The following is a 206,385-nucleotide window of genomic DNA, read 5'->3' as shown; positions in this document are numbered from 1 at the left end:
CTCACATTTTCCGTGAGATAACGGTGTACAGCCAAGTGTTTTTCTTGGGAAGTAAGTTTGGGCATATGGTGGATCCCTCCTAGGTTTCGTGAGGTGTCCAACATTTGGGGGTCATTACATTAAGCCCGAGGAAGCTCAGCACATATAAGAAGTTCGACTAAGACCGCCACATCCTGTGGCAACGTCGAACGACCCTGCGTCGTGCAGGGCCGAAAAGCTAAATCGTCCCCCGCAGGACCAAATTTTCACAAAAATCTCGAAATCAAGTCTTCAAGTAACGGGAGCTTTAGTGTGAAACTAACAAGGTGTTTTGAGTGGATGAAAAGGAGGATTAACTAATGGTGGAAGTCATGATCATTCGTCCAGAGCAGGAAGTAGGAATGGGATGCTGCGGAGGGATTTGCAGTGACCGTGATGGATTAATTCATATGAAGGACGAATTCAAACATCATGAAGAGGACAGGGAAGCCTTAGGAAGACTATACCAGGAAACAGAACGTGAATATGGCGACCTTGTGCAGATTACATTTCTCGACCCTCGAAATATGCTGGCTATCTTCCTCTATTTTTTAAAACAAGTGAAGGAGAGGCACATCTCTCTTGTAAAAGCCGGAAAGTACATTCTGTTCCACTTGAAATATAATGCTATTTTTATAAATGGAAAACTCGTAGAAAATCATGAAGCCTACAAGCGCGAACTTCAAGCTGAAACCGGAGGGTAATGAATGGATAAAAAATTCTCATTAAAGAATCTTATTGAATGGTACGATGAAGTGCTTAGCCTTCCTCATAAGCAGGAAATTGCCAGAGAACTGAGAGATGAAGATGACTTATTTATGCTGCTCGTTTATTCAGACATGCTTGGGATCCCGAACCCAGCTTTTTATTATACGTTGGAACTATACCCTTACATTATCGACAAATTCCATGACTGGCATTTGCGGATGGGAATGGAGAAATCCCCGCTCGATGGAATCCGCTGCTGCTGAGAGAGAAAAGAAAGGGGAGATAATCTATGAATCACCTACAGGGGAATAAAATCGTATTTGTCGGTGGTAAAGGAGGCGTCGGTAAATCTACGTCCTCGGCTGCTATGGCAGCTGCATTTGCCAAAGAAGGGTATCAAACGCTAGTGGTTTCTACAGACCCTGCTCACAATCTCGGTGATATTTTCCACGAAAATCTGGAGCATGAGAAAACAAAACTTGCCGCTAATCTGTGGGGAATGGAAGTGGATGCGGAACAGGAATCAAAGCGCTATATTCAAGAGGTAAAAGAAAATCTGGAAGGGCTGGTCAAATCCAAAATGGTGGAGGAAGTGCATCGTCAGATCGACATGGCTAGTGCTTCGCCAGGAGCAGATGAAGCGGCCTTGTTCGACCGGTTGATTTCAATCATTCTAGATGAAGCACCGAACTTTGATAAAATCGTGTTTGATACGGCTCCTACTGGCCATACAGTCCGATTGCTTTCCCTGCCCGAGTTGATGTCTGTCTGGATCGACGGGATGCTCGAACGCCGGCGAAAAACAAATCAAAACTATACCGAACTGCTTAATGACGGCGAACCCGTAGAGGATCCGATTTTTACTATTTTACAAAAACGAAAAGAAAAATTTGCAGCGGTACGTGAAATCATTCTCGACGAGAAGCAGACGGGTTTCATTTTTGTGCTGATCCCAGAGCGACTGCCTATATTAGAAACAAAGCAGGCGATCAAACAGCTTGCCCAGTATGATCTTCCCATTCGGACACTAATTATAAATAAAGTACTTCCCTCACACGCTGATGGAACGTTCTTAGAACGGAGGAGACAACAGGAACAGACCTATTTGAAACAGATCACAGAAAGTTTCTCAGAGCAGGAATTAGTAGAAGTACCTTTATTCGAAGAAGATGTATCGGATATGGACAAGCTTATGGCGTTTGCCGATCATTTACGAAAAGCTGTCGTCGGAAGCTGAATCTATGTTTACTATAGAGCCCTGAAAAGTTTAACAAACTTTTCAGGGTTATTTTAATATAACAAAAACCACTATTTTCCCGTTTAATCCATAAAGTAGGGTGGGAATTGTCTAATAAGAAACAAATTCTACTAAGAGGTGAAAAACTATGTTTTTGAATGCTACTAGTTTAGAGAAACTGACACTCGTAGCGCAAGATGGAGAAATGGGAAAAATTAAAGATTTATATTTTGATGATGAGAATTATACAATCCGTTATTTGACCATTGCATCTGAAAAATGGTTTCCAGATCAAATCATCTACTTATCACCTTCAGCAATAAGCCGAATTGATTTCGATAAAAAAGTTATTGAAGTCAATCACACTCGCGAAGACTTGCGGGAAGGGGCTGGCTTACGCGATGAGAAAGAAATGGATCCAGAAAAAGAAGCTGAGTTTGCTGATCGTTTCAACTGGAGTCAGTACTGGGCAGGCGAAAGTGTCTGGGGTGAGCAGGATACACCGCTAGATTCTGATTCAGAAGCAGCGAGCCAGCAAACCGCGGTCAGTACTCCCGATCGCTCTGATCATTTAAGAAGTGTCAACCACATGAAAGGCGTCTTCAGTCACGCGGATGTATTCGCGGAAGAAGAACATGCCGGTTATATTACAGATGTTTTAATAGAAGAAGAAACGTGGATCATCCGTTATTTCGTAGTTAGTACAGGCAGTTGGTCTACCCATGCATTTACGCTAATTTCCCCGGATTGGATTGAGGAAGCAAAATGGAGCGAGGATCAAATCCGTATATCCTTAACTCTAGATGGCATTGAAAAAGGACCGCTTTACCAAAAAAATAAAGCGGTTACTCGGAGTTTTGAAGAAGATTTGTATCAGAGTTACGGGAAACCGGCCTATTGGAAATAAAAGAAAAGAGTGGAAATGGTTTGATCCTATGTGGAAGTGGGAACACCTGCTAGTACGCTTGATATATTGAAATAATAGTTAGATAGATTAGCCCGAAGAAGCGAAATTTGATTCGGCATTGTGGAGTTACCATAAAACAAGGTGGTAAAGATTGTGGTTGGAGCACGTTGATGCTCCAACCCATTAATCGTTATAATTTTCTTAACAGATGAAATTGTTTGAATTCCATCGAAAACAAACTCCACATAAGCAAGAAATAGAGGATTGAAGGAGTGTGGTGGTCTTGGAAGCCATAAGTAAGAATTTTTTCTTATACCTCTCAAACAACAAGGTATTAGACCGCTTAGCAAAACGATATGGATCAAGATTTGGGGCTGACAAGATTGTAGGCGGGGAGAAATTCTCGCAGGCAATTCCATTGATTGAGCAGCTTAACGAGGAAGGATTGGAAGTTACGGTGGACCACCTGGGTGAGTTCGTCAATTCCGAAGTGGAAGCTAAAGAGCGAAAGCAGGAATGTATCGAAACCATCCAGTCCATTGCTCATAATCAATTGAACTCTGAAGTTTCCTTGAAGTTAACCTCACTGGGAATGGATATCAGTGAAGAGCTTGTTAAGGAAAACATGGAGGATATTCTGGAAGTAGCCAAGAAAAACGGCGTAACGGTAACGATTGATATGGAAGACTCTTCAAGGTGCCAGGCCACCCTAGATATGTATAAAACCTTGAAGGCAAAATATGATAATCTCGGAACCGTGCTTCAATCGTATCTTTACTGTACAGAGGAAGATTTAAACGAACTTCAACCTTATGACCCTTACCTTCGTTTAGTGAAAGGTGCTTACAAGGAATCAGGAAAAGTAGCATTCACGGAGAAGGAATCAGTAGATGAAAACTTAAAAAAGTTGATTAAGACGAATCTCCTGAATGGTCACTACACAGCTGTCGGAAGTCATGATGATGCGATCATCGACTATACGAAGAAATTAGCTGAAGAACATGGTATTTCCAGAGATCAATTTGAGTTTCAAATGCTGTACGGCATGCGAAACCAGCTGCAAAAAGATTTGAAAGATGAAGGGTACACCGTTCGAGTCTATCTTCCTTATGGAGAAGACTGGTATGGATACTTTATGAGGCGCTTAGCAGAAAGGCCAGCCAACATAGCCTTTGCTATAAAAGGAATCTTTAGTAAATAATTTAATTTTTTGAAGGGAGTTTTTATCATGGTCACACCATACAAACACGAACCATTCACAGATTTTTCAAAAGAGGAAAACGTGAAAGCATTTGAAGAGGCATTAAAACAAGTAAAAGAAGAACTAGGTCAAAAACATGACTTATTAGTAGATGGGGAGCGCATTCGTACGGATGATCAAATTGAATCCACTAACCCAGCTAATACAAAGCAGCTTGTAGGATCTGTCTCTAAAGCAAACCAGGACATTGCTGAAAAAGCGGTACAGTCCGCATCTAAAGCTTTTGAAAGCTGGAGAAAATGGTCTGAGCGTGCTCGTGCTGAATTACTATTCCGTGCAGCGAGCATTATTCGCCGCCGTAAGCATGAATTCTCTGCATACTTAGTTTACGAAGTAGGTAAGCCTTGGAAAGAAGCCGATGCTGATACTGCTGAAGCGATTGATTTCCTTGAATACTACGGTCGTCAAATGATCGAATTGAAAGACGGTAAACCAGTAGAGAGCCGTCCAGGCGAGCAAAACCGTTACATTTATACTTCTACTGGTGTAGCTGTTGTAATTCCACCATGGAACCTTGCTTTTGCGATTATGGCAGGTACAACGGTAGCTCCACTTGTAACCGGAAGCACAGTAGTCATGAAACCGGCTAGTAACAGCCCGGTAATCGCTGCTAAATTCGTAGAAGTACTGGAAGAAGCAGGTCTTCCAAAAGGCGTATTAAACTATGTACCAGGAAGCGGTAAAGACGTTGGGGACTATCTTGTCGATCACCCGAAAACGGCATTAATTTCCTTCACTGGTTCCCGTGACGTAGGTACACGTATTATCAAGCGTGCAGCAGAGCTTCAAGCTGGTCAGAACCACTTGAAACAAGTTATCGCTGAGATGGGCGGTAAAGATACCGTAGTTGTCGATAACCAGGCGAACCTGGAAACGGCAGCAGATGCCATTATCACGTCAGCGTTCGGTTTCTCCGGACAGAAATGTTCATCTGGTTCTCGTGCTGTAGTCCATCAGGACGTGTACGATGAACTGCTGGATATGGTTGTTAAACGCACGAAAGAATTAACCGTAGGAAATGCTTCTGAAGGTAATGTATATATGGGACCTGTTGTGGATCAGGCTGCTTATGATAAGATCATGGGCTATATGGAAGTAGGTAAAGAAGAAGGTCGTTTAATGACCGGCGGTAAAGGTGATGATTCGAAAGGTTATTTCATCGATCCTACCGTATTCGCTGACCTTGCACCAAATTCCCGTATGCAGCAGGAAGAAATCTTCGGACCAGTGGTCTGCTTTACAAAAGCAGCAGACTTTGACGAAGCCATCGACATTGCTAACAACACGGAATATGGTCTGACAGGCGCGGTTATTTCTGACAATCGTCAGCACTTGGAAAAAGCGAAAGAAGATTTCCACGTAGGTAACTTGTACTTCAACCGTAACTGTACAGGTGCAATTGTCGGTTACCAGCCATTTGGCGGCTTCAAGATGTCTGGTACGGACTCTAAAGCCGGCGGCCCAGATTATCTAGCGCTTCATATGCTAGCGAAGACAATTTCAGAAAAATTTTAAATTAAATAATACACTAAAGCTCTCCCAATTTGGGAGAGCTTTTTTTCTTTTGCTTTAGCTTTCCTGTGGAAATCGCTATAATGGAGATTAAATAAGTGAAACCATTCTACTTGGAAAGGTAAGGATTCAGATGGAAATTAACGAGTTAATTCTTCAAGTAGAGGATATCCATAAAGCAACCGAGCTGATCAGTTCCAAGCTTCGCAAGCCTGTCATCATCGAAAATAAAAATTTCGAATTGATTTCTTACAGTTCTTCGATTGAGGAATTTGATCTTACTCAGCAAAAGACGATTCTCTCCAAAAAATGCCCCCTTTTCATAATTGATCGATTAAAAAAAGAGGGGATTGTACAAAGACTGGAGAAGCGGCAGGACCCAATCCGGATTCAGCCAATTGAGGAGCTGGGTTTTCACCAGCGTATTGTTATATCCGCCAAACATTTAGGATACACAATGGGATACATTTGGGTGCAGGAATCTGATGAACTGCTCACCACGGAAGAACTGACGTTTTTGGAAGAGGTGACGCCTCATCTTGGTAAATTAATCTATGATGTTTATGAGCGGATGAATGCGAAGGAAGGCAGGAGAGAGGATCTCCTATGGAAACTTCTCCACCATGAATACGACAGTGAAAGCCAGTTTCGTCATGATGCTACGCTTGCTAAGCTTACAATCCCGGACCGTTTTTCGGTGGTCGTTTTTTCAGTTACGGCTCCCCGGTATAAGTACATGCTGGACTATCTGCAGAAAGCTATTCAGGACTTCTCCTTAAGAAAAAGTGTTCATTTTCTAAAGACCGAATTCCAGATGATTCTTGTCGTTCACGGTGTTCAACAGGAGGAGTTTTCCTCACGTAACCTGGCCAGGTTCTTGATTGATGAGATCAAAGAGCATAGTGAGGAAGATGAATTCTACAACTTTCTTATTGGAGTGGGGAAAGAATATACCATCCTCGCCAATATGCGAAAGAGTTTTTTGGAGGCCCTGGAGGTCATCGAGATTGCGAACTTCATTACCCCTCGGCCAGAAACGATGCCCAGAGAATTTTCCAAGCTTGGAATCTACCGTTATTTAGCGGCCTTATATGAAAAAAACAGCTCTGAAGATTACTACAGCGATGATTTGTTGACGCTTATCCAGAATGATAAAGAGAAACAGACGGACCTTCTGCGTACACTTGAGGTCTATCTTGCGAACAATGGAAAAGGTAAGCAGACTGCTAACGAGTTGTTTATACATCCGAATACCCTTAATTACAGAATTAAACAAATTCAAGAGCTGACCAATATTGATTTTAACGATTTTAATGTAAAAACCTATTTATACACAGAGCTTTTACTGCTCAACAATGTGGAAGCTTATTACCAGAGGTACAAAGAAGCGCTATAAACGAAGACATTTCATACCATCATTGTGTAGAAGCAATGATGGTATTTTTATGTTGTGTAAGGTTTTGGTGAACGCAAAAAGTGCCGGGCTTACTTTTACGTAAACCCGACACTTTCAATGTTCCTTTATTTCTTATTAACAGAAGCGTCATGAATAGAATCTACAGCACTTTTCAGGGATGCATTAAATTCTTCTTCAGACTGATTAGCATTTAAATCAGCAATCAGCGCTCTGGAGAAACTTGCAATAAGGCCATGATTTTCTTTCAGTTTTTCATTCGCTTCATCGCGGGAATAACCGCCTGACAGAGCGACAACACGAAGTACGCGTGGATGGTCAATCAATTCTTTGTATGTGTTAGCTTTCGTTGGGATGGAAAGCTTCAGCATAACATTTTGATCTTCACGCAATTCATTCAACTGTTTAAGGATTTCATCCTTTAGGATTTCTTCGGATTTTTCTTTATCCTTACTGTGAATGTTAACTTCCGGTTCGATAATAGGGACTAAATCATAGTCCAGAATCTGTTTACCGATCTCAAATTGCTGCTCTACAACAGCCTTGATACCGATTGTATTCGGTTCGTGGATGACAGAACGCATTTTTGTACCGAAAATATTGCGTTCATTAGCACGGCTCAGCGTGTCATCTAAATCATGAATAGGCTTCATAAGCTGAACGCCAGTTTCCTGCTCGGCAAGTCCCTTATCTACTTTTAAGAAAGGTACAATACCTTTGTCGGACAGGTAATCCGCCGTGTACTTGCCTTCAATTTCGCGGTCCATCGTTTGTTCAAACAGGATGACACCTAGAATTTGATCGGCATTGAAGGATGGTGAAGTAATAAGTCGGGTACGCATCTGGTGAACCAGATCGAACATTTCGTCCTCATTTGAATAAGAATCTTCCGGTACACCGTAGTCTGCTAATGCCTTTGGCGTACTGCCTCCGCTCTGGTCAAGCGCAGCGATGAAACCTTCCCCGTTCTTAATCTTGTCAAAATGACTGTTGTTCATGTTATCCACTCCTTTTCTGATTCTTTCTCAAAATGACTTCCTTATACAGTCTTCCCATTATTCCAAGTAACCTAACACCAAATGTGGTTCAGGAAGAAGAAATGTCACTCTCTCCATTATGATGGATAATAAAACAAGCGTCCAGGCTGAGTTTCCTGAACGGTTGCTGAAGTTTTTGAATAGAAGCAGAAGCAGCTTGAATAGCGGTTTTATAAATATACTTAAGCTCCCTGGCAGTTTTTTTAATAGGTATTTACCGAATACTTGACTTCGCAGCTTAATCCGCTTTTTTAAGAGCTGGTATCTATTCAATTATTTTTCAATGATGACATAACCATAAGGAGCTACGACTACTCCATCATTTTGAGCGGTTGAATAATGGTCGCTTCCCATAATTTTTCTTGCAGAAACCTTAGCTGTTTTAGATTGCTCCGAAGGATTGATGAAGAATTGAAGTGTTTGTTCCTTAGAACGTTTTTCATAAGCAAGCAGTTCTTCACCGTAATCTACAAATTGGAAGCTTCCCCCGCTGCCAAACGCTGGTTCTGTTTTGCGCAATGAAATCATGTTCTGAAGAAAAGCGAACATCTCCAGATCTTGTTCATTTTCCTCCCATATCATACATTTCCGGCAGTCAGGATCCTCTCCACCGGTCATGCCCACCTCATCTCCATAGTAGATGCAAGGAGTTCCTTCGTAAGACATTTGGAACAAGTACATGAGTTTTGCGGTTGGTTTATGCTCTTCAGCATAGGTTAGAACCCGCGGTGTATCGTGACTGCCAAGAAGGTTGAAGGAGACCTCATTCACGGGAACTGGATACATATGCTGAACGTGAACAAGCTGATGCTTAAAGCGGGTAAGGCTTATGGTACGTTTAGCGAAGAAGTGAATGACGGCATTGGTAAAGGGATAATTCATCACAGCGTCAAATTGATCCCCCTGAAGCCAGGGCATGGAGTCATGCCAGATCTCACCCAGGATATAGGCATCAGGCTTAATTTCTTTGACGGTGCGGCGGAATTCCCTCCAGAAGGAATGATCTACTTCATTGGCTACATCCAGTCTCCAGCCATCAATATCAAATTCCTCAATCCAGTATCGGGCAACCTCCAGCAGATACTGCTTTACTTCAGGATTCTCAGTATTCAGCTTGGGCATATACGATTCAAAAGCAAAGGCATCGTAATTCGGTGCAGGGGAAGGGCTCACTTTGTCTTCCCACAGGTGGAACCACTCAGAATAGGGAGAGTTCTTTCCGCGCTTCAATACGTCTTGAAAAGGTGCAAAATAAAAGCCGCTATGATTAAAGACTGCATCAAGCATCACGCGGATGCCTCTTTCATGACAAGCCTTTACCAGCTTGCGGAAAGTCTCTTTATCTCCAAATTGTGGATCAATTTCCATATAGTCGGTTGTATCGTATTTATGATTGGAATGAGCTTTGAAAATCGGAGTAAAGTAGATCCCGGTTATTCCGAGTTGCGTAAGGTAATCCAGGTGATCGATTACACCCTGGAAGTCTCCGCCAAAAAAACTATCCTGTTCCGGTTTTTTACTTCCCCAGGGTAAGGTCCCTTCTGGATTGAGGGAAGGATCTCCATTCCCAAACCTTTCCGGAAAAATCTGATACCAGATCGTATCTTTCACCCAACTAGGAGCCTTGAACACATCAGCCGAATTTAAAAAAGGAAAGCAAAAGTGGTAATCGATTTCATCGAGAGGGACTTCACTAAAGAATCCTTTTTCCGTAAATACAGCTGTTTCTATTTCGTTTTCGAGCCTGAATGAGTAGCGTAGTCGTCGATATGGGGGTTGTAAGGAGGTGAACCAGTAATCAAATAAATCGTCACTCCCGGTTCTTTCCATTGGCTTTTCTTCTGTTTGCCATTCCCCTTTTTTCCATATGTATGGATCTCCATGAATGAGAGTTACCTTTCTCATATCCCCTTTTTTCGTCCGCAGTCGAATATGAATGGTTTCAGCGTCATATGCATAGGCAAAATTATGGCCTGGTCTGTGAAAGACGGCTTCTTTTATCAAAATCAACATCCTTTCTGAACAACCGATTGCATTAATTATTCTGGCTATTCTAATAATCTATAACAGAATACAACCATCCGTCAATTTTAAGAATAGGGTTAGGACATATTGTTTTGTTGGGGTTTTATTCTATTAATCTTTTAAATTTATCGAAATGAAACCGCTTGCATTATTTGTAAAAGCTTGTATAATGTGAACCAGGATGTGTGCAATCGGTTTCACTAAGTTGGTAGATCGCATACATAGAATAGTAAATTATTAGGGGGTCTATGTTAATGAAGAAATGGTTAAGTGCGTTGTTAATTGCTTTTCTGACTGTAGGAATACTGGCTGCTTGTGCACCTGAAAGAGAGCAGGAAGAGAGTTCGGACAGTGAAGAAAACAGCAGCTCTGCGGAAGGTGAAATGCCGGAGAAACCAGAGAAACTGGTGATCTGGGAGGATAAAGAGAAAGGCGTCGCTCTTGAGCCGGCAATTAAAAGTTTTGAAGAAGAGCATGGTATTAAAGTGGAGTTTAAAGAATTGGACATGTCCTCTAAGATGCGTGAACAACTGCGTTTAGATGGTCCGGCAGGTACAGGACCGGACGTATTGACGCTGCCTCATGATCAAATTGGTCAATTGGTCATTGAAGGTCTAATTTCTCCTCTCGAATATGAGCAATCCGTTACGGACAAGTACACAGAATCTTCTATTCAAGCTGAAACCTATGATGGAAAACTTTATGGTCTTCCAAAAGCAACAGAAACCCCAGTATTTATTTACAATAAGGAACATATGGACAAAGCACCTGAAACCTTTGAGGAAGTATTCGAATTCTCTAAAGACTTTACACAGGGTGAACAGTACGGATTCCTTGCTCTATGGGATAACTTCTACTTTGCCAACTCTGTTATGAGCGGTTATGGAGGCTATGTATTTGGCGAAGAAAACGGTTCTCCTAATCCCCAGGATCTTGGATTAAGCAATGAAGGAGCTATCGAAGGCGCCAGCTATATTCAAAAATGGTATGAAGAAATATTCCCGGCGGGGATCGTTGGGGAGAGCGGTGGATCTGCGAAAGACGGTCTTTTCCAGGATGGAAAAGTCGCATCGATGATGGATGGTCCATGGGCTTTTCAGGCGTTGAATGAAGCAGGTATCGACTATGGCGTAGCGCCACTTCCTAAATTACCTAATGGTGAGTATCCACAAACATTCGTAGGTGTGAAGGGATGGCACTTATCTTCAGCTTCTGAAAATAAAGAATGGGCTTCTGAATTGATCAAATGGATTGCGAACGAAGAAAATGCGAAGATCCGCTTTGAAGAAACGAATGAAATTCCGCCAATCAAATCATTAATTGAAGATCCAATTATTGCCGATGATGAGAGAGCGAATGCGGTAGCAGTTCAATCTGAACGTGCCATTCCTATGCCGAACATTCCGGAAATGAGTGAAGTGTGGGAACCAATGGCTCAAGCGCTTCAATTGATCGCCACCGGGAAGTCTTCACCAGAAGATGCGTTGAATGAAGCAACAGACACCATTAGTAAACAAATTGAACTGAATCACTCAGGGAACGAATAGGGCTGTGCAGTACCCCTTTATCCGGGTACTGCTTTCCTTTTTTACCCATACATACAGAAAGTGAAAGGAGACTGAACATGGGGGAGCAGGGAAATAAACCTTCAACAAATAAACGCAAAATTGCGCTCGCACTTTCGATCATTCCAGGCCTCGGTCAATTTTATAATAAACAGTGGCTGAAAGGATTGATCTTCCTCGTATTAACTGGTTCCTTCTTTGTGGCCTTTTCGGATTTACTGCAGTTTGGATTTTGGGGATTAGTTACCCTTGGAAGCGATCCCGCCTATGATCACTCTATTGTGCTGCTTGTAGAAGGTATCCTTACCGTTTTAATTACTATTCTTGGTCTCGGTATCTATGTACTGAATCTAAATGACGCTTTTAAAGTGGGCAAACAGAGAGACTTGAATGAACAACCTAATTCCGTACGGCAGCAATATCAGAACCTGGTAGGCGGAGGATTCCCCTATTTAATGATGACCCCTGGTTTTCTGCTGCTAATATTTGTCGTTATCTTTCCAATTCTTTTTGTCATCTTACTAGCTTTTACTAATTATGATTTATACCATTCTCCGCCTGCCAATTTAGTAGAGTGGGTCGGTTTCCAGAACTTTATTGAAATCTTTCAGATCCCGATCTGGCGGAACACGTTCTTTAGTGTACTTGCCTGGACCATTATTTGGACGTTTGGTGCCACTACGCTGCAAGTAGGTCTTGGAATTTTCCTGGCCGTCTTAATGAACCAGAAAGGAATCGTTCTGCAAAAAACAATTCGTACCATCTTCATTTTACCGTGGGCCGTCCCACCATTTGTGTCTATTCTTGTATTTGCAGGAATGTTTAATGAAACGTTTGGTACGATTAATGAAGATATCTTGGCTATTTTCGGTCTGGGGGATATCCCATGGCTCACTAATCCTACCTACACCAAAATTGCTTTAATCATGATTCAGACGTGGCTTGGTTTCCCGTTTATCTTCGCCATGGTTACAGGGGTTCTGCAATCGATTCCGAATGAATTATACGAAGCGGCAGAAGTCGATGGAGCAACGGTTATGCAGAAGTTCAAAGCCATTACACTTCCGCTTGTCCTTTACGCCACGGCTCCGATTATGATTACACAATATACGTTTAATTTTAATAACTTTAACGTTATTTTCCTTTTTAATGGAGGAGGTCCGGCCGTTCCTGATCAAAATGCAGGAGGAACCGATATTCTGATTTCGTGGATCTACTCCCTGACTATGACGTCGGCGCAATATGGAAAAGCAGCCGCCATTACCATGATCCTTTCCCTTATCGTTATAACTGTGGCCTTATGGCAATTCAGAAGGACGAAATCATTCCAAGAAGAGGATATGATGTAATATGAGATCAAATAAACAAAATATTGTACAGTTGACCTTATCCTATATAGTGATCATTGCGATGATTACCATTATCCTGTATCCGATCCTATGGATTATCGGTTCTTCTCTCAACCCTGGAAATAGTTTATCAGGCTCATCGATCATTCCATCTGATGCCACTTTTGAGCACTATCAAGAGTTATTTGATTTAGAGAAAAGTAATTATCTGCTCTGGTATTGGAACACGATAAAAATCTGCTTGTTGACGATGGCGATTTCTGTAGCGCTTGTTTGTATGACAGCCTACTCTTTCTCCAGATTTCGGTTCTATGGACGTAAGAACGGTTTGATGACGTTCTTAATCCTGCAAATGATTCCAAACTTCGCCGCTCTTATTGCGATCTATGCACTCGCGAACTTAACGAATCTATTGGATACGCATCTTGCGCTTATTCTTGTCTACACAGGTGGAGCCATACCGATGAATACGTACTTGATGAAGGGATATTTGGATACGATACCGAAAGAGCTGGATGAATCAGCTCGTATCGATGGCGCCGGGAATTTTCGTGTTTTCTGGCAAATCGTTCTTCCACTTGCAAAACCGATGATTGCAGTCGTTTCCCTATTCACCTTCATTACGCCTTTTACTGACTTTATACTAGCGAGAATTTTACTTAGGACAGAAGAAAAGTTTACGTTGGCTGTAGGATTATATGAATTGATTGCTGATCAATTTGGAAATGAATTCACGCTCTTTGCAGCCGGATCGGTCTTAATTGCCCTGCCGATTTCAATATTGTTCCTCTCCTTGCAGAAGTACTTTGTCTCAGGATTGACAGCCGGAGGGACGAAGGGATAGTCTAGTAAGAAGTTCAGCTTAAGTTATGGAGGATGCCTTTTGTACATACATCAGGCATCTTCTTTTTGTGAATGAAATCAGTGGTTTCTATAAGCCTGTCTGGATTTCTGTTATGATTAGAGATACCATTTTAAAAAAGACTGTTTAAAAATAGAAGGTGATCGTGTTGGGAGTAACCATTAAACAAGTAGCTAAAGCTGCAGGGGTCGCGCCGTCCACCGTTTCACGAGTCATTGCTGATCACCCGAGGATCAGCGAGGCAACGAAGAAACGTGTAAAAAAAGCCATGAAAGAAATGGGATATCATCCGAATGCCAATGCACGTAACTTGGCTAACCGGTCAACCCAGTCCATTGGAGTGGTTATGCCTACCAGTGCAGACAAGGCTCTTCAAAACCCATTTTTTCCAGAAGTATTAAGAGGCATTAGTGCGGTGGCTCATCACTTAGATTATTCTTTGCTTCTGAGCACAGGGGAAACGGATGAAGAAATGCAGGAAGGCGTCGAACGGATGGTCTACAGCAATCGTGTCGATGGCATTATCCTTTTATATTCTCAAATCGATGACCCGGTCGTGAATTTTCTGCTCGAGCAGGACTTTCCCTTTGTCGTAGTTGGGAAGCCATCAGAACGTGTGGATGAAATCACTCATGTGGATAATGATAATATAAGAGCCGGCAAAGACATTACGAACCATCTGATTAGCCTGGGCCATAAGAATATTGGTTTTATCGGCGGCTCTAAGGACAGAATTGTGACGGTAGATCGAATGCGCGGTTACGAACTGGCCTTGGAAGAAGCAGGTTTGCCTTTCTTAGAGGATTATAGAATTCATACCGAATTCTTAAAATCAGGAGGGCGGCAGGCAGTGCATGAGCTGTTCAGTCTTCCTGACCCTCCTACGGGTCTCGTAATTGCAGACGATTTAATGAGTATTGGTGTGGTGAATATGCTTGAGGAATTCGGTAAACGGGTGCCTCATGATGTTTCAATTGTCAGTTTCAACAACGTGTATTTGTCAGAGGTCACCCGACCACCGCTTACCACTGTAGATATTCATATATACCAGCTTGGCAGCCAGGCTGCTAAGTGTTTAATTGAAAAAGTGAAAGACCGGTCGGAGCCTGCGAAGCGTATCATTATTCCCTATGAGATTAAGCATCGTGCATCTGCCACTGAAAAGGAAGCATCCTCTAAAGTTTAGAGGTGCTTCTTTTTAATTTAAAGAACTACCAAAAACCCCCACCTCAGGTCATCCAGAATATGGATGACCTGAGGTGGGGGTTTTTGGTATGTGTACTTGATTAAAACTTTTAATTATAAAACTATAATTCTGAAATTGGAAGATATTTATCGGGAAATTTACATTATCTTTACAAAAATATAGATTTTATTTACATTTAATACTAAAATGAGAAGAATATAGAACTATTTCGGAATTAATAGAGAATTGGGAGGTACCTTGGATGGGAAAGAGTTTGATCCGTACATTTCCGTTATTTCTTTTCTTCACTGTAGCGTTAGGCTTATGCTACAGCATTCTTACGTATTCCATTGCTTCGGGATGGAAGACTGTAATAGACTGGGCTCAGATTCATACCGTCGGCCTCGGAACATCTATTCTAGTACTTTCGTTGGTTATGTGGGGGACAGCTACCTGGTGGCTGCATAATCGGAATAAGATAGACACTTTATATAAATCTCGTATATACAGAGTTGCAACAGCCTTGCTTGTTTCCGGAATGGTTGGCGCGGCTGCTTCCTATCTATTTATGGTTTTTCATCTGGATATTACGCTTGGAAGAGCCACGGAATGGGTTCAGGAATATCCTGAGCGTTATATGTTTACTGTTTTTTTGTTATCCCTTTTCACTTTGGCGCTGATTCTTATCATCGGAGAAACTTACATGGGCGGGGGCATCGCTCTACTCGTTTCCTTTATACTTGCACTGGTGAATCATTACAAACAGATCTATCGGAATGAACCATTATTTCCGAATGACTTTATTCAAATCGGCCAGCTTCAGGATGTCATTCCATTAATATCAGATTCCATTTCTATAACGGCTACTTTGCTAATCATAGGCCTTATTGTAGCAGGTGTGTATGTTTGGTATAAAATGCCGAAAATTAAAATAGGATGGATTACCCGCCTGGTTATACTTGTCCCGGTGGCTTATCTACTGTATTCCTTTATGCTTTATGATGATCGTTTTACAGAAAGCTACTATGAAGAATATACAAGCTTTATGCCCTGGAACCAGAAAAACAATTATTATTACAATGGCCCTGTTCTGGGAATGATCTCTAACATTAAGCTCGATGTAGTAGAAAAACCTGAGCCATATAATCAAACAGTAATGGAAGACTCTGTGGTACACGCGAAAGAAGTTTTCGCACGAGCAGACGACGAAAAAGAAAATCCGAAGCAGCCGAATATTATCTTTTTTATGAATGAGACCTTCTGGGATCCAACAAATCTGGGTGTTAATTTCTCAGAGGACCCAATGAAAAATACACGACGTCTAATGGAAGAGTACCCATCAGGACAGATTTTGAGCCCTTCTTTCGGGGGTGAGACGGCTAATGTAGAATTTGAGGCGCTGACCAGCTATTCGATGAGTTATATTAATCCAGGTGGAAATCCCTTCAATCATATTTTAGCGAATGACAGCTATCCATCGGTCGTATCATATTTAAATGATCGTGGATACTACAGTGAAGCTATTCATCCAAATGGAGGCAATTTGTACCGCAGACAGCGAGTATATCCGAATCTTGGATTTGATCAATCTACATTCCTTGATGATATGACGTATACTAAAAAGGACAATAAACAGTTCGTTTCAGACAGATCGGTAGTGAAAGAACTGCTCGATACGATAGAAGAGCAGGAACAACCTTCTTTCATCCACGCGGTCACCATTGCGAATCACCTTCCCTATAGTGAAGATAAGTATGAGGGAGGGAGCACGATTGATGTGAGCGGAGAAGGACTTTCTCCTGATACCGAGAGACAGATTGAAGTGTATTCGGAGGGGATCAAACGATCTGATGAAACACTTAAAAAACTGAACGAGAGTATTCAGGAAATGGACGAACCGACCATAGTAGTTTTCTTTGGGGATCATCTTCCTTCGATTGGAGCCAATTTAAAAGCTTATAAAGAGACAGGATTTGGGGATGAAGAGGACCAGAAACAGCAGGCGAAGTTCTATGAAACTCCATTATTATTTCTGTCTAATTTCGAAATGGATATGAAAAAGGAAATTGGAACAGTAAGTCCTGTTTACCTCGCTCCTATGGTAGCGGATGCTCTTCATTATAAGGCACCAAAATTTTATGACTTTCTAGAAGGAATGAAGCAGGAACTCCCAGCTTTTCGAGATATGATTTATATGACTGCAGAGGGAGAAACCGTTTCTTCACCTGATGAACTGCCATCCTCCACTCAAAAGATGTTAAGAGACTACCAGCACTTTCAATATGATGTGCTGACAGGAAAGCAGCATATTACCCAAGAATTGTACGATTTGGAATAGAGTTAATTTATGGGACCTCAGGTCATCCAGAATATGGATGACCTGAGGTCCCATTCGTATTCTAAGCTTTGTATGCATAGGGTAATAGGGAGTCTGAAGTAGGAGGGTGAGTGATGAAGGGCAAGATTGCGCTGATCATTGGGATACTGATTATCGCGGGCGGAATTACAGGGGTGGTGATGTATAAGACAAGTCCTGCTCAACAAGCAAAAGCAGTTGTTGAAAGCTTCTATTCGTTTGAACAAAGGGGTGAATACTCGGATTCCTGGCAGCTTTTTCATCCCCTTATGAAAGAAAAATTTGCGAAGGGCCCCTATATTCAGGACCGGGCTCATGTATTCATGAATCACTTTGGGGTTGAAACATTTACTTTTACCATAGAAGAAATGAAGAAGGTCAAAAATTGGCGTATGGAAAAGGGAGCTAAACCTTTCCCGACTGCATACAGCATGACGGTGGCTCAGACTTTTAGAGGAAAATATGGCTTGTTCACATTACATCAGAAGGTTGTGGTCACAAAAGTGAAAGAGGAGTGGGTAGTGACGTGGGACTATAAGAAATAACCATAGCGGGGCATATTTTAAAACGACATATTCGATGTCGTTTTTTTTAAGTTATAAATACTTATACCTATATGCAATGTGCTTAGTAGGTAAAATTATAGGTTCCAAAGGTATCATATATACATTATAATGAACAATTAATAAGGGGGTTATATAATTGGTAAGACGAAGTATTAGTATTGCATTCGTACTTTGGGTATTCAGTTTCCTCTTCTTGTACAATAGCTTAAATTCTGTTACTGATCCTGTGTGGATATTAATTTTTTTAGTTCCTCCTATTTTATTTTTAGTAATGAGTGAAAAAACAACTTTTCTTCTTTTTATCGCTTTTACGGTTATTTCTTCATTAATTATTTTAGGTATGGCTTTTGTATTAAAATGGAATTCTTATACTCAATTAGAGTGGGTAATGCTTCATGCGCTTGTTCTGGTTAATCTATGGTCCGTTTATGTGTTGGCAAAGTGGAGTTCTTCTTTATCCAGAGATAATAAACAATTACAGAACCGTGTAATTGAACTGGAAGAGTATATTGCAGATACCAAATTACTATCAAAACGTGAGTTTGAAAAACAAAAAGAAATCATCGTAACTTCCATGGATCGCAAAAAAGAAAAAGGATTCCTTCTATATATAGGAATTGAAAAGCTGCCCCGTCGGGTTAAGCAAACCAGTTTTGTAAAAGTTTCCAATGTAATATATGAATCGGTCAGAAAACATTTTGATATTGTGGGAAAATATGATGATCAAGTCATTGTATGTCTTTTACAAAACACAGATGAAGATGGTTTGGCGATTGTGAAAAATAGAATTATCTCTCGATTAAAAATCATTTATACTCCCGAAGCTTTTGATAAGTTGCAATGGAATACTGAAGGAATTGGGTACATAGATTTTCCAGCCTCCAAAGAAGGTCCGCAGATATGAGAAAAGTGTTAATTAGCATGGTGTTTGCTAGTATTGTGATATTTATTGCTGTTTTCTATGACTTAATAACTATGAAAAATTTATTGCTATTTACAACTGTTTTATTTTTAATTTTAATGTTGTACTACACTTTGCTAACGATCGCAGGCTTGTATTATCGTACAAAAGAACATAAGTCTATTTCTCTTGAGAAATATCCAAGTGTTGATATACTGATTCCTGCTCATAACGAAGGTGTTGTTCTTAAAGAAACGCTTGATGCCATGGTAAAGCTTCATTACCCTGGAGAACTTAATATATACGTACTTAATGATAATTCGAAAGATGATACCTCTGAAATTGCAGGAGAATACGATGAAATCTATCACCGCGTCCATCATATACTGGTCCCACCAGGTGAACCTAAAGGAAAATCCAGAGTACTGAACTATGGATTACAGATTTCTCACGGAGAATATTTCTGTGTCTACGATGCGGACAATCAACCTGAAGAAGAAGCGCTGGTGCAGTTAGTTGAAATGGCTCATAGTTATACAAATGCTGCCGGTGCGGTAGGATATGTTCGTACTTTAAATGAAAGGAAAAACTTTCTGACTCGAATGATATCTATCGAGTTTCAAGTTTTCCAATTACTCATGCAGGCTGGTAGATGGCATCTGTTTCGAACAGGCTCTCTAACAGGAACGAACATGCTAGTGAAAAGAAAAGTAATACAAGAACTAGGAGGATATGATCCCTACGCTATCGCAGAGGATGCTGAATTAACTTTGAGAATTACTCAACAGGGCTTCTTTCTTCCCATTGTGCCTCAGTCTGTAACCTGGGAACAGGAACCTGAAACGATACAAGTGTATATCAAGCAGAGGACAAGGTGGCTACAGGGAAACCTTTATATTGTTGAAAAAACACTTACTGTACCTGGTTATTTTAAAGGTAAAATGATGGTCCATTCTATTCATCAGCTGATGGTATATGTGGTGTTTTGGTTCTTTTTAGTGCTCTCGTATGTATGGTTTGTGCTAGGGGTGTTTGATTTACTCTACATAAGTTATACAATTCCGTTAATGTTTATATGGTATGTATCCTATATTATATATACAACTCAGTTAATGAGCGCTCAAGCTGCTGAGAACAGCTTCACCCCTAGGAATATTTTCACCAGCTTTATTATGTATTTTACATATGCTCAGTTGTTTTCTTATTTATTCGTAAGAAGTCTTGTATTTTACATAAAAGCAAAGAAGAAACAGCAGGTTATTGGCTGGGATAAGACTACTCGATTTAAATAAAAGAGACTGGGACAAAAAATTATCTAAACGAATTAAACGCTTGAATTCAGGTTTTTATAATCTGATTTCAAGCGTTTAATTATTTCGTGCTTTGATCATTGACAGTAATTAAATATTTATTTCTTAGCCTTTTATAATTACTTCATACCTAAATAATCTTCCAGCTTAGCGATCCGGGCTTCACGTGTTGGAACGGTTCTAAAAGGAACCTGCACACCACCTGGAACAATTTTATCCATCAGCTGATAACTTGGCAGATAGTCAGGGGAATTTATTCGTTTCATACGGAATAAACCGTTATTTAGATCAGATATTCCAGAACGAGTTGTGAGTGTTGCTTGATACCCCAATTCTTTCAAGACGCTTTCAGTAGTTTGGTTATAAACGCCATAAGGATAGGTGAACAACTCAGGTTCATACCCCAGGTTTTCTTCGATCAGCTGGTGGATTTTCAAAGTATCTTCTTTAAAGCGCTCCGCATGTTCCTCTGGCGTTTCTCCCTCACGCGGAAGTGTTCCTTTTGCATAGGTATCCGAAGTTCCAGGGTTATGAAGATTGAACGAATGACTCTGGATATCCACATGACCGCTGTCTACCATTTCTTTTGCCTCGGCCCATGTGAAATGAGGAGTGATCTCGAGCTCCTCTCCTAAATCAGTCGTACGCCCTACACTCCATCCAATAATAGAAATGACGGCTTGCATGTCGAGCTTCTCAAGCACTGGATAAGCATATTGATAGTTGTTGCGATAACCATCATCAAACGTAACCATCACAGGATTCTCAGGTAGTTCAGTTTTCCCGTTTTTGGCATCGATTAATTGTTGAGAACTAATTGTAGTCATACCCAATGCTTTTAGATATAACATTTCTTCATAAAACTTGTCTGGCGATATGGTAACCGAGCTCCAATCCGCAGGGTTCCTGGATAGACTGTGATACATGAGCACGGGAATTCTTTGTTCATTACTCTCACCATTGACTTTGAATCGGTCATCCAAAATTCGTGCTAAAAAGCTTGAAAATTCAGCCCTGGATACATCTCGGGAGGGGCGAAAGGTCCCGTCTTCATATCCGGTTGTAATATGATTGGCCAAGAGTGCACTTACGTGAGAAAAGGCCCAGTGATTATTAGATAAATCAGAGAACGTGGAAGAACTGCTTCCTTCCAGTTGATATGCCCGCGTAAGGATAACAGCCAGTTCGGATCTTCGGAGGGTGTGGTTAGGTTTGAATTCTCCATCCTCAAATCCGATAATAATATTACGTTCTGCAATCGCATTTATATACGATTCAGCCCAATGACCATCGGTATCTGGGAAAGCGGGTGATTTCGTTGGTTTCAAACCTAACTGGTCCGCAATGACCTTAGAAGCCTCTGCACGTGTGATAGATCGGCTGGGTTTGAATGTACCATCCGGATATCCATTTAATAGATCCTGCTCGGTTAGATAGTTAATTTCCTCGTAAGCCCAATGTTCTTCTATATCAGTAAAACTTGCTGAAGCTGTTACTGGGGAAGCGGAGATAAGCAGGTAGATGGTTAGAAGTACAAGGTGACTAATCAATAGATGTTTTTTCATAGTGGTCCTCCTGTATGTAAGGATAAACGTGGCAGGGAGCGGTTAGCGAAAGGTGACATACCCAATTGGGTACAAATGGTAATATAATATATTAGCGAAGGAAAAGCAATAGTTTAATAGATATGAAAAAGCCTGCCATATGCGGCAGGCTTTTTTTCCTACGAAGCTTTTCCGAGATTAGCTGATTCAGAATAAGGGACCACAGTTATTCGATATTGGTCTTGAGGATTAAAGATGAATATATAGTCTCCATCCGTTTCGGGAGTGAATGTTAGATTGTCTCCTTCTAGCCATTCTCCATCGCGTACATATTTAAATTCGATCGTTTCATCTGCCTTTAACTTGATGGGTTCACTTTTCCAGACATGTTCACTGTCATCATAGGATAACAAGTTGGCGTCTGATTCCCAGTCAAGCGGTTCAGATCCACGCAAAGCCACTTTTGAATACTTCTTGTACTCGTCAGGGGCATCCATGCGGAGCTTTCCTTGTACTTCATAGATGGAAACAGAGTGGGCATCACTCTTTAATTCAAGTGATCCCTTGTGACTTTTCAATTTCTTACCATCCATCAGCGAGGTCAACTTGACACGATTAGGTGTTTGCTGATTGTAGAGATCAATAAGATCCAGCTTGCGTTGACTTTCTCCTTTATTGATGACTACAACGACTTGATCTTGAGGAAGTTTTCTTTCGAATACGAGAACACTGTCATCGGAATAAACCATGCGAAGGTCCCCCGTTGTTAAAGATTCATGTTCCTGTCGAATATCAATAAGCTTTTTATAATGAGCTTTCACATCCTGCTCCTGCTCAGATGGTTTCCAAGGCATCATTTCACGATAATAGCGATCCTTCCATTCATCAACGGCATTATGATCGCCGCTCTGTGAAAGTCCTACTTCGTCACCGTAGTAAATGATCGGAGCCCCGGGCAGTGTGAACTGCAGAGAGGCAGCATTTTTCAGAGTCTGCGTGTTGCCATCTGCTTCATATAAGAAACGCGGTACATCATGACTGTCTAAGAAAGTAGCTGGTACAAATTCTTCACTATAGGCATCATGAATCGTTGTTAAGGAAGAAGCCAGCTGGTTCATGCTGCCATCATTGATAAAAGCATTCTGGATGGCGGACTGAGTTTCAAAATCGATAGCTCCGTCTAGTTTTCCTGTATAGGATGTAATCGTATCGAGGTTATCCCATACTTCGCCAAAAATGAAAGCATTCGAATTTAATTCCTTCACTTTATGACGAAAGTCCACCCAGAAGCTCTGACTTGGACCTTTCGCATAGTCCAGGCGGAAACCATCTACTCCAATTTCTTCCATCCAGAAAGGAACGACTTCATCTAGCATATATTCTCGGGTTTCGGGATTGTCATTGTTAAGTTCCGGCAATTCCTGGACATCATAAAATGTTTCATATTCATTTGGCCAGTTAGTAAATGAGTACCAATCATAGTAAGGGCTGTCTTCTCCTTTTTCTACTGCATCCTGGAAGAATGGATGCTGATTTGACGTATGATTTGGAACTAAATCATAAACAACTTTAATATCACGTTTATGTGCTTTTTCCACCAGTTCTTTCATGAGTTCGTTGCTGCCGAAGCGTGGGTCGATATTCATAAAATCTGCTGGATGATAACCATGCGAGTAAGGTCCTTCGTAAATAGGTGAAATCCAGATGGTATTCACACCCAGGCTGTCGATATAATCCAGTTTTTCTAATACTCCTTGAAGGTCGCCGCCCATCCATCCTTTTAGTTGTTCATCATAAGGAAGGGAAGGGTCCACGGAGGAATTGTTTTGTTCCGTTCCATCACGGAAGCGGTCTACAAAGACTTGATAGATGATCGCTTCTTTCGCCCAATCCGGCGATTGATAATCCTCTACGTAATAAGCAAATTCTGTGGCATTCTCTGACGTGAGTGCATTGTTATCGGCGAATTGTGAGCCTTTACTCGCAGAATTCCACACATCAATTTTATACTTAACCCGTGTTTCATTTTTTTGGTTAGGTATTGTCCCTGTAAGGATAGATGTTTTTAAACCGTTATCATTCGTTGTGGTTTCGGTAACTTGAAGGTCAGCTGTTTTTCCATTTTCAACTTCTCCTCTTTTCCCAACAGGGCTGGACCCGTCTGTAGTATAGTAGACAGCTCCTTGATCAATCGGTCCATAATGATCTACTGTGACTTCTACGGTAACATTATCTTTTTTGTCAGGTGTATAAGGTTCGTGGTTAAAATCGTGAGTAACGTCCTGAGCTACAGGTATCGTTTCCCATTCTGTAACGGAATCTTTTTGAACGTGATTATCTTCTGTAAATACAGCTGAACGGGGTTCTTCGCGCACTTCTTTATAAGGCTCGCCGCCTAAACTGTAGAAGTAGGATAGTCTTTCCCCGGATTCTCCATTCACTTGAATTTGGTAAGTTCGTTCGTCAACTTTACGGAGGGGGCTTACCTTATAATTGAAGTCATTCATATTAGAAGCAAGGGTCGGCACCACCCAATCTGGAGTCTCCTCAGGTACAGTTAACTCTAATGTTACACTTCCAGAAGCCGTGTTTGCTGAACGGACGTCTACTGTACGTTCATTTTCCGGATAAAAAACGAACGTATAATCACCATCTTGTGGCGGTGTATATGTTAAATTTGCTCCTGGCATCCAGCTGCCGTCATATACGTATTTAAATTCGACTTCATTTCCGCCTTCTAGTGCGACTGGATCACTTTTCCACACGCCTTCTTCTGAATCATAAGCGAGCGGGTGATCATTAGAACTCCAATCAAGTGAAGCAGCGCTTCCTCGGAGTACGACCGTATCATACACTTTCTCATCAGCAAAAGCGTTTAGTGCAAACGGTTGCGCAAATGACAATAAGAAAAAGACTATACCTATGAGCCAATAAAATTTCTTCAAATTATTTCCCCTCTTTCCTAATAATAGTGAAACCGTTTTCATAATATACTATATATTGTCAAGTGTCCATGGTACGAATAGACTACGGTATTTGAGTTATCATATTCCAATAAATGGATGACCTGAGGTGGATATAAAAGGAAAATAAAAATGAGGTACCTTCACTAATGCTGAATGACTTACCATGGTCTTCTTGACTGTTGGCAACACTTCAAAAATTGTAATAGATATTTCACAAAAACAATAGCGTTTGACTTGTATTTATTTGTCGAATAAAGTAACATATTCTGTAAAAGATTTTATTTGAATTGTTTGTCAATTTTATGTAAAATCAACTCAATAAAAAAAGATAGAGAAAGGGTAGAGATTATGATACAACCTGATGATAAAATCGCGACCCCCGGCCAAGTAGTCAGTTTTGAAAGAAACGATATTACTTTCACGGGAAAAGTGATTCCTAGTCAATGCCAGCGCTCTGTAATTGTGGATCTAACGATTATGGATAATTTAAATGAAATTGATTTTGAATATGATAGAACGGTTGTAGCTCATACCAACTATCGTATTATAGAAGAATAACAATATAATCAGCCCTCTTCTGCCTTGAAACGCAGGAGAGGGTTTTTCTGTGCTATAATCTTTAAGATAAAATAGAGTGGGGGAAATGGATTTAATATGAAAAAAATTCTTTTGCTTTTCATGGTCGTTATAATCACAATAGGCGGGTATTTTACATATGTGTTCTTCATTAAGTCTCATGATACAGCTGATGAGGAAGTGGATCAGTTAGCGGATGAAGCATACGAAGTTAACCTTCCGGATAATAGTACTGAAGGACAAATAAATCCTGCTGAACGAATGGCATTCTATGAAACATCATATGAACAGCTCATTAAAGAAGCTGAAAGAAGAATGGATGAAATCGTTACAGAAGCTCAAAAAGAGTATGTGACTAAAAAGCAGAATGGTGAAGATATATCTTTCAGTTATTTTTTCAGCAAATATAACTCAGCAGCCGATCGTCTGGAAACGAATACGGATAAGGGATTTCAAACCATTCATGAACATGTAAAAGAAAACATTGGGGAAGAAAAAGCGATCGACTTAAAAGAAGAATATATACAGACGAAAAAACAGTGGCGTGCGGACCTCTTAGCTGAAGTCCAGCAATCATTTTGAGAAAAAAATCGAAATTTGTAGTTCTCGTGTCTTATTTTACCTATAAAGACTTTTCAAATTATAGAAATTTTATTATATTATGGATACAGGGATAGGGTGATGTGCTAAACACTTCTTATAGAACACAGAGAGGGTGAAGTGGATTGGCACAATTATCAAAACTATATTTAGACAGAGAAGAATTACACATTTTAGGCCGTTATTGTGTACGGATTGATCGAACGATTGTGATCGAGCCTTCCCGTCAGTTAACGGAAGATACATTTCAACGCATTATGGTGTCGAAACCGACGATTAGTAAAATCAGCATTCAAAATGAGGATGTTGTGCCCCTGATCGAGTATGATGGTCCATACACCTTCGAAAGAGTTTATGGTGTGCTCGTTTTTAAGCCTACGGGCTCCTAGGACGTTTAAGTTTTAAGAAAAGGATCTCCAATGAGGAGATCCTTTTTTAATAGGAATAGAATAATAAAAACAGAAAGCCCCGTTCATCCATCGATACGGGGCATTGATTTCCGCAGTACACTCAGTCAGATGATGAATCCTCCGGAGATGCTGAACTTGAAGCACCAGGAAGATCAAGTTCCTGCTTCAATTTGATTTCTACATCCTGTAAACTTTCTTCATTTGGAACAAAATAGTAGAGCCCATTTTCAAGGCGTTTGTTTTCCCCTTCAATAGTAAATGATTTTACGTCCGAATTATCGGAAGAAAAAGCTTTCTGTAATGCATAAATCTCTCGGGGCGATAGATTCGTAGTAATGTTCTTCCCGATTACATCCGCAATTTCACCAGCTTTAAAAATGGTGCCCGCAGAGATCGCTTCGTCGATTGCAGCTTGGATAAACTGGCGCTGGCGTTCTTCTCTCGGGTAAGTAAGGGCTGCTTCTCTTTTCCTCATTCTAACAAATGCCAGAGCCTCTTCGCCGTTCATCGCTGTCGGTCCTTCTTCAAACTCAATCTTTTTATTGTAATTCTGACTGCTTCGTTCCCAAAAGCCCTCTTTCACATCTACAGTTACTCCGTTTAGTAAATTCACAACTTCCATGAATCCTTCAAAGTTAACGGTAGCAAATTTATCTATAGGAATGTCGAGATAGTTTTCCACAGTTTCTACAGCAAGTTTTTCAGATCCATAACCTGAAATTTCACCGATTGAATAGGTGGCATTTAATTTATGCTCTCCTGAATACTTCTCGCCAACTTTTTCTTCCGGAAGTGTAATTTCGGTATCTCTTGGAAGACTGGTCATGGTGATCTGGTTAGTCTTCGGATCCAGCGTCATCACAATTTGTGTGTCTGCCCGGCCTGCTGAACCGTCTGTTGAATAATCTTCTACCCCCATTAAAAGTATAGAAATGGGATCATCTCCAATGTTTACAGCTTCCTCTCGAAGATCTGATTTTTCTCCTCTATCTAAAGCCTGGAAAGATGCTGTATAGACCTGCGATACGTAATAAAACGTGCCCCCGGCAAGAACGGCCAGCATCAAAAGGAATACACTTATGCGTCTGATTTTCTTCTTTCTTTTTCTCTTTCGAATACGAACTTTTCTGGAATTCATCGAACACACCTCATTCTTCTAACCTCTCAAATTTATATTTTATCATATATGAAAACAACCCAAAGGCACACTTCTATCGTCCGACAATGTGTAAATTATTTGTCATAATTAGTTATTTTATCCTGATACATTGGAATTAATTATCTAATTTTACAAAATTACAACATATTTTGGAGGCTGGATATTTTATACTGGAAGAGCATGGGCCAACAAGGCATAAATTACCAGGGAGGCGTTATCAGTGAAAAAAGTAGTTGCTGGATGTTTAGTAACGGTACTGACGTTAAGTTCTACAGCGATTCCGATGTCTGATGTTAAGGCAGCGGAAGCACCTGCAGACTTGTTTATTTCTGAATATGTGGAAGGGTCAAGTTATAATAAAGCACTTGAACTTTATAATGGCACAGGGAGTGCTATTGATTTATCGGGTTATACGCTTGAACTTTATTCCAATGGAGCGGCTGAAGCTTCTCAGACTCAGGAACTTGAAGGCACATTAGCAAGCGGGGAAACGTTCGTCATTGCAGACAGCCAGGCCGCCCAGGATATTTTAGACAGGGCAGACTTAACGGATGGAATTGTGAGCTTTAACGGAAACGATCCACTCGTATTGAAAAAAGACGGAGAAATTATCGATTCATTTGGGCAAGTTGGTAATAATAGCGTTTTTGCTGAAGACGTCACTCTGGTTAGAAAAGCTTCTATAACTACTGGGGACACAGATCCAACGGACAGTTACGATGTCTCAGCCGAGTGGGACAGCTATGCCAAAGATACATTTGATTACTTGGGTTCTTACGAAGTTAATGATACTCCGGACACTCCAGTAGAGACTGTATCTATTTCTGAGGCTCGTCAAAGTGAAAAAGGTTCTACGGTAAGTGTACAGGGAATTGCTACGGCAGCCTTTGTATCTGGCGGACAAACGAACTTATACATACAAGACGAGTCAGCAGGCATCATTGTTCGAGCCCCGGGAATTACCGCACAGGTTGGTGATCAGGTTACAGCTTCAGGAGAACTAGGTGATTATTATGGCATGGAGCAAATTCAAACCTCTTCAGCATCTGTTGAAGTTACAGAAGAGGGGATAGGAGTTCCTGAACCTGAGAAAGTAACAGCACCTCAATTTTCTGATGATCAAGGAGAAGCTATTGAAGGCGAATTCGTAGAAGTAAATAATGTAGAAATCACCGACGTGAATGAATATGGAGATTTCACAGCGCAAGGTGCTGAAGGAACATTCTTAATCACCCCAGAGGATGAGAGTCTTCTTAAGGTTGGTGAGACCTATGAGCAGGTTAAAGGTGTCGTGAACTACAGCTACGATAATTACAAACTTGTTCCTCGTTCGAAATCTGATATCGTACAAGAAGCGTTCGCTGTTACAGCAAATAAAGAATCCGGTTCTGTCATTACAGGAACAGAAATTACTCTCAGCGCCGCTGAGCCAGGTGTGACGATTCATTATACCACGGATGGAAGTGAGCCTACAGCTGAAAGTAAAGAATACACAGAACCGATCACGATTACGGAGGATACTACGATAAAAGCTGCAGCTGTCCGTGAGAATGGAGAAGTTAGCGAGGTTTCTACCTTTACTTATACAGCACTAAAAGCGGCTGACTCCCTTGAAATCCACGATATACAGGGAGCTTCGCATACTTCTCCTTATGAAGGCGAAGTCGTAAAAAATGTCGAAGGTGTCGTAACGAAGCTTGATGGCAGCAAAGGATTTTACATGCAAAGCCTTAACCCAGATGATGACATCGCTACATCTGAAGGGATTTACGTTTACAAGCGCTCTTCTAATGTTGCGGTTGGTGATGTCGTAACGGCGACCGGAGAAGTTACGGAGTGGCGCGAAGATGGATATTCCGATGCAAACGATCTGCTGACTACTCAAATTAGTGCTTCCACTGTGAATGTGAAATCTTCCGGGGCAGATATTCCAGATCCTGTAGTGATTGGAGAAGATCGTGAACAGCCAACAGAAGTTATTGAAAACGATGGATTGGAAACCTTCGATCCGGCAGAAGACGGCATTGATTTCTATGAGAGTCTGGAAGGGATGTTAATTGAACTACCAGATGCAAAAGTATCCGGTCCAGTTAAATATGATGAGCTTCCAGTGTATGTAGAAACGAGTGAAGATCAGTTATTTACCCGTGCAGAGGGGTTGCTTATTTCTCCAGACGACTATAATCCGGAACGTGTGCTCATCGATGTGGACGGAATAGATATTAACGCGAAAACAGGTGATTATTTTGAGCAATCTATCACCGGAGTTGTTAATTACGACTATAGCAACTATAAGATCCGTCCCACTGGAGAATTCCCGGAAATTAAAGACGGTGGCACAGAGCGGGAATCTGCGGATTTGAAAGCTCTTAAGAAAAAAATGACTGTAGCGAGCTACAACGTCGAGAACTTCTCTGCAGATACTTCTCCTGAGAAAGTTGAAAAGATTGCGGAATCTATTATACAAAACCTAAATACACCGGATGTGGTAGGTTTAATTGAAGTTCAAGACAATAACGGCCCGACTGATGATGGCACAGTAGAAGCGAACGAAAGTTACCAAAAATTAATTGATGCTATCGCTGAAGCGGGTGGACCTGAGTATGAGTTCACTGATATTGCTCCCCTGGATAAAACGGACGGCGGGCAGCCGGGAGGAAACATACGCGTCGGATTTATTTACAACCCGGATCGAGTAACACTGACAGACAAGCCAGATGGAGATGCGGTAACCGGCGTAGATGTGAACGAAGATGGTCTCACCTTGAACCCAGGCCGAGTTGATCCCACAAATGATGCCTTTGACGATTCTCGAAAACCATTAGCAGCTGAATTCGAATTTAATGGGGAAAAAGTGGTCGTTGTGGCCAATCATTTTAATTCCAAAGGTGGAGATGATGGACTATTCGGTGCTGATCAGCCAGTCGAGCTGGGCAGCGAAGAACAGCGAATCCAGCAAGCAACTGTAATCAACAACTTTGTTCAGAAAGTTGAAGAGGAGATGGATGATTCTAATGTCGTTGTGCTTGGGGATTTAAATGACTTTCAGTTCTCTGCTCCGATTAATACGCTTGAAGGTGATATTTTAACCAACATGATCGAATCTCTTCCGACTGAAGAGCAGTACACCTATATTTATCAAGGAAATTCTCAAGTTCTCGACCACATTCTCGTGAGCAACAACCTTGCCAAGCAGACGAAAATTCAGACGGTAAATATTAACTCTGACTTCTCAGAAGCTGATGGACGTGCGAGTGACCATGATCCGGTACTAGCTCAAATCATGATTAAAAATAATGGCAATAAAGATAAAGGTCATGATCAAGGTAAAGGAAAGGAAGATAAAAAGGATAAGAAAGATAAGGACAAAGGCCGTGATAATGAAGATCGTAAAGACAAAGATCATGGTGGTAAGAAAGACGAAGACCATGAAAAAGAAGATAAGCACACATGGGTTAAAAGCTGGATCTATAGTATTTGGAACAAATACTTCAGCAGCTATTTTAACTAAATCATAAAAGAAATCCCCGGGTTCTCCCGGGGATTTCTTTTTATACTTCTTCTTTTTCGAGAATGAGATAATTCATTTCTTTTTCTTCAATGTTGTTGTAGCGTTTGTAGTTAAAGATATAGAAAACGATTCCGATTACGATCCAGATACAGAGGGCAATATAAGACTCTTTGCCAAGTGATGCTGGAGACCAAGGTAGAAGGAGTAACGCAAGGAATCCAATGGAGCTCAGCATTCCGATCAAGGAAAGGAACTTCCTGCCGGGAGACACTATATCCGTATTGCTTTTAGCAGGCTGGTTCGAGGACCAACGATAAAATTTATAAGCGGTTGCTGTACAGAAGAAGTAAGCAATGGCTACTCCTGTAGAAGACATATCCACTACCCATAATAAAGCCTGGCGTCCAAACCAAGGAGCAATCAGGCAAATGGCCATTGTGAATAAAATACCTACATAAGGCGTGTGATACTTGGAATGAAGTTTGCGGAACGCATTTGGTAATATGCGAGCACGGCCCATGGCGAAAGTGAGACGGCTTGATGAAATATAAAATCCGTTTAACCCTGTAAATATACCCATGGAAACAGCGATAGCGATAATCAATACTCCAGCACGTCCAAGATAACTTTCAATGGCGTCACCTGTACCCCATACCGATTGTTCTGCATTAATCTGAGCGAGTAGGTCCTGCCAGGGCATAGTACTTGCGGTGATCAGGATCATGGCACTGTAGGCAAGGCCGGCAGCAAGTAAAGACCAAATAATTAAACCAAATGCTTTTTTGGGTTTAAAATCAAATTCTTCGGCTGCCTGAGGGATATTATCGAAACCAACATAAGCAAATGGTGCAAGTGCTAAAATCGTTAGAATGGAAGCAATAGCTGTCTGGTCCGGCTTGAAGGCCGGAGTAATGTTATTGAGGGATGGCCCATCTGTAAATATAGCTCCAAGACCTAACAATGTAATTCCAAGAACTAAAATCATACTAAAAATAAATTGTGTTCTTCCGGAAAAACTGGCACCTCTGATATTTAAAATAGCGAATAAAATAAGGGCGATACTCGCAATCGCAATTTGAATGATCGACACTTCGTAACCAGCGACAACATACAGGTTCCCTGTTCGTACGAACTCTGGAAACAGAAATTTAGCAAGCAGAGCGAGCGCTGAAGCATTTAGAGCAACGATACATAAGTATCCAAGTGTTAAGAACCAGCCTGCTAAGAAGGCGAATGTTCTCCCAAATCCAATGTAAGCATAGGCAAACTCTCCGCCTGTCACTGGAAATTTTTCTATTAAGAAACCATAACTTACTCCGATAATCATCATAAGAACAGCGCCAAGCAGAATTCCGAGCACAACCCCTATAGGACCTGCCTGCCCGATCCAGTCTGTCGGCAGTACAAAAGCTCCCCATCCTATAGCGGAGCCAAATGCAATTGCCCAAACCCAATGAGGTTTTAAGGATCTTTCTAATTTTTTTCTTTCATGTGTGGCCATGTTGTAAGAAATCCTCCTAGTAAAATTGACATGCGTTACCTATTTTATGAATTCTTGAAGCATACTGCAAGGTAAAGCTGTACCTAACCATGTATTTACTTTTGAGGAGCGGCTTAAACCCTAATTTTTATAAAGAAATAGGAAAGATGAATTATTTTTGTATAAGACACCCAGTAGGATACATTTCTATTCGAAATCCTATTGGGTTCGTGGTTACGTATTTAAAAAGTAAGATTCACGAATATTTTACAAATAAATACACGATTGCATTTACTGTCCCAAAAGATATAAATACCGGCATGCGGGGAGTTTTTTAGATTAAATACTTTTGTCAGAAATAGCTTTTTCGTGTTTGAAAATGTTAGGAATAGGCTAACAAATATTTAAAGAAATATGTATATCTGAACGCCGGTTCTTATGCTATAATCATCTAGAATTATTATGAGATAACAGTCACTTATTTATTCTAAAAATATGGAAAAATTATTTCAGCTTATGTTGTTTGGGAGAGGACATACTAAACCTGAGGAGGGTCTTTATGGAGTATAAGGCCTTGTTGTTCTGTTTTATTGCTTCGTTACTAATCACGCCTGTTGTTAAAAAAATTGCTGTTGCTATTGGAGCGACTGATCAGCCGAACCATAGAAAAGTCCATAAAGTGGTTATGCCCAGACTGGGTGGACTGGCCATTTATTTAAGCTTTGCAGGAGGACTATTATTCTTTTTTCCTGAAAGTCGTTATACTTGGCCGGTTTTTATTGGGGCCAGTATCATCATTGCGACCGGGGTTCTGGATGATTTAAAGGAGCTTTCCGCCAAAGTTAAACTTGGGGGGCAAATTGTAGCTGCTATTGTGGTGGTTATGGGAGGTGTACAAGTCGAGTACATTAACCTCCCGTTCGGTGGTGAAATGGAATTTGGATATTTAAGCATACCCATCACCATATTATGGATTGTAGGAATAACCAATGCGATTAACTTAATCGACGGACTCGACGGTCTGGCTGCAGGGGTGTCAGCAATTGCTTTACTGACGATCTCAGGTATGGCAATAACCATGGGAAATGTATTTGTCGTATTTGCAGGATTTATGATGTTAGGAAGTACAATTGGTTTTCTTATCTACAATTTCTATCCAGCCAAAATTTTCATGGGGGACACTGGAGCGTTGTTCCTTGGCTTTATGATCAGCGTGCTTTCACTTCTGGGCTTTAAAAATGTAACTCTATTCTCTTTCATTATTCCAGTAATTATTCTCGGCGTACCCATTTCAGACACGCTGTTTGCCATTGTGCGGAGGGTGATTCAACGAAAGCCGTTGTCAGCCCCTGATAAATCACACCTCCACCACTGTTTGATTAATTTGGGGTACAGTCATCCAGAAACGGTTCTCATGATTTATGCTGTTAGTGCCCTGTTTAGTCTGGCAGCTGTTATCTTTTCACAGGCAACAATGTTTGGTGCTATGTTTGTAATGGCGGCTCTTATTCTGATGATTGAATTAATCGTCGAGATGACAGGTTTGATTGGGAAGGATTATAAACCAATCCTCAATATGATTCGCGATTACCGTACTCGTAGGTAGTTAGAAAACTCTGCGAAGAAGGCATTCCTTCTCCGTAGAGTTTTTTTATCGCTATTCTAAATTTTCGACAGTAACTGAATATTTCCCAGGAAATGTTCAGTCAAAATACAGCAAAAAACCTGCTTAATCGATCAAGCAGGTTTTTACATAGAATTGTCTTCATCCTCGTTTTCTTCAGCGAAGGTATTGGAGTTTTTATTATTTTGGGTCGGTAAATTCAAGTGAGCTTGAAGCTGATTTTTCGCATTGGCCAGGCTTTCTTCTTTTACCTGGTAGTACCAGACTCCATCCACTTTTCCTCCTTCACCATTCAACTGCATTTTATCAAAGGTCATCCCTTGTTTATCAAAGAAATAATCCTTAAATGAAATCATTTCTTCAAATGTTAAATTTGTTTTTAAATTGTCGTTAATGGAGTTGAGAATATCACCGAAGTTATTTAGTGAACTTGTTGTCATCGTTTGACGTGCAATTTCCTGAATTAATTCCATTTGTCGCTCGCCGCGTGCCAAATCGCTGTCATATTTTCTTGTCCTGGCGAGAGCCAGGGCTTCTTCACCATTTAACTTTTGATACCCTTCTTCCAATTCAATAGCTCCGTCTTTGTCGGCGCTATTTTGTTCAGTAATATCAAATGGTACATCATAAGTGATCCCGCCGATAGAGTTAACCACTTCAATAAATGAATTAAAATTAAGTCTCACGTAATAATCTACAGGAATATCAAACATTTTTTCCACAGTTTCTACCGTTGCATCGATCCCGCCAAAGGCATGAGCGTGAGTGATTTTATCTTTATAGCCTATTTCGGGAATATACGTGTAAGAGTCCCTCGGAATACTCACCATTTTTATCGATTTGTTGTTATCGTTAAAAGTTGCAAGGACGAGTGCATCGGATAAAGCATTCCGATTGCCGCCGGAAGATCTTTTTTCACTGTCATCAATTCCTACGAATAATACGGAAATATCATCATATTCAGGATTTACTTCACTTTCTCTTTTTTGGGATTTCTCACCACGATCGAGTTCCTGGTGGGACTCCGTTGCCGTCTCCTTGACTTTATCAGTTAAATAAATGGCATAGCCAGCAGCAGTACCAATGCTGATTAACAGAATAAAGCCCACTATGCTTAAGGCAATTTTTAGTTTTTTGCGTTTCATAAACGGGGTCAAGCTCCTTCGCTAGGTGTGACATCAAATTCTACATAAGATGAATCTCCCCGGGTTAGTTGAGCTTGATTACTGGTTAAATTAGTTATCCAGCTTTCAAAAGCTTCTTCCTGCCCGCTTTCTACATATATTATTAATTCCACATTTTCCATGTAATTAATCGTTTCAAGCGTATAGGAAGAGTTTCGTACTTCATTTTCTACTTTTCCAAGCAGGTGATAAGCTACGCTTACGTGCATAGATTTCATAAGCTGTCGCCTGACAATGCCTGTTTTTTCAATAGCTTGAGATACTGTGCCGGAATATGCGCGAATTAATCCGCCAGCCCCGAGTTTTGTACCTCCAAAGTAGCGCGTAACCACCACAGCCGTATCTTTTAATCCTTTTCGTTTTAATACTTCGAGCATAGGAACACCAGCGGTACCACTTGGTTCCCCGTCATCGTTTGCTTTTTGAATTAAATCATGTTCGCCAATCATATAAGCTGAGCAGTTGTGGTTCGCATCATTATGTTTCTTCTTAATCTCCTGAATAAACGATTGGGCTTCTTCTTCCGTTTCACAGCGTCGTACGTATCCAATGAACCGGGATTTTTGTATGATCACTTCTTCAGATCCATTCGGCTTTACGGTATAATAATTTTCTAACATAATGTGTTAAACCTCCTAAAGACTTAATTATATAGGCGGGGACATGATTCAGCAAATGGCATGTTGTTTTATCAAAAAAAGAAAAAGAAAAGTAACTTTATAATTAAACACCCCCATAAAACGGCTTAGGCCTAACGAATGAGTGTGTGTGAATATTGATGGAGGGACAATGATGAGCGAAAAGAAATTTGGGGATAAAGCACTTGACCATATCATTCATGAAATGGTGGATACTGTCACCAATAGTAAAGATGAAATTTTTCAGATTGGTGAAGAATCCCGAAATGAATATGAAAAACTGGATAAAGAGCTTAAGGAAACGAAACGAGAGGTTTGTTCTCTTATAGATGAGGGAGACAAACTGGAGCAGAAAGTACGTTTCTCCCGCATGCGCTTGTCAGAAGTAAGTAAACAATTCCAGAAATATTCAGAAGATGAAATTCGTAAAGTGTATGAGCAAACGCACGGGTTGCAAATGGATTTATCGATGAAGCGCGAGAAGGAAAAGCAGTTGCGCAATCGTCGTGATGACTTAGAAAGGCGCCTGAGAAACTTGGATGAAACGATTGGACGTGCCGAAGCGTTGGGTGGAAAAATTTCTGTCGTTCTAAACTATTTGACTGAAGATTTTAAACACGTGACCGATGCGCTGGAAGATGCAAAGGAAAAGCAGCAATTCGGTCTTCAGATTATTGAAGCTCAAGAAGAGGAACGGCGGCGGTTATCCAGAGAAATTCATGATGGGCCTGCCCAGATGCTTGCGAATGTGATGCTACGTTCAGACCTAGTGGACCGGATTTACCGGGAAAGAGGCGTAGAGGAAGCTATGAAAGAAATGAGAAGTGTTCGAACCATGGTTCGCTCCGCACTTTACGAAGTCCGTCGTATCATATATGATCTTCGCCCAATGGCTCTTGACGATTTAGGGATAATTCCTACGCTGAAAAAGTATTTAGCTACGGTAGAGGATTATAATGATCTGAAAATAACATTTACGTTATTCGGTGAAGAACGCCGCTTTGAATCTAAATTTGAAGTTGCGTTATTCCGGCTGATTCAGGAAGCGGTTCAGAATGCTGTCAAGCATGCGAGTGCTTCCTTAATCCAGGTAAAGACGGAACTACAAGCCGGTTCGGCCATGATCATCGTAAAAGATGATGGAAAAGGTTTTGATCCTAAATCTAAGAAAGATAATTCATTTGGCTTAGTAGGCATGCGTGAGCGTGTGGATATGCTGGATGGAGATCTAACCATTGATTCAAGCCCCGGAGAGGGGACCATTGTCACGATTCATATTCCAATAAATAGTTAATTACAGGAATAACTATGTAAAATGACGTGAATCGTTTATAATAGAAATTAGGATTAGGGTACAACGATATACAGGTAATTAGAGACAGAAAGAGACAAAAAGAGACAAAAAAAGATTACAAAGACCTATAGGATAGGGATGCTGAAAAAATCCAGTGAATGTAAAGGAAATAGGAGGAAAAGATCATGACGACACGAATAGTCCTGATTGATGACCATAAATTATTCCGTGAAGGTGTAAAGAGAATTTTAGACTTCGAAACAAGCTTTGAAGTTGTGGCAGAGGGTGACGATGGCAGTTCAGCTCTTCAGTTGATTGATGACTATATGCCGGATGTGGTCCTGATGGATATTAACATGCCAAGCATGAATGGTGTCGAAGCTACGGCGGAAATTACTAAGAAATATCCAGACTTAAAGGTCATTATTTTATCTATTCATGATGATGAAAACTACGTAACCCATGCACTTAAAACGGGTGCACAAGGATATTTGCTAAAAGAAATGGATTCAGATGCGCTTATTGAAGCAATTAAAGTAGTTGGGGAAGGCGGCTCTTATCTGCATCCAAAGGTGACTCACAATTTGGTCGCAGAATATCGTCGTCTGTCCGAAAATAAAGGCAGCAGTGCTTATCGTACGATTGAATACCGCAAGCCGCTCCATCTGCTTACCCGTCGTGAATGCGAAGTACTCCAGCTTCTGGCGGATGGAAACAGCAATCGCGGAGTTGCCGAATCCCTTTATATTAGTGAAAAAACCGTAAAAAACCATGTGAGCAATATATTGCAGAAGATGAACGTAAATGATCGTACTCAAGCGGTTGTAACAGCAATTAAGAATGGCTGGGTTGAGGTTATTTAATCGCATTGTCAATATTGAAGCTGCTGGCTCAGGCCGGCAGCTTTTTTCTAATAAGAAATGGTAATAAAAGGGGCCTCGGGTCATCCATATTCTGGGTGACCCGAGCCTTTTTTTACCAGGTTACCTATCAGCTTATTTCTACTTTATTGGTGCAATTAAGTGAGGGTTCATGTAAAATAATAGACAAATACTTTCCCATAGTAAGAGACATATAAAGTTAGAAAATATACAGTGGACAAGGAGTTGGATCACATGAAAACAGCGGTTCTTACAGATAGTACAGCTTATCTTAAGAGAGATACGCGCAGAGCCAACGACATACATATGATACCGTTGAACGTAATTTTTGGTCACGAATCCTATCAGGAAGAAATAGATATAAACGCAGAAGACTTCTACGATATGGTGAAAGAAGGTGGTGAACTGCCGAAAACTTCGCAGCCTTCCACCGGTTTAATGACTAAAAAACTGGAGGAGCTTGCCCGCGATTACGACGCCGTGTTAGCCATTCATCTTTCAAGCGGCATCAGCGGTACTTATCAAGGAATGATAGCAGCTGGTGATATGGTGGAAGGGATCGACGTTCATGTATTTGACTCCGAAATAAGTTGTCTTATGCAGGGTTTTTATGCTCTTGAAGCTGCCGAGCTTGCAAGTAATGGAGAGACCCCGGAGCAAATTCTTAACCGTCTTGAGGTTATGAAACAGTCCATGAAAGCGTACTTTATGGTGGATGATCTTACACATTTACACCGGGGAGGCCGTTTGAACGGAGCTCAGGCGTTTGTAGGCAGCCTTTTGCAAGTAAAACCTGTGCTCCATTTTATAGATACAAAAATTGTTCCTTTTGAAAAAATCCGGACCAGAAAAAAAGCTCTTAAGCGCATTTTAACCTTGTTTGAGGAGTCTATTGAAGAAGGTGGAATGTATAAAGCTTGTATTATTCATGCTAATAGGCTGGATGAAGCCAAACAGATTAGGCAGGAAATTGAACAGCAGTTTAATAATGTAGAGATCGAAGTCAGCTATTTTGGTCCAGTAATCGGCACGCATCTCGGTGAGGGCGCAATCGGTCTTGGCTGGTACCGTCAAGCCTGAAGTGGAGCCTGTTTGTGAGACTCAAGCAGGCTCCACTTTTATATTAGGATGGTGAATGCATGCTTCATACTCTGCGTACTTATTTTTCTTCTGATTTTGATTGGCTCCCCGGTCTAGACACGCCTCACTACTACCCTCAACTTGCCGGTAAACTTCTGCTGCATTGTGAAATCCCTCTTGATGAACCGCATCTCATGACTGCTTTATCACAAAACGTACTAATAAAGGTTCCTGGTCTGGATCACCATTTCTGGGGCTTTCGCTGCCGGAGGTGCGGGAATAAGGAACAGCACCTATTCGCTGAGATTCCTCATGCTATCTGCGGAAAAGACTGTGTTTACTGCCGCTCCTGTATTCAAATGGGACGAGTTATGGAATGTGAATCTTTATACTTCGGCAGTTCAAATGTGTCATGGCCCCGGTTAGAAAATCCATGCGCATGGAAAGGAAAATTAACCTTTTCTCAGCAAAAAGCTGCTGATGAAATAAGAAATGTGATTCAGCTAGGGAAAGGTGAAAAACTAATCTGGGCAGTTTGCGGTGCTGGAAAAACCGAAATGCTCTTCCCCGGACTTACTGAAGCTTTCACTTCTGGAAAGCGGGTGTGTCTTGCCACTCCTCGAACTGACGTCGTACGAGAATTGCTGCCACGTCTGAAATCTGCTTTTCCGAACGTTGAGATGGAAGCATTGTATGGAGATAGTCCGAATAAAAAAGGAGCTGCACAGTTTCTTATTGCAACCACCCATCAGCTTCTTCGTTTTGCCCATGCTTTTGATGTGATGATTATTGATGAAATTGACGCTTTTCCATTTCATCAGGATCCTGCGCTCCACTACGCTTCAAAGCGTGCTGCCAAAACAGAATCCTCTCTTATTTACCTTACCGCGACCCCTAGAAAAGCTCAGCATAAACGTATTCGGAACAAAACCCTTCCAGTGGTTTTCATCCCCACTCGTTTTCATGGTCATCCACTGCCTGTCCCCCAACTGAAATTGACCCCGAATCTATTTCACCATTTGAAACGCGGAAAGATTCCTCCAAGTTTACTTGAAAAAATTAAACAGCAACAACAATCCCATCGCCAGCTGCTTATTTTTATGCCATCAGTTAAACAGGCTGATCAGATAGCTGAATATCTAAGGAAGTGGAAGATGGTGGTCGAATCCGTACATGCGGAAGATCCAAAGCGGGCTGACAAAGTCATGGCTTTTCGAAAGAAGCACTATCCGATTCTGGTTACGACGACTATTTTAGAACGTGGGGTTACTTTTCCCTCAGTGGATGTATATGTTGTGGACGCGGGTCATTCAGTGTTTGATGAAGCTGCACTCGTTCAGATTGCAGGTCGGGCGGGGAGAAGTCCCGACGATCCTTATGGAGACGTTATCTTTTTTCATACGGGAAAAACAAATCCCCTGTTGGATGCTCGTGAATCCATTATGAAAATGAATCGATTGGGTGAGAAGTTGTGAGGTGTCTAATTTGTCACGAGGAGATCATCCCTAAAATAACGTGGGCCAATTTTTGGAATGTACCGGAAAAAGAAATACTTTGCATCGTCTGTGAGTCTCAGTTTCAACCTCTTAAACCAGGCTGCGTCCTCTGTTTTCGAGAAGGTGAGAATGGTGTATGTGAAGACTGTCAATGGTGGGAGAGGAATCATCCTGGCCTGCTAGCTAAAAATACCTCGGTTTTCCAATACAATGAATTTGCCAAAGATTTCGTAGCCCGCTGGAAGTATCGAGGCGATTATATTTTATTGGAAGCATTGCAATGGCATGTTGTGGAACATTTTAGTAGAATGAGGAATTCAGACTGCATTATTGCTCCCATTCCATTAAGTGAAGAACGTTTTTCAGAGCGTGGCTTTAACCAGTCTGAAGCCATCATTTGTTTACTTAATCGAAGGTCCCAATCTTTATTCGAAAGAAGAAATTCAGAAAAGCAGTCAAAAAAAGGAAGGTACGCGCGTATTACGTCTAATAATCCTTTTAAACTGACCCATCCTGTTCATCAGCCCGTTATACTTGTGGACGATATTTACACCACAGGAACCACCGTGAGGCATGCGGCATCACTCTTAAAACAAGCTGGATGTCCAGCCGTGACTTCGTTTACTATTTTTCGTTAATTATTTTGTTAAGAACCTTTGACTTCGAGATTCGAAGCCGATATAAGAAATAGATATCGAATAGGAGGCGGCGTAATGGGGAGTTTAGCTAATTGTCCGCGTTGTAGTGCCCTTTTTTTAGCAGGAACTGTCGCAATTTGTAATCAATGCAGAAATCAAGAAGAACAAAATTATCAAAAGGTTTATGCATTTATGCGCAAAAAGCAGAATCGGATGGCAGCAGTTAAAGAAATTGAAGTCGCTACGGGGGTTTCTGAAAAGCAGATCAGGGAATTCGTAAAACAAAAGCGATTACATCCAGCTCAGTTTCCGAATATTAGTTACCTATGTGAGAAGTGCGAAAGACCTATTCAGGACGGTCGTATTTGCGAAAGATGTAAGATGGAAATAACAAAGGCATTGAAGCGCCACGAAAGCAATAAGGAGCTTGAAAGCAAAAAAAGGGGAAAGAAAACAGGACTTATTACTCGGTGGAAAATAAATAATAAGATGGATTTAAATGCTGAATCATTCAGACGATATTATAAGAAACCGTCGTTACTATTTACGAAAAGAGGTGATCCGAATGAGAATTAATGGACCGAACCAATCAAATTTTAACCCTTATACAAAGCAGGTAAACAAATCGGCTGAAGTGAAAAATCACATCAAGCCCCAGGATAAAGTCGAAATTTCGAGTCAGGCGAAACAAATGCAAAGTGCGGAAAAAACAGATCCAGTCCGCCAAAAGATGATTGAAGAGCTTAAAATAAAAGTCGAGTCCGGAAATTATCAGGCCGATCCGAAAGAAACGGCGAAAAAAATGCTGAACTTCTGGTCTAACAAAAACTAAAGGAGAATGGCATTGACGTTAAAATCTGTCATCCAGTGCATGGATCAATTGAAGCAAGTGCATGAAAGCCTGCTTGTTTTATCTCGGAAAAAAACAGAAGCCCTGAAATCCAATGACACCAGTGGTTTACAGCAACTGCTTACTCAGGAGAGGAAACACGTGCAGGCCATAAATAAAGTGGAAAAGCAGCGTGTTGAAGCTGTTGTTTCCTGGTGTGAGGCTCAGGGCCTCTCTACATATGAACCAACCATTTCCCGCATAATTGCTAACTTAGAAGGAGACGCTCAGTCAAAGCTTGAGGCCATTTATGAAGAAATGTTACTTGTGCTTTCAAACCTTAAACAGCAGGAGCAGCTGAACGCTCAGCTGACGAAGCAGTCGCTGCAGTTTATTAACATGTCGCTTGATATGCTTCAGCCCTCACTTGAAAGTGTCAATTATGGAGGGAAATCAGCTTCTTCAAAAAACAATAAATCGAAGCGATCCACCTTTGATTCAAAAGCCTAACACAGAGGAGAATTATCATGGTATCTACTTTCCATGGACTTGAAGTAGCTAAACGAGGGCTATTCACTCAACAGTCCGCTCTTTATACCACTGGTCATAACATATCGAACGCGAATACAGAAGGTTATACGCGGCAGCGTGTTAATTTTGAACAAACCGGGCCCTATCCAACTGCGTCCAGAAATCGCTCAGAAATTCCTGGTCAGATGGGGACGGGAGTGCAGGCTCAAAGTATTGAACGTGTCCGCACTCAATTCTTAGATGATCAGTATCGTGGAGAAAGTAATCGTTCCGGCTACTATAGTGTAATGGCAAACTCCATGGAACGTATGGAAGAAGTAATGAATGAACCTTCTGATAATGGCTTAGCTAAAACTATGGATCGTTTCTGGCAGTCGCTGCAGGATCTGTCGGTTAATCCCGAAGACTCAGGAGCCCGTTCAGTAGTCAGACAGCGCGGGAAGGCTGTAGCGGAGACATTCAATTACTTATCCAATACGATCCATACGATGCAGCTTGATGTGAAAAATGAGGTAAGTGTCACTACGAAGGAGATCAATTCTCTGGCTTCTCAGATTAATAATGTAAATAAACAGATTGCTGAACTGGAGCCACATGGTTATGTAGCGAATGATCTATACGATGAACGCGACCGGCTCATCGACCAGCTTTCAGAACACGTTAATATAGAGGTGTCCTATGAAGAACCTCCTTCCTCTGCGAGTCCTTTAGCAATGGGGAAAGCATCAATTACCTTAATGAACGGAAGCGGGCAGCCAATTTCCCCGGCTTCGCAACTGCTCGATGGCGTGACAAACTCGATTAATCAATTGTCCGTTACTTACACGACTGACGATACAGACCTGGCTCAGTCTATTAAAGTAGGCTCGACGTCTTATGCCCCGGAGAAATTTGCTTCACCGGGCAAGCTTAAAGGTTTGATTGAAGCAGGAGGATATAAGGATGAGTCAGGAGACCAACGGGGCATCTATCAAGGAATGCTGGGAGATCTTGATCAGATGGCCACGGCTTTTGCAACTGAATTTAATGCCATTCAAACGAGTGGAGCCAGTCTAAATTCGATTAAGACGGGGAATACGCCCCCGGCGTTCTTTTCTTTAGGATCAACCGCGGTGAATGCACAAGGTATCCGTGAAGGATTAGCAGGGGCAATTGATTTGACGGACGAAATAAAAAAGGATAACGATCATATTGCAGCAGCCAGCAGTTCGGAACCGCTGGCCGGAAATGGAGATAATGCGCTCGCTCTTGGATACGTACAGGATAATAACCTTCAACTGCTAGGCGGTGATACGTCATTAAACAGTTTTTATGAATCCATGATTGGAGGCATGGCTGTAGAGACTCAGGAAATTCAACGGATGGCGGGAAATTCCGGTACGCTGAAGCAATCCGTTGAGGAACAGCGTCAGTCAGTCAGTTCAGTCTCTTTGGATGAGGAAATGACGAATATGGTAAAGTTTCAACATGCATATAACGCAGCAGCCCGGAATATTACCGTTGTAGATGAGATGATTGACCGTGTTATTAATCAAATGGGACGAGTAGGAAGGTAGGGATGAACGATGCGTGTGACGCAAAGTATGCTTTCAAATAATATGCTTCGTAATCTTAGTCAAAGTTACGGACAAATGGGTAAATACCAGGAGCAGCTTACCACAGGAAAAAAAATTACGAAGCCTTCCGACGACCCTGTGGTGTCCATGAAGGGCATTAATTACCGGTCTCAACTCACAGAAGTTCAACAGTACAAACGGAACATCGGCGAGGTTCATAACTGGATGGACAGCAGTGATTCTTCTCTCGATAAAGCGACGCAGGCGATGCAGCGGGTTCGAGAGTTAACTGTACAGGCAAGTAACGGCACATATGACACTGAACAGAAAGCAAATATAGCCAAAGAAATCCGCCAGTTAAAAGAGCATATGGCAGATATAGCGAACACTAAAGTGAACGATAAGTACATATTTAATGGAGCCAATACGACTGAAGAGCCCGTGGATACCAAGGTCTTTACGATAAACAGTAGTATGAGTAAAGTTGAGATTGGCGTAACTGAAGGCGTCCGGATTCAAGCGAATGTAAATCCCCAGCCCGTTTTCGACCAGGGGCTTTTCGATGATCTTGAAGCTTTTGCAGCTGATTTGGAAAATGGCTCAAATAAGCTGGATGGCTATATCGCTGTATTCGATAATAAAATCAATCAGATTGTGAATGAACGTGCTGACCTTGGGGCAAGAATGAACCGGGTTGATCTGATTGAAGACCGCCTGGAAAGCCAGGAAATTACGGCTAGTAAGATGATGTCTAATAACGAAGATGCGGATATTGAAAGGGTCATAACGAATTTAAAAACTCAGGAAAGCATTCACAGAGCGGCACTAGGTGTTGGATCCCGAATCATACAACCTACGCTGATGGACTTTCTAAGGTGAATTTGACCCCACTTTTGTGGGGTCGTTTAATGTCGTCCGCTCTATTTTTAAAAGGTGGAGGTGCTCCATGTCGATCCCTAAGCTGCAAATTCAAACAACTCAAGCCAGGCTGGGTATTATAAGCCGCCCAGCTGTACAAGATATCCGCCAGTACAGGGCAGAGCAGACGATTGAACAGCCAGAAGCGGATGTAAGGATTCAGCAGCGCTCTGGGAAGTTGACCATTGATCAGACGAAGGCGTGGAACAATATTGGATTAAAGAGTATTTTTACGCGGACAGAAGAAACGGCTGCTAAAGCTCAGCAAATTTGGATGGAGGGGATATCCAGAACTGCCCAGGAAGGCGATGAACTCATGCGAATTGAGAATAAAGGTAATCCAATTGCCGCTCATGCTGAACAGAATGCACAGTTTGATTTTTCCATGATTCCTGGGGGAAAGCCGGCATTTGACCTGGTGGATATTCAATATGAGCCTGCTCCTGCAGCCATTTCAATGGAAGCCAACCCTCCCAAAATTCAAACGGTTAAACGAGCCCCTGATTTAACCTATCAACCTGGGAAAGTAGAAGTGAATTTAGAACAGCATGCTAATATACACATTGATTGGCAAGTTTAGAATAAAGGATGGATAAGCATGAAGATCGCAACAAAACACTTTGGTCATGTAGAAGTTGATGAAGCCAAACTTTTGAAATTCCACAGTGGGCTGCCGGGTTTTGAAATGTATAAAACCTATGCATTAATCCCAGTGGACGATTCAGCTGTTTATTTTGCTTTGCAATCAGTTGAAGCAGCCGGGGTCGCCTTAATCGTCTCAAGTCCTTACATATTTTTTAAAGATTATGTTTTTAACGTAGATGAAGATTCGAAGCAAGAGCTTGGATTGACAAGTCCGGATGATGTACTTGTTTATAACGTTCTGACTTTACGTGAACCTTTCAAAGATTCGACGATGAACTTGCAGGCTCCTGTAATTATTAACGTGAAAAACAGGAAATCAAAGCAGTTGATTCTTAACGACCAGAGCTATCAAACCCGACATTTATTGCTGAACAGTCAAGAAGGCGGTGACAGCCGTGTTAATCCTTAATCGTAAAGCAGGAGAGTCGATTCGTATTGGGGATGATATAGAAATTAAAATTGTTTCTGTAGAAGGCGGTCAAGTTAAGGTGGGCATAGATGCTCCACGAAATGTGAGCATCCATCGACAGGAAATTTACGCGTCTATTCAAGAAGAAAATACCGAAGCGGCTACGTTAACAAAGAATCTCTTAGATATGCTTAAAGATGATTAAATAGGATAGTCATAACATTCTTTAAGCTTCGGACTTGGAAGACGAAGGTTTTAAATCTTACATGGGTATAGGGTGTCTAGAAGCCCCGTACTTCTTTTTTAATGTCAGAGCTACTTCTCTTCATAGCTGAAGATTGGTCAATTTAAATAGTAGAAAGCGAGAAAATCCCGTTTTACATGATGGGATTTTTTTGTTTTCACTTCATCTCTGTATAGGAATTACCGATATAGTAAGAAACCAACCCAGGAACTGGTGAAGGCGGTTATACGTGGTCACACGCCATACTCACATTTTTCAGAAGCTTTGCTTTCCAACTGGGTGATAGATTATCTCTCCTTTAATATGGCAGGGGCGATGACATAATCTCTTGAAATAGTAGTACATCACAAAATATAAGTAGGTGAACATATGAGTGATATGAGAATCGGCGGTCTGGCGTCTGGTATGGATACGGATAAAATTATTAACGATCTTATGCGAGCGGAGCGGCAGCCGTTAAATAAAATGGAACAAGATAAAAAGTGGATGACTTGGCAACGGGATGCCTATCGCGATGTTAATAAACAGTTGAATGAATTAGATACACTCGCTTTTGACATGAAGCTTGAGCGTACCTTTAATTCAAAAGATGTAACATCCTCTAATTCAGCTGTATCAGCTACCGCCAGCTCTTCAGCAGGCACAGGGGATTATACCATTAGTGTCGAAAAAACAGCCACTGCAGCTTATAACTATAGTGAAAGTGCGATTAGTAAAGCGGGTGCATCATTCGATCCAGATGCAAAGCTGAGTACAGAGCAAGGAAACTTGAAAAACAGTCTGACTCTGGGGCAGTCTTTTTCTGTAACCACTTATAATGAAGATGGCACTAAAAACGAAAAGACATTTGAAGTAACAGGAGATAAATCGCTTAATAATATCCTCTCAGAGATCAGCGATTCCAACTTAGGTGTGAGGGCTTTTTATGACAAAAGTGCGGATAAAGTCATGATGGAAAGAACAGAAACAGGTAACTTTAACCCAGAGGATAGCGGAGAGTTTCTTGGTGCAGAAATTGGTTTTAATGGTTCAGATGAGTTTCTGTCTACGACTCTTGGGATTAAAAATGGAGATAACTCTACCGGCACCTGGAAGAAAGCAGAAAGAGGCGGTACGGATGCTGAATTTACATATAATAATGGTCTGAAAATCACTTCACATTCCAATAATTACACTTTAAACGGTGTAAATTTTACATTTAATGATATAACTGATGGAAACATCAAAGTGAATGTGAATAATGACGTGAATCAAGCTGTTGATAAGATTGTTGAATTCGTCGATAAATACAACAAAATCATTGAAGAAATGATTGGTAAAACAGAAGAAAAGAAATATAGGGAATTTCCTCCCCTTACAGATAAGCAAAAAGAAGATATGGAAGAAAAAGAGATTGAGCTCTGGAACGAAAAAGCAAAAAGCGGATTACTAAGAAATGATTCTGTGTTAGAGAATGGTTTAAGCAGCATGCGCACGAATTGGTACACGCCTGTCGATAACAATGGAGATTTTCAAATGATGTCGCAAATTGGTATTACCACTTCTTCGAATTATCGAGACGGTGGAAAACTATCAATTAATGAAGATGATCTTCGCAAAGCTCTAAGTACTAATCCGGAATCTGTACATAAGCTTTTTGCCGGTACGGAGGAAAAACCAGGCGTTGCGCGCCGTATTGAAAACAGTATCGAAACGACAATATCTTCTATTGAAAGAAAGGCTGGAAAATCGACAGCCTTAGATAATAATTTTTTATTGGGGCGCCGTATTAAAGATATGGATGATCAAATGGAACGGTTCGAGGAACGATTGTCCCAAATTGAAGATCGTTACTGGGCACAATTCGGTGCGATGGAATCAGCAATTCAGAAGATGAATTCACAATCTGCCTATTTAATGCAGAACTTTGGTTGATTTTAAAAAGGAGTGATGGCTAAATGTCGATTCAGGCCTATCAGAATAATTCGGTAGAAACGGCTTCTCCCGGAGAGCTTACTCTGATGCTGTACAATGGATGTTTGAAATTTATTAAGACAGCAAAAAAAGCAATGGAGAATCATGATATAGAAAAGAAAAACACGAATATCCAAAAAGCGCAAAAAATCATTAGAGAGCTTATGGTGACCATGGATCAGGATTATGAGGTTGCAAATGATATCATGCCTCTCTACGATTATATGAACCGTCGCTTAATGGAGGCTAATATTACGAATGATTTGGGAATTCTTGAGGAAGTCCAAGAACTTACTGAGGAATTTCGGGATACGTGGAAAGAAGTAATCCTGCAGACGAGGCGTATGCAGCAGGGTGAGGGCGGCAGAGCGTAATGACCGTATGGGAACAGTTTTATGAACTCACCCAACAGTTAGAGGAAAAAGTTCACCAGACGGTCACAGAAAAAAATCGGGCTGAAATGGTTGCGTATGTTGAAGGGATTCTAGCGGAAAGATCTGCTCTTCTCCTAAAGCTGCCTCAGCCTGAAAGCGAAGCTGAACGGGAGATGATAGCTGAAGTGCTACACAAGGATGTTAAGATTAATCAGAAGCTTGAGTTTCTTTTTAATGGTCTAAAACGAGATATGCGTAATATGAAAAAGCAGAAGTCTTCCAAACAAAGATACGCAAATCCCTATCAAAATGTGTCGAATTATGATGGAATGTATTTAGACCATAAAAAGTAGCAGGTGATTTTTTTGTCAGAACTAACCGTCGAACAGCATCAATTATTATTTGAATATGATCAATTATTAAATACGATCAGCGAAGCATTGGAATACTTAGAAAAGAACATTAAAGAAGAAGCACCGGCAGAAGTGCAGCAAGTGTTTCAAGATGTGCTGCTCGCCCTGGATAAGGCAAGTACAAGTCACGAACAAATGGTTGCGCTTTTTAATGAAGATATTAATTTGATTACATTAATCGGAGATTTCCATGATGTCGTAAAGCATTTGCAGCAATGGTTTGAGCTTGAAACGAATGAGGACAAACGGCAGTTACTTGTAGAAAAGGTAGTACCGGCCTATGAGAGCTGGAGAAGCCAAATGCAATCCTATGTGAAACCATATATTGTGCATTAAGGACACCCCCTTTATGAGGATATGTTTGCTCTTGTGATTTATCAGCGCTAGGTGTCCTGGTGTCGGCAAGCCCGGCCAATCTTCGTCCTGAAACCCACATTTAGCCCGGTTTGTCAGCTTTTCCAACAATTACCGACACAAATTTGACAAAATTTTTAGATAGTTTATGCAGGAAAGGGTCAGGGTATGATAGAATATATATCACATAAGGATGAAAGGAGGACACTTCTTATGCTACAATATACCATTCGTGGTGAGAACCTAGAAGTGACAGATTCTATTAAGGATTATGTGGAGAAAAAGGTGGGCAAACTGGAGCGCTACTTTGATAATCCACCATCTTCTGAGGTTCACGTAAACTTAAGTGTCTATAATGATGAGCAGACAATCGAGGTCACAATCCCAATGAAGAACCTGCTTCTTCGTGCGGAGGAACACAATACAGATTTATATGCTGCCATCGACCTTGTGGTTGATAAATTGGAACGTCAAATTCGTAAGCATAAAACGAAGGTAAACCGTAAGTTCCGCCAGGAAGGTGCTCCTAAACATGTATTTGCCGAACTGGAACGGGAAGCTCAGCAAGAGCAACTGAAAGAAGAAGAAAGCAGCGATTTTGATATTCAAATTGTAAAAACAAAACGTTTTGACCTGAAACCAATGGACAGTGAAGAAGCTGCCTTGCAAATGGACATGCTGGGACATAATTTCTATGTTTTTACAAATGCGAATACAGATGAGACAAACATTGTATATAAACGCCGTGACGGACGTTATGGCCTTATCGAAACTTGAGATTAATTGACAAAGCTCCCCTGTCCAGCAGGGGGGCTTTTTAAATGAATGGTAAATATATCTTTAAGCAGAATTCGTGCCTATTTATACGTTTTTTTCTACATAAATCCCGATTTATCTTCTATAGACAGCTCTGAAATTTTAAATTTGAGCATTCGCTCTCTCTAACTCTTCATGATATAAAAGAACTATGAACTCAACCTTCAGGAGGAAAATGAATGAAAGCTACTGATTCATGTCATGATTGTGATTTTTTATATCAGCGTCTGAGGCAACAAGAAGAAACGATTGCTCAGCTAGTAGATATTATTGGTGCAACTAACCGGCGGGTTCATGAACTTTATCAGCGACAGCTTGGTGCCGAACATCAGATTATACGGGAACACCGGTCGCCCTTTACGGCTTCGTCCTAATAGTTTAAGCTGCTTCATCTTAAAGGCCCTCAAGCCCGTCACAAAACGTTCATCATGGGTATGTACTTTATTGTCAGTCAGCTTCTCTTAGTGTTATGATAATATATGGATTAAACTAACCAACCGAAGATTCGAAACCAATAGAGGAGCGGTTGCAATGCTAGGAACTTTAAAGAAAATATTTGGCGATGGTAACTCACGTCAATTGAAGCGTCTCGATAAAACCGCTGAGGATATCGACGCTTTAGAAAATGAATATGAAAAGCTTTCTGACGATGAATTGCGTCAGAAAACAGATGAATTTAAGGAAAGATATCAAAATGGTGAAAAACTAGATGATTTATTAGTAGAAGCCTTCGCCGTCGTTCGTGAAGGTTCCAAACGTGTGCTTGGCATGCGTCCATTTAAAGTACAACTCGACGGTGCGATCGCGCTGCATGAAGGTAATATAGCCGAAATGAAAACAGGTGAAGGTAAAACGCTTGCTTCTACCATGCCTGCTTATTTAAACGCTCTTACAGGAAAAGGCGTTCACATCATTACGGTCAACGATTACCTTGCGAGCCGTGATGCTAAAGAGATGGGAGAACTTTTCCATTTCTTAGGTTTGACCGTAGGATTGAATTTGAATGGGATGTCCAAAGATGAAAAGCGTGAAGCTTACCTCGCAGATATTACTTATGGGACGAACAATGAGTTCGGTTTTGATTATCTACGTGACAACATGGTGCTGTATAAAGAGCAGATGGTACAGCGTCCGCTTCATTTTGCCATTATTGATGAAGTAGACTCGATTCTTATTGATGAAGCACGTACTCCCTTGATTATTTCAGGAACGGCATCGAAGTCAGCGGATCTATACCAATCTGCCAACTCTTTTGTGCGTTTACTGGAGCAGGAAGAGGACTTCACCTATGATGAGAAAACCAAAAACGTACAGCTTACAGAAGAAGGAATCAACAAAGCCGAGCGCTTTTTCAAGATCGAAAATTTATTTGATCTTTCGAATGTCTCGCTGATTCATCATATTAACCAGGCTCTAAAAGCTCATACCTCTATGCACCGTGACACGGATTATGTAGTGGATGAGGGAGAAGTAGTTATTGTTGACCAATTCACTGGACGTCTTATGAAAGGACGCCGTTATAGTGACGGTCTGCATCAGGCGATTGAGGCTAAAGAGGGCCTTGAGATTCAAAATGAAAGCATGACACTTGCATCTATCACGTTCCAAAACTTATTCCGTATGTACGAGAAGCTTTCCGGAATGACAGGTACAGCAAAGACAGAAGAAGAAGAATTCCTGAATATTTACAATATGCGCGTAATTGTAATTCCGACAAACCGTGAAATCATCCGTGATGATAAAGCAGACCTGGTTTATAAAACTTCTGACGGGAAGTTTAAAGCGGTTGTTGAAGATATTAAAGAACGACATGAAAAAGGACAGCCGGTCCTGGTTGGTACGGTAGCCGTTGAGACCTCGGAAATCATTTCCCGGTATTTGAAAAAAGCTGGGGTTCCGCACAATGTCCTGAACGCCAAAAACCACTTTCGTGAAGCAGAAATTATCGAGAATGCTGGTCAAAGAGGTGCTGTAACGATCGCCACCAATATGGCTGGTCGTGGTACTGACATTAAACTTGGAGATGGAGTGGTCGAAGCAGGTGGGCTGGCCGTCATCGGTACGGAACGTCACGAATCCCGCCGAATCGACAATCAGCTGCGAGGTCGTTCCGGTCGTCAAGGAGATCCAGGGATGTCTCAGTTTTACCTTGCTACGGATGACGAATTGATGCGCAGGTTCGCCTCTGATAATATCCGCAGTATGATGGACCGTCTGGGTATGGATGATTCGCAGCCTATTGAAAGTAAAATGATTTCCCGCGCAGTAGAATCAGCGCAAAAGCGTGTTGAGGGTAACAACTTTGATGCTCGTAAAACAATCCTGTCCTATGACGATGTACTTCGCCAGCAGCGTGAAGTTATTTATAAGCAGCGTTATGATGTGCTTACCTCGGAAAATCTTCGTTCAATTATAGAACAAATGATTGAACGTACGGTGGAGCAGAATGTACAAGCTCATACCAGCGAGGAAGAAGATGAGAATTGGGAACTTGAATCAATTGTTGAATACATGCGTGCCAATCTTCTAGAAGAAGGCGACGTTACTGTGAAAGATTTGAAAGGCAAAGACCCTGAAGAAATGAAAGAACTGATACTTGAAAAAGTTAAAGTGCGTTACGATGAAAAGGAAGAAGAGTTGACTGAAGAGCAAATGCGTGAATTTGAAAAAGTTATTCTTCTACGCACTGTCGATCAGAAGTGGATGGATCACATTGATCAAATGGATCAGCTTCGCCAGGGGATTCACCTTCGCGCATATGGACAAAATGACCCCCTTCGTGAATATCAGTTTGAAGGTTTCGGCATGTTTGAAACAATGGTTGGAAAAATTGATGAAGAAGTTTCCCGTTACGTGATGAAAGCTCAGATCCGTAACAACCTGCAGCGTCAGGAAGTAGCAGAGGGAGCAAAAGCTGTTTCCAGCGATGGAGAAGAAAGCAAAGAGAGCAAAAAGCGCACGCCGTATGTGAAAGCAGACAATGTAGGTCGAAATGATCCATGTCCTTGCGGAAGCGGTAAAAAATATAAGAACTGCCACGGAAAATAAGGAGTAAGGCACTCTCATTAAGAGAGTGTCTTCCCTTGTCTAAGGACCAGGCAGAAGTAAACATGATCGTAAGCACGTAGATATTTATAGGAGTGATTATTATGGATATGGCAGACGTACGCCATGAGTTAAACAATACAGCTGAACGACTAGCTGACTTCAGGGGGTCTCTTTGACATTGATCAAAGAAAAACCCGCATTGCTGAATTAGAAGAAGAAATGACTGAGCCGGGTTTTTGGGATGATCAAAAAACGGCCCAGAAAGTTATTGATGAAGTAAATGGATTAAAAAATCTTGTTCATACCCTCGAAGAACACGAGGAAACTCATGAAAACCTTGAAGTGTCCTATGAACTTGTCAAAGAAGAAGATGATGACGACCTACGGGAAGATTTAGTTGAGCAGGTCCAGCAATTAAAAAGAGACCTTGATCAGTTTGAACTGAACATTCTTTTAAGCGAACCCTATGATAAAAATAATGCGATTCTTGAACTCCATCCAGGCGCAGGTGGAACGGAATCCCAGGATTGGGCGAGCATGCTGCTCCGTATGTACACTCGCTGGGCAGAGAGAAAAGGTTTCTCTGTACAGACTATGGATTACCTTCCGGGTGATGAAGCCGGAGTGAAAAGTGTAACCTTGCTGATCAAAGGTCACAATGCTTACGGTTATTTAAAAGCCGAAAAAGGGGTACACCGACTCGTGCGCATTTCCCCGTTTGACTCATCCGGACGCCGCCATACATCTTTTGCTTCCTGCGAAGTGATGCCGGAATTCAATGATGAAATTGATATTGACATTAATACAGAAGATTTGAAGATTGACACCTACCGTTCCAGTGGTGCAGGAGGCCAGCACGTAAATACAACGGACTCCGCTGTAAGAATTACGCACCAGCCGACAAATACGGTCGTTACTTGTCAGTCTGAACGTTCCCAGATTAAAAACCGTGAACAAGCTATGAAAATGCTGAAAGCCAAACTCTATCAGCTCGAAATCGAACGTCAACAGCAGGAACTGGATGAGATCCGTGGAGAACAGAAGGAAATCGGCTGGGGAAGCCAGATTCGTTCGTATGTTTTTCATCCTTATTCCATGGTCAAAGATCATAGAACAAATGTGGATGTTGGAAATACCCAGGGGGTCATGGACGGCGATCTTGATAAATTCATTAACTCGTTCTTACGATCCAAAATGGATGCGTCTTAAGAAAGGAGCCTATTTAAAAGGCTCTTTTTTTTCAGACAGAAGAGTAGCCGGGGCGAACTACCTTTTTATATGAATGTTTGCTATGATGAAGGTAGTGAACACAATTAATAAGGCGGTGACCAAACAGTGAAAGTGAAAAAAGCGATTATTCCTGCAGCGGGACTTGGAACAAGGTTCCTGCCCGCGACGAAAGCCATGCCTAAAGAAATGCTTCCTGTTGTAGATAAGCCGACAATTCAGTATATTGTGGAAGAAGCGATCGAGTCAGGTATTGAAGATATTATCATCGTTACAGGGAAAGGCAAACGAGCTATTGAGGACCACTTTGATCATGCATTTGAGCTTGAAGAAAACTTATATAAAAAAGGGAAGATTGACCTGCTTGAAAAGGTAAAACAGTCTGCACATGTGGATATTCATTATATTCGTCAAAAAGAACCTAAGGGACTCGGACATGCCATCTGGTGTGCGCGTAAGTTTATAGGTGATGACCCTTTTGCCGTTCTTCTTGGAGACGATATCGTCCGCTCGGATGAACCTTGCTTAAAACAATTGATGGATCAGTTTGAAGAAACCCATTCTTCTGTTATTGGCGTAAAAAAAGTACCGCACGATGAGACGAATCGATATGGAATCATTGCTCCCAAGAACCAGGAGGGCCGCCGCTACCAGGTGGAGCACTTTGTGGAGAAGCCTTCCATCGAAGAAGCCCCTTCTGATCTTGCTATTATCGGACGTTATGTATTTACTCCAGAGATTATGGACATGCTTGAGACACAGGATATAGGAGCAGGCGGGGAGATTCAACTGACCGATGCCATCGAACGTCTTAATATGGAACAGCCCGTGTATGGTTATGAATTTAAAGGCGATCGTTACGACGTTGGCGATCAGCTTGGGTTTATTAAAACGACTCTTGCTGTAGCAATGGAACGTGAAGACATGCGTGATGACGTTTACGAATTGGTCGAAAATATCGTTAAACAGCAGAAGTCCTTTCACGGATAATGAGACGCGCGGGAGCCGCCAGGCCCCGCGCTTTCTTTATGGGATCATCCTTTCTTCTTTACCGCATTAATACGTTATTTCAGTCTCATTTACAGTAAGTTAAGGCAGTGATATACTCCATAAGGTTTGCTATACATTAAGGGATTCAGGTGCTGCTTTTTAAATAAAAAAAATCAATAGAATTGAAACAGGTATTACGCAGGGGGAAAAGGATTATGATGATGATGGCGAAAAAGTATAGAAGAGAGCCGATGCCGCCGGTTTTACGGCATACGATGGAGTTTGCTTTTGTAATTATAGGTTCCTTTTTTGTGGCATTAGCTTTTAATGTATTTCTATTACCAAATAATATCGCATCTGGCGGTGTAGCAGGTATTAGTACAATTACTAAAGGTGTATTCGGATGGGAACCGGGAATTGTTCAATGGATACTTAATATTCCCTTGTTTATCATAGGAGTAGTTATTTTAGGTAAGAATTTCGGTATTAAATCTTTTGTAGGCACGATTACACTCCCATTATTTGTTTTAATCACAAGTAACTTAGAACCTGCTACCCCTGATCCGCTGCTCGGGGCAATTTTTGGCGGAATGGGAGTAGGACTAGGACTTGGAATTGTGTTCCGAGGCCGAGCTTCTACGGGTGGAATCGACCTTGCTGCACAAGTCCTGCATAAGTTTACTCATTTCCCATTGGGCATTAGTGTTGCATTACTGGACGGAATGATTGTGTTAACCTCAGCCATTGTGTTTTCCCTGGAGGAAGGGTTATACGCATTGATTGGTTTATTTGCGACCAGCCGGACGATTGATTTTGTGCAAGTGGGCTTAAACACCTCGAAGAATGTGATGATCATTACAGAACAAGTGGATGACGTCCGTCAGGCAATTTTTAAGGAAATAGATCGTGGTGTTACGGTTTTAAGTGGTGCAGGTGGTTACACGGATCAAGAACGTCGTGTCGTTATGTGTGTCGTCCAGCAGAATGAATTCACTAAATTGACACAAACGGTAAAAGTGGTGGATCCTGGGGCGTTCGTTGTAGCGATGAATGCCACCGAAGTACTTGGTGAGGGTTTCAAATCGGGATAGGAAGGTTATAATATTCCCATACTTAATTTTTCGAGGGGGAATCGAAATGAAAAAACTACTATTCTCATTATTCTTCGCTATGTTACTCGTTCTTGGTGCTTGCGGTGGCGGCGGAGACGAAGGTGCTTCTGAGGACAATACTTCTGAAGAACAGACTGATCAAAGCTCGCAGGACGAGTCCGGAGAATCTGCTGAGGACAGTGGGGGAGAAGGTGCAACTGACTCCGCAGGTGCAGAGGGAGTATATCAAAACAACTGCTCCAGCTGTCATGGTGGTGAATTAGGCGGCGGTTTTGGACCAGCTCTAACAGAAGTTGGATCTAAATACGATGCAGCTAAAATTGTAGATATTATCAAAAATGGTAAAGGCCAAATGCCAGCTCAAAGTCAGGTATCCGATGAGGATGCTCAAACGGTTGCAGATTGGCTTGCTACAATGGAATAGCATAATGATTATATTGTCCGGCTAAGCGCCGGGCTTTTTATTTTACGGCAATTGAATAAACTGAAAAGGAAATGTAATATTTTTATGTCTAAAATTATCGAGTTTCAATGTTATAATAAAGTTGTTTGTAAGAGACGACAGGAAGCACTAAAAAAAAAGACTAAGGTGATCGCCATATGATAGATATGACAGGTGTATATAAAACATTTCCAAATGGAGTTACGGCTCTGAATGGTCTGGATGTCCAAATTGAACAAGGTGAATTTGTTTATGTGGTCGGCTCAAGCGGTGCTGGTAAGTCCACGTTCACCAAATTGATTTACCGTGAAGAAAAGCCTTCCAGAGGAAGTGTTAATATTATTGATATGAATACTTCCACCATGAAAGAGCGGAAGGTTCCCATGCTGCGCCGTCAAATTGGTGTGGTGTACCAGGATTTCAGGCTTCTCCCGAATTTAACCGTTTATGAAAATGTGGCTTTTGCCCTGGAAGTGATTGAGGAATCCAAAAAGAACATCAAACAGAGAGTGATGGAAGTATTGGATCAGGTCCGCTTAAGAAACAAAGCTCGTTTTATACCTGATGAGCTGTCCGGAGGCGAACAACAGCGAGTTTCCATTGCGAGAGCAATTGTTAATCGTCCCAAGATTTTAATTGCAGATGAGCCCACAGGAAACCTGGACCCTGAAACCTCCTGGGAAATTATGCACATTTTAGATGAAATAAATGCTGGAGGAACCACCGTTTTGATGGCTACCCACAGCCGGGAAATCGTGAACACCATCCCTCGCCGTGTCATTGCAATTGAGGATGGTATGGTCGTAAGGGATGAAATGCGCGGCAATTACGGATATGATGAATAACCGTAATTTTATATTCAGCATAAAAAAGCACTCCTGAATCAGGAGCGCTTTTTTTTATGCTGAATAAAGTTATTAAACTATCTTTGCTTCAACTCGTAAAGTAAGTATTGGAGACTCGTGGAGTAAAAAATCACTGTACTTTATTCAGAGAAGCTCTGTTAATCTTCCGTGTTGATCTTAAGGTTAAGCTCCCAATACTTGAACACGAGATTGCGAGCCATTTGTTCAGCAAAAGGTCCTGCGGGGGAAGATTTCGCTTTCCGGTCCTGCGTCGTGCAGGAGCATAGGGAGCGAGTTATTTCCCCGGCAGCCCTTCCCCACATTTCGTAACGGACCCGGATCATCTCGAATTTGAGTCTATTGCGTAATAAGGCATTTATGGATTTTCCCAGTAATTGCTTTCTTGTACAGCAGTGAGAAGATGCCTTATATCTTCTGGAGTAACGTTTCCAATATTGCCGATCCGGAAAGTGTCGTAGTCCGTCACTTTTCCAGGGTAGATGACGAACCCTCTTTTCTTTAATTCTCTATAAAACGCTTCGAAAGAAAATCTCGGGTCATCAGGGTAATAAAAAGGAGTGATGATGGGGGATTGCTTTTCCTCCGATAAAAGAGGAATGAATCCGAGATCTCTCATCCCATTGACAAGGGTATGCTGATTGGCTATATAGCGTTCGTTTCTGGCCTCCACACCGCCTTCTTTACGTAATTCATCCAATGCCTGTTTAAAAGCCCGGACAGTGTGAGTCGGTGAAGTGAAGCGCCACTTACCTTCTTGCTCTTCCATGACGGCCCACTGGTGGTATAAATCCAGAGAATGAGACCTGGCCTGATGCTTGCAGGCTTTTAATTTCTCTCTTTTGGCTAATATAAACCCGAATCCAGGAACCCCCTGAATACATTTATTAGCGCTGCTGATCAAGTAATCAACATCCATCTCAGCTATGTTTATAGGCACCCCTCCAAAAGTGCTCATGGCATCTACAATCAAGGTCCGTCTGTACTGCTTTACAATGGAAGCTATTTGTTTAAGAGGGTTCATCATCCCTGTAGTTGTCTCACAATGGACAAGGGAGACATGTGTAATGGAAGGATCATCCTCAAGAATCCTGGTTAGCTGGGCAGGATCAGGATACTTCGTCTCGCTGCATTCAAAAGGGACGGTCTCGATCCCTAAACGCTCCGCGATAGTGACTATCCTTCTCCCATAGGCGCCGTTTACGATAACAAGCAGCTTTTCATTTGGGGAAATGACCGTTCCGATAACTGACTCCACGCAGAATGTTCCACTTCCTTGCATAAGAACAGAAGTGTAGACATCATCGGATGCACCGGCTATGTTCAGGAGGTCACGCCGTATGGATTGAACGAGCCGCTTGTAATCATTGTCCCATGTGCACCAATCGCTAAGCATGGCTTCTTTAACTGTGTTAGTGGTGCTCAGAGGACCTGGTGTTAATAATAGATAGTGATCTTCCATGCTTATTCTCCTTTCTCACTAATATTTGTTCGATTATGCATAGCTTACACTACAAGAATTTAAACGCTTATTAATCATTTCAACAATTTCAGGAAGCATGGTTATATCTTCTATCACATAGTCTGCACCGGCATTCTTTAAGTACTGTACGGATTGATTAATTTCCTGCTTCAACTGGATGGAATCCATTGTTTGTACTTCGTGCTCTGTCCGGCCAAGGATATTGCTTCCTTTTACAACACCCACGGTCCACATTCCTGCATTCACACCTTCTTGCATATCGCTTGTTGTATCTCCCACTTTAATCATATGGAGCATGGGATAGACATTGAGATTAATTGCATTTTGAAAGCACATCCATGGGTAAGGACGACCTGCGGGAACATCGGTAGAAGTAACGATCGAATCGGGTACATATCCTTTTTTTGCGGCTTCACGTGATACAATTTCGATCATATCACCCGTGTACCCAGTCGTGGATCCGATTCTTATGTTTTTCTCTCTTAGTTGATCCATAACATCGATCACGCCAGGGATTGGATCTGCGTATTGATCCAAAATACGGAACAGCATCGGTTCGAAATCGTCGTATAGAGCCCTTACATCCGTTTCATCCGGATTCTTCCCATGAGCCTCTCTCCAAGCAGTCTTAACCCGATCCATCTCACAAATTGCACGAATGTGATCGACTTTCAATAGCCCCATTGGGCCGCGGGCTTCCTCATAAGTAATGGAAACTCCTCGCTTGTAGAATACTTCCATAAACACTTGGACAGGGGCGAAACAGCCGTAATCAACGGTAGTGCCTGCCCAGTCAAAAATAACTCCTTCAATACGTGGGTTCATAAGTGTGTATCCTCCCTTAAACTTAGTGGCAGAAAGGGTTTATTCCGCTCTCTTATCTATTGCCGTAAATTTAATGTACCGTGATCGTGTAAAAAGCATGTTAGCGTTAAGTTAATAATTTGTATGGTTATGTTTTGTGATTGTATATTTTGTTTTTCGAATCTAGTAGAAAAAAGTATAAATATTTCCTATAATTAGATAGACATGCCTGTAAGATTTGTGGCATAACTTAAAGCAGGAAGGAAACTAAGTTTTACGGTGCACATATACGTTTGCTAGGATAGGTACATTAGGGAAATTCAAAGTAGAAGGGTGAATGCGATGAATATAAAACCGCGTTACGTAGCACTCCTCATGGTGCTTGCGGTCCTATTGGGAGCTGCAGGTTCTTACATAGGAATAGAATACTTCGCTGAAGGGACACAGGAGAGCTCCCAGACAGAATCATGGGCTAATGCGGATCAAAATGCTGACAATCCCGGCAATACATCGGGGGAGGAACAGAATAAAGCATCTGAAGATCAGTCGGAGAGTGCAGATTTAGCAAAAGTAGAACAGGCGTTCAGTACAATTAAAGAAAACTATGTAAGTGAAGTAGATAAAGATAAATTAATAGAAGGTGCTGTTCAGGGCATGCTGGACACTCTTGAAGATCCGTACAGCGTGTATATGGATCAGGAAACAATGAAGCAATTTAACCAATCTATTGAATCCTCTTTTCAAGGGATCGGTGCTGAAGTGAGCATGGTAAACGACAAGGTAACCATTGTAGCCCCAATTAAAGGCTCACCCGCTGAGGAAGCCGGATTAAAACCGAATGATCAAATATTGAAAGTAGATGGAGAAAGTGTAGAAGGTCTTGATTTATACGAGGCGGTCCTGAAAATCCGAGGTGAAAAAGGTACTGAGGTTACGCTGCAGGTAGATCGTCCAGGCGTGAGCGAGCCGGTAACCATCGATATTATTCGTGATGATATTCCGCTTGAAACAGTGTATTCCAATACAAAAGAGGTCGATGGAAAGAAAGTCGGTATCATAGAGATTACCTCTTTCTCTGAAAAAACGTCCGAGGAATTCCATGAAGCTCTAACGAAGCTGGAGAAAGACAACATGGAGGGACTGGTAATTGATGTCCGTGGCAATCCGGGTGGTCTATTTACAGATGTTCAGGAGATTTTAAAAGAATTTATTCCTGATGATAAGCCGATTGTTCAAGTAGAAGACCGTAATGGGGAGAAATCCCGTTACTTCTCAGATCTTAAAGAAAAGAAAGATTATCCGATTACAGTGTTGATGGATGAGGGAAGTGCATCTGCCTCAGAAATTCTTGCTGCAACGATGAATGAAGCCGGAGGGTATGATCTTGTAGGTACCAAGAGTTTCGGGAAAGGTACGGTTCAGCAGGCAATTCCAATGGGGGATGGAAGCACAATTAAACTCACCCTTTACAAATGGTTAACACCTAATGGAAACTGGATTCACGAAAAAGGAGTAGAGCCTACAATAGAAGTGAAGCAGCCCTCCTACTTCTATACGAATCCGGTCGAAATTGATAAAGAGCTGAAGTATAATGATAATAATGAAAAAGTGAAAAACATTCAAAAGATGCTTAAAGGTCTTGGATATGAGCCAGGACGGACGGATGGTTATTTCAGTCAGGGTACGAAATCTGCAGTAGAATCTTTTCAAGCTGAAAACGGACTAGAAGCTACAGGTGATGTAGATGAAAAGACGGGTGGTAAGCTGGAAGAAGCAATCGTAGAAGAAGTACGCAAGGAGGAAAATGACCGGCAGATGGATAAAGCTGTGGAGGCTCTCTTCGAGTAAGCAGGCCTTCCCCTTAGTTCGAGAAGTAAAGTCCGTAGTCTTTGACTGCGGACTTTTTTGTTAAGATTGGAAAGGAGAATGATTTTGGAAGTCTGGATTATGGAAATCGTCAAAGGAGCAGGCCGGGTGTTTACACAGCCATTCCTTTATATAGCTATTATTATGGGTTTTATATTAACGAGGCGTAGGATTAAAAGCGAGCGCAGGCAGTTTGGAACTCGTATATATGATGCCTTTTCAGAATGGGGCGGTACTTTAGGAACATCATTAGCTGCCGGACTCCTTATATCGGTGTTTGCGGTAGGGAGCGGACTTGTCCTTTCTCTCCCTTTATTATTGCTCGTTTCTGGAGTGCTATTGGTTCTCAGTATTCCTTTAAGATCGAACTGGTATTCAGCAGCCTATACACTTGGAGCCACTTACCTAGTTATATATTTCATTCCGTACTTTCCGGAAAGTGTAAGACAATTATCATGGGTATCTCCACTTACGGACACTCCGCTTACAGCGCTCCCATTTCTGATTAGTGCGTTCTTGTTAGTGGAAGGTATTCTTATGTTAAGAACCTCTTCGTTATCTACCTTTCCAGAGCGTGTGATGGGGAGAAGAGGAATGTGGATTGGTCAGCACCGCAGCAGAAAGCTTGCGCTCATACCGTTCTTTGCCCTTTTTCCTGCTGGATCCATAGAACCGTTTGCGCCGTGGTGGCCTGTTTTCGGTATCGGTGAGGAAAGCTTTGGTTTAATACTTGTTCCTTTTGTCACGGGATGGGAATGGATTGCACGTGGACAACTGCCTGTAAAGGCAGCCAAAATCGTGGGACGTCGAACATTTTTTCTTGCCCTATTCGTTCTTAGTTTTGCTGCTGGCAGCCTGTTCTTGCCGGTTTTATCAATAGTGGCTGTTGTGATAAGCCTTCTAGGGCGTACTTGGATTCGGCTTCAGCACTTGTCAGGTGAGAAGCGTCAGCCATTTTTCTCGGCGAACCAGGACGGTCTTCTCATTCTCGGGATCATTCCAAAAAGCCCTGCGGCACAAATGGGACTCTCACCAGGGGAACTGGTTGTAAGAGTTAATAACAGACAAGTACGTACGGAAAATGATTTTTATGAAGCCCTGCAGGAAAATGCAGCTTTTAATAAAATCGAAGTCCACGACGTACAGGGGGAAAATCGCTACGTTCAGCGCCCTCTATATGAAGGGGAGCATTATGAACTGGGACTGGTTTTCGTCGAACCACCACGGCGTGAGAAGTCAGTTAGTGTGTATTAAATGGTTTTTTACTCCATCTTCTTTGTAAGGCTGATTGAGAGGAACTGCTTTTCCATTGGGTATTAACGGAGCATAAGCTTAAGGAAATAAACTCTTTTGAAAAATTAGAATCCGTATTCGCAAGTTTTAAAAAGGTCAAAAGTCCTTCTCAGGGATTTTTGACCTTTTTTTGTCTGAATAGTTAATCAAATTCATACATATAACCATCAAACAAACTGAAAATGATTCTCAAATTCATTGACAGAGCTCTTGAATGCACATAAACTAGTAAATGAAAGAAAAATTAGACACGTATATAGTTAAGTTTTATAAAAATATAGATTACCAACAGACCGATAGAGATTTCGTAATGGGTAGAAAAAGGAGAGTTCGAGATTATGGACACACTGTTGGCTAACAACCTGACCTTGGGTTATGGGGATTCCGTCGTTATAGATTCTTTGAATATCAGCATTCCAAAAGGGAAGGTCACCGTACTCATTGGAGGCAATGGATGTGGTAAATCCACTTTATTGCGTTCAATGGCACGTTTGCTGAAACCGAAATCAGGAGAAGTTGTACTTGATAGTGAGGATATTTCAAAAATGCGGACTAAAGAAGTTGCAAAGAAAATGGCAATCCTTCCTCAAAGTCCAACAACTCCAGAAGGTCTAAGTGTTTATCAATTAGTTAAGCAAGGACGTTACCCTTATCAAGGTTTTGCTAAGCGCTGGTCTGAAGACGATGAGTACGCGGTTAACAAAGCACTGGAAGATACTAATCTAATGGAATTAAAAGAGCGTACGGTTGACTCTTTATCCGGTGGACAGCGCCAGCGGGCCTGGATTGCAATGACTCTTGCTCAGGATACCGATACCCTTTTACTCGACGAGCCAACCACTTATCTTGATATGACTCATCAGATTGAAATACTGGATTTGTTGTTTGACTTAAATCAGGACAATGGGCGAACGGTAGTAATGGTCCTTCACGATATCAACCTGGCCTGCCGCTATGCTGATCATATTATAGCTGTTAAAGATCAGACGGTATACGCTCAAGGGAAGCCGGAAGAAGTTATTACCTGTGATCTAATGCAGCACGTATTTGAAATGAATTGTGATGTCAGACAAGACCCTCTTTTTGGTACACCGATGTGTATCCCGCATGGAAAAGGACGCTGCTTAATTAAGCAAGCCCAGGCGGAAGCGCAAACGTCCCAGACATCAACTGGATAAACGAAGTGAATGAATGAGAGCAATGGAATATATTTTTCCATTGCTTTTTTTGTTTCACCTTTTTGTAGAATGGTGTAGAATTATTGTTGGAAAATGGTATGATATGTATGTTGATATTTAGAGGTATCGATTTTGCGTGAATGAGGCGATCATCGATGACGTAAATGTGTATATTCAATATTTACCTTGGGGCTGTTGTTCTAAATCTGTTAAACTATTTTAAGTGGATTAGATATTGGGATTGACATGAGATGGTAGAATTACTCGAGGGTCAAATTTTAATGGATTTATTAGATTTTACGACATGATAGACATGGTGAATTAATACTTTTACCAGATCGCTTGTTCCTATTGCGGTGTCTCGTTTAAATCAGTTATGGTGTGAGAAGGAGTTATCCCACTTTCTGGCCATTTCTGCTTAGAACGGTTAAGCTGGGCAGTATGAAGATCAAATAAGCTGCGCCTGCAATGTCCCAAGGGTTACGGAAGAAGATCGGAATTTTCTTCTTTTTGTATCCCAGTTTTTTTGTGCGTATTCATAAGGAGATGAAGCTTATAAACATCGTTATATCTTTGCTGAGCGTAGGGGTTAGATCCAAAGATCGAATAGCTCATTGCAACCTTCTCTTTTCGTGGAGATTATTGACTCTGTCGAATGACATAAAAAATGGGATGAGAGGGAACTACAGTTAATTTGATGTTAAAGCCTGCATATGGGATCTGGAATACGTATGTCTTATAAAACACATTCAATCTAAATAATCGTTAAACTTTTGAAAATTCCTTTTGAAAAATGTTTAATAGGGTATGGAATATTATCTATACTTTTAAAGGACGTAGAGAGAGAATATTAGCTTATTACATAAGGTGATAAAAAATCGTCTTACATTAAAGAAAGGAAATTTAAGGAGGAAAAGTAGTGGAGGAAATCGTTTATCTGGCTATTTTTGCAGTGATAGTCCTAGTCGTTGGTTTAAGAGAAAAGTCTTCTCATGACCGAAATTTGAAGCAGATCCCTACCCGAATTCTGGTTAATGGAATACGAGGTAAATCCACAGTTACCCGTCTAATTATGGGAATTCTAAAAGAAGATGGAAGAAGGGTAGCAGGTAAGACTACAGGAACGTCAGCTCGGATGTTCTATTGGGATCAGGAAGAAGAAGAGCCGATTGTCCGAAGTCTTCAAGGACCGAATATTAGTGAGCAGAAAACAATGGCCAAAAGAGTAGTGAAAAGAAAAGCAGATGCTTTTGTTAGTGAGTGCATGGCCGTAAATCCAGAATATCAAAGGATATTCCAGGAACGTCTAGTAAAAGCAAATATAACAGTGATTGCTAATGTGATTGAAGACCATATGGATGTTATGGGCCCGACTTTGGATGACATTGCGGAAGCCTTTAGTTCCACCATACCCCATAATGGCCATGTAGTAATCCCTGACACACCATATAAAGGATATTTTGAGAAAATAGCACGACGCCGTAATTCAAAAGTTGTAGTTGCGGATGAAAGTCTGTTTGAAGAAGAATATTTAAAGAAATTCCCGTTTATGATTTTCCCTCAGAACGCGGCGCTTTCACTTGCCGTTGCGGACATTCTGGAGATTGACCGGGAAGTTGCCCTCCGAGGTATGCTGACTGCACCTGTAGACCCGGGTGCTATGCGTGTGCACAGATTCGGGAAAAAGCGTGCTCCTAAGTACTTCTTTAATGGATTTGCAGCAAATGATATTACATCAACATTAAACATTTGGGAGCGAATTCAGGAGTTGGATTATCCTACAGACGAAAAAACCGTCATTATGAATTGTCGTAGTGACCGTGTCGAACGTACGATTGATTTTGCTGAAAGAGTACTTCCCCATATTGATATGGATAACCTGATTGTAATGGGAGAAACCGTTGATCCGGTTATAAATGCTTACAATGATGGCAGTATATCAGCTTCGAACATGATCAACTTGGAGAATAAGTCTGCTGAAGTTATAGTTGAACATTTGCAAGATCTGCCTGGAAATAGTGTCATTTATGGAATAGGAAATATTGTCGGTGGAGGAGAAGAATTGGCAGCTGCGATTCAGGACCTTGAAATTGTCCCTTCTCTATCAGACTATCAAACAAGCTGGGAAGAAGAAGAAAGCCATACCATCACAGAAGAAGCTTATGAAGAAAGAACTCTTCAAACAAATAAGTAAAGTGAAATACCGCTAAAGGAGTTGGAGTTGTCGTGTTCGGTACAGATTTATATATTGCAATAGTTGTAGGTGTGTTGTTGAGTTTATTATACTCTGAGAAAACAGGGGTGGTACCAGCTGGTTTGGTAGTTCCTGGGTATGTAGCTTTGATTTTTGATCAGGTTATGTATGTATTAGTAGTCGGATTAATTAGTTTATTAACGTATTTAATAGTTTCACAGGTGCTTTCTCGGTTTACTGTGCTTTATGGACGCCGTAAATTTGCGGCCATGCTTACAGTAGGGGTTTTGATGAAGATGTCAATGGATTATCTGTATCCGCTCACCCCATTCCCCACGATGGAGCTTCGGGGGATCGGGGTTATTGTACCGGGACTTATAGCGAATTCGATCCAAAAACAGGGAGTACTCCCGACCTTTAGTGCTACATTCGTCATTGCCTTCCTTACGTTCGTGGCCATTACAGTTTATAACTTGATTTAGAGGAGCATTTTTTATGAACGAGAATGATATAAAGTACAAAATGAAAGTATGGACTAAAAAGCACAAGAAAAAAGCTGCCCCCCACTCGCTCATTGTTGCGGCTCTACTAGCTATACCTTTTTTTGGTCATGAATGGATTGACCGTCCACCGATGCCCGGAGATACGAGGCCTGACGATGTGGAGTACAGAGTATCCATGGTGGGCGATATGATGCTTGGCCGTCACGTACGTGAAGCAGCTGAGAGAAGTGGAGAGCCAATTGGTCGTGTATTTGAATATGTAGAGCCTTTTATTGAAGAGTCAGATCATACAACAGGGAACTTTGAAAACCCGGTTATTGATGCGGATAATCCTGAAATAGAAAAGGATATGGAGGATTTTGAGCTCCGCAATAAAGCTATTCACCTATACTCGGATAAAGGAGCAGGGGAAGCCGTTGCAAAAGCCGGTTTCGACTCTGTAAACTTAGCGAACAACCATACGATGGACTATGGAAGTCTATCTCTTGAGGAAACCATCCAGAACATGGGGCCTCTGGATATAGACTTACTTGGGATAGGTAAAGCATTGGATCCTTCTGAAGATCTTTTTCCTGAGGATGAAGCCCAAACCGATGCTGGTAAAATTCATTATTATGAAGCAAATGGTCGAAAGATAGCCATGCTTGGTTTTACGGATGTTTATGTACAGGGATATAGTGCAAGCGAATATGTAGGTGGTGTACTTACCGGTTCCGGACTGGGAGTCCTCCAAAACCGTATTCGTGAGGCTAATGAAAATGCCGACGTGGTTATGGTTCACTCTCACTGGGGTGATGAGTATGCAGGAGGCACTAGTCAGGAACAGGAAACACTGTCGTATCTCATGGCAGATATGGGGGCTGATGTTATTATTGGGCACCATCCCCACGTGATTGAGCCTGTTACGCGCGTGCAAGTGGAAGGCGACCCAAATAATCCACAGGATAATGGAAATACAGCCATTGTTATGAACAGTCTAGGAAACTTCGTTTTTGACCAGGGTTGGACAAGAACGAGGGACTCGACTATGGCCCAAATGGATTTTCTGACTGATGGTGGAGCTGAACTATCCTTTGTACCCATGCAGATTTCGGATACTCGTCCCCGGGAAACGAATGGACTCTTGAAACCTTTGAGAGACTTTCGAATTTTCCGAACCCTTCGCAAGGAGTTAGACAATGAGTATTGGCGCATGGAAGACGACCGTTTAGTTATTGATTTGAAAAAAGCTGGAGTAATAGAAGGATAGGAGGGCTGGTGCCTTGAATTATTTGAAAATCACCTACACCATTGCCGCGATTGTCTTTATAGGACTGATAGGTTGGAACTTTTATTTCGAAGAAGAATTCGACCAGTTCCGTGAGCCTTATACGGTAGAAGATCGAGCAGAAACAGTGGAGGTAAGCAACGCAGATGGCGAAAATGCTTCTAAAGTGTACGGCGTAAGTGCTGTTCACCCACTAGCGGTTGAAGCCGGAATGAAAGTATTGGATGAAGGCGGTAATGCAGCAGAAGCAGCCATCGCTGTATCGTTTGTCTTGAACGTAGTTGAACCTTATGGATCAGGAATGGGCGGCGGCGGCCAGATGATTGTACACGAACCTGGCGAAGGAGCTAAAACCTATGACTATAGAGAAGCAGCTCCTCTAAGCGGTGCGAGACCCGAAAGAGATATAGCTGTGCCCGGATTTGTTAAAGGAATGGGCGCTATTTATGAGGATTATGGAAATAACATGGATTGGAGTACATTGTTGGATGATGCGGTGACTCATAGTCAAGATGGAGTAAAAGTCGGCCGGATCTTTCACGAACAACTTCAAAATTCCAGACGATTTATCCAAAGCGGAAACGAAGATCCCGCTATATCTAATAAGTTCTATCCAGAAGGTCGTGCGTTAGAAATTAACGATACGCTTGTACAGGATGAACTGGCTAACACCTTGAAAACTCTTCAGGAAAACGGACCTGAATCATTTTATGAAGGTGAAATAGCAGAGCAGATTAAACAGCAGGTAAATTTCGGACCGAATGACCTGGCATCTTATGAAGTTGGAGAGCGTGTAGCACCGTCTGGTAACTTTAATGGTCAGCAAGTCTTTGCTGGATCATCACCGACTTCCGGTATCATTGTTATTCAGGCTCTTCAAATGCTTGAGAAATTAGAAAAAAATCTGGATAAAGTCCTGAGAACAGAATTTGAAAATGAAAATGGTGAGCTTCCCGCATTTTTAGCTGGAAACATGCCGGAAAATATGCAGGAAGTCGTAAACCAGCCTCAATATAAAGATATTTATATTCATCTTGTAAATAAGATTGTGAACCGTGTCTATTCGGACCGTGTTCATACTCTTGGAGATCCTCAGTTTGTGGACGTAAACCAGGAGAAGCTAACATCTGAAAGTTATTCCAATCAGTTGTTTGAAGAAGAATTCGGTGTAGGAGGTCAGGAGCTTACCAGTTCAGCTGAAATCCTTACATCTCCTGGTGAAAAAGCAGATTCCAGAAACACTACTCATTTCGTCGTAGTGGATAAGAATGGCATGATGGTTTCTGCGACAAACTCACTCGGGAAATTCTTTGGATCTGGTCGCTATATTGAAGGGTTCTTTATGAACCATCAAATGAGTAACTTTGACACTGTAGATGGTGCTATGAACGACTATGAGCCTGGTAAGCGGCCTCGTTCTTTCGTATCTCCATTAGTCTTTGCTGAAGACGGTCGTGCAGTGCTGGGTATTGGTTCACCGGGTGGATCAAGAATTCCAGCTATGCTTCTGCAAGCTCTGATTCAATATGAATATGGAGTAACGGAGGAAGGCGAAAAGCTTACACTCCAGCAGGCAATCAGCCGTTCTCGATTCTATACGGCAGATAACGTGGTCCACTTGGAAAACATGGTGGATCAGGCAGCTGTAAACCGTTTGAGAAGTGAAATGGATTACTCTGTTATCACGCACGATTCTCCCGTATTCTATGGAGGCATACAAGGTCTAGGCATTCGTACGAATGGGGATGTGACCCAGATGTATGGAGGCGGAGATCCAAGACGTCTTGGAACATGGAAAATTGCCAATGATTCTGGTAATTAAGATAGAGAGTAACTGAGCCAATTAAGCCCACCTTTTTGATCCAAGGTGGGCTTTTTCTATGAGAGCCAACTACTCTTTTTTCCGGTCATCTTTGTTTTTCTTAGTCTCACTCAGACGAATACAAGTGTGCTGCAAGCTAATAGAGGGGAGACGATGAAATGAATACACTTCACCATGGGTACTGGACTTTTTTTGTGAGTCGAAAACAGAAACACACCCCCTGGTTTATATTCGGGAGCATTTTACCAGATATCGTATATTATGTGATGTTTCTATATTTATGTATTTCACGTAACGCTTTTCAGGTCGTAGATGATCCTGATCCATTAAAGTCACTGTTTAGTATTGTTCATGACTTATTTGAACATCCAGTAGTGAGTATTCTGCGGCAGGCTGGTCATTCTATATTTATATGGATGGTTATATTCGTGGTTGTACTCGTGTGGAAGGGCCGTAAGCTCACAAAATGGTCTGCCCTCATGTATGGCTGGCTTGGGCACGTTGTGGTTGACCTGCTTACTCACGTGGAGGATGCCGTTCCGTTATTTTATCCTGTCAGCTCCTATATTTTCAGAAGCAGGGTATCTTATTGGGATGAAGATCATTATGCAGGCATTTTCTCATTGATCAATATGGTTCTCATTGTTCTCTCCCTCGTTTATTTAATTGTGAAGAAAATCCGAAAAAAGCATTCGTTCACAAAAAGTTCATGAGCATGATGGGGTTTATCATTCTCTATTATTCGACTTTCATGATATGATTTTAAATGAATGATGCAATGTATTGACGATCGTCATTATATATAGAGAAAGGGTAAGACGATGAAGAAATTTTCAATTTTAACTACGTTTGTAACGTTCCTCGCTCTTATTCTTGGAAATCTTGTTGTGGCGACAAATTCCGGGGATGCGTGTGGAACCTCCTGGCCATTCTGTAATGGTTCAGTCATACCGGATTTCACTGATTATCACGTTCTTATAGAATATTCTCACCGGCTAATGGTTCCTTTACTCGCCATGCTTACGTTCATTAATGCGATCGGTGCATTATATGTACACCGTAAACGAAAGTCCGTGCTTATTCTGGCTATATCGAGTTTAGGGTTACTGGTATTTCAATCCTTAGTTGGAGGCTTTAATGTTCTTCTCGGTACGCCTCCAGGTTTTACCACGCTTGATGTAACATTCAGCCAAATCTTGTTAATTGTGCTTGTCCTTCTAAGCTACAGCCTTCACGAGAAAAAAATTGAGCTCGGGCGGACGAGCTGGTCTACCATATCGATGAGCTACAAGACGTTTTTAATAGGTTTCAGTATCTACGTTATGCAAGTCATTTTAGGGGCCTTCTTCAAACACAGCCGTGCGAGTAATGTTATGCTTGATATCCCGGCGGTTGAGTATCTGATTAAAAGTGAAGCGATTGCTAATATGGTATATTCTCTTCACTGGGTTGCAACCATTGTAATATTAGTAGCGGCCGTATGGTTTGTTATATACGCATCTAAATTCAAATACCATGTAACACTCTCCTGGCTCTATCTATTTTCACTGCTATTAAATGCAGTAGTAGGATTTGTGATTGTAGTAACCGGAAACGTTGTGGTAGCCTCATCTATTCACATGATTCTTTCTACGGTCACCATGGTTATTGGAGCAAGCATACTGGGCGGTTACTGGTTTAAACTGCAAAAGAAACCTATTTAATGATGAAAAAACCTCGCTGTGAACAGCGAGGTTTTTTTAATGGAGTTCCTCTGAATAAAAAATGAAAAAAGGCTTCTTTGGTTGTGGAATTGATTAGCTATTTTAGAGTCAGGGTTTTATTACTTAAATAGTTCTTGAATCTCCTCTTCACTTAATGAGGTGAGCATCGACTCTCCTGGCTGAATGATTTGGTCAACGAGATCTCGTTTCTTTTGCTGCAATTGGTAAATGCGTTCTTCAATGGTGCCTTCAGAAATCATACGGATTACTTGTACAACTCTTTCCTGCCCAATTCGATGAGCCCGGCCTGCAGCTTGTTCTTCAATCGCCGGGTTCCACCATAAATCATATAAAATTACAGTATCCGCACCAGTCAGGTTCAAGCCTGTTCCTCCGGCTTTCAAGGAGATAAAGAAGGCATCTTTTTCTCCCTGGTTGAACTGATCCACCATCTCCATTCGTTTGTCAGCTTTCGTACTTCCGTCTAAATAGAATCCGTCAATACCATCGTTAGAGAGTTCGTTATGCAATAACGTCAGCATACTGGAAAATTGGGAAAAAATGAGTAAGCGGTGTCCGCTTTCTTTCATTTCGTGAGCCAGCTCTTTCAGTTGGTCCAATTTACCGGACCCGCCTTCGTAATTCTCAAGGAAAAGAGAAGGGTGACAGCAAATTTGTCTCAAGCGTGTGAGACCGGCAAGGATTTCAATTTTTCCTCGCTGAATTCCTTTTGTAGCAATGGTTTCCTGAATATCGTTTTGAATACGTTCTAAATAGGCCAGATATACCTCTTTTTGTTCGCGGGTAAGTTCTGAATACTGTACCGTGTCAATTTTATCCGGAAGTTCATCCAGGACTTCGGTTTTCATGCGCCGGAGTATAAAGGGGCGGGTCATGCGGGCAATTTTCTCCGGCTTCATCTGCATGAATTTCTTCTTACTTGTGTAAAATCCAGGCATAATAGCTCTGAAAATCGACCAGAGCTCCTGAAGTGAATTTTCAATAGGTGTACCACTTAAAGCAAAACGATGCCTGGAGCGAATCGTTCGAACCGCTGAAGCAGTCTTGGTTGTATCATTTTTTATAGCTTGTGATTCGTCCAGAATCATAGCGTGAAATTGAGTCGATTCATAAAACTTCGTATCTTGACGAAGCAGAGGATAGGAGGTAATCCAAACGTCTGCTGATCCCTCTGTAATCAACTGCTGACGAGCGATTGGATCTCCCGATATGATCTGGACGGACAATTCTGGTGCAAACTTTTCGAGTTCCTTTTTCCAATTATAAACGAGTGAAGCTGGTGTAATAATTAAGACGGGTGCATTTAGTGCGCCCTCTTCTTTTTCATGAAGAAGAAAAGTAATAGCTTGAATGGTTTTACCTAGCCCCATATCATCTGCAAGAATCCCGCCTAATCCATAGGTAGCAAGGGTTTTCATCCAACGGAATCCAGTCATCTGATAAGGACGTAGATCTGCTTGTAAACCTGCTGGTTTATTTAAATTAAATGTTTCTGGAGACTGAAGACGCTCTACAAGTTTAGTAAATTTTTGATCTCTCTCTGATTCTTCCGGCTGCAATACATCATCAACTTGCAGTGAACGTGCCTGGGAAACATGCAGCTCACTGCTGTCAATATCCTTTGCTGAGATATCGAGTTCGTCCGCCAACCTCTGAAAACGCTCAAAGGATTCTGTGGTCAATGAAAGCAAACTTCCATCAGAGAGGCGATAATATTTTTTGCGCTCAATCGCTGCTTTCATTGCAGCGCTTACGTCCTCTGAACTTATTCCATCAATACCGAAACTGATGTCGAGCCAGCTTCCATCACTTTCCATTTGAACAGATGGTTTGAGCTCATGATCCTGTTCGGCAAGCAGGGAGCGGACAGAAGAAGATAGATAAACCTCAGCATACTCTTTCAATTTTTGTAAGTACTCGGAAAAGAAAGTGTCAAGGGCTTCTTCTTCTTCAATATAAACGATTTCTCCATCAAATTTAAATTCGGCAGATTCAATAATTTGTATGATGGACTGTTCTATTGTACTGTTACGCTGAACAATGGTCTGGTTGGGAGCAGCATTCTGTTTAAAAGGATCAATTATCAGGTCTCCATAGCGGAAACGGACATTAATCGTCAGTGTCCACTGGAAGAAATCCAAGTAAACTTCTGCATGCAGCGGATGCTGACTGATTTTTTTCTGTGCTGTTTGATCCAGCTGTACTTCGGCGATGGTCTCAAGCTCCGGAAGTACATAAGAAACAATGCCTTCCATATCAGAGTGACTCACGGTATGGTTTCCATTCGAATTATAAGGAAGAAGAGTGTATAGCGTTCCGAGCACTTCCTCTTTTTGTGGATCGAGCGCATAGAACGTACCTTCCTTGTAAAGAAGATGATATTCAGCTAAATAATCATAGTTCTTCAAATGGTTCATATGCATATGAAAATGACCGCGCTCTTCCGATATATAAAAAGAGAGCTCAGGGAATTCCGTTTTATAGCGCAGAGGACCAGTAAGCTCGCCTTTAACAGACACTTGTGCTTGCTGCTCCTCAAGCCTGGGCAGTAGGTTTTGAGCCAGCACCGGAGAGATACGCAGCGTTTTTTTATCATTTTGTGTCCATTGTTGCTCGTAAAAACGTTCTTGCTCATAGGCTTGCTGTAATAGAGACAGGATCTCCTTATCTTTTTCTTCGAAAACGTGCTCGGCTGGGTCGAATGTGAACTTTTTGGATATTTTGTAAGGCTGATCTTTCTGAATATGCTCAAGTAGCTCACGAATGTCTTTTATAACATATGGATAGCCTTCTCCAAACTTTAATTCAACACTTAAACTCTTTGTCCCTAGCATAGAATGTAGATGAAGGAAGTATTGAATTTGAATGGGCTTCTTCATACCATCTGCCTGTCGGTTTTCCTGGCGCTGTCGGAAAGTTTCAAATAAACGCATGGCAAACAGGCGATCATGGTTGGTTTCTTTCTTCGCCTGGCGACCCTTTACGGCCAGTTTGGGCCCTAGTTCTTCCAGGGCGCGTTCACGGATAGCTATTAAGACGGCAGCGATATGTTTACAGGTATAGTAATTATTATAAGCTTCACATTCGCAGGTGGCTTCGACATCATCCTCTTCAAAAAAGAAAACACGCACTTCGTAATCGTGCGTCCCTGCAACGACCGCTCTCCAGGAGCGAATAGCTCCATTATATGAAAGTCCATAGACTTTCTTTGATTCATAATATTGTTTACCACGTTTATAAAAAGTGTGGCCGGTTATTTTCTTGATATCACTTGGTTGTAATAAGTACGATTGCATAAATGGCATCCTTACTATCAGTATTTCCTCTATTATAACAGGTTTGACCAGATGATAATTGACTATATCTGTTACCTCGGGTCCCCCATAAATTCCCACCTCAGGTCTTCCAGGATATGGATGACCTGAGGTGGGAATTTATGCAAGCGAAAATAGGGGATCTCATTGATTCTTGATTGATTTTAATGCATGGTTGTGCTAACTTTCAAAGTATGAGTTTTATAAATTCGAGATTACTGCTCAATCGAGTGAGCGGTTTTTTTATGGAGTGAATCGGCCAATGTGATACGTATATCCTACCTTACGTAAGTCACCCGAATGAATAATAATATGGAGGATATGACGATGAATATTCAAGACGAAATGAAAAAACGCCGTACGTTTGCTATTATATCCCACCCTGACGCTGGGAAAACGACCATGACTGAGAAAATGCTGTTATTCGGTAATCTCATTCGTTCGGCTGGTACAGTGAAAGGTAAAAAGTCAGGAAAATTCGCTACCTCTGACTGGATGGAGATTGAGAAGCAGAGAGGAATTTCCGTTACTTCCAGTGTAATGAATTTTCCTTACAAAGGCTACCAGGTTAATATACTTGATACACCAGGGCACGAAGATTTCAGTGAAGATACGTATCGTACCCTGACTGCTGTTGACAGTGTAGTTATGGTAATCGATGGAACCAAAGGAATTGAAGCCCAAACACTAAAATTATTTAAAGTATGTAAAATGAGGGGCATTCCGATTTTCACGTTTATTAATAAAATGGACCGTGAGGGTCGTGAGCCTTTTGAGTTAATGGAGGAAATTGAAGAAACATTAAATATCGAGACTTATCCAATGACCTGGCCGGCGGGTATGGGTAAACGATTCCTTGGGGTATTCGACCGGAACAACGAACAATTTGTACATTATACCGGTAACGAAGAAGAATCCTATATTCCTTATGATCAACTGGATCAACATCCAGAGCTTTCTGAAAATGCTACCTTCCAAGAAGCGGAAGAAGAAATGCTGCTTGTTGATGAAGCAGGAGATGGCTTTGATATGGATAAAGTCATGAGAGGGGACCAGACCCCAGTGTTCTTCGGAAGCGCCCTCGCACCCTTCGGTGTGGAAACATTCTTTAATTCGTTCATTGAGATGGCTCCGGAACCTGCGCCAAGGAAGTCAACAGAAGGAATTGTCTCACCGGATCATGAAGAATTCTCTGGATTTATTTTCAAAATCCAGGCGAATATGAATCCACAGCACAGAGACCGGATAGCCTTTGTAAGAGTTTGCTCAGGTAAATTTGAACGAGGGATGAACGTAACCTTATCCCGTACAGGGAAGTCTTTTAAGCTGGCACAATCCCAGCAATTTGTGGCTTCTTCACGTGGAACAGTGGAAGAAGGCTATGCCGGCGATATTATCGGAATCTATGATCCCAATGTGTATCGTATTGGGGACACCATCGTTACAGGAAAATCGAATTTTGAATACGATGAATTACCTCAGTTTCCGCCTGAACTGTTCAAGAAAGTAACAGCTAAGAACGTAATGAAGTCCAAACAATTCAGAAAAGGATTGGAACAGCTTGTGCAAGAGGGAGCCATTCAGTTGTTCAAGCGGTATCGATTTGAAGACTATATCATTGGAGCTGTCGGCGAGCTTCAGTATGAAGTTTTCGAGTATCGTATGAAGAATGAGTACAACGTGGAAATAGAACTGACTTCGGTCGGTGAGCGCATTCCGCGCTGGCTGCGCGAAGACCAGGTTGATGAATCTTTATTTGATGAGCGGAATATGCTAGTCGAAGATCGGGAAGGCAATCCGTTAGTTCTATTTAAGAATGATTTCTCACTCCGCTGGTTTGAGGATAAACACCCTGATATAGAATTGACCGATCTTTTTGAAGTGAACCAGTATAATCAGACATTCGAATAGAAATAAGAAAACCACTACAGAACATTTGTAGTGGTTTTTTTACAGGAAATTATACCCATTGTTTTCAAAAATCTATTATAATGAACATTAGACCGATCGATAAAAAGCGATTGATTTTACTAGGAGTGGAAATGTGCAATCCTTTGAAAAATATCAGAAATTATTCTTAACAAACGTGTCTAAAAAAATTGAAAAATGGCAGGAACTTCCTTACGTGGAAGAAAAAGAGATCTACCAATTTCTTCACTCCGTAAAAGGGACAGCTGCTTCTATACAACTCCCGGAATTATCATCGGAAGCTGATAAAGTAATGGATCACGTCAACCCAGTATCTACAGCAAGCTGGCAGGAAGGTTCATGGTCGGAATTATTACAGCCGGTTTTTCTCCATGCTGCTTTGAATAAGGAATTAGAATTCCCCAGGAAGGAGCAGGAGCTGCCTGTCTTTCAGAGAGAGGAAAAACAGCCTACAATTTTAATTTTAGAAAATAATTTAGATTTCCTGCATCATTTTCGCAACAACTTGGAGAGTCATGGCTACAATATCCTGATCGCTGCCACAGAGGAAAGGGCACTGCATCTGTTTTATGATGAAACGCCGGATTTAGTCGTGATTGATTTTTACTTAGAGAACAAAAATGGCTTAGAAATATTGGAAGAAATTAGTACGCAGGCCACAAGTATTTTAACTCCTGTCATGATCATCAGCGAGGATGGTTCTCCCGAGTTAGCAAAAAAAGTGTATGAAACTTCAGCTCTCGATTTTATCCCAAAGCCTATTGATTTTGAAGTCTTTACTACTCTCATTCGAAACAGGCTTTTACATGTACGATCTTTAAAAAAACAAATAACGACCGATAAATTGACTAAAGCCTATAACAGAACTTATCTCCAGGATTTACTGGATAGGAAGAAGCGAAACTTCCAAAGAAATGAGGAAACATTTTGCCTCGCCATACTTGATTTAGATGATTTTAAAAATGTAAATGACAGCTATGGACACATGGTAGGGGATAAGGTATTAATCCAGCTGTCTGAAGTATTACATGCATCTACCCGCCCTGAAGACAGTGTGATTCGGTATGGAGGCGAAGAGTTTATTGTAGTCATGCCTCTCATAAGCAGAATACAGGCTAAAAGGCGACTCTCAAATATGTTAGAAGAATTTAAGTCGATTGTTCATACCTATAAGAACTATGAGTTCTCTTTAAGCTTTACAGCAGGATTAACAGAGATGAACAAATCTGGTTTAAAAATGGAAGATCTAATTGTGCAAGCTGACTTGGCTTTGTACAGGGGGAAGCGTTCTGGTAAGGGCACCGTCACTATATATGAGCCAACTCAGGATATCCCTAATTCGAACGCAGACAAACTAGTCCATATATCAGTTGTTGATGACGATTCTATCATTCGAGAGATACTGTCGGACCGGCTTCAAACGTTAAATTACTTTGATCATTCTGTGGAAGTTCAAGCATATAAGGACGGAGAAAGTTTTTTGAAAGATGATCATGAAGACAAATATAAACATGTTGTCCTTCTTGATGGGGTGCTTCCGGGGATGGATGGACTGGAGGTATTATCGCAGATAAGAGCTTATGATCAGGAAACTGTAGTTATTATGCTTACGGGAAGACAGAAAGGTAAGGATATTATACAGGCTTTAAATATTGGTGCGGATGATTATATGACAAAGCCTTTCAGCACAGATGAGTTAGTCGCACGTATCCGCAGGCTGATTCAACGCCATAAGGGAGGTAAAAGATGAACAAACGAATTTTAGTAGCTGATGATGAAGAGGTACTCAGAATGCTCATCTCAGATACACTAGAAGACGAAGGGTATATCATAAAAGAAGCTGAAAATGGGAAAGCGGCGTGGGAGATTCTGCAGCTCGAAACGCTGGACTTGGTTATTCTCGATTACATGATGCCAGGGTTGAACGGGATTGAAGTAGCCGAAAAGATAAATCAAGGTTGTAAAAATCGACCACCTATCATTATGTTAACCGCTAAAACTCAGGAGTCTGATGTGGAGATGTCCAAGAACGCAGGCATTCAGTATTTTATGGGGAAGCCTTTCAGTCCAATTGAATTAATTCAATTAGTAGAGGAAATCCTGACATGATGGATTATTTTCGAAGATCGATTCGAAGAAAATTCTTCATCGTTATGCTGGTGGTAGTGACTGCCACCTGTCTAGCTACATCTTTTCTTTTTTATTTACAATACTCCAACAAGAGAGAGCATGAGACGTTGACAGCTGAGCTAGTTGATAAGCGTAACGTATTACGCAATATTAAAGAAGAGTATCAGACCATGGTTTTTCGAACTCGTGGATACATAGCATTCAATAATAATAATGAATTGTTCCAGGCAAAACAGGCAAGGGAAAACCTTGATGGATATTTAGTGAAAGCTCAGGAAATGCAGTGGTCTAGTGGACGAATCGAACTTTTTTCTGATCTTAACCTGTTTTTGGAATACTACTGGGAAAGTCTAATCCCCAAAGTACAGATGGCTTTAGAAAATGGGGATATTGAAGAAATACGACAGCTCAGTCTCGCAAATACAACCGAGCAAATTAACGAAATTATCCAAACTCTTGAAGATATATCGAATGAAGCTCAACAATCATTAACCTCAGAAAATGATAACTTCCTTGAGCGGATGGACCTGATTTCTTACTTGCTTTTTGCCCTGATGATACTTGTCGTTTTCATCCTTTCACTTGCTTCAAGAACGTTGAGCCGGGGAATAGGACGCCCTCTTTCTGAACTTTCGATAGCATCGGAAGCATTAGCAGCAGGAAGTAATTATGATGAGTTCCCTTCGAGTAAGCGAAAAGACGAAATTGGTACATTAACGCGTTCCTTTCAATATATGGCCAAAGAAATTAGAGAAAGGGAAGACAACCTTTCTGCTCAAAATGAAGAACTATTGGCTCAACAGGAAATGCTTGAATCCTATGTAAATAATTTACGAAACAAGGACCTGGCTTTAAATGAGTCATCCATTGTCGCTATATTGGACGAAGATGGATGGATACAAACCTGTAACGGAAAATTAGCAGAAGCATCGGATTATACGGAAAGTGAGTTGGAAGGGCGTCATTTCTTAAGCCTAACAGAAGAGTCTTATAATCATACGGATGTAAAGAAGGCCTTCTCTGGAGTAGAACATGGAAAGGTATGGAAAGGAGAAGTTAGGTGTAATCGTAAAGGTGGAGGTTTTTTTTACACAAACACCACTGTAGTTCCTTACATAAATGAAGATGGCAGAGTCGAACAATTTATTGTCATTCAAAAAGATATTACAGATATTAAACAGGCCCAACAGCGGTTAAAAGATTCTTTAAGAGAGACAGAGAAAGCAAGAAGTACAGTGGAAAAATTAAATTCTATGAACCAGACGCTTTCAACCACCATGGATAAGCAGTCTTTGCTGGATCAGGTCATTTACCAGCTCTCTATTTTATATCCTTTCGACCATGGCCTCTTTATGCTGCTTAATTCTGGCGGGTACGCGAAAATCGGTCTAAGAGAGGAAGATTTGAAAGACGATATGATAACCTCTTTCGCTCATGTGGTAGAGCGGTTACGAACTCAACGCATTCCCTACATCAGGGATCGCAAAATGACGAGCTATGAAAAGGGTTATTTTAATGAATCTAGTAAAAGTTATGATCTTTATGTACCTGTATTTAATTCCAGAAATAAACTGGAGGCATTCTTTGTAGCTACAAGGATAGGAGCTTCTTATGAAAAGGAAGAGATTAATGGAATTAATGCCATTTTACAGCGGGTTTCATTATACATCGAAAGAATTGATTCTTATGAACAATCAGAAATTAACCGTCAATTGAATCAGGATATTATTGATAATATCAATGAAGGAATCCTGTTTGTAGATGAAGCTGGAAAGCTTGTGCAATACAATCAAAACTGGCTGGCGTTCCTTGGCCTTCCATACATGGACCAACAGACCTGGTTAAAGGTGGAGTTTGAAGATTGGATGCATCAAATAGCCTCGTACATTTCTGACGCGGATAGCTTTACAGCCTTTTGCAGAGCAATGGTATTCACTAACGAACATTCAAGGAGCAGTGTGAGAATAGAGGTAGGCGCTGAAGAGGAGTCTCGTATAATTGAGGTCTATGCGGAGCCAATTTATCACCAGCATGAAAAAGAAGGTACTTTGTTTGTATTCCGTGATATTACTTCGGAATTTGAAGTCAACCAGATGAAGACAAATCTGGTTAGTACAGTGAGTCATGAATTAAGAACTCCACTGGCGAGTGTACTTGGATATACGGAATTAATGATTCACCGTGATCTCCCGGAAAAACGTCGAAAAAAATATCTAAACACCATTCACGGGGAAGCAAAGCGGCTGACAAACCTTATCAATGATTTTCTGGATCTGCAGCGGATGGAGTCAGGAAAGTCTTCTTTCAATAAAGAAGTGGTAGAACTGGGAAGCCTGGTCGAAGAAGTGGTAGAGAACTTCCGTATCACTCATACAGACCACCGGATGGTGTTCACCGATCAGACATTAACTTCAAAGATCCACGCGGATCGTGAGAAGATTATACAGTTGATGAATAACATCATAGGGAATGCCATTAAGTTTTCTCCGGATGGAGGAGAAGTGGTAGTCGCTATAAATAACGATCAGTCTAACGTGTACGTGCATGTGGCGGATGAAGGTCTAGGCATTCCGGAACACGAAATTACGAAGCTGTTTACTAAGTTCCATAGAGTGGATAACTCAAGTCAGCGTAAAGTCGGCGGTACGGGGCTTGGCCTTGCTATCAGTAAGGAAATTGCAGAAATTCATAATGGGCGTATCTCTGTACTCTCAGAACAGGGAACAGGCAGCGTGTTTTCCATTACCTTTCCTTTACATGAACCGTTAAAAAATGAAGATGGTCCGGTTGAAAAAGTTCCGCATGTAATCCTTATCGAAGATGATATTAACTTATCTCAGCTTATAAAGGATGAATTAGGTGACGCAGGTATTAAAGTTTCTCATTTCAATGAAGGTCGATCAGCCCTTAATGAATTGGAAAAAATGAAGCCTGATGTGTTTATCGTTGATTTAACATTAGCTGATCAAGTCTCTGGGTGGGATATTATACGAGCTATTAAGAACTATGACCATCTGTCTGACATTCCTATATTTATCTCAAGTGCGCTCAGTCACTCGGGAGTCCCTAATATCGAAGTGGAAGAATATCTGGTCAAACCCTACCCATTAAGAAAACTTTCAACCATTATCATGAAGACCCTTCTACATGAAGGTAAGACTGGTCAGATTCTTGTTGCTAAAGAAGAATAACTATGAAAATCCTGGGGAATAAAGATTTCCCGGGGTTTTTTAATAACTGGAAAAGTACGGACCTGCTTAGTACCGAATGTTTGTTCGTTTAATGTTAGAATGATAAACTAATGTGGTAAACTAATGATGACTAGTTAAGAACGGAGGTTTTCGTCATGGAGAATAAATTCGAATTGGTTTCACAATATTCCCCGCAGGGAGATCAGCCGCGAGCCATTCAAGAGCTTGTTGATGGAATAAATCGTGGTGAAAGACATCAGACTCTTTTGGGGGCGACAGGGACAGGTAAAACGTTCACCATGTCCAACGTGATTCAGGAAGTTAATAAACCTACATTGATCATTGCCCACAATAAAACGCTGGCTGGCCAGCTGTACAGCGAGTTTAAAGAATTCTTTCCAAATAACGCTGTCGAATATTTCGTCAGCTACTATGACTATTATCAGCCGGAGGCTTATGTGCCTTCCTCTGACACATTTATAGAAAAAGACGCGAGTATAAACGATGAGATTGATAAGCTGAGACACTCGGCAACTTCAGCTTTGTTTGAACGAAACGACGTTATTATTGTGGCCAGTGTATCGTGTATTTACGGTTTAGGTTCTCCAGACGAATATCGCAGCCAGGTACTATCAATCCGTTCAGGAATGGAAAAGGACCGTGACGAATTATTACGTAATCTTGTAGACATTCAATATGCCCGCAACGATATTGATTTTCAGAGGGGGACGTTCCGTGTACGCGGGGATTCTGTTGAAATCATACCGGCTTCCCGTGAAGAACATGCTATACGAGTTGAGTTTTTTGGTGATGAAATCGATCGGATCCGCGAAATTGATGTCCTGACTGGAGAAGTTATGGGCGACCGTGAGCATGTAGCGATTTTCCCAGCTTCCCACTTCGTAACGCGAGAGTCCAAACTTAAAAAAGCAATTGTAAATATAGAGCAGGAAATGATTGAGCGCGTTAAAGAATTACGTGAACAAAATAAGCTGCTTGAAGCTCAGCGTTTAGAGCAGCGGACGAATTATGATTTGGAAATGATGAATGAAATGGGCTTTTGTTCAGGAATCGAAAACTATTCACGTCATCTAACGTTTCGTGAGCCGGGGGCAACTCCATACACACTGCTGGACTACTTCCCGGATGATTTTATGATTATGGCGGATGAGTCGCACGTTACACTACCTCAAGTACGGGGTATGTACAATGGGGACCAGGCGCGTAAACAAGTTTTAGTTGATCACGGCTTTCGCCTTCCTTCAGCACTTGACAACCGGCCGCTGAAGTTTCCTGAGTTTGAAAAACATATCAATCAAATTACGTATGTATCTGCTACTCCAGGACCCTATGAATTGGAACATACACCAAAAGTTATCGAACAGATTATCAGACCTACGGGACTGCTTGATCCTGAAATAGATGTGCGCCCGATTCATGGTCAAATCGATGACCTTGTAGGCGAAATTAATAAGCGCGCCGAAAGGAATGAACGTGTACTTGTAACCACTTTAACGAAGAAAATGTCTGAAGACCTTACGGATTACCTGAAAGAACTTGGTATTAAAGTAGCTTACTTGCACTCTGAAATAAAAACATTGGAAAGAATAGAAGTTATCCGCGATCTGCGAGTAGGAAAATACGATGTAATTATCGGTATTAACCTGCTGAGAGAAGGTCTTGACATCCCGGAGGTTTCTTTAGTTACTATTCTGGATGCCGATAAAGAAGGGTTCTTGAGGTCGGATCGTTCCCTGATTCAAACAATTGGAAGAGCGGCACGTAACGAAAACGGTCGCGTCATCATGTATGCGGATAAAATTACGAAGTCGATGCAGTTTGCAATTGATGAAACATACAGGCGTCGTGAAAAGCAAATTGCTTATAATGAAGAACACGGGGTTACCCCGAAAACAATACACAAAGAAGTGCGCGATGTTATTAAAGCAACAGCCGTTTCCGAAGAAGAAGGTTCTTACGACAGCGGTATGAAACGCCCTTCTGAAATGACGAAGAAAGAACGTCAGGAAACGATTGACAATATGGAAACAGAAATGAAGCAGGCGGCTCGAGATTTAGACTTCGAAAGAGCGGCTGAATTACGTGATATTTTATTGGAATTAAAAGCGGAGGGATGAGGAAGTATGGCTAGCAAGCATATTAGTGTTAAAGGAGCCCGGGCCCACAATCTGAAAGGGATCGATATTGATATTCCTAAGAATAAACTGGTCGTTATGACAGGGTTGTCCGGTTCCGGAAAGTCTTCTTTAGCGTTTGACACCATCTACGCGGAAGGGCAGCGACGTTATGTCGAGTCTCTAAGTGCCTATGCGCGGCAATTCTTAGGACAAATGGATAAACCGGATGTGGACTCCATAGAAGGTCTTTCTCCAGCCATTTCGATTGATCAGAAAACCACTAGTCGTAACCCCAGGTCAACAGTGGGGACGGTAACTGAAATTTATGACTATCTACGTCTGCTGTTCGCACGGGTAGGACGCCCTACTTGTCCAAAACATGGAATTGAAATTAATTCCCAGACCGTACAGCAGATGGTTGATCAAATTATGGAGTATCCAGAAAGAACAAAAATGCAAATTCTTTCCCCAGTGGTCTCAGGACGGAAAGGCGAGCACGCCAAAGTATTTGAACAATTGCAGAAAGAAGGGTACGTTCGTCTGCGAGTAGATGGAGAAATGCGTGAGATTTCCGAGGAAATAAATTTAAATAAAAATAAAAAGCACTCAATTGAAGTAGTTGTGGACCGGATTGTGGTTAAAGAAGGAGTCGAGGGCCGGCTATCCGATTCAATTGAAACGGCCTTAAAATTAGGCGGGGGACATACCCTTGTAGATGTTATAGGAGAGGAAGAATTGTCTTTCTCTGAACATCATGCCTGCCCAATCTGCGGATTTTCTGTAAGTGAACTGGAGCCGAGAATGTTCTCTTTCAACAGTCCATACGGTGCTTGTAACCGGTGTGATGGTCTCGGAACGCAGTTAGAAGTAGATATTGATCTGGTTATACCCGACTGGTCTCGTTCCTTGAAAGAGCATGCCATTGCTGCGTGGGAACCAACTAGTTCCCAGTATTATCCTCAACTTCTGAAAAGTGTTGCAGATCATTATGGAATAGATATGGATGTACCTATTCAGGATTTACCGAAGGAACATATGGAGCGAATCTTATATGGGAGCGGCGATGAAAAAGTATACTTCCGTTATGAAAATGATTTCGGAAAAGTGCGGGAAAATGAAATTTTCTTTGAAGGTGTTATTCCCAATATTTCTCGTCGATATCGTGAAACGAGTTCGGATTTTATCCGTGAGCAAATGGAAAAATATATGGCTCAAAAACCCTGTCCTAAGTGTAAAGGCAACCGCTTGAATGAAGAAGCCCTGGCTGTATTAATCAACGGAAAACATATTGGTCAAACCACTGATTATTCCGTAACCGAAGCAAAGGAATTCTTTGAAGGACTTGAATTGACTGAAAAAGAGGAAACAATTGCCCGTATGATCTTAAAAGAAATCTGTGAAAGATTAAGTTTCCTCGCGAACGTAGGGCTGGATTATCTAACCTTGTCCCGTTCTGCCGGGACTCTATCAGGAGGCGAAGCTCAGCGTATCAGACTGGCAACGCAGATTGGATCTGCTCTAACCGGTGTGCTTTACGTACTGGATGAGCCTTCTATTGGACTTCACCAGCGTGACAACGATCGGTTAATCAATACGTTGAAGCGTATGAGGGATCTGGATAATACTCTAATTGTAGTAGAGCATGATGAAGATACAATGCTCGCAGCTGATTATTTAATTGATATCGGTCCAGGAGCTGGTGCTCACGGCGGGCAGATCGTCTCACAGGGTACACCTAAGCAAGTAATGAAAAGTGGCAAGTCATTAACTGGTCAGTATCTCTCCGGAAAAAAATTCATTCCACTTCCTTCTGAGAGAAGATCACCCGATGAGCGTTTCCTGAAAATTAAAGGTGCAGAGGAAAATAACTTAAAAAATGTGAATGCACAAATTCCATTGGGACTATTTACAGCTGTGACGGGTGTGTCAGGGTCTGGTAAAAGTACACTTATAAATGAAATTCTTTATAAATCGCTTTCCATGAAATTGCATAGAGGCAAAGAAAAACCAGGCAAGCATAAAACAATAGAAGGTATGGAACATTTAGAGAAAGTGATCGATATAGACCAATCACCAATTGGCCGTACCCCTCGTTCAAACCCGGCGACTTATACTGGAGTATTCGATAATATTCGTGATGTATTTGCTCAAACGAATGAAGCGAAAATCCGAGGATATAAAAAAGGCCGTTTTAGTTTTAATGTGAAAGGCGGGCGTTGTGAAGCCTGTCGCGGGGATGGAATTATTAAAATTGAAATGCATTTCCTGCCTGACGTTTATGTTCCTTGTGAAGTATGTGATGGCAAGCGCTATAACCGGGAAACTCTAGAGGTAAAATATAAAGGAAAAAGTATCGCAGATGTATTAGCTATGACGATTGAAGAAGCTCTGGATTTCTTTAATAACATTCCAAAGATTAAACGGAAATTGCAGACAGTAGCCGATGTAGGTCTGGAATACATTAAACTCGGACAACCGGCCACAACTCTTTCCGGGGGAGAAGCGCAACGTGTGAAGCTGGCCAGTGAACTTCACCGGCGTTCGAATGGGAAGTCCTTTTACATTCTTGATGAACCTACTACAGGTCTGCATGTGGATGATATTTCCCGTCTCTTAAAAGTACTTCAGCGGCTTGTCGATAATGGGGACAGCGTATTGATTATTGAACATGACCTTGATGTAATCAAAGAGGCGGATTATATACTAGATCTAGGCCCTGAAGGCGGGGACAAAGGTGGAGAAATTATTGCGACCGGTACCCCTGAAGAAGTAGCGGAAACTAAGGCCTCTTATACCGGCCGTTATCTTAAGCCAGTATTGGAACGCGATCGTAAACGGATGGAGCAAAGATTACAGTCCAAGGAAAAAGCAGCCAGCGAGTAGATGTTTTGACGCCTCCCTCCAAGTTCAGTATCGTGGTGGATAGGTTAGATTGAGGACCGGAGGAGAGTGATTCTCTTGCGGTTTCTCCACGCAAACCATGCACGCAAAGAAATATTCTAGTTATTATTTCTGGTCATCAGGATGTTTAGACAGGAGGAATTCGCAGTGAAACCAATTAGTCAGACCGAAGTTCAAAAAAAGATTGACAGCTTGGCTAACAAAGATGTATATGTACATTTAGAAACTACTAACGGCGCTTATGCGAGCCACTTTGATGAGGAAGCCTATAATGTTGGTGCGTTTATTCGTAATGCCCACGTAAAATACCAGCATGGTAAAATCGTCAGCACAGGAGGTTCCTATCGTGTAGGTCTAAAATTAGATATTGGATGGATTTACGCAGAAGGGGTGAGCGATTTTGAAATTGATGATAAAAATCGTTTACTTATGGCCGGTCATGATCGTGAAGGACGTTTAATGGTGGCTTTGGAAATTAGCGAAACCCCATTTTCACATGAGGCTGATCCGGATGAGTAAAGAACATGTAGTCGTTATTTTTCCGCACCCTGATGATGAATCTTTCGGTGCTTCAGGCACGATAGCTAAATACAGAGAGAAAGGAGTGCCGGTTACTTACTTATGCGGTACTCTTGGAGAAATGGGTAGAAATATGGGCAACCCTGTATTTGCTAACCGTGAAACGTTGTCCTCCTATCGTAAAAAAGAACTGGAGGAAGCAGCGAAACAATTGGACATTAACGTGGAGTATCTTGGCTATCGGGATAAGACCCTAGAATTCGAACCAATCGAGCAAGTCGCCCGTCATTTGCAAGAAAAGATAGAAGAACTTAATGCCACGTTGATTATTACCCATTATCCAGGGTATGCCGTCCATCCAGATCATGACGCACTAGGTGCTGCAGCGGTAGAAGCAGTGAAAAAGATGGATTCGCATAAACGTCCGGAAGTATGGATGCATGCCATCTCTAACAATCATGAAGCTGAACTTGGAGAGCCAGAGCTGATTTATGATATTACACCCTACTGGGAACGTAAATTAGCAGCAATAAAAGCACACCTTTCTCAGGCAGATGGTATGATGAGTTTATTAAATAATCAGCCAGAGCAGTTGGAACGATTGAAAACTGAAAGATTTTATCGTTATTCGTTTACGTAATTATTATGACACCTTGGAATTGACAACGTCTGTCTTTTTCAAGGTGTATTTTAATTGGTTTTTTTAACCCAAATGCCGGGAATGCTTTAATAATGAGAAAAGGAGATGGTAGGGATGAACGAAGAGCGCATGAAGATTTTAAAAATGATTGAAGAAGGCAATGTATCAGCCGAAGAAGGTGCAAAGCTTCTCGCTGCTGTAGAAAACAGGGAAGCAGGTGAATCAAAAGCAGATGAAAGAGAAAAAAAGAAATATGGAATTAAGAGTTTTCTCGGCGATGCTGTAGAAAAAATAAAAAACACTGATTTTGACCTATCGTTTGGTGAGTATGTAGAGTTCAATTATGAGACTCAAACAGAGTCTGATAATTTTAACGATATAGACGTTTCGATTGCTAATGGTTCTCTTGATGTAGACACTTGGGAGGGGCACTATGCAAAAGCCGCTTATCATGTTCGGGTTTATCAAGTGGATTCGGAAGAAGAAGCCAGGAGGCACTTCTTAGCAGATGGCCAATTTGATATTCATAACGGGCTTTTACGTTTAGCCAGTCCCTCAAAAAAAATTAAAACGTTCGTTCACCTCTCCCTTCCGAAAAAGAAATATGATTTCATTAAATCTAAATTGGCAAACGGCACCATTACTTTTAATCACATGGATAGTGATTACTATCAGCTCAAAACTTCCAATGGAAGGATTCAGCTGAACAGTGTTAGTGGGGAAACCTGTAAGGTAGAGACAGGTAACGGAGCTATAACGGTCGCCGACGGTGTGTTTGATACCTGTGAAATGGATACTTTGAACGGTGCTGTGACACTGGGCGGTGACTTTGGAAAAAGTGATGTGTCTACTGTAAGTGGAAGCATCACAGTCGATCATTTTGGAGGAAAAGCCCATACTGGTTTCTACAAAGCCACTACAGGAAGCATTAAAGTGTCTTTACCTAAATATAAACGAGTGGATGGAAAGCTGCGTTCAAACTTTGGCAGCTTAAATTGTCAGATCGATAATTATAAAATTCTGGATGATAAAAAAGAGGTAGTTAATAAACAATTGACGTTTGAAGCATTTGATGAGTATGAATCTATTTATCATTTAGAAGCGGAAACAAAAACAGGCTCGGTTACGGTTTCTCCTTCCGGCCAAGAATGAATAAGCTTATAGAAGAAAGCAGGTGATTTTTGTGAAAAGCTGGCTGCTGCATATTTTAGTAAATGCGATCGCAATTATTGCGGTAGGTACTTTATTTGAGTCAATTCATATTGATGGTGTAGGCGGCGCCTTATTGGCTGCATTAATATTGTCGATCTTAAATGCGATTGTCCGTCCCATTCTAGTTGTATTAACCCTGCCCATAACGATAGTTTCACTGGGGCTGTTTCTTTTAGTCATAAATGCTATTACCTTATGGCTAACGGATGTATTCTTAGGCAGTACATTTGAAATAGCAGGTTTTGGAATGGCTATAATTGCGGCTATTATTATTTCGATCATTAATTTAATATTGAATAGTCTGATTAAAGATATGAAATAGAAAAAACGTTCAAGCACCTATTGCTTGAACGTTTTTTAAATGGTTCCGTTAAACTTTGAGGCAGATTTTCATATGAGCTTTGTTCAACTAACGGGCCGATTAGTTGAAGACTCAGTTTCAAGATATCTTTGGTCCGTTGTAGATATAGAGAGGTGCTGGCTACGGAAACAACTCGCTTTCCTACGGGGGAACTGGCAAGCCTCCTCAGTCGTTACCACTCCTTGTGGGGTCTCGCCTAGCTCCTTCTCCCGCGGGAGTCTCGTCGTTTCCTCTGCCATCCTATGATCGAGGAGTGAACGGACCCTTCTATAATTGAGGTAATCGTTTTGGATCAGCCTTAAACCCTTATATATCAGGAATTGTACACTTGAATAAGCTAGATGTTCTTTTGTTCTCCGGCTAATTATAGGAGGCCTTTTTGGAGGGTTTCGAGTTTCTGATTTGGCAAGTCCGGAGGGGGATGATGGAGACTCCTGTGGGATGAACATGTTCGGTAAGATCCCGGAAGGCGGAGCCTGAGGAAGCTTACCCCATGCCCACGGAAAGCGAAATCATCCCCCGAAGGACTGTCCTTTCAACCTTAAATATCTCGAAATCAAGTCTTCAAGTAAAGGGAGCTTTACTGTAAACACCGTATAAAAAAGCGTGAATGGTATTAGATGTACGCATTTTCTGCCTATGTCCACGATCCTGTAAAACATGCTACAATAGTGTTTAGTGATTGAACGACTAAGGAGGTCTTTTATAGATGAGTAAAGTGCGTACAGAAGATTTATTGGATCAATTTCAATTGGAATTGATGGCTGGGAAAGATGGCGTACACCGTGAAATACATACAAGTGACATTTCGCGTCCAGGAGTGGAGATGACAGGTTACTTTAAGTTTTATCCTAAAGAGCGTTTGCAGCTTCTCGGGAAGACTGAACTTTCATATTTCAATGAGTTATCCAATGAACAGCGTCAGGAAAGATCAGAGAAACTTTGTACAGATGTTACACCCGGCATCGTTATTACAAGAGGCATGGACATTCCGGGTGAATTAATCACCGCTGCTCAGGAAGCGGGGGTACCATTAATGCGTTCCCCTCATAAAACCACAAGAGTGATCAGCCGCCTTACTAATTTTCTTGAAACAAAATTTGCGCCATTTACGGCTATTCACGGTGTCCTAGTAGACATTTACGGGATAGGTGTGCTCATTACTGGGCAAAGTGGTGTAGGTAAAAGTGAGACCGCCCTTGAATTGGTCAAGCGAGGTCATCGTCTTGTAGCAGACGATAGTGTGGAAATCCGCCAGGAAGATTATGATACGTTAATAGGAAACAGTCCCCCGCTTATAGAACATCTGCTGGAAATTCGCGGACTAGGGATTATCAATGTTATGACATTGTTTGGTGCAGGGGCCGTGCGGAGTTTCAAACGGATCACGCTCATTATTAATCTGGAATTGTGGGAGAAAAACAAACAGTATGATCGTCTGGGTCTTGAAGAAGAAACAATGAAAATTATGGACGTGGAAATTCCTAAAGCAACTATACCGGTTCGTCCGGGACGGAATCTGGCTGTCATTATCGAAGTAGCAGCTATGAACTTTCGTTTGAAGCGTATGGGCGTGAATGCGGCTGAAGAATTTTCGGAGCGTTTAACCAATGTAATCGACCAAGATCAGCAAAATGAATAAGGAGCGTGCGCGACATGACTTGTACACCTGAGGCTCTGGATCCTGTCTTAATCCAATTGGGGCCTTTACCTATCTACTGGTATGGATTTATTATCGCCACTGGTGCTTTTTTAGGACTGTGGATTGCGACCAATGAGACCGAACGCCTGGGACTTAAAAAAGACTATATGGTGGATATTGTAGTTTATGCAATTCCAGTATCCATTTTATTTGCAAGGATTTATTACGTCATCTTCGAATGGGATCGCTATGCCGGCGGTCCATGGTGGAAGGTTTTTGCTGTGTGGGAAGGCGGTATTGCTATTCACGGGGCTCTGATAGGGGCCGTACTTACTGCTGTTGTCTATACACGTTTGAAAGGCATTTCCTTTTGGAGGATGGCGGATATCGCTGCACCTAGTTTAATTCTTGGACAAGCGATTGGACGCTGGGGAAACTTTATGAATCAGGAAGCGCATGGCGGCCCTGTTTCAGAGGCGTTTTACAATAATTTTATGCAGTATTTGCCTGGATTTATCAATCAGCAAATGTGCATTGAAGGCACAGTTTACCATCCGACTTTTCTATATGAATCTTTATGGAATATCCTAGGGTTTGTTCTTCTTCTTGTCCTGCGTCATAAATTCAACCCTCGTCGCGGAGAAGTGTTCTTAAGCTACGTAATCTGGTATTCTGTTGGACGTTTCTTTATTGAAGGTATGCGCACTGACAGTCTTTATTTGTTCGGAGAAATTCGTATGGCTCAATTCATATCCATCGTTTTAGTCTTATTTGCTGCAGCCGTGATGGTTTATCGTAGAAAAGCTGGGTACGCGGATAAATATTATAACGGAAAAAAAGCAAAATAAGGGAGAGTAGGAAATGAAGGGTATTGCATTACGAGGGGGTCGAAAAGGACTGGACCTTACATGGTCACTCGGAAAAGTTATTTTTCCCGTGACCCTTATAGTAACGATCCTTCAATTTACAGCAGTGCTGCCATGGGTAATGGATCATATGGAACCATTGATGCAATGGATCGGATTATCAGGAGAAGCAGCTGTTCCGCTTGTATTAGGCAACTTTTTGAATTTGTACGCCGGGATTGCCGCCATTATTTCTTTTGATTTCTCAGTAAAAGAAGTTTTTATTATGGCGGTGATGATGTCTTTTTCCCATAATCTGCTGTTAGAGTCTACAGTTGCCAAGCGAGTGGGAGTCAGCTGGTGGTTTGTGGCTGGAATAAGGATCGGTTTGGCTTTCTTGTCTGCCATTTTTATCAATCTTATCTGGAATGGTGGAAGCAGATCAGCTAAATATGGTTTAACCCCGGAGAAAGCTGCTGCTCCAGAAGGATGGAATGAGATTATCTGGCAGGGTCTGCAGACGGCTTTTATGGGAATTCTACAGCTGGCTCTCATTGTCATCCCATTAATGGTTTTTATGCAATATTTACGTGAAGAAGGCTGGCTAGATCGCTTCTCACAATGGGTTGCTCCAGCTACCCGTTTCCTTGGGATGGAGCGGAACACCTCTATGACGCTAGCAGCAGGATTAACAATTGGCCTTGCTTATGGTGCTGGTTTAATGATTCAGGCAGTAGAGGAAGATGGGGTATCCAAGAAGGACATGTATTTAGCTCTGATTTTTCTAGTTTCCTGTCATGCTGTAGTAGAGGATACACTGATTTTTATACCACTTGGGATACCTATATGGCCGCTCCTCGCAATACGGCTGGTAACCGCTATTTTACTTACCGCGGCAGTCGGCTTTATATGGAACAAACTACAACAAGAGAGAAAGGAAACTTCGAATGAACATACGCACCATTCTATTTGATTTAGATGGAACCCTGATCGACACGAATGAGCTGATTATCGCTTCGTTTACTCATACCATAAATGAGTTCAGTGATCGTTCATACAGTAGAGATGAAATTCTGGACTTTATCGGTCCTCCTCTTCGCGAGAGTTTAGCGAAGATTAATCCCGATCGTGTGGAAGACATGGTAGAAACTTATCGTAAACATAATATTGAAAATCACGAGTCTTATGTCAGGGCTTATGAGGGAGTCGTGGATACAATCCACCGGTTAAAGGAAGCAGGGTACAGGATGGGGATTGTAACCACCAAAATGAAAAACACGGTTCAGATGGGCCTTGAAATTACGGGGCTTGACGGGTATTTCGAAACAATTATTACCCTTGACGATGTAACCAACGCAAAACCTCATCCTGAACCTATCGTTAAGGCTCTTCGTGCTTTAGACTCCAAAGCATCAGAAGCCCTGATGGTTGGTGATAACACTCATGATATTGAAGCCGGTCATAATGCGGGTACTCACACAGCGGGCGTAGCTTGGACGGTTAAAGGCAGAGAGGTACTTGAACAGCTTAAGCCTGATTTTATGCTCGACCATATGAGTGAATTGCTTGAAATTACAGGGGGATAACCGATGAGGAAGACTGAACGTTATCCAGTTGAAGGTGCGAATTCTTTATGGCACATATATAAGACGGTGCCGTTTTTCAAGGTGATTAAAAATTTCACTATCATTCAGCTGGCTCGCTACACGCCTTTTCTGGGGATGAAAAATTGGCTCTATCGGACACTTTTACGTATGGAAGTTGGACAGCAAACTGCGTTCGCCTTAATGGTTATGGTGGATATTATGTTTCCCGAAAGGATTCGAGTAGGCCGTAATACGGTAATTGGCTATAATACAACCATACTTGCTCACGAGTATTTAATTGATGAATATCGATTAGGAGATGTCACCATCGGGAATGAAGTACTGATTGGGGCTAATACGACGATCCTCCCGGGTATTACAATAGGGGATCAAGCCGTTGTCTCAGCGGGTACGCTAGTTCATAAGAACGTGCCCGCAGGCACTTTTGTTGGAGGTAATCCTATGAAAGTAATTTATACGAAGGAAGAAATGGACGAGCGTAAGGAATCCGATTCAGTTATAAATGGCCCCCAGGATGCGTAGTGCCTAATTACGTGGAGCCCCACTTTCCCTGGTTCTTCACCTTGAGGAGAAGGAAATGAATCCGAAGCCTATTTAGGTACTGCTCAGCATCATTTATCGAAGGTTCTTAAAAGAAATGAGGTGAACGGATGAATATTCATCAATCTGTCCTGCCGGCTGTGCGGAAGATTAAAGATTTTGAAGCTTTATTAGATAGCGAAACGGAATATATAATTCTTCTTGACAGCCGTTTGGGGTTACTTCGAAAGCTGGTAAGAATCGGACAAAAAGCTGGGAAAAAGGTGCTTGTACACATAGACTTAATTCAAGGATTGAAAGCAGATGATTATGGTATGGAGTATGTAGCCCAGGAAGTTAAACCCGATGGCGTGATATCGACAAGGGCCAATGTAATCCATCAGGCTAAAAAGCATGAACTTATAGCTGTGCAGCGCTTATTTCTAATAGATAGCCAGGCTATTGAACATAATATAACAATCATTCAAAAAACAAAGCCTGATTTTGTGGAAGTTTTACCTGGAGTCTTACCGGGAATGATAAAAGAGATTAAAGATCAATTGGACATCCCTGTTATTGCTGGCGGTTTGATTCGAACGAATGATGAGATCAATCGAGCTCTTGAAGCGGGGGCTTCAGCAGTTTCAACTTCACGTTCTGGTTTATGGCAATATAAGCAAAGATAAACTTCAGTCCTTTCGTGATTGAAACTGACGAAGCCACACAAACGCTTTCAGCTAAAGCGATTAGTTTGTGTGGTTTTTTCTATGTAGAACGGCTATCAGGAAGGAGAGAAGACTATTGACTGAGTTCATGGGAGAACTAATTGGAACGATGATACTTATCATTCTTGGCGGTGGTGTTATCGCCGGGGCAAACTTGAAAGATACAAAGGCAGACGGTGGATGGGTTCTTATTACTGTAGCATGGGGATTGGCTGTAGCCATGGGTGTTTATGCCGTAGGAAAACTAACGGGCGGCCATATTAATCCTGCAGTTACGCTAGGCCTGGCATCCGTTGGAGATTTTCCATGGGAGAAGGTACCCATGTATATTGCTGCCCAAATGACAGGCGCATTTATAGGCGCAGTCATCGTATTCTTTCACTATATCCCTCACTGGAAGGATACAGAAGATCAATTAGCGATTAAGTCTATTTTCTGTACAGACCCGGCTATCCGTAGTCCGATTTCCAATTTAATCAGTGAAATAATAGGAACCTTTATACTAGTGATGGGGATTTTGTTCATTGGAGCAAACGAATTTACGGAAGGTCTGAACCCCATAATTGTCGGGTTGTTAATTGTAGCGATAGGTATGTCACTTGGAGCTACGACTGGCTATGCAATCAACCCTGCACGTGATTTAGGTCCAAGAATAGCTCACGCTGTTCTTCCTATCCCTGGTAAAGGCGGATCGGATTGGAGCTACTCTTGGGTACCGGTACTTGGCCCGATTATCGGAGGCGTGTATGGAGGATTATTCTACCAGGCTATATTCAAAGGAAGTTACACGGCAGGATTCTGGATCCTATCTGTAATTATAATAACCCTGCTGGTTTCATCCATGAGAATAGAGCTCAAGAAAGCTCAAACTACTTAATACTTAATGATTAGAGGAGGAAATATAAACGATGGAAAAATATATCTTATCGATTGATCAGGGAACGACCAGTTCACGAGCTATTTTATTCAACCATAAAGGTGAAATTGTCGAAACGGGTCAAAAAGAATTTGAACAGCATTTTCCTAAACCAGGCTGGGTTGAACACGACGCTAACGAAATTTGGACTTCGGTTCTCGCCTGTATAGCGGATGTACTTAGAAGAGCCGATATTGACGCAGGACAAGTAGCAGGAATTGGAATCACAAACCAACGGGAAACCACGGTGGTTTGGGATCGAAAAACAGGGAAGCCGATCTATAAAGCGATTGTATGGCAGTCCCGTCAGACTCAGAGTATTTGTAATGAACTTCGTGACCAAGGATTGAATGACACATTCCGGGATAAAACCGGTCTATTGCTTGATCCTTATTTTGCAGGGACGAAAGTGAAATGGATACTAGATCATGTAGATGGGGCACGGGAAAAAGCTGAAAATGGAGAATTGATGTTTGGCACAATCGATACGTGGCTGATTTACAAACTATCTGGAAAAAAAGCTCACGTAACGGATTATTCTAATGCTTCCCGTACGCTCATGTATAACATCTTTGACTTAAAATGGGATGACGAATTGCTCGACATCCTGGGTGTGCCGAAAAGTATGCTTCCAGAGGTTAAACCGTCATCCGAAATTTATGCTCATACCGTAGATTATCATTTTTACGGAAAAGAAGTTCCTATCGCCGGGATTGCTGGTGACCAACAGGCCGCTTTATTTGGCCAAGCCTGTTTTGAAAAGGGAATGGCTAAAAACACCTACGGTACAGGTGGATTTATGTTAATGAACACGGGTGAGGAAGCAGTTAAATCTGATAATGGATTGCTGACAACTCTTGCCTGGGGAATTGACGGAAAAGTCGAGTACGCTTTGGAAGGCAGTATATTTGTTTCAGGATCTGCAATTCAATGGCTTAGAGACGGTCTGCAAATGATAGAAGATGCTCCTCAAAGTGAAGAGATTGCTGGGAAAGTAAACAATACAGAGGGCGTTTACGTCGTTCCGGCGTTTGTCGGTCTAGGTACACCATACTGGGATAGTGATGCCAGGGGAGCGGTGTTTGGTCTAACGCGTGGAACCTCAAAAGCTCATTTTGTGAGAGCTACACTTGAATCTTTGGCTTATCAGACTAAGGATGTTGTGGATGCTATGATAGAGGACTCGGGCATTGAACTTAAAAAACTTCGTGTAGACGGAGGAGCCGTAAAAAATAACTTATTAATGCAGTTCCAAAGTGACCTGCTTAACGTTACAGTTGAACGACCTGAGGTAAATGAAACGACTGCTCTTGGGTCGGCCTATCTTGCAGGTCTCGCCGTTGGCTTCTGGGAAACCCGCGAGGATATTGCAAATCAGTGGAAGATAGAGCGTGAATTCGAACCGACGATGAATAAAGATAAAAGTGAAGATCTATACAAAGGCTGGCAAAAAGCAGTAGAGGCTACTCGCGTATTTAAGCAGGACTGATTTTTTGACTTAGGGAAATAATCTGATATAATTGGGATACAAGTTAATTCAATCGGTCGGAGATATGGAGAGACCACGAACCTTTATGCACATAACATAAAGCGACTCGTGGTCTCTTTTTTTATATCCGGTCCAAGATTCTGTCACAATAGGTAATTGCACACATATTTCCACGAATAATGGGGAATAAACGTATCAGAAGATGGTAACATTAATGAAGCCCAACGAAATAAGGAGAGATAACATGAAACCTTTCTCAAGTTATGAGAGAACATCACATTTTGATAAACTCACCCAGGAAGATTGGGATGTCCTTGTTATAGGCGGGGGCATTACTGGATCTGGAATTGCTCTCGATGCAGCCAGCAGAGGAATGAAAACAACAGTGGTTGAAATGCAGGATTACGCAGCTGGTACTTCCAGCCGGTCCACTAAACTTGTCCACGGCGGTCTTCGTTACCTAAAGAATTTCGAAGTTAAAATGGTTGCAGAAGTAGGGAAAGAACGAGAAATCGTGTACGAAAATGGCCCTCACGTAACTACACCAGAGTGGATGATGCTACCTTTCCACGAGGGAGGAAACTTTGGTCCATTTTCCACAAGCCTTGGACTGCGTGTTTATGATTACCTGGCAGGGGTGAAAAAATCGGAACGCCGTACGATGTTCAGTCCTGAAGAAGCGTTAGAAAGAGAACCACTTGTCAAGAAGGAAAATCTGAAAGGGGCCGGTTTCTATGTGGAATATAAAACCGATGATGCCCGCTTAACACTTGAAGTTATGAAAAAAGCGGTAGAGCATGGGGCAAACTCCCTTAACTACGCTAAAGTGGTTGATTTTATCTATAATGAAGACGGTAAGATGGTCGGTGCTAAAATCGAAGATACCATTTCCGGAAAGCAATATCATGTGAAAGCTAAAAAAATCATTAACGCAGGAGGTCCTTGGGTAGATGATCTGCGTGAAATTGATGGATCGAAAAAAGGAAAAACCCTTCAACTTACAAAAGGAATACACCTCGTGTTCGATCAGTCCAAATTCCCACTCAAGCAGGCAATCTATTTCGACAGCCCAGATGGTCGAATGATTTTTGCCATACCTCGTGATGGTAAGACTTATGTTGGTACAACCGATACGGAGTATTCTGCTGATATTTCACACCCGACCATGACGGAAGATGATCGCGACTATGTACTAAATGCGATTCATGACATGTTTCCAACCGTCGATGTAACAGCGGAAGACGTAGAATCCAGCTGGGCCGGGGTACGTCCATTAATTCACGAGGAAGGGAAAGATCCTTCAGAAATTTCTCGAAAAGATGAAATTTTTATTTCTGATTCAGGTTTGATTTCTATGGCAGGCGGTAAATTAACTGGTTACCGTAAGATGTCTCAACAAGCAGTAGATTTGGTACGTGATCAACTGATGGAGGAATACGGAATTCTATATTCTGACTCTGAAACGAAGTACATGCCGATTTCTGGTGGAGAAGTAAATGGCTCACAAGGATTTAAGCAGTTCTTAAAAGAGAGAATTCAGATAGGAGAATCTATCGGTCTTTCCGAAGAAATGGCTGAAAAACTTGTCCGTCTTTACGGATCCAATGTAGACGCGGTCTTCCATATTTATAAAAATCGTAAACAGGAAGCTCAACAGGCTCAGCTTGAACCGGTGGTTTTTGCCCAGCTTGCTTATGCACTGGAAGCAGAATTCACGTATAAACCGGTCGACTTCTTTGTGCGCAGGACGGCAGCTTTATTCTTTAATATTAATTGGGTTCATGAACACAAGGATGCTGTTATTAACTATATGGCCAAAGCCTTAGATTACACCGATGAACAAAAACGTACGTACACGCAAGAATTGGACCAGCTTCTTAAAGAAGCCGTAGTCCCAATTGAATATGTGTAAACCTTTCTTTCGCTGAAGAGCGTCCCGTATATCCGGGGCGCTCTTTTTGCGTATATGTAAAAATACAATATATGGTAAACTTTAGTTATGAAACTTTTACCAAAAAGGAATCGTAATATTAGGAGGAGAGGTGAAGTAGATGATGAATGTCCAAACTCTGATCCGGCATGACGGGCGGAGGCAATTGATTACCGGAGGAGTCTTGTTCGCTGGGGGCCTATTTTTCTTACTGAGTATCGTTGCCTGGCAGTATCAAAGCTTTCCGCTGAGTCTTCTGTACGGCCCCGTGTTAACGATTAGCGGGTTTGCTTTGTTAAAAACCGGCTTCCGAGATTATGAAAAAGCTAAACAGACTGATAACGGTTTTACAGAGGATCCTATAACAGAGGCAGTTGAGAAACTTCCGGCCCGCATGTATATGGGGCATAGCACGAAAAATGTGTTTCAGGCCACATTATATGATATGGATGGAAAGGAATATAATCATATTAATGAAAAACCCAACTTGCTGCATAAGCTTACATTTCTCGCTCATTATGGATCAATTCTTTCTGCAGATTATATCATGTACAATCAACACGGAGATGCTGTGTACAACATAGAGAAGAAGGGGGGATTCTCATGGCGCGGATATGTTCAGCTTCCTAATGGCCATTATGTGGCTTACACAAAGGATGCTAAACATAAAACCACAGGCAGGAGGATCTTTCGCTATGTAGAGAAAGATTATTGCAGATGGAGCGCGGAGGGAGACCCTTACATTGGACACTACCAGGTGAAAGACCATGAAGGGGATGTCTGGGCTATTATTAAGCAGAATGCCATTCCTGTAGAAGCCGCACATCGCTTTGAACGTATAAATGGATATTTAATTGAGTGGAAGAAGCGCGATAAGATTCCTCAATCTCTGCTGGCTTTCTTATTTCTTTTACAATCACGACAGAATCTATGAGGCAGAAAACCCTGTTTAATAAACAGGGTTTTTTTATGATAATTTCCAAATTTTTATAGTTGAATTTAACGTTAACGTAAATGGTATAGTATAATTGTTAGAATTTTCAAACGTATCAAGGAGGGAAAGATGGTTGAGAATTTAGCGATTGCTGAAGTGGCAGAAAAATTTCAGGTAACCACAAGAACGATCCGCTATTATGAAGAAATTGGACTTGTGCATCCCCATCGTGAGAATGGACACAGACGTTTTAGCAGAAGAGACATAACCAGATTAAGTCTAGTTTTTCGCGGGAAGAAATATGGATTTCAACTCGAAGAAATTAAAAACATGATCCAACTGATTGATCTTGATCCCTCAGGTGTCCAGCAACTAGAAAAAACGATGGAGTATGGTCGCCGAAAAATGAGAGAAATTGACCGACGTTTATTGGAATTGGAGCAATTGAAAACGGAGATGAATTCATGGCTGCAGAAGTTTGAAGAAGAGTTAGTAAAAAGGAGAGGGGAACCCCTGTGAATCTATCAGAACTTTTAGCTTATCAGTCCCGAAAATATCCTCAAAAAGAGGGTTTGATTACTCCGGATGCCCGTTTGGATTATAAAGAATGGAATTTTAAAGTGAATCAGTTTGCACATGCTTTGCAGAGGCTCGGTATTCATCCAGCCGATAAAGTAATGATTCATATGCCAAATACGATTGAATTTGCCATCAGTTATTTTGCTGTTCACCGAATTGGTGCCATTGCCGTGCCAGTAAATGCCCGATTAATAGCCAATGAACTATCTTATATTTTTGATCATAGTGATACGACGTTCTTTCTGACTCATGAACTTCTATTTGAACAAGTGGCCAAGCTTGCACACGAGAAAAAAGGGACATTTATCAAAACAGGTTCCGCTACGGATTATTGGCTGTCATTTGAAGAATTAATGTCCCAGGAGAGCGGGAAGGAAATCTTGAACACGGTCGAGGAAGATACAGAGGCTTCGATTCTCTATACCTCTGGTACAACTGGAGAACCAAAAGGAGTAGTATTCACTCACCGCAATATTTTAACTGTAGCTCGAATGATGGCAGTGGAAATGGAGATGAAGCCAGACAGCCGTATACTGCACATGATGCCGCTTAGTCATTCTGCTCCACTTCATTTATTCATGGCTGCTGGCATCTATGTAGGTGCAACTCATATCCTCGCTCCATCTTTTAGTCCGGAACTTTTACTTAAACTAGCTTCATCGGAACGTTCTACTCATTTCTTCGGTGCACCAGTAGCTTATTTATTAACGGCCAAGCATCCTAAAGTAACGGAAACCGATTTGTCGTGGATGAAATGTTGGGTCTATGGAGGAGCTCCGTTATCAAGGAGGGAGGTACAGTTCATTCAGGAACAACTGGACACAGAGCAATTATATTGTGTGTATGGTTTAACGGAAGCGGGACCTAATGGGGCGCTGCTCTTGCCGCTTGAACATGATGATAAAGCAGGGAGTATCGGGCAGAGAGCAGCCTTGAATTGTGAAATGAAAGTAGTTGATGATCAGGGAAATGAAGCTGGAATTGATGAAGTAGGAGAAATTATATTGCGTGGTGAAGGAACGATGAGAGGATATTATAAGGATGAAGGGAAAACAAAAGAAGTTTTAAAAGACGGATGGCTATATACCGGGGATATGGCGCTAAGAGATCAGGACGGCTTCTACTGGGTGATAGACCGTAAAAAAGACATCATTATATCGGGTGGTTCGAACGTTTATCCTCGTGAAATTGAAGAAGCACTTATCAGACATCCACACGTACAGGATGCCGCTGTAGTTGGGGTGCCTCATCCAGATTGGGGAGAAACGGTTAAAGCCTTCATTGTTCAGGACGGTACAATAAATCGTCTTGCGGAAGATTGCAGGGAATACTTACGACAGGACTTGGCAGATTATAAAATCCCTAAGCTCTATGAAGAGGTAAGGGAACTCCCAAGGAACGCTACGGGGAAATTAATGAAGAATCAGCTTCGTGACCAAATCCACACTCGGTAGGAGGAAAACCGTGAATTTTTATGAGGAAGATTCAAACCTGCAGACGATTCTAAAGGAACAATTGGACCCATCATTATGGGAATGGGCGGACGAACAACTGCAAGCATTCGGCGCTTTATGTGCTGGTGAGATTGACAGACGGGCGCGTCATACAGATCGCGAAGGTGAGCCTAAGTTAATTAAGTATGATAAGTACGGGGAAGACCAATCGGAAGTGTGGTTAAATGAAGGGTATAAAAAAACGATTGAGGAAACATATGGAGCGGGTATTGTAGGCTACATTCATAAAGATATACCAGAGCTTGGACGTCCTGGAAGCTATGTATATTCCTTTGCTCAAGGTTACCTTCTTTCCCAGGCGGAGTCAGGGTTCTACTGCCCTGTCACATTGACGATGGCCACTGCTTATTTAATCGAACGTTATGCTTCTCAGGAATTAAAGGAGAGATATCTTCCTCACGTCCTTTCTACAGGGGAAGTTGAATTATATGAAGGCGCGACATTTTTAACAGAAAGGCAGGGCGGTTCGGATGTAGGGGCTAATGAAGTCAAAGCTTTTTCTGAAGAAAATCATTTCTTGATTTACGGAGAAAAATACTTTGCAAGTAATGCTGGTGCATGTGGCATAGCAATGGTTCTCGCAAGGTTGGAAGACGCTCCTTCAGGCACGAAGGGACTCAGTTTATTCTTAGTTCCCTGGAGAAAAGACAACGGAGATCTGAATGGTATTCAGATTCGCAGATTGAAAGACAAGCTTGGTGTTCGTGCTGTTCCATCTGCGGAGGTAGAGTTTAGCGGGGCTGAAGCTTATCTGGTTGGCAAGCCTGAACAAGGTTTCTATTACATGATGGAAGCACTGAATTTATCGAGGGTGTGCAATGCTACAGCCTCTATTGGTATTATGAGGCGTGCCTATAAGGAATCCTTGGATTACGCTAGTAAAAGGGAAGCTTTTGGAAACAGGTTGATTGATTTTCCGATGGTCAAAGATACACTGGTCCGCTTGTGTGTAAAACAGGAAATAGAAACAAGAGCAGTTTTTGACATGGTCCATCATTTCGAAGGATATATCTCAAGCAAGAGCTCAACGCCTTCTTCAGAAGAAGTCATGAACAGGCTTAAAATTGCAATTCTAAAAAAAGAAACGGCAGAGCAGGCAGTAGCCTTTGCACATGAAGCGATTGAATTACACGGGGGTAATGGATACATTGAGGACTTTGTAATGCCCAGACTGCTGCGTGACGCGCAAGTGCTCACAGTATGGGAAGGTACTGCGAATATACTAGGCCTTGAAGTTATCCGTCTGTTAAATAAATTTGAAGCCCATTCCTTTTTTTATGAAGAAATGAACCACCGCCTTGAGCAGGTCAATGGATTTGCTCCTCAAGTAGAGATAGTAAAACAAAAAATCAACTCCCTGGCAGACCAGGTTACCAATACTCTTAATCAATCATCTGATATTCAGACGTACTATAGTAAATCAATTGCCAGACAGATGGCATTCATTTATGAAGCTGTCATCGCTCTTGAAGCCGGAAAAAATAGTGAGAAAGCAAAAAAAGAGGCTGAAATTTACGTTCAGCTTGCTTTTGGAAAGGAAGAAGTTACTGGAGATCCCCTGACACTTCGCTACGCAGATGAATTACTAGGCTTGTCAAAAGCCAAAGAGTGACCCCATGTCGAAGCTCCTATTTACTTAGGAGCTTATTTTTTTGTAGGAGTGAAAGCGGTGAGTCTGCCATGTTTTGAGGTGAAACATAGGAAGTTCGACTAAGACCGCCGCATCCTGTGGCAACGTCGAACGACCCTGCGTCGTGCAGGGCCCGAAAGCGAATCATCCCCCGCAGGACCTATAAACGAACCCAATATCTCGAAATCGAGTCTTCAACTAAACGGCCCGATAGCGTAGTAACTTGCTTATTAAATCATCACCAATATTCAACATAGATTTTTTAAGAGTTGATCGTGATTCCTTCTGCATCCTCACCTCTTACATAAGACCGAAACTATTGTTTCTGCTATGATAAGGAGGGGAACATAAGGGAAGGACTGAGCATTGACGCTGTATCTTTATTTTGTTAGCATATTAGCAAGCTAAAGGATTTGTGGAAAGGAATGAATACCAATGGTTAAACGGTTAATGTTTGAAAAGCCACTGGGGATGCGCGACACGCTCCCTTTTTTTTATAATCAAAAGTCGAAAGCGAGAAGACAGTTATCAGAAGCCATCTTATCATATGGCTATTCATTTATGGATACACCGCTTATGGAGTATCACGATACGGTAGGAAAAGTGAGTGCGACGCTCGATCAACAGTTATTCAAGCTACTGGACCAGCAAGGTCACACACTTGTACTTAGACCGGATATGACGGCCCCAATTGCTCGTGTAGCCGCTTCGCAGTTAAAGAACGGAGAGTTTCCACTGCGTCTGGCTTACGACGGTCCTGTTTTTCGTGCCCAGCAGGCTGAAGGTGGTAAACCTGCACAATTTGAGCAAGTAGGAACAGAATTAATTGGCGACCACTCCTCTTATGGGGACGCGGAAGTCATTGCCCTGCTTGTAGATTCTCTTAAACAGACGGGTCTCGATAATTTTGTCATTACCGTGGGTCATATTGGATATGTAAAAGCATTTTTCAGTGATCTTCTTGGAGATGATGAAGACACGATGGAAACACTGCTTCATTACTTATATAGAAAAAATTATGTTGGATTTAGAGAATGTGTGAAGTCGCTATCTATTTCCGAAGAAAAAAAACAGGCGTTGCTTGAACTGCTTTCCCTTAGAGGCGGAGAAGAAATCTTTGAAGCCAGTCGTTCGCTCGCCCGGAATCAATCGTGTATGCAGGCAGTCAATGAATTGAAACAGCTCTATCGTCTTCTAAAAGTAAACGGTGTAGAAGACTACATTCAGTTTGACTTAAATCTGATCAGCCATATGGAATATTACACTGGCATTCTTTTTGAGGGATATGCGCCAAATCTGGGGGCTCTGCTTTGTAATGGTGGGCGCTATGATACACTGCTTCCATCCTTTGAACTGAATGCGTCAGCTACAGGTTTTGCCGTCCATTTAGAGCGCCTGGTAGAAGCACTGAATGATCTTGAGGACCAGGACGAACGCATCGGTATTATTGTAGACGATGATTCATATGCCAAGGGAAAAAGAAAGGCAGATCAATATCGAAAAGAAGGACATGCGGTTCTTCTACAGCACGTAGATCAAATCCCGGATCTACCTGCTTTTTACGCACAATTAGCTAATACAATTGATTTAACACAGGTAGGAGGTGGTCAGGATGAATAAACGTCTGACAATCGCTATGCCAAAAGGCCGGATATATGAAGAAGCAGCTGAGTTGATGAAAAGGGCCGGTTATGACCTGGGGGCAGACCTTGAAGAGTCCCGGAAGCTTATCCTTGAATTTCCTGAGCAAAATATTCGTGTGATGATGGCAAAGCCAATGGACGTAGTTACCTATGTCGAATATGGCGCCGCTGATCTTGGAATTGCCGGAAAAGATGTTCTTCTGGAACAAGATCGTGATGTTTATGAAGTACTCGATTTAAAAATCAGTCCATGTTACGTAGCCGTTGCAGGTGTGCCGGACCAGCCTCTCAGTCGTATTGCCCCAAAGATTGCCACTAAATATCCGAAGGTGGCGTCCGATTATTTTCGTGAACAGGGCGAGCAAATTGAAATAATTCCGCTCAATGGTTCAATTGAACTCGCGCCATTAATTGGGCTGGCCGACCGGATCGTTGACATCGTTTCTACAGGCAGGACTTTGAAAGAGAATGGTCTGGTGGAGTATGAAAAGATCGCCGACATCACGTCTAGATTAATTGTCAATCCGGTTAGTTATCGCTTGAAAAGTGAAGAGATTGAGCACATGGTGACAAACCTCAGTGACGTCATGGAGGGAATAAAATAATGAAAATTATTCAAAAAAGTGACCGTACATCATTACGTCGCCGTGTGGAACAGGGAACAGAGGAACAAAGAAAGATCGTTCAAGCTATTATTGACGATGTGAAAGTACAGGGGGATGAAGCCGTACTTAATTATACAGAACGCTTCGATGGGGTAAAGCTTGATCAGTACAAAGTTTCACCACAGGAATTTGAAGAAGCATACGAAGCGCTTGACGGGGAATTTGTAGAGATTCTGCAAGAAGCAGCCGCCAATATACGCAGTTTTCATGAAAAACAGCTACCTGTATCCTGGTTTGATTCATCGGAGGATGGTACAATTCTAGGCCAGAAAATCACCGCTGTTGAAGCGGCCGGTGTGTATGTACCTGGGGGCACAGCAGCTTATCCATCTTCTGTATTTATGAACGTGATTCCGGCTCAGGTAGCTGGAGTGGAGAGGATTGTAATGGTCACTCCCCCTGGGAAAGATGGTAAGGTTCCGGATGGTGTATTACTTGCTGCTCATATACTTGGCGTTGAAGATGTATATAAAGTCGGTGGTGCTCAGGCAATTGCAGCTTTGGCTTATGGGACGGAGACCGTTCCTGCGGTAGACAAAATTACTGGACCAGGAAATGTTTTTGTGGCCCTTGCAAAAAGAGAAGTCTTTGGCGATGTAGACATCGATATGATTGCTGGTCCCAGTGAAATTGCTATATTGGCTGATGACACGGCCCTTGCTTCTGAAGTAGCCGCTGATCTTCTGTCTCAAGCCGAACACGATGCACGGTCTTCCAGTGTTCTTGTAACAACGAGTCAGCAGCTGGCCGAACAGGTCCAGCATCAAGTGAAAGACCAACTAGAAAAGCTGCCACGTGCTGAGATTGCGCGTAAAAGCGTGGAGGATTACGGCATGATCCTCTTATGCGAAACATGGGGAGAAGCTATTACTACTGTAAATGAAATCGCTCCTGAGCACTTGGAAATTGTAACAGAAGATCCTTTTCAGCACTTGGGTAAAATTAAACATGCAGGCGCTATTTTTCTCGGACCTTATAGCAGCGAGCCTGTGGGTGATTATTTTGCCGGGCCGAATCACGTTCTCCCGACGAACGGTACGGCTCGCTTTTCCAGTCCTTTGAATGTAGATGATTTTCTGAAAAAGTCTAGTGTGATTTCTTACAGTGCGGAGGCACTGAAAAAACATGGGGACAAGATTGCACGATATGCCCGTTTGGAAGGATTAGAAGCTCATGCAAGGGCGATTGATACAAGGAAGGAGAGATGGAAATGACCAACGAAAGGTACGCTGAAATTGTACGAAATACGAGGGAAACGAACATTGAACTTGGCATTTCCGTTGATGGTTCTGGTAAAGCAGATTTGGACGTGCAGGTCCCATTTTTAGCTCATATGCTCGAGCTTTTCGCAAAGCATGGCTTATTTAACCTTTCCGTTAAAGGACATGGGGATGTGGAAGTCGATGATCACCATTTGACTGAGGATATCGGCATTTGTCTGGGGCAGGCATTCCGGGAAGCCCTGGGAGACAAATTTGGTATGAAAAGGTATGGTTCGATGACACTTCCTATGGATGAGACGCTTGTTACAGTAGCGGTGGATCTTAGTGACCGTCCGCACTTGGAATGGAAAGCGGAGTTACCTAAAGACCGTCTGGGTACCTTTGACACGGAAAATGTACATGAGTTTTTTTGGAAATTTGCGGTAGAAGCAAGAATGAACCTTCATATTGTTCTTCACCATGGACATAACACACACCATATTGTTGAAGCCATGTTTAAAGCACTTGCTCGTGCGCTTGATGAAGCTACTCAAATTGACCCCAGGGTCAAAGGGGTGCCAAGTACGAAAGGAAGTTTATAAATGATAGGAATTATAGATTATGGTATGGGAAATCTATTCAGTGTTTCTAAAGCGTTAGAGCGTTTGAAAGTTCCTTATAAATTTGGTGAACGTCCTGCCGATATTGAGAATTGTGATGGATACATTCTGCCGGGTGTTGGTGCATTTCCCGATGCTATGAAAGCACTGGAAGAACATGGATTCATCCCTTTTATCAAGGAAAAAGTCAAAGCAGGGGTCCCGATTTACGGTATTTGCCTGGGCATGCAATTGTTATTTGAAGCCAGTGACGAAGGCGGAGAAACTGCAGGATTGGGTCTCTTTCCGGGCAGAATTGTAAGATTTCCAGGAGTGAATGAAAAGGGGGAATCCTATAAAGTGCCTCATATGGGCTGGAATAAGATGAACCTGCTCAAGCCTGAAGAGCCGCTGCTTTCCGACGTGAAAGAAGAATATGTTTATTTTGTTCACTCCTTTGTCGCACAGACCCCTGATCCATCTATCCTCTATGCAACAGCTGATTATCACCTGGATGTACCGGCCATCGTAGGCCGTAATAACCTGGTAGCAAGCCAGTTTCATCCCGAAAAAAGCGGTAGAGCCGGCATGCAGCTCTTAGAGAATTTTTGCAAAGTAATGGTTAAACAGTGAGGAGTTTTTGAGATGAGTTTTACAATTTATCCAGCAATTGATATGCGTAATGGAAAATGTGTCCGCCTGGAGCAGGGAGACTTTGATAAAGAAACGGTGTACGGGGATGACCCATTTGAAGTGGCCCGTGAGTTCTCCGATAAAGGTGCTTCCTGGATTCATATGGTCGACCTTGACGGAGCAAAAGAAGGTTCAAGAAAAAATGCGGAGCACGTGATTCGTGCAGCGAAGGAATTGCCTTCACATATACAGATTGGCGGAGGAATCCGCAGTGAAGAAGATGTACGTTTTTATCTGGACCAGGGAGTGGATCGAGTGATCATCGGTTCACTTGCGGTTCGTGATTTAGAATTAACGAAATCTCTTCTTCGTAATTATGGAGAGCGTATCGTCATCGGGCTCGATGCACGAGATGGCTACGTGTCTACAGCAGGGTGGCTTGAGAGTTCTCAAATACAGGCAGTTGATTTAGGCCGTGAATTAGCCGATGCAGGAGCAAGGACATTTATTTACACCGATATTGCGAAAGATGGCATGTTGTCTGGACCTAATGTAAAAGAAATTGTTCGGTTAGCGGATGAAACAAAGGTTAATGTTATTGCCTCAGGAGGCATTCAGGGACTGAGTGATTTAGAAATACTCAAGAACTACCAGGGCCGTCACGTTATCGGCTCCATTGTTGGAAAAGCTCTTTATACTGATCGTTTCACGCTCACTGAAGCACTTGAATTGGAGGAAAGCTGATGTTATCCAAACGAATTATTCCATGTCTGGATGTGAAGGAAGGACGAGTAGTGAAAGGGATACAATTCGTCGATATTCGTGATGCCGGAGATCCTGTAGAGCTTGCTAAGGTTTATGACGAGCAAGGAGCGGATGAACTGGTTTTTTTAGACATTTCAGCTACTCATGAAGGAAAGAAAACGATGATTGATGTTGTTCGCTCGGTAGCTTCAGAGCTCGCGATTCCTTTTACAGTAGGAGGAGGAATCCGCTCACTCGAAGATATAAAAGAAACTTTAAGAAACGGAGCGGACAAAGTTTCTTTAAATTCATCAGCGGTGAACCGGCCTGAACTGCTTACAGAAGGAGCGGATTATTTCGGCAGCCAGTGTATTGTGGTAGCGATTGACGCTCGTTATGACGAAGAATGGGGAACATGGCGCGTTTATACCCGCGGAGGACGTACCCCTTCAGAGTGGAAAGTGACCGAATGGGCTGAAGAAGCTGTCCGCCGTGGAGCAGGTGAAATTCTACTGACATCTATGAATAAAGATGGTGAAAAGACAGGCTTTGATCTTCCTTTATTAGAGGCAGTGCAAGGTGTAGTTAACGTACCCGTCATTGCTTCAGGCGGAGCCGGGTCCAGTGAACATTTCTATGATGTATTTACAGAAGTCGATGCGGATGCTGCTTTAGCTGCTTCGATTTTCCATTATAAAGAAACGTCCGTTGCGAATGTAAAAGCATATTTGAAGGAGAAAGGGGTAATCGTGAGATGAATGTAAATGATCTGCAATTCGATGAACAAGGACTTGTCCCTGCTATTGTGCAGGATGCGCGTTCAAAGGCTGTACTGACGCTGGCCTATATGAGTAAAGAATCATTAGAAAAAACATTGGAAATTGGGGAAACCGTTTTCTTCAGCCGCTCCCGTCAAGAGCTGTGGCATAAAGGAGAAACCTCTGGAAATACACAAAAAGTAACGAGCATCCATTTCGATTGTGATCAGGATGCTTTACTCGTGCAGGTTGTTCCAAACGGACCTGCATGCCATAAAGGAGATTACAGCTGCTTTTCGAAATCATTGACCGATACAGAAGGACAAGTGAAAGAGAATCGCTATCAAATTCTGGATCAGTTGCAAAGTACACTCGCTGAACGGAAATCTACACTTCCGGAAGGTTCTTATACAGCCAAACTATTCAGTGAAGGTGTAGACCGGATTGCCAAGAAAATTGGAGAGGAAGCAGGGGAAGTGATCATTGCAGCTAAAAATGATGATCCAGAAGAAATGGCCCTCGAATCAGCAGATCTGCTTTTCCACTTACTTGTCATTCTGACCGATCGTGGAGTTCCACTTGATGACGTACTGTCGGTTCTGGAAGAACGCCACTCTTAAAAGTTACAAAATCTCCTATTTCATAACACATTTCTATGTTATACTGCTTTATTAGTGAGATTTGTAACGGAAATAGGGGGACGCTCATGACGACATCATCAAATAGCACAGCTGCTCAAGAAAATACGAATATTATCCCTTTTTTGCCATCTGGAAACTTCTATTTCACCCATGGAATTCAGGCGTTTCAGAAACGTCGTTTCAATGTAGCCGTGAAGTGGCTTAAAAAAGCAATAGAGGCAGCACCTGACGAACCACTTTATACCTGCCAGCTTTCTGTTGTGTACACGGAGATCGGTTCGTATCACGCGGCTAACCAGCTGTTGACGGAAGTGTTGGCCCGTTTCGGAAAAGAATATGTGGATTGTTACTATTTGATGGCCAACAACTATGCTCATCTTGGCTTATTAAGTGATGCAAAAAAATATGCTGAAACCTATCTTGAACAGTCCGAAGATGGAGAATTTGAGGAAGCATCGAAGCAGCTCCTGGAAATGCTTGAGTCAGTGGATGAGGAAGAAGATGATGATGAGTGGGCTTTTGACGATGAAGATGATTTACTGATCTATCAAGAGACCGCTTTCTATCACCTTGAACATGAAGAGTGGGACCAGGCGTTAAGCTTGTTACAAGAAATGATGCAGCTCTTTCCTGATTTTCAAATGGCGAAGCATAAGTATGCTTATGCGCTGTTCATGAACGGAGATCAGAAGGAAGCTATCGAAATTGAAGAAGAATGGTTGAAAAATGAACCTGAAAATATACACAGCCACGTAAACCTTGCTGCCTTTTTTATTATGCAGGGGGACAGAGAAGAAGCTTTGCTTCACATTCATCCCCTTCGCAATGTCTATCCCATGCACAGTCAGCAAAAGTTAGCTGTCGCTGAGACGCTGGCAAGAGCAGGGTTTTACGAAGAAGCTGTAGATCGCTTTCACAGTTTGAAAGACCGCCAGGTTACGAGAAGACGAGTTTATTATAAATGGTACAGTATTTCAGTTTATCATACAGGTAATCCTTCTAAGGCGTTAGAATTATGGGAAAAAGGTTGTCAGCAATTTCCGACCTTGAGTAGAGAAGAGGGCCCCTGGAAAGAATACTGATCTTAAAAGTAATCATCACATGACCTCCCTGCCTTTTTTGGAAGGGCCCGCTTGTTTTTATGGCGAAATTTGTAGCTTTATAGAAAAGAATCACTCATGATTAATATTAGATGATAAGCACATTGATGGACGGTTTTTATTTGTTTTAATATGATATGTACATGAAATGAACGAAGGCATCAGGAAACACACTGAAACAAGGAGCTGATAACGGATGACGGAAGATCGGATTTACGACGTTATTATCGCAGGGGCTGGTCCAGCAGGAATGACTGCAGCCGTTTATACTTCCCGTGCTAACCTTGATACTCTAATGCTAGAACGAGGAATACCGGGCGGGCAGATGGCCAACACGGAAGATGTAGAGAACTACCCTGGCTACGAAAGCATTCTTGGACCAGACCTTTCTAATAAAATGTTTGGCCACGCGAAAAAATTCGGAGCTGAGTATGCTTACGGAGATATCAAAGAAGTAATTGATGGAAAAGAGTATAAAACAATTAAAGCAGGTAAAAAAGAATATAAAGCGCGAACCATTATTATTACAACTGGGGCTCAATATAAAGAACTTGGTGTACCTGGAGAGAAAGAATTAGGCGGCCGTGGTGTTTCATACTGTGCGGTTTGCGATGGTGCATTCTTCCGCGATAAAGAGCTCGTGGTTGTAGGCGGAGGAGACTCAGCGGTAGAAGAAGGCGTGTATCTAACCCGCTTTGCCAGCAAAGTAACGATTGTACACCGCCGCGATGAGCTTCGCGCTCAAAAAATTCTTCAGGATCGTGCTTTTGATAATGATAAGATTGATTTCATATGGGACACCGTTGTGACTTCCATTAATGAACAAGATGGCAAAGTAGGCAGTGTGAACCTTCACAATAAGAAAACAAATCAAGAGTATGAATTTAATACAAATGGTGCGTTCATTTATATTGGTCTTATTCCATTAAGTAAGCCATTTGAAAGCCTCGGTGTTACGAATGATCAAGGCTATATCGAAACAGATGAAAAAATGGAAACGAAAGTGCCGGGTGTGTTTGCTGCAGGGGATATCCGTGAAAAAGAACTGCGTCAAATCGTAACAGCTACAGGCGATGGCAGTATAGCTGCACAATCTGCTCAGCATTATATTGAGAACCTATTAGAAGAGCTGAAAATGGTCAACTAAAAATTACTTTAAATTAACTGCACTGTAACACCTGTGACATAGAATTAAGTTACAATGTAGTTGATTAATTGACCCCCTTTTATTAGATATCTCTATTAAACACAGGTGCTTATCACCTGTGTATTTTTTTGCATTGAATTATAATATTGTAGCTTCTGACATATTCATTGTATAATGAGGGATGATGTCCTCTAGAAAGAAAATGAGGTGACTGTAAGTTGCAACGTGTAGCCAATTGTATTTTAAGAATGAATGACTCCATATTAATGTTGAAGAAGCCGAGAAGGGGCTGGTATGTAGCGCCTGGTGGTAAAATGGAGAACGGTGAAAATATTAAAGATTCAGCAATCCGTGAATTTAAGGAAGAAACAGGACTTGAAATTAACGAACCGGAATTAAGAGGATCGTTTACTTTTGTGATGCGTGAAGGTGAAAAAACAGTTCAAGAATGGATGATGTTCACTTTCTACTGTACATCTGCTTCTGGAAATCTCCTTGAGACTAGTGAGGAAGGCGAACTGGAATGGGTGCCTGTAGATGAGGTGCTAGGTAAACCAATGGCTGAAGGAGACCGCCATATATTTAAGCACATCTTAAATAGCGATGATCAAATTTATGGGACATTTGTATATACGACGGATTTTCAGCTGATTGATAAGGATATGGATCCGTCACGACCTGACTAAATGAGGAGCGATCGAGGATGCAAGAAGAAGCGAACAATACTCAGTTAGTAATTATTACCGGAATGTCAGGGGCAGGAAAAACCGTGGCTGTTCAAAGCTTTGAAGATCTCGGTTTTTTTTGTGTGGACAACCTGCCGCCAGCCTTGCTTCCTAAATTCCTGGAACTGATGAAGGATTCTACTAATAACATTCAAAGTGTCGCACTAGTCATGGATTTAAGAGGCCGGGAATTCTTTGACTCTCTTTTTGATTCATTAGACCGGCTCGGTAAAGAAGATTGGATCCACGAGCAGATTTTATTTCTCGATGCTGAAGACCAGGCGCTGGTATCACGCTATAAAGAAACCCGCCGATCCCATCCTTTAGCGAAAGAAGGACTTCCACTGGAAGGGATTCGTAAAGAACGCGAAATGCTTGATGAGTTACGGGGACGTGCACAAACTTTAATTGATACGACTTCTTTAAAACCAAAAGAACTGCGTGAACGCATTGTGGAAAGCTATCGCCAACGTGAGCAGCAGGTATTTTCTGTACAAATGGTTTCATTCGGCTTTAAATATGGTGTGCCAATTGATGCCGATCTTATGTTTGACGTTCGTTTTCTGCCTAATCCCCACTACGTAGAACACATGCGGCCGCTTACTGGTCTCACTACGGAAGTTTCTTCCTATGTTTTCAAGTGGTCAGATACACAGAAGTTCCTAGAGAAGCTTAAAGATTTACTACAGTTTATGCTTCCGCAATATAAACGGGAGGGTAAAAGCCAACTTGTGATAGCCATAGGCTGTACGGGCGGCCAGCACCGTTCTGTGGCACTGGCAGAATATTTATCAGAGTATTTCTCTAATGATTACGTCACACACGTGACCCATAGAGATATTGATAAAAGGAAGGGTTTGTAAAGGATGGATCATACAGCCACACCCCGAGTCGTGGTTATAGGCGGAGGCACAGGCCTGCCTGTACTTCTTCGGGGACTTAAAAATCTGCCAATTGACCTATCTGCCATTGTAACTGTAGCAGATGATGGAGGAAGCTCGGGGAAACTTCGTAATGAAATGGCTATACCGGCACCGGGAGATATTCGAAATGTAGTCGCTGCCTTATCAGATGCTGAGCCGATGCTTTTGGATCTTTTCCAGCACCGTTTTGCAGATGGAAACGGGTTGTCTGGTCATTCCATGGGTAACTTGCTTCTTGCTGCTCTTGCATCCATGACTGGGGATTTTTATCAGGGAATTAAAGAAATTTCTCGAGTTCTAAATGTAAGAGGGCACATTTATCCTATCGCGAATCACTCTATGAATTTACACGCAGAAATGGAAGATGGCACCATTGTTACAGGGGAGTCCAGCATTCCTAAACAACAGAAAAGAATTAAAAAGGTGTTTGTAAGCCCTACACCTGTTCAGCCGCTTCCGGAAGCTGTGAGTGCCATACAGGAAGCGGATTTAATTGTGATCGCACCTGGTAGTCTCTATACAAGTATCCTTCCTAATATTATTATTCCTGAAATTGGTCAGGCTTTAAGAGATACTAAGGCTAAAGTTACGTATGTCTGTAATGTTATGACCCAAGAAGGGGAAACCTCAGGATATACTGCTGGAGACCATTTGAAGGCGTTATTTGATCACATTGGTCAAGGGGTTATTAACTCGATCGTGGTTCATAACCAGCCGATTGAACAAAAAGTAAAGAAAGCCTACGCAAAAGAAAATGCTGAACCCGTTATTTATGACATAGAGCGAATTAAGTCAATGGGAATTGAAGTAGTAGAAGAAGATATTATAGATGAAAGTCAAGCCATGTTGCGGCATGATACAGATAAGCTTACTCAATTACTGCATTCGATGCTTTAATGGAGGGGCTTTCTGCCAGAGGGAGGTGTCCAGCTGTGTCATTTGCATCAGAGATAAAAAAAGAACTGACCAACGTAGAAGCAGATGCTTGCTGTATGGAGTCAGAATTAGCGGCGTTAATTAGAATGAACGGGACTTTTTCTTTTTCCAACCGTCATTATATATTGGATATCCAAACGGAAAATGCAGCCATAGCAAGAAGAACGTACATGCTAATTAAAAAATTGTACCCTTATCCGGTAGAACTGCTGGTTCGAAAAAAAATGCGATTGAAAAAAAATAATGTGTACATTGTACGTCTTTCTGAAAAAGCTGAGCAGGTTCTCCATGACCTGGAAATCCTGAAAGGTCCACTATCCATTAATCCAGAAATTCCTAAAAAGTATTTAAACGATACGTGCTGCAAGCGTGCCTACCTGAGAGGCGCATTTTTAGCAGGTGGTTCGGTCAATAATCCAGAAACCTCCTCCTATCACCTCGAAATTTATTCTTCTGATGAGGAACACAACGAAGCGTTGTGTCAGCTGATGAATAGTTTTGGTCTGCACGCTCGTACCCTGGTAAGAAAAAAAGGGTTTATTACGTATTTGAAAGAAGCCGATAAAATTACGGAACTAATCAGTAATATTGGAGCTCATCAAGCATTATTTAAATTCGAAGATGTGCGGATCGTTAGAGACATGAGGAATTCTGTCAATCGTTTAGTGAATTGTGAAACAGCTAATTTAAATAAAACGATAGGAGCCGCATTCCGACAGGTAGAAAATATTAAATTTATTAAGCGCACCGTCGGTCTGGAAGCTCTACCTGATAAGCTTCAGGAGATTGCCTCCTTACGTTTACAACATCAGGATGTTTCTTTAAAAGAACTTGGGGAATATGTTTCAGGAGCCGCGATAAGCAAATCCGGCATTAACCACCGGCTGCGCAAAATAGATGAATTTGCTGAAAAAGTTCGAAGAGGAGAAGTCACAGAAAACACAAGAAATTAATGTTTCTACACTATAATTCATGCTATAATGAACTATAATTAAAAACGCTTTCATTGATCGGGAGCGTTTTCTTTCGGTTTTTATGAATGCGTTTTCGGTGGTGGAATAAGAGAGTAAGGGAGGAGAGAATTCATTGATAGAACGGGATATAAAGATTGAACTGGAAACAGGATTACAGGCAAGGCCTGCCGCTCAATTTGTTCAACATGCTAACCGCTTCAGCAGTGATATATTTATTGAGAAGGAAAACAAGCGGGTAAATGCCAAAAGCATTATGGGGCTAATGAGTCTTGCAGTGGGCACGGGTGAAAGTATTAAATTAATTGCAGATGGTTCCGATGAGGAAACTGCAATGGAACAGCTTCACGAATTTGTGAAGGAAAAGTAAACCTGTACTTGTGAAAGAATGAACTTAAAAATTAAATTAAGCTCATAAAAAATCCGCTGTGTAAAATACACAGCGGATAAGTATTAGATTAAGATTTCTCCATAACTTTGTCGATCAATCCATAATCTACAGCTTCGTGGGCAGACATGAAGTTATCACGATCAGTATCACGTTCGATCACTTCATAAGGCTGGCCTGTACGTTCAGAAAGAATTTTGTTCAATTTCTCGCGCATTTTAATAATACGTTTAGCGTGAATTTCAATATCGGAAGCCTGACCTTGAGTACCGCCTAGAGGCTGGTGGATCATAACTTCACTATTTGGAAGGGCATAACGCTTACCTGGTTCACCAGCGTTTAGCAGGAAGGCCCCCATTGAAGCAGCCATACCAGTGCAGATTGTAGACACGTTTGGTTTAATAAATTGCATCGTATCATAAATAGCCATACCGGATGTAATAGAACCACCAGGTGAATTAATATATAGTGAAATATCTTTGTCCGGATCGTCAGCAGCCAAGAATAGCAATTGAGCTACAATGGAGTTGGAAATGTTATCGTCGATCGGGCTGCCAAGCATAATAATCCGATCTTTCAATAGACGGGAGTATATGTCGTAAGCACGCTCTCCTCGGTTTGTTTGTTCAATAACTGTAGGTACTAAGTTCATTGTGATTTCCTCCTTATCATCACTAGTTATGATGGAATATATTTATCATACAATTAAGGTCAATAAAGGTCAAACAAAAACGATCGACCTTTTTCGTAGAATTCCTTATACCATCATTCCCTAATTATTGTTGGATAAACGTAGAGTGTATGGTTTTTATTACTAAATAAGCTTAATTTTTAATAAAGTTTTCTGTGCGGCCGTTTAGCATGACATTTTGGTTTACCAGTATAGGGAGACAAATAATATAACGAACAAATGCAGGATTAGAGATTTCATAGGTCTTACCTCTTCAGTTCCTATTCAGAACTTTATTCGATGGATTATAGCACCTGTGAAGCAGAAGTCGAACGAAAATTATCTGTATGGGATGATTTATTTCAGCCCCTCCTTTTAAAATTTCTATCTTATTATAATGGGCTGCTCCTATACTCTTACTATATTTCTCTGGATGCAGTCGGCAAAAAAACCTTGCAATATTCATATATTCTTCATATAATATATATTGCATGTCGATTTGCGCCCGTAGCTCAGTTGGATAGAGCGGTAGATTCCGGTTCTACGTCTGTCGGAGGTTCGAATCCTCTCGGGCGCGCTGCTAATTAAACAGATATTCACAAAAACGCTTTTCTTTCGGAAAGGCGTTTTTTGCGTTATAGAAGTTTGTTTCTATATTAAAATAATAAATTTGTTCAACAAGTCGTTAGCATTCATATTAAACAATTGTGAAACAAAATGTATACGAACATTTGTTAACTTGATTGTTATGTCAATGTAATTTTTTTATTTTAATTTCTATGTTATTATTATTTCATGCAGCAGCCGTTTCTTGACGTTTTTGCCAAAGAAAAGGGGTATTTATGACAAACTTAATCCGTTATAAAATGTTGTCGACTGAGCAAATTTCTGAGGACAGACGGATTCATGTGTTCGATATGCAGCATCAGCAAAAACTATCATTTAATTATGAATCGTTGAAGCGAACACCTAAGAATAATGCCTATGAAGAATTAACCGATTTCTTACAGAAGAGAAAGCTGAAAATAGATAATGGCGTTTATGATAATGAAGAGCATGCATCCTGACTGGTGCATGCTCTTTTTCTATGTATAATAGAGAATGGAACGCTTAATTTGACTTAGAACAGTAAAGGAGGAGAAGCGTGAACAATATAACCTTATATGTAAAGAAAAAGTGTCCGCTTTGTGATGAGATCAGCAGTTTAGTTGAACTGCTCTCCGGGGAATATCAAATTAATGTGCAGGAAGTTAATATTGAACAAAATGATGAACTAATGAGAAAGTACTTATTAGAAGTTCCCGTCCTTGAAGTTAATGGAGATGAGTTAGACTATCGTTCTATAACCTTTACAGCTATAGAAGAACGCTTACATTAAAAATTCACTCACTTCTGCTTGCGCCTCCCCAATCTCACTGTTAATATAACAAGTGAAAGAGATGTTTTTTTTGCTCCAAGCGGGACATAATATGACTGCCCGGGACGAGATCCGGCCCGATCGATGGTTTTTAACATAAGGAGTTTTTCCATGCGAGACTTAATTGACTTACAAAAAAAACTTTTCCCCGAAGTTGTTGAGGTAATGCAGCAACGCTATAACCTCTTGTATTACATTCAGATTATGCAGCCTGTAGGACGTCGCGCCCTGGCGGAAAACGTAGAGTTGGCGGAGCGTACTGTTCGAAGTGAAGTGGACTTTTTAAACAAGCAAGGGTCTGTAGAAATAACTTCCCGCGGAATGCATTTGACCTATGAAGGTCAAAACATTCTGGAGCAATTAGCAGAATTCATTAAAGAAGTTACGGGGATAAAGGTTTTAGAAAAGCAATTAAAGGATAAATTAAACCTAGACTATGCTGTGGTTGTTCCTGGTGATAGTGATAAGCTCGACTGGGTTAAAAGTGAAATGGGAAAAGCTTGTGTCAATTATCTAAGAGACCATTTAATCCCCCGTCAAACCATCGGAATTACTGGTGGAACGACGATGGCGGCAGTAGCTGAAATGATGACACCGTTTCAAGGTGCAGATGAATGCCTCTACGTACCTGCACGCGGAGGTCTTGGGGAAAGAGTGGAAAATCAGGCGAATACCATTTGTGCTGAAATGGCTAAAAAAGCCAGAGGTGATTATCGCTTACTTTATGTACCCGACCCTTTAAGTGAGGATTCTTATAAGACCATTATCGAGGAACCCTCTATAAAGGAAGTACTTGAGATTATCCGGAAAGCAGGAATTATTATCCACGGTGTAGGGGATGCTTTAATGATGGCAGAAAGAAGGAAAACTTCTGAAGAACAATTGCGCCTTATTAAAAGTCGCGAAGCCGTGGGAGAAGCCTTTGGTTATTACTTTAACCATAAAGGTGAAATCGTTCATAAAGTTAGAACGGTCGGGCTTCAGTTAGAAGATTTAAAGCATGCAGAGCATGTGATTGCCGTAGCTGGCGGCCGTTCAAAAGCCCAGGCTATTGCTTCCTATTTTAAGCCGGGACAGAGTAATGTCCTTATCACCGATGAAGGTGCGGCAAAAGAGTTAATAAGGGGAATTTCCCTTTAAATATATAATGCATAGAATCCAAGGAGGAATTTTACATGACTGTAAGAATTGGAATTAACGGTTTTGGCCGTATTGGACGTAACGTTTATCGTGCTGCGTTGAAAAATGAAAGTGTAGAAGTAGTAGCAGTGAACGACTTGACTGATGCTAACATGCTTGCGCACCTGCTTCAGTATGACACGGTTCACGGAACTCTTGATGAAGAAGTTACAACAAATGGGGACAACCTAATCGTTGGCGGTAAAGAAGTTAAAGTTCTTTCCGAAAAAGACCCAGCTCAGCTTGGATGGGGCGACCTAGGTGTAGATGTGGTAATCGAATCTACAGGACGTTTCACTCAGCGTGACGATGCTAAAAAACACTTGGATGCAGGCGCTAAGAAAGTAATCATTTCTGCACCAGCTAAACAAGAAGACCTGACAGTGGTTATGGGTGTTAACGAAGATCAATATGACAAAGATTCTCACCATGTCATTTCTAATGCTTCCTGTACTACAAACTGTCTTGCACCATATGCAAAAGTACTGGATCAAAAATTCGGTCTTAAACGCGGTATGATGACAACTGTTCACTCTTACACGAATGATCAGCAAATTCTTGACCTGCCTCATAAAGACTATCGTCGTGCCCGTGCTGCAGCTCAAAATATTATTCCAACAACAACTGGTGCTGCTCAAGCGGTAGCGAAAGTTCTTCCACAGCTTGATGGTAAGCTAAGTGGTATGGCTATGCGTGTACCTACTGCTAACGTATCCATCGTTGACTTTGTGGCTGAGCTTGAAAAAGATGTAACAGTTGAAGAAGTAAATGAAGCTCTTAAAGCAGAAGCTGAAGGCGAGCTTAAAGGCATTCTGGGCTACAGTGACGAGCCTCTTGTTTCCTCTGACTATAATGGAAACACGAACTCTTCTGTAATTGATGGCTTGTCCACTCTTGCTCTTGAAAACAATATGATTAAAGTTGTTTCTTGGTATGACAACGAATTCGGTTATTCCAATCGTTGTGTAGACTTGGCTGTTTATCTTAAAAACCAAGGCTTGTAAGAAGAAACAGTTCCTAAATAGTATGAAGAATCAGTAAAGGAGGGGGTCTCATGTCCTCCTCCTTTATCCATGTTTCAGAGGTTTTGCTGCTCTCGCGTTTTCACTGGAAACCGAAGTGGAAACGTACATAGTGGCAGGTTAATCTACCCTGACTACAAACCAAGGAGGTTGTCATCTCATGAATAAGCAAACCATTCGTGATGTAGAGGTAAACGGAAAAACTGTATTTTGCCGTGTGGATTTTAATGTTCCTATGAGCGGGGAAGAAGTTACAGATGATACTAGAATTAAAGCGGCTCTTCCAACCATTAAACATTTATCTGGGAATGGCGCTAAAGTTATTCTTGCCAGTCACCTTGGTCGACCAAAAGGCGAAGTCGTTAAAGAACTTCGACTAGATCCTGTTGCGAAACGTCTAAGTGATCTGCTCGGACAAACTGTCACGAAAACAGACCAGGTACATGGGGAAGAAGTAAACAAAGCCATTTCTGAAATGGATAACGGAGATGTTCTTCTAATCGAAAACGTACGTTTCCATCCTGGTGAAGAGAAAAATGATGCGGAATTATCAAAAGCATTCGCTGACATGGCAGACCTTTACGTGAATGATGCCTTCGGGGCTGCACACCGTGCTCATTCATCAACAGCAGGTGTAGCTGAGCATCTACCTGCAGTAGCTGGCTTTCTAATGGAAAAAGAAATTAATGTGCTGGGACAAGCACTTTCTGATCCAGATCGTCCATTCACAGCTATAATTGGCGGGGCTAAAGTAAAAGATAAAATTGGTGTAATCGATAACTTGATTGATAAAGTAGATCATTTAATTATCGGTGGCGGACTTGCTTATACTTTTGTAAAAGCTAAAGGTTACGAAATCGGTAAATCATTATTAGAGGAAGATAAGATCGATACAGCGAAAGAGTATATGAAGAAAGCTGAAGAAAAAGGTGTAGACTTCCTTATGCCTGAGGATGTTGTGGTTGCAGATGACTTTTCTGATTCTGCGAACACTGAAATAGTATCCATTGACAATATCCCGGCTGACTGGGAGGCTCTTGACATTGGTCCGAAAACAAGGGAGAAATATGCTGAAGTCATCAACAACTCCAAGTTGGTAATCTGGAATGGCCCAATGGGTGTATTCGAACTTGAAACGTTCGCGAATGGAACAAAAGCTGTAGCGAATGCTTTGTCTGAAACCAAAGGTTACACGGTTATCGGCGGCGGAGATTCTGCAGCAGCTGTAGAGAAATTCGGCTATGCAGACGATATGGATCATGTATCAACTGGAGGCGGAGCATCCCTTGAGTTTATGGAAGGTAAAGAGCTTCCAGGTGTCGCACTGCTAAACGATAAATAAAGGAGAGGTGAAGAAGACATGCGTAAACAAGTGATTGCAGGAAATTGGAAAATGAACAAAACTCACCGCGAAGCGGAAGATTTTATTCAGACGACAAAGAATGAGGTCCCATCTTCTGATAAAGTGGAATCCGTGGTATGTGCCCCTTTCCCGTTTCTTCAAAAATTAGTCGAAGAAACAGAAGGGACCAGCTTAAAGATTGGTGCTCAAAATATGCATTTTGAAGAAAGTGGTGCATTCACAGGGGAAGTAAGCCCTGTAATGCTTAAAGAACTTGGTGTCACGTATGTAGTTCTCGGCCACTCTGAGCGTCGTGAAGTATTTAAAGAAACCGATGAAGATATAAATAAGAAAGTGCACGCTGCGTTTAAACATGGACTTACTCCTATTATCTGTGTAGGGGAGACGCTTGATCAGCGTGAAGCAGATCAAACTATGAATCATGTAGAATCTCAAGTCAAAAAAGCTCTTGAAGGACTTACAAACGAGCAGTGTGCTGAAGTTATTATCGCATATGAGCCGATCTGGGCTATTGGTACAGGCCGTACGGCTACTGCAGAACAAGCTAATGAAGTATGTGCTCACATCCGCGAAACGGTCAGCAACTATGTTAATGCAGATGCTGCTGATGCCTTACGTATTCAATATGGCGGCAGTGTAAAGCCGGCTAACGTTGATGAAATGCTTTCCCAGTCTGATATTGACGGAGCATTAGTTGGTGGAGCGAGCCTTGAAGCAGACTCTTTCTTAAAACTTGTGGAGGCAGGTAAACATGAGTAATCATGATTTAGCAGCTTTAATCATCCTCGATGGGTACGCACTGCGGGATGAAGAAAAAGGCAATGCAGTTAAACAAGCGAATACACCTAATTTCGACCGGTATTGGAACCAGTTCCCTCATGCTCAGCTAATCGCTTGCGGAGAAGCTGTAGGTCTTCCAGAGGGACAGATGGGGAACTCAGAAGTCGGCCATCTGAACATTGGTGCTGGACGTGTAGTTTATCAAAGTCTTACCCGTATTAACCTTTCTATACGCGAGGGCGAGTTTTATGAGAATGAAGTCTTACTAGATGCAGTAAGAAATGCTAAAGCTAAAAATAAAGCCCTTCATATTTTCGGCTTATTGTCGGATGGCGGGATTCACAGCCATATTGACCACATGTTCGCAACACTTCAATTAGCCAAAAATGAAGGCCTTGAAGAGGTTTATATCCATGCCTTTCTTGATGGACGTGATGTGGGACAGCAATCAGCTAAGACCTATATCCAGCAAACATTGGACAAGGTAGAGGAAATCGGCATCGGTAAGCTCGCGACGGTATCAGGGCGATATTATGCCATGGACCGTGATAACCGCTGGGAACGAGTGAAGCTCGCTTATGATGCTATTGCTTATGGTAAAGGTCATAAGTATGAGGACCCACTTCAAGCAGTAGAGGACTCCTATCAGAAAGAAGTTTATGATGAATTTGTTGAACCAGTAGTTCTAACAGATGAGAACGGTGAGGCTCAAGGTACAGTGAACGATGAAGATTCTATTATATTCTTTAACTTCCGTCCTGACCGTGCCATTCAACTATCTAAAACATTCGCTAATGATGACTTTGATGGTTACGATAGAGGCGAAGATGCTCCGAAAAACACCTACTTTGTAGGAATGACTCAATATAGCGATGCAGTTAACAGCAAGATCGCTTTTCCGCCAAAAGATCTAAAAAATACAGTTGGAGAAGTACTAGCGAATAACAATAAGAAACAACTGCGTATTGCTGAAACGGAGAAATATCCTCATGTAACCTTCTTTATGAGTGGCGGACGTGAGAATGAATTTGATGGAGAAGAACGTATTCTCATTGATTCACCAAAAGTATCAACTTATGATCAGCAGCCTGAAATGAGTGCTTATGAAGTTACAGACGCTCTTTTAAGCGAGTTAGATGCTGAAAAGCATAATGCCATTATCCTGAATTTTGCTAATCCGGATATGGTTGGGCATTCCGGCATGCTTGAGCCGACCATTAAAGCAATTGAAGCTGTAGATGAGTGCTTAGGTAAAATCGTAGACAAGATTCATGAAAAAGGCGGTCACGCCATTATTACAGCTGATCATGGTAATTCAGATGAAGTGACGACTCCGGATGGAGATGCTATGACTGCGCATACGACTAACCCAGTACCTGTAATTGTTACTAAAGAAGGTGCTGAGCTTCGCACAGAAGGAGTACTGGGAGATTTGTCTCCAACCCTTCTGGAGTTATTAAACATTGAACAACCTGAAGAAATGACAGGTCAGTCATTAATTAAAAAATAAGGGAGAGAATTTAAATGCCATTTATTACAGACGTTTACGCACGTGAAGTATTAGACTCTCGCGGTAATCCAACTGTTGAAGTTGAAATTTATACAGAATCCGGCGCATTTGGTACGGCACTTGTACCTAGCGGAGCTTCTACTGGTGAATATGAAGCTGTAGAACTTCGTGACGGTGACAAGGATCGTTATCTTGGAAAAGGTGTAGAAAAAGCAGTGGAGAATGTGAACGAGAAAATTGCTCCTAACCTGCTTGGAATGGACGTTACTCAACAAGTGATTATTGATCAAATGATGATCGAGCTTGATGGTACTGAAAATAAGGGAGAACTAGGTGCTAACGCTATTCTTGGTGTATCAATGGCTGTAGCTCACGCAGCAGCTGACGTGGTAGGTCTTCCACTATACAAATATCTTGGAGGCTTCACGGCCAACACACTTCCAACGCCAATGATGAACATCCTTAACGGCGGAGAGCATGCGGATAACAACGTAGATATTCAAGAATTTATGATCATGCCTGTTGGTGCTCCAACCTTTAAAGAAGCTCTTCGCATGGGTGCAGAGATCTTCCACTCTCTTAAGAAAGTGCTTAAGAACAAAGGCTATAATACAGGTGTTGGTGATGAAGGCGGGTTTGCTCCAAGCCTTAAATCCAATGAAGAAGCCCTTTCCACTATCATTGAAGCAATTGAAGAAGCAGGATATAAGCCTGACGCAGAAGTGAAGCTTGCGATGGACGTTGCCTCTTCTGAAATTTATGAAGATGGCAAGTACAACTTGAAAGGTGAAGGCGTTGTACGTACTTCCGAAGAAATGGTTGACTGGTATGAAGAGCTTGTAAACAAATACCCAATTGTATCCATTGAAGATGGACTGGACGAAAACGACTGGGAAGGAACTAAGCTTCTTACCGACCGGATTGGCGACCGTGTACAACTGGTAGGTGACGACTTGTTCGTTACAAACACTGAGAAACTTGGACGTGCCATTGAACAGGGTGTAGGAAATTCCATCCTTATTAAAGTGAACCAAATCGGCACACTTACGGAAACATTCCAGGCAATTGAAATGGCCAAGCGTGCAGGTTATACAGCTGTTATTTCCCACCGTTCTGGCGAGACAGAAGATGCGACTATCGCTGATATTGCCGTAGCTACAAACGCAGGGCAAATCAAGACAGGTGCACCGTCACGTACAGACCGTGTAGCCAAGTACAATCAGCTTCTTCGTATTGAAGACCAACTGTTTGGAACAGCTGAGTACGCAGGTGGAAAAGCATTCTACAACTTGAATAAATAATTTTAACTCAAGCCTCTCTGATTTATTCAGAGAGGCTTTTTTCTATGATATGATGGTTAATAGTCAGCGAAGAGTAGGAGACAGTAAACGATGCGTCGATTATTAAAAATAATTTCAATTCTTATAGTGGTGTATGGTCTTTACACAGGATATAGTTTATGGACATTCGGGGAAGAGGAGAATATACCTGATGCAGATGCTGCCATAGTACTCGGGGCAGCACAATGGAATGGAGAGCCGAGTCCAGTGTTTAAGGGGCGCTTAAAGCAAGCTCTCGAACTCTTTAAGGATGATAAAGTGGATTATCTTATATTTACCGGGGGCGGGAGTCAGGAAGCTGCAGCCTCAGAAGCTGAAGTAGGGAAAGAATATGCAGTCAAGAATGGAATACCAAAGGAATCAATTTTAATTGAGAAACGATCACTGGTAACGAAAGAAAATCTAATTAATGCAAAGAAAGTAGCTTCTCGTAAAGGAATTGATTCCTATCTGCTTGTAAGTGATCAATTTCATCTTAAAAGAGCTGTGGGAGAGGCTGAAAGTCAGGGGATGGATGTTACAGGTGTACCCACACAATATTCAGCTTATGAGACTCTAAAAACCAAAATCCCGTTCTTTTTAAGAGAGTGGGCGTACTTGATGGGAGATCAGATTACAAACCTGTTTCCTTAAAAAAAGACTTAAATTAGGCTTATATCAACGGTCCTAATGTTCAATATATCAGCAATATTTTACAGTTTCTAAAAAAGAAGGGGGGGATGGCATGGAGTTGGCAGATGCTATTAAAAACCGGCGGTCCATTCATGATTTTAAACAAGTAGAAGTTCCTGAGGGTATGTTAAAAGAAATATTCACATCCGCTTCATGGGCCCCGACTCACCGTATGAAGGAGCCGTGGAACATTTACATGTTTCAGGAAGAAGGTAAACAAGTATATGCTGAACTGGTTTTACAAAGCTATACACGAAAGGGCTTCTTTGAAGGATATAGCGAGGAAAAATCCCAAAGGATGAAACAGGGGATTCGTGAGTTTCTAGAGAATATTCCCCATCACGCTTTGATTTTCATGGAAAAGGATGCAAATGAGCACAAATATGAAGAAGATTATGCAGCGGTCTGCGCTTTCATCCAGAATGTTCAGTTGTTGGCCTGGGAAAAAGGGGTCGGAGGATTGTGGACCACTAGTCCATATTTACATGATATGGAATTTATAAAAGGTGTCGGACTGAACCCAGAGATACATAAATTGATAGGAGTCATTCAAATGGGGTACCCAAAGAAAGTGCCAAAAGCTAAACCCAGGACCTCAATGGAAGACAAATATAAGTTATTTAATTACAATTTCACAAATAGTTGATTTCTTATAAGAGCTTATTACGTTAAAGGGCCGATTAGTTGAAGACTCAGTTTCGAGATATCTTTGGCCCGATACTTAATACAGAGGAGGGATGGCTACGGAAACAACTCGCTTTCCTGCGGGGGAACTGGCAAGCCTCCTCAGTCGTTAACACTTCTTGTGGGGTCTCGCCTAGCTCCTTCTCCCGCGGGAGTCTCGTCGTTTCCTTCGCCACCCTATGATGGAAGGGTGAACGGACCCTTCTATAAGCGGTAGGGAGATGCTTGATCCGCCTCAAAAGCTTCTATAGCAGTGATTATCTACACGTATACGCTAATTGTTATACGTTTATCTGAGTCATAAGTCGGGACGTTTCAAACATGATTTCGAGCTCCCTATTTCGCAAGGTCCGGAGGGGGACGATGAAGACTTCTGCGGGATGAACATGATCGGTGAGCTCCCGCAGGGCTGTTAAGCCCGAGGAAGCTCAGCACATGCCCGCGAAAAGCGAAATCGTCCCCCGCAGGACCAAATTCTCACAAAAGTCTCGAAATCGAGTCTTCAAGTAATGGGAGCTTTACTGTGATTTTGATATGGAGCTAGTACGGAAGATACAAAAAAGCTGACGCTTATTGATTGGCGTCAGCTTTTTTATCTTCTTCATCCTTGTGATGATTGTGATGTGGCTCCTCCGGAAGAGGATCTATGGTGTGTTCGTAATCATATCCCTTGGAGACTGCCGTTCCAAACATAGCTGCAATCCCAAGGACAATAGCTACACAAACGATCATAATAATCGTAAACGTCATCGTAAACACTTCTTTCTAAATAACATAAAAAGGGGCGTTTCTCTGTTTCACACGTTTAGTTTGCCACATTTCATTTGGAAATACTACCTTAATTGTGTTTTTTCTTTAACAAAATCGACCACTTCATCAGATGTTCCTTTTGATAGTAATTCATCTTTGTAAGAAATCCAGTCTTCTCTAGACAGGGTTCTGATTTGCGTGCGAGCTGGAAGAATGGAAGTAGCACTCATGCTGAATTCATCAAGTCCAAGACTCAAAAGAATAGGAATAGCAATTTCGTCTCCAGCCATTTCTCCGCACATTCCGGCCCATTTACCTTCTGCATGAGCAGCTTCAATTACATTATTAATCAAATTAAGAATGGCAGGATTGTAAGGCTGGTACAAGTAGGATACTCGTTCATTCATTCGATCGGCAGCCATCGTGTATTGGATAAGGTCATTTGTCCCAATACTGAAGAAATCAACTTCTTTTGCAAATTGACGGGCAATTACAGCCGTGGCAGGAATTTCAACCATCATACCCACTTCAATGGTTTCAGAGACCTCTTTACCTTCGTTGATTAATTTCTCTTTCTCTTCATCAAGGATGGCTTTTGCCTGACGGAATTCTTCGAGTGTCGCAATCATGGGGAACATGATTTTTAAATTTCCATGGACACTGGCACGTAGAAGAGCGCGCAGCTGAACACGGAAGATGTCGTCACGTTCCAGGCATAAACGAATAGCTCGATAACCAAGGAACGGGTTCATTTCATCAGGAAGATCCAGATAATCGAGTTCTTTGTCTCCGCCGATGTCCAATGTTCTTACTACCACCGGCTTATCGCCCATTTGTTTCAATACGGTAGAGTAGGAATCAAATTGTTCTTCCTCTGTTGGAAGCTGACTTTTACCCATATAAAGGAATTCGGTACGGTAAAGACCTACTCCTTCGCCTCCATTATTCAGTACACCATCCACATCCTGAGGGGTACCAATATTAGCAGCAAGCTCTACATGATCTCCTTCAGAAGTAACAGTAGGCTCGTCTTTCAGCTTAGCCCATTCTTTCTTTTTCTGTTCAAAGTCTTCTTGTTTCTGCTTATAGTCATTTACCTGTTCTTCTGTAGGTTCGATAATTACATCGCCGTTTATTCCATCAACGATAATCATCGAATCCTTAGGTGCTTTAGAGGTAACATCTTTTGTCCCGACTACTGCAGGGATCTCCAGTGAACGAGCCATAATTGCAGAATGAGAAGTACGGCCGCCGATATCCGTGGTAAACCCTTTAACATACTGTTTGTTTAACTGTGCAGTATCAGAAGGGGTAAGATCGTCAGCTACAATAACAACTTCTTCGTTAATTAAAGCAGGGTCAGGGAACGTTACATTCAAGAGATGCGCCATAACCCGTTTCGTAACGTCATGGATGTCAGCAGCACGTTCCCGCATATATTCATTGTCCATGTTTTTAAACATGTCGATGAACATGTTAGCCGTTTCATCTAAACCAGCTTCGGCATTCACATTCTCTGCTTTTATTTTATCTTCAATTGGTTTAATCAACTCTGGGTCTGAAAGTACCAGCAAATGAGCAGAGAAAATCTCAGCATGCTCATCGCCAAGTGAATTTTTAGTATGTTCTTTAATTTTTTCAAGTTCCGACTTTGAAACATCTAGAGCATCATGCAGGCGTTTGATTTCTTGTTCAGGTTGCTCTATATCTTTTTTACTGTAAGAAAGGTCTGGAGCTTCCAGACGGTAGACTTTCGCAATAGCGATACCGCTGGAAGCTGCAATTCCTTGAAGGTTAGTCATGGGTTATTCCCCCAGCCCTTCATTCTTCATTGTAGATGCCATATGATCTACTGCTTCTTGTTCATCACTGCCTTCTGCAGTAATTTTGACTTCAGCGCCTGCTGGAATGCCAAGGCTCATAATACCCATAATGGATTTTAAATTAACAGCCTTTTCTTTGTAATGAAGATTGATTTCTGATTCATACTTGCCGGCATTTTGAACAAGTACTGTGGCAGGTCGTGCGTGTACACCGTCTGAGGATGTAATTTTAAATGTTTTCTCTACCATTTTAGTTCCTCCTTAAAAAATGTATTATATTTTGAGTACCCTAACTTTATCATTTTAAGCCTTTTGGATGTCTTTTTTCAAGAATCCAACCACAATTGCTCCCAGAATTGAGCCAGCAGCAATAGCTACCAAATATAGCAGGATTTGGGTAATTCCGCCTTCAACTAGAGGAGCTACGATCACACCACCGTGTGGTGCGCGAAGGCCAATTCCAAATAACATGGTCAACATCCCGGCCAAAGCACTTCCTGCAACCATGGATGGAATGACGCGGGCAGGGTCTGCTGCTGCGAATGGAATAGCACCCTCTGTTATAAAGAAAGCACCAAGTGGGTAAGCCGCTTTTCCGGTTTCGCGCTCTTGTGGTGTGAATTTATTTTTGAAGAAAGTAGTGGCTAGTCCCATTGCTAGTGGCGGGACCATTCCGCCTGCCATAGCTGCAGCAATGAAGGTGTAATTATTGGCTTCAAGAGCAGCGATGCCGAACGTGTAAGCAGCTTTATTTACAGGACCGCCCATATCTACAGCCATCATACCTCCAACAATGATACCGAGAAGTGCTAAGTTCGCCCCGCTCATACTATCAAGAAGGTCAAACAGCCAAGTATAAACGCTTGTTAAAGCTGGGTTGATAAGCAACATGATCATGCCTGTTCCAAAAATAGCAAGTACTGGGTAAAAAAGTACGGTTTTCAGACCATCTAAAACAGCAGGTAACCCTTCAAGCCATTTTTTAATGAGCAAGGTCAAATAACCTGCTAGGAAACCGGCGATTAAGCCACCTAAGAAACCAGATCCATTTCCTGCACCTTCAGCGGACGTCTGCGTAATCGCAATTAAACCACCGACCATACCAGGAGCAAAACCTGGACGATCTGCAATACTGGAAGCAATGAAACCTGCTAACACTGGAACCAGAAGGAAGAATGCGTTTCCGCCCCCAATGGTGCTCAGCATTTGAGCAAATTCGTTTTCGGATTCAATTCCCCAGAAGAAGGAGATGGCTATTAATATACCGCCACCAACCACAAATGGAAGCATGTTGGAAACACCGTTCATCAAGTGTTTATAAATTCCAGAACGCTGTCCTTTCTCCTCTGAATCCTCGGATTGGTTCTTTCCGCCACCCTGATAAATTGGAGCGTCCTTGTTAACCGCTTTGTTTATCAATTCTTTCGGTTCGTGAATAGCTTTAGCTACTGGAACTTCAATTACGGGTTTTCCGTGGAAATTTTCCATTTCAACTTTTGTGTCAGCAGCTACAATGATTGCATCAGCTTCGGCAATATCTTCTTTGGTCAGACGGTTTTTAACCCCGCCGGAACCATTGGTCTGCACTTTAATATTTACGCCCATTTCCTTTGCCGTTGCTTTTAATTTGTCAGCTGCCATATAGGTGTGCGCAATTCCTGTCGGACATGCGGTAACCGCTAAGATTTTTCCAGCTGAAGTACTTTCTTCAGCTTCCTCGTCGCCATCTTCTTCAGCTTCTTTTGCGTTGATGGCTTCTATCACTTCGTCTTCCGTTTTCGCTTGCTCCAACTTAGATCGGAAATTAGTATCCATTAAAAATGAAGATAGACGTGATAATGTTTCCAAGTGAGCATTATTAGCCCCTTCAGAAGCAGCAATCATAAAAAATAAATTGGTCGGCTGGCCATCCAGCGATTCATAATCCAGCCCTTCTTGAGATCGTCCGAATGCGATAGCCGGGTCTTTCACAGCGCCAGTCTTTGCGTGAGGGATAGCAATTCCTTCTCCGATACCCGTAGTACTTTGATCTTCACGAGCCTGAATCGCTTGTTTAAACTCATCACGGTCATTTAATTTACCTGCTTTATCCAATTTTCCAATGAGTTCATCGATTGCTTCCGGTTTAGAAGAAGCAGTCATGTTTAACAGAATTGTTTCTTTAGTCAATAATTCTGTGATTTTCATTAGGTTTCCCTCCTATATTTAATGAAGAAATCTTAACTTCATCCAAAAGCTCCTCAACATCTTCGGCGGTGCATAAGTCATCCTGAAAGGCGGTAGCACTCCCGGAAGCAACACCTACACGGAAAGCCTCTTCTGTCGATTTCCCTTTTGCCATGGAGGCAATAAAGCCAGAAACTACAGAGTCTCCCGCGCCGACTGAATTTTTTAGCTGGCCTTTAGGTACATTGGAGTAAAGCTGCTGTTCAGGACCTATATACACAGCACCATCACCGCCCATGGAGACAATCACATGTTGAACACCTTGATCTGCAAGCTTTTTCCCATAATGCGCAGCTTTTTCCATAGAATCAATGCTTACATCAAATAGTTCACCCAACTCATGGTGGTTCGGTTTAAGCAAATAGATAGGGAGGCCGATGAGCTGCTTTAATGCCTTTCCAGAAGTATCGACGGCTAATTTAGTACCATTTTTGCTGCACACGTCTGCGATGGTTATATAAAAATCTTCTGGTAAAGAAGATGGTACGCTCCCAGCAAGTATCAGTGTGTCATCATTAGTAAAAGTGCGAACCTGCTTCATAAGTTCTTCCTGATGTTCAGAGGAAAGTATGGGGCCTGGACCATTAATCTCCGATTCTTGCTGGCTTTTTAACTTTACATTCACCCTTGTATTTTGATCGGTATCGATAAATTGATGATTAATTTCCTCCTTATTCAAGAAGTCTTTAACAAATTCACCTGTAAACCCGCCTGTAAAACCAAGGGCAATCGTTTTAACCCCCAGTCTTGCCATTACCCGTGAAACATTAATGCCTTTTCCGCCAGGATAGTAAAACGTCTGGCTTGCACGGTTAAGGCCTCCGGGCTTGAACTCGTCCACATTCATTACATAATCAATGGACGGATTCAGTGTGCACGTGTAAATCATGTGGTCACAACCTTTATATTAGTTTTTTCTTTGTAATCGTTTAAATATAGTCCTTCATAATTTGTCAGAATGTATGCCTCATCGAGATTGGCAAATTTTCCGAAGGATATTTCTTCAAACTTGGAATGGTCAGCTAAAATATACCGTTCCTGAGATAAAGATAAAGCGGTACTTTTAATGGCAGCTTCTTCTGGGTCTGGGGTAGAAAAACCTCCCCTTAAAGAAATACCATTGGTCCCCATAAAGCATTGGTCAAATCGGTATTGCTGCAGGTTCTGCATAGCCACTGTTCCAATGACAGCTCTTGTCCGATGCTTTACATACCCGCCAACTACGTAAGTTTTAATTTGATATTCTGTGAGTTTATCGAGTTGATCGAGCCCATTTGTGACTACGGTAATGTCCTTACCATATAAATAAGAAATCATTTCGTAGGTTGTGGAGCCTGCATCGAGAAAAATGCAATCACCGTCTCTGACGAGTGAAGCAGCATAGCTGGCAATGGCATTTTTTTCTTTATGGTACTTTGTGATTTTTTCCCCCATGCTTGGCTCGTCGCTCGCTGAAGCTCTTAAAGATGCTCCCCCATGAACCCTTCGGAGTAGACCTTCATGCTCTAATTGGTCTAAGTCACGTCGAATTGTGGATTCAGATGCTCCTGTTGATTGCACTAAATCTTTAATTTTAGCTGTATGATATTTTTTGACGGTTTCTAAAATAATTTGATGTCGTTCTGGAGTCAGCATGGGCACCTCTCCTTTCTTTATCTCAACTCCTATAATAAAGAAAACCCTTACATAAATCAAGCAAAAACATTCAAAAATTATCAAAAACAATCATTCCTTCTCCGATAACCCTTCAGCTTATCCTTCCACGCTTTAATTGATCTATCCCGTAAAGACATGGACGATCATCTTTAGGAAGAGACACATAGAAGTTTAAATTTTCTTGAAGCTAGAATGGTTTTATGCTACATTTAGTCTAGTGATTTGTACGTCTATAGGAGGTGTTGGCACAACATGGAAACACTCGCGATAACTTTATTGACTATTGATACAATAGCTTTAATTGTTCTAGTACTGTTACAATCAGGGAAAAGTGCCGGGCTGTCAGGAGCCATATCTGGTGGAGCGGAGCAATTGTTCGGTAAGCAAAAAGCTAGAGGGATTGATGCTGTATTGCATAAAGCTACAATCGTAACAGGGGTCTTATTTTTTGTCCTGGCTTTCTTGTCAGCCTATATTTTGGGTTAAAGAATGCGAAAGTAGAACCGCGCTGATTTCTTAGCGCGGTTTTTTTATTACAATCGATAAGTATTTACACAAAGGGTATAATTTGTCATATAAGCTCAAAAAAAGGAACCGGGGGTTAATTCTGGTAAGCTGAAAACAGTATTATTAGAATGAAAATTGGAAATAAGGAAATAGATGAAGTAAGGAGAGAATGACATGAAAATTAAACAGCCACAACCTTTTACGTTTGAAGAAGGAGAGCGCGCGGTATTATTATTACATGGTTTTACCGGACATTCCGCTGATGTCCGCATGCTCGGAAGATTTTTACAAAAGCACGGATACACAAGTCACGGTCCGATATACCGAGGTCATGGTAAGGAATTGGAAGCTTTAATTGATGCAAGACCAGAAGATTGGTGGACGGATGTAAAAGCTTCCTTAGACCATCTGCGAGACCTTGGTTACCAAAAAGTAGCCGTGGCTGGTCTGTCTCTTGGTGGAGTACTTGGGTTGAAGCTGGCTTATTCGGAACCGATAAAAGGTTTAGTTACCATGTGCTCGCCTATGTTTTTTGATAACGAAAAGCAGTTAACCCAGGGCTTTGAAGCGAAAGCTCGGCAGTACAAGCAGCTTGAGGGTAAAGACCAGGAAACGATTAATAAAGAAGTAGAAGAATTATTGAGCGATTCAGAAGAAATGTTTAAGCAATTAGGTGGATTTATTAACGAAGTTCATGATGAAGTGGATCAAATTTACACACCAACATTTGTAGTACAAGCAGAAAAAGATGAAATGATTAACCAAGATAGCGCAAACTATATTTATGAACAAGTAGAATCCAACCATAAAGACATTAAATGGTACAAAAACTCTGGTCATGTCATTACAATGGGTAAAGAAAAGGAACAGCTGCATGAGGATATCCTTGAATTTCTTGAATCATTGGACTGGTCATAATCACCAGAGTCTTGTCCTTTACTTTTAGAGGAGGTAAGACAATTGAGCACAAATTTAAAACAACAAATATTAGCATTTTTTAAAGAAACTGCATCTAAACCATTATCCGTACAAGAATTAGAAGATACCATGGAGTTAGAGGACGGCTATGAATTCAAAGATCTTATGAAAGCATTGAATGAATTGGAAGAAGAAGGGGAACTCGTAAGAACTAGAAAGAACAGATTCGGACTCCCTGAAAAAATGAACCTTATTCGTGGCCGTATCCAGATGCATGCAAAGGGGTTTGCTTTTCTCATCCCAGATGAAGAAGACAAGGATGATGTCTATCTTCATCATTCTGATCTTCATTCTGCCATGAACAATGACAAAGTAATGGTTCGAATTGAAAAAAGAGATGAACAAGGAAATCGTCCTGAGGGTACTGTAATACGAATATTAGAACGGGCAACGACCCGAGTAGTAGGTACGTATGAATCAAGCCGTAATTTCGGTTTTGTTATAGCCGATGATAAACGGATTCCTAATGACATATTTATTCCTAAAGGACAGACCAATGGTGCCGCCGATGGTCATAAAGTTATTGTGAATATAACGAAATTCCCGGAAGAGCGTATGAGTGCTGAAGGGGAAATCGTTGAAATACTTGGACATAAAAATGATCCAGGAATTGATATTATTTCCATTATCCACAAGCATGGAATTAAAGTAGATTTTCCAGATGAAGTTCTTAAGCAAGCGGGAGAAACGCCAGATCAGATAAGTGAAGAAGAAATTAAGAACAGACGCGATCTTCGGGACGAAACAATCGTAACGATTGATGGTGCGGACGCAAAAGATCTGGACGATGCCGTTACAGTTAAGAAGCTTGATAATGGAAACTTTAAACTCGGTGTTCACATTGCGGATGTCACGTATTATGTGGGTGAAGGTTCTTCGATTGATAAAGAAGCTCGGGAGCGTGCTACAAGTGTTTATTTAGTAGACCGTGTAATCCCTATGATCCCGCACCGTCTGTCTAACGGAATTTGTTCATTAAACCCGCAAGTTGATCGTCTGACCCTATCCTGTGAAATGGAAATTAATAAAAGTGGCGATGTAGTAGCACATGAAATCTTTCAAAGTGTCATTAAAACCAATGAACGAATGACTTACAGAGATGTGAATAAAATCCTTGAGGACGAAGATGAAGAGCTAATTAAGAAATATGAAAACCTGGTGCCGATGTTCCGTGATATGGCTGCCCTGGCCAAAACGCTTCGTGGTAAACGTATGGACCGTGGTGCTATTGACTTTGACTTTAAAGAAGCCGGAGTCATTGTAGACGAAGAAGGAAAAGCCGTTGATGTTAAACTTCGAGAACGTTCGGTGGCGGAGCGTTTAATAGAAGAATTCATGCTTGCCGCCAACGAAACCATTGCAGAGCACTTTCACTGGATGGATGTTCCATTCATTCATAGGATTCACCAGGATCCAGATGAAAGCAAGCTTCAGAACTTCTTTGAGTTTGTAGCTAATCTTGGGTATGCAGTAAAAGGAACAGCAGATAATGTTCATCCGCAGGCTCTTCAAAAAGTCTTAGAAGAAGTGAAAGGTACACAGGAGGATATGATTATTTCAAAACTAATGCTGCGTTCGATGCAGCAGGCTAAATATGATCCTCAAAGCCTCGGTCATTTTGGTTTAGCTACAGATTACTATACACATTTCACCTCGCCGATACGCCGTTATCCCGATTTAATTGTCCACCGTCTCATTCGCACGTATCTGGTGGAAGATAAACTGGATTATAAAACTCGGAAACACTGGAAGGATCAAATGCCTGAAATTGCCAGACATTCTTCCGAGATGGAACGAGCAGCCGTTGATGCTGAACGTGAAACGGATGATTTGAAAAAAGCCGAATTCATGCAGGATAAGGTTGGGGAAGAGTATGAAGGTGTAATCAGTTCTGTGACAAGCTTTGGCATGTTTGTTGAACTTCCAAATACAGTAGAAGGTCTTGTTCACGTTAGTACATTAACGGATGACTACTACCATTTCCATGAGAAACAATTTGCTATGATTGGGGAACGTACTGGCAATGTATTTCGAATCGGGGATGAAGTCACTATTCGAGTAACGAATGTAAATCTGGATGACCGTGTCGTTGATTTTGAAATTGATGGAATGAAACCTAGAAAAGAACGTAAACGTCCCGCTCAACCTAAGCAGATTAATTCTAAAGGGCCGGATAAGAAAAAAGAAAAGAAAAAGAATAAGCAAAAGGGCAATAAACCTTTTTATAGAAATAAAGGTGTGCCGAAAAAAGGCAGCAAAAAAAAGAAGTAACATAAAAAACGCGCGAGCTGCTTCGCGCGTTTTTTAGACGTAGGGGAATTTTATTTCCATTTACTGTATAACGCCCATGGTTCCTGAACATCGTAAGGAGACAAATCCGGAATTCTTTTAAAACCTTCCGCTGAGAAATCAATCCAGCAGCCGACGTTATTAGGATGCTGCTTCCAGTGGTGAAGTATCGTTTCAAAAAAACCGGATTGGTTATAGTGATCGTCCCAAAAATATTTCACATGGGAATAGTCAAATTTTTTCGTATCATTATTCACAATTACAAATCGTGAAGCATCGGGGCTCTGGTAAAAAGAGGACTGTTCAAGGTATTGGTCAGTAAACAAGGCGTAATCATAAGGAAGCGGATAGTAGCATTCATAAGGGAATATATCAGTTTCAGTCATTACGGTTGAATGAAGAAGATCCTTTTTATACTGAAGGCTGGTTACCTCTTCCCAAACAGGACCCGGCTTATGATGGGTTAATAGCTCTGGTGATTTCAGGGTCAAGAAATGAAGTATAGGACCCTCTTCAAGCGATATTTTCTGCAGGACTCTTCTGGCGGGAAGGTTATGGAGATGAGTGTTTGCTCCCACCCAGGCAACCTGAGGATCGCGTAAAAGCTGCTCTACTATAGGCTTCAGGAGTTCAGTGGCATTTCCCTTCATAAGCATCCGCCGGTCACTTCGTAAACGGCCCAACATGGCAAATTTTCCGTTTCCAAATAAGCTATAGCCGCCTACTGATAACAAATTTCCTTCTTTAAAAAGACCGAAAATCTCATGACTATCAGATTCAATTAGCTTTTCAAAAATCCGTATCACGTAATCATCTTCAATTCCAGTATCCATGGCTTCAAGTGCCGGTCGGTCTTTATGTGATAAAGGCTGGACGTTCATAACTTGTTCCATTCAGGAGACTCCTTTATTGATCATTTTCCAAAATTATATTCTCATTTTTATCATTAAAAGTCCATTCATTATGCTTCTATCTAGATTGGTGTTTGAATTGGAAACACCAGGGTTATTTGGTACAATAGATGCTGCGCACAAGAGGAGGAAAACGCTATGCCACGAGGAAATGGTAAGACAATTGCACAGAATAAGAAGGCACGCCATGATTTTTCAATCGAAGAAACTTTTGAAGCCGGGATTGTTTTGCAAGGAACGGAAATCAAATCTATACGTAATGGACGAGTGAATTTAAAAGACAGCTTTGCCCGTATTAACAATGGCGAAGTATTTTTGCATAATCTGCATATATCACCTTATGAGCAGGGAAATATCTACAATCACGATCCAACGCGTATGAGAAAGTTACTGCTGCATCGAAAACAGATTAATCAATTAATTGGTCAAACCCAGCAGAAAGGTTACTCACTTGTTCCTTTAAAAATGTATATAAAAAATGGAGTAGCGAAAGTATTGATTGGATTAGGTAGAGGTAAGAAAAAATATGACAAACGTGAGGATCTGAAGCGTAAGCAGCAAAAACGTGAAATTGATCGTGCGATTAAAGATAGTCTGAAATAGACACTTCCCTTGAAAAATGCTATAATTATGCTATAATAATAATTGTCGCTAAACGCGATGATCATTTTAGAGCTTGATGCTCTATCCTTTAATCCTAACGGGGACGTTACGGATTCGACGGGGATAGGTCGAGCTCGGGTTGCGAGTCGAGGTGACGTCTCGTTAAACGTCATTTGCCTAAATATAACTGGCGAATCTAACGATAACCTAGCTGTAGCTGCATAAGCAGCCTATAGCTGATCCTTCCTGGCATTGCCCGTGTGGCAGATGAAGGGTCTCAAACTGAAACGGGCTACGCGTTTTTCCTCCGCCTGAGGAAAAACGAAGAGACTAATCAGGCTAGCTCCTCGGAAGCCTGTTGATAGGCTGAAGAGGAAGCGAATGATAATATATCAACTACGCTTGTAGAAGCCCGAGTGCCGATATCTCCGGACGTGGGTTCGACTCCCACCGTCTCCACCAATACATAATTGGTGGTTTTTTTATTTTCTTTTTATTAAATTTAATGGAAGGCTAGAGTCTATTCAATAGACTCTAGCCTTTTTATAATATAATAATATATGTTCTTACTCCCATAGGGTCTATTGAATAAGTTTTATTGGAATACTATTTTTCAGGAAATAAAAGGTTTCTTTGTTATACGACAAATAGTATTAATAAAGTGAAAATTAAGAAAAATATTGACAACGCTTTCATATTCGAGTAACTTTATAACTAACAAGTTAACGCTGTGACGGAGACATGGAGACTCACACTGAACTAGTACATCCTTTGGGATACGTACGTCTTTCAGTGTGAGTCTTTTTTTTAGAACACCCGTTACCTTGTCATCTTGAATTGAAGAAGGAGAGTGGAGTAACATGTCGGAATTTCTGGCGGAACTAATTGGCACGATGATTCTGATTATCTTTGGTGGTGGTGTGGTCGGTGGTGTAGTGCTGAAAAATTCTAAGGCTGAAGGGGCAGGCTGGGTCGTTATAACGATTGGGTGGGGACTTGCTGTAGCGATGGGAGTTTACGCTGTCGGAAGTTTTACAGGAGCTCACATTAACCCGGCAGTAACTCTAGGGTTTGCTGCTGTAGGAGAATTCCCGTGGAGTAAAGTGCCGGTTTATATTACAGCACAAATGATCGGTGCTTTTATTGGGGCAGTTATTGTATTTTTAAACTACCTTCCTCACTGGAGAGGCACGGAAGATCAGGGAGCAAAGCTTGCTGTTTTCTCAACCGATCCTGCTGTGCGAAGTCCTTTTTCTAATTTAGTTAGTGAGATGATTGGTACTTTCGTTCTGTTGATGGGGCTTATGTTTATCGGGGCGAACGAATTTACAGAAGGACTAAATCCTTTAATCGTAGGGTTACTAATTGTTGCTATAGGAATGTCCCTGGGAGGTGCGACAGGATACGCCATTAATCCTGCTCGAGATCTTGGTCCGAGAATTGCTCATGCTCTTCTGCCTATCCCTAAAAAAGGCAGCTCGGATTGGGGTTATGCCTGGATTCCAGTAGTTGGTCCAATTTTAGGTGGGATTTATGGAGCAGTATTTTATCGTGCTATGTTTTTAGAAGAATTTACAAGTCTATTCTGGGTACTTAGCGTTTTTGTAGCTATCATTTTAGTAGGAGCTGCCTTCTCTGAATTGAAAAAAGAGCACACTGTAGCCGAGCAAGTAGAAGAAAAAATAAGCTAAAGTTGAAGGAGAGATTAGGATGACAAACAAGTATATCTTATCAATTGACCAGGGAACCACAAGTTCTCGAGCAATATTATTCAATGAAGCAGGAACAATTGTGGAAACAGCTCAAAAGGAATTTGAGCAGTTTTTTCCAAAGCCAGGCTGGGTGGAACATGATGCTAATGAAATATGGACTTCCGTTCTGGCATGTATGGCTGATGTATTAAGAAAATCCGACGTTGGACCCGATCAAATTGCCGGGATAGGTATAACCAACCAGCGTGAAACTGCAGTGGTATGGGATAAACACACGGGCAAACCGGTTTACAAAGCTATTGTATGGCAGTCTAGACAGACAGAGGATATTTGCAAAGAGTTACGAGCTCAGGGGCATAATGATCTCTTTAGGGATAAGACCGGCCTTTTATTAGACCCTTATTTCTCAGGCACTAAAGTAAAATGGATCCTGGATCACGTCGATGGAGCACGTGAAAGAGCTGAGAATGGGGACTTAATGTTCGGCACTATTGATACATGGCTTGTCTACAAATTATCGGGTGGACAAACGCATATAACAGATTACTCTAATGCTTCCCGTACACTCATGTTTAATATATATGACTTGAAGTGGGACGAAGAGCTTCTGGATATTTTAGGCGTTCCTAAGAGCATGCTTCCCGAAGTAAAACCTTCTTCTGAAGTATATGCTGAGACCGTTGATTATCATTTCTTTGGTCATAATGTGCCGATTGCAGGAATTGCAGGTGACCAGCAAGCCGCTCTCTTCGGACAAGCCTGCTTTGAAAAAGGAATGGCTAAGAATACGTACGGGACAGGATGCTTCATGCTGATGAACACAGGCGAAGAAGGAGTGAAATCAGAGCATGGACTTTTGACGACTCTGGCCTGGGGGATCGATGGCAAAGTTGAATATGCACTTGAAGGGAGTATATTTGTAGCTGGGTCAGCCATACAGTGGCTCCGAGATGGGTTGAAATTGATTGAAAGTGCTCCTCAAACAGAAGATCTGGCAGTATCTGTCGATTCTACTGACGGGGTTTATCTTGTACCTGCCTTTGTAGGACTTGGTACACCATACTGGGATAGTGATGCACGTGGAGCTGTATTCGGATTAACACGTGGAACTTCAAAGGCTCACTTTGTCCGTGCGACTTTAGAGTCACTTGCTTATCAGACGAAGGATGTACTTGATGCAATGATCGCGGATTCGGGAATTAACTTAAAAACATTGCGAGTTGACGGTGGTGCTGTGAAAAATGATTTCTTAATGCAGTTTCAGAGCGATATTCTCGGAGTTCCTGTGGAACGCCCTGAGGTTCAGGAAACAACAGCTCTTGGAGCAGCTTATCTTGCAGGACTAGCCGTGGGGTATTGGGAAAATAAAGAAGGTATCCAGAAACAATGGAAAAACGAACGTACATTTACTGGAAACATGGAACAAGATAAACAAGACGATCTTTATAACGGGTGGAAGAAAGCAGTCGCTGCAACAAGAGAGTACAAATAGTTATCAGAACAGGTCTTTCTAAGAAGAAGGACCTGTTTACGATGCGATTGTATACGATAGTTCAATCCAGGGAGGACGAGCATGATGAAAAAATTAATCAATGATTCAAATCAGGTCGTAACAGAAATGCTGGATGGAATTGCAGCTGCCTATCCGAATGATGTAAGACGAGTGCAGGATACGACAGTTTTAGTTAGGAAAGATGCTCCTGTAAAAAATAAAGTAGGTATTGTAAGCGGTGGTGGAAGCGGGCACGAACCGGCTCATGCGGGTTACATTGGTCAGGGGATGCTGGATGCAGCTGTAGCGGGAGAGGTGTTTACCTCACCGACACCAGATCAGGTATTAGAAGGGATAAAAGCAGTCGACGGCGGTGCCGGAGTTTTTCTTGTCATTAAGAACTACACCGGTGATGTTATGAATTTTGAGATGGCGGCAGAGCTTGCGGAAGCAGAAGGCATCAAAGTGGAGAAAGTTGTTGTTAATGATGACGTGGCAGTAGAGGACAGCTCATTTACCTCTGGACGCCGCGGAATTGCCGGAACTGTTTTTGTTCATAAAATAGTAGGGGCTAAAGCTGAGACAGGGGCTTCTTTAGAAGAAATAAAAGCCACGGCCGACAAGACAGTAGCTAACGTGCGTTCAATGGGGGTGGCTCTTAAGCCGCCTGTAATGCCGGCATCAGGAAAGCCTAACTTTGAGCTTGACGAAGAGGAATTAGAAATCGGAGTAGGTATTCATGGGGAGCCTGGTACACAACGAAAAGCGGTGAGTTCAGCTAATGACATTGCTGTAGAATTGACGGACTTAGTACTTACGGATTTAGGTCTAACCGGATCTGAGGATGTAGCGGTTATGATTAATGGATTGGGAGCCACTCCTGAGATGGAACTTTATATTGTTAATCGAAAAGTACAAGAGCATCTGCAGGAAAAAGGAATAAACGTCTATAAAACATACGTGGGTAATTACATGACTTCGCTTGAGATGGCGGGCTGTTCAGTCACTTTATTGAAAGTAGACGAGGAATTAAAAGAACTGCTAAATGAACCGTCCAAGGCACCAGATTTTAAAGTGTAAAAGGGAGGTAATCACATGAAGTTGGAAGTCAGCCATGCGCTAGAGTGGATTCATAACATTAACGATAAGGTTCAAAGCAATAAAGATGAACTAACTTCGCTGGATCAGGCCATCGGCGATGGAGATCATGGGATTAATATGGCCCGTGGCTTTCAGGAAGCAGTAAATAAAATATCTGGAGAAGATTACTCAGATGTGTCCGGAGTCTGGAAAGACGTGGCCACCACATTGATGTCTAAAGTAGGCGGAGCTTCCGGACCTTTATATGGTACCGTATTTTTAAAAATGTCGACTGCGGTAAAAGGTGCAGAAAACGTTGATTTTCAAACATTCTCTTCAGCGTTGAAGGAGGCCGTCGCTGGAATTAAACAACGTGGAAAAGCAGAAGCCGGAGAAAAAACAATGCTCGATGTTTGGGAACCGTTGGCAGATCAAATGAGCGAAGTCCAGGAATTTGATCGTCAGCTTATCCTTGATACCGCACAAGCTTCCATGGAAAAAACTAAAGATCTTGTGGCAACCAAAGGACGTGCCGCTTATTTAAAAGAACGGTCAAAGGGCCATATAGATCCAGGAGCCATGTCCTCCTACTATGTATTTGAAGCTCTGGCAGACTGTATAAAAGGAGACGAGTAAAGCCATGTCACATGTTGGAATTGTACTAGTTTCACATAGTGAAAAAGCTGCTGCGGGAATCTGTGAAATTTTACAGCAAGTAGTTGGGGAGATCCCTGTGGAAGCAGCCGGGGGACTTGAAGGTGGAGAGATTGGTACTAACTTTGAGCGGATACAAATGGCTATTCAAAATATACACAATGAAAAAGGAACAATTGTCTTTTATGATATTGGAAGTGCTCAAATGAATGCAGAGATGGCGATTGAGACGCTTGGTTTTGAAAACGTTCATCTTACTTCTGCCCCGATTTTGGAAGGAGCTTATCTGGCTGCTGTGGAATCCAGTGTAGGAAAAAATGTGGAAGAGATCTTTGCTTCATTAAATAAAGAGTTTAAATAGAGACAGGCAAGCCAGGCATGGAATACTTTCCTGCCTGGCTTGAAGGTTTAATTTGAGAAATAACGCGTGCTTGTCCATTTAGCTTCTCTTCAGTGGCAAAGTCATGCAGCGGATTCCTCCGCCCCCTTTTTCTAATTCGGAGATCTCTATTTCAATTAGATTTTTTCTACGCAAGTGGGGAGATTGCTGAATTATCTTTTTGTTGAGTTGTTTGCTTACAAGTATAGTCTCCGGGTTAAGGGTAAGAAAATTAATGTCCGGCACCGTATTTTTAACTTTATCAGTCCAAACTAATGTAAATCCATGACGTTCAATGAATTCATGAAACATACAGTAACGGCTTTGGCCGTCCAGAATCTCAATGGGAAAATAGCGTAAATAATTCTTAGTGAGGAGCAGTCTTTCACCTGCTACATTACAATTCATATCTAAATGGAGTGTATCGGACCTGCGTGGCAAGTCAATGACGCCAACTTCTGAAAAACCTGCTTTTCTGATGTGAAGTTGTATATCATCCAAAGATTCCATACTTGTTCGAAGTCCTGCATTAATTAAAACAGCATCCTCGTTTAATACAATGACATCCCCATATTCTAAAGAATTCCACTTGTTATTTGCTTGTATGGGAAATGTACGTTCATCCCACCACTCTTGAAATACACTATGGCTATGGACATATTCAGGTTTTCTCATAGATGTACCGGCTTTGCCGGGAAGGAGTGTACGGCCAAATGCACAAGCTAAATCCCGGACAAAGATTCGACTGACTAGCTGTTGATTAAAGTTTCGGTCATCTTGTGATAAGTATTCTGAATAATCGATAACCTGGACGCCTTCTTGTTTCATCGATTGAACTAGTGTTTCGAATTGATGAACGATTTTAGCCGGATCAAATGGTTTAAGCCATTGAACGTTCTCAGCCGTTTGTTGATCAGGGATCTCTAAAGCCGGCGGTGAACAGACTACTACCGTCTTTAATTCATCGTATTCATTCCAACATTGTATAGGTAGATTCATGATCGCTTACTCCTTTATATATCTCTTTATACTATTTCCCTCCTGTTTCATTATCATTCCCTTGTGATGGAGATTGGTTCTTCCCGCTGAAAGGACATTTTGAAAGAGAAGAATGATCGTCTCTTAAAAAATATTGCTTCCATTCAAGATTTCCTTCCTCACCGTACCATTTTAAATCGGGATGGATGGGGTAGTGATCATAATTTTTCAGGCGTGTGCGAATAATCTTTTTTAGCTTTCGGCCTTGAGGGGTCTCACTATTGATCTCATCAAATACAAAGCGGGGCTGAAAGGCTAGAAGTAAATAAGGAAAAAAACGACTTTTTCTATTTTGATGGGCTGGTGTAGCACAAAACACAAAGTAAGGTTCTCCGTGAAAGCAGAATTCCCAAGCACTTTGAGAAGGGTCTAATGGGATATCTTCAGGCCAAGACTTCTCGTCATAAGTATGAAGATTATTTAAAATCTTCCAAAAGAGAGCTTGATAGTGCTCTATATCCCTTTCCTGTGTTTCTGTATTGAAGAATAGAATAAGGGACGCGTATTTTCCAGTATCTCTGGAGATTTCACTGTATTGTTTTAAATACTCAGCAGCTTGTTTGCAAGCATTTGGGGAGTCAGGACTATCTGCAAAACCAAAACGCAGCGAGTCAGAGTTAAATCCCTTTTTACCTGGGACACAAGGATAAAGGTGTTCCTTTTCATTCATCATGTTGGAAAAATCTCTAAAAGAGCTTTGTTTCCACGAGGCTAAATGGGTGCCATGTTCCTCGAGCCAGGTTTTCGTTAATAATTTCACTTGCAGACCCTCCTTAACAGTAGGATACAAGTAGCATATTTAACGAGGGGAGGAAGTGTGTTTGTCTAGAGGAGATGAAAAAAGCTGGAGTAAGAAATGGGGCTCCAGCTTTTTTGATAATATTAATGAGTTTGTATTGGAGCAGGCTGATAACTTTGAAGCATTTGGTTCATATCCTGCTGGTTTAATTGAGGCACCTGGTAGTATCCATTTTTATTTTGATAAAGGAATATTTCATAGCTCATCTCAATGAAGTTAGGGACACTGTCAGAAATGACACGTCGAAGGACAGGGTTTGTCATTTCGAGTGCAGTCATCGTTAGTAGTGAAGCCAGCGATTTAGTTTGACCCAGCATGTAAGCAGATAACCCCTGATCAGAAAGCTCATTAACGGACTGGTTTGGCTTTTTAGGCTGCCCGGGTTTCAGACCATACACAGCATTGTTGTTCTGTTGCATCCTATATTGCTGGGTAGGCATTTTGGGATCCTGACCAGTTTGAAAGCTTTGGACAACAGTATTGTACATCTGGGTAACGAAAGTGGATTGACGGTGTAAAATGTCTTTTAGTTCCTGATCTTGAATGTGTTGATCATACATCTGATATTGATCCAGCATACTGATTACCCCGGCTATTACCTCGTGAGCGTCGAACAACTCATGGCCGCCATGGTTCTGATTAGGGGCCATATTAGGCTGCATTGCCTCATTTGATTGCGTTTGATTTTGAGATTGCATGACTTTTCCTCCAGTTATTAATAAAGTAGGTTTCACCTTTAAGGATGCCCCTCGATAGAAAAACCATGTACATGAAAGGCATATAGCTGAACGTATATTCTGATTGTCATGAAATATTCGAAATTGTTTGCGTTTTCATATAGACTTTCTTGTTTGAAATGATAAAATCTAAGAGGAGCCTATATAAAGGAGCTAATTTTTTATGAAATTATGGGGCAGAAAGATATTTGTTATATTAATATCCGTACTTACGTTAGGTTTATATATACCTCCTACAGAACTTGCTGCTGAGTCAGCAGAAAAAGAAATGACTTCAGAAGATTCTAGTGAAGAAAAAGAGATACCTCTATCTATTGAGGAACCTCTTATTGATGAAAGTTCTATTGAAACAGAAAATCTGGATGAAGATCCGGTTGATATCATTATGGCCCAGGCTAAAGAACAAACGATTACAAAAATGGGACCTAAAATACTCGATAAAATAGATGCTGAAATGACGGAAGAGATTCTTCCTAAAATTGAAGAAGTTGTAGAGATGCTTCTTACAAAAGCGGATGAACAAGCTCCCTATTATGAAATAACAGAGCAGCTTACTCCTGGATATGGAGAGAAAATCTTTAACTTATACAATCATCGAACCAATGAAGAAGAAGCTCGTTTCCACGTCCGTCGTGATAAACGGCCAGGTGAAGGATACTGGTTCAATTTTCATTATCACTTAAGCGAGGACAACTTTACTAAACACCACTTTATTGGAGAAATTTATTGGGAGAAAAACACTCCTCCTAAATGGATGTCATAAGAGATATGAAACGGCCCTGATAGCGGGGTCGTTTTTTTAGCATTTGTTCGGCATTAAACTCCCGTTTTAAGCCATGTATCGGTGCCCATTGGTAAGGGAGGAGTTATAAGCCGTCGATCGCAGTGTAACAACCAATCAACCCTTACGTGAGCAAATCCTTTTTCTATGAAAGGGAATTACCATAAAGTAAGTGATGGACAACATTTTAAAATAGGGAGTGACTTATGATGAAAGCTTTACTGCTTCGTGGAGACAGCCACTGGAAAGATATGAAGGTTGAAAATGTGGAGCCACCTAAACCATGCAAAGGAGAGGTATTAATTGAAGTACACGCTGCTGGTTTAAATCCCGTTGATTATAAAACCGCCAGCAATGGACATCCAGATTGGTCATACCCCCATATCCTGGGTTTGGATTCTGCAGGGATCATTAGAGAACTTGGAGAAGGTGTAACGGAATGGTCAATTGGAGATCCTGTCGTGTATCACGGAGATTTAACTAGAGACGGGGCTTTTGCTGAGTATAATATAACAACCGCACATACAATTTCTCGTATTCCAGAAGGGGTATCATTTGTAAATGCGGCCGCACTGCCCACCGCTGGATACACTGCTTTCCAGGCGCTACACCGTAAACTTCCTTTGGATCAAACTGAAACACTTCTTATCCATGCCGGAGCTGGTGGAGTTGGAGGCTTTGGCATTCAGCTTGCTAAAGCAGCTGGAAAAACAGTAATTTCGACAGCCTCTTCTCATAATCATGACCACGTAAGGCTTTTAGGTGCAGATTTTGTAATTGATTACAGGAACGAAGAGGTAGAAGCTAGAGTGATGGATATTACCGAAGGACGGGGTGTGGATGCTGTTGTAGATACAGTAAGCAGCCAGAACGCCACTGAATCTCTCGGGTATTTAGCTCATATGGGGCACTTGGTTTATATCGCAGGAGCACCAGATTTTTCTAAAGTTAAACCATTTACTCAAGTCATTTCCTATCACGAAATAGCGCTTGGCGCTATTCATAAGGCGGACATGCAATCACAAGAAGATTTGAGAAGAATGGGAGCCACCATGCTTGATATGGTTAGGCATGGAAAGTTGGAGACCCTGGTTTCAGAAATTGTGGACTTGGATAACGTGCCTGAGGCACTGGAACGCTTAGCTGACCGTCATGTATCAGGCAAGATTGTTGCCAAGTTGAAGTAATGAAGGAAGACTGACTTTTTAGTATAGGTCAGTCTAAAATAAAAGAACAAGATGGAAAAGTTGACGTGCTCAGCAATGCAGGGATTTTCCCAGATAAGAAATGCTCCATATTCGAAATGGAGCTTATAAGCTTAAGGTGATTAAGTTTTAAGGATAAACTAAGAAAAGGATTCAGTCTGTGTGGACTGAATCCTTTTTAGTTAATCAGAGTCTTCACCAATGATTCGGACTTCTCTCTCTAAATCTACGCCAAATTTATCTTTCACAGTTCGCTGGACGTGTTCGATTAAAGAAATGTAATCTGTAGTGGAGGCATTATTTTTATTTACAATGAATCCCGCATGTTTTGTAGATACCTCAGCTCCTCCAATATTCGTTCCTTGAAGTTTACTATCCTGAATTAGTTTACCGGCAAAATATCCAGGCGGACGCTTGAATACGCTGCCGCACGAAGGATATTCAAGAGGCTGTTTAGATTCCCTTTTATACGTTAAATCATCCATAACAGCTTTAATATCTTCATAAGATGCAGGCTTTAAGTTGAAGGTTGCTTCTAGTACAATGTCTCCATTCTCAGGAATGTTACTTGTACGATAATCAAGGTTTAATTCGGAAGCCAGCCTTTTCACAAGGTTCCCTTCTTTATCTACTACATAGGCATAATCCAGGACATCCTTAATTTCACCGCCGTAAGCTCCTGCATTCATATACAATGCACCGCCGACTGTCCCCGGTATACCACAGGCAAACTCAAGTCCTGAAAGACTATGCTTTAAGGCGTGCCTGGAGGCGTCAATAATTCTTGCTCCGCTCTGAGCGACCACGGTATTTCCTTCAGAGGATATATCGTTTAAGTGTTTTAAATTAATAACAATTCCACGAATCCCTCCATCTTTAATGATCAGATTGGAACCGTTCCCAAGCAGAGTGAAAGGAATATTATCTTCGTTGGATAGCTTGACTACGTTCTGAACTTCTTGAAAAGTGGTAGGAGTAATGAAAAAATCAGCTTTGCCTCCAAGTTTCGTATATAAGTGGTCTTTTAACCTCTCATTTACCTTCACGTTGTCTTTTTTAACAAGCTTTAATAATTTATTATAGATTTTTTCTTTAGTTTCCATGAACACCAGTCCCATTTAAAGTTGTTTTTCTATTATCCTGCCTTGAGCCCTTAAAAAATTGAGGGCTAAAGGATAAACTTATCTACACATAGTTTATGTCAATTGGGTAAAAAGTTTACTAAGTCATTTTCGTTCCTTATTTACCACACGCTCCTTATTTTATCATACTTTGAGAATGAAATTTGTAATGAATTCCTGAAGAATGTGTGCAAATTTTGTTGGTTTACCAAATTATTCATCAAATGTGGAGTGTTAACATATTGAAAGCGTTTTACATTAAAAGAAAGTTTTATATTTTCAGAAAAGTCATTGCCTTTACTTCTCCTAGTTAGTATCATCATAATAAGTTGTTTCAAAAATCGACACATAAAAAGATAAGGGGTGCAGGAGATGGATCAATCCAAAAAAGATCTCAAAAAAGATCTAAGAATTAATAGTAAAGTCATCAGCGAAGGAGTTAATCGTGTCCCTAACCGTTCTATGCTTAGAGCAGTAGGTTTTACGGACGAGGACTTCAAAAAGCCGATGATTGGAATTGCCAGTACATGGAGCGAGGTTACGCCTTGCAACGTACATATTGATCGGCTGGCTCGTGAAGCCAAGGATGGTGCTCGTCATAATGGCGGAGCTCCAATGATCTTTAACACAATTACAGTTTCCGATGGAATTGCTATGGGACATGAGGGCATGTTCTACTCTCTTCCAAGCCGTGAAGTAATTGCAGATTCCATTGAAACCGTGACGAATGCTGAACGTCTCGATGGTGTTGTGGCAATTGGAGGTTGTGATAAAACCACCCCTGGATGTTTAATGTCTCTAGGACGTATGAATATTCCTTCAGTCTATGTATATGGAGGTACCATTCAACCAGGTAAGCTGAATGGGGAGGATATTGATATCGTGTCTTCCTTTGAAGCCGTAGGTAAGTATCATGAAGGTCAAATTAATGATGAAGAGCTTCATAAGGTAGAATGTAATGCTTGTCCAGGGGCAGGCGCATGTGGAGGAATGTATACTGCCAATACAATGGCTTCGGCCGTAGAGGCTCTTGGAATGAGTATCCCTGGTTCTTCTTCAACACCTGCTGTAAATGATTATAAGGAGCAAGAATGTAAACAAGCTGGAGAATTAGTGGTAGACCTTTTAGAAAAAGGTATTTACCCTCGAGATATTATGACTAAAGAGGCATTCGAAAACGCGATTACAGTAGTAATGGCTTTAGGTGGATCCACTAATGCATTCCTCCACCTGCTTGCCATGGCTCATTCAGCGGGAGTCGATTTGACGCTCGATGATTTTGAAAGAGTACGCCAGGAGGTCCCTCATATAGCTGATATGAAACCAAGTGGAAAGTATGTTATGCAGGATCTTTATGAAAGCGGCGGCGTTCCAGCTGTTATGAAGCTACTACATGAAAACGGCCTCCTGCATGGGGATTGTCTTACAGTTACTGGAAAAACTGTAGCTGAAAACCTAGCAGAAGCTCCAGCTTTAAAAGAAGGTCAGAAAGTAATTCTGCCGCTGGATAAACCGATTAAACCAAACGGGCCGCTGGTAGTACTTAAAGGAAACCTTGCACCTGAAGGGGCGGTCGCAAAAATGTCTGGTCAAAAGATCAGCCGATTTGAAGGACCGGCACGGGTTTATGATAGTGAAGCAGAAGCTACACAGGCTATCGTAGATGATGAAATTAAAGAGGGCGACGTGCTCGTCATCCGTAATGTTGGTCCTAGAGGTGGTCCAGGAATGCCGGAAATGCTATCCATTACAGCGATGATTGTTGGAAAAGGGCTTGGAGGTAAAGTGGCATTGCTTACAGATGGACGTTTCTCTGGAGGATCTCATGGTTTCGTGATTGGACACGTAGCTCCGGAAGCTGCCTTGGGAGGACCTATTGGCATTCTGAAAGAAGGAGACACGATTACCATCGACAGTGATGTGCAGCAAATTAATTTTGATGTTTCTGATGAAGAATTTAATCGCAGAAAACAAGAATGGCAAAAACCTGCACTTAAATATAAAACAGGTATCTTAGCGAAGTATGCTAAGTTAGTGTCTTCCTCAGCAAAAGGAGCAGTTACAGACGCAGACTTGGAATAAGTTATAAAAAAGGGCGGCTTTATAAGCTGCCCTTTTTATAGTATTTAAAGCTGTTAAACGAAGGTGGTAATACTAAAATAGAGCCGATTAGTTGAAGACTCGACTTCGAGATGTTTTTGGTCCGTTGCTCATATTAAGAGGGGCTGGCTACGGAAACAACTCGTCTTGTTCCATCACCCAGACACTCGAGACATAAGCCGCTCATCAACGGATTGAAAAACCGCAATCCTTTTGATGGTCGGCTTATGCTGGTCGTGTCTTTTGGTGTGATTCCACATTTGAACACTTTCCTGCGTCGTGCAGGGCCGAAAAGCGAAATCGTCCCCCGAGGACCTTCCGCTTAACAAATATTTCGAAACTGAGTCTTTAACCATGATATTTTACAGAGAACGAGAAGGAGTGAGAAAAAATGACTAAATTAGGATTGATACGTCATGGAAGTACCTCTTGGAATAAAGAAAAACGCGCGCAGGGAAAGTCGGACATACCTTTAAACCAAGAAGGAATAAGGGATGCTGAAAAGCTTGCAGAGCGGCTACATACAGAAGAATGGGAAGTCTTATACACAAGTCCATTAAAGAGAGCTGCTAAAACGGCAGATATTATCTCCAGTCGGCTAGGCTTGGAGATCAGCTGCGATGTACGCCTGCAGGAAGTGGACGGCGGTCTAATTGAGGGAACGACAGAAGAAGAAAGAATTAAAAAATGGGGAAGCGGCTGGAGGGAGCTCGACCTGGGAATCGAAAAAAAAGAAAAAATTAAGGAACGGGGGGTGTCTGTCCTTAATGAGCTTGTGAATAGACATGACGGGAAAAATATTTTAGTGGTTAGTCATGGAGCTTTAATCAGTCATTTAGTAAGCGAACTTGATCCTTTAAAAATACGAAAAGAACATATGAAAAATACTTCTATTACTGAAGTTATATTAAAACAAGGTCATTGGTCTTGTGAATTGTTTAATTGTACAAAACATTTAGAGATCTAAAAAAGAGCGGCTTTACTTTCAAGCCGCTCTTTTTAGTCACTCATATGAGTAGTTTAAATCCCAAATGATTCCATAGTGATCCTTTACTTTTGCAAAAGAAGCATTCCAAAATGTGTCTTGTAGTTCCATAAGTACTGTACCACTTTCTTTCAGGCGATCATAAAGGGTCTGGATCTCTTCTTTATTTTCAAGTTCAAGCGCCAGGGAAATATTATTTCCTGTAGTGACGGAGTGTTCTAGAAAAGAATCCGAAACCATAAAGGAAAAACCGTCTTTTTGAAAATGTGCATGCATGATACGGTTTTCCATTCCTTCAGGTGTTTCAAAATCAGCTTCCCCAAAGCTTTGTCTGGCAGTAACTTCCCCTTGAAAGAGCTGAGTGTAATAGTCCAAAGCTTCTGCAGCATTACCATTAAAGGTGAAGTATGGGGTGACTTGATATTTCATTGAATCCCTCCTATTGTGATGTGTCAATCTGTCTTAACTATAATCGATATCAAGCATGGAAGTCACTCTTTTTTCAGGACTTCCAGTGGATGTGTTTAAAGTCTGTGTGAACTGTTTCTTTTTTATAATAACGTGGTAAAAGAATAGAAGAATTCATAAAGGAGTTGAGTATAATGGACAAATTGGTGAGCCTTGGGAAATCAGGTTTATCCGTCAATCCAATAGGATTGGGTACAAACGCCGTAGGCGGACATAATATATATCCGAATCTTGATGAAGAAGCTGGAAAAGATGTTGTACGTACGGCACTTGAAAACAACATGAACTTTCTAGATACAGCTTTCATTTATGGTCCCAAGCGTTCTGAGGAATTAGTTGGACAAGTTATCAAAGAGCAGGGAAATCGCGAAGAGGTCGTATTAGCCACTAAAGGCGCACATGAATTTAAAGGAGACGATGTTGTTTTTAACAACTCACCTTCTTTCCTCAAAGAGGCCGTTGAAGGAAGTTTGGCTCGTCTTCAAACGGATTACATTGATTTATTTTATATCCACTTTCCAGATGATCACACACCAAAAGATGAAGCAGTGGGAGCTTTAAAAGAAATGAAGGATCAAGGTAAGATTCGTTCCATAGGTGTTTCGAATTTTTCAGTGGATCAGTTGAAAGAAGCAGATAAAGACGGATATGTAGACGTAATTCAGGGAGAATACAATCTGTTTAAACGAGAAGCAGAAAAGGAGATGCTACCTTACACCGCCGAGAATGGAATTTCCTTTGTACCTTATTTTCCATTTGCTTCTGGTCTGCTAACAGGGAAATATAACGAAGATACGAGATTCGATGATTTTCGTGCTAAGAATCCGTTGTTCCAGGGCGAAGAATATAGGAAGAATTTGCAAAAGGTCGATCAACTGAAAGAAATAGCACATTCTAAAAACGTGGAGGTTCCGCACCTCGTGCTAGCCTGGTATTTAACCCAGGACTCCATTGATGCTGTAATACCCGGTGCTAAAAAAGTAGACCAAGTAACAAACAACTTAAAAACACTGGATGTAGAGTTATCTTCAGAAGAAGTAAAGAAAATACACGAAATTTTTGCTTAATAAGATGCCTGCCACTCGTGGCAGGCATTTTTAAGGTGTTAAGAATTTAGAGGTCTATATAGCTTATGAACCCCATTATTTCAAGGTTTTTTAGGTTAATTTATTTTACAGCATCTGCCCATTTGTATAGAATTTTCAAAAAACTGTTGCAAAACAAGCTATCACATCGTAAACTGTATCATAACAGTTAAAGATTGATAATGCTGTTATATAAAAAAAGGAGGAATTTTATAATGAAAAAGAAAAATCAAACGGTTTCTGTTCCATGTCCGCAATGTGGTGCTGAGGTGAAAGATCATCATTATACTTATATGATGGAATGCGATCGGTGTCTATCTAAAAAGACTGAATAAAATTATATCATATCTGTTATATAACAAATAAATTATAATATAACTTATATATAACAATATAGAGGGGGTTCGTAATGGAAACAAAGTTATCCAAAATCAAGGTGGAAGGTCACCTTGAACCAGGTTTTGAAGAAATAGTAAACCAGGAAGCGCTGGCTTTTATAGAATCTTTACACCTGCACTTCGAAGAGAGACGAAAGCAATTACTAGACAGAAGGAAAGAGATCCAATCAAAGTTAGATCTTGGGGAAAGACCAGGTTTTCTTAAAGAAACGGAACATATACGCCAAGGGAACTGGCAGATAAGTGATCTGCCAAAAGATTTAAAAGATCGAAGGGTAGAAATTACCGGTCCCGTTGATCGTAAGATGGTCATAAATGGTCTGAATTCTGGAGCTAAAGTATTTATGGCAGACTTTGAGGATGCCAACTCGCCCACATGGTCGAATACGATTCACGGGCAGATTAATTTGCGGGACGCGATTCAGAAAACCATTACTTTTCAAAATGAAAAAGGAAAGTTGTATCAACTGGGGGAACAAACTGCTGTGCTTATGGTACGGCCAAGAGGCTGGCACCTTGAGGAAAAGCACTTAACTTATCAAAATAAAGCGATTTCTGGAAGCCTGGTTGACTTCGGATTGTATTTCTTCCATAACGCTAAACAGCTTATCAAGAATGGTTCAGGTCCCTACTTTTATTTACCTAAACTGGAGAATCATAAGGAAGCAAGATTATGGAATGATATTTTTGTTTACGCTCAAAACTACATGAACATACCTCAAGGAACCATCAAAGCAACGGTATTATTGGAAACGATCCTCGCCGCTTATGAAATGGATGAAATATTGTATGAATTAAAAGAACACTCTGCGGGTCTTAACTGCGGCCGCTGGGATTATATCTTCAGTTTCTTAAAAAAATTCCGTCACGATCCATCAATGATACTTCCGGACCGTTCAGAAGTAACGATGACCGTTCCGTTTATGCGTGCTTATTCTCTTTTGACTATTCAAACCTGTCATAAACGTGGTGCTCCCGCAATGGGGGGGATGGCAGCTCAAATACCCGTGAAAAATGATCCATCCAAGAATGAAGCAGCATTTCAGAAAGTAATAGCTGACAAGAAACGAGAAGTCCAGGACGGACACGATGGAACCTGGGTGGCTCATCCTGGAATGGTTCAGGCGGCCATGGAAGTATTCAATGAAGTAATGCCGGAACCCAATCAAATCAGTAAAACGAAAGAAAAGATTACAGTTTCAGCAGAAGACTTACTGAAAGCTCCTCAAGGGGAAATTACGGAAGAAGGATTACGCACAAATATTAACGTAGGAATTCAGTACATTGCCTCATGGCTCGCAGGAAAAGGAGCTGCTCCGATTCATCATTTGATGGAAGACGCTGCAACTGCTGAAATATCAAGGGCTCAAGTGTGGCAGTGGATCCGTCATCCAAAAGGTACATTGAATGACGGACGTACTATTACGTTTGAACTTTACGATAAATTAAAAGAAGAAGAGATGGAGGCTATCCGCCAAGAAGTTGGGGAGGGTTTTTTCAAAAAGAGGCCGTATAAAGAAGCTGAAAAACTATTCGATACCTTAATTAGAAATGATGAGTTTGAAGACTTTTTAACGATTAAAGCTTATGAGCAGTTATCTTGAGGGGGATGAGCGGAATGATGAATGAAAGAGCAGAAAAACTAAGAAATCAGTGGCAGGAAGAAGAACGTTGGAGCGGCGTGTTACGTCCATATGAGCCAGAAGACGTTATCCGTTTAAGAGGGTCGATGGATATCCAATATACACTTGCTGAAAAAGGTGCCAAAAAATTATGGAACCTACTACATGAAGAAGACTACGTTCACGCCTTAGGTGCTTTAACCGGTAATCAGGCTATGCAGCAAGTAAAAGCCGGACTTAAGGCTATTTACCTAAGTGGCTGGCAGGTAGCAGCGGATGCTAATTTGTCGGGACACATGTACCCGGATCAAAGCTTGTATCCTGCAAACAGTGTGCCTCAGGTAGTTAAAAGAATTAATCAGGCATTACAGCGTGCAGACCAGATACACCATATGGAAGGAAAGCACGAAATTGACTGGTTCGCCCCTATTGTTGCGGATGCAGAAGCAGGTTTTGGTGGACAGTTGAACGTTTTTGAATTAATGAAAGGAATGATTGAAGCAGGAGCATCAGCTGTCCACTTTGAAGATCAGCTGTCCTCAGAGAAGAAATGCGGCCACCTTGGCGGTAAAGTTCTTCTGCCTACTCAAACTGCTGTGCGAAATTTAATTTCTGCCAGATTTGCTGCGGATGTAATGGGTGTTCCAACTATTATTATAGCGCGAACAGATGCGAATGCAGCCGATCTTATCACAAGTGATGTGGATGGAAGTGATGCGGAATTTCTTACAGGAGAAAGAACAGCGGAAGGTTTTTATAAAACGAAAGCGGGTATAGATCAGGCGATTTCAAGAGGTTTAGCTTATGCCCCATACGCAGACTTAGTATGGTGTGAAACGTCGGAACCAAACATAGAAGAAGCTAGAAAATTTGCAGAAGCCATTCATGAGAAATTTCCTGGGAAACTTCTTGCCTACAATTGTTCGCCATCATTTAATTGGAAGAAAAAACTGGACGATGAGACGATTGCTAATTTTCAACGAACACTGGGAGAGATGGGGTATAAATTTCAGTTTGTAACTCTTGCAGGTTTTCACGCGCTTAATCATGGCATGTTCGAATTAGCAAGACAATATAAAGACCGGGGAATGGAAGCTTACTCTGAATTACAGCAAGCGGAATTCAGAAGTGAGACTTATGGATATACAGCTACCCGACATCAGAGGGAAGTAGGAACCGGTTATTTTGATGAAGTAGCTCAAATTATTTCAGGAGGTACGTCATCCACTACTGCATTAAAAGGCTCTACCGAATCCGAACAATTTACGACGGAAACAGTGTCTCAGTCCTAACCTTCAAGCCCACCTTAGAGGTGGGCTTTTTGTAGGAGATTTTTCACATAATCTTAACAACTTAATAAGGTATGTTATCGACTATTTTTGTGTACGTAAGCAAAGGGAGTGATTACATGCCTGCGATATCAGGTAATGAGTACAAGGAAAGACTGGATCGAATAAACGCGGAAGTTTGGCTGGACGGAGAAAGGCTTACGGGAAGGATATCAAGTCATCCCGCGTTTAGGGGAGTAATCCAGACTCAAGGCGAGCTTTATGATTTGCAGCTTCATCCTGCTCATAAAGAAGAATTAACTTTCACATCAGATACCACTGGAAATAAAATTGGAACCTCTTACTTAATTCCCAAAACAAAAGAAGATCTTGAAAAAAGAAGAAAGATGATTCAATGCTGGGCACGCCATTCCGGCGGTTTATTAGGGCGGAGTCCTGACTATATGAATACAGTGCTTGCAGCCTTTGCCGCTTCGGCAGATTTATTAAAAGGGGAAGCTAACTGTTATCCGGATCGTTTACTATCCATTTATGAGGAAGCTCGTGAACAAGATCTTACCTTTACGCATACATTTGTAAATCCTCAGAATAATCGTGGAAAGCTGGCTTTTCTTGATGAAGATGTAACAAATGCTCGAATCGTGAGGCGAACAAAAGCAGGGCTAATCATTAAAGGAGCAAAACTGCTCGCCACTCAGGGCGGCATGACCGATCAAATCATTGTTTTTTCTGCCCCTGGAGTACAAGAGAGTTCTCACGCCTATGGTTTTTCAATTCCCAGTAATACTAAAGGACTGAAGTATATTTGCCGGGAATCCTTTAGTAATGATCATTCCTCTTACAATTCTCCTCTTTCCTCAAAATTTGATGAAATGGATACAGTTGTAATATTCGATGATGTACTTGTTCCGTGGGAGAGGGTATTCCTGCATGATAATATACGAGCCGCTGATAATTTTTATAAGAAAGGTAAATTCGTTCCATTCACGCTCCATCAGATTATTTCCAGACAAATTGTTAAGTTAGAATTTTTATTAGGCATTGCTCATCAAATTGTGGACACCATCAATATAGGAGAATATCAGCATGTTCAGGCCAAAGTGGTTGAAATTGTAAAAGGTTTGGAGAGTTTAAATGCTTTGCTGCACTATTCAGAATATCAGGCTGAAACAGACAATAGTGGAACAATGGTACCCTCTATTCAGCCACTATATGTGGCGATTAATCAGACGCAGGAATTGTATCCTCGTTTAATTGAAATCATTCAACTCCTAGGTGCAAGCGGATTAATGACTATCCCTCACGAAGAAACGTTTGATTCAAGTGTAGGTCAAGAGTTAGACCATTACTTGAAAGCGGGAGAATGGAAAGGCAAGGAAAGAGTAGCTTTATTCAGGATAGCATGGGATCTGACTATGAGTTCATTCGGTTCGAGACAGACCCTTTATGAGCGGTTCTTTTTTGGAGATCCGGTCCGTATTTCTCAAACCATTTATCAAATGTATGACGAAAAACCTTCGATATCATTAGTTTCAAAATTTCTAAAAGAAAGCTGACGGGCAAGCGTCAGCTTTTATCTTTTAGTATTCCTTTTTTTAGCTTTTTGTTCAAATTGGGAATCGGGCTGCTGATCGGCAATGTCCTCTGTTAAACCTTGAGGGTTCACCGTTTTAGGAGCTTTTCTTTTATCGGCATTACTTTTCTTGCTCATTGTTTAACACCTCCATCTATAGTTTGGGTGATAAAAATAATTTTATCCAAACTCTAACTTTTCAATGTAAGGGACATCGAATGAATTTTATTAAAGGAGCAGAAACTAAGAGCAAGTAAAGGAGGTAATTATCTTGAGCAAAAAGCAAAAAATAGAAGAAATAGCAGAGCGCAGTTACGAGCCGGCGGATTACGAAAAAAATGATGAGACATCACAGGGACTTTCAGTCACTCATGAACAAGTTTCGGACACAATGACAGAAGGAACAATCGACGGTAATATTGATCAATTAGACCAAGATGGAAAATTGATAAGTCATAAAGGCAAACCTCTTTCACGGGAACGTTTTCCTAAGTATAAGAAGTAAGGAGTTAATGATATGGCAAGAAGAAATAAAATATTAGTCCCAGAGGCACAAAAAGGCCTGGATGATTTAAAGCAAAGACTACTCCAAAGCCAGACTCCTGAAAATGCAAAGTTTGAAGTCGCAGAAGAAAAAGGCATACCATTAAACCGATACGATAACGGAAGCTTAAGTACACGGGACGCTGGCCGAATCGGCGGACCAATCGGGGGTCAAATGGTAAAAGAATTAGTTAGACAAGCTCAGAAGGAACTTATGGAAAAAAATAAATAGTGCTCAAATAAGAAAGCAGGGATAAAAATACTCCCTGCTTTCTTATTTGAGCACAAAAATGATATAGTGGCGTAAATTTAGAATGAACAAGCAAAGTTCATTCTTTTTTCGTGAACTCCGGTATAATAGGAAGTAATAAATAAACGTTTTTCCATAGAGGGGATACTATGAAAAAGATAGAAGATCTGGTCGAGGAAATTGTGTTTAAAGACAACCGAATTGTAAGTTTTCCGGTTGAACTCGAGTTTGTAGGTCAGGGGCGAAGTGCGGCCGTTTTTAAATTAAAAAACATCAATCAGGTGATCAAAGTCTTTTATCCTTCTCATAAGCATTTAGCGTTCAGAGAAGCAGAGGTTTATTGTCGTTTATCCAATCGAGTATATTTCCCACATTTAATAGAAGTTGGAGATGGCTTTTTAATTATGGAGTATGTGGAAGGTATAACTTTTTATGACTGTCTCACAAGTGGAAAGCGTATTTCTCCAGAGATGGTACGCAAAGTTGATGAAGTACTAACATATGTGAGAAGTAGGGGATTAACACCAAGTGATATACATCTTAGAAATATCATGCTAACGAGCCATAACGAAGTAGTACTGATTGATGTGGTAAGATTTACTCAACCTTATGAATGTCGATACTGGCCCGATTTGAAAAAAGCATACTATAAGTTTTACTTGAAAAGGTTTTTCCCTAAGCGATTTCCTAAATTATTAATAGAACTGATCATATTGCTGTATCGGAAACGATTGTTATCCATTTAAAAGAAAAAAGCTTTAGAGGGCAGAGAGGGATGCTTGTGGTGACACACACCGAATGATTTTTTATTGGAGAAAGAGCCGCTCCTCGAACCTCTTTCTCCTTCATAAACCGATTGCTCAAGTCTTTTCTTCTAATAAAGAGCCCTGGATGTTTCCTTTGGCTTTTATATAAGAGATGGAGCAGTTATTGAAAATCTCTGGTGTGTCCAAGTTTACTACATGGCCGGAATTAGGAATGAAAAGACATGTTGTATTAGGCATATTCTTTACATCCTTCCATGTATCTTTCTTAAACATGCGGTCTCCGCTGCCCATGAGATAAAGTTTAGGAATAAGTGGAGCCGTTTTTTCTACATCTTCAAAGGTAGTGTCTACTGTATGGGCTATATCATACCAACCTAAAAACTCTTCTCGTTTCATTTGAGAAGCTTCTTTTATGAAAGCATTCCTTGATTCTTTGTGGTTTTTTCTAGGCATCAGCACTCGCGCGAACAAAGAATACAACCATAAATATGGCATCACATTTTTGGCCAGCTTTCCCAAATTAAGAAGCAGCCTGGATATAAGGTTAACTTTTGTTATGGCTCCTCCCATTACGGCTGTTTCTATTCGATGGGGGGCTATGGAGAGCAATTGGTGAATGATAACCGTTCCAAGAGACACCCCAACGACATGTGCTTTCTTGATTCGTAATTGATCCATAACTTCAAGAATATCATTCGCCGCCTCTTTAAAAGAAAAGCAGTTTGAGTTTGAATAAACACTTGGAGATCCCTTATGTCCTCGCAAGTGTATAGCGACTACATTGAAATGTTTTCTATATTCTTTAATTTGGGGGAAGAAGATATTGGCACTCCCACCTATTCCATGTAGTAGAAGTACGTATGGTTTTGTATGATCTTCACTAAATACTTTATATTCTAACAATTTTACACCTCTATCTAATAAAAAGACCAACTCGCAGCAAAAGCTATTTGAGACCGGCCTCTGCTTTCTTTGATGATTGAAAATGGTTTTTAACCTCCATTCTCAATTCCTTTTAATACTTTTACACTTCATTTGCTGCTCAAACCAGGTAATATTGATCGTGGTTGTGGGTTAACTGTCACATTCGGCAGGTATTTAATTCATTCCTTTCTTTCTTAACACATATACCCGCTTCTTTGATATTAAATTCAGCATAATAAACATTCAAGTAGTCCCCGGGTAAAAGGGGCTTTCCCTGTATCAAAGCCTTCAGCTTGATCTTTACAAAAAGACAGCTGGATAATGTTGGGGGGTTATTTCGGTATGCATTAGTTTGAAGGTAGAGGTAATGGCTGTAGTTTAACCGCTGAAGGGATAAGCCACGTGAATTCTTGTTAAAGATAAAGTCTGGACTAGAGGTTTTCAACTTCCGTGCCTAACATAATAAACAAAAATTCTTCCTTTGGTAAGTTCACACTATTTTAATATAAGGTGAAACTCGTAAATTCTTTTCCATTACCCATTCTATATCCAATCGATTTCTTATGTTTTACAGCTTATCTTAAGGGGAAACCATCCATATATGAAAGGTGGAATAAAGAAATGACACAACATCGTTTAAGTAATGTAGAAGTAGGTCAAAACTATTTAGCAAAAGAATTAGACAGCTTTGTTTCTACAACCGATGTGGTTGTTCTATCAAACAATGAATCACAATTGTTTACTGATCCTGAGCGCCAATATAAAGTGGTAGACGTATTTGAAGGATTCTTTGAACATTCTGCTGAGGACGGAGAAAAATATTTCCGTGAGAAAAAAGCTTATGTAGTTGAAAAGGTATAATGATGACACCTCGGGCCTCCTGAAGAGAGGATGCCCGAGGTGTTTTTAATACCTCAGTTTCATAAGAATTTTTTTGATACTTTCATCCTCCATGAGAGTGTTTTCATATTTATTTGTAATTTCGGTAAGAGCTACGTCGTGGTAAAAGAATTCAGTGAAAAATTTCACAAGAGATCTGGATAGTGTTTGGATCCCCTGCCACTCCCCCTGCTCAATCCCTGCGAACAAGATCTCCTTTTCATCAACTATCAATAATTGATATTTCTCAAGAGCTTCATGTCCTTCATTCGGTATTAACACATGAGTTTGTGGGATGGAACTCTTCAGTTCACCTACAGACAGCATTTCTACTGTAACGCCCTCATTTTTTTTCTGTTCAAGCAATGGAGTGAGATCCTTTAAATGCTCATTCCAACCTGATATGTAAATGCTGGAGTTCGCATTCTCCGTTAAATCTTTTGTTAGAGACGAGATCGTTCTTCTGTTTTTTACCGTCCACACACGATCGTCCACCGGAAGGGGAGTGTATTCTTTATTCCTCAGCTCTTTCACATTTGCTTCAAACTCGGATGTTAGGTTTTCGATAATAGTTTCAAGTGGAACCGCATTATAAAGTTTTTTTCGATTAGTAGAGGAACTTAAGATTAGCCCTTTCTCAACCATTCGATTCAGCACTTCATAAACTTTTGACTTGGGAACTTGAGAAAATCTAACAATTGTACTTGCGTCCATGGGCTGATGACTTGCGGATAATACTTCAAAAACTTGGCTTTCGTACTGAGTAAAACCGAATTTTTGTAACATAATAGATTCCCCTTGACCATAATTTCTTGCTTACAGAATACATGGAATAAGTTGTTGCGTAAAATATACTAGCATATTTTCTCTTGTATTTGTAAAGGTGAATGGTTACTATTGTAGTGGTAACCTAATTGGAGAGGGTTTTAGTCGAATGAACAAAAAAGTGTACATGCTGGCTATTGTTGCTTTTGTAGTCGGTACGGTTGAGTTAATTATAGGCGGCACCTTAGACCTCGTTGCTGCTGATTTACGTATTTCTTTGGGGCAAGCAGGATTATTAATTACAATCTTCTCGCTGGTTTTTGCTTTGGCTTCGCCCATACTTTTAACAGCGACTGCCAAAATAGAAAGAAAACAGTTGATGTTATGGACGTTATTCATTTTTTTTACAGGCAATATGATAGCTTTCTGGAGTCCCTCTTACGCTATTCTTATGGCGGCAAGGGTACTGACGGCTGCAAGCGGCTCCTTGTTGGTAGTGCTTGGCGTTACGATTGCGTCTGCTATTGTGGAGCATCAATACCGGGGGCGTGCTATCGGTATTATTTTTATGGGAATTAGCGGCTCACTGGTTTTGGGAGTGCCAATAGGTCTAACCATTGGTAATGCGTTTGGGTGGCGAGTTCCTTTCTTGCTTATCTCAATCCTTACATTAGTTTCTATGATAGCTGTGGCATTTACTTTGGAACGAATTAAGCCAAAGCCTGTGATTTCAATTAAGGAACAGATTCAATCTTTAAAAGATAAGAAAATTTTTTCTGCCCAACTGACCTCCTTCTTGTTTTTAACAGGTCATCTGACCTTATATGCGTATTTGACACCCTTTTTGAAAACGACTTTAGGGCTGGATCCAGCATGGGTTAGTATAGCTTACTTTATTTTTGGTGTGGCAGCAGTTTCGGGCGGCGGTATAGGAGGTATGGCAGCTGATAAATGGGGAGCGGAGAAGAGTATCATAGGTATTATTGTACTGTTTGCTTTAGCGATCTTTATTATTCCTTATGTTACTTTTTCATTACCTTTATTTTTGATTGTCATGGTATTCTGGAGTTCTTTAAGCTGGGCTATCACTCCGGCTCAACAAAGTTATCTCGTAGTTACTGCTCCTGAAACTTCTGATATCCAGCAAAGTTTGAACAACTCTGCTCTTCACTTAGGTATTGCACTTGGTTCAACCATAGGTGGTATCGTAATTGAGCAAAGTTCAGTTATTCATAATGCTACAGTTGGTGGACTATTTGTTCTTCTTGCTCTAGCTTCCGGCTGTTTCTCCATTACCAGAGGCCTTTCGAAAACAAAGACTATCCAGCAACATTCATATGGAAATAATTAGCACCTCAGGTCATCCAAAAAACGGATGATTCTGGGGTTTTTTTATTTTATTTAATATATCTAGAGAATATAAAGATGTTAGTTGTAAATAATAGAAATGATCAACTAAAAGGAGGTATTGCGAATGGGAAGAGATGAACATAACAGCGGAAAAGGAAAGAGAAAACAACGACTTCCTCAAACACCTAAAGATCAGAAGCACCCGGGCATTGATGTTGAATTCTCCGAAGAGATAGCCGATCGCGAAGATATGGAAGCTCTAGAAAGAAGTAAAGCAGCTGACCGTCGCGCTCACAAAAAATCAAATAAATAAATTCCATATACTGGTTCCTCTGGTCATCCAAATATTGGATGACCAGAGGAACCTACCAATTGATTAAAACTTAATTTAGTGAAAACTGAAAAGAGTATTTGTACAGTTAAAATTGTTTGAACTTGAAATTGTTTATGCTATAATATGAAAATATAATCAAGACTAAAGTCATCAGGGAATATGCTAAAGGAGGATATTAATGAGCAATTTACGTAAATGGCTTCCTGCATTATTTTTAGGAATAGTGCTTGTACTGGCCGCTTGTGGTGGAGGAGACGACTCTGAGAACGCTGAAGGTGGAAATGGCGAAGGTGGTTCAGATAATGGCGAATCTACCGAAGAAAAAGGATCTATCAGTATTGGTATGAACAACTGGGCTGAAAACGTAGCCGTATCAAATATGTGGAAAATAGTCTTAGAAGAAAAAGGTTATGACGTGGAGCTTAAACAGGTAGAAAAAGGATTCCTATATGAAGCCCTTTCTTCTGGAGATCTAGATATCGGAATGGAAATCTGGCTTCCGAATACAGACAAAGCTTTCTATGATAAATATGAAGAAGATATTGACTGGCGCGAAACGTGGTATGAAGGTACTCAATTAGGACTTGTGGTACCAACATACATGGAAGACATTAATACGATAGAAGATTTGAAAACTACAGATGTATTAGATGAGAAACAAATTGTGGGAATTGACGCCGGTGCTAGTCTAATGTCATTAACGGAAGATGCCATTAACGAATACGATTTGGACTATTCACTTGCCGCTTCATCTGGCCCGACCATGACTACAGAACTTAAAGGTGCCATTGAAGATGAAGAACCAATTGTTGTAACCCTATGGAAACCTCACTGGGTATTCGCTGAAATGGATCTTAAGTTCCTCGAAGATACAAAAGGTGTATATGGCAAATCAGAAAATATTTCATATGCTGCCCGTAAAGGTTTGGAAGAAGACAATCCTACAGTTGTAAAATGGTTTGATAACTTTAAGATGGATGACCAGCAGCTGGGTAGTCTAATGGCTGCTTTAAACGAAGCAGAAACTCCTGAAGAGGGTGCTCAAAACTGGATCGATGAACATCAGGATGTCATTGATGAATGGACAGCTGAATAACAATTTCTTTACGAACAACCTGTTCTTCTGAAGAGAACAGGTTGTTTTTTTGTTTTTAAATAGAATTATCAGAAATGTGTTACGATTAGGTAGGTATATATACATACATAAAGGGGAAATGAAGATTGGGTATAAAAACAGAATCTGTTAGGAAAGCGCACGAATCCATTAACCAAGTGATATTAGGGAAGGGAGAGGTTATAGAGTTGTTGTTTACAGCAATACTTGCAGATGGTCATGTTCTGCTGGAAAGCGTTCCAGGGTCTGGAAAGACGAAATTGGCCAAAAGTTTTGCGAAGATCATGGATGGTAAGTTTAGCCGTGTCCAATTCACACCGGATGTTCTTCCCAGTGATGTGACGGGGATTCAATTTTTTAACCCAAAAACACAGGAATTTGAATTAAGAAAAGGACCTGTTATGACGAATATTTTATTGGCAGATGAAATAAATCGGGCCACGCCTAAAACCCAGTCCAGCCTTTTGGAGGTGATGGAAGAAAAACAGACCACAGTAGATGGAGAAACGTTACGAATTGCGCCTCCATTATTTGTAATCGCTACTCAGAACCCAATCGAGAGCAGTCAGGGTACCTTCCCGTTACCAGAGGCCCAACTCGATCGATTCTTGTTTAAGATAGATATGGGCTATCCGTCAGCCGAAGAAGAAAGAAACATTTTGCGTACCTATCAACTGGATGAACCTATGGATACGTTAATGGCTGATCTACATACTGAAGATGTTTTGACTTTGCGCGAAGAAGTAAAAAAAGTGACGATTGCTGAGGATACGATGAACTATTTATTGGATCTTGTACGTTTAACGCGGCATAATCACGATATTGAATTAGGAGTAAGTACTCGTGGAGCATTAGTTTATATGAGGGCCTGTCAGGCTAAAGCATTACTCAATGGGAGGAGTTATGTGACTCCTGAGGATGCAAAAGAACTGGCTCCTTATGTATTTGAACATCGTATTGTCCTTTCAATGGAGGGGTCAATTCGAAAAACGAATTCTCAAGTGGTAAGTGAACTTATAGAACAAGTACCCGTACCTGTGGAAACGGGAGATATACGGTGAACCAGTGGAAGAAAGATCTTGGGTATGGAAACCACAAGTATTATGATTTTCTTTTAGCGATGATCTTATTGACTGGAGTATTAAGTCTTTTTCTCAATCAATCCAATCTGCTGATACCCACTAGTTTACTCGTAGTTATTGCTCTAGCGAGTAAATGGTATGATGGATACAGTGGGGCATCACTGAAACTTTTTAACCATAGAACTTCAATTAGGTTATTTCCTGGAGAAGATACATCGCTGCATTTCCGATTTAGAAATAATTCAAAAGCTCCTGTCCTAAACGGGCGATTATCTTTTGAGAGTAACTCGAACATTAAGGCTGATAGTTCTATTACCAGAAAGAGTTCGAAAGGCCATCAATATTCACTTCCACTTTCATTAATGAGCGAAGGAGAAAAGGAAGTAAGACTTCCAATCAAAGCCGTGAAGCGCGGGGTTACAAAAATTACGGATATTCAATATCGTTTTCCGCATTTAATAAAATTCACTTCAATATCTATGAAGTTTCTGCCACATTATGAGACGGAGATCGTAATTTACCCTAATCAAATGACGGTATATGGAATGGAAGAAGTATTTCAAATAGCACCTGGTCAAAAGAGGGCATCATTTTCCCCATTTGAGGATTTACTTACTCCTGTAGGAACCAGAGATTATGTATCTTCTGATCCGTTTCATCGTATTCACTGGAAAGCAAGTGCTAAAACAGGCACGCTGCAAACTAAAGTTTATGAACGCGAAGCAGATATTAGCTGGACGATTGTTGTAAATGTAACGCAGCAAACCCGACTGGGGAACGAACACATATCGGGAAACCTAGAAAATCTATTATCTTATGCAAGCTACCTTTGTTATTTTGCTGCACGAAATAACTACGATTTTGAGCTATTAGTCAATATGAGGAGACCGCATGAAAAACCATTCTTTTTTCAACCTGAAGGCAGTGGAAATCAACAATTAAAGGATTCTCTGGAGTTACTGGCGCGGATTCAAGTTAGCCAGTTATTTATGCCAGTGGAAGAGCTGATGCACCGGTTACACCACAATCTTTACAAGAAGAAAACGATTATTTTTGTAGGAGATATACCTGAACATACTTATCGATACATTAAAGAATGGAACCGGAAAGGTTTGAAAGTATTTCAAGTCCAAGTAGAAGAAGGCCAAGCTATCTTGGTGCCTTTTTCTTATAGGGGAGCATCTGTATGATTAGTGGAAATAAATTAACCGTCATGTCCTACCAATTTGTAAGTGAAGGTCTGGCTTTTTTCTTTTTACTATTTCTTATGGGAAGATGGAGCTGGATTTCTCTCCAGGTACCTCTTCTCCCCTTTATAACAGTCATTATCTTGTCACTTTTATTCTTCCTTGGGTCCTCCAAGCTATCTTCCAGCTTCGTTCCCTTCATTATTGTAGCTGTATTAGTAGCTGGGATAGCTGCAGTAATGGGAGTCCCGCTGGTTTTTAGCCTCATGCTTTCCGGCTTTCTGGTTTGGCGTTATCTGTTGCACGAGCAGGAACCCGATCGGGAAAACGAACGATTTATACTTTTGTTTACAACGATTACGGCTTTTGTATGTATGCTTTTCTTTGCCCAGACAGAGATTATTATAATCTTAGCACTGCAATACGGTGTGATTATTCTTGGTTATTTTTTCTCTCATTACATAGAGGTTTCCAAAAGTGATCGAAAAAAAGGGAAGAAGAAATTAGTAATTCTGTTATTTGGTTTCTTCGCGGGTGCTTCTATTTTATCAGCATTGTTTCAACCTCTAAGGTTATTCATTACAGGTTCATGGCAGGCAGTTTCCATGGTGTTTTTAAAAGGGATTCAGGGTTTTTTCTTTATAGTAGAGCTTACGGGAATTGAGGTATCTGAAATTGAGCCTTCAGCGACATTTAATCAGGACCAGGAGAGCAGTGAAATGCTGCGTGATTCTAATGAACCTCTTTCTTCAGCAGACAGTGAACCCTCCCAGCAATTAACAGAGGCTGCACAGGCTGGAACGGTTATCCTACTAATTATTGGTATTATTCTCGTTTTGTATATTATGTACCGTCTAAGAAACAACAAAAGTACTGATCCAATAGATAAACAAATGTTAACTTATAAAAGCTATGACCTACATTATACCGATGAGGAGCATGAATCAGATTGGAGGTTTAGACGAAGCCCTGCTGACGGTCCAGTAAGAAAACAGTTCTTGCAATTTGAGCGTTATGCTCAAAAATGCGGGTATGGCCGTAAGTATAATGAGTCCCTCCAAAATTGGTTTGACCGTATAGGGATTAGTGCAGAGAACCTCCATTTATATAAGAAAGTCCGTTATGGAAATGAACAGCTTTCGAACGAAGAGACCTCACTATTTTATGATGAAATTAGAAAATTAAAAAAACAATTAGCTGATAAAGAAAATAACGAATAACAAATAAAATTGTTTGATTAGAGTTTAAGCGGACCAATTTCAGGTAACATACTTCCTAGAAGTTAATTTAGCACTTGAAAGGAGTCGCTGTTTTATGGATTTAAACAAAGAAATTAAAAAACTAGAACATATTCATTTAGAGAAACCACAAAAAGTATTTTCAATGTATTTAAACACCGACCCTTCTGACCCGGAGCAACAAGGCGGGGAATGGAAGATACACTTGAAAAATGGATTAAATAACTTTGAATCTTATCTTCAGGAAGATGGAGATTCAGACGAAAAACGAAATTATTGGGCGGTGAAAGAAAAAGTAGAACAGTTCATTGAGGAAAATGAACAGCACTTTGCCAAAAGTGTGGTTCTATTCGCTACAGCGGATGATACTGTTTGGTTTGCTGAGCGTTTCCAAATGCCTGTTAAAACAGAATTTTATTGGGAGGAAACTCCTGTACTTGATCAATTAAAAGAGATGCGTCAATCCTTCCCTAAAACGGGAATCGTATTAACTCAGAAACAACAAATTAAAGTTATTGACGCAGAACTAGGCATGTTGAATGATACTCAAATCTTTGAACTTGATTTGAATACAGAAGACTGGAGACAACACCAGGGTCCTCACCGTGCCCAGCCATCTATGGGATCTGGCGGAGCGAAATCTTCCCAGGGAGATGAGTATAAAGAACGCTTTGAACATAACCGTTACCGTTGGTACAAGAGCGTTGCTCCTAAGATTGATAAGCTAGCTAAGAAATATGAATGGGAAAGATTTTATCTTGTCGGTGATAAAGAAGAACTTAAAGATTTACAGGATAATATGAACAAAGAAGCTGAAGATATGGTTAACAAAAACCTGCTCGATCATGAAGAAATGCATGTAATCGATGAAGTTATTAAATACTAAGTTAGATGTATAAAAACACCGGGCACTGCCCGGTGTTTTTTTTAATATCTTGTTTTATCAGTCAGGTACTCCATGATCAGCAACTTATCCAATGCCTCATTACCAATTCGAAATCCTTTCCGAACATGCTGTTTCACGGATTGATCTACAAATTTTTTTGCTTGATCTGTATCCTTAAAATCTACAAATGTTTGATTTCCCGTTAATACAAACAGCATATTTGAATAGGCAAACTCCATACCTGCCAGACGAGATTTTTGACTGGTTCTTGATTGATTCCTACATGTTTCTGAGAATAATATTTCAGCTTTAACCCTGCTAAGATTATTTAGAATAAATTCTTTCAACAGCTTTGCCTCCTCAAGAAGTGTGCTATAATACGCCTTCGCTAAACATAAGATTAAACCCTTCGGTGTATTTTGATTTCTTTTCATATTTATTGTCAGTTTAAGTCGGTCAAGGTGAAAAGGTACAAGCTAAGAGTGATCTATTATACATACATTTCATTAGTATGATAAAATAGTATTCATTGAATAAGAGCATAGATTGGGGATTTTTAAATGTTTGTAGTTGACTCAACTGTAGAAGTGCCTGAGCATAAAGCGGAAGAATTAATTAATATATATAAAAAGCGATCTCGTCTGGTTGATCAGGCTGAGGGATTTATATCTTTTCAACTACTTCAAAAAGAGCGAAAACCCGGTGAATTAACTGTGCATTTGGAATGGGAATCTAAAAGTGCTTACTTGAATTGGGCACGAAGCGATCAGTTTAAGAAAATTCACGAGTTGGAACGTCAATATCCTGATCAGGAATTGCAGGGCATTGTTCCGAAAGTTTCCAAATATGAGGTGGTTGCTCGATGAATAAAATTGAGCAAGAGTGGTTGGTAACTCAAGTAGTTACAGAGATTTATCATGATTATCCATACCTTTGGGAAAAGTTTGGTCAGCATGGTAGAGATCGAACGGAAGAGGACAATTATCATCACCTTGACCATTTAAAGACCGCCTATGAAATGGGAGATGGTGCATTTTTCATAGATTATACAGAATGGTTGAACAGTGTTTTGACGGCAAGAGACGTTGGTACGAGTTTAATCATAGATAACTACGAACGATTGATAAGATTATTGAAGCATTCAGATTTTGCGGCTTCATATGAAAAAAATGTATATATTGAGTTTTTGCAGCAAGCCTTAGATTATTTACGTACTCGTTCAGAATAAAGAGGTGAACTCGTGTGAGTGAACAACACAAACAACTAGCCCAGTACTTCTTAGATGGAGACGAAGATGGGGCGTTAAACTATATGGAAGAGCTAATGAAGGTTCATTCTAGAGCATTCCTATATGAAGAAATTATTACCCCGGCTATGTATTATATTGGGGAATTATGGGAACAAAATAAAATAACTGTAGCTGACGAGCACTTAGCCACGGCAATTTGTGATTTTTCTTTATCCAGATTAGAATCCGAACTCACTCCGATTAAAGGAAAGCACCAGAAACATTATAAAGCTCTGCTGTTCGGAGTTGAAGATGAGCAGCATTATATTGGTCTGAAGATGGTTGCGGACACATTTAAAGAGCAGGGCTGGAGAGTAAGATACCTTGGTCCGAATTTATCAATGGAGCATTCAATGAGTCAAATTGAAAAATTCCGGCCCGATGTTATTGGGTTATCAGCTGCTTTGTCTTATAGACTGCCTGCGTTAAAAAAAGTACTCCATCGTTTCATGGAATTGGAGTGGAAGCCTCTAATTATGATTGGCGGGCGTATGGCTAAGAAGTTTCAATTGGATGAGTTCGAATCCGCACAGGTTATGGTCGTTAAAGATTTAAATCATTTATATCAGTGGTTTAATGAAGGAAGGGAAGGCGCAATAAATGAAACAAGTTGAACACGTCTTCCCACTGCCTTATTATCGTATCAATAAAAACTTCTATATATATGCTTATTCAAAAGAAGCATATGACTTGCATGGTATGAAAGAACAATTGCTTGATATTTTTGATGAAGCAAGCCTCTCAAAAATAAAAGAGACGGTGAGACCAGAAATAAAAAAAGCTTCCCTGGAAGTACATTTAAAACCTTTTGAAAAGCAGGACTCTATAAAAACGGCTGATATGTACGTTTCGTGGGAGAATGATTTATATGCTGAAGTGCTATTACACGTAAAAGACGAGCGACTGTCCAAAGTTACTCAGACACTAACTCAACTTCGAAGCCGTCTAAATGAAACAAATTTTGAGCTTCTTGAAGAGAAGGAGAAATTAGAAGAAGCGATTGAGCAAAGTAATCGTTTATCTGCTCCTTTTATTGTGCTTTCGTTAGATACAGCGTTGATCCCTTTGTTTGGGGATATTACCAAAGAAAAAATGTACGCTGTAGAAGATAGTTTGCTGAAGTCCTCTCAGAGAGAAGGGATTGATCGACTGCTATTTGATTTCACAGCAGTAGGTGAATTTAACAGGGATGGTATTCATGTTCTAACCGATATGATGAAGTCTTTATTTTATATGGGAGCGGAAATAATTATTATTGGCATCCAGCCGCATCAGGCAAAACAGCTGAATGACCTAAAGCTTCCGCTGGAAATAAATTATATGCACTCGCTGCAGCAGGCTGTAGCCAAATACTGTGCACAATAGCCCCCTCGATTTCTAAAAAAAGAAAAATCGTGGGGGTTATTTATAGATCACATCATCATGAGCATAAAGGGATGATAAGACCGCTCACCATCATTTTGAAATAACAATTCCATTCCTGTATAAACTCAAATAAAGAGAATGAGTAAGAGGCCAGCCACAGTTAATATAAGCGAAGTTCCAGCATAAACTAATCCTTTCATCCATTGGCCTTTTTCAATTAAATAAAAGACCTCGTAGCTGAATGTAGAATAGGTAGTATAGCCTCCACAAAATCCAGCAGCCAATAGGAGCCAAAGCCCATCACTCAGACCAACTATTTCCTGCAGGCGAAATAAAATCCCCAGTAGTAATCCTCCGGTAATATTAGCAGCTGCTGTACCTAAAGGATAATCACTTTTACCGTTCAAGCGAGTACTTACTTCAAATCGAGCTACGGCACCCATCATCCCACCAAAAAATACGAGCAAAGCATTCAATTAAACCACTTCTTTCCCAACTGGGACCCAAGAATGGTCATAATACCGCCAAGTAGAAGCGTCCCTAATATGTAGATTAAAGCTAAATAAGTGTTCGCAAAAAATAATTGTACAAATTCAGAAGTGAAGGCTGAAAATGTAGTAAAAGATCCAATAAATCCGGTCGTTACAGTCTTCTGTAAAACACGAGCTTTTGTAAAAAAATTTGTGAAGAAATGATACATAAAGCTTAAGAGAAAACAACCTAGCATATTTACTATAAATGTTCCATAAGGAAGGGCGCTATGGGAAGGAAGCAGATTCGAAATAATATAACGTAAACTTGAGCCCGCTCCACCTCCGAATGCGATACCTAAATAGATGTACTTTCTCATCATGAAATCTCCTTACCATAATAAAAAGGGAAACCCAGTATTGATTAGCTTAAGTGGATTTATCCAACTCCCTTCAGTTTATATTTAAAAATGTTTTATGTCAGCCTTTATAATAGAAGCTTCTGAAAAATTCAATCCTCAGATGTTATTCCATTGCAAAATTGTGGAATAGTAAATCTAAGAGTAGTTAAATGATAAAAGGTTTAACTCAATACTCATAATGTATTCCAGTTATTAGAAGAAAACGAAAGGGTGTAAAAAAATGGATCTAACATTAGAAGTAAATGGTATGAGTTGTGAACATTGTGAAAAAACAGTAAAAGAATCTCTTGAAAAATTAGAAGGGGTTCACGGAGTAGAGGTACATTTAAGCAGTGGAAAAGTAGACGTTATGTATGACGAAGCTTATGTATCTAAAGGCATGATGAAGGAAGCAATCGAAGCACAAGGATATGAAGCAGTAGGTTAATCTTAGACACCCGGCTATTAATAGCCGGGTGTCTCGTTTTTTGTCATGGGCTTTATGAAACTATGTTGAGTCTTTTGGAAGTATAACTAGTTAACTCATTAGCTATCTTAAAATGAGAAATTTATTGTACGGTGTATGGAAGCTGCGATTTATAGCCGCTAAATTGCTGATACGATTGCTGCACTTTTTGCTGCTGCTCCTGTTCAACAGCATACCAGCCGTTTTTGAACATGAGATTATATAAATTACGCTGACAATCTTGGGTTTCTTTAAAAATAGTTGCAAGATCCTGATAAAGTGACTGATTACTCGCTTCATTTAAAGCAATGTTATAAGAAGCGGTCATGTACTTTTCCGTGGTTAATTGGTCATTTAAAAAGTCACGCTCATTCATCTGAGGTGTTTTAGGGACGGATGTCTCGGGATTTTGAATTTTGCTTGATGTTTGATTCAATTGGAGAACCTCCATTCATTAATTAGGTTTTTGGGTTTGAGTATCCAGGTGAGTCAGGATTTTATTGTAATGTCGTTGATGCATCTGTCCAGCTTCTTCTAAAGCTGATTGGATTTCAGGAGTTTGACAGTTCTGAGCAAAAAAGTGAGCTTTTTTGCAGGCATTCAAATTCCATGAAAGCATATCCGTAATGTAAAGCTGGTCTTTGGTGCTTACGACTTCTGGGACTTGCGCCATCGGTTGAGCCTGCTGCATAGAAGACGGTTGGTTTTGTTGCTGTTGCATAATATATCTACCTCCTTTAAAAAGTCTTTTGTAGTATTCCATAAAAGTAATTTTCTATCATAAAATAAACCCATATTTATGGAAAAACATACAATATTCGAAGCGTGAAGCATTGATTATGTACCCATTTATCTTAAAAGATGATAAAATAAGAGTATGTTTTCGTTTACAAAACTTAATTTTCTTACATTTATTTATGGATAAAAGAGATAAAATTGGTAGTAGGGGGATGTGTGATGGAACAAATATTACGAAATTTCTTTTTGTTTCTCTCAAAAAATCGTTTCTTTACAAAGTTAGCTAAAAGATATGGCCTCCGATTCGGCGCTGGTCGATTTGTAGCAGGTGAAACGATTCCAAATGCAGTTGATACCATTCAAAAGCTTAATGATAAAGGAATGTCAGTAACCATCGACCACCTGGGAGAGTTTATTGATAGTAAAAAAGAAGCTAGGGAAGCAGCCGATGGGTGCATCGAAGCTATTAAAGCTATAGGTGAGCATCACCTGGACTCACAACTTTCATTAAAACTTACATCTATGGGTCTTGATATCTCAGAAGAACTCGTAATGGAGAATATGCGCCGCATTCTGGATGTGGCTGAGAAAGAAGACGTATTTGTAACGATTGATATGGAAGACCATGATCGCTGTGATAAAACGCTTGAGATTTTCAAGAAACTGCGAGCTGATTACACTCACATTGGTACTGTCCTGCAAGCCTATCTTTATCGAGTGGCGGAAGATGTGGAAGATCTCAATCAATATAACCCAAACCTCCGCTTAGTGAAGGGAGCTTATAAAGAGTCACCGAAAGTTGCGTTTCCTGAAAAGAAAGATGTGGATGAGAACTATAAAAAGATTATCAAAATACACCTTTTAAATGGAAACTATACAGCTGTTGCGACCCACGATGATGCTATTATTGAATACACGAAACGGTTAGTGGAAGAGAATAATATATCTAATGACCAGTTCGAATTTCAAATGCTTTACGGGATTCGTGTCGAAAGGCAGGAAGAGCTTGTGAAAGAGGGGTATAAAATGAGAGTGTATGTCCCCTATGGCAATGATTGGTATGGATATTTCATGCGACGTTTAGCTGAACGTCCGGCGAACGTAGCCTTTGTGCTGAAAGGTGTCCTTGGAAAATAAGGATCTGCAAAGACCGTGTCATGACAAGAATTTGCTGTGACACGATCTTTTTTTTGAATATAATAAACGATAAGGGCCTATTCAGAGGTGTTAATCATAAGAAAGACTTTGGCGTGTGAGTGATAATCCTGCCGTTATAATGGACACAGTTGCAAAGAGTATAATATACAGACCAGCTTTTTTTCTTGTTCTAACTGAGTAATTATTTTTTCCATTCTTCCTTTTAAACGAAATATTTCCATCATATTGTAGAAAAAGGATTGCGAAATGTCAGAAAATAATTTATATTAGTATTAGATACGAACTTAGCAACATTTATTTTTTTGGTTACAAAATGAATGAGTATTCATTCAAATGGATAGGGGGACATAGTATGAATCGTAAAATAAAGCGTGCAGCTGTTTTGGGATCTGGTGTCATGGGGGCCGGAATAGCCGCACATTTAGCCAATATTGGAATTCCAGTACTTATGCTCGATGTTACTCCTCGCGAATTGAATGATCGTGAGAAAAAGCAGGGTAAGACACTTGAAGATAAAGCGGTGAGAAACCGGATAGTATCAATGAATAAAGAGGCACTAAAAAAACAAAAACCTTCTCCGATTACTAGTAAAGCGAGCCTGGATTTAATTGAAGTCGGCAACATGAGTGATGACATGGAAAAACTCAGTGAAGTTGACTGGATTATCGAAGTAGTTGTGGAAAATTTAGATGTTAAAAAGAAAGTGTTAGCAGAGGTGGATCAGCATAGAAAGAAAGGAGCTATCGTAAGTTCCAATACATCAGGAATCTCCATTGAAGCCATGTCTGCCGAGTGCAGCGAAGATTTTCAAAAGCATTTTCTAGGCACTCACTACTTTAATCCGCCTCGTTATCTGAAGCTGCTTGAAGTAATTCCAACCGAAGCTACGGATCCTGAAGTTCTTGAGTTTATAAAAACGTTTGGGGAGGACGTACTTGGTAAAGGCGTAGTGGAAGCTAAAGATACACCGAATTTTATAGCGAACAGAATTGGGACCTATGGGCTGCTTGTAACGGTACAGAAAATGCTTGAAAAAGGATTCAGCGTTGGGGAAGTTGATTCTGTCACCGGTCCAATGATAGGCCGTCCAAAGAGTGCTACTTTCCGAACATTGGACGTAGTTGGGCTGGATACTTTCATTCATGTAGCCAATAATGTTCACGATCAAGTAGAAGGAGAAGAGAAAAAAGCTTTTGAAATACCTGAATTTATGAATCAGATGCTTGAAAAAGGCTGGTTGGGTTCTAAAAGCGGTCAAGGTTTTTTCCTGAAGCAAAAAAGTAAGGATGGCAGTGAAATCCTGCAGTTAAATCCAGAGACCATGGAATACGAAACAAGAGGAAAATTGAAGACAAAAGCGACAGAAATGGCTAAACAGGAAAAAGGATCAGGGCGCAAACTAAAAGCATTAGTAAATGCTAAAGGTGATCCAGCAGGAGATTTAATCTGGTCCATAGTCAAACCTGTGCTTCTTTATTCCGCTGAGTTGTATGGAGAAATCGCTGACGATGTTCCATCTATCGATGAAGCGATGCGCTGGGGATTCGGATGGGAAATGGGACCATTCGAAATGTGGGATGCCATCGGGGTTCAAGCTTCCGTGAGCCGAATGAAGGAAGATGGTGAAAACATCCCTGCTTGGATAGAAGATATGCTTAATGAAGGTTTTGCTTCATTTTACAAATCTGAAAATGGAAACGTTTACTTTTATCACAATACCGATTATAAGCAGCAGGTATTCAATAAGAAAAATATCAATTTAAAAAGAGTGAAAGAAACTAAAAACGTGATCAAAAAGAATGCGGGAGCAAGCTTAATAGATATAGGAGACGATGTGGCCTGTCTGGAATTCCATTCCCAAAGTAATGCGATCGGGCTGGATATTATCCAAATGATTAACTTTTCGATAGATCACGTTGATCAGCACTACAAGGGGCTGGTCATAGGAAACCAAGGTAAAAACTTCTGTGTGGGTGCAAATCTTGGGATGATGCTTATGGAAGCTCAGGATTATAACTTTTTTGAAATTGAAATGGTAGTTAAAAACTTCCAGGATGCACTTATGAAAGTGAAGTACTCTGACAAACCAGTTGTTTCAGCACCGTTTGGAATGACGCTTGGTGGAGGTGCAGAAGTCTGTCTTCCATCTGATGCTGTGCAGGCATCGCCGGAAACTTATATGGGACTGGTAGAACCGGGAGTTGGACTGATTCCGGGAGGCGGAGGAAATAAAGAGCTTTACATGAAGCATCTTAGAAATATTCCTGAAGGGGTAGACTTTGATCTTCAAAAAGTAGCCAACAATGTTTTTGAGAAAATTGCGATGGCTAAGGTATCTACTTCGGCTGAAGAAGCTCGAGAAAATGGTTTTCTTGATCAGCTGGATGCTATTAGTTCAAATGGTGATCACTTGCTGTATGATGCTAAACAGAAGGTGATCGGTCTGGCTGATTCAGGTTACACAGCACCTAAAAGAACAAAAGTCCCAGTGGTTGGAGAACAAGGATATGCCACCATGCTGTTAGGTGCCAAATCACTATTGCTAAGTGGATATGCAAGTGAACATGACTTGAAAATCGCTGAAAAACTGGCATTCGTTCTTGCAGGGGGCCGGTTAAAAGAAGGTTCACTTGTAGATGAACAATACTTATTAGACCTGGAACGCGAAGCCTTTCTAAGTTTAATCGGAGAACCAAAATCACAAGCGCGGATGCAGCACATGCTGATGAAAGGAAAGCCGCTTCGTAACTAATTATTAAAGGGGGAAGAACCGTGAAGGAAGCAGTCATTGTTGCGGGAGCACGGACACCAGTGGGCCGCGCCAAAAAAGGAGCGTTTGCCCACACGCGTCCTGATGATCTTGCCGCACTAACCATAAAAGAAACATTAAAAAGAGCTGGTAACTACGAAGGAAGCATTGATGATGTCATTATTGGGTGTGCTATGCCTGAAGCAGAACAAGGTATGAATATGGCACGCAATATTGCTGGGCTCGCCGGGCTCCACCATAAGGTTCCGGCCATTACTATTAACCGCTATTGCTCTTCAGGACTTCAAAGTATTGCTTACGCCGCGGAGAAAATTATGCTCGGGCACAACGATACCGCCATCGCCGGTGGCGCAGAGTCTATGAGTTTAATTCCTATGGGCGGACATGTGATTAAGCCGAATATTGAATTGGTCAAGAATGCTCCAGAGTATTATATGTCGATGGGTCATACGGCAGAGGAAGTAGCAAGGCGTTTCGAAATATCAAGAGACGATCAAGACGCCTTTGCTGTACAAAGTCATGAACGTGCGGCCAAAGCGATTCAAGAAGGGAAATTCAATGATGAAATCGTGCCGGTAGAGGTAGAAGACAGGGTTCTAGGCGCTGATAATAAAGTGAAAGAAAGTAAAAAAATGGTGTCTATGGATGAAGGGGTGCGCCCTGGTACTACCAAGGAAGTCCTTGCTAAACTGAAGCCTGCCTTCTCGACAAAAGGATCAGTCACTGCTGGGAACTCATCGCAAATGAGTGATGGAGCAGCTTCTGTTCTCGTAATGGATCGTGAGAAAGCAGAAGCTGAAGGTTTAAAACCTTTAGTGAAATTCCGTTCCTTTGCAGTAGCAGGGGTTGAGCCCGAAATTATGGGGGTAGGGCCAATTGAAGCAGTACCCAAAGCACTGAAGATGGCAGGGCTGAGTATTCAGGATATTGGCTTATTCGAATTGAATGAAGCGTTTGCCTCACAATCCCTCCGTGTTATACGTGAACTTGGACTTGATGTAGATAAAGTGAATGTTAACGGGGGAGCAATAGCTTTAGGTCATCCATTGGGATGCACGGGTACAAAACTGACGTTAGGATTAATTCATGAGATGAAAAGACGCAATGAGCAGTTCGGTGTCGTAACGATGTGTATTGGCGGCGGTATGGGAGCAGCTGGAGTCTTTGAGTTACTATAAGAGGAGGAAGAACAAATGAGTGAATTAAAAGAGATGATTAAGGGCGGCGGATTCATGGTGGAGGATTTATCGGCTGAGGATGTTATCACGCCTGAAGATTTCACAGATGAGCATATGATGATTGCTAAAACAGCTGAAGATTTTGTGTTAGGTGAAGTCGTTCCAAAGATTGATAATCTGGAAAATCACGAATTTGAGCATTCTGTAAAATTGCTGAAGCAGGCGGGTGAGCTTGGATTACTTGGTGCAGATGTGCCGGAAGAGTACGGTGGTCTTCAATTAGATAAAATTAGTTCTTCTTTAATTACAGAGAAATTTTCTCGTGGTGGCGGATTTTCTGTTACTCATGGAGCACATGTAGGTATTGGTTCACTGCCTATTGTGTTTTTCGGTAATGAGGAACAAAAGCAAAAATATCTGCCTGTACTGGCTACAGGTGAAAAGATCGCAGCTTATGCTCTGACAGAACCGGGCTCAGGATCAGATGCCCTGGGAGCCAAAACGACTGCGAAACTTAACGAAGCAGGCACTCATTACGTCTTGAACGGCGAAAAACAATGGATTACAAACTCTGCATTTGCAGACGTATTTGTCGTTTATGCGAAGATAGATGGAGACAAATTCACAGCCTTTATCGTTGAAAGAGAGTATCCAGGTGTTTCAACAGGACCGGAAGAGAAGAAAATGGGAATTAAAAGTTCATCTACACGTACGCTCGTTCTTGAAGACGCCGAAGTTCCTGTTGAAAACGTTCTTGGAGAGATTGGACGCGGGCATGTCATTGCTTTTAACATCCTGAATGTAGGACGATACAAATTAGCAATTGGAGGAGTTGGGGGAGCGAAGCGGGCTGTAGAACTTTCCGTAAAGTATGCGAAAGAGCGCAAACAGTTTAAGACCCCAATTGCAAGCTTTCCACTTATTCAAGAAAAGATTGCTTCCGTGGCCTCAAATACCTATGCCAACGAAAGCGCAGTATATCGAACTGTAGGGTTGTTTGAACAGAGTATGGGCAAACTGTCTGAAGAAGAACTTAAAGATGGTGCAGCAGTGGCTAAAGTCATTGCTGAATACGCAATAGAATGTTCATTAAACAAGGTATTTGGAACAGAGTTACTGGATTTTGCTGTCGATGAAGCTGTTCAAATCCACGGTGGATACGGATTTATGGCAGAATACGAAGTTGAAAGATTGTATAGAGATTCCCGTATTAATCGTATATTTGAAGGAACAAACGAGATTAACCGGATGATCGTTCCGGGAACGCTTCTTAAAAAAGCGATGAAGGGTGAACTTCCATTGCTTCAAAAAGCGCAGGCTCTTCAGGAAGAAATTATGACGCTTATGCCAGAAGAACCAGGTATCGAACCTCTGGAGCAGGAGAAATATTTATTAAAGAACGCTAAGAAAATTGCTTTGCTTGCAGCTGGTTTAGCTGCCCAAAAATATGGTGAGAAAATTGAAAATGAGCAAGAGGTTCTTGTTAATATTGCCGATATTACAGGTGAAATATATAACATGGAGTCTGCTATTTTAAGAACGGATAAAGCTTTACAGAAAACCGGTGAAAGTAAAAACGAATTGAAGCTTCTTTATACGCAAGTTTACACGCAAGAAGCATTTAACCGAATCGAAGCCCATGCGAAGGAGACGTTGATCGCTGCTGAATCAGGTGATTCTCTCAGAATGATGCTTGGTGCACTGCGAAAGCTAACTCGACACACTCCAATTAATGTAATTGCTAAGAAACGAGAAATAGCATCAGCACTCATTCAAGCAGAAAAGTTTGTCGTATAAATTCATATTATCCCTGCTTTGATCGTCCAAAGCAGGGACTTTTTTTCTCTATGACATCAGGATGGTCATTAAATTCGGTTAACCGATGAAATAAATATCTTCATTATGGTAAAATATAATATATCAACTGTAAGGAGTGATAGTTATGCCGGTAACCTTTTATTGGTACCCCAAGTGCGGGACTTGCAAAAAAGCTCAACAATGGCTGGATGAACAAGGGATAAATTATACCTCCATACATATCGTGGAAGAACCCCCGACTACTGATGAACTGGTAAAACTAATCAGTAGAAGTGATCTTCCTGCTCGTAAGTTTTTTAATACGAGTGGTAAAAAGTATAGAGAATTGAATATGAAGGAAAAACTGAAGGATGCTACTCAGGAAGAAATGGTTGAATGGCTTGCTTCAGACGGCATGTTAATTAAAAGGCCTATTGTCACAGATGGAAACAAGGTCACTGTTGGTTTCAAACCTGAGAATTTTCAGGAAGTGTGGGGCAGTGAGCAGAACATTGGAAATAAAAGCAGCTAGCTTTTATGTTTGTAATTGTCATAAATCATATTTAATTTAGTGGAGGGATTTCAATGAGTGTACCAAAAGATCTGCGTTACTCTGAAGAACACGAATGGGTTAAAGAAGAAGGCGGAAAAGTCCGTATTGGAATTACAGACTTCGCACAATCTGAACTTGGGGATATTGTATTTGTAGAGCTCCCTGAAGTAGGTGACGAACTGGAAGCAGATGAGCCGTTTGGCAGTGTAGAGTCTGTGAAAACTGTCTCAGAATTGTATGCTCCCTTAAGCGGTAAAGTTGTTGAAGTGAATGAAGAGCTTGAAGACAGCCCTGAATTCGTAAATGAATCTCCGTATGATAAAGCATGGATGGTTATTGTGGAACCAGGCGATTCTTCTGAAATGGATGAATTAATGTCTTCCGATCAATATGAAGAAATGATTAATGAAGATTAAAGTTCAGCATTTACCATGAGCAATTGTACAGGCAGGGCTACATATAATCCTTGTCTGACATGATCGTGTACCATATTAATCATGTTCAGACCATGCCCCTTTGGCATGGTCTGTTTCTATATAGTGGGTGATAGAAAATGGATGGAGAAAGAATCGTAATTGTAGAGGGAATAACGGATAAGCGCAAAATTAAGAAAATCCTTGCGGAGGACATAGAAATCATTTGTACTCATGGAACACTTGGGATCGAACGTATGGAGGAAATGATCTATGATTACAATCTCGACGAGCGCAGGGTGTATATTCTTGTGGATGAAGACGACTCCGGTTATAAGTTAAGAAAACAACTTTCAGCAGAACTGCCCCATGCCATACACATTTATATTGATAAAGCATTTCGGGAAGTGGCCGCCACTCCTGAGCCCGAGTTAGCAAGAGCCTTATTAAATAGACACTTTAACGTAAAGTCCATTTATCTCATTTAGGAGGATCATAGTGCAGGAAATAGATAACAAGACAGCAGGCCATGAGTTAGAAGAACAAAACATTGGATTAACATTCATCCATACTCCTTTTTGTGGAACCTGCCACCTGGCCAGAAAGATGCTTACGACTATTGAGGTCACATATAACAGGGAGTTATTTAATGAGTGCAACGCTTCATTGCATCCTGACCTAATGAAAACGTATCAAATTAAAAGCGTCCCCTGTCTCCTGGTAACCCACCATGGAGAAACAGTAGAGAAGATTTATGCATTTCATTCAGTTCCTTTTATGTACGATAAGCTCTCTGAATATGTAAAAAAATAAATGAATTACCCGCTAAATGACGAACGATTCTTCGTTATTTAAGAAGGGAAGGCTCCTCCTTATCAAGAATTTATTTAACAAATAAAGGAGGAGTTAACTATGATGGAATTCATTCAAGATTGGGTAAAACAAGTGAATCAGAGAACGGATCTTTTGCCTGCTTGGCGCGAGCGCACGCTTAACGTTATGCTTCTGGTTGGCAGTCTTAAAGTTTCCATGTTTATAGACCAGTCAGGCGTACATCTGAAAACAGATCATCAGGATAATGCGCATCATGACATTCGGCTGCAATCTTCCAGTAGGATTATGAAAACTTTATTTGCCGGAGAACAAAAGTTGACTTCTCTTCCCCAAACCACAGTTAAAGTTCAAGGGGCGTACCGGAATATATTATTTATAGAATCACTTCTATTATTGGCTAAATAAGTTCACCAAGAGATTCTACTATGGATAAGAAATCTGCCTTATCCCCGAATTGTGAATGAATAAAACCATCCTGGTTAATTATAACGGTGGTAGGTACCCCGTCGCTATTATACGAATCGTAGGTTGCTCGTCCTTGGTCTTTGAGAGCCGGCTGAGATAAAAACTTTTCCGCATATTCTTCTGCCTCAGCTTCGCTTCGTTCACGCCCTGCTACATTTATAGTTATCATTTTTATTTTCTCATGATCCATTGTTTTATAAAGCTGTTCTTTTTTAGGTAAGTCTTTCCCGCTATCAGGGCACCAGGAGGTCCAAAAAGTAAGTACAATGACCTTTCCCAGATCTTCGTTAGTATTATAAGTTCCTTCCTTATTTATATACGGAAGTTCGAAACTTGGTGCATTCCTCAACGCAACCACTCCTTATTTGTTGACTTAATTTATAGGCCCATGCTAACATAATCATTAATTTAATAGCGACATCTTTACTTATCCAGAGAGGCGGAGGGACTGGCCCGTTGATGCCCGGCAACCGGTTCATGCAGATGAACACGGTGCTAATTCCTGCAGAGTATTTTACTTTGGTAGATGAGAAGAGCGTTATAAGCGAACTCTTCTAAATAGGGAAGAGTTTTTATTTTGTCGAATTTACATGAATATTATCAAGTTGACACGAAATTCTAACAATGCTAGAATCCTGTTTATAGTACGTACATGTATTAAAGTGATAATAAATTAATATAACGAAATCTCTTATCCAGAGAGGCGGAGGGACTGGCCCATTGATGCCCGGCAACCGGCAAGCTTAGACTTGGCAAGGTGCCAATTCCTGCAAGGTAATTCCTTGTGAAGATGAGAGAACAGATAAAGATTGTTACGATAACCTTTCTGTTCTCAAGCAGAGAGGTTTTTTTAATGGAGGGAAGACGACATGATTTCAATTAAAGGCTTATCCAAAGTCTTTCGCACAAAACACCAGGACGTCCGTGCCGTCGACGACCTTAGTCTACAGATAAAAAAGGGAGAGATTTACGGGGTCATTGGTTATAGCGGTGCTGGTAAAAGTACGTTTATTAGGTTGCTAAACCGACTGGAAGACCCAACCGACGGCAAGGTCACCATCGATGATCAAGAATTAACTTCCTTAAACAAAGGGAAGCTGCGGGAGGCACGTCAGGAGATTGGTATGATTTTTCAGCATTTTAATCTCTTGTGGTCTCGAACCGTTCACGATAATATCGCTTTTCCACTTGAAATAGCTGGAGTACCTAAAAGCGAAAGAACCAAACGGGTTAATGAATTGGTAGACCTGGTTGGCCTTAGTGGACGAGGTAATTCCTACCCGTCTCAGTTAAGCGGCGGACAGAAACAAAGAGTAGGAATCGCTCGTGCGTTAGCAAATAAACCGAAAGTTCTTCTTTGTGATGAAGCGACATCAGCTCTTGATCCAGAGACAACGGACTCCATTCTTGATCTATTAGTAGATATTAACGAGAAGCTTGGACTGACAATTGTACTCATCACTCATGAAATGCATGTAATCCGTAAGATCTGCCATCAGGTAGCCGTTATGGAACAAGGTAAAATTGTGGAACAGGGAGACGTGCTTGATGTTTTCCTTTATCCGAAAGAGCAGGTTACCAAAAAGTTTGTCGATCAGGTAATGGGAGACCCTGAACGCGAACATTCCCTTCAACTCATTAAGGATACCTATAAAACTGGGGAAATTCTTCGTCTTCACTTCGTAGGTGAGAGCACTAATCAGGCTTTAATTAGTGAAGTGTCCAGAAAGTTTGTGGTAGATGTAAACATATTACACGGAAAGATCACCCAAACCCAAAAGGGTGCGTACGGAACAATGTTTGTTCAATTCCTCGGCGATAAAGAAGAAATTACGCGTGCGATTGAATATATTCAATCCACCTCTGTAGAAGTGGAGGTGAGTCCAGATGATTAATCAATTTTTCCCCAACGTCACTATGGAGGATCTGGTAACAGCTACTAATGAAACACTTTACATGACACTTATTTCTGTAGCCGGGACGTTTATTTTAGGTTTACTGTTAGGTTTGCTTTTATATTTGTCAGGTCCTGGAGGTCTTTGGCAGAACAAGATATTAAACTGGATAACTGCTTCAGTCGTCAATATATTCAGGGCGATACCTTTTATCATTTTAATTCTGTTATTATTCCCATTTACTGATTTTCTGATTGGCACAATTCGAGGTCCTAAAGCGGCACTTCCTGCGTTAATTATAGGTGGCGCACCATTCTATGCACGGCTTGTCGAGATTGCCTTAAAAGAAGTAGATAAAGGTGTCATTGAAGCAGCTAAATCGATGGGTTCTAAATCTTCTACTTTGATTTTTAAAGTGCTGCTTCCGGAGTCAATGCCAGCACTGATTTCTGGGATCACTGTTACAGCTATAGCATTAATTGGCTACACTGCGGTGGCGGGAGCAATCGGTGCAGGTGGATTAGGTGACTTTGCTTATTTCTATGGCTTTCAGCGCAGCGACTTTGATGTTGTTTTCATTTGCACGATTCTTATCGTGATTATTGTTTTTATTTTCCAATTTATCGGGGACTTTGTTTCGAGAAAATTGGATAAAAGATAAAATTTCTAAATTATACTAAAAGGGAGAGAGTATTCATGAAAAAAATAACACTCGGTATTTTTACTTTATTATTAATTATCCTTTTATCAGCATGCGGTTCATCAGATGAAGGAAACTCAGGTTCGGAAGATAGCAGCGGCGACGGCAGTTCTGAAGAAGGAACTACTGAAATAGCTGTAGGAGCCACAAGTGTTCCACACGCAGAAGTACTTCAAGAAGCTAAACCATTGCTAGAAGAGAAAGGAATTAACCTTACCATTGAAGAATATCAGGACTACGTGCTTCCTAATCAGGACTTAGCAGAGGGAAGAATTGATGCAAACTACTTCCAGCACATCCCTTATTTAGAAACACAAATGCAGGAAAATGATTATGACTTTGTAAATCTTGGCGGTATTCATATTGAACCTATGGGTATTTACTCTCAAAATATTTCAAGTGTTGATGAAGTTCCGGAAGGCACTACCCTGGTGATGAGCCGTTCAGTAGCTGACCATGGAAGAATCCTTTCGCTTCTTGAACGCGAAGGCCTGGTAAAATTAGATGAAAGCGTAGATAAGGTAGATGCTACAGTAGACGATATTGTTGAAAACCCGAAAAATCTTCAATTTGACTCCGGAGTAGATGCAGCGACATTACCTGAGATCTACAAACGAGAAGAAGATGCTCTAGTAGCGATTAATACAAACTACGCTATTGAAGCTGACTTGAACCCAAGTGAAGATTCATTGATCCTTGAAGGCTCTGAATCCCCTTATGTAAATGTGATCGCAGCCCAGAGTAAAGATGAAGACTCTGAAGCACTGCAAACATTGGTAGAAGTATTACGTTCAGAAGAAATTCAAACGTTCATGAAGGAAGAATATAATGGAGCTGTAGTGCCTGTAGATGGCAGCTCTGAATAACGGATAAGATAAGTGGCTGCGGTTTATACTAACTGCAGTCACTTATTTTTATTGGGAGGTTAGAATGCGATGCAAGAACAACAAATGAATTGGACACAGACTTATTTGCATGATTATAAAGAAGGTATGGGTGATTTTACTGAGAAAATGCCAGAAGTCGCTCATCAATTCAGTGAATTTACAGAAGCGTGTTTCAAAGAAGGCGAGCTTTCTAAAAAGCAGAAACAATTGATGGCACTTGGAATAAGTATAGTAGCTCAAGATGAATATTGTATGATTTATCACACAAAAGGTTGTGTCGATCAGGGTGCAACAGAAAAGGAAATCCTGGAGGCCTGCGGTGTAGCAGCTGCCTTTGGCGGAGGCGCAGCTTTGAGTCAAGCTGTAACGTTGGTTCAGGATGCGTATATGGATTTAAATTCCAGTGTTAATTAGTTTGAATAGTTAGAAAATTAAAGGAAAACTGATGTATTCATATGTACTGGCCGAATCAAGCGCTTTCATCGAAATGAATCAAGTAGAATCAGATATTTCAGGGTTTATACCTGTTTGTGCAGGGGTAAAGATCTATGGTACTCTGAATTGTGTAAATAATCTGAAAGGGTTGATTCGTTATTAGTGACCAACTGAATTTAAATTACACTGCTGAAATGGAAAAAGCCATGCATCAGGCTCATAATCTGAGTTATGCCGAGTACAGCAGCAAGTTGGATACACGTTTGAAAGTAGAAGAAAAACGCCAGAAAGAATTTGAACAGGGCCAGAAGATGTTTGCTCAACTAGATCGTCAATTGCATAGATAACTTAAGCAAGGAATCAGGTGATCTTTAGTCACCTGATTTTTTCGTGTTATAATAATGTAGAAACAAAAAAATTTCACTCATAAATTGTTGAAAAATCGGCTCATTTCCACTGGAAGGAAAAAGTTGATATCACTTTCTAAATGATATAAGATTATAATGAGAATAAATTGAGAATGGTTCTACTATCTACAATAAATAAACCCATTCCATTACTATAGATACTGGAGGTATTAATTATGGCAGGATCAACTTTAGAAATTAAAGATCTTCACGTGGAAATCGAAGGTCTAGAAATACTTAAAGGTGTAAATCTTACAATTAACGGTGGTGAATTCCACGCAGTTATGGGACCAAACGGAACAGGTAAATCTACTCTAGCCTCCGCTATTATGGGACACCCTAAATATGAAGTAACTCAAGGTGAAATCTTATTAGACGGTGAAAACGTCCTTGAAATGGAAGTGGATGAGCGTGCACAGGCAGGACTTTTCCTTGCTATGCAGTATCCTAGTGAAATCAGCGGTGTAACTAATTCCGATTTCCTGCGTTCTTCTATTAATGCTCAGCGTGAGGAAGGCGACGAAATTTCTCTTATGAAGTTCATTAAAGACATGGACTCTAAGATGGAAACTTTGGATATGGATAAGAACATGGCTCAGCGTTATCTGAACGAAGGATTCTCAGGTGGCGAGAAAAAACGTAACGAAATCCTTCAGTTAATGATGATTCAGCCAGCTATTGCGATTCTTGATGAAATCGATTCTGGTCTCGACATCGACGCTCTTAAGGTTGTAGCTAAGGGGATCAATGAAATGCGTAACGATGCATTTGGCTGCTTAATCATTACTCACTATCAGCGTCTTCTAAACTACATTACTCCTGATAAAGTACACGTAATGATGCAAGGCCGCGTAGTTAAATCCGGCGGTCCTGAGCTTTCCCAACGTCTTGAAGAAGAAGGTTACGACTGGATTAAGCAAGAATTGGGAATCGAAGACGAAACAATCGGTCAAAAAGCGTAACTAAGATAGGAGGGTTAACATGACAGTAGACGTCTCACTACCATACGACAAAGAGTATGTAACACAATTTTCCAATGGTTTACAAGAGCCAGAATGGATGAGAAACCTTCGATTGGATGCCTTGGAAAAATCAGAATCACTTCAACTTCCTAAGCCTGATAAGACGAATATTAGCAAGTGGAATTTCACGGAGTTCAAACACAATGTTCAAGGTGAAGTTATCGATTCGCTTGAAGATTTACCGGCTGAAATTCAAGACTTTTTAGATAAAGAGAAAGAACAGCAAAACCTGGTTATTCAAAGAAACCATACGGTAGCCTATGCCACAATTGATCAGGAATTAAAAGATCAAGGTGTGATATTTACCGATATGGCTTCTGCTGTCAGAGATCATAGTGATCTAGTACAGAAATATTACATGAATGATGCTGTACACGTGGACGAACATCGTCTTACAGCCCTTCATGCCGCTTTAATGAATGGCGGAATCTTCCTTTATGTACCTAAAAATGTACAAATTGAAGAACCTATTCAAGCTATTTTCTGGCAGGAGGATCCAGAAGCTTCTCTAATTAACCACATTCTCGTGGTAGCAGAAGAGAATAGCTCTGTAACGTATGTGGAGAATTATATCTCTCATAATAAAGAAGAAAAAACTTCAGCAAATAATGTTACTGAAGTAATTGCTAAAGACGGTGCTAAGGTTTCCTTTGGTGCTGTTGATAACTTTGATTCTGGAACAACGGTTTATACGAACCGTCGCGGTGTTGCTTATCGTGATGCTGTGATTGAGTGGGCTCTAGGACAAATGAATGAAGGCGATACAGTATCTGAAAATATCACTCATTTAATTGGTGATAATTCTCATTCAAATGCGAAAACAGTAGCTATTGGCCGCGGAAAACAAAAGCAGAACTTTACTGCGAATATTACTCACTTCGGTCAAGGCTCAGATGGATATATCCTTCAGCATGGTGTAATGAAGGACAAAGCTTCTGCCATCTTTAATGGCATTGGTAAAATTGAGCATGGAGCTTCCAAATCTAATGCTGAACAAGAATCTCGTGTACTCATGCTTAGTAAAGACGCACGAGGCGATGCTAACCCGATTCTTCTTATAGATGAGGATGACGTAACAGCTGGTCACGCTGCTTCGGTAGGCCGGGTCGATCCTGTCCAGCTTTACTATCTAATGAGCCGCGGTATTTCCAAGTTTGAAGCAGAACGTCTCATTATTCACGGATTCCTTGCGCCCGTTGTTAAACAGCTTCCTGTGGAAGCCGTTAAACGTCAACTGACGCAGGTAATTGAAAGGAAAGTATATTAATGGATATCAATGCGGTACGCAATGAATTCCCGATTCTTCATCAGGAAGTAAATGGCCATCCGCTTGTGTATCTGGATTCATCCGCAACATCTCAAAAGCCGATTAAGGTCATTGAAAAACTTGATGAATACTATCGCGGATATAACTCAAATGTTCATAGAGGCGTTCACACGCTGGGGACACGGGCAACGGATGAGTATGAAGGTGCCCGTGAAAAAGTGAGAAGGTTTATTAACGCCTCAAGCACACAGGAAGTGATCTTTACTCGCGGAACAACGACAGCCATTAATACCGTGGCGTCGAGTTATGGAAGAGCTAACCTAAAAGAGGGTGATGAGATTGTCATCACCCCAATGGAACACCATAGTAATATCATTCCATGGCAGCAAGTGGCTAAAGAAACAGGGGCTGTTTTAAAATATATGCCTCTTCAGGCTAATGGAACGATTAACTTGGAAGATGCACGGGAAACTATTACTAAGAACACCAAAATTGTGGCTACTATGCATGTTTCCAACGTTCTTGGAACGATTAATCCAATAAAAGAGCTAGCATCCATCGCTCATGAAAATGATGCGGTTATGTTAGTAGACGGTGCCCAGAGTGCTCCTCACATGAAAATTGATGTTCAAGATCTGGATGCCGATTTTTATGCATTTTCCGGCCACAAAATGTGTGGACCAACTGGAATTGGAGTTCTTTACGGTAAAAAAGCGCTTCTTAAAGATATGGAACCGGCTGAGTTCGGCGGAGAAATGATTGATTTCGTAAATTGGTACGATTCTACGTGGAAAGACCTGCCTTGGAAATTTGAAGCAGGCACTCCCATTATTGCTGGAGCGGTTGGTTTAGGAGCCGCTATAGACTTTTTAAATGAAGTCGGGCTGGACGAAATCAAAAAACATGAACAAAAACTGGCTGCTTATGCGCAAGATAGAATGCAGCAAGTGGAAGGAATGACGATTTACGGACCAAAAGAACGCGCAGGTCTTGTTACGTTTAACCTATCCGATGTTCACCCTCACGATTTAGCGACCGTTTTGGACGCTGAGGGAATTGCTGTACGTGCGGGTCATCACTGCGCTCAGCCTTTAATGAGATGGCTTGAAGTGTCAGCAACTGCGCGCGCCAGCTTTTATCTGTACAATACAGAAGAAGAAATTGATAAACTTGTTGAAGGATTACAAACAACAAAGGAGTATTTTGGCGATGTCTTTTAACAATTTAGATACACTTTATCGCCAGGTCATTATGGATCACTATAAAAACCCCCGTAATCGAGGGGCGATTGAAGGAGATCATATGACAGTGGATATGAATAATCCGACCTGTGGTGATCGTATCCAACTTCAATTGCAAGTAGAGGATAATCTGGTTAAAGATGCCAAGTTTGATGGAGAAGGCTGCTCCATCAGCATGTCCTCTGCTTCCATGATGACTCAGGCAATCAAAGGAAAACCCGTAGAAAAAGCGCTTAAGATGTCTGAACTCTTTTCAGAGCTCATGCAAGGAAATGATGTAGACACTGACGAGCTTGACCTTGGAGATATAGAAGCACTACAGGGAGTTTCTAAATTCCCAGCACGTATCAAATGCGCCACACTAGCCTGGAAGGCTATGGAGAAAGGCGTAGATGAAGAAAAGCAGGATTAAGCTTTTGTCAATACCAAAAGGAGGTATATAATCATGGCTAAAGAAGCACCAGAAGTTGGAGAGTATCAATATGGATTCCATGAAAAAGATATTTCTATTTTCCGTACCCAAAAAGGTTTAACGAAGGAAGTCGTGGAACAAATCTCCAATTATAAAGAAGAGCCTCAGTGGATGCTTGATTTCCGTCTGAAAGCTTTAGAACAGTTTTATAAAATGCCTATGCCGCAATGGGGCGGAGACTTATCAGAATTGAACTTCGATGATATCACTTATTACGTGAAACCTTCCGAACGTTCTGAACGTTCCTGGGATGAAGTTCCTGAAGAAATTAAAAATACGTTTGATCGTTTGGGTATTCCAGAAGCTGAGCAGAAATATCTTGCAGGTGTATCCGCTCAGTATGAATCAGAAGTGGTTTATCATAACATGGAAAAAGATCTTGAAGACCTGGGTGTTGTATTTAAAGATACGGACTCAGCTCTTAAAGAGAACGAAGATCTTTTCAGAGAATATTTCGGTAAAGTGATTCCACCATCTGATAATAAGTTCTCTGCACTAAACTCTGCGGTTTGGTCTGGCGGATCATTCATTTATGTTCCTAAAGATACAAAAGTAGAGACGCCGCTGCAGGCTTATTTCCGGATTAACTCAGAAAACATGGGTCAGTTCGAAAGGACATTGATTATCGCAGATGAAGGTTCTTCTGTGCACTATGTAGAGGGATGTACAGCACCTACCTATTCATCCAGCTCACTTCACAGTGCGGTTGTAGAAATCTTTGTTAAAGATAATGCTTACTGCCGTTATACTACGATTCAAAACTGGGCGAACAACGTTTATAATCTAGTTACAAAACGTGCAGTAGCTGAGTCGAATGCAACCATGGAATGGGTAGATGGAAACCTTGGTTCTAAACTAACCATGAAATATCCATCTGTTATCCTTAAAGGTGAAGGTGCACGCGGAATGACTCTTTCCATTGCCCTTGCCGGTAAAGGACAGCATCAGGATGCAGGCGCGAAAATGCACCATCTTGCCCCTAATACGTCTTCTACGATCGTTTCGAAATCAATTTCGAAGCATGGAGGTAAAGTTACGTATCGCGGGATTGTCCAATTTGGTCGTAAAGCCGAAGGTGCACGTTCGAACGTAGAATGTGACACGTTAATTATGGATAACCAATCTACTTCAGATACCATTCCTTATAATGAGATCATGAATGAAAATATCTCTTTGGAACACGAAGCCAAAGTTTCTAAAGTATCTGAAGAACAACTATTCTATCTTATGAGCCGCGGTATTTCAGAAGAAGAAGCAACTGAAATGATCGTAATGGGCTTCATTGAACCATTCACGAAAGAACTTCCAATGGAATATGCCGTAGAAATGAACCGTCTAATTAAATTCGAAATGGAAGGTTCAATCGGTTAATTCAATTTAATTACTACACTTAAAGTACAGGTGGTTCATCCACCTGTACTTTTTTATGTACTATAATCATGCTACGTCATCAGGAGTGTATTTTTAATTCTTAACATAGGCTGGATGTTTTAAGAATAGAAAACATGATACTATAATATTATCTATAGAGATAAAGGATGTTTTAAAATGGTCATCCTCATGTTTATGATCGGTTTAGTGACAGCATTAGTTGGAAGCATCGCTGGATTAGGCGGCGGTGTTATTTTAGTACCTGTATTACTATTTTTAGGAGATCAGCTAAGTACTTTCGACTGGGTAAGTCCACAGTCAATTGTTGGAATTTCGCTGGTGGTTATGATATTTACTGGAATGTCCTCTGCGCTTTCTTATTTGAAGCATGACCGCGTAGATAAAAAAATCGGATATGTTTTTCTAATAGGAAGTGTGCCTGGGGGAATTATAGGCTCTTGGTTAAATCAATTTTTTAAAACGGATATGTTTTCTTTATTGTTCGGCTGTATTATGATTGTAGTTTCTTTGCTGTTTTTTATACCGAGGAAAACTTCAGGTACCTACTTGTTCAATAAAGGTCTCAAAAGAGAGAAGGTTATTAAAGGAACAACTTATAAGTATCAGATGCCGATTGTTTTCGGTCTTATTCTATCCCTTGGGGTGGGAATGCTGTCGGGGTTGCTTGGCATTGGCGGAGGCTCTCTAATGGTTCCTGCGATGATTTTATTATTCAATATACCCGCCCACATTGCAACGGCTACGTCTATGTTCATGATCTTCTTTGCGAGCATCTCAAGCTCTGCTACCCATATCCTTCTAGGTCACGTCGAATGGGCTTATACACTCTACTTTATTCCAGGGGCATACTTAGGGGGGACGCTCGGGGCTCGTGTTAACCGGCATCTAAAAGGACAAGCTGTTGAATGGTTTTTAAGGGTATTGTTGATCTTAATCGGTATCCGTTTAATATGGCAAGGAATTGGATAAGGAGACTGATGATGAAGGAAAAATTATTTTTTTATTACACAAGTGATTTACATAGTCATTTTGAGAATTGGCCCCAAATCGTCGGCTACTTTAAAAGGAAGAAAGATCAGCACAACCGGAAAGGCGAAAATTTCTGGTTAATGGACAACGGAGACCATGTGGATCGATTTCATCCGATAGCGGAAGGGTTAATGGGAAAAGGTAACGTGGAACTTTTGAATCAAGCTGGCTATCATCTGGCGAATTTAGGAAATAACGAAGGAATCACTCTTTCAAGTGAGGATCTTTATACCCTTTATGATAAGGCGAATTTTGAAGTGATCTGTGCGAATCTCCGTTACGGTGAAGGAAATCAGCCTAAATGGCTGAAGTCACACGAAATTCTAACTTCCAATAAGGGAACAAAGGTTGGGCTGATTGGCTTGACAGCCCCGTTTAAAACGTTCTATAAACAGCTTGGCTGGGAAGTTGAATCTCCTTATGATGCATTGGATGAATTGTTAAATGAGGTCCGTGAACAATCGGATATTGTGATCCTTCTTTCTCATTTAGGTATTAATGATGATGAAGAAATTGCACGCCGATATGAAGGGATAGATGTCATTATTGGCGGCCATACTCACCACTTATTCCAAAATGGTGAATACACGGAGGATTCGCTTTTAACAGCTGCCGGTAAACATGGCACTCATCTGGGAGAAATTCTATTAGAGTGGGATACCGAACAAAAAAAATTAATGAAAAAGGAAGCATATGCGATTCCCACTGAGAATTTACGGAAAGATGAGAAAGTCACACAGGATGTACAAGAAATGAGGGAAAGAGCCATCGACCGTTTACAAACTCCTATAACAAGGTTAACGAAGCCCTTATATATAGGCTGGTTCCAAGAGACTTCTTTGATGTCCAGACTTACCCTCGAACTGCAGAAATGGACAAATTCAGACGTGGCGATGCTGAATGCGGGTATTTTATTAGATCATTTAGGAGAAGGGGAAGTGACTTATCAAGATGTGCACCGGATCTGTCCTCACCCCATGAACCCCTGTAAAGTAGAACTAAAAGGGGATGAACTACTTGAAGTTATCCGGGTAGCTCATACAAGAAAGTTAACTGAAATCCGCTTGAAAGGATTTGGCTTTCGTGGAGAAGTAATTGGAAAAATGGTCTTTGCCGGCGTGGAAATAGAAACCAAGGAGTCGCAAGATGGCGAAGAACGCGTCGTAAGAGTTACGAAAAACGGCGCTCCTATCGATCAGGAGAAGTCCTATTCTCTCTCAACCGCTGATACATTTACATTTGGCAGGCTGTTTCCTGAAATTGCTTATGCACCCAATAAGGCTTATTATATGCCTGAGTTACTCCGGGATTTACTATCGGAAGCTCTTAAAACATATGAATAATATGCGGCACACTTTATAGACTGCCAAGAAACAAAGTTATCATTATTTCTATGCCTAAACCTCTTCTGGACTACATATAGTTAGTTCAGGAGGGGTTGTTTTAATGGGGAAAACTAAAGTTACAAATGGACCCTCAATTGGGAAAAGAATCGTTTTGACTTTTCTGTTCTTTTTACTATTCACCGCTTTAAGTCTCTGGCTAATCAACAGGGGAATCACTCCGGCACTCATTGGTATAGCTGAAACAAAAACCCAGCAACTAGCAAGGGACGCAATAAATGAAGCCGTCAATAAACAAATAGCTGAGGATCTACAATTTAATGATTTAGTAAAAATGGAAAAAGATGATAAGGGAAATATCGTTTATATGGGCTGGAATTCCGTGGTAGTGAACAGGGTACTGAGAAATACTACGTACCGTGTCCAAAACTTTCTAAAAAGGATGGAACTAAACGAATTACCAATGGAAGATACATCACTTGAGCCTGACATTGATCCTAATATGACCCAGGAGGAACTAGGTGAACAACCCGCAACATTAATAGAGATCCCTGTCGGACAGGCGACGAATAACTCGCTTCTTGCTAACCTGGGTCCAAAAGTACCGGTTCAATTACGAGTGATTGGTGATGTACAGTCAAACTTCCAAAGTGAAATTACAGAGTACGGCATTAATGCAGCATTATTCCAATTATCAATTCATATTGAAGTGAACGTAAGGATCGTGATTCCTTTCTCCACTGAAACGACCACCGTAGCGACGGATATTCCTATCGATACAGCTACTATTCTAGGAGAGGTTCCTGACTTCTATGGCGGGGAGGGTGAAGCTCCAGACAAATCACCATCTTTTTCCTTTCCGATGGATGCCTTGCAATAATGTAACTATACTGATAGAATTGCATGGAAATAAATATGCGTGACCTTATCAGATCGGTGAGGTAGAGGTGCAGACGTCATTAGTAATCAATGGGAGCCAGGCAAGCTAGGATCATTGATGAAAGGGATGAGTTTCTGCCGAAGTGTACGATAGTGTTGTCAGACTATCCTATGCTGGTGTATATCTGAAGAAGAGACACACTGTCATGCATGCTCTTTTGGGTGCATGGGGCGCTACTGATCGAAATGGAGGATAATCAAGTTGCTACAGGCAATGATAGGTTATTTTCTACTATCATTGTCTTTTTTTATTCCTCATTTTTATAGGCAGTAGCCTTCCTACTCCCGTTTACATCAAAAGATTTACGGAGGGAATATCATGGAAGGAACGATTTATTCATTAATTCCGGCAGTATTAATGCTGGTCCTTGTCTTGGTAACAAGAAGAGTGATTCTATCACTAGGTATAGGGATTATTATCGGAGCATTTATGCTTACGGGAATTGATCTCAAAGATGGTCTTGCCTTAATATGGTCATTATTTTCGACTATTTTCGTGAGTGAAGGAGCTCTAAATTCTGGGAACCTTTACCTGTTATCATTCTTATTTTTATTAGGGATCACTACAGCCTTTATGACAGCCTCGGGGGGAAGTAAGGCCTTCGGAAAATGGGCTGTGGAGAAAATCCGCACACGAAAAGGGGCGAAACTGCTTCCGGCTGTGTTGGGTATTATCATTTTTATTGATGATTATTTTAACGCGTTAGCTGTTGGTCAGGTGGCGAGACCTGTAACAGACCGTTACAAAATATCGAGGGCAAAGCTTGCCTATTATATTGATTCTACATCTGCCCCCATTACCGTTATTTCTCCGATATCGAGCTGGGGGGCTTATATCATTGGCACGATTGGAAGTATTTTAGCAGCAAATGAAATTTCTAATTATCAGGCATTGGAAGCATTTATCCTTATGATTCCTGCCAATTATTATGTGTTCGCTGCGCTGCTTCTAGTCTTTCTCACCATCTTCTTGAAGCTCGACATAGGAGCAATGCGGACGCATGAGAAGAGAGCTTTAGATACTGGTCAGCTAACTAACCCCGAAGGAGATGTGCCAGGAGATTTAAATGACGAGTTTAAGCAGCATAACAATGGCAAAATTGCTCATCTAATTCTGCCAATTGGAGCGCTTGTGGCGGGGACAGTAGCATCTATGGTTTTCACAGGTATTCGAAATACGGAGGGTGCCGTAGATCTGCTTGCGATATTCGCAAACACCAATGTGAATATTTCCTTGTTTATCGGAGGACTTGCAGCCGTTGTTACAGCAGGCGTTTTATATGCAGGACAGGCTGGACCAAAGTCGGGAGCACCGGTTGTATTCTGGGAAGGAATTAAAGCCATGCTGCCCGCCATATATATTTTAGTTTTTGCCTGGATGATTGGAGATATTATCAGTCAGCTGCAAACAGGTGAATATCTAGCCCAGCAGTTCCGCCAGGCGGATATTAATGTTGCTTATCTTCCCTTGCTTATTTTTATCATTTCCGGATTCATGGCACTTTCCACGGGTACTTCCTGGGGAACCTTTGGTATCATGCTTCCGATAGCAGGGGAGATAGCGGCTGTGACGGAGCCGGCCATGATTCTGCCTGCTCTATCAGCTGTACTGGCTGGTTCTGTATTTGGAGACCATTGTTCGCCTATTTCAGATACAACAATATTATCCTCAACAGGTGCAGGTGCAAACCATATCGACCACGTACTCACCCAGCTTCCTTATGCAGGTATAGCTGCTGTAGCGGCCTCGATTGGATATATTCTTCTTGGCTTAACAGGTCAAGTGTGGATTCCATTGTTAGCAACCCTGGTTGTTGTGGTGCTTGTAGGTATATTGATTCATTTCATAACATCATCAGTTGAGAAGAAATAAATGTTATAATTACCCTAAGGATGGAGACTTTTCAAAGTCTCTATCCTTTTTTTGTTATTTTTGTTAAATTCTAAATATTTTAAAATAACTTTGACAACCCCTGAACGGATGGTTATAATTTAAGCAGAAATAATCAGAAAAAAATAAAAATTTTGAAACATCCTCTCATTGCTGATTTAGAGTTAAATGAGGGGTTATATAAATAAAAGGGGGCCTTTCACATGGAAAATCGTGCACAATGGGGGACGCGAGTTGGTTTCCTGCTAGCTGCAATGGGGTCAGCTATCGGGCTTGGTAACATCTGGCGTTTTCCTGCCACTGCTTATGACAGCGGCGGAGGAGCATTTATCGTACCTTATCTATTTGCTTTACTTACTGCAGGCATTCCGCTTTTAATCATGGAATATACCATCGGTCACAAATACCGTGGGTCTGCACCAAAGTCTTTCGGGAGAATTAAAAAGGGCTTTGAATGGATGGGATGGTGGCAAGTTGCCATATCCTTTGTTATTTCTACTTACTATGCTGTTATTATTGCCTGGGCAATTATGTATGCTTTTTATTCTTTCAACTTAACTTGGGGCGATGATCCAACTGCATTTTTCGTAGGAGATTTTCTGGAGCTTGCCGATGCAGGGGCGATTGGAGGACTTGTTCCGAAAGTACTGCTGCCTTTGCTTGCCGTTTGGGTTATCACTTTAGGGTTTTTAGCACGAGGAGTTAAAAAAGGAATTGAAGTAGCTAATAAAATCTTCATTCCATTACTTGTCGTCTTATTCTTAATTATAGTCGTCAGAGCAGTGACACTTGAAGGAGCAGCTGATGGTCTATCAGCATTCTTTACGCCGGAATGGAGCCGGATTGCAGATCCTAACGTATGGGTGGCAGCCTACGGACAAATCTTCTTCAGTTTATCAATTGCTTTTGCCATCATGGTAACGTATTCTTCTTATCTGCCGAAGAAGTCAGACATTACGAACAATGCTTTTATAACCGGGTTTGCTAACTCATCATTTGAAATCTTAGCTGGTATTGGTGTGTTTGCAGCCGTTGGATTTATGGCATTCCAATATGATACATCTGTAGGTCAACTGGCTGCGGAACGTGGAGTAGGGGGGATTGGACTGGCCTTTATGGTATTCCCTGAAATTGTCAGCCAGATTCCGGGAATCCCTGGGTTGTTTGGATTCTTATTCTTTGCTTCCCTTGTTCTTGCCGGACTCTCTTCCTTAATTTCCATTACGGAAACATATGTAGCGGCTGTATCGGAGAAGTTTAATGTCTCCCGTATTAAAGCTGTACTATTAGGAGGCGGTTTGGCAGCAGTTATTTCCCTTCTTTATGCTACAAGAGGCGGGCTAAGCATTCTGGATACAGTCGACCATTTCATCAATACGTTTGGAGTGGCATTATCGGGACTCGTAGAAATTGTAGCCCTTGCGTGGCTGGCACGTAGTATTAAAGGCCTTAAAGAACATGCGAATCAAACTTCTGATATTATGCTGGGTAACTGGTGGGTAGTGTGCCTCCAGGTTATTACGCCTATTGTCCTTGGGTATATGATGGTTCAGAATCTTATTCTTGAGTTGTCATCTGCGTATGAAGGTTACCCTGTGACTTTATTAGTTGTTGGTGGCTGGTTAGTGGCTATTGCAGCTATTGTAGTAGGCGTTCTTTTCTCTATGAAGAAATGGCCGCACAATGAGTTAGAATTCAATGAAGATGAAGACTCGAAAGGGGCTGCTAAATAATGGCAATTATAATGTTTATTATCACCATAGGAATTATATGGGGCGGACTTGCGCTCAGTATTACCCATGCGGTCCGAAAATCAAAAAGTTAAGATAATGAAAACCGGAATGGTGAATTCAATCACCATTCCGGTTTTTTTAGTTGACCATACGCTCCCACTTTTTAAGAAATGGATAAGGATCAAACGCCCATTCATTTTTGCCGTTATCCTGATACATACCGTAGTGTAGATGTGGAGGGAATTTACCTGAAGTTCCTGGTGGTCCATAACCGGAAGCTCCTACGGATCCTATTACATCTCCTGGCTGTACGACATCTCCTACTTCGATATTATCGGCAAATCCGTTAAGATGCGCATAATAGTGATAAATGTTGTAAATATCACGAATACCCACTCGCCAGCCTCCAAATTTGTTCCAGCCCTTCATTTCAATAACTCCATAAGTGGTAGACTTGACAGGTACACCATAATTAGCAAAAATATCCGTACCTTCATGGATGCGTCGTCCTCCAAAACCACGAGCATCTCCCCAGGTGCTCCTATAGCTGTAATTGGCTTCTGTTGGCACGGGGAAGTCTCTTTTTGTCAAGGAGACTGTCTGAAATTTTTTAAATACTTCTGCAGTATTCATAATCGTTTGCACAGTTAAATCACGCTTATAGTAATTGAATAAAGCAATTTTAATATCATCCTCTGTGGTGCCATAAGAGAGAATGTATTGTCCTATGGTCCAAAGGACATCTTCATCATTTCCAATATCTGCTTTGTTATCGCCATTACCGTCAGAGCCCCAACCGTTGGGGAAGAAATCTACAGGCATCTCACCTGCGCTCCCTGTCCAAAAGAAGGGCTCGGGTTTGATAGCGGTGACCCGTCCTTCTTTAGGATCATCATGGACTTGGCGCTCATATTGATCAACAGCCGCCAGGTACTCCCATGAAATATTTGTAAGAGCTTCTGTTTTCTTATATAAGGCCATTCTTGCCTGACTTTCCTGATCTGCATATATATGTTCACTTCCAAAGCTCATCAATACAAAAAAGATAAGCGATATACCTAAACATCTCATTAATATTCACCTACGATGGTTTTTGATACTGTTAGCATGAACTACATGCTTAATGTTATGTTTGGAAATGAAAGGCAGATTATCACGTCTCTGTACCAGGTCTATCATCAGGGCCCATATTTGGACCTTCAATGGGCTGGTCACTGTCATTTTCAGGTACTTTACCTTGCGGAGATTTCTTCATTTTCTTAATAATACTGTCTATCACTTCTGTATATTGTTCATCATAAACAGTAGAAGTACTTACACTTTGGATGTCTCCAAATGAAGCTGGATCATCGGAAACAAACACGTGATAAAAGCTTGGTACTAAAGAATAAGCAGTCTTTTGAACCATATCAGCTGCTTGCTCTCGGTCGTGATTATTGGGAGGCTGGTAAGCAACGAGAATTTCGTTATCTGTAACTAAAGTAGCAACATCTTCAAATCCATCATATCTCAGAATCATTCTTGTAATCATGTCAGCCATTTGTTCACGGTTAACTTTAATATCACGTTTTTTTTCAGCTTCCTGATCCAATTGGTCTTTCTTAAATCTTACATATCCAACTTGCCCTTCTAGAGGCTGGTCATTGTAATTATCCATAGCATTTCCGTTTAGTGTATCCCCATCTCGTGTTTCTTCTTCTCGGTCTGTTGTTTCGTTACAGCCTGTGATCATAAATAGGCAGGCTAATAAAATCGATAAAATGGTTAGCTTTTTCACTTCTGTTCCTCCTTATTAATCGGTTTCACTTAGGTTGAACTTTTTTTGATGAATCATACTTATTTTGTGAAGTTGTATTTCCGCGTTATTCGGGAAATATGATACACTAATGTCAGGATAGAGGTGATAGACGTGGTAGAAATTTCAGGTAAGAACTTTGAAATCGTAGAGAATCATCGAGATGCCTTTCAACAGGAAGATGTAGAAGGAAGATTTAGCGATATATTAAGTAAGTATGATTTTATAGTTGGCGACTGGGGATATGGTCAGCTTCGTCTTAAAGGATTTTTCGATGATCAAAACCCAAAAGCCACATTCGATACAAAAATCAGTACGCTTGAAGATTACTTATATGAGTACTGCAACTTTGGCTGTGCTTATTTTGTGTTGAAGCGTGTCCATCAATAAAACCGACGGGCTTAAAGCCCGTCGGTTTTTTAGGGTAAGAAAAAGTAATTTATTCGGATTCTTCTTCTGAAGGTTTTATATCCCGGTTTTTCTCATCATGAATAGGGTGTGCGCCATCCTCTTGACGTTGAAGGTCCTGGTGCAACGCCTTATATTCATAGTTGAACGCGCTATAGTAACGCTGTTGTTCTGTCCAGGGAGCACTCTTCTCATTGGAAACAGGTTTGTCTTTATTTCTTGGGGCACCATAAGGTCCTTCAGGAAGCTGTTCAGGCGTTAAATAATTACGTTGCGCCTCTACATTAGCAAAGTCAGAATAAAGCTTTTTATCTTTTCTGCTCATAAAAAAACCTCCCTTGGCTTATAGTTTTTCCAGGGGAGGTTTCTTTATTCAAAGGAGATCGGGAAGATAGTTCCTTAACTCTTCAGCTTCAATAGCACTTAATTGGAACAAATGTTCCAAATGACCATCTTTCCTAATGGTTTCAAGATCCAACAAGGCTTGACGATTTTTGTGAAGGTTAATAACCATCGTCTGATTATTAAAATGAGCAGCTTTCATTAAAGCAAGCTCGAAACGGTGGCTCCCGGCTGTAAAGCATACAAACCGGGTGCTAGTCTCCTGAGTAAAGTCCTCTAGGAGAGGTCTTTGAGCCATGAATCTTCAACTCCTATTCTTCATTCTTTACTAAATGGGGCTTGTAATCCAGATGATGGTGAGCTTTAATAAATCGCACGGTTCTAGTTTTAGCCCGCATGACAATTGAATCTGTTTGGGCCAGGTCACCACCTAAGAATTTTACTCCATCCAACAGTTCTCCTTCGGTCACACCGGTTGCTGCGAAGATTGCATCATCACTTTTCACCAGATGATCGAGTGTTAAGTGTTGTAAGGGGTCTGCCAGTCCCATCTGGCGGCAACGTTCCATTTCTTCCTCATCCTGCGGAGAAAGCCTGGCCTGCATATCTCCACCTAGACTTTTAATAGCTGCAGCCGAGATGACACCTTCGGGGGCACCGCCTTTCCCTACGAAAAGGTCTACACCAGTTTCCGGTAGGCAGGTAGCAATGGAAGCTCCTACATCTCCATCACCAAACAATTTCACGCGAGCTCCCTTTTTGATAACACGATCAATAATATCCTGATGGCGATCACGTTCTTGAATGATAACCGTTAAATCCCGGACACGTTTATTATTCGCACGGGCCACAATATCGATCGTGCGCTCAATAGGATCATCTATATGGATGAGACCTTTAGCGTACTTTCCTACAGCAATCTTGTCCATGTACATATCGGGTGCATGGAGCAGAGCTCCGCGTTCTGCTGCAGCTATAACAGCAACAGCATTATTATGCCCTTTTGACACAATATTAGTACCTTCTAAAGGGTCAACCGCAATATCCACGGAAGGTCCGGTCTTATTTCCTAATTCTTCACCGATATAAAGCATTGGGGCTTCGTCTAGTTCACCTTCACCAATAACAACGACCCCTTCCATTGATACGGAATCAAACATTGTTCTCATGGCAGTAGTTGC

At 41.2% G+C, this 206,385-nt stretch carries 198 protein-coding genes, 1 tRNA gene, 1 other RNA gene, 1 pseudogene and 3 riboswitches (1 of these 204 cut by a window edge); of the genes and pseudogenes, 163 read left to right on the top strand and 38 right to left on the bottom strand.

Annotated elements, in window-relative coordinates; all coding sequences use genetic code 11:
- The first annotated feature begins 338 nt into the window (after positions 1–338).
- The 7 genes from LCM11_RS11150 (at position 339) to LCM11_RS11120 (ending at position 7,039) form a co-directional block, all read left to right on the top strand.
- Positions 339–722, top strand: a complete 384-nt coding sequence (locus tag LCM11_RS11150; protein ID WP_224894320.1) for a hypothetical protein — start codon at positions 339–341, stop codon at positions 720–722.
- 3 nt (positions 723–725) lie between these two features.
- The gene (locus LCM11_RS11145) at positions 726–989 is read left to right on the top strand and encodes a cory-CC-star protein (protein ID WP_224894319.1); all 264 of its coding nucleotides are present in this window, start codon (positions 726–728) and stop codon (positions 987–989) included.
- Positions 990–1,015: 26 nt separating this feature from the next.
- Positions 1,016–1,963: an ArsA family ATPase gene (locus LCM11_RS11140; RefSeq protein ID WP_224894318.1), complete on the top strand. Its 948-nt coding sequence runs from the start codon at positions 1,016–1,018 to the stop codon at positions 1,961–1,963.
- Positions 1,964–2,111: 148 nt separating this feature from the next.
- On the top strand, positions 2,112–2,870 hold the full coding sequence (locus tag LCM11_RS11135) for a PRC-barrel domain-containing protein (RefSeq protein ID WP_224894316.1): 759 nt from the start codon (positions 2,112–2,114) through the stop codon (positions 2,868–2,870).
- Positions 2,871–3,153: 283 nt separating this feature from the next.
- A complete protein-coding gene (locus LCM11_RS11130) occupies positions 3,154–4,071 on the top strand; it encodes a proline dehydrogenase family protein (protein ID WP_224894314.1) in 918 nt (305 codons plus the stop codon).
- A 27-nt stretch (positions 4,072–4,098) separates the two neighbouring features.
- A complete protein-coding gene (gene pruA / locus LCM11_RS11125; protein ID WP_224894312.1) occupies positions 4,099–5,646 on the top strand; it encodes an L-glutamate gamma-semialdehyde dehydrogenase in 1,548 nt (515 codons plus the stop codon).
- A 130-nt stretch (positions 5,647–5,776) separates the two neighbouring features.
- Positions 5,777–7,039, top strand: a complete 1,263-nt coding sequence (locus tag LCM11_RS11120) for a PucR family transcriptional regulator (protein ID WP_224894311.1) — start codon at positions 5,777–5,779, stop codon at positions 7,037–7,039.
- A gap of 125 nt (positions 7,040–7,164) precedes the next feature.
- Here the strand turns inward: LCM11_RS11120 and LCM11_RS11115 are convergent, their stop codons facing one another.
- Positions 7,165–8,055, bottom strand: a complete 891-nt coding sequence (locus LCM11_RS11115; RefSeq protein ID WP_224894310.1) for a fructose bisphosphate aldolase — start codon at positions 8,053–8,055, stop codon at positions 7,165–7,167.
- A gap of 312 nt (positions 8,056–8,367) precedes the next feature.
- A complete protein-coding gene (locus LCM11_RS11110; RefSeq protein ID WP_224894309.1) occupies positions 8,368–10,098 on the bottom strand; it encodes a glycoside hydrolase family 13 protein in 1,731 nt (576 codons plus the stop codon).
- 275 nt (positions 10,099–10,373) lie between these two features.
- Here LCM11_RS11110 and LCM11_RS11105 point away from each other — a divergent pair, with 275 nt between their 5' ends.
- The 8 genes from LCM11_RS11105 to LCM11_RS11070 all read left to right on the top strand — a co-directional run bounded on the left by LCM11_RS11105 (position 10,374) and on the right by LCM11_RS11070 (position 20,196).
- Positions 10,374–11,666, top strand: a complete 1,293-nt coding sequence (locus tag LCM11_RS11105; protein ID WP_224894307.1) for an extracellular solute-binding protein — start codon at positions 10,374–10,376, stop codon at positions 11,664–11,666.
- A gap of 77 nt (positions 11,667–11,743) precedes the next feature.
- Positions 11,744–13,033, top strand: coding sequence for a carbohydrate ABC transporter permease (locus LCM11_RS11100; protein ID WP_224894305.1), 1,290 nt, complete (start codon positions 11,744–11,746; stop codon positions 13,031–13,033).
- Position 13,034: 1 nt separating this feature from the next.
- Positions 13,035–13,877: a sugar ABC transporter permease gene (locus tag LCM11_RS11095; protein WP_224894304.1), complete on the top strand. Its 843-nt coding sequence runs from the start codon at positions 13,035–13,037 to the stop codon at positions 13,875–13,877.
- Between the two features lie 166 nt (positions 13,878–14,043).
- Positions 14,044–15,081: a LacI family DNA-binding transcriptional regulator gene (locus LCM11_RS11090; RefSeq protein WP_224894303.1), complete on the top strand. Its 1,038-nt coding sequence runs from the start codon at positions 14,044–14,046 to the stop codon at positions 15,079–15,081.
- Positions 15,082–15,343: 262 nt separating this feature from the next.
- Positions 15,344–17,419: an LTA synthase family protein gene (locus LCM11_RS11085; RefSeq protein WP_224894301.1), complete on the top strand. Its 2,076-nt coding sequence runs from the start codon at positions 15,344–15,346 to the stop codon at positions 17,417–17,419.
- 113 nt (positions 17,420–17,532) lie between these two features.
- The gene (locus LCM11_RS11080; protein ID WP_224894300.1) at positions 17,533–17,982 is read left to right on the top strand and encodes a hypothetical protein; all 450 of its coding nucleotides are present in this window, start codon (positions 17,533–17,535) and stop codon (positions 17,980–17,982) included.
- A 157-nt stretch (positions 17,983–18,139) separates the two neighbouring features.
- The gene (locus LCM11_RS11075) at positions 18,140–18,907 is read left to right on the top strand and encodes a hypothetical protein (protein ID WP_224894299.1); all 768 of its coding nucleotides are present in this window, start codon (positions 18,140–18,142) and stop codon (positions 18,905–18,907) included.
- Positions 18,904–20,196 carry a glycosyltransferase family 2 protein gene (locus LCM11_RS11070; protein ID WP_224894298.1) on the top strand — a complete coding sequence of 431 codons (1,293 nt, stop codon included), beginning with the start codon at positions 18,904–18,906 and terminating at the stop codon, positions 20,194–20,196. The genes LCM11_RS11075 and LCM11_RS11070 overlap by 4 nt, the downstream gene beginning before the upstream one ends.
- A 137-nt stretch (positions 20,197–20,333) precedes the next feature.
- Here the strand turns inward: LCM11_RS11070 and LCM11_RS11065 are convergent, their stop codons facing one another.
- Both LCM11_RS11065 and LCM11_RS11060 read right to left on the bottom strand, forming a co-directional pair.
- Entirely contained in the window at positions 20,334–21,779 is a 1,446-nt protein-coding gene (locus LCM11_RS11065; RefSeq protein ID WP_224894297.1) for an S-layer homology domain-containing protein, read from the bottom strand.
- 158 nt (positions 21,780–21,937) lie between these two features.
- A complete protein-coding gene (locus tag LCM11_RS11060) occupies positions 21,938–24,703 on the bottom strand; it encodes an alpha-amylase family glycosyl hydrolase (protein ID WP_224894295.1) in 2,766 nt (921 codons plus the stop codon).
- A gap of 369 nt (positions 24,704–25,072) precedes the next feature.
- Here LCM11_RS11060 and LCM11_RS11055 point away from each other — a divergent pair, with 369 nt between their 5' ends.
- The 3 genes from LCM11_RS11055 (at position 25,073) to LCM11_RS11045 (ending at position 26,289) form a co-directional block, all read left to right on the top strand.
- Positions 25,073–25,282, top strand: coding sequence for a YkvS family protein (locus LCM11_RS11055; protein ID WP_224894294.1), 210 nt, complete (start codon positions 25,073–25,075; stop codon positions 25,280–25,282).
- A 96-nt stretch (positions 25,283–25,378) separates the two neighbouring features.
- The gene (locus LCM11_RS11050; protein ID WP_224894293.1) at positions 25,379–25,882 is read left to right on the top strand and encodes a hypothetical protein; all 504 of its coding nucleotides are present in this window, start codon (positions 25,379–25,381) and stop codon (positions 25,880–25,882) included.
- 143 nt (positions 25,883–26,025) lie between these two features.
- The gene (locus LCM11_RS11045; protein ID WP_224894292.1) at positions 26,026–26,289 is read left to right on the top strand and encodes a hypothetical protein; all 264 of its coding nucleotides are present in this window, start codon (positions 26,026–26,028) and stop codon (positions 26,287–26,289) included.
- Positions 26,290–26,410: 121 nt separating this feature from the next.
- Here the strand turns inward: LCM11_RS11045 and LCM11_RS11040 are convergent, their stop codons facing one another.
- Positions 26,411–27,448, bottom strand: coding sequence for an LCP family protein (locus tag LCM11_RS11040; protein WP_224894291.1), 1,038 nt, complete (start codon positions 27,446–27,448; stop codon positions 26,411–26,413).
- A gap of 241 nt (positions 27,449–27,689) precedes the next feature.
- On the opposite strand from LCM11_RS11040, the gene LCM11_RS11035 reads away from it, so the two are divergent.
- On the top strand, positions 27,690–30,980 hold the full coding sequence (locus LCM11_RS11035) for an FN3 associated domain-containing protein (RefSeq protein WP_224894290.1): 3,291 nt from the start codon (positions 27,690–27,692) through the stop codon (positions 30,978–30,980).
- A gap of 40 nt (positions 30,981–31,020) precedes the next feature.
- On the opposite strand, the gene LCM11_RS11030 is transcribed toward LCM11_RS11035, so the two are convergent.
- The gene (locus tag LCM11_RS11030; protein WP_224894288.1) at positions 31,021–32,481 is read right to left on the bottom strand and encodes an APC family permease; all 1,461 of its coding nucleotides are present in this window, start codon (positions 32,479–32,481) and stop codon (positions 31,021–31,023) included.
- A 538-nt stretch (positions 32,482–33,019) separates the two neighbouring features.
- Between LCM11_RS11030 and LCM11_RS11025 the strand changes: the two genes are divergently transcribed.
- The gene (locus LCM11_RS11025; RefSeq protein ID WP_224894287.1) at positions 33,020–34,066 is read left to right on the top strand and encodes a glycosyltransferase family 4 protein; all 1,047 of its coding nucleotides are present in this window, start codon (positions 33,020–33,022) and stop codon (positions 34,064–34,066) included.
- A gap of 143 nt (positions 34,067–34,209) precedes the next feature.
- Here the strand turns inward: LCM11_RS11025 and LCM11_RS11020 are convergent, their stop codons facing one another.
- Both LCM11_RS11020 and LCM11_RS11015 read right to left on the bottom strand, forming a co-directional pair.
- On the bottom strand, positions 34,210–35,229 hold the full coding sequence (locus LCM11_RS11020; protein WP_224894286.1) for an LCP family protein: 1,020 nt from the start codon (positions 35,227–35,229) through the stop codon (positions 34,210–34,212).
- Between the two features lie 8 nt (positions 35,230–35,237).
- The gene (locus LCM11_RS11015) at positions 35,238–35,888 is read right to left on the bottom strand and encodes a YigZ family protein (RefSeq protein ID WP_224894284.1); all 651 of its coding nucleotides are present in this window, start codon (positions 35,886–35,888) and stop codon (positions 35,238–35,240) included.
- A 172-nt stretch (positions 35,889–36,060) separates the two neighbouring features.
- Between LCM11_RS11015 and LCM11_RS11010 the strand changes: the two genes are divergently transcribed.
- From LCM11_RS11010 to ftsE, 25 genes are all read left to right on the top strand, one after another.
- Positions 36,061–37,200 carry a sensor histidine kinase gene (locus LCM11_RS11010; RefSeq protein ID WP_224894283.1) on the top strand — a complete coding sequence of 380 codons (1,140 nt, stop codon included), beginning with the start codon at positions 36,061–36,063 and terminating at the stop codon, positions 37,198–37,200.
- A 185-nt stretch (positions 37,201–37,385) separates the two neighbouring features.
- Positions 37,386–38,063: a response regulator gene (locus LCM11_RS11005; protein ID WP_014644321.1), complete on the top strand. Its 678-nt coding sequence runs from the start codon at positions 37,386–37,388 to the stop codon at positions 38,061–38,063.
- A gap of 252 nt (positions 38,064–38,315) precedes the next feature.
- Positions 38,316–39,161 (top strand): DegV family protein, encoded by an 846-nt coding sequence (locus tag LCM11_RS11000; RefSeq protein WP_224894282.1) that lies wholly within the window; start codon positions 38,316–38,318, stop codon positions 39,159–39,161.
- 59 nt (positions 39,162–39,220) lie between these two features.
- Complete coding sequence (locus LCM11_RS10995) at positions 39,221–40,636, top strand: DEAD/DEAH box helicase (RefSeq protein WP_224894281.1); 1,416 nt, start codon at positions 39,221–39,223, stop codon at positions 40,634–40,636.
- Positions 40,633–41,295, top strand: coding sequence for a ComF family protein (locus tag LCM11_RS10990; RefSeq protein WP_224894280.1), 663 nt, complete (start codon positions 40,633–40,635; stop codon positions 41,293–41,295). The genes LCM11_RS10995 and LCM11_RS10990 overlap by 4 nt, the downstream gene beginning before the upstream one ends.
- Before the next feature lie 75 nt (positions 41,296–41,370).
- Positions 41,371–41,871: a TIGR03826 family flagellar region protein gene (locus LCM11_RS10985; protein ID WP_224894279.1), complete on the top strand. Its 501-nt coding sequence runs from the start codon at positions 41,371–41,373 to the stop codon at positions 41,869–41,871.
- Positions 41,861–42,127, top strand: a complete 267-nt coding sequence (flgM, locus tag LCM11_RS10980; RefSeq protein WP_224894278.1) for a flagellar biosynthesis anti-sigma factor FlgM — start codon at positions 41,861–41,863, stop codon at positions 42,125–42,127. The genes LCM11_RS10985 and flgM overlap by 11 nt, the downstream gene beginning before the upstream one ends.
- Before the next feature lie 12 nt (positions 42,128–42,139).
- Positions 42,140–42,634, top strand: a complete 495-nt coding sequence (locus tag LCM11_RS10975; RefSeq protein WP_224894277.1) for a flagellar protein FlgN — start codon at positions 42,140–42,142, stop codon at positions 42,632–42,634.
- Positions 42,635–42,651: 17 nt separating this feature from the next.
- Positions 42,652–44,211, top strand: coding sequence for a flagellar hook-associated protein FlgK (gene flgK, locus LCM11_RS10970; RefSeq protein WP_224894276.1), 1,560 nt, complete (start codon positions 42,652–42,654; stop codon positions 44,209–44,211).
- Positions 44,212–44,220: 9 nt separating this feature from the next.
- Positions 44,221–45,090 (top strand): flagellar hook-associated protein FlgL, encoded by an 870-nt coding sequence (flgL, locus tag LCM11_RS10965; protein ID WP_224894275.1) that lies wholly within the window; start codon positions 44,221–44,223, stop codon positions 45,088–45,090.
- A gap of 67 nt (positions 45,091–45,157) precedes the next feature.
- Positions 45,158–45,709, top strand: a complete 552-nt coding sequence (locus LCM11_RS10960; protein WP_224894273.1) for a DUF6470 family protein — start codon at positions 45,158–45,160, stop codon at positions 45,707–45,709.
- Between the two features lie 18 nt (positions 45,710–45,727).
- Positions 45,728–46,183 (top strand): flagellar assembly protein FliW, encoded by a 456-nt coding sequence (gene fliW / locus LCM11_RS10955; RefSeq protein ID WP_224894271.1) that lies wholly within the window; start codon positions 45,728–45,730, stop codon positions 46,181–46,183.
- Positions 46,170–46,388, top strand: a complete 219-nt coding sequence (csrA, locus tag LCM11_RS10950) for a carbon storage regulator CsrA (RefSeq protein WP_224894270.1) — start codon at positions 46,170–46,172, stop codon at positions 46,386–46,388. The genes fliW and csrA overlap by 14 nt, the downstream gene beginning before the upstream one ends.
- Before the next feature lie 408 nt (positions 46,389–46,796).
- Entirely contained in the window at positions 46,797–48,341 is a 1,545-nt protein-coding gene (locus tag LCM11_RS10945; RefSeq protein ID WP_224894269.1) for a flagellar hook-associated protein 2, read from the top strand.
- A gap of 23 nt (positions 48,342–48,364) precedes the next feature.
- Entirely contained in the window at positions 48,365–48,754 is a 390-nt protein-coding gene (fliS, locus tag LCM11_RS10940; protein WP_224894268.1) for a flagellar export chaperone FliS, read from the top strand.
- Entirely contained in the window at positions 48,754–49,107 is a 354-nt protein-coding gene (locus LCM11_RS10935; protein ID WP_224894267.1) for a flagellar protein FliT, read from the top strand. The genes fliS and LCM11_RS10935 overlap by 1 nt, the downstream gene beginning before the upstream one ends.
- 12 nt (positions 49,108–49,119) lie before the next feature.
- Positions 49,120–49,503, top strand: a complete 384-nt coding sequence (locus LCM11_RS10930) for a hypothetical protein (RefSeq protein WP_224894266.1) — start codon at positions 49,120–49,122, stop codon at positions 49,501–49,503.
- Positions 49,504–49,734: 231 nt separating this feature from the next.
- Entirely contained in the window at positions 49,735–50,298 is a 564-nt protein-coding gene (gene hpf / locus LCM11_RS10925) for a ribosome hibernation-promoting factor, HPF/YfiA family (protein WP_014644304.1), read from the top strand.
- Positions 50,299–50,516: 218 nt separating this feature from the next.
- The gene (locus tag LCM11_RS10920; RefSeq protein ID WP_224894265.1) at positions 50,517–50,711 is read left to right on the top strand and encodes a hypothetical protein; all 195 of its coding nucleotides are present in this window, start codon (positions 50,517–50,519) and stop codon (positions 50,709–50,711) included.
- Between the two features lie 157 nt (positions 50,712–50,868).
- Positions 50,869–53,385 (top strand): preprotein translocase subunit SecA, encoded by a 2,517-nt coding sequence (secA, locus tag LCM11_RS10915; protein WP_224894264.1) that lies wholly within the window; start codon positions 50,869–50,871, stop codon positions 53,383–53,385.
- A 101-nt stretch (positions 53,386–53,486) separates the two neighbouring features.
- Positions 53,487–54,594, top strand: a protein-coding gene (prfB, locus tag LCM11_RS10910; protein ID WP_224894263.1) for a peptide chain release factor 2 whose coding sequence is annotated in 2 segments (ribosomal slippage) — positions 53,487–53,558 and positions 53,560–54,594 — 1,107 coding nt in all. Because the reading frame shifts where the segments join, the coding sequence is not laid out codon by codon here.
- A 126-nt stretch (positions 54,595–54,720) separates the two neighbouring features.
- Positions 54,721–55,602 (top strand): UTP--glucose-1-phosphate uridylyltransferase GalU, encoded by an 882-nt coding sequence (gene galU, locus LCM11_RS10905; protein WP_224894262.1) that lies wholly within the window; start codon positions 54,721–54,723, stop codon positions 55,600–55,602.
- Positions 55,603–55,853: 251 nt separating this feature from the next.
- Positions 55,854–56,693, top strand: a complete 840-nt coding sequence (locus LCM11_RS10900) for a YitT family protein (RefSeq protein ID WP_412098143.1) — start codon at positions 55,854–55,856, stop codon at positions 56,691–56,693.
- A 46-nt stretch (positions 56,694–56,739) separates the two neighbouring features.
- A complete protein-coding gene (locus LCM11_RS10895; RefSeq protein WP_224894261.1) occupies positions 56,740–57,138 on the top strand; it encodes a c-type cytochrome in 399 nt (132 codons plus the stop codon).
- Positions 57,139–57,314: 176 nt separating this feature from the next.
- Positions 57,315–58,001, top strand: coding sequence for a cell division ATP-binding protein FtsE (gene ftsE / locus LCM11_RS10890; protein WP_224894260.1), 687 nt, complete (start codon positions 57,315–57,317; stop codon positions 57,999–58,001).
- A 376-nt stretch (positions 58,002–58,377) separates the two neighbouring features.
- Here the strand turns inward: ftsE and phnW are convergent, their stop codons facing one another.
- Both phnW and phnX read right to left on the bottom strand, forming a co-directional pair.
- Positions 58,378–59,481: a 2-aminoethylphosphonate--pyruvate transaminase gene (gene phnW / locus LCM11_RS10885; protein WP_224894259.1), complete on the bottom strand. Its 1,104-nt coding sequence runs from the start codon at positions 59,479–59,481 to the stop codon at positions 58,378–58,380.
- A 33-nt stretch (positions 59,482–59,514) separates the two neighbouring features.
- Positions 59,515–60,327: a phosphonoacetaldehyde hydrolase gene (gene phnX, locus LCM11_RS10880; RefSeq protein ID WP_224894258.1), complete on the bottom strand. Its 813-nt coding sequence runs from the start codon at positions 60,325–60,327 to the stop codon at positions 59,515–59,517.
- 321 nt (positions 60,328–60,648) lie between these two features.
- On the opposite strand from phnX, the gene LCM11_RS10875 reads away from it, so the two are divergent.
- From LCM11_RS10875 to LCM11_RS10835, 9 genes are all read left to right on the top strand, one after another.
- Positions 60,649–62,154, top strand: coding sequence for a S41 family peptidase (locus LCM11_RS10875; protein WP_263622500.1), 1,506 nt, complete (start codon positions 60,649–60,651; stop codon positions 62,152–62,154).
- Between the two features lie 84 nt (positions 62,155–62,238).
- The gene (locus LCM11_RS10870; protein ID WP_224894257.1) at positions 62,239–63,426 is read left to right on the top strand and encodes a PDZ domain-containing protein; all 1,188 of its coding nucleotides are present in this window, start codon (positions 62,239–62,241) and stop codon (positions 63,424–63,426) included.
- Positions 63,427–63,803: 377 nt separating this feature from the next.
- Positions 63,804–64,643: an ABC transporter ATP-binding protein gene (locus LCM11_RS10865; RefSeq protein ID WP_224894256.1), complete on the top strand. Its 840-nt coding sequence runs from the start codon at positions 63,804–63,806 to the stop codon at positions 64,641–64,643.
- Positions 64,644–65,562: 919 nt separating this feature from the next.
- Positions 65,563–66,837, top strand: a complete 1,275-nt coding sequence (pgsB, locus tag LCM11_RS10860) for a poly-gamma-glutamate synthase PgsB (RefSeq protein WP_224894255.1) — start codon at positions 65,563–65,565, stop codon at positions 66,835–66,837.
- Positions 66,838–66,869: 32 nt separating this feature from the next.
- A complete protein-coding gene (gene pgsC / locus LCM11_RS10855; RefSeq protein WP_014644287.1) occupies positions 66,870–67,319 on the top strand; it encodes a poly-gamma-glutamate biosynthesis protein PgsC in 450 nt (149 codons plus the stop codon).
- Between the two features lie 13 nt (positions 67,320–67,332).
- Positions 67,333–68,589 carry a CapA family protein gene (locus tag LCM11_RS10850; RefSeq protein ID WP_224894254.1) on the top strand — a complete coding sequence of 419 codons (1,257 nt, stop codon included), beginning with the start codon at positions 67,333–67,335 and terminating at the stop codon, positions 68,587–68,589.
- A 13-nt stretch (positions 68,590–68,602) separates the two neighbouring features.
- Positions 68,603–70,429, top strand: a complete 1,827-nt coding sequence (locus LCM11_RS10845) for a gamma-glutamyltransferase family protein (protein WP_224894253.1) — start codon at positions 68,603–68,605, stop codon at positions 70,427–70,429.
- 158 nt (positions 70,430–70,587) lie between these two features.
- Positions 70,588–71,142 carry a zinc dependent phospholipase C family protein gene (locus tag LCM11_RS10840; RefSeq protein WP_224894252.1) on the top strand — a complete coding sequence of 185 codons (555 nt, stop codon included), beginning with the start codon at positions 70,588–70,590 and terminating at the stop codon, positions 71,140–71,142.
- A gap of 108 nt (positions 71,143–71,250) precedes the next feature.
- Positions 71,251–72,132 (top strand): COX15/CtaA family protein, encoded by an 882-nt coding sequence (locus LCM11_RS10835; protein ID WP_224894251.1) that lies wholly within the window; start codon positions 71,251–71,253, stop codon positions 72,130–72,132.
- 119 nt (positions 72,133–72,251) lie between these two features.
- On the opposite strand, the gene LCM11_RS10830 is transcribed toward LCM11_RS10835, so the two are convergent.
- A complete protein-coding gene (locus LCM11_RS10830) occupies positions 72,252–75,449 on the bottom strand; it encodes a DEAD/DEAH box helicase (protein ID WP_224894250.1) in 3,198 nt (1,065 codons plus the stop codon).
- 345 nt (positions 75,450–75,794) lie between these two features.
- Between LCM11_RS10830 and LCM11_RS10825 the strand changes: the two genes are divergently transcribed.
- From LCM11_RS10825 to LCM11_RS10640, 38 genes are all read left to right on the top strand, one after another.
- On the top strand, positions 75,795–77,378 hold the full coding sequence (locus LCM11_RS10825) for a peptide chain release factor 3 (protein WP_224894249.1): 1,584 nt from the start codon (positions 75,795–75,797) through the stop codon (positions 77,376–77,378).
- Between the two features lie 133 nt (positions 77,379–77,511).
- Positions 77,512–79,146 (top strand): response regulator, encoded by a 1,635-nt coding sequence (locus tag LCM11_RS10820; RefSeq protein ID WP_224894248.1) that lies wholly within the window; start codon positions 77,512–77,514, stop codon positions 79,144–79,146.
- Positions 79,143–79,505, top strand: coding sequence for a response regulator (locus LCM11_RS10815; RefSeq protein ID WP_224894247.1), 363 nt, complete (start codon positions 79,143–79,145; stop codon positions 79,503–79,505). Before LCM11_RS10820 ends, LCM11_RS10815 begins: the two co-directional genes overlap by 4 nt.
- Positions 79,502–82,717, top strand: a complete 3,216-nt coding sequence (locus tag LCM11_RS10810; RefSeq protein WP_224894246.1) for an ATP-binding protein — start codon at positions 79,502–79,504, stop codon at positions 82,715–82,717. The genes LCM11_RS10815 and LCM11_RS10810 overlap by 4 nt, the downstream gene beginning before the upstream one ends.
- Positions 82,718–82,872: 155 nt before the next feature.
- Positions 82,873–84,855 carry an excinuclease ABC subunit UvrB gene (uvrB, locus tag LCM11_RS10805; protein WP_224894245.1) on the top strand — a complete coding sequence of 661 codons (1,983 nt, stop codon included), beginning with the start codon at positions 82,873–82,875 and terminating at the stop codon, positions 84,853–84,855.
- A gap of 6 nt (positions 84,856–84,861) precedes the next feature.
- Positions 84,862–87,738, top strand: coding sequence for an excinuclease ABC subunit UvrA (gene uvrA / locus LCM11_RS10800; RefSeq protein ID WP_224894244.1), 2,877 nt, complete (start codon positions 84,862–84,864; stop codon positions 87,736–87,738).
- A 165-nt stretch (positions 87,739–87,903) separates the two neighbouring features.
- Entirely contained in the window at positions 87,904–88,275 is a 372-nt protein-coding gene (locus tag LCM11_RS10795) for a YojF family protein (protein WP_224894243.1), read from the top strand.
- A complete protein-coding gene (gene bshB2 / locus LCM11_RS10790) occupies positions 88,268–88,915 on the top strand; it encodes a bacillithiol biosynthesis deacetylase BshB2 (RefSeq protein ID WP_224894242.1) in 648 nt (215 codons plus the stop codon). The genes LCM11_RS10795 and bshB2 overlap by 8 nt, the downstream gene beginning before the upstream one ends.
- 114 nt (positions 88,916–89,029) lie before the next feature.
- Entirely contained in the window at positions 89,030–90,067 is a 1,038-nt protein-coding gene (locus LCM11_RS10785) for a DUF4097 family beta strand repeat-containing protein (RefSeq protein WP_224894241.1), read from the top strand.
- Between the two features lie 31 nt (positions 90,068–90,098).
- Positions 90,099–90,449 (top strand): phage holin family protein, encoded by a 351-nt coding sequence (locus LCM11_RS10780; RefSeq protein ID WP_224894240.1) that lies wholly within the window; start codon positions 90,099–90,101, stop codon positions 90,447–90,449.
- 748 nt (positions 90,450–91,197) lie between these two features.
- Complete coding sequence (hprK, locus tag LCM11_RS10775) at positions 91,198–92,130, top strand: HPr(Ser) kinase/phosphatase (protein WP_224894239.1); 933 nt, start codon at positions 91,198–91,200, stop codon at positions 92,128–92,130.
- Positions 92,131–92,144: 14 nt separating this feature from the next.
- Positions 92,145–92,978: a prolipoprotein diacylglyceryl transferase gene (gene lgt, locus LCM11_RS10770; RefSeq protein ID WP_224894238.1), complete on the top strand. Its 834-nt coding sequence runs from the start codon at positions 92,145–92,147 to the stop codon at positions 92,976–92,978.
- Positions 92,979–92,991: 13 nt separating this feature from the next.
- A complete protein-coding gene (locus LCM11_RS10765; protein WP_224894237.1) occupies positions 92,992–93,948 on the top strand; it encodes a nucleoside recognition domain-containing protein in 957 nt (318 codons plus the stop codon).
- Positions 93,923–94,561 (top strand): pyrophosphatase PpaX, encoded by a 639-nt coding sequence (ppaX, locus tag LCM11_RS10760; protein ID WP_224894236.1) that lies wholly within the window; start codon positions 93,923–93,925, stop codon positions 94,559–94,561. Before LCM11_RS10765 ends, ppaX begins: the two co-directional genes overlap by 26 nt.
- A 3-nt stretch (positions 94,562–94,564) precedes the next feature.
- Positions 94,565–95,104, top strand: a complete 540-nt coding sequence (locus tag LCM11_RS10755) for an acyltransferase (RefSeq protein WP_224894235.1) — start codon at positions 94,565–94,567, stop codon at positions 95,102–95,104.
- A gap of 128 nt (positions 95,105–95,232) precedes the next feature.
- Positions 95,233–95,787, top strand: coding sequence for a glycerol-3-phosphate responsive antiterminator (locus LCM11_RS10750; RefSeq protein WP_224894234.1), 555 nt, complete (start codon positions 95,233–95,235; stop codon positions 95,785–95,787).
- Positions 95,788–95,902: 115 nt separating this feature from the next.
- Positions 95,903–96,703, top strand: a complete 801-nt coding sequence (locus LCM11_RS10745) for an MIP/aquaporin family protein (protein ID WP_224894233.1) — start codon at positions 95,903–95,905, stop codon at positions 96,701–96,703.
- Positions 96,704–96,734: 31 nt separating this feature from the next.
- Positions 96,735–98,231: a glycerol kinase GlpK gene (gene glpK, locus LCM11_RS10740; protein WP_224894232.1), complete on the top strand. Its 1,497-nt coding sequence runs from the start codon at positions 96,735–96,737 to the stop codon at positions 98,229–98,231.
- A gap of 244 nt (positions 98,232–98,475) precedes the next feature.
- Entirely contained in the window at positions 98,476–100,143 is a 1,668-nt protein-coding gene (locus tag LCM11_RS10735) for a glycerol-3-phosphate dehydrogenase/oxidase (RefSeq protein ID WP_224894231.1), read from the top strand.
- A gap of 142 nt (positions 100,144–100,285) precedes the next feature.
- Complete coding sequence (locus LCM11_RS10730) at positions 100,286–101,095, top strand: hypothetical protein (RefSeq protein ID WP_224894230.1); 810 nt, start codon at positions 100,286–100,288, stop codon at positions 101,093–101,095.
- 129 nt (positions 101,096–101,224) lie between these two features.
- Positions 101,225–101,614, top strand: coding sequence for a MerR family transcriptional regulator (locus LCM11_RS10725; RefSeq protein ID WP_224894229.1), 390 nt, complete (start codon positions 101,225–101,227; stop codon positions 101,612–101,614).
- The gene (locus tag LCM11_RS10720) at positions 101,611–103,128 is read left to right on the top strand and encodes a class I adenylate-forming enzyme family protein (protein WP_224894228.1); all 1,518 of its coding nucleotides are present in this window, start codon (positions 101,611–101,613) and stop codon (positions 103,126–103,128) included. Before LCM11_RS10725 ends, LCM11_RS10720 begins: the two co-directional genes overlap by 4 nt.
- Positions 103,129–103,138: 10 nt before the next feature.
- Positions 103,139–104,800 carry an acyl-CoA dehydrogenase family protein gene (locus LCM11_RS10715; RefSeq protein WP_224894227.1) on the top strand — a complete coding sequence of 554 codons (1,662 nt, stop codon included), beginning with the start codon at positions 103,139–103,141 and terminating at the stop codon, positions 104,798–104,800.
- A gap of 453 nt (positions 104,801–105,253) precedes the next feature.
- Positions 105,254–106,438, top strand: a complete 1,185-nt coding sequence (locus tag LCM11_RS10710; RefSeq protein ID WP_224894226.1) for an ATP phosphoribosyltransferase regulatory subunit — start codon at positions 105,254–105,256, stop codon at positions 106,436–106,438.
- The gene (gene hisG, locus LCM11_RS10705; protein ID WP_224894225.1) at positions 106,431–107,066 is read left to right on the top strand and encodes an ATP phosphoribosyltransferase; all 636 of its coding nucleotides are present in this window, start codon (positions 106,431–106,433) and stop codon (positions 107,064–107,066) included. The genes LCM11_RS10710 and hisG overlap by 8 nt, the downstream gene beginning before the upstream one ends.
- Positions 107,066–108,340 (top strand): histidinol dehydrogenase, encoded by a 1,275-nt coding sequence (gene hisD / locus LCM11_RS10700; RefSeq protein ID WP_224894224.1) that lies wholly within the window; start codon positions 107,066–107,068, stop codon positions 108,338–108,340. The genes hisG and hisD overlap by 1 nt, the downstream gene beginning before the upstream one ends.
- Positions 108,337–108,930, top strand: coding sequence for an imidazoleglycerol-phosphate dehydratase HisB (gene hisB / locus LCM11_RS10695; RefSeq protein ID WP_224894223.1), 594 nt, complete (start codon positions 108,337–108,339; stop codon positions 108,928–108,930). The genes hisD and hisB overlap by 4 nt, the downstream gene beginning before the upstream one ends.
- On the top strand, positions 108,931–109,560 hold the full coding sequence (gene hisH, locus LCM11_RS10690; protein ID WP_224894222.1) for an imidazole glycerol phosphate synthase subunit HisH: 630 nt from the start codon (positions 108,931–108,933) through the stop codon (positions 109,558–109,560). It begins immediately after the preceding gene.
- A 12-nt stretch (positions 109,561–109,572) separates the two neighbouring features.
- Positions 109,573–110,304 carry a 1-(5-phosphoribosyl)-5-[(5-phosphoribosylamino)methylideneamino]imidazole-4-carboxamide isomerase gene (gene hisA / locus LCM11_RS10685; RefSeq protein ID WP_224894221.1) on the top strand — a complete coding sequence of 244 codons (732 nt, stop codon included), beginning with the start codon at positions 109,573–109,575 and terminating at the stop codon, positions 110,302–110,304.
- Entirely contained in the window at positions 110,304–111,062 is a 759-nt protein-coding gene (gene hisF / locus LCM11_RS10680) for an imidazole glycerol phosphate synthase subunit HisF (protein WP_224894220.1), read from the top strand. Before hisA ends, hisF begins: the two co-directional genes overlap by 1 nt.
- Positions 111,059–111,682, top strand: a complete 624-nt coding sequence (hisIE, locus tag LCM11_RS10675) for a bifunctional phosphoribosyl-AMP cyclohydrolase/phosphoribosyl-ATP diphosphatase HisIE (protein WP_224894219.1) — start codon at positions 111,059–111,061, stop codon at positions 111,680–111,682. The genes hisF and hisIE overlap by 4 nt, the downstream gene beginning before the upstream one ends.
- Before the next feature lie 86 nt (positions 111,683–111,768).
- Complete coding sequence (locus LCM11_RS10670; RefSeq protein WP_224894218.1) at positions 111,769–112,785, top strand: tetratricopeptide repeat protein; 1,017 nt, start codon at positions 111,769–111,771, stop codon at positions 112,783–112,785.
- A 214-nt stretch (positions 112,786–112,999) separates the two neighbouring features.
- Entirely contained in the window at positions 113,000–113,950 is a 951-nt protein-coding gene (gene trxB / locus LCM11_RS10665) for a thioredoxin-disulfide reductase (RefSeq protein ID WP_224894217.1), read from the top strand.
- A gap of 218 nt (positions 113,951–114,168) precedes the next feature.
- Positions 114,169–114,636, top strand: coding sequence for an 8-oxo-dGTP diphosphatase (locus LCM11_RS10660; RefSeq protein WP_224894216.1), 468 nt, complete (start codon positions 114,169–114,171; stop codon positions 114,634–114,636).
- A 17-nt stretch (positions 114,637–114,653) separates the two neighbouring features.
- On the top strand, positions 114,654–115,538 hold the full coding sequence (rapZ, locus tag LCM11_RS10655) for an RNase adapter RapZ (protein WP_014644245.1): 885 nt from the start codon (positions 114,654–114,656) through the stop codon (positions 115,536–115,538).
- Positions 115,539–115,541: 3 nt separating this feature from the next.
- The gene (locus LCM11_RS10650; RefSeq protein WP_224894215.1) at positions 115,542–116,495 is read left to right on the top strand and encodes a gluconeogenesis factor YvcK family protein; all 954 of its coding nucleotides are present in this window, start codon (positions 115,542–115,544) and stop codon (positions 116,493–116,495) included.
- Between the two features lie 35 nt (positions 116,496–116,530).
- Positions 116,531–117,487 carry a DNA-binding protein WhiA gene (gene whiA / locus LCM11_RS10645; RefSeq protein WP_014644243.1) on the top strand — a complete coding sequence of 319 codons (957 nt, stop codon included), beginning with the start codon at positions 116,531–116,533 and terminating at the stop codon, positions 117,485–117,487.
- A 133-nt stretch (positions 117,488–117,620) separates the two neighbouring features.
- Positions 117,621–117,875, top strand: coding sequence for an HPr family phosphocarrier protein (locus tag LCM11_RS10640; RefSeq protein WP_224894214.1), 255 nt, complete (start codon positions 117,621–117,623; stop codon positions 117,873–117,875).
- 88 nt (positions 117,876–117,963) lie between these two features.
- Here LCM11_RS10640 and clpP read toward each other — a convergent pair whose 3' ends face one another.
- Complete coding sequence (clpP, locus tag LCM11_RS10635) at positions 117,964–118,551, bottom strand: ATP-dependent Clp endopeptidase proteolytic subunit ClpP (RefSeq protein WP_318246150.1); 588 nt, start codon at positions 118,549–118,551, stop codon at positions 117,964–117,966.
- 513 nt (positions 118,552–119,064) lie between these two features.
- On the opposite strand from clpP, the gene LCM11_RS10630 reads away from it, so the two are divergent.
- The 11 genes from LCM11_RS10630 (at position 119,065) to LCM11_RS10580 (ending at position 128,492) form a co-directional block, all read left to right on the top strand.
- Positions 119,065–119,140 (top strand) — tRNA-Arg (locus LCM11_RS10630).
- A gap of 265 nt (positions 119,141–119,405) precedes the next feature.
- The gene (locus tag LCM11_RS10625; protein ID WP_224894213.1) at positions 119,406–119,630 is read left to right on the top strand and encodes a hypothetical protein; all 225 of its coding nucleotides are present in this window, start codon (positions 119,406–119,408) and stop codon (positions 119,628–119,630) included.
- A 77-nt stretch (positions 119,631–119,707) separates the two neighbouring features.
- Positions 119,708–119,941, top strand: a complete 234-nt coding sequence (locus tag LCM11_RS10620; RefSeq protein ID WP_224894212.1) for a glutaredoxin family protein — start codon at positions 119,708–119,710, stop codon at positions 119,939–119,941.
- A 150-nt stretch (positions 119,942–120,091) separates the two neighbouring features.
- A complete protein-coding gene (locus LCM11_RS10615) occupies positions 120,092–121,120 on the top strand; it encodes a sugar-binding transcriptional regulator (RefSeq protein WP_224894211.1) in 1,029 nt (342 codons plus the stop codon).
- A gap of 35 nt (positions 121,121–121,155) precedes the next feature.
- On the top strand, positions 121,156–122,163 hold the full coding sequence (gene gap / locus LCM11_RS10610; RefSeq protein ID WP_224894210.1) for a type I glyceraldehyde-3-phosphate dehydrogenase: 1,008 nt from the start codon (positions 121,156–121,158) through the stop codon (positions 122,161–122,163).
- Positions 122,164–122,341: 178 nt separating this feature from the next.
- Complete coding sequence (locus LCM11_RS10605; RefSeq protein WP_224894209.1) at positions 122,342–123,523, top strand: phosphoglycerate kinase; 1,182 nt, start codon at positions 122,342–122,344, stop codon at positions 123,521–123,523.
- 18 nt (positions 123,524–123,541) lie between these two features.
- Positions 123,542–124,303: a triose-phosphate isomerase gene (tpiA, locus tag LCM11_RS10600; protein WP_224894208.1), complete on the top strand. Its 762-nt coding sequence runs from the start codon at positions 123,542–123,544 to the stop codon at positions 124,301–124,303.
- On the top strand, positions 124,296–125,834 hold the full coding sequence (gpmI, locus tag LCM11_RS10595; protein ID WP_224894207.1) for a 2,3-bisphosphoglycerate-independent phosphoglycerate mutase: 1,539 nt from the start codon (positions 124,296–124,298) through the stop codon (positions 125,832–125,834). The genes tpiA and gpmI overlap by 8 nt, the downstream gene beginning before the upstream one ends.
- Positions 125,835–125,848: 14 nt before the next feature.
- Positions 125,849–127,135, top strand: coding sequence for a phosphopyruvate hydratase (gene eno / locus LCM11_RS10590; RefSeq protein ID WP_089754904.1), 1,287 nt, complete (start codon positions 125,849–125,851; stop codon positions 127,133–127,135).
- Positions 127,136–127,225: 90 nt separating this feature from the next.
- Complete coding sequence (locus LCM11_RS10585) at positions 127,226–127,807, top strand: YdcF family protein (RefSeq protein ID WP_224894206.1); 582 nt, start codon at positions 127,226–127,228, stop codon at positions 127,805–127,807.
- Between the two features lie 91 nt (positions 127,808–127,898).
- A complete protein-coding gene (locus LCM11_RS10580) occupies positions 127,899–128,492 on the top strand; it encodes a nitroreductase (protein WP_224894205.1) in 594 nt (197 codons plus the stop codon).
- Positions 128,493–129,100: 608 nt separating this feature from the next.
- Here LCM11_RS10580 and ytzI read toward each other — a convergent pair.
- The 6 genes from ytzI to LCM11_RS10550 form a co-directional block, all read right to left on the bottom strand.
- Positions 129,101–129,280 carry a YtzI protein gene (ytzI, locus tag LCM11_RS10575; RefSeq protein ID WP_041601395.1) on the bottom strand — a complete coding sequence of 60 codons (180 nt, stop codon included), beginning with the start codon at positions 129,278–129,280 and terminating at the stop codon, positions 129,101–129,103.
- Between the two features lie 83 nt (positions 129,281–129,363).
- On the bottom strand, positions 129,364–131,082 hold the full coding sequence (ptsP, locus tag LCM11_RS10570; protein WP_224894204.1) for a phosphoenolpyruvate--protein phosphotransferase: 1,719 nt from the start codon (positions 131,080–131,082) through the stop codon (positions 129,364–129,366).
- Between the two features lie 3 nt (positions 131,083–131,085).
- Complete coding sequence (locus LCM11_RS10565) at positions 131,086–131,352, bottom strand: phosphocarrier protein HPr (RefSeq protein ID WP_014644227.1); 267 nt, start codon at positions 131,350–131,352, stop codon at positions 131,086–131,088.
- Between the two features lie 54 nt (positions 131,353–131,406).
- Positions 131,407–133,290: a PTS fructose transporter subunit IIABC gene (locus LCM11_RS10560; protein ID WP_224894203.1), complete on the bottom strand. Its 1,884-nt coding sequence runs from the start codon at positions 133,288–133,290 to the stop codon at positions 131,407–131,409.
- Complete coding sequence (pfkB, locus tag LCM11_RS10555; protein WP_224894202.1) at positions 133,265–134,218, bottom strand: 1-phosphofructokinase; 954 nt, start codon at positions 134,216–134,218, stop codon at positions 133,265–133,267. Before pfkB ends, LCM11_RS10560 begins: the two co-directional genes overlap by 26 nt.
- Positions 134,215–134,964 carry a DeoR/GlpR family DNA-binding transcription regulator gene (locus tag LCM11_RS10550; protein ID WP_224894201.1) on the bottom strand — a complete coding sequence of 250 codons (750 nt, stop codon included), beginning with the start codon at positions 134,962–134,964 and terminating at the stop codon, positions 134,215–134,217. The genes pfkB and LCM11_RS10550 overlap by 4 nt, the downstream gene beginning before the upstream one ends.
- A 273-nt stretch (positions 134,965–135,237) precedes the next feature.
- On the opposite strand from LCM11_RS10550, the gene secG reads away from it, so the two are divergent.
- From secG to rnr, 3 genes are all read left to right on the top strand, one after another.
- On the top strand, positions 135,238–135,471 hold the full coding sequence (secG, locus tag LCM11_RS10545; RefSeq protein WP_014644223.1) for a preprotein translocase subunit SecG: 234 nt from the start codon (positions 135,238–135,240) through the stop codon (positions 135,469–135,471).
- Positions 135,472–135,666: 195 nt separating this feature from the next.
- Positions 135,667–136,410 carry an alpha/beta hydrolase gene (locus LCM11_RS10540; protein WP_224894200.1) on the top strand — a complete coding sequence of 248 codons (744 nt, stop codon included), beginning with the start codon at positions 135,667–135,669 and terminating at the stop codon, positions 136,408–136,410.
- A gap of 42 nt (positions 136,411–136,452) precedes the next feature.
- Positions 136,453–138,741 (top strand): ribonuclease R, encoded by a 2,289-nt coding sequence (rnr, locus tag LCM11_RS10535; protein WP_224894199.1) that lies wholly within the window; start codon positions 136,453–136,455, stop codon positions 138,739–138,741.
- A 50-nt stretch (positions 138,742–138,791) separates the two neighbouring features.
- Here the strand turns inward: rnr and LCM11_RS10530 are convergent, their stop codons facing one another.
- Positions 138,792–139,652 (bottom strand): GNAT family N-acetyltransferase, encoded by an 861-nt coding sequence (locus LCM11_RS10530; protein ID WP_224894198.1) that lies wholly within the window; start codon positions 139,650–139,652, stop codon positions 138,792–138,794.
- A gap of 156 nt (positions 139,653–139,808) precedes the next feature.
- Here LCM11_RS10530 and smpB point away from each other — a divergent pair, with 156 nt between their 5' ends.
- From smpB to dhaM, 7 genes are all read left to right on the top strand, one after another.
- Positions 139,809–140,273, top strand: a complete 465-nt coding sequence (gene smpB, locus LCM11_RS10525; RefSeq protein WP_224894197.1) for an SsrA-binding protein SmpB — start codon at positions 139,809–139,811, stop codon at positions 140,271–140,273.
- Between the two features lie 99 nt (positions 140,274–140,372).
- Positions 140,373–140,735: a transfer-messenger RNA gene (gene ssrA / locus LCM11_RS10520) on the top strand.
- Positions 140,736–141,133: 398 nt separating this feature from the next.
- Positions 141,134–141,964 (top strand): MIP/aquaporin family protein, encoded by an 831-nt coding sequence (locus LCM11_RS10515; RefSeq protein WP_224894196.1) that lies wholly within the window; start codon positions 141,134–141,136, stop codon positions 141,962–141,964.
- 19 nt (positions 141,965–141,983) lie between these two features.
- Positions 141,984–143,477: a glycerol kinase GlpK gene (gene glpK / locus LCM11_RS10510; protein WP_224894195.1), complete on the top strand. Its 1,494-nt coding sequence runs from the start codon at positions 141,984–141,986 to the stop codon at positions 143,475–143,477.
- Positions 143,478–143,561: 84 nt separating this feature from the next.
- On the top strand, positions 143,562–144,557 hold the full coding sequence (gene dhaK, locus LCM11_RS10505; RefSeq protein ID WP_224894323.1) for a dihydroxyacetone kinase subunit DhaK: 996 nt from the start codon (positions 143,562–143,564) through the stop codon (positions 144,555–144,557).
- A 15-nt stretch (positions 144,558–144,572) separates the two neighbouring features.
- Positions 144,573–145,193, top strand: coding sequence for a dihydroxyacetone kinase subunit DhaL (gene dhaL / locus LCM11_RS10500; protein ID WP_224894194.1), 621 nt, complete (start codon positions 144,573–144,575; stop codon positions 145,191–145,193).
- A 4-nt stretch (positions 145,194–145,197) separates the two neighbouring features.
- Positions 145,198–145,572, top strand: coding sequence for a dihydroxyacetone kinase phosphoryl donor subunit DhaM (gene dhaM / locus LCM11_RS10495; protein ID WP_224894193.1), 375 nt, complete (start codon positions 145,198–145,200; stop codon positions 145,570–145,572).
- 78 nt (positions 145,573–145,650) lie between these two features.
- Here dhaM and LCM11_RS10490 read toward each other — a convergent pair whose 3' ends face one another.
- From LCM11_RS10490 to LCM11_RS10480, 3 genes are all read right to left on the bottom strand, one after another.
- On the bottom strand, positions 145,651–146,589 hold the full coding sequence (locus LCM11_RS10490) for an arginine deiminase family protein (protein WP_224894192.1): 939 nt from the start codon (positions 146,587–146,589) through the stop codon (positions 145,651–145,653).
- A 31-nt stretch (positions 146,590–146,620) separates the two neighbouring features.
- Positions 146,621–147,388, bottom strand: coding sequence for a YqcI/YcgG family protein (locus LCM11_RS10485; RefSeq protein ID WP_224894191.1), 768 nt, complete (start codon positions 147,386–147,388; stop codon positions 146,621–146,623).
- A gap of 122 nt (positions 147,389–147,510) precedes the next feature.
- Entirely contained in the window at positions 147,511–148,125 is a 615-nt protein-coding gene (locus LCM11_RS10480; RefSeq protein WP_224894190.1) for a spore coat protein, read from the bottom strand.
- A 202-nt stretch (positions 148,126–148,327) separates the two neighbouring features.
- Here LCM11_RS10480 and LCM11_RS10475 point away from each other — a divergent pair, with 202 nt between their 5' ends.
- Complete coding sequence (locus LCM11_RS10475) at positions 148,328–148,927, top strand: YpjP family protein (protein WP_224894189.1); 600 nt, start codon at positions 148,328–148,330, stop codon at positions 148,925–148,927.
- Positions 148,928–149,154: 227 nt separating this feature from the next.
- Positions 149,155–150,132, top strand: coding sequence for a zinc-binding dehydrogenase (locus LCM11_RS10470; protein ID WP_224894188.1), 978 nt, complete (start codon positions 149,155–149,157; stop codon positions 150,130–150,132).
- 200 nt (positions 150,133–150,332) lie between these two features.
- Here the strand turns inward: LCM11_RS10470 and murB are convergent, their stop codons facing one another.
- Positions 150,333–151,253, bottom strand: coding sequence for a UDP-N-acetylmuramate dehydrogenase (murB, locus tag LCM11_RS10465; protein ID WP_224894187.1), 921 nt, complete (start codon positions 151,251–151,253; stop codon positions 150,333–150,335).
- Positions 151,254–151,643: 390 nt separating this feature from the next.
- Here murB and ilvD point away from each other — a divergent pair, with 390 nt between their 5' ends.
- Both ilvD and LCM11_RS10455 read left to right on the top strand, forming a co-directional pair.
- On the top strand, positions 151,644–153,353 hold the full coding sequence (gene ilvD / locus LCM11_RS10460) for a dihydroxy-acid dehydratase (RefSeq protein ID WP_224894186.1): 1,710 nt from the start codon (positions 151,644–151,646) through the stop codon (positions 153,351–153,353).
- Positions 153,354–153,762: 409 nt separating this feature from the next.
- Positions 153,763–154,338, top strand: coding sequence for a histidine phosphatase family protein (locus tag LCM11_RS10455; RefSeq protein WP_224894185.1), 576 nt, complete (start codon positions 153,763–153,765; stop codon positions 154,336–154,338).
- A 36-nt stretch (positions 154,339–154,374) separates the two neighbouring features.
- Here LCM11_RS10455 and LCM11_RS10450 read toward each other — a convergent pair whose 3' ends face one another.
- Positions 154,375–154,785: a VOC family protein gene (locus tag LCM11_RS10450; RefSeq protein WP_224894184.1), complete on the bottom strand. Its 411-nt coding sequence runs from the start codon at positions 154,783–154,785 to the stop codon at positions 154,375–154,377.
- A 173-nt stretch (positions 154,786–154,958) separates the two neighbouring features.
- On the opposite strand from LCM11_RS10450, the gene LCM11_RS10445 reads away from it, so the two are divergent.
- The 4 genes from LCM11_RS10445 to hpaB all read left to right on the top strand — a co-directional run bounded on the left by LCM11_RS10445 (position 154,959) and on the right by hpaB (position 160,774).
- Entirely contained in the window at positions 154,959–155,891 is a 933-nt protein-coding gene (locus tag LCM11_RS10445; RefSeq protein ID WP_224894183.1) for an aldo/keto reductase, read from the top strand.
- A gap of 427 nt (positions 155,892–156,318) precedes the next feature.
- Entirely contained in the window at positions 156,319–157,911 is a 1,593-nt protein-coding gene (gene aceB, locus LCM11_RS10440) for a malate synthase A (protein ID WP_224894182.1), read from the top strand.
- A 14-nt stretch (positions 157,912–157,925) separates the two neighbouring features.
- Complete coding sequence (gene aceA / locus LCM11_RS10435) at positions 157,926–159,221, top strand: isocitrate lyase (RefSeq protein ID WP_224894181.1); 1,296 nt, start codon at positions 157,926–157,928, stop codon at positions 159,219–159,221.
- A gap of 116 nt (positions 159,222–159,337) precedes the next feature.
- Positions 159,338–160,774: a 4-hydroxyphenylacetate 3-monooxygenase, oxygenase component gene (gene hpaB, locus LCM11_RS10430; protein ID WP_224894180.1), complete on the top strand. Its 1,437-nt coding sequence runs from the start codon at positions 159,338–159,340 to the stop codon at positions 160,772–160,774.
- 17 nt (positions 160,775–160,791) lie between these two features.
- Here hpaB and LCM11_RS10425 read toward each other — a convergent pair whose 3' ends face one another.
- On the bottom strand, positions 160,792–160,929 hold the full coding sequence (locus tag LCM11_RS10425) for a hypothetical protein (protein WP_224894179.1): 138 nt from the start codon (positions 160,927–160,929) through the stop codon (positions 160,792–160,794).
- Positions 160,930–161,062: 133 nt separating this feature from the next.
- Here LCM11_RS10425 and LCM11_RS10420 point away from each other — a divergent pair, with 133 nt between their 5' ends.
- The 3 genes from LCM11_RS10420 to LCM11_RS10410 all read left to right on the top strand — a co-directional run bounded on the left by LCM11_RS10420 (position 161,063) and on the right by LCM11_RS10410 (position 162,330).
- Positions 161,063–161,296, top strand: a complete 234-nt coding sequence (locus tag LCM11_RS10420) for a YozQ family protein (RefSeq protein WP_224894178.1) — start codon at positions 161,063–161,065, stop codon at positions 161,294–161,296.
- Positions 161,297–161,308: 12 nt separating this feature from the next.
- Positions 161,309–161,566, top strand: a complete 258-nt coding sequence (locus tag LCM11_RS10415) for an alpha/beta-type small acid-soluble spore protein (protein ID WP_224894177.1) — start codon at positions 161,309–161,311, stop codon at positions 161,564–161,566.
- A gap of 167 nt (positions 161,567–161,733) precedes the next feature.
- Positions 161,734–162,330: an RIO1 family regulatory kinase/ATPase gene (locus tag LCM11_RS10410; RefSeq protein ID WP_224894176.1), complete on the top strand. Its 597-nt coding sequence runs from the start codon at positions 161,734–161,736 to the stop codon at positions 162,328–162,330.
- 114 nt (positions 162,331–162,444) lie between these two features.
- Here LCM11_RS10410 and LCM11_RS10405 read toward each other — a convergent pair whose 3' ends face one another.
- Entirely contained in the window at positions 162,445–163,254 is an 810-nt protein-coding gene (locus LCM11_RS10405; RefSeq protein ID WP_224894175.1) for an alpha/beta fold hydrolase, read from the bottom strand.
- 642 nt (positions 163,255–163,896) lie between these two features.
- Here LCM11_RS10405 and LCM11_RS10400 point away from each other — a divergent pair.
- Complete coding sequence (locus tag LCM11_RS10400; protein ID WP_224894174.1) at positions 163,897–164,136, top strand: hypothetical protein; 240 nt, start codon at positions 163,897–163,899, stop codon at positions 164,134–164,136.
- 45 nt (positions 164,137–164,181) lie between these two features.
- On the opposite strand, the gene LCM11_RS10395 is transcribed toward LCM11_RS10400, so the two are convergent.
- A complete protein-coding gene (locus LCM11_RS10395; protein ID WP_224894173.1) occupies positions 164,182–164,940 on the bottom strand; it encodes a TrmB family transcriptional regulator in 759 nt (252 codons plus the stop codon).
- 148 nt (positions 164,941–165,088) lie between these two features.
- Between LCM11_RS10395 and LCM11_RS10390 the strand changes: the two genes are divergently transcribed.
- The 7 genes from LCM11_RS10390 (at position 165,089) to LCM11_RS10360 (ending at position 172,110) form a co-directional block, all read left to right on the top strand.
- Positions 165,089–166,270: an MFS transporter gene (locus LCM11_RS10390; protein ID WP_224894172.1), complete on the top strand. Its 1,182-nt coding sequence runs from the start codon at positions 165,089–165,091 to the stop codon at positions 166,268–166,270.
- A gap of 123 nt (positions 166,271–166,393) precedes the next feature.
- Positions 166,394–166,582, top strand: coding sequence for a YfhD family protein (locus LCM11_RS10385; protein WP_224894171.1), 189 nt, complete (start codon positions 166,394–166,396; stop codon positions 166,580–166,582).
- A 199-nt stretch (positions 166,583–166,781) separates the two neighbouring features.
- Positions 166,782–167,699, top strand: a complete 918-nt coding sequence (locus LCM11_RS10380) for a glycine betaine ABC transporter substrate-binding protein (protein ID WP_224894170.1) — start codon at positions 166,782–166,784, stop codon at positions 167,697–167,699.
- Positions 167,700–167,824: 125 nt separating this feature from the next.
- Complete coding sequence (locus LCM11_RS10375) at positions 167,825–168,778, top strand: AAA family ATPase (protein WP_224894169.1); 954 nt, start codon at positions 167,825–167,827, stop codon at positions 168,776–168,778.
- Entirely contained in the window at positions 168,775–169,989 is a 1,215-nt protein-coding gene (locus LCM11_RS20505) for a DUF58 domain-containing protein (RefSeq protein WP_224894168.1), read from the top strand. The genes LCM11_RS10375 and LCM11_RS20505 overlap by 4 nt, the downstream gene beginning before the upstream one ends.
- On the top strand, positions 169,986–171,206 hold the full coding sequence (locus tag LCM11_RS10365; protein ID WP_224894167.1) for a hypothetical protein: 1,221 nt from the start codon (positions 169,986–169,988) through the stop codon (positions 171,204–171,206). The genes LCM11_RS20505 and LCM11_RS10365 overlap by 4 nt, the downstream gene beginning before the upstream one ends.
- A 94-nt stretch (positions 171,207–171,300) precedes the next feature.
- Positions 171,301–172,110: a VLRF1 family aeRF1-type release factor gene (locus LCM11_RS10360; RefSeq protein ID WP_224894166.1), complete on the top strand. Its 810-nt coding sequence runs from the start codon at positions 171,301–171,303 to the stop codon at positions 172,108–172,110.
- A 41-nt stretch (positions 172,111–172,151) separates the two neighbouring features.
- Here the strand turns inward: LCM11_RS10360 and LCM11_RS10355 are convergent, their stop codons facing one another.
- Positions 172,152–172,457, bottom strand: a complete 306-nt coding sequence (locus tag LCM11_RS10355; RefSeq protein WP_224894165.1) for a hypothetical protein — start codon at positions 172,455–172,457, stop codon at positions 172,152–172,154.
- Between the two features lie 213 nt (positions 172,458–172,670).
- Here LCM11_RS10355 and LCM11_RS10350 point away from each other — a divergent pair, with 213 nt between their 5' ends.
- The 4 genes from LCM11_RS10350 to LCM11_RS10335 are packed head-to-tail and all read left to right on the top strand — an operon-like array spanning position 172,671 to position 174,763.
- Complete coding sequence (locus LCM11_RS10350; RefSeq protein ID WP_224894164.1) at positions 172,671–172,976, top strand: antibiotic biosynthesis monooxygenase family protein; 306 nt, start codon at positions 172,671–172,673, stop codon at positions 172,974–172,976.
- Complete coding sequence (locus tag LCM11_RS10345) at positions 172,973–173,338, top strand: hypothetical protein (RefSeq protein WP_224894163.1); 366 nt, start codon at positions 172,973–172,975, stop codon at positions 173,336–173,338. The genes LCM11_RS10350 and LCM11_RS10345 overlap by 4 nt, the downstream gene beginning before the upstream one ends.
- Before the next feature lie 14 nt (positions 173,339–173,352).
- Positions 173,353–174,012, top strand: a complete 660-nt coding sequence (locus LCM11_RS20500; RefSeq protein ID WP_224894162.1) for a B12-binding domain-containing protein — start codon at positions 173,353–173,355, stop codon at positions 174,010–174,012.
- Positions 173,999–174,763, top strand: coding sequence for an STAS domain-containing protein (locus LCM11_RS10335; RefSeq protein WP_224894161.1), 765 nt, complete (start codon positions 173,999–174,001; stop codon positions 174,761–174,763). The genes LCM11_RS20500 and LCM11_RS10335 overlap by 14 nt, the downstream gene beginning before the upstream one ends.
- A gap of 125 nt (positions 174,764–174,888) precedes the next feature.
- Here the strand turns inward: LCM11_RS10335 and crcB (LCM11_RS10330) are convergent, their stop codons facing one another.
- Together crcB (LCM11_RS10330) and crcB (LCM11_RS10325) are read right to left on the bottom strand one after the other, a co-directional pair.
- On the bottom strand, positions 174,889–175,239 hold the full coding sequence (gene crcB, locus LCM11_RS10330) for a fluoride efflux transporter CrcB (RefSeq protein WP_224894160.1): 351 nt from the start codon (positions 175,237–175,239) through the stop codon (positions 174,889–174,891).
- Positions 175,236–175,613 (bottom strand): fluoride efflux transporter CrcB, encoded by a 378-nt coding sequence (gene crcB / locus LCM11_RS10325; RefSeq protein ID WP_224894159.1) that lies wholly within the window; start codon positions 175,611–175,613, stop codon positions 175,236–175,238. Before crcB (LCM11_RS10325) ends, crcB (LCM11_RS10330) begins: the two co-directional genes overlap by 4 nt.
- 262 nt (positions 175,614–175,875) lie before the next feature.
- Between crcB (LCM11_RS10325) and LCM11_RS10320 the strand changes: the two genes are divergently transcribed.
- On the top strand, positions 175,876–176,082 hold the full coding sequence (locus tag LCM11_RS10320; protein ID WP_014644180.1) for a copper ion binding protein: 207 nt from the start codon (positions 175,876–175,878) through the stop codon (positions 176,080–176,082).
- Between the two features lie 121 nt (positions 176,083–176,203).
- Here the strand turns inward: LCM11_RS10320 and LCM11_RS10315 are convergent, their stop codons facing one another.
- Together LCM11_RS10315 and LCM11_RS10310 are read right to left on the bottom strand one after the other, a co-directional pair.
- Entirely contained in the window at positions 176,204–176,551 is a 348-nt protein-coding gene (locus LCM11_RS10315) for a spore coat protein (protein ID WP_412098142.1), read from the bottom strand.
- Positions 176,552–176,554: 3 nt separating this feature from the next.
- Complete coding sequence (locus LCM11_RS10310) at positions 176,555–176,821, bottom strand: hypothetical protein (protein ID WP_014644178.1); 267 nt, start codon at positions 176,819–176,821, stop codon at positions 176,555–176,557.
- Between the two features lie 236 nt (positions 176,822–177,057).
- Here LCM11_RS10310 and LCM11_RS10305 point away from each other — a divergent pair, with 236 nt between their 5' ends.
- The 9 genes from LCM11_RS10305 to LCM11_RS10265 all read left to right on the top strand — a co-directional run bounded on the left by LCM11_RS10305 (position 177,058) and on the right by LCM11_RS10265 (position 185,946).
- The gene (locus LCM11_RS10305) at positions 177,058–177,975 is read left to right on the top strand and encodes a proline dehydrogenase family protein (RefSeq protein WP_224894157.1); all 918 of its coding nucleotides are present in this window, start codon (positions 177,058–177,060) and stop codon (positions 177,973–177,975) included.
- A 373-nt stretch (positions 177,976–178,348) separates the two neighbouring features.
- Positions 178,349–180,748 (top strand): 3-hydroxyacyl-CoA dehydrogenase/enoyl-CoA hydratase family protein, encoded by a 2,400-nt coding sequence (locus LCM11_RS10300; RefSeq protein ID WP_224894156.1) that lies wholly within the window; start codon positions 178,349–178,351, stop codon positions 180,746–180,748.
- A 20-nt stretch (positions 180,749–180,768) separates the two neighbouring features.
- Positions 180,769–181,944 carry an acetyl-CoA C-acetyltransferase gene (locus LCM11_RS10295; protein ID WP_224894155.1) on the top strand — a complete coding sequence of 392 codons (1,176 nt, stop codon included), beginning with the start codon at positions 180,769–180,771 and terminating at the stop codon, positions 181,942–181,944.
- A 15-nt stretch (positions 181,945–181,959) separates the two neighbouring features.
- A complete protein-coding gene (locus tag LCM11_RS10290; protein WP_224894154.1) occupies positions 181,960–183,741 on the top strand; it encodes an acyl-CoA dehydrogenase family protein in 1,782 nt (593 codons plus the stop codon).
- Between the two features lie 145 nt (positions 183,742–183,886).
- Positions 183,887–184,273: an arsenate reductase family protein gene (locus LCM11_RS10285; protein ID WP_224894153.1), complete on the top strand. Its 387-nt coding sequence runs from the start codon at positions 183,887–183,889 to the stop codon at positions 184,271–184,273.
- 53 nt (positions 184,274–184,326) lie between these two features.
- Positions 184,327–184,710, top strand: a complete 384-nt coding sequence (gene gcvH, locus LCM11_RS10280) for a glycine cleavage system protein GcvH (RefSeq protein ID WP_014644172.1) — start codon at positions 184,327–184,329, stop codon at positions 184,708–184,710.
- Positions 184,711–184,847: 137 nt separating this feature from the next.
- Complete coding sequence (locus LCM11_RS10275) at positions 184,848–185,195, top strand: toprim domain-containing protein (RefSeq protein WP_224894152.1); 348 nt, start codon at positions 184,848–184,850, stop codon at positions 185,193–185,195.
- Between the two features lie 10 nt (positions 185,196–185,205).
- Positions 185,206–185,520 (top strand): thioredoxin family protein, encoded by a 315-nt coding sequence (locus LCM11_RS10270; RefSeq protein ID WP_224894151.1) that lies wholly within the window; start codon positions 185,206–185,208, stop codon positions 185,518–185,520.
- Positions 185,521–185,619: 99 nt separating this feature from the next.
- Positions 185,620–185,946 carry a hypothetical protein gene (locus tag LCM11_RS10265; protein ID WP_224894150.1) on the top strand — a complete coding sequence of 109 codons (327 nt, stop codon included), beginning with the start codon at positions 185,620–185,622 and terminating at the stop codon, positions 185,944–185,946.
- On the opposite strand, the gene LCM11_RS10260 is transcribed toward LCM11_RS10265, so the two are convergent.
- Positions 185,939–186,364 (bottom strand): TlpA family protein disulfide reductase, encoded by a 426-nt coding sequence (locus LCM11_RS10260; protein WP_224894149.1) that lies wholly within the window; start codon positions 186,362–186,364, stop codon positions 185,939–185,941. The two genes, LCM11_RS10265 and LCM11_RS10260, sit on opposite strands and share 8 nt — an antisense overlap.
- A 66-nt stretch (positions 186,365–186,430) precedes the next feature.
- Positions 186,431–186,539: riboswitch (SAM riboswitch) on the top strand.
- A gap of 155 nt (positions 186,540–186,694) precedes the next feature.
- Positions 186,695–186,803, top strand: a riboswitch (SAM riboswitch).
- Positions 186,804–186,875: 72 nt separating this feature from the next.
- Between LCM11_RS10260 and LCM11_RS10255 the strand changes: the two genes are divergently transcribed.
- From LCM11_RS10255 to LCM11_RS10180, 16 genes are all read left to right on the top strand, one after another.
- Positions 186,876–187,901, top strand: coding sequence for a methionine ABC transporter ATP-binding protein (locus tag LCM11_RS10255; RefSeq protein WP_224894148.1), 1,026 nt, complete (start codon positions 186,876–186,878; stop codon positions 187,899–187,901).
- Positions 187,894–188,562 (top strand): methionine ABC transporter permease, encoded by a 669-nt coding sequence (locus LCM11_RS10250; RefSeq protein ID WP_224894147.1) that lies wholly within the window; start codon positions 187,894–187,896, stop codon positions 188,560–188,562. The genes LCM11_RS10255 and LCM11_RS10250 overlap by 8 nt, the downstream gene beginning before the upstream one ends.
- Before the next feature lie 35 nt (positions 188,563–188,597).
- Positions 188,598–189,467, top strand: a complete 870-nt coding sequence (locus LCM11_RS10245) for a MetQ/NlpA family ABC transporter substrate-binding protein (RefSeq protein ID WP_224894146.1) — start codon at positions 188,598–188,600, stop codon at positions 189,465–189,467.
- A gap of 69 nt (positions 189,468–189,536) precedes the next feature.
- The gene (locus LCM11_RS10240; RefSeq protein WP_014644164.1) at positions 189,537–189,902 is read left to right on the top strand and encodes a carboxymuconolactone decarboxylase family protein; all 366 of its coding nucleotides are present in this window, start codon (positions 189,537–189,539) and stop codon (positions 189,900–189,902) included.
- A gap of 227 nt (positions 189,903–190,129) precedes the next feature.
- A complete protein-coding gene (locus LCM11_RS10235; RefSeq protein ID WP_173380435.1) occupies positions 190,130–190,270 on the top strand; it encodes a hypothetical protein in 141 nt (46 codons plus the stop codon).
- A 236-nt stretch (positions 190,271–190,506) separates the two neighbouring features.
- Entirely contained in the window at positions 190,507–191,292 is a 786-nt protein-coding gene (gene sufC / locus LCM11_RS10230) for a Fe-S cluster assembly ATPase SufC (protein ID WP_089751755.1), read from the top strand.
- Positions 191,293–191,311: 19 nt separating this feature from the next.
- Positions 191,312–192,619: a Fe-S cluster assembly protein SufD gene (gene sufD / locus LCM11_RS10225; protein WP_224894145.1), complete on the top strand. Its 1,308-nt coding sequence runs from the start codon at positions 191,312–191,314 to the stop codon at positions 192,617–192,619.
- Positions 192,619–193,839 carry a cysteine desulfurase gene (locus LCM11_RS10220; RefSeq protein ID WP_224894144.1) on the top strand — a complete coding sequence of 407 codons (1,221 nt, stop codon included), beginning with the start codon at positions 192,619–192,621 and terminating at the stop codon, positions 193,837–193,839. Before sufD ends, LCM11_RS10220 begins: the two co-directional genes overlap by 1 nt.
- Complete coding sequence (sufU, locus tag LCM11_RS10215; RefSeq protein ID WP_224894143.1) at positions 193,829–194,272, top strand: Fe-S cluster assembly sulfur transfer protein SufU; 444 nt, start codon at positions 193,829–193,831, stop codon at positions 194,270–194,272. Before LCM11_RS10220 ends, sufU begins: the two co-directional genes overlap by 11 nt.
- Positions 194,273–194,305: 33 nt before the next feature.
- Complete coding sequence (gene sufB / locus LCM11_RS10210) at positions 194,306–195,703, top strand: Fe-S cluster assembly protein SufB (protein ID WP_224894142.1); 1,398 nt, start codon at positions 194,306–194,308, stop codon at positions 195,701–195,703.
- 177 nt (positions 195,704–195,880) lie between these two features.
- A complete protein-coding gene (locus LCM11_RS10205) occupies positions 195,881–196,693 on the top strand; it encodes a sulfite exporter TauE/SafE family protein (protein ID WP_224894141.1) in 813 nt (270 codons plus the stop codon).
- 11 nt (positions 196,694–196,704) lie between these two features.
- A complete protein-coding gene (locus LCM11_RS10200) occupies positions 196,705–198,096 on the top strand; it encodes a bifunctional UDP-sugar hydrolase/5'-nucleotidase (RefSeq protein WP_318246149.1) in 1,392 nt (463 codons plus the stop codon).
- 103 nt (positions 198,097–198,199) lie between these two features.
- On the top strand, positions 198,200–198,976 hold the full coding sequence (yunB, locus tag LCM11_RS10195) for a sporulation protein YunB (protein WP_224894139.1): 777 nt from the start codon (positions 198,200–198,202) through the stop codon (positions 198,974–198,976).
- A gap of 54 nt (positions 198,977–199,030) precedes the next feature.
- Positions 199,031–199,220, top strand: a riboswitch (Lysine riboswitch).
- A 134-nt stretch (positions 199,221–199,354) separates the two neighbouring features.
- Positions 199,355–200,908 carry a Na+/H+ antiporter NhaC family protein gene (locus LCM11_RS10190; RefSeq protein WP_224894138.1) on the top strand — a complete coding sequence of 518 codons (1,554 nt, stop codon included), beginning with the start codon at positions 199,355–199,357 and terminating at the stop codon, positions 200,906–200,908.
- Between the two features lie 221 nt (positions 200,909–201,129).
- Positions 201,130–202,659, top strand: coding sequence for a sodium-dependent transporter (locus tag LCM11_RS10185; protein WP_224894137.1), 1,530 nt, complete (start codon positions 201,130–201,132; stop codon positions 202,657–202,659).
- On the top strand, positions 202,659–202,751 hold the full coding sequence (locus tag LCM11_RS10180) for a MetS family NSS transporter small subunit (protein ID WP_224894136.1): 93 nt from the start codon (positions 202,659–202,661) through the stop codon (positions 202,749–202,751). Before LCM11_RS10185 ends, LCM11_RS10180 begins: the two co-directional genes overlap by 1 nt.
- Positions 202,752–202,797: 46 nt before the next feature.
- Here the strand turns inward: LCM11_RS10180 and LCM11_RS10175 are convergent.
- Both LCM11_RS10175 and LCM11_RS10170 read right to left on the bottom strand, forming a co-directional pair.
- Positions 202,798–203,646: pseudogene (locus tag LCM11_RS10175) on the bottom strand (M23 family metallopeptidase); the annotation flags it as partial.
- A 166-nt stretch (positions 203,647–203,812) separates the two neighbouring features.
- Entirely contained in the window at positions 203,813–204,436 is a 624-nt protein-coding gene (locus LCM11_RS10170; protein ID WP_224894135.1) for a YhcN/YlaJ family sporulation lipoprotein, read from the bottom strand.
- Positions 204,437–204,568: 132 nt separating this feature from the next.
- Between LCM11_RS10170 and LCM11_RS10165 the strand changes: the two genes are divergently transcribed.
- Complete coding sequence (locus LCM11_RS10165; RefSeq protein WP_224894134.1) at positions 204,569–204,844, top strand: YutD family protein; 276 nt, start codon at positions 204,569–204,571, stop codon at positions 204,842–204,844.
- A gap of 49 nt (positions 204,845–204,893) precedes the next feature.
- Here the strand turns inward: LCM11_RS10165 and LCM11_RS10160 are convergent, their stop codons facing one another.
- The 3 genes in view from LCM11_RS10160 to glpX are tightly spaced (at most 48 nt apart) and all read right to left on the bottom strand, a layout consistent with a single transcriptional unit that may run on beyond the window.
- Complete coding sequence (locus tag LCM11_RS10160) at positions 204,894–205,187, bottom strand: cytosolic protein (RefSeq protein ID WP_089751744.1); 294 nt, start codon at positions 205,185–205,187, stop codon at positions 204,894–204,896.
- A 48-nt stretch (positions 205,188–205,235) separates the two neighbouring features.
- On the bottom strand, positions 205,236–205,502 hold the full coding sequence (locus tag LCM11_RS10155) for a DUF3055 domain-containing protein (protein WP_224894133.1): 267 nt from the start codon (positions 205,500–205,502) through the stop codon (positions 205,236–205,238).
- Positions 205,503–205,515: 13 nt separating this feature from the next.
- Positions 205,516–206,385 carry the 3' portion of a class II fructose-bisphosphatase gene (glpX, locus tag LCM11_RS10150; protein ID WP_224894132.1) on the bottom strand. Its footprint extends 105 nt past the window's final position, so the window shows 870 of its 975 coding nt (coding positions 106–975); its start codon lies off the right edge, out of view; its stop codon occupies positions 205,516–205,518.

The organism is Halobacillus halophilus, from assembly GCF_020171985.1.
Classification (GTDB): Bacteria; Bacillota; Bacilli; order Bacillales; family Halobacillaceae; genus Halobacillus; species Halobacillus halophilus_A.
The sequence above is the reverse complement of the archived record's forward strand: the minus strand, read 5'-3'. Positions and strand labels throughout refer to the sequence as shown.

Coding starts and splice junctions, on each gene's coding strand:
- LCM11_RS10300 (WP_224894156.1), top strand. CDS start 178,349: ATGAATCGTAAAATAAAGCGTGCAGCTGTTTTGGGATCTGGTGTCATG.
- murB (WP_224894187.1), bottom strand. CDS start 151,253: ATGGAAACTAAAGAAAAAATCTATAATAAATTATTAAAGCTTGTTAAA.
- LCM11_RS11010 (WP_224894283.1), top strand. CDS start 36,061: ATGAGCGAAAAGAAATTTGGGGATAAAGCACTTGACCATATCATTCAT.
- eno (WP_089754904.1), top strand. CDS start 125,849: ATGCCATTTATTACAGACGTTTACGCACGTGAAGTATTAGACTCTCGC.
- LCM11_RS10415 (WP_224894177.1), top strand. CDS start 161,309: ATGGCAAGAAGAAATAAAATATTAGTCCCAGAGGCACAAAAAGGCCTG.
- LCM11_RS10945 (WP_224894269.1), top strand. CDS start 46,797: ATGAGTGATATGAGAATCGGCGGTCTGGCGTCTGGTATGGATACGGAT.
- LCM11_RS10920 (WP_224894265.1), top strand. CDS start 50,517: ATGAAAGCTACTGATTCATGTCATGATTGTGATTTTTTATATCAGCGT.
- ppaX (WP_224894236.1), top strand. CDS start 93,923: ATGAACATACGCACCATTCTATTTGATTTAGATGGAACCCTGATCGAC.
- pruA (WP_224894312.1), top strand. CDS start 4,099: ATGGTCACACCATACAAACACGAACCATTCACAGATTTTTCAAAAGAG.
- hisH (WP_224894222.1), top strand. CDS start 108,931: ATGATAGGAATTATAGATTATGGTATGGGAAATCTATTCAGTGTTTCT.
- hpaB (WP_224894180.1), top strand. CDS start 159,338: ATGCCTGCGATATCAGGTAATGAGTACAAGGAAAGACTGGATCGAATA.
- LCM11_RS10515 (WP_224894196.1), top strand. CDS start 141,134: ATGTCGGAATTTCTGGCGGAACTAATTGGCACGATGATTCTGATTATC.
- LCM11_RS11050 (WP_224894293.1), top strand. CDS start 25,379: ATGAAAAAAATTCTTTTGCTTTTCATGGTCGTTATAATCACAATAGGC.
- LCM11_RS10205 (WP_224894141.1), top strand. CDS start 195,881: ATGGTCATCCTCATGTTTATGATCGGTTTAGTGACAGCATTAGTTGGA.
- gap (WP_224894210.1), top strand. CDS start 121,156: ATGACTGTAAGAATTGGAATTAACGGTTTTGGCCGTATTGGACGTAAC.
- aceB (WP_224894182.1), top strand. CDS start 156,319: ATGGAAACAAAGTTATCCAAAATCAAGGTGGAAGGTCACCTTGAACCA.
- LCM11_RS10380 (WP_224894170.1), top strand. CDS start 166,782: ATGAGCAATTTACGTAAATGGCTTCCTGCATTATTTTTAGGAATAGTG.
- flgK (WP_224894276.1), top strand. CDS start 42,652: ATGGTATCTACTTTCCATGGACTTGAAGTAGCTAAACGAGGGCTATTC.
- hprK (WP_224894239.1), top strand. CDS start 91,198: ATGAGTAAAGTGCGTACAGAAGATTTATTGGATCAATTTCAATTGGAA.
- LCM11_RS10765 (WP_224894237.1), top strand. CDS start 92,992: ATGAAGGGTATTGCATTACGAGGGGGTCGAAAAGGACTGGACCTTACA.
- LCM11_RS10265 (WP_224894150.1), top strand. CDS start 185,620: ATGATGGAATTCATTCAAGATTGGGTAAAACAAGTGAATCAGAGAACG.
- LCM11_RS10480 (WP_224894190.1), bottom strand. CDS start 148,125: ATGCAATCTCAAAATCAAACGCAATCAAATGAGGCAATGCAGCCTAAT.
- LCM11_RS10190 (WP_224894138.1), top strand. CDS start 199,355: ATGGAAGGAACGATTTATTCATTAATTCCGGCAGTATTAATGCTGGTC.
- LCM11_RS10285 (WP_224894153.1), top strand. CDS start 183,887: ATGCCGGTAACCTTTTATTGGTACCCCAAGTGCGGGACTTGCAAAAAA.
- LCM11_RS11100 (WP_224894305.1), top strand. CDS start 11,744: ATGGGGGAGCAGGGAAATAAACCTTCAACAAATAAACGCAAAATTGCG.
- bshB2 (WP_224894242.1), top strand. CDS start 88,268: ATGAGTAAAGAACATGTAGTCGTTATTTTTCCGCACCCTGATGATGAA.
- LCM11_RS11020 (WP_224894286.1), bottom strand. CDS start 35,229: ATGAAACGCAAAAAACTAAAAATTGCCTTAAGCATAGTGGGCTTTATT.
- lgt (WP_224894238.1), top strand. CDS start 92,145: ATGACTTGTACACCTGAGGCTCTGGATCCTGTCTTAATCCAATTGGGG.
- LCM11_RS10155 (WP_224894133.1), bottom strand. CDS start 205,502: ATGGCTCAAAGACCTCTCCTAGAGGACTTTACTCAGGAGACTAGCACC.
- LCM11_RS11030 (WP_224894288.1), bottom strand. CDS start 32,481: ATGGCCACACATGAAAGAAAAAAATTAGAAAGATCCTTAAAACCTCAT.
- LCM11_RS10530 (WP_224894198.1), bottom strand. CDS start 139,652: ATGGAACAAGTTATGAACGTCCAGCCTTTATCACATAAAGACCGACCG.
- LCM11_RS10735 (WP_224894231.1), top strand. CDS start 98,476: ATGAAACCTTTCTCAAGTTATGAGAGAACATCACATTTTGATAAACTC.
- LCM11_RS10565 (WP_014644227.1), bottom strand. CDS start 131,352: ATGGTAGAGAAAACATTTAAAATTACATCCTCAGACGGTGTACACGCA.
- LCM11_RS10400 (WP_224894174.1), top strand. CDS start 163,897: ATGACACAACATCGTTTAAGTAATGTAGAAGTAGGTCAAAACTATTTA.
- smpB (WP_224894197.1), top strand. CDS start 139,809: ATGCCACGAGGAAATGGTAAGACAATTGCACAGAATAAGAAGGCACGC.
- hisB (WP_224894223.1), top strand. CDS start 108,337: ATGACCAACGAAAGGTACGCTGAAATTGTACGAAATACGAGGGAAACG.
- LCM11_RS10250 (WP_224894147.1), top strand. CDS start 187,894: ATGATTAATCAATTTTTCCCCAACGTCACTATGGAGGATCTGGTAACA.
- LCM11_RS10390 (WP_224894172.1), top strand. CDS start 165,089: ATGAACAAAAAAGTGTACATGCTGGCTATTGTTGCTTTTGTAGTCGGT.
- LCM11_RS10995 (WP_224894281.1), top strand. CDS start 39,221: ATGCTTCATACTCTGCGTACTTATTTTTCTTCTGATTTTGATTGGCTC.
- LCM11_RS11080 (WP_224894300.1), top strand. CDS start 17,533: ATGAAGGGCAAGATTGCGCTGATCATTGGGATACTGATTATCGCGGGC.
- uvrB (WP_224894245.1), top strand. CDS start 82,873: ATGGAGAATAAATTCGAATTGGTTTCACAATATTCCCCGCAGGGAGAT.
- LCM11_RS11070 (WP_224894298.1), top strand. CDS start 18,904: ATGAGAAAAGTGTTAATTAGCATGGTGTTTGCTAGTATTGTGATATTT.
- LCM11_RS10235 (WP_173380435.1), top strand. CDS start 190,130: ATGCATCAGGCTCATAATCTGAGTTATGCCGAGTACAGCAGCAAGTTG.
- LCM11_RS10650 (WP_224894215.1), top strand. CDS start 115,542: ATGGATCATACAGCCACACCCCGAGTCGTGGTTATAGGCGGAGGCACA.
- LCM11_RS10850 (WP_224894254.1), top strand. CDS start 67,333: ATGAACGAGAATGATATAAAGTACAAAATGAAAGTATGGACTAAAAAG.
- sufB (WP_224894142.1), top strand. CDS start 194,306: ATGGCTAAAGAAGCACCAGAAGTTGGAGAGTATCAATATGGATTCCAT.
- pfkB (WP_224894202.1), bottom strand. CDS start 134,218: ATGATTTACACGTGCACACTGAATCCGTCCATTGATTATGTAATGAAT.
- trxB (WP_224894217.1), top strand. CDS start 113,000: ATGACGGAAGATCGGATTTACGACGTTATTATCGCAGGGGCTGGTCCA.
- LCM11_RS10825 (WP_224894249.1), top strand. CDS start 75,795: ATGAATATTCAAGACGAAATGAAAAAACGCCGTACGTTTGCTATTATA.
- dhaM (WP_224894193.1), top strand. CDS start 145,198: ATGTCACATGTTGGAATTGTACTAGTTTCACATAGTGAAAAAGCTGCT.
- LCM11_RS10180 (WP_224894136.1), top strand. CDS start 202,659: ATGGCAATTATAATGTTTATTATCACCATAGGAATTATATGGGGCGGA.
- LCM11_RS10220 (WP_224894144.1), top strand. CDS start 192,619: ATGGATATCAATGCGGTACGCAATGAATTCCCGATTCTTCATCAGGAA.
- LCM11_RS10365 (WP_224894167.1), top strand. CDS start 169,986: ATGATTAGTGGAAATAAATTAACCGTCATGTCCTACCAATTTGTAAGT.
- LCM11_RS11140 (WP_224894318.1), top strand. CDS start 1,016: ATGAATCACCTACAGGGGAATAAAATCGTATTTGTCGGTGGTAAAGGA.
- LCM11_RS11015 (WP_224894284.1), bottom strand. CDS start 35,888: ATGTTAGAAAATTATTATACCGTAAAGCCGAATGGATCTGAAGAAGTG.
- sufD (WP_224894145.1), top strand. CDS start 191,312: ATGACAGTAGACGTCTCACTACCATACGACAAAGAGTATGTAACACAA.
- hisIE (WP_224894219.1), top strand. CDS start 111,059: ATGAATGTAAATGATCTGCAATTCGATGAACAAGGACTTGTCCCTGCT.
- LCM11_RS10470 (WP_224894188.1), top strand. CDS start 149,155: ATGAAAGCTTTACTGCTTCGTGGAGACAGCCACTGGAAAGATATGAAG.
- ilvD (WP_224894186.1), top strand. CDS start 151,644: ATGGATCAATCCAAAAAAGATCTCAAAAAAGATCTAAGAATTAATAGT.
- dhaL (WP_224894194.1), top strand. CDS start 144,573: ATGAAGTTGGAAGTCAGCCATGCGCTAGAGTGGATTCATAACATTAAC.
- gpmI (WP_224894207.1), top strand. CDS start 124,296: ATGAGTAATCATGATTTAGCAGCTTTAATCATCCTCGATGGGTACGCA.
- LCM11_RS11025 (WP_224894287.1), top strand. CDS start 33,020: ATGGAGTATAAGGCCTTGTTGTTCTGTTTTATTGCTTCGTTACTAATC.
- LCM11_RS11145 (WP_224894319.1), top strand. CDS start 726: ATGGATAAAAAATTCTCATTAAAGAATCTTATTGAATGGTACGATGAA.
- LCM11_RS10310 (WP_014644178.1), bottom strand. CDS start 176,821: ATGCAACAGCAACAAAACCAACCGTCTTCTATGCAGCAGGCTCAACCG.
- uvrA (WP_224894244.1), top strand. CDS start 84,862: ATGGCTAGCAAGCATATTAGTGTTAAAGGAGCCCGGGCCCACAATCTG.
- ytzI (WP_041601395.1), bottom strand. CDS start 129,280: ATGACGTTTACGATTATTATGATCGTTTGTGTAGCTATTGTCCTTGGG.
- LCM11_RS11085 (WP_224894301.1), top strand. CDS start 15,344: ATGGGAAAGAGTTTGATCCGTACATTTCCGTTATTTCTTTTCTTCACT.
- LCM11_RS10425 (WP_224894179.1), bottom strand. CDS start 160,929: ATGAGCAAGAAAAGTAATGCCGATAAAAGAAAAGCTCCTAAAACGGTG.
- LCM11_RS10410 (WP_224894176.1), top strand. CDS start 161,734: ATGAAAAAGATAGAAGATCTGGTCGAGGAAATTGTGTTTAAAGACAAC.
- LCM11_RS10710 (WP_224894226.1), top strand. CDS start 105,254: ATGGTTAAACGGTTAATGTTTGAAAAGCCACTGGGGATGCGCGACACG.
- LCM11_RS11120 (WP_224894311.1), top strand. CDS start 5,777: ATGGAAATTAACGAGTTAATTCTTCAAGTAGAGGATATCCATAAAGCA.
- LCM11_RS10560 (WP_224894203.1), bottom strand. CDS start 133,290: ATGAAAATCACAGAATTATTGACTAAAGAAACAATTCTGTTAAACATG.
- LCM11_RS11000 (WP_224894282.1), top strand. CDS start 38,316: ATGAAAACAGCGGTTCTTACAGATAGTACAGCTTATCTTAAGAGAGAT.
- LCM11_RS10315 (WP_412098142.1), bottom strand. CDS start 176,551: ATGGAGGTTCTCCAATTGAATCAAACATCAAGCAAAATTCAAAATCCC.
- LCM11_RS11095 (WP_224894304.1), top strand. CDS start 13,035: ATGAGATCAAATAAACAAAATATTGTACAGTTGACCTTATCCTATATA.
- ptsP (WP_224894204.1), bottom strand. CDS start 131,082: ATGACTAACCTTCAAGGAATTGCAGCTTCCAGCGGTATCGCTATTGCG.
- LCM11_RS10895 (WP_224894261.1), top strand. CDS start 56,740: ATGAAAAAACTACTATTCTCATTATTCTTCGCTATGTTACTCGTTCTT.
- LCM11_RS10395 (WP_224894173.1), bottom strand. CDS start 164,940: ATGTTACAAAAATTCGGTTTTACTCAGTACGAAAGCCAAGTTTTTGAA.
- LCM11_RS11055 (WP_224894294.1), top strand. CDS start 25,073: ATGATACAACCTGATGATAAAATCGCGACCCCCGGCCAAGTAGTCAGT.
- LCM11_RS10810 (WP_224894246.1), top strand. CDS start 79,502: ATGATGGATTATTTTCGAAGATCGATTCGAAGAAAATTCTTCATCGTT.
- crcB (WP_224894159.1), bottom strand. CDS start 175,613: ATGAGAAAGTACATCTATTTAGGTATCGCATTCGGAGGTGGAGCGGGC.
- LCM11_RS10785 (WP_224894241.1), top strand. CDS start 89,030: ATGAACGAAGAGCGCATGAAGATTTTAAAAATGATTGAAGAAGGCAAT.
- LCM11_RS11005 (WP_014644321.1), top strand. CDS start 37,386: ATGACGACACGAATAGTCCTGATTGATGACCATAAATTATTCCGTGAA.
- LCM11_RS10550 (WP_224894201.1), bottom strand. CDS start 134,964: ATGCTGACTCCAGAACGACATCAAATTATTTTAGAAACCGTCAAAAAA.
- LCM11_RS11135 (WP_224894316.1), top strand. CDS start 2,112: ATGTTTTTGAATGCTACTAGTTTAGAGAAACTGACACTCGTAGCGCAA.
- LCM11_RS10985 (WP_224894279.1), top strand. CDS start 41,371: ATGGGGAGTTTAGCTAATTGTCCGCGTTGTAGTGCCCTTTTTTTAGCA.
- LCM11_RS10900 (WP_412098143.1), top strand. CDS start 55,854: ATGCCGCCGGTTTTACGGCATACGATGGAGTTTGCTTTTGTAATTATA.
- LCM11_RS10240 (WP_014644164.1), top strand. CDS start 189,537: ATGCAAGAACAACAAATGAATTGGACACAGACTTATTTGCATGATTAT.
- LCM11_RS10670 (WP_224894218.1), top strand. CDS start 111,769: ATGACGACATCATCAAATAGCACAGCTGCTCAAGAAAATACGAATATT.
- phnX (WP_224894258.1), bottom strand. CDS start 60,327: ATGAACCCACGTATTGAAGGAGTTATTTTTGACTGGGCAGGCACTACC.
- secA (WP_224894264.1), top strand. CDS start 50,869: ATGCTAGGAACTTTAAAGAAAATATTTGGCGATGGTAACTCACGTCAA.
- rapZ (WP_014644245.1), top strand. CDS start 114,654: ATGCAAGAAGAAGCGAACAATACTCAGTTAGTAATTATTACCGGAATG.
- flgL (WP_224894275.1), top strand. CDS start 44,221: ATGCGTGTGACGCAAAGTATGCTTTCAAATAATATGCTTCGTAATCTT.
- LCM11_RS10275 (WP_224894152.1), top strand. CDS start 184,848: ATGGATGGAGAAAGAATCGTAATTGTAGAGGGAATAACGGATAAGCGC.
- LCM11_RS10320 (WP_014644180.1), top strand. CDS start 175,876: ATGGATCTAACATTAGAAGTAAATGGTATGAGTTGTGAACATTGTGAA.
- LCM11_RS10185 (WP_224894137.1), top strand. CDS start 201,130: ATGGAAAATCGTGCACAATGGGGGACGCGAGTTGGTTTCCTGCTAGCT.
- LCM11_RS10875 (WP_263622500.1), top strand. CDS start 60,649: ATGAATATAAAACCGCGTTACGTAGCACTCCTCATGGTGCTTGCGGTC.
- LCM11_RS11150 (WP_224894320.1), top strand. CDS start 339: ATGGTGGAAGTCATGATCATTCGTCCAGAGCAGGAAGTAGGAATGGGA.
- glpK (WP_224894232.1), top strand. CDS start 96,735: ATGGAAAAATATATCTTATCGATTGATCAGGGAACGACCAGTTCACGA.
- LCM11_RS10385 (WP_224894171.1), top strand. CDS start 166,394: ATGGGAAGAGATGAACATAACAGCGGAAAAGGAAAGAGAAAACAACGA.
- hisD (WP_224894224.1), top strand. CDS start 107,066: ATGAAAATTATTCAAAAAAGTGACCGTACATCATTACGTCGCCGTGTG.
- LCM11_RS10245 (WP_224894146.1), top strand. CDS start 188,598: ATGAAAAAAATAACACTCGGTATTTTTACTTTATTATTAATTATCCTT.
- yunB (WP_224894139.1), top strand. CDS start 198,200: ATGGGGAAAACTAAAGTTACAAATGGACCCTCAATTGGGAAAAGAATC.
- LCM11_RS10730 (WP_224894230.1), top strand. CDS start 100,286: ATGAATGTCCAAACTCTGATCCGGCATGACGGGCGGAGGCAATTGATT.
- LCM11_RS11105 (WP_224894307.1), top strand. CDS start 10,374: ATGAAGAAATGGTTAAGTGCGTTGTTAATTGCTTTTCTGACTGTAGGA.
- LCM11_RS10865 (WP_224894256.1), top strand. CDS start 63,804: ATGGACACACTGTTGGCTAACAACCTGACCTTGGGTTATGGGGATTCC.
- LCM11_RS10830 (WP_224894250.1), bottom strand. CDS start 75,449: ATGCAATCGTACTTATTACAACCAAGTGATATCAAGAAAATAACCGGC.
- fliW (WP_224894271.1), top strand. CDS start 45,728: ATGAAGATCGCAACAAAACACTTTGGTCATGTAGAAGTTGATGAAGCC.
- hisA (WP_224894221.1), top strand. CDS start 109,573: ATGAGTTTTACAATTTATCCAGCAATTGATATGCGTAATGGAAAATGT.
- LCM11_RS10755 (WP_224894235.1), top strand. CDS start 94,565: ATGAGGAAGACTGAACGTTATCCAGTTGAAGGTGCGAATTCTTTATGG.
- LCM11_RS10935 (WP_224894267.1), top strand. CDS start 48,754: ATGACCGTATGGGAACAGTTTTATGAACTCACCCAACAGTTAGAGGAA.
- LCM11_RS10725 (WP_224894229.1), top strand. CDS start 101,225: ATGGTTGAGAATTTAGCGATTGCTGAAGTGGCAGAAAAATTTCAGGTA.
- LCM11_RS10360 (WP_224894166.1), top strand. CDS start 171,301: ATGGATTTAAACAAAGAAATTAAAAAACTAGAACATATTCATTTAGAG.
- LCM11_RS10960 (WP_224894273.1), top strand. CDS start 45,158: ATGTCGATCCCTAAGCTGCAAATTCAAACAACTCAAGCCAGGCTGGGT.
- fliS (WP_224894268.1), top strand. CDS start 48,365: ATGTCGATTCAGGCCTATCAGAATAATTCGGTAGAAACGGCTTCTCCC.
- LCM11_RS10445 (WP_224894183.1), top strand. CDS start 154,959: ATGGACAAATTGGTGAGCCTTGGGAAATCAGGTTTATCCGTCAATCCA.
- LCM11_RS11065 (WP_224894297.1), bottom strand. CDS start 21,779: ATGAAAAAACATCTATTGATTAGTCACCTTGTACTTCTAACCATCTAC.
- tpiA (WP_224894208.1), top strand. CDS start 123,542: ATGCGTAAACAAGTGATTGCAGGAAATTGGAAAATGAACAAAACTCAC.
- LCM11_RS10255 (WP_224894148.1), top strand. CDS start 186,876: ATGATTTCAATTAAAGGCTTATCCAAAGTCTTTCGCACAAAACACCAG.
- LCM11_RS10335 (WP_224894161.1), top strand. CDS start 173,999: ATGAAACAAGTTGAACACGTCTTCCCACTGCCTTATTATCGTATCAAT.
- LCM11_RS10305 (WP_224894157.1), top strand. CDS start 177,058: ATGGAACAAATATTACGAAATTTCTTTTTGTTTCTCTCAAAAAATCGT.
- LCM11_RS10615 (WP_224894211.1), top strand. CDS start 120,092: ATGCGAGACTTAATTGACTTACAAAAAAAACTTTTCCCCGAAGTTGTT.
- sufU (WP_224894143.1), top strand. CDS start 193,829: ATGTCTTTTAACAATTTAGATACACTTTATCGCCAGGTCATTATGGAT.
- LCM11_RS10475 (WP_224894189.1), top strand. CDS start 148,328: ATGAAATTATGGGGCAGAAAGATATTTGTTATATTAATATCCGTACTT.
- hisF (WP_224894220.1), top strand. CDS start 110,304: ATGTTATCCAAACGAATTATTCCATGTCTGGATGTGAAGGAAGGACGA.
- LCM11_RS10345 (WP_224894163.1), top strand. CDS start 172,973: ATGAATAAAATTGAGCAAGAGTGGTTGGTAACTCAAGTAGTTACAGAG.
- glpK (WP_224894195.1), top strand. CDS start 141,984: ATGACAAACAAGTATATCTTATCAATTGACCAGGGAACCACAAGTTCT.
- gcvH (WP_014644172.1), top strand. CDS start 184,327: ATGAGTGTACCAAAAGATCTGCGTTACTCTGAAGAACACGAATGGGTT.
- LCM11_RS10490 (WP_224894192.1), bottom strand. CDS start 146,589: ATGAATCTACCTATACAATGTTGGAATGAATACGATGAATTAAAGACG.
- LCM11_RS11040 (WP_224894291.1), bottom strand. CDS start 27,448: ATGAATTCCAGAAAAGTTCGTATTCGAAAGAGAAAAAGAAAGAAGAAA.
- ftsE (WP_224894260.1), top strand. CDS start 57,315: ATGATAGATATGACAGGTGTATATAAAACATTTCCAAATGGAGTTACG.
- LCM11_RS10450 (WP_224894184.1), bottom strand. CDS start 154,785: ATGAAATATCAAGTCACCCCATACTTCACCTTTAATGGTAATGCTGCA.
- hisG (WP_224894225.1), top strand. CDS start 106,431: ATGAATAAACGTCTGACAATCGCTATGCCAAAAGGCCGGATATATGAA.
- LCM11_RS10200 (WP_318246149.1), top strand. CDS start 196,705: ATGAAGGAAAAATTATTTTTTTATTACACAAGTGATTTACATAGTCAT.
- LCM11_RS10840 (WP_224894252.1), top strand. CDS start 70,588: ATGAATACACTTCACCATGGGTACTGGACTTTTTTTGTGAGTCGAAAA.
- LCM11_RS10580 (WP_224894205.1), top strand. CDS start 127,899: ATGGAGTTGGCAGATGCTATTAAAAACCGGCGGTCCATTCATGATTTT.
- LCM11_RS10350 (WP_224894164.1), top strand. CDS start 172,671: ATGTTTGTAGTTGACTCAACTGTAGAAGTGCCTGAGCATAAAGCGGAA.
- secG (WP_014644223.1), top strand. CDS start 135,238: ATGGAAACACTCGCGATAACTTTATTGACTATTGATACAATAGCTTTA.
- aceA (WP_224894181.1), top strand. CDS start 157,926: ATGATGAATGAAAGAGCAGAAAAACTAAGAAATCAGTGGCAGGAAGAA.
- LCM11_RS10540 (WP_224894200.1), top strand. CDS start 135,667: ATGAAAATTAAACAGCCACAACCTTTTACGTTTGAAGAAGGAGAGCGC.
- LCM11_RS10290 (WP_224894154.1), top strand. CDS start 181,960: ATGAGTGAATTAAAAGAGATGATTAAGGGCGGCGGATTCATGGTGGAG.
- LCM11_RS10835 (WP_224894251.1), top strand. CDS start 71,251: ATGAAGAAATTTTCAATTTTAACTACGTTTGTAACGTTCCTCGCTCTT.
- LCM11_RS10585 (WP_224894206.1), top strand. CDS start 127,226: ATGCGTCGATTATTAAAAATAATTTCAATTCTTATAGTGGTGTATGGT.
- dhaK (WP_224894323.1), top strand. CDS start 143,562: ATGAAAAAATTAATCAATGATTCAAATCAGGTCGTAACAGAAATGCTG.
- LCM11_RS10750 (WP_224894234.1), top strand. CDS start 95,233: ATGAATATTCATCAATCTGTCCTGCCGGCTGTGCGGAAGATTAAAGAT.
- LCM11_RS10815 (WP_224894247.1), top strand. CDS start 79,143: ATGAACAAACGAATTTTAGTAGCTGATGATGAAGAGGTACTCAGAATG.
- LCM11_RS11115 (WP_224894310.1), bottom strand. CDS start 8,055: ATGAACAACAGTCATTTTGACAAGATTAAGAACGGGGAAGGTTTCATC.
- LCM11_RS10605 (WP_224894209.1), top strand. CDS start 122,342: ATGAATAAGCAAACCATTCGTGATGTAGAGGTAAACGGAAAAACTGTA.
- hpf (WP_014644304.1), top strand. CDS start 49,735: ATGCTACAATATACCATTCGTGGTGAGAACCTAGAAGTGACAGATTCT.
- flgM (WP_224894278.1), top strand. CDS start 41,861: ATGAGAATTAATGGACCGAACCAATCAAATTTTAACCCTTATACAAAG.
- LCM11_RS10455 (WP_224894185.1), top strand. CDS start 153,763: ATGACTAAATTAGGATTGATACGTCATGGAAGTACCTCTTGGAATAAA.
- sufC (WP_089751755.1), top strand. CDS start 190,507: ATGGCAGGATCAACTTTAGAAATTAAAGATCTTCACGTGGAAATCGAA.
- LCM11_RS10160 (WP_089751744.1), bottom strand. CDS start 205,187: ATGAGCAGAAAAGATAAAAAGCTTTATTCTGACTTTGCTAATGTAGAG.
- LCM11_RS10625 (WP_224894213.1), top strand. CDS start 119,406: ATGACAAACTTAATCCGTTATAAAATGTTGTCGACTGAGCAAATTTCT.
- phnW (WP_224894259.1), bottom strand. CDS start 59,481: ATGGAAGATCACTATCTATTATTAACACCAGGTCCTCTGAGCACCACT.